The organism is Actinocatenispora thailandica (genome assembly GCF_016865425.1).
GTDB lineage: Bacteria > Actinomycetota > Actinomycetes > Mycobacteriales > Micromonosporaceae > Actinocatenispora > Actinocatenispora thailandica.
This window is the reverse complement of the sequence record NZ_AP023355.1, coordinates 4,418,759-4,648,895: the sequence shown is the minus strand read 5'-3', so window position 1 is coordinate 4,648,895 and position 230,137 is coordinate 4,418,759. Positions and strand designations below refer to the sequence as shown.

Sequence of the window (230,137 nt, the reverse complement as noted above, 5' to 3'; positions counted from 1 at the left end):
TCGTCGGCGGGGTGCTGGCCGGGTTCTACGGTGCGACCGGCGCCTGGCCGCACGTCTGGTGGGCGCCGGCGGCCGCGATCGCCGCGGCCCTGACGGTGCTGCTGCCGATGGTGTGGGCGGTTCTGGTGGAGCCGCTGTCCAACCGGTTCACCCCGATGCCGGACTCGCCGCTGCGCACCGAGCTGCTGGCGCTCGCCGCCGCCGACGGGGTACGGATCCGGTCGGTGCTGGTCGCCGACGCGTCGCGGCGCGGCACCATGGTCAACGCGTACGTGACGGGTCTCGGCCCCACCCGCCGCATCGTCGTGTTCGACACCCTGTTGTCGGCGGCGCCGGACGCGGAGACCCGGCTGGTCCTGGCGCACGAACTCGGACACGCCCGGCACCACGACGTACTGCTGGGGACCGCGCTCGGCGCGCTCGGCGCGGCGGCCGGCTGCTGCCTGCTGTTCGTCTTCGGCGCCTGGGCCGCGCCGTTCGCCGCGGCCGGCGCCACCGGTCTGACCGACCCGCGCGCGGTGGGGCTGCTGTTCGCGCTGCTCACGGTGGTGCAGCTGGCGCTCCGGCCGGTCGGCAATCTGGTGTCGCGCCGGGTCGAGGCGCGCGCCGACCGGCACGCGCTGCGCAGCACCGGCGATCCGGTGACGTTCGCGGCGATGCAGGGCCGCCTGGCGCTGCGCAACCTCGCCGACGTCGATCCCGGCCGGGTGGCGCAGGCGCTGTTCGGCAGCCATCCGAGTACGGTGCAGCGGCTCGCGGCGGCGGACGAGTTCGCCGCCGCGGAGTAACGTTCCGGTCTTATCGGACGAATTACCTGGCGTCACCTGATCGCCGAGACGCACCGGGAGTGACCAGCCCCCGTGACCGGCAGTACAGCCGACCCAGCCGCACGGGTACCCGCGCCGCGGGCGCCGCTGGGCTACCGGCCGGCCCTGGACGGGATCCGGGCGCTGTCGATCATCGCGGTGATCGTGTTCCACACGCCCGGCTGGGGCTCGCTGCCGCAGCTGCTGCCCGGCGGCCACATGGGGGTCACGGTCTTCTTCGTACTCTCCGGGTACCTGATCACCACGCTGCTGCTCGGCGAGCTGCACCGCACCGGTGACCTCGACCTGCGTGCCTTCTACCTGCGTCGGGCCGCCCGGCTGCTGCCCGGACTGCTGGTCGTCGCGGTGGTGCACTCGCTGTTCTGGAGCAGCCAGGACGGCGTGCTCAAGACCGTGCTGCCGGTCGTGGCCGCGCTGCTGTACCTCAGCAGCGTGTTCGCCGGGTTCTGGCGACTGATGGGCAAGATCACCTGGAGCTGGTCGCTGTCGGTCGAGGAACACTTCTACTTCGGCTGGCCGCCGCTGCTGCGCTGGCTGTTCCGCACCGGGCCCCGGCCCGCCGGGCGGTCGCTGCCCCGACGGCACCCGATGTTCGCGGCGACGGTCGCCGCGCTGCTGATCGTGGCGATCGCGGTCGCGCTGCGGGTCACGTTCGTGCACTCGGTGCGCTGGCACGACATGCTCTACTACTCGACGTTCACCCGGATGGACGCGCTCGCGGTGGGTTGCCTTGCCGCGCTCGCCGCCTGGCGGCACCGGCTGCCGTTCGCCCGCTCCGCCGGGTGGCTGGGCGCCGCCGTGCTGGCGGTCAGCTGCCTGAGCCAGCAGTGGTCGATCGGGCACGCATCGCTCAACCTGTGGGGCCTGCCGCTGGGTACCGCCGCCGCCGCGGTCCTGGTGGTCAGTGTGGTGCAGCGGCCGGACGCGTTGCTGTCCCGGCTCCTCGCGATCCGCCCGCTGGTGCACGTCGGCACCATTTCGTACGGGCTGTATTTGTGGAACCTGCTGCCCGGCCGGGCGCTGATGGAACTGCGCGGCCACCATCCCGGCCACCTCGCCACGGTGCTGTCCTGGCTGGTGATGCTCGCCGCGGTGGAGCTGTCGTACCACCTGGTGGAGCGGCCGGTGCAGGTGTGGGCGCGGACGAAGCTGAGCGGCGGGCCGCGGCGGCGCCCGGTCCGTCCGGTCGGCGCACCGGCCACCGAATGCACCCGCCAGGTCTTCGCGCGGGCCGCCTCCTGGCGGATCCCGACCGTCGTCCGCTAGGGCGTGTCTTCATGGCTCCGCCCGGGCGAACGGGCCCGGCGCAGCCGGGTGGCTGGCCATGAAGACACGCCTAGCTCGGCCCGCCGCCCGCTGCCGACCGTGTCCGCGCGAGCCGGGGTCGCTCGGTTGGTGTCCGGCGGATCGGAGCGGGTTGGCCGGGGCCGCTGCGTGGCCGGCGCCTACCATCGCCGGATGGGCCGCACCCTGCTGATCACCAACGACTTCCCGCCGCGTACCGGCGGGATCCAGAACTTCGTGCACGCGCTCGCGGTGCGGCAGCCGGCCGACTCGCTCGTGGTGTACGCGTCGTCCTGGCGCGGCGCCGCCGAGTTCGACGCCGAGCAGCCGTTCCCGGTGGTCCGGGCCGACACGACGGTCCTGCTGCCCACCCCGCGGGCCCGCCGGGCGGCAGTGGCGCTGGCCCGCGAGTACGACTGCGACACCGCCTGGTACGGGGCGATGGCGCCGCTGGGGCTGCTGGCGCCGGCGCTGCGGGGCGCCGGGGTGACCCGCCAGGTGGCGCAGACGCACGGGCACGAGGCGGGTTGGGCCGCGCTGCCCGGCCCGCGCGGCCTGCTGCGCCGGATCGGGCAGCACGTCGACGTGGTCACCTACCTGGCCGAATACTTCCGGGTCCGGCTGGACCGGGCGATCAACGCGCGCCGGCCCGGCGCCCGGTTGGAGCACCTCGCGCCGGGCGTGGACACCGAGAAGTTCCGGCCCGACCTGGTGCACGGCGAGGGGGCGGGGATCCGGCGCGAGCTGGGGCTCGCCGACCGGCCGGTGATCGTCTGCGTGTCCCGGCTGGTACCGCGCAAGGGGCAGGACACGCTGATCCGGGCGCTGCCGGAGGTGCGCCGGCGGGTGCCGGACGCGGCGCTGCTGATCGTGTCCGGCGGTCCGGACAAGCAGCGGCTGCAACGGCTCGCGGCCGACACCGGCGTGGCCGACCACGTGGTGTTCACCGGGTCGGTGCCGTGGACGGCGCTGCCGCACTACTACGCGGCCGGCGACGTGTTCGCGATGCCGTGCCGCACCCGCCGCGGCGGGTTGGAGGCCGAGGGCCTGGGCATCGTCTACCTGGAGGCGTCGGCGACCGGGTTGCCGGTCGTGGCGGGCGACTCGGGTGGCGCGCCGGACGCGGTACGCGAGGGTGAGACCGGTTTCGTGGTCTCCGGCACCGACCTGCCGGCGCTGTCCGACCGGCTCGTCACGCTGCTGTCCGACCGGTCGCTCGCGGCCCGGATGGGCAAGGCGGGCCGCGCCTGGGTCGAGTCGGACTGGCAGTGGGACACCATCGCCGCCCGGATGACCGGCCTGCTGCGCGGCTGAGCGCGGGCCGGGCGGACTCGCTCGGCTGGGTACCGGTGGCCGGGCGTCGCCGCGGTTGCGCGCCCCGACGGCTGCGGCGCGGCGGCTGCTTCCCGGCGGCTGCGGGCCGAACCTAGCCACCCGGCGGCGCGCGGTCCGGCGGCGAGGGCCGGAAGCCGTGGCAGCTCGGTGGGAGCGTCGTCAGGCGCCGGTGTGCAGCCTGGTCGCGGCGTCGTCCAGTTCCGGTTGGTGCCAGGTCAGGGAGCCGTCGGCGAGCTCGCGCAGGACGCCGTCGAGCCACCGGATCTCCGCCTCGACGATCGCGTGCTGGTATCCGGTCTCCAGCACCGACACCCGGGGCAGCTCGAATCCGACGCCGTCGACCAGGGCGTCCCGCGCGGCAAGCCGGCCCACCAGCTGCTCGCGGCGCCGGGTGAGCAGCTCGCGGACGGTCTCGGGGGCGAGCAGCGGCAGGAACGACAGCGCGGCCGGGAACTCGGGGAACTCGTCGCGGGCGGTGCTCAGGGCCTCGGTGAGCCACCGTTGCCGGATGTCGCGGCCGGTGTCGGTCAGCTCGTAGACGGTGCGTTCCGGGTAGCGGTGATCCCGTGCGGTCTCCCGGGCCCGGATCAGCCCCTCCTCGTCGAGCCGTTTGATCAGCTTGTACAGGGTGGCCCGTTGGCCGACGTTGACGACCTGGTCCTTGCCCCATTCCTTGAGTAGTTGCTGCATCCGGTAGGGGTGCAGCGGCTCGTCTTCGAGCAGACCCAGGATCGCCATCGCCAGCGGTGAACGTCGCACCCGGCAAGCGTAGCAACTAGTTGCCTGAACACTAGTGTCTGTGCAACTATCACGGCATGACTATCACGACAGACAGCACGGCCCCCCGCGCCGGGGCCGCCACGCCAGTCCCTGCCCGCCGGCCCGGGGCCGCCTATCTGGCGCTGGGCGCTCTGCTCGGCCCGGCACTGTGCACCGTCGCGTGGATCGTGCTCGGGCTCGTGAGCCCCGGCTACTCCATCGGCGGCGACTGGATCTCGCCGTACTCCGCGATCGCCCAGCCGATCAGCGGGCTCGGCATGGGCGCGACCGCCGCGTACATGAACCCCGCGTTCGTGCTCAGCGGGCTCGTCGGCGTCGCCGGCGTGGCCGGCGTGCTGGCCCGCGTGCGCCGGTCCGGCCGCCGTGCCCTGCGGTGGGTCGCGCTCGTGCTGCTGGCGGCGTCGCCGGCCGGCCTGGTCGTGGCCGGGCTGTTCCCGCTGGACTCGCCGGTGCTGCACCTGGCCGGCGGCACGATGCTGCTCGGGCTGCCGGTGCTCGGCTTCCTGGTCGCCGGCAGCTACCTGCGCGGGGCCGCCGGCTGGGCCCGGTTCGGCCGGCTGCTGATGCTGGTCGCGAGCCCGCTGACGCTCGCCCTGTTCGTGCTGTACTCCGCGACGTTCGACCACTCGGTGGTCGCGGCCGGGCACGGCGTCGCCGGCCTCACCCAGCGGCTGCTGTGCGTCGAGATCTTCGGCTGGTACGCCGCGCTGGGCTGGCGCGCGTTCCGCCGGCGCTGACCGGCGTACGGGGTGGCGCGGTCAGGCGGCGCGCAGCTCGTCCTCGTGGCCGTGCGCCCGGACCAGGGCGGCGGCCAGCCGGGGCAGGTCGCCGGCCGGCACCAGCCCGGCCAGCCCGGCGGCGCTGTACGGCAGTCGCAGGGTGCGGGCGGTCGAGCGCACCCGCTCGTCCGCGTACGGTGCCACCGACGGCCAGGTCGCCTGCACCTCGCGCAGGAAGATGTCCGCGCCGGTCGGTCCGATCCCGGGGAACTCGGTGAGCAGCCGGGAGATGCCCGCCGCCGCGCCGTCCGCCTCGTCCCGCAGCCGGCGCAGGTCGCCGCGCCAGCGGTCCAGCAGCAGCCGGGCGCCGTCGCCCAGCTGGGTGGCGGTGCGCTCGTCGTACCGGCGGTAGTGGCCGCGGCCGAGCGCATCGACCCGCTGCTGCCAGGTCGCGTCGAGCATCCTGCGCGGCGTCCGGTACCCGGCGGCGGAAAGCTCGCGGGCGGCGGCCACCGCGATGTCGGCGGAGATCCGCGCGGACAGCAGGTGCGCGAGCACCAGCAGCCGGTACAGCGGAGACGGGGTGTCGGCGAGCCGGATCCCGGCCTGCTCGGCGAAGCTGCGCCCGTACCGGTCGAGCAGGGTGCGCACGGTGCCGTTCCGGGTCATGACGATCACCTCCGCCCCGGCGACTACCCGGCCCGGCGCCGCGCACACGTCGGGTGCCCGGCCGGTACCGGTCAGAAGCGGGGCGAGTCGGGCGCTTCGAGCAGGCCCAGCCGCAGCGCGGTCATCAGCGCCTGCGCCCGGTTGCCGGCGCCGAGCTTCTCGTACAGCTTGGAGATGTGCGTCTTCGCGGTCGACTCGGAGACGTAGAGCTGCTTCGCGATGCCGGCCACGCTCATCCCGTCGGCGAGCAGCTTGAGCACCTGGCCCTCGCGCGGCGACAGCTGCGGGCCGGACGGCTCCAGCCGGCGCTTCATCGCCTCGGCCAGGTCGGCGGCGGTGAACGCGTTCGGGGTGGCGGCGGCGTGCCGGGCCGCGGCGACCACGTCGTCGGCCGGCGCGCTCTTGGGCACGAACGCGCTCGCGCCGGCCTCCAGCGCGCCGAACAGCTGGTCGTCCCCGGCGTACATGGTCAGCACCACGATGCCCATCGTGGGGTGCGCCTTGCGCAGCTCGCGGGTGGCGGTCAGCCCGCTGCCGTCGGGCAGCCGCAGGTCCATGATCACCACGTCCGGCCGCAGCGCGGCGGCCTGGCGTACCCCGTCGCCGGCGGCGCCGGCCTCGCCGACCACCTCGAAGTTCGGATCGCGCTCGAACGCGTGCCGCAGACCCTTGCGAATCAGATCGTGGTCGTCGACCAGCAGGATCCTGGTACGGCCGATCGGCTCATCGGGCATGGCGCTCACTCCGCAATCCGGGGATCATCCTGTACGCGGAGTGCCGGGCCCGGCGCCGACCAGTCATGCCTCGTCGGCGGCCGTGCCGTCGTCGGCACCCTCCGCTGCCGACACGCTACCGCGCCGGGGCCGTGCCGCGAGTACCGCCGTGATCGTCGTGCCGGATGGCCTACGGGGTTGTATCCCCAACTCGGCCCTGATGCGCCGGGCACGTTCGGCCATGATGGTCAGTCCGTAACTGCCCTCATTGGGCCCTTCCGGCATGCCCTGGCCGTCGTCGGCCACCTCGATCCGGGCGTACGGCGGGTCGATCTCGCAGGTCACCCAGAGGTTCTCGGCGCGGGCATGCTTGCGGGCGTTGGTGATGGCCTCCTGGCCGATGCGCAGCAGCTCGGTCTCCACCGTCGCCGGCAGCCGCGCGGTCGAGGTGTCCAGCGACAGGTGCACCCGCATCCCGCTGGAGGCCGCGACGGTACGGGCGTAGTCGGCGAGCGCGGTGGCCAGCCCGCCGGACGGGTCGACGTCGGTACGCAGTTCGAACAGCGACAGGCGCAGCTCGGTGATCACCCGGGTCACCTCGGCGCGCAGCGTGTTCAGCTCGCTGACCGCCTGGTCCGCGCCGGTCACGTCGGTCAGCTCGGCGACCGCGTTGTCGATTCCGTACCCGACCATGACCAGTTCCTGCGCGACCCCGTCGTGGATCTCCCGGGCCAGCCGCTGCCGCTCCTCGGTCGTGGCGAGCGCGCGGACCTCGTCGAACAGCAGCGCCGCCTCCAGCCGCAGCGCCGCGGTCGACACCAGTCCGCGGACCCGGGCGACCGTCTCCGGCGGGTACGCGCCGGTGCGGTCCGACTCGACCACCAGCAGGCCGATGCTGCGCACCCCCGCGACCAGCGGCACCACCAGCGCGGACACCGGGTGGCCGGTGATCGAGCGGGCCAGCGAGGTCGAGGTGAGGTGCGGCTGCTGGCTCAGCCAGGCCTCGGCGATCGGGGTGTCCGCCGACAGCGACGTCTCCCAGTCGGTACGGTCCGGGCCGCGCTGGGTGAGCACCACCAGCCGGCCGCCGCCGGACCGGCCGAGCACCGCGGCCCGGTCGCTCGGGGCCGCCGAGGTCACCTCGTCGAGCAGGCCGGCGGCGATGCCGCCGAGGTCCAGGGTGCCGCCGGGCAACTGCCGCGCCACCGTACGCAGCTGGGTCAGCAGCCGGGTGGCCGCCGCGTACGGCTGCGGCTCGGTGCGGCCGGCGTCGGCGTACATCCGGCGCCCGGCGAGCGCCGCAGCCAGCGCCAGCAGCAGCCAGAGCACGGTCGTCAGGACGAAGTCGCGGCCGGTCAGCCGGCCGCTCGCGACGCTCGTGCCGAACGTCGTCACCGCGGCCAGCGCGACCAGCGCGAGCGCCTCGCCGACCCCGGCGACCGCGGCGGACCGCACCGGTACCAGCAGGTACGGCAGGGTGGTGCCGAAGCTGGTGTGCAGCGCGGCGGTGGACAGCCCGACGACGATCACCTCGGCGATCCGGCCGAGCCGGCACAGCAACCCGAGCCGGCCACCGGTCCCGGGCGCGATGGCCAGCCCGGGCAGCGCGGCGACCGCGAGCAACGCGCACCAGCCGACCGTGCTCCACCCCGGTGTCGAGGCCAGCACCAGTGCGGCGACCACGACCAGCAGGGCGGCCCGGAGCGGGCGCAGCATCCGGACCACGCCCTGGCCCGGCCGGTCGGGCGACTGCGATGCGCTGCTCACCGGCTCACCTTGCCATCCCTCGTACCCGAGCGACGGGCGTCAGCGGGTGTAGATCGCGTCGATCTCGTCGGCGTACTGCTTGAGCACGACGCCGCGCTTGACCTTCAGCGACGGGGTCATCTCGCCCGTCTCCTCGCTGAAGTCGCGGGGCAGGATCCGGAACACCTTGATCGACTCGGCCCGGGAGACCGCCTTGTTGGCCTCGTCCACGGCGGACTGGATCTCGGCCCGGATCTCCTGGTCGCCGCTCAGCGTGGCCGGGTCGGTGTTCGGCTTGCGGCCGTGGTTGCGCAGCCAGCCCGGCAGTGCCTCGGCGTCCAGGGTGACCAGCGCGGCGATGAACGGCTGCCGGTCGCCGACCACCATGCACTGACTGACCAGCGGATGCGACCGGACCCGGTCCTCCAGGGTGGCCGGTGCGACGTTCTTGCCGCCGGCCGTCACGATGATCTCCTTCTTGCGGCCGGTGATGGTGAGGAACCCGTCCTCGTCCAGCTCGGCCAGATCCCCGGTGTGGAAGTAGCCCTCGTCGTCGAACGCCTCGGCGGTCGCCGCCGCGTTGTTCCAGTAGCCGGTGAACACGTAGTCGCCCTTGACGCAGAGCTCGCCGTCGTCGGCGATGCGCACCGACGAGCCGGGGATCGGCCGGCCGACCGTACCGATCTTGCCGTGGTCCTGGTCGTTCACGGCGATCACCGGCGAGGTCTCGGTCAGCCCGTACCCCTCGAAGACGGTGATGCCGACACCGCGGAAGAAGTGCGCCAGCCGCTCGCCCAGCGGTGCGCCGCCGGAGATCGCGTACCGGCACTGGCCGCCCATCGCCGCCCGCAGCTTGGCGTACACCAGCTTGTCGAAGAGCGCGTGCTGCAGCCGCACCCCGGCGCTGATCTTCCCGGTGTCCAGCCCCTTGCTGTACGCGATCGCGACCCGCTCGGCCCGATCGAAGATCGCGCCCTTGCCCTCGCCGTGCGCCTTCTGCTTCGCACCGTTGTAGACCTTCTCGAACACCCGCGGCACCGACAGCAGGAACGTCGGCCGGAACGAGGCGAGGTCGGGCAGCAGGTTCTTCACGTCGCCGGTGTGCCCCATCCGGGCCCGCGCCTGCACCGCGCCGAGCTGCACGATCCGGGCGAACGCGTGCGCCAGCGGCAGGAACAGCAGCGTCGCGGACCGCTCGTTGAACAGCGGCAGCAGACCGGGCACCGCGTTGGCGATGTCGGCGTAGAGGTTGCGGTGGGTCAGCTGGCAGCCCTTGGGCCGCCCGGTGGTACCGGAGGTGTAGATCAGCGTGGCCATGTCGTCGGCGCCGCGGGAGCTGCGACGCTGCTCCACGGTCTCCGGCGGCACCGAGCCGCCGCCGGCGACCAGGGTGCCGACCGCGTCCTCGTCGATGGTCCAGACGTGTTCGAGCGCCGGCGAGTCGTCCCGTACCCCGGACACCAGGGCGGCGTGCTCGGCCGTCTCGACCACCACGCCGACGGCGCCCGAGTCGGCCAGGATCCACGCCACCTGGTCGGCCGAGGACGTCTCGTAGATCGGCACGGTGACCGCGCCGGCCGCCCAGATCGCGTAGTCGAGCAGCGTCCACTCGTACCGGGTCTTCGACATCAGGCCCACCCGGTCGCCGGCGCCGACCCCGGCCGCGACCAGCCCGCGAGCCACCGCGACCACCTCGTCCCGGAACTGCCGGATCGTCACCGGCTCCCAGTCGGTGTCCCGCCGGCGGGAAAACTGCACCGTGTCCGGGTACTCCTCGGCGTGCCGCCACACCACGTCGGTGAGGTTCTCGTCGTCGGCGACGCTGACGAGGGGGGGAACGGTCAACTCGCGCACGCTCTGCTCCTTGCGCCCGGCTGGCGGCGGGGATGCTCTCGCCGCCGGTGATCTCTGCTGCGAAACCTACCGCCCAGTACCACGGTTCGTTGACCCCCCGGTCGTGGAAATGGCCGGCCGTGTCCGGCGCGCTGCGCAGCGGTCGCCGGTGCGGACCTCCCAGTGTGGCAGGCTGGCCGGCATGCCGCTGGTCGACGTGCTGCAGGAGACGTTCGTGGCCGCCGCGCCCCGGCTGGTCGCCGCCGCGCTCGCCGACCCCGCGGTGCCGGCCGATCTGTGGCCGGACCTGGCCGTCACGGTCACACAGCGGCGTGGCCTGGAAGGTCAACGGTACGCGGTGGGCGGCGCCTGGCGCGGCACCGCGGAGCTGTGGTTGCAGCCCTGCGCCGACGGCGTGCTGGTCCACTCGTACCTGCGGGTCGACTCGGCCGGCCCGGTGTCGGCGCGGGCGGCGCGGCGCGAGCTGGCCCGCCGGCAGCGGACGATGCGGTGGGGTCTGTGGCGGTACAAGGACCGGATCGAGGCGGCCCGCGCGCCGGGTGAGGTGGCGGTGGGGACGATGGTCGACCGGACGGCACGGTAGCCTCACGATCCATGACGGACTCCTCGACGCAGTCGATCGTCGTGCGCGCCACCCCGCAGCGGGTCGTGGAGATCATCAGCGACTTCCCGGCCTATCCCGGCTGGGCCAGCGCGGTGCAGACCGTCGAGGTGCTGGAGGAGTACGAGGACGGCTACGCCAGCCGGGTCCGGTTCGTCCTCGACGCCGGGGTGCTCAAGGACACCTACACCCTGGAGTACGAGTACGCCGAGGACCTGAGCCGGATCCAGTGGCGGCTGGTCGAGCCGACCCGCGTGCAGAAGAACCAGGACGGCTCGTACGACATCGACGACAACGGGGACGGCACCGTCACGGTGACCTACTCGCTGTCGGTGCAGCTGGCCGCCCCGATGCTCGGCATGCTCCGGCGCCGCGCCGAGAAGATGATCATGGATGTGGCGTTGCGGGAGCTGAAGAAGCGCGCCGAGAGCGCCGAGTAGCCCGCGCCGGGAGCGCCGAGTAGCCCGCGCCGGGAGTTCCGGGCCGAGCCCTGGGGCGTCGGGCAGGAGAGCGGGCGGGCAGCCCCGTCGTCGCGATCCGGCGGCGCCGACCGTCCGATCGGCCGGCGGGTCGGAGCCGGACTGCCACCCGCGTCACGGTGGTGAGCCTGCCGCGGTCGCACGCTCGGCCCGCCAAGTAGAGTTCGTCCCGGTCGAGGTGGTGGTTGGGCGGCCGGGCGCGCGGCGCCGGCCGGGACGGGAGTGCACCGGTGGCACACGCTGCGGTACGCGACGAGGCGCGGTTGCTCGTCGCCGGCGTCCTGGCCGCGGCGTCCCGGGTGGCGAGTGGCTGGCCCGGCGAGGACGGCTGCCGGTGCCCGCTGTGCCGGGCCGCCGCGGCGGTCCGGGAGCCGGATCCACAGCTGTCCGAGCGGCTCGCGGACGCGGTCGGCACCGTCGCCGACGGCGTCGCAGGCCTGCTCCGTACCTGGTCCGACGGCGGCGCCGGGCGGTCGAACGGCCACGCCGGGGCCGACGGCAGTGCCGGGGCCGACGGCAGTGCCGGGGCGGACGGCAGTGCCGGGTGGCCGAACCGCGGCACTGCGGACGGCGCCGGGCCGGCCGACGACGGTACGTCGGCCGACGATGCGGCGGCAGGTGAGCCCGCCGACGGCGGGGCGCAGACGAAGGGAGACGTCGGGTGTCAGTGACGATCGGGGTGGATGTCGGCGGCACGAAGGTGGCCGCCGCGGTCGTCGCCGAGGACGGCACGGTCGTCGCGGAGACCCGCCGCGACACGCCGGCCGACGACGTCTCCCGCACCCTGCAGATGATCATGGATGCGGTGGAGGAGCTGGCCAGCGCGCACCAGGCCGAGGCGATCGGGGTCGGTGCCGCCGGCTGGATCGACGCGGATCGCTCCACGGTCCTGTTCGCGCCGAACATCGCCTGGCGCAACGAGCCGCTGCGGGCCGAACTGGCCGACAAGTTCGGCCTGCCGGTGGTGGTGGAGAACGACGCGAACGTCGCCGCCTGGGCCGAGTACCGCTTCGGCGCCGGCCGCGACGTCGAGTCGATGATCATGTACACCGTCGGTACCGGCATCGGTGGCGCGGTGATCATGGAGGGCCGGCTGATCCGGGGCGCCCACGGCATCGCCGCCGAACTCGGCCACCTGACCGCGGTGCCGGACGGGCAGGTCTGCGGCTGCGGCCGGCGCGGCTGCCTGGAGCAGTACGCGAGCGGTCAGGCGCTGGTGCGCCTCGGTCAGGTGGCCGTGGCGCACGTGCCGGCCACCGCGCCGATCCTGACCGAACTCACCGGCGGCGACCCGGAGAAGGTCACCGGGCCGATGATCACCGACGCGGCGCGGAAGGGCGAGCCGGCATCGGTCGCGGCGCTCGCCGACATCGGCAAGTGGCTCGGGCTCGCCTGCGTCGACCTGGTCCAGGCGCTCGACCCGGCGGTGATCGTCGTCGGCGGCGGCGTGGTCGAGGCCGGCGATCTGCTGCTCACGCCGGCTCGGCAGGCGTACGTGGATGGCATGGCGCAGCGCGGGCAGTTGCCGGTCGCCGAACTGCGTCCGGCCGAGATGGGCAACACGGCCGGCGTGGTCGGCGCCGCCGACCTCGCCCGGTCTCGCTAGGTCGCTGCGCCGGCCTGATTCGCCCGCTGGACTGCGCGGATTCGAGGCTTGTGTGCGTTCGCACACGGCGCCTCGCCTCCGCTTGCCAGCGAACGAATCAGGCTCGGCTCGCTTCCGTTGTCTCGGGTGCTGTTCCATCAAGATCAGGAACACCGTCGGTATGGAGGTTGGTTGTGGCCGGGCGGGTGCGGGTGTTGAGCTACAACGTGCACGGGCTCTCCGACGACCGGGAGGCGCTGTACCGGGTGGTCCGCGCGGCGCGGCCGGACATCGTGTTCGTGCAGGAGGCGCCGCGCCGGTTCCGCTGGCGTACCCGCTGCGCCGAACTCGCCCGGCACTGCGGGCTGTTCTTCGGCGCCGGTGGCGGTCCCGCCATCGGCAACCTGATCATGGTGGGGCAGCGGGTCCGGGTGCTGCGTGACTGGTCACTGCGGTTCCCGCTGACCCCGGGCCGGCACCTTCGCGGCGTGGCGTTCGCCGACTGCGCGCTGGCCGACGGCGGGCGCGTCACCGCCGTCGGTACCCATCTGGGTACCGACCCGGCCGAGCGCACCGACCAGGCCGAGCGGCTCGCCGCGGTGGTGAGTGCCCAGCAGCAGCCGGTGCTGTTCGCGGCCGACCTGAACGAGGCGCCGGGCGGCCAGGTCTGGTCGCACCTGACGAGCACGACGCTCGCGGACCCGGCCCCGGGCAAGGGCGACCCGACGTACCCGGCGACCGCGCCACGGTTGCGGCTCGACACCGTGCTGGCGCCGGCGACCGCGGTGGTGCACGACTACCGGGTGATCGACTCGGACGACGCCCGCCGGGCCTCCGACCACCTGCCGGTGCTCGCCAACCTGACCCTGTCCTAGGGCGTCCCGCGGACCGCGCCGACCCGCACCGGGCCGCCACCGTCCGCCGCGGGACGGTGGCGGCGCCGCCGGTCAGGCGGTGATCAGCCGTTCCGGTTCGGTCCGGGCGGCGGCCAGCTGCCAGTAGGTCTCGGCCAGTACGTCCGGGTGCGTGGTCGGGGTGTCCGGGGTCGGCGTCGGCGTGCCCTCCAGCCACACCCCGATCGACACGTGGCAGGCGTAGACGCCCTCGTCGGCGAGCAGCGCGTTGAGGTTGAGCACCCAGTTGCGCAGTCCGGCGGCGGCGATCCCGGGCCCGGCGAACATCGGCGTCGGGTGTACCGACGCGGCGCCGGTGGTGTAGAGCAGGGCGCCGGAGCCGGCCGCGCGCATCGCCGGCAGTACCGCCCGGGTGGCGGCGAGAGCACCGTGGCAGGTGGTGTCGACCTGCGCCTGCACGCCGTCGACCGTGAGGTCGACGGCGCTGGTGTAGGCGCCGCCCGACGCGGCCCCGGCGACGGTGGGGGAGTATTCGAGGACGTCGATGCCGCCGAAGCGGTCGGCGGCGCGGGCCAGCGCGTCGGTGAGCCCCGGCCGGTTCAGCACGTCCGCGGTGAACCCGGCGGCGTCGACGTTCTCGGCGGTGAGCTGCTGGACCAGCCCGTCGAGTCGTTCGGGGTTCCGGGCCAGCAGCGCGACCTGGTACCCGTGCCGGCCGAAGACCCGGCCGAGGGAGAGGCCGAGACGGGCGCCGGCGCCGACGATGGCAATGGTGGGCATGGGTGATCTCCTGGATGTGGTTGGGTGACTCGATCCCAGCACCGGTGGGGCGGGTGGGTCCAAGACCGGCTCGGCCCGGATCGATACCCTGGCGGCATGGATCGGCTGGAGACGCGCGAACTGGCGTACTTCCTGGCGGTGGCCGAGGAGCTGCACTTCGGCCGGGCCGCGGAACGGCTCGGCATCGCGCAACCGGCGCTGTCCCGGGCGGTCGCCCGGCTGGAGCGCCGGCTCGGGGTCGGGCTGTTCGACCGCACCAGCCGGGTCGTCGCCCTCACCTCGGCCGGCCGGATGCTGGTCGAGGATGCCCGGCACGCGCTGGACGCGGTCTCCGCCGCGGCCCGGCGGGCGCAGCGGGCCGGCGCGGTGACGCCCCGGCTGGTCCTGGCCATCAAGGTGGGCGGCGATGCCGGTCGGCTGCCCGAGCTGCTCGCCCGGTACCAGCGCGAGTCCGGCGTCCTGCCGGTGCACGTGATCTTCGAAGCCGACCGGCCGGCGCTGCTGCGCGACGGTCGCGCCGACGCGGCCCTGCTGTACGACCCGATCGACGACCTGCGCGGGTTCGACACCCAGCCGCTGCTCACCGACCCGCCCATCGCGGTGCTGCCGGCCGCGCACCCGCTCGCCGCGCGGACCGGCATCAGCCAGGACGAGCTGCGCGGCGAGACGGTGCACCGGCGCGAGGACGGCGCCGTCGGCAGCATCGACGAGCTGATGCACCGCATCGCGCTCGGCCAGCTCGTCGCGGTCCTGCCACGGTCGCTGACCGTACCGTTGCGGTCCGACCTGGCCGCCGTCCCGGTCACCGACGTCGAGCCGGTCACGCTGGTGCTCGCCTGGCCCGCGTACAGCACCTCGCCGTCGGTCGCCGCCCTCGCCCGCGCCGCCGAGTCGCTGACCTGAGCCGGCGGGCGCACCGGGCACACCGTGGTCGCCACCGTCGGCTGGGGCCGAAGGTGCCAGAATCCGACGGTGTGACAGGTTTCTGGGTGCATGGGGTGGCGTCGTCGGTCGGTGAGCGGGTGGTGGCCCGGCTGCGGGCCGAGCGGCCGGACTGGCGGTTCACCGACGGCGCGCCCCCCGAGAACGCCCGCTACTCGGTGCTCGTCGCGGGCCGGCCGGACGAGGCGCTGCTGTCCGCGAGCCCGGCGCTGCGCACGCTGGTGGTCCCGTTCGCCGGTGTCCCGGCGCAGACCGCCGAACGGCTCGCCGACCGGCCCGGCATCGCGGTACGCACCCTGCACCACACGGCCGGGCCGACCGCCGAGCTCGCGCTGGGCCTGGTACTCGCGGCGGCGCGGGCGCTGGTACCCGCCGACCGGGCGATGCGGGGCGGCGACTGGACACCGCGGTTCGTCCCGCCGCAGCCCACGATGGTGCTGGCCGGACACGCCGCGACCGTCGTCGGGTACGGCGAGGTCGGGCGCCGGGTGGCACGCGGCCTGGCCGCGCTGGACATGCGGGTCAACGCGGTGCGCGCCGGGGCGCGCGCGACCAGCGGCGACGGCGTCGCGCTGGTGCACCCGCCGCGCCGGCTGCCGGAGCTGCTGCGCCGCTCCCGGGTCGTGGTCCTCGCGGTACCGCTGTCCGCGAGGACCGGCGGCATGATCGGCGCGACCGAGCTGGCCCTGCTGCCCGATCCCGCCGTCCTGGTCAACGTGGCGCGGGCCGCGGTGGTGGACGAAGCCGCGCTGTACCAACGGTTGCGCGCCGGTGGGCTGGCCGCGGGCCTCGACGTCTGGTGGTCCGAGGCGTCCGCCGACGGCCCACGGACCGGCATCGCCGCCTCCCGCTTCCCGTTCCACGAACTGCCGAACGTGGTGCTCAGCCCGCACCGCGGCGGCGCGTTCAGCCTCCCGGAGGTGCAGCGGGCCCGGCTGACCGAACTGACCCGGGTCCTCGACGACCTGTCCGGCCACGATGGAGGGTGATGCTCGAACTGCTGCGCGGGGTGCTCGGCCGGTGTGTGGTCGAGGCGGACCGGTCCTGGTCGCACGGCGGCGCGCGGGTCCTGCTGGTTCGTGATGCGCGCGGCGGCCGGTGGGTGGGCAAGCGGCATCGCGACCGGGACCGGTACCTCGCCGAGCGGGACGCCTACCGGCGGTGGGTGCCGGCGCTGGGCGACCGGGCACCACGGCTGCGTGCCGCCGACGATGACACCGGAACCCTGGTGCTGTCGGCGGTGGCGGGCCGGCCCGACTGGCCCCGCGGCCTGACGCCGACGGTACAGCGCCAGGCCGGCGCGGCATTGCGCCGGCTGCACGAGGCGGCCGAGCCGGAGCCGTGGCCGGACTTCGCCGCGGTGTGGCTGGCCGAGTTCGACCGCTGGGCGCCGGTGGCGGCGGGCCTGCTGCCGGCGCCCGAGCTGGCCGCGGTCCGCGCCGCGGTGATCGGCCTGGGCGAGCTCCCGGTACCGCACCGGGTGCCCTGCCACGGCGACTACACGCCGCGAAACTGGCTGCTGGCACCCGTCGACGCCGTCGCGGGGCCGGCCCCGGCCGGTGACGGGTTCGCGGTGATCGACTTCGAGTGGTCCCGGCGCGACGTGTGGGTTTGCGACCTGGTCCGGTTGGCGGCCGGGCCGTGGTGCGACGATCCGGGGCTCGCGGCGGCGTTCCTCGCCGGTTACGGCAGCGCGCTCGACGCGGCCGATCGCGCCAGGCTGCTGCGCTGCGCCGCGGTACGCACCGTGTTCCTGGCGGCGTGGGGACGCCGCCACGGCGAGGTCGCGTTGGAGCGCGGTGCCCGGGAACAGTTCGCGCGGCTGTCCCGCGCGCTGCGCCGCGGCACCGGGCCGGTACCCTGACCTGATCGTCCACTATGGACAATGTGGACGGCGGTGCCCGGCTCGGTGGGCGGGCGAGGTGTCGTACCCGGTTGTTACAAAGGCCGGGTGGCGATGACGACTGTCGATGCGGTGCACGAGGCGGCCCGGACCGGGGACTGGCGGGAGGTGAGCGCGCGAGCGGGCGCCGAGCCGGCGGCGATCGTCGCCGCCGTGCTGTCCAGTGGGATCGAGTGGGGCAGCCTGCCGGGTGAGGTCGCCGCGGTGCTCAGCGTGGCGCAGCAACTGGGCTCCGCCGCCCCGCACGAACGTGGCCTGTTGCTCGACCTGGCGCGGGTCCGGCACGGTGCGCCGCCGCGCGGTGCGGGTCCGGCCGCCGGGCCCAGGCTGCGCTGGGCCGACGTGCCGCGGCGGCCGACCCACGTCACGGTGGCGACCGGCTGCCACGACTGGCTGACCGAGACCGTGCCGCTGCCGGACGGCCGCGCCCTGCTGGCGTACCAGGCGGCGCAACGCGTGCTGCACCTGTGGGATCCGGCGACCGGCACGGTGACCGCGACGATCCGGAGCCGCGGTGCGGTGCAGGCCGCCGCCGGTACGGTCGGTCCGGACGGCGTTCCGCGGCTCGCGGTCGCCGGCGGTCGCTCGGTGCAGGTGGCCGACCCGCGTACCGGCGCGGTGCTGGACAGCTGGATGGCCGGGCACGACCGGCCGGTCACGGCGTTGTGCTGGTTGACGCTGCCGGACGGCCGGCTGGCGCTCGCGACCGGCGGCCAGGGCGAGGCGGTGCGGGTGTGGACGCCGGCCGGCCGGCAGCTCGCCGAGGTGACGAGCGGGCCGTGGAACGGTGGCAAGGTCGACGCGATCGTGCCGTGGCCGCAGCTCGACGGTGACCTGCTGCTCGCGATCACCTGGGCCGGGACCTCGGTGCTGTGGGCGGTCGACCTGTCCGGTGCCGTGTTCGGCGAGGTCGGCGGCGTGCAGGCGAGCACCACCATCCCGGTCGGTGACCGGAGGTTGCTGGCCACCGCCTGGCACCAGGAGATCTCGCTGTGGGCGCCGGGCGAGCGGGAACGGTTCGGTGCGCCGATCCGGCTGCCGGACGGCTACGTGACGGCGCTGGCGGCGCTGCCCCGACCGGACGGGTCGACGGCGCTGGCGGTGGCCGACTCCGGTGGCCTGTGGCTGCTCGACCCGGCCGCGCCCGGGTCCGCCGGCACCAGGGTGCCCACCGTCGACACCCGTGTCTGGGCGATGGCCGCCCTGCCGCTGCCCGGCGGCCGGACGGCGCTGGCGACCCTCGACGAGGGCGACGCGGTGCGGCTGTGGGACGCCGACCGGGTCGTGCCGTCGGTGGCCGCCGGCTCCCCGTCGCTGCCGCAGGTCGCCCTGGTCGAGTCGCCGGACGGGCGGGTGCTCGCCGCTGCCGCCGCCGACGACGGCCTGCGGCTGCGCGATGCGGACACCGGTGCGCCGGTGGGCCCGCCACTGCTGGCACCCGGCGAGCAGGCCGGCACCGTCGCCGCGGTACGGCTGACCCACGGACGGGAGCTGCTGGCGACCGGTGACCGGTACGGCTCGCTGCTGTTGTTCGACCCGGTGACCGGCGAGCGGGTCGCGGCGACCCCGCCGGCACCCAGCGGCCCGGTCGGTACGCTCGCGGCCGGGGTGCTGCCGACCGGGGAGCCGGTGCTGGTCAGTGGTGACAGCCAGCTGCTCAGCTGGCACCCGGACGGTGCGCCGCGGGGGCCGGTGTCGCCGGCCGGTTTCCCGGACCGGCTGTCGGCGTCCGCCTGGCTGTCCTGGGGGGCCGACCGCGCCGCCCTGGCGCTGGGCACCTCGACGTGGCGCGGCGGCGGCGAGCTGCACATCGTCGACCCGGCGTCCGGGAAGCGGCTCATCGAGCCGGTCGAGACCGGCAACGTCGAGGCGCTGGCCGCGGTGCCGCGCGTCGGCGGTGATCCGCTGCTGGCGGTGGCCAGCGACCCCGACCGGGTGTGGTGCTGGGCACCGGACGGTTCCGGGGTGCTCACCTTGCCCGCCGAGCAGGTCCGTGCCCTGACCGGGTTCGTTCTCGACGGTCGGTCGCTGGTCGCGGCCGGCGGGAAGGACCGGACGGTCCAGGTCTTCGACACCGCCACCGGGTCCACTGTGGACTGCGGCCCGATGGCCGCGCGGGGCAAGGTGACCGCGCTCGCCACGCTGCGGCTCGCGGACGGGCGGACGCTGCTCGCCATCGCCGGTGGCCGCACGATCGTGCGGTGGGACCCGGTCGCCGGGGCGGCCGTCGGAAAGCCGCTGGCCGGCCACACCGACGTGGTGCACGCGCTCGCCGTGCTGCCCGGCCCGGACGGCGACACGTACCTGGTGAGCGCCGGTGCCGACCACACCGTACGGCTGTGGGACGCGGCGACGGGAGCACCGGTCGGCGAACCGGCCACCGGGCACACCGGCCCGGTGCGCGCGCTCGCCGCCGTGCCCCGCGCGGACGGCCGTACCGTGCTCGCCAGCGGCGGCGACGATCGCGCGGTGTGGCTCTGGGAGCCGACCGCCGACGGGCTGTCCGGCCGCCGCTGCACCGGTCACCACGGCGGCTCGGACCACGTCGTCGCGGTACCGCTGGCCGACGGCCGGGCCGTGGTGGCCACCGCGGCCGGCCACTACAACCCGTCCGGGCTGTGGCTGTGGGACCCGGCGGACTGGTCCGGTCGCCCGCTGGGCGACGGGCTGCACGGCCCGGTCGCGGTGGTGGAGCTGCCCGACGGTCGCACCCTGGTCGCCGCCCGGCACCGCGAACGCCTCCTGCAGCTGTACGACCCGACCACCGGCCGGGCCGTCGGGCGCCCGCTGCCGGTGCCGTTCGTCGACGCACGCGAGCTGGTGGCGGTGCCGACCCCGGCCGGACCGCGGCTCGCGGCGAGCGGCGCCAGCGGTGAGATCCGGCTGTACGATCCGGCGTCCGGCACCGCGGTCGGCCAACCGCTGACCGGACATGGCGAGGCGCTCACCGGCCTCGCCCCGCTGCGGACCGCCGACGGCAGGTCGCTGCTCGCCACCGGAGACCGGGACGGCGTCCTCCGGATCTGGGACCCGGTCGACTGCCGGTGCCTGTGCAGGCTGTCGCTGGATGTGCGCATCTGGTCGCTCGCCGGGCGGGGCACCCGGCTGCTGGTCGGCTGCGACGGCGGCTACCTGGCGCTGGAGGTCGACCTGGAGCGCGGTTGACCCGGGGAGGTCGACCTGGAGCGCGGTTGACCCGGGGAGGTCGATCTCGACCGCGGTTGACCCGGTCAGCGGGTGGCGGTGGCGCGGCGGATCGTGTCCAGCGTGATGGTGACCAGCGGGTGGGTTTCGGCGCCCCGGCGGTGCGCCGCGAACACCCGGCGGGTCGGCGGCGTACCCGCGACCGGTCGGACCACCGCGCCGTCGACCGGATCCAGCGCCGAGCGCGGTACCAGCGCGACGCCGGCGCCGGCCGCGGCCAGCGCCACGACCGCCCGGAAGTCGTCCGAGCGGTGCCGCACCCGAGCCGTGAAGCCGGCGTACTCGCAGGCCAGCGCGACGACGTCGTGGCACGGGTTGCCCGGCGACGGGCTGATCCAGTCGTCCGCGGCCAGATCGTGCAGCGCCACCTCGGTGTGCTTGGCGAGCCAGTGCCCGCTCGGCAGCACCGCGTCGAACGGCTCGGCGTACAGCGGGATCCGGCACAGCCGCGGGTCGCCGGCCGGCGGCGCGCCCCGGTACTCGACCGCGACGGCGAGGTCGATGCCGCCGTCGAGCAGCAGGCCGAGGCTCGCGTCGCCCTCGGCGTCCCGTACCCGGACGTCGATCTCCGGGTGGGTTTCGGCGAGCTCGGCGATCGCCGGTGCCAGCACGCCGGCGATCGCGGTGGCGAACGCGCCGACGGTGATCGTGCCGGCGGCGCCGGCGGCGTGCGCGGCGAGCGCCGACTCGGCCTGCTCCAGCCGGGCCAGCACCTCGGTGGCGTGGTCGGCGAGGAGCATCCCGGCGGCGGTCAGCCGGACCCGCCGGCCGCGCCGTTCCAGCAGCGGCTGTCCGGCCTCGCCCTCCAGCGCGGCCAGCTGCTGGCTGACCGCGCTGGGGGTCAGGTAGAGCGCCTGCGCCGCCGCGGTCACCGTGCCGTGGTCGGCCAGCGCGCGCAGCACCCGCAGCCGCCGAGGATCGATCACGCGCTCATGGTGCCTCGCCGCCCGCGCCGGTCGACCGGCACCCCCACGTCCCGGCACCGCCGCGGGTCGGTGGGCGCGGCCCGGGCGGTGGCGTGGATCTCGTTGGCGGGCGGACCCGGCGGTACCTATCATCCGAGCATGATCGCGGTCGACGGTTGGGCGACACCGCCGTTGCCGCTGTACGGCGAGGACCACAGCCGGTCCGACTTCGCGCCCTGATCGGGACCTGCCCGGTGAGCGGCCCGCCCGGGCCGTTCCGCCGCGCCCGCGGAGTCCCGATCACGCGCCCGCCGCCCTGGAGCCCCGATGCCCTGTTTCCTGCCTTCGTGTCCCGATCCGGCCGCGCCCGCCGGCCGCCGCTTCGACCAGCGGCTGGTGCGGCGATGAACGGGCCGCTGGCGCCGACGGCCGCGGTGCTGTCCCGTCGCCCCGCCGTCCGGCTGCTCGGTTCGTCGCTGCTCGGCCGGCTGCCCACCGGCATGGCCGCGCTCGCCGTGCTGCTGCTGGTCCGCGGTCGCGGCGGCGACTACGCGCTGGCCGGGTTGCTGTCCGGCCTGTACGCCGCCGGCAGCGCGCTCGGTGGCCCGCTGCTCGGCCGGGTCATCGACCGGTCCCGGCAGCCCCCGGTACTGCTGGGCGCCTCGCTCGCCGCTGCGGTCGGCTTCGCCGCGCTCGCGGTCGTACCGGTGGGCGGCGCGCTCGCGGTCGCCGCGATCGTGCTGGCCGGCGCCGCCACCCCGCCGCTGGAGTCGTGCCTGCGGGTGCTGTGGCCGCGGGTGGTGCCGGCGGACCGGCTGCACGCCGCGTACTCGCTGGACGCGGCGGCGCAGGAGATCCTGTTCGTGCTCGGCCCGCTGCTGGTGCTCGGCGCCGTCCGGCTCGCCGGACCGGCCGGCGGGGTACTCGTCGCGGCCGGACTCGGCGTGCTCGGGGTGGCGGCGTTCGTCTCGACGCCGCAGTCCCGGTCCTGGCGCGGGGTGCGCACCGAGTCCCGGCACCCGGCGGGGCCGCTGCGGTCCCGCCGGCTGGTCCGCCTGCTGGTCTCGCTGCTGCTGACCGGGTTCACCATCGGGACGTTCTCGGTCGGTGCCACCGCCTATGCCGAGCACGTCGGCGGTCGGTCGCTCGCCGGCTGGTTCATCGCGGCGAACGGGCTCGGCGCGCTGCTCGGCGGCATCGGCTACACGCTGGTGCCGGCCGGGCGGGACCTGTCCGGGCGGCTGCGGGTGGTCGCGGCGCTGCTCGCGATCGGTTACCTGCCGCTCGCCCTGCAGCCCGGCCTGGCCGGCATGATCGGTCTCTCGGTGCTGTCCGGGCTCTCCCTGCCGGCCGTGCTGACCTGCGGATTCGCCCTGGTCGAGCGGCTGGCGCCGGCCGGCACCGTGACCGAGGCGTTCACCTGGCTGGTCACCGCGTTCGGGATCGGCAACGCGGTCGGCGCGGCGCTGTCCGGCACCCTGGTCGACCGGTACGGCCCGGTCGCCGCCTTCCTGGCCGGTGCGGCCACCGCACTCCTCGCGGCACTCACCGTGCTCCGCCGCCTCACCCCGGCCGCCGACCGGCAGCGCTGACGCGGCGGCGTACCGGCAGGATCGGCGCCGCGGCGGGCGCGGCGCCGGTGGCGGCGAAGGTGCCGCCCGGTGCCGGGTCTGGCCGGGCGTGGCCGGTGTCAGGCGTCGAGTTCGGCGCGGGCGTCGACGAACGCGGCGACGGCGCGCTTGACCTCCTCCGTCGAGTGCGCGGCCGACAGCTGGACGCGGATGCGCGCCTTGCCCCGCGGTACCACCGGGAACGAGAAACCGATCACGTAGATGCCGCGGGCCAGCAGCAGGTCCGCGAGTTTCGCGGCGCGGGCGGCGTCGCCGATCATCACCGGCACGATGGGGTGCTCGCCGGGCAGCAGGTCGAAACCGGCCGCGGTCATCTCGGCGCGGAACAGCTCGGTGTTCGCGGTGAGCTTCGCGCGCAGGTCGCCGGACGACTCCAGCAGGTCGAGGGTGGCGATCGCGGCGGCCACGATCGACGGCGCGACCGAGTTGGAGAACAGGTACGGCCGGGAGCGCTGCCGCAGCAGCTCGACAATCTCGGCGCGGGCCGACACGTACCCGCCGGACGCGCCGCCGAGCGCCTTGCCCAGGGTGCCGGTGACGATGTCGACCTTGTCCTGCACGCCGGCCCGCTCCGGGGTGCCGCGGCCGTTCGGGCCGACGAACCCGACCGCGTGCGAGTCGTCCACCATCACCAGCGCGTCGTACTGTTCGGCCAGCGCGCAGATCTCGGCGAGTGGCGCGTAGTAGCCGTCCATCGAGAACACGCCGTCGGTGACGATCAGCCGGTACCGGGCGTCCGCCGAGTCCTTGAGCTGCTGCTCCAGGTCGGCCATGTCCCGGTTCTTGTACCGCAGCCGGCGCGCCTTGCACAGCCGGATGCCGTCGATGATGCTCGCGTGGTTCAGCTCGTCGGAGATGACCGCGTCGGCGTCGGACAGCAGCGTCTCGAACACGCCGCCGTTCGCGTCGAAGCAGGAGCTGTAGAGGATGGTGTCCTCGGTGCCGAGGAACTCCGACAGCTGGTGTTCCAGCTGCTTGTGGATGTCCTGGGTGCCGCAGATGAACCGGACCGAGGCCATCCCGAAGCCGCGCTCGGAAAGCGCCGTCTTCGCCGCGGCGATCAGCGTCGGGTGGTCGGCCAGGCCGAGGTAGTTGTTCGCGCAGAAGTTGATCACCGAGCTGCCGTCGGCGACGGTGATCCCGGAGTCCTGCGGGCTGGTGATCACCCGCTCCTCCTTGTACAGCCCGTCGGCGCGGATCTGTTGCAGCGTCGCGGTCAGGTCCTCGCGCATCCGGTCGAACATCCGGCACCTCTCCTCAGCCGTGGTCGGGGCCTCGCCGTTGTGGGGGCAAGGCACCGTCCTTTGCTTTGCGCACCTCCGTGCACCACCTGGTGGCTCGCTGAGGTATGCAGAGCAAAGGACGGCACGATACTCAGGTCTTCTCGCAGGTCCAGTCCAGCACGATCTTGCCGCAGTTGCCGGAGCGCGCCTCGGCGAAGGCCTCCGCGTACTGGGTGTACCCGTACCGGCCGGTGATCACCGGGGACAGGTCCAGGCCACGCTCCAGCAGCACCGACATCCGGTACCAGGTCTCGAACATCTCCCGGCCGTAGATGCCCTTGATGGTCAGCATGTGCGTGACCACCCGGTTCCAGTCGACCGCGATCTCGGTCGACGGCAGGCCGAGCATCGCGATCCGGCCGCCGTGCGTCATGTTCGAGATCATCTCGCGCAGCGCGGACGGCTGGCCGGACATCTCCAGCCCGACGTCGAACCCCTCCCGCATGCCCAGCATCGCCTGGGCGCGCTCGATCGGCGTGGTCGACACGTCCAGCGCCAGGCTGACCCCGACCTTCTCGGCCAGCCGCAGCCGGTAGTCGGACACGTCGGTGATCACCACGTGGCGGGCGCCGGCGTGCCGGACCACCGCGGCGGCCATGATGCCGATCGGCCCGGCGCCGGTGATCAGCACGTCCTCGCCGAACACCTCGAACGCCATGGCGGTGTGCACCGCGTTGCCGAACGGGTCGAAGATGGCCGCCACGTCCAGGTCGACCGGCCGGTCGGCGCTGCGGCCGTGCACCCAGACGTTGCTCTCCGGCAGCGTCAGGAATTCCGCGAACGCGCCGTCGCGCTGCACGCCCAGCCCGACGGTACGGATGCACAGGTGGCGGCGGCCGGCCCGGCAGTTGCGACAGCGGCCACACACCAGGTGCCCCTCGCCGGAGACCAGGTCCCCGACCGAGACGGTGGTCACCGACGGGCCGACCTCGACGACCTCGCCGGCGAACTCGTGCCCCACCACCAGCGGCGGGTCGATGGACGCCTTCGCCCAGTCGTCCCACGCCTCGATGTGCAGGTCGGTACCGCACAGACCGGTACGCAGCACCCGGATCTTGACATCCGTCGGCCCGACCGTCGGCTCGGGCACCTCAAGGAGTTGCAGCCCCGCTTCCGGAGCCGCCTTGACCAGCGCTTTCACACCAACAGCGTGCGTCGTGAACCCGGCCCGCGTCCATCGAACGTTGCTGAACGCCCTTGTTAGCCGATCTTCACAGCTCGCGTCTTCCGTCCGGGCAAGGTTGCGACCGACCGGTTCCACCGCTTCGCCCGGTACGGCGGTTTCGCTGAGAGCCGCCGCCCTCGGCGGTTAGCGTCGGTTCATGGCGAAACGGACGGTGGCCGACCAGTTCGTCGGGGTGCTCGCGGCGGCCGGCGTGCGCCGGCTGTACGGCGTGGTCGGGGACAGCCTGAACCCGATCGTGGACGCGGTACGGCGCACTGACGGCATCGAGTGGATCCAGGTACGGCACGAGGAGGTCGGCGCGTTCGCCGCCGGCGCCGAGGCGCAGCTGTCCGGGCAGCTCGCCGCCTGTGCCGGCTCCTGCGGACCGGGAAACCTGCACCTGATCAACGGGCTGTACGACGCGCACCGCAGCTACGCGCCGGTGCTGGCGCTCGCCTCGCACATCCCGTCCAGCCAGATCGGCACCGGCTACTTCCAGGAGACCCACCCGGACCGGCTGTTCGTCGAGTGCAGCCACTACTGCGAGCTGGTCTCGGATCCGGCGCAGATGCCGCGCACCCTGCAGATCGCGATCCAGCACGCGGTCGGCCGGCGCGGAGTCGCGGTCGTCTCGCTGCCCGGCGACATCGCCGCCGCCGAGGCGCCGTCCGGCTCGTACGAGCACGCCGTCGTCGCCGACCGCCCGCACGTCCGGCCCACCGACGCCGACCTGGCCGCGTTCGCGAAGCTGGTGAACGAGGCACGCCGGGTCACCCTGTTCTGCGGCAGCGGCTGCGCCGACGCACACCGGCAGGTCATGCAGCTGGCCGAGAAGCTGTCCGCGCCGGTCGGCCACGCGCTGCGCGGCAAGGAGTTCATCCAGTACGACAACCCGTACGACGTGGGCATGTCCGGGCTGCTCGGCTACGGCGCCTGCTACGACGCGATGCACGGCTGCGACCTGCTGATCCTGCTCGGTACCGACTTCCCGTACGACGCGTTCATGCCCGGTGGCGTACGCATCGTGCAGGTCGACGTGGCCGCCGAGCACCTGGGGCGCCGTTCCACGATGGACCTCGGTGTCTGGGGCGACGTGGCGCAGACCATCGACTGCCTGCTGCCGCGCCTCGACGCCAAGCGGGACCGCGCGTTCCTGGACCGGATGCTGCGCCGGCACGCCGACCTGCTGTCCGGCGTCGTCGGCTCGTACACCAGGAACGTGCCGACGCACCGACCGATCCACCCGGAGTACGTGGCCGACCAGCTCGACGACGTCGCCGCCGCGGACGCGGTGTTCACCGTCGACACCGGGATGTGCAACGTGTGGGCGGCCCGCTACCTGACCCCGAACGGGCGGCGCCGGATCATCGGTTCGTTCAGCCACGGCTCGATGGCGAACGCGCTGCCGCAGGCGATCGGCGCGCAGCTGCTCGACCGGCGCCGGCAGGTCGTCGCGCTGTGCGGCGACGGCGGCTTCGCCATGCTGATGGGCGACTTCCTCACCCTGCTGCAGTACGACCTGCCGGTGAAGGTGGTGCTGTTCGACAACTCGTCGCTGGGCATGGTCGAGCTGGAGATGCTGGTCGCCGGGCTGCCCGCGCACGGCACCTCGTACCGCAACCCGGACTTCGCCGCGATCGCCCGCGCCGCCGGTGCCACCGGCATCCGCGTCACCGAGCCCTCGGACGTGCGGGATGCGCTGCGTGAGGCACTGAACGCTCCCGGCCCGGCGCTGGTCGACGTCGTCACCGACCCGAACGCGCTGTCGCTGCCGCCGAAGATCACCGGTGAGCAGGTCAGCGGCTTCGCCCTGTCGATGTCGCGCACGGTACTGACCGGTGGCGTCGGCAAGGCGCTGGCGATGGCCCGCAGCAACCTGCGCAACATCCCGCGGCCCTGACCGGCGCGGAACCCGTGGCCGCCCGGCCGGAGGTGTGCCTGCTCGCGGCTGCGTCCCGCCGACGCCGTGCCGCGGTTCAGCGAACCCGTCGGGCGAAGACGATCACGTTGTCGCGATAGCTGCGCTTCCGGCGATCGAACCGGCCGCCGCAGGTGATGACGCGCAGTTCCGAGTCCGACGTCGATCCGTACACCGCTTTGGTCGGGAAGGCGGTCTTGGCTCGCCGTTCGATCCGCTGCTCGGCGAAGACGGCCGTCGACCCGTCCGCCCGGTCGACGAAGATCCTCGCCCCGTCGGCGATGGTCGACAGGCGGAAGAAGACCGCTGGACCGCGGTACGAGTCGACGTGGCCGACGATGACCGCCGGTCCACGTTCACCGGGCTCGGGTCCGGCTTGCCACCAGCCGGCCCGGTCGAACGCCCGGGGCGGTGGGAGGACGCCGTCCGCGCCGACGCGCAGCGGGCCGATCGGGGCGTCGATCCCGACACCGGGCACCCGGATCCGGATCGGGTCGGCTGCTTGGGCGTCGACCAGGGGGAGGGCGGAGGCCGTCGGGTGGGGCGACCGGGGCGGGCCGTCGCTCGGCCCGTTCGCCGGTGCCGTCCGGTTGCCGGCGGTCGACCCGCAGCCGGCTGCGACGACGGTGAGGGCCATCCCGGCCGCGGCCACGGGCCAGCCGAGCCCGTGGCCGTGCCGTCGCCTCCGCGCGCTCATCGTGCCGCGTCCGTCGGCGCCGGCCCGGTCGAGGTGCACCGGGGCGCTCGGTCACGTTCGGTCGTGATCCGGCAGCTGGGTGGCCCGAGCGTCACGACATCCGCCATACGGTCGGCGCCATCCCGCCGGCGCCGGTCTCGACCCCGCCCTGGGGTTGCGTGCCGTTGTCACCCGACGCGCCGCCGTTGGTGCCGCCGGGCCGGTGCGGGAGATGCTCGCAGGCGATTCCGTCGTGGTCGGCGTCCAGATGGTTCGGGTCGCTCGGGTCCTGGTTGTAGACCCGCTGCGCGTCTTCCTGGTACTTGAAGTCCTTGCAGTCGAGGTCGGCGGCGTGCGCGGCTCCGGCCAACGGAACGATGGCCAGCATGGCCGTGGTAGTGACCGCCATCGTGGCTCTGGCCAACGCGGCTCTGCTCAACATGGTTCAGCCCCCCGTTCGTCACGGTGTTTGGACGACATGGAGGTTACTGGAAGTGATTACAGGCTCACTCTAAGAATGAATCGGGCCATTAATTTCGGTGAATTTCTTGAAATAGCAGGCACCGCTCGTCCGCTCGGGCACAGAATTTTCCGCCCGGTACCTGCAGCCGCGGATCCGGCGCCGGCCCGGGCGCATCCGATTCGGCACCCCGACGACGCGCCGGCACCCCGTGATCGCCGATGTCCCGGCGCCGTCGGTGTCCCGGCGCCGTCGGTGTCCCGGGACCGTCGGGGCAGGTCGCTGCCCCTACGCCGCGCTGCTGCCGGCCGACGCGCGGATCAGCCGGACGGCCTCGGCGACGCCGCCGTCCCAGGCCGGCCCGTGCCCGGGAAGCAGCCACCGCGCCCCGGTGTCCGCGATCCGGTCGAGGGAGGCGATCGCCTGCTCCGGGTCGAGGGTGAACGGGGCCGGCTTGGGGCCGGTGACTCCGGTCAGCACGTTGCGGGTGGTCATTGTGTCGCCGATGAAGACCGCGTCGACCTGGGGGACGTGCACCGCGATGCTGCCGGGGGTGTGTCCCGGGGTGTGGATGATGCGCGGCGAGCCGGGCACGTCCAGCACGTCGCCGTCGGCCACGGTGCGCAGTTCCATCGCCGGTGGGATCCGCAGCCCGCCGTGCCGAGCCGAGTACCAGAGGAATCCGGCCAACGCGCCGAGCCGAACCGGCCCCCACCCCGAGTTGGGCTTCTTGACCTTCAGCCGGGCGCGGTCGACGTCCGCCTCGTGCACGTACGCGGCGATGCCGGTCTCGCGGTGCAGCCGGGCGGCGAAACCGATGTGGTCGGTGTCGCCGTGGGTCAGCACGAGCGCCCGCACGTCGCCGAGGCCCTTGCCGATCGAGGCCAACTCGGCCAGCAGCGGCTTCCAGAATCCGGGCAACCCGGCGTCGATGATCGTCACCCCGTCCTGACCGACGACGAGGTAGCTGTTGACGTAGTCCGAGCCGATCCGGTGCAACCCGCTGGCGATCTGCATGAAGCTCTCTTCTCTCGACGGTTCTTCCCGAAAGCGGCCGTGTCACAGCAGAACGCTGCGCCGGTACGGGTCCGCCACCGCGCCGGTCGGTCGTGCGCTGCCCACCGACGTACGAGAACGTAGGGCGCCTGGAGCCGCCCGGACATCCTCCGTATCGGCAGTCCCCGGCGCACCGGGCCGTCCCAGGTCGGCGCCTCGGCACCGACGGGACCTCGGGTCGGTTACCAGTTGCCGCTCTCGACGGCGGCCTTCGCCTCGGCGAGGGACGCGCCGGTCAGCTGCCGGTAGACCTTGATCGCCTGGATCTTTCGGCCGGATCGTGCCAGCTGCCGCACCTCGGCGAGGTCGGCCCGGTCGCCGGGCGCGCCGTCCGCTGCGTCGCCGCGGGCGATGCGCTCCACCGCCCGCTTGGCGTCGGCCAGGGACACGTCGTTGTGCTCCCGGTACACCTTGATGGCCCGGATCAGCTGACCCTGCTGCGCCAGCGCCCGGATCTCGTCGAGGCTGCCGGGGCCCGGCCGTGCCGCGGCCGGCGCGGCCGACCACCCCGGGCTCGGGGTGCCGGCCCGGGAGACGTCCCCGAGCACCGGCGCCCGCCGCCGCCGCACCGTCACGACCAGCAACAGCACCGCGATCACAACCGCCACGGCCACCAGCACGCCCACCACGGCACCCATCATGTCCGCAGCCTAACCAGCGGCGCCCAACCCGAAGGCGGGAGCTGACGCGGTAGGCGACCTTCGCGGTGCGGCGGCTCGCGGTGTACCCGCACGACGGTCCGGGTGCTGGCACGGTCTGCGGGCGACGCCGATCGGTGGTGGTGAGCCGGAGCACCGGGACCGGCGCGCCCGGTCCGTGGCCCTCAGGCGTGCGGGCGGACGATGCGCACCGTGGCGAGCCAGCGCTCCACCGGCAGCGACGAGCCACGGCGGGCCGCGCCGGCCGCGTCCCGCAGCACCTCCGCGGGCACTCGGGACAGCGCGCGCACCTCTCGTCGGCCCAGGAAGGCGGCGACCTCGTCGACCGGCACCTCCCGCACCGACCGACCGGTCAGCTCGCACCACAATCGGAACAGCTCGTAACCCCGGTCCGGGTGCTCCCGGCCGCCGCGCGGATCCGGGTCGGCTCCGCGGGTGCTCGGCGCGTGTCCTGGCGAAGCCGGTACGACCGGCATCGCGACCACCTCCGTCGACGTGGCGTCCGGGCGTGTCGACGGTGCCCCCACCGCCCCACGGATCGCCGTCGGTGAGGTTACCCGCCGCCGAAGCGCAACCGAACGCTTTCCCGGCGCGTCGCGCGAGTGCGCTACGCCACCCGCCAGCGACCAGGCGACCAGGCGACCAGGCGACCAGGCGACCAGGCGACCAGGCGACCCGGCGACCCGGCGCCTCGCGCCGCGCCGGCCGGGTCGCACCGCCAGCCATCCCGGGTCGGGTCGCACCGCCGGCCACCACGGCCGGCCACCCGGCGCCGCTCAGGCGCGCAGTTCCTCGGCGAGCTGCTCGGTGAACAGGCCGATGTCGGTGACGATCCCGGCCGCCTGCGCGCTGCCCCGGTCGGCCAGCTTGGTCACCGTCGCCGGGTTGATGTCCACACACACCAGCGGAATCGACGCCGGCAGGATGTTCCCGGTCGCGATCGAGTGCAGCATCGTCGCGACCATGATGCAGAAGCCGACGCCGGGCAGTTCGGCGCGCATCGCCCGCTGGCCGTCGATCACGTCGGTGTAGACGTCCGGCAGCGGGCCGTCGTCGCGGACCGAACCGACCAGTACGAAGCGCTTGTCGTTGGCCACCAGCGCGTGCATGATGCCGCTCGTCAGCACGCCGGACGAGACGGCCTTCGCGATCGACCCGGCGGCCCGGATCTTGTTGATCGCGCGGATGTGGTGCTCGTGCCCGTGCGGTACACCGCGGCCCTTGTCCAGGTCGACGCCGAGCGAGGTACCGAAGAGCGCGGACTCGATGTCGTGCGCCGCGAGCGCGTTGCCGGCGAACAACACGTCCACGTACCCGGCCCGTACCAGCGAGACCATCGCCGGGGCGGCACCGGTGTGCACCATCGCCGGGCCGCACACCCACAGGATCTTCTCGCCGCGTTCCTTCACCGCCCGCATCTGGTCGGCGATCTGCCGGACCAGCAGCGCCTGCGGCTTCTCGCTGGACACCGCGGAGGACATGAAGCCGAAGCCGTCCCCGTCCCGGTCCTCGGCCGGCGGCCGCAGCACGCGTACCCCGTCGGCGCCGCAGACGACGCGTTCGCCGGCCCGCACGTCGGACACCGGCAGGGTGCGCGCCGCGGAGTCGTCCGCGGCGACCACGATGCCGCAGTCCATCTCCGGGTTGTGCACGGTCAGCCAGCGGCTGCCGGTGTGCACCTGGGTGACCAGGTTGGTGGTGGAGTAGAAGTCGTCCGGGAACACGCCGTCCGCCGGAGCCGGCCGCAACAGCGCCTTGCCCGGCGTCACCGCGTTCGCGCCGTGCGTCTGCAGCCGCATCAGGATCCGGGACAGCTGGTCGGCGTCGTCGGCGCCGATCTCCAGCCGCGCGGTGGACTCGTCCGAGTGTTGTCGGCCCACGTCCAGCCGCTCGATCCGGTAGTCCCCGCCGTACTCCAGGACGTCGTCGAGGATGCGCGCCAGTACGCCCGAATCCAGGATGTGTCCGCGGACCTCGACGGTCTCGGTCTCGTGCATGCCAACCCCCAGCGGCCGCCGACCAGCCCCGTTGCTGGTCCGTTCCCTGCAACCTAGGCCACGGCCGAGCCGGGCCGCCGGGGGAGGGGGCTGGACAAGTCGCCCAATGCTCGCGAGTATTCATCACGCTGCGCTGTCAGCGTGCGGGGGGACAACCGGAACCGGCAAGGAGGATGCAAGCGTGACCGACGGTGGCGGCATCGACGAGGACCGATCCACCGAGCCGGCCGGACCATCCGGGCGCAGCGTGTACGACCGGGGCGACGCGGTGTGCGTGATCGGCGCCGGGTCGTCGGGGCTCGCCGCGGTGAAGAACCTGCGCGAGCACGGCTTCGAGGTCGACTGCTACGAGCGGGAGACCGGCGTCGGTGGCGGCTGGGACGTCGGCGCCGACCGCAGCCCCATGTACCTCGGCCTGCACATGGTCTCCAGCCGCCCGTTCACCCAGTTCCCGGACTTCCCGATGCCGGACGCGTATCCGGACTATCCGGACCACCGGCGGGTGCTGGACTACCTGGAGCGCTACGCCGACCATTTCGGGCTGCGCGAGCACGTCTGGTTCGGTACCGAGGTGGTGGACGTCGCCGCGACCGACGGGCACCGCTGGGAGGTCACCGTCCGCGGCACCGGCGGCGGGCCGAGCCGCACCCTGGCGTACGCCGCGGTGGTGGTGGCCAACGGCCACCTGTGGCACCCGTACCGGCCGGAGTATCCGGGCCAGGAGACGTTCACCGGGGAGATCATCCACTCCGCCGGGTACTCCGATCCCGCGCAGCTGCGCGGAAAGCGGGTGCTGGTGATCGGCGGCGGCAACTCCGGCTGCGACATCGCGGTCGCCGCCGCCCAGCAGGCCGGCACCGCCTGGCACTCCACCCGGCACGGCGAGTGGCTGACCCCCAAGTACCTGCTGGGCCGCCCCGCCGACCAGCTCGACGACCTGACCCGGGCGCTGCGGCTGCCGCTGTGGGCCCGCCGGCTCGGGTACCGGACGCTGCTGCGGCTGACCGCCGGCCGGCCGGCCCGGTTCGGCCTGGCCAAGCCGACGCACCGGCCGTTCACCGCGCATCCGGTGGTCACCAGCCAGCTGCTGTACCACCTGGGCCACGGCGACGTGACGCCGAAGCCGGGCATCGCCGAGTTCACCACCAACCGGGTGCTGTTCACCGACGGCACCGAGGCCGACCCGCAGCTGGTCGTGTTCGCCACCGGCTACCGGCCACGGTTCGACTTCCTCGCGCCGGAGCACCTCGGCGGCGACGAGCAGAAGCCGCGGCTCTACCTGCAACTGCTCAACCCGAAGCGGCCGACGCTGTCGGTGGCCGGGCTGATCGACCCGGATTCCGGCCAGTTCGGCCTGGTGCACTGGCAGACGGTGCTGATCGCGCGGCTGCTGCGGACCCGGATCGAGGCGCCGGCGCGGGCCGATGCGCTGCTGCGCCGCGCCGAACGCGACCTGGACCGGCGCTACCTGCAGACCCGGATGGCGGCGACCGCGCGGCACCGGTTCGACGTCGGGCACCACCGGTACCTCGCCGCGCTCGGCCAGGCCCTGACCAGTCTGGAGCGGACGACATGAGCGGCGCGACCCGGCGTGACCGGGACGACCGGATGACCGAAGTGAGCGATACGGCACGGGAGGGGACGAAGTGAGCGGCGAGGTGACGGCGCGGATCGCGCCGACCCGGGTGTGGCGGCGCTGGGAGTGGGCCCGCCCGGTACGGCCGACGCCCCGGCAGGTGCTGCGGGCCGCGCCGGCGGCCGAAACCGACGCGCCGCCGGTGCTGTTCGTCGCCGACATCCACGACCCGGGCGGCGCCGTGGCGCTGCAACCGTGGCTCGGTGCCGCCGCCGAGGCGGGTCACCTCGCCGCCGCGGTCAGCCCGCGGGGCCTGGGCGCCACCCCCCGGCCGGGGCCCCGGTTCGCGGTGACCCGGCGCGAGTGGGTACACGACGTGGTGCAGGAGGCGGTGGCGCTGCCGCGCCGGGCGGTACTGGTCGGCCGCGGCACCGGCGCCTGGGTGGTGGCGCACGCGCTGCACCGCTACCCGGCCGCGGCCGCGGTGCTGGTCGACCCGGTCGGCCTGCCGGGCCGCCGGATGCCCGGTCTCGGCGCGCTGCTGAACCGGCCCCGGCTGGGGGCGACGCTGCTGCTCGGCCGCGACCCGAAGTTGCCGGCGGTGTCCCCGCCGCTGCTGTTCGCGTCCGCGGACGGCGGTGAACACAAGGCGTTGCGCACGCTCGCGGTGCGCTACTCGGCGCAGTCGGAGTGGCTGTCGGCGGCCGGTGGCGCGTTGCCCGATCCGGCGCCGATCCTGTCCTGGCTACACCAGGCGCTGCCGGCGGTGCCCGCCGGCGTGTGATCCCGGTTCGGTGGTGCCGGCCGGGGTGTGATCCCGGTTCGGTGGTGCCGGTCAGCGCGTGCCGCCGTTCGGTGGTGTCGCCGGCGGGTGCCGCGGCGCGCGGGGACGTCCCGCCCGGCCGGGCATGCCGCCGGTCGGGTCGGGGCCGGCTCACGGGTTGCCGACGCGGACCGTGACGTCACCGGAGTCGGCGTCGGCCCGGATCTTGCGCGACGATTCCCGGTGCACGCCCTCCGCCGGCGCGTGTACGCCGCCGGAGTCGGCGTGCAGCGCCAGGTCGTAGCCGCCGCTGGTGTTCGGCAGCTCGATCGTGACGTTGCCGGAGTCCGCCGCGCCCACCACCCGGCTCGGCGCCGTGACGAACCGTAGCGTCGCGTCGCCGGAGTTGGCGTTGAACCGCACCGTCTTCGAGGACAGCTCGTCGGCCTCGATGTCCCCGGAGTCCGCCCGCACCGTCAGCGGGCCGGACAGCCCGACGACCTTCACGTTGCCGCTGTCGGCCTTCGCGTCGACGGAGCCGGACAGGTCGCTGATGTTCAGGTCGCCCGAGTCGGTGCGCAGCGTGGCGGGCAGCGCGGCCGGAACCGTGAGGGTGATCCGGATCCGGCAGATCTGGATGCCGAACTGGGTACCGCGGCACGGCGAGGTGCCCACCGACAGCGTGCCGGCGTGCATCGCGGCGGTCACCTTCGGCGTGTCGGAACTCCACTCCAGGTGGCTCGCCACGGTCACCGCCGATCCGGTACCGCGCCGTACCCGCACGTCCGCCGAGTCGGTGTCCACCGACAGCCGGGTCACCTCGTGGTACGTGTTGCTGTGGTCGGCCCGGTGCGCCGGGTGCATCGCCTGGCGCAGCCCGAACGTCACGGCAAGGCCGATGGCCAGCAGCAGTACGACGAATGCCACGGCAGGGACGAGCAGGCGGCGTGGACGGTCAGGCTGAGCTGGCATCGGGCAGTCCTCTGAGATGGGGGCTGGTCGGTACGAACGCTATGCGAACGGCCGTGGCCGGCCCATCCGGTGGTCTGCCGTCTCGATGGTGGGGCTGCCCCCAGCGAACCGGCTTCGCGGCTCGGTGGGGGCCGCCACGGCACCGAACGGCAGGCCGTCGCGTCAGGGCTGGCCCGAACGCCGGGACCGGTCGGCCGGCCGCAGGCGGCGGTCAGACCACGGCGCCGTCGTCGTCGTCCTCGTCCTCGTCGTCACCCGAGCGCAGCCGCACCACCAGCGTCACGAACCCGGCCAGCAGCACGCAGAACCCGAGCGCCATCCCGGTACGGTCGTCGATCCCGACACCGGAGAGCAGCTCGGGCCGGATGCACAGCACCAGCCCACCGGCGATCCCCAGCACGGCGATCGCGGTGTACAGCGACGGGCGGGGGAGCGGCGGCGGTGGCGGGGGTTCGTACCCCTCGTCCTCCTCGGCGTCGAGCTCGTCGAGCAGGTCGGGGCGCTGCGCGTCCGATCGCCAGCTCGTCGCCGGCCGCAGCCCGGACGCCGGCTTCCCGGCCGGCCGGTCGGTCGGTTCGTCGGCCGGCTCCGCGTCGTCTCCGGCCGGCGGGTCCGAAACATCCTCCGAGACCGGCCAGGGGGGCACCGGCGCGGCGCTCGGCGCATCGAACTCGGCGACGATCGCAGCCCACGCGTCGCGCACGTCGTCGTCGCTGAGCTCGCCCGGGTTCCGCTCGCCGGGCGACGGCCGCGGCGGTTCCGGCGCGGTCGGGTCGGCCCCCGTCCCCGGCCGGGTCGGGTCGCCGGCCCCGGCCGGGGTCGCGCCGGCGGCCGGGTCCATCGCCGCCGACGGCGCCGCCGAGGGGCCCAGTTTGTCCAGGAACTCGCGTGCCTCGTCGAGATGGTCCCGGTCGACGTAGAGCCGGTCGATCGGGCGGCTCGGCAGGGTGGTGGTGCGGGTGACCGGGTGCAGGTCGGCGGTCGGTTGCAGGTAGGCGGCGATCCCGGCGAGGCCGAGGACGTCCAGCAGGTGCTCGCCGACCCGTGGGTCCACGTCGCCGGCCACCGCGTACTCGGCGGCGTGCAGGCCGTTGTCTCGCCGGCCGTGCCGGCGCCCACCGGCGCTCGACATGCCCCACCACCACCTTCCGGCCAGCCGTCGACCGCGGGCGAGGCCGCGTTCGCTGCGTCTGCTGGGAGCAACGCCACAGGAGCGGTCCGCGTCGCAGCCCCGACAGACCGACGGTACCTGGCCCAATCGCGACATGGACAGGGCGGAGAACTTCTCCGGCCACGTTGCCGGCCCCCCGCTCCGCTCCGTACGCTGCTTGCGTAGGTCGATGACGGGAGAAGCCCACGTGCTGTACTGGGTGCTGAAATGGATCTTGATCGGTCCGTGGTTGCGGGTGCTGTGGCGGCCGAAGGTCGAGGGCCTCGAGCACGTCCCCGCGACCGGTCCGGCGATCCTCGCCAGCAACCACGTGGCCTTCATCGACTCGGTGTTCCTGCCGCTGATGGTGCACCGCCCGATCCGTTTCATGGCCAAGAGCGAATATTTCACCGGCAAGGGGCTCAAGGGCTGGTTGAGCCGGCTGTTCTTCACCACCATCGGCTGCGTGCCGGTCGACCGGGCCGGTGGTCGTGCGGCCCGCGCGGCGCTCGACGCCGGCAAGCAGGTGCTGGAGGACGGCAAGCTGTGGGGCATGTACCCGGAGGGCACCCGCTCGCCGGACGGCCAGCTCTACCGCGGCAAGACCGGCGTGGCCCGGCTCGCCCTGGAGTCCGGGGTGCCGGTCATTCCGTGCGCGATGGTCAACTTCCACGAGATCCAGCCGGCCGGTGCCAAGCTGCCCCGGCTGAACAAGCGGGTGCACATGCGCATCGGCGCCCCGCTCGACTTCTCCCGGTACGCCGGGATGGCCGGCGACCGGTTCGTCGAGCGCTCGGTGACCGACGAGATCATGTACAACCTGATGGACCTGTCCGGTCAGGAATACGTCGACGTCTACGCCGCGAAGGTGAAGAAGTCGGACAAGCCGGCCCAGGCTGAGTCGGCCACCGAGAAGCCGGCCGCCGCCAACACCGCCGCCTGACCGGCCGCATCACCGGCGCCGCCGCCTGACCGGCGACATCACCCGCACCGCCGCCTGACCGGCCGCATCACCCGCGCCGCCACGGCCGCCGCCGGCCGGTCCCCGAGCGCCGCTACGCCGAGCTGCCCGCGAGCCGCAGCAGCCGGCTCGCCTGATTCGCGGCGGCGAACATGCGCACCTCCCGGCGGTACTGCTCGGCCCGGTCGCCGATGCCGGCCGCGGCGTAGTGCCCGAGCGCGACGGCCAGCGACAGGATCTCGTCGCTGCGGGTTCCGATCCGCCGGTACAGCTCCGCGGCCTCGATGTGCCGGGACGCCGCGGCGGCGTGGTCGGCGCCGGCGGTGAGCGCCCCCGACGCCGACGCCGACGCCGCGCGCGTCCACGGCGTGGAGCGGGGCACGGCGGCGAGCATGTCGCGCAGCGTCCGTGCCGCCGGCGCGCCGGCCAGGGCCGCGGCGTGCCCGGCCGCCGCCACCCACTCCCCGCTCGGCACCGTCTGGTACCGCCGCCAGCTGGCGGCGAGGTCGGCGAGCAGTTCGGCCGCCTCGGCCGGCTGGTCGTGCAGCGCCAGGCAGAGCGCACCGTGCCCGAACGCCGTCCAGGCCAGCCGCGGGAAACCGCTGTCCCGGGCGATCCGCAGTGCCTCCGCGACCTCGTCGTGGTCGTCGGCCGCCCGCTCGCCGCGCAGCGCCCGCAGCCAGACACTCTGCAGCCGGGACTGCAGGTCCCAGGCGCCGGACGGGCTGTCGCGCAGCGCCTCGTTGGCGACCAGCGTGCTGTCCCAGTCGCCGGCCAGGAACGCCCGGCTGCCCTCCGCCGCGTAGTTGGTGGTCAGGCTGTGCCCGTCGGTGATCTCCACCAGCGCACCCTCGTCGAGCAGCTGCCGGGACCGGTCGAGTTCGCCCTCCTCCAGCAGCGCGGAACCGAGGTTCTGGGTGGCCCGGCGCAGGCTCGGCAGCTTGAGCCGCCGGCAGGTCTCCAACGCCTGCTCCATGATGGTCATGCCGTCCGGCTCGCCGCCCAGGTAGCGGCTCGCTCCGATCGAGATCATCGCGCTGGCCTGCACCTCGATCAGGCCGAGCCGGGCCGCGATGTCGGCGGCCTGGCCGGCCGACTCGATCGCGGCCGGCAGCTCGGCACTGCTGAGATGAATCCGGGCCAGGTCGGCGTACGCGCTGGCCTTCGGCTCGGAGTCGGGCAGCCCGGCGAACCGGCGGATCGCCTCGGCCAGCCCACCGGCCGCCGCGGCGCGGTCGGCGGTCATCAGCGCGACCCGGCTGCGTACCGTCAGCGCCTGCGCGGCGGCCTGCTCGTTGCCGTTCCGGTCCAGCCGTTCGACCAGCTGCGCCAGCCGCTCCATGCCGCCGCCGGCGACGAACTCGTCGGCGCCGCGCAGGAACGCCAGCTCGGCCGCGAACAGCTCCAGCTCGAGCCGCTCGTCGGAGTCCGGGTCGTCCGCGCCGAACAGCCGCAGCGCCTTCTCCACGTGGGCGGCGGCGATGTCCGGCGCGTGCAACGCGTACGCCCGGCGGGCCGCGTGGTGCAGCGCGCGGCGGGCTCCCGGCGCGTACGGCGCGGTGGGGATGCCGAGGGTGCGGGCGATCTCGTGCGCGGAGAACCGGTGGTTCGCGACCACCTCGGCGAGATCGGAGGACCGGCTGCCGGTCGCGTCCGCCGCCGCCTCCAGCCAGTCCGCGGCCCGGGCGTGCTGCGCCACCCGCTCGGTGCGGGGCAGCCGCTGGTAGCAGACGTCGCGGATGAGCACATGCGAGAAGCGGTACTCGGTCTGCTGCTCCCGGCTGCTCTCGGTCTGCTGCAACACCAGGTCACGCAGCTCCAGCCGGCGCAGCGCGCGCTCCACCGCGCCGAGCGGCTGGCGCAGCGCGCTGGCCACCGCATCCGGCCAGAACGCCATCCCGAGCACGGATGCCGACTGCAGCACCGCACGATCGGCCGGGTCGAGCAGGTCGAGCCGGTTGGCGATGACGGCGTGCACGTTGTCCGGGATCGACGCCGCCGCCTCGCCGTCCCGGCTGTCGATCGCCGGTGCGAGGGTGCCCTGCTCCAGCAGCATTCGGAAGTATTCGTGCGCGTACAGCGGGTTGCCGCCGGCGAGCTCGACCAGCTGGCCGAGCATGTCGGTGGGGAAGGCCGCCTTGCCGAACAGCGCCGCGTACATGTCGGCGATGTGCTTGTCGTTCATCGACGACAGGCTGATCGTCTGCGATCCGGTGATCGCCACCGCCCAGGCCGGCTCGTGCTCCAGCAACTCCGGCCGGGAGGTGCACAGCACCAGCAGCGGCACGTCACGCATCGCCGAGCCGAGCCGTTCCACGAAGCTGACCATGGTCTGGTCGGCCCAGTGCAGGTCCTCGACGACCAGCACGGTCGGCCGGTCGGAGGCCAGCGCGACCACGAACCGCCGCCACGCCGACTCGGTGTCCTCGGCGAGCAGTTGCTCGCCGGGCAGCCCGACGAGCGGACCGAGCGCGTTGGTCAGCCGGTCCGCCTCGACCGGCGGAACCAGCCGGGACACCGCCGCGCGCAGCCGGTCGCGGGCCCGGGCCGCGTCGTCGGAGTCGAGGATGCCGGCCTCGGCCTTGACGATGTCGGCGAACGCCGAGTAGGTGACGTTCTCGCCGAACGGTGGGCAGAACCCGGTGTGCCACCGGATCCGGACGTCCTCGTGGCTGGCCGCGTACCGGCGCAGCTCGGCGACCAGCCGGCTCTTGCCGATGCCGGCCCGGCCGAACAGCGTGACCAGCTGCGGTTGCCGGTCGGTCACCATCCGCTCCAGCGCGCCGGTGAGCAGCCGCAGCTCGTGCACCCGGTTGACCAGCGGGGTGCTCTCCTGGTCCCGCACCGTGGTGCGGCGGCGCAGCGACGTGACCGGTACCCACACCTCGGTCGCCTCGGTGTGCCCGCGCAACACCACCGGATCGCGCCGCTCGTACCGGAAGTCGTCGGCGGTGGCGGTGTGCGTCGCGCCGTCGACCAGCACCCCGCCGATCGGTGCGGCGGACTGCAACCGGGACGCCGTGTTGAGCACGTCGCCGGCCGCGATCGCCTGGCCACCGTCCCGGGCCGCCGCGGTGTCCACCAGCGCCTCGCCGGTGGCGATCCCGATCCGGAAGCTGAACGACGGCTGCTGCCCGGCGTCCGCACCGCCCAGGGTGCGTTGCAGGTCGAGGGCCGCCGACACGCAGCCGAGGACCGCGGTCTCGGTCGCGATCGGCGCGCCGAACAGCGCCATCACCGCATCCCCGATGTACTTCTCCACCAGCCCGCCGTAGCGGCCGACGATCTGTCGGACGGTGTTGAAGAACCCGCTCTGCATCTGGCGGACCTGCTCCGGGTCGGCGCGTTCGACGAACCGGGTGAAGCTCACCACGTCGATGAACAGCACGCTGACCCGTCGGCGGTCCTCCCGGCCGCTGGACCCGACCGTGGCGCTCGGCGCCGGCCCGGCCGACTCGGTGAGCCGGCGCCCGCACCCGGTGCAGAACGTCAGGTCGGGATCGGCGGGTCGTCCGCAGCCCGGGCACTGCCGGCTCAGCGCCGTACCGCACGCGCCGCAGAACCGGTCGTCCGGTCCGGCGACGCGGCCGCAGTGGGCACATGAGACAGGGATGGCGGCCTCCCAGCTTCCGATGCGACGGACCGGCCGGCGCCCGGCGACCCGACAACGACAAGTCATGCTGTCACGCTTCGGCAACCGAATGCGGCGACGAGCGTCCGCGCAGCGTCGAGGTACCGCCACTGGCACGATACGTCAGACCGTCGGTCGGTCGGAATGACGACAGAGCACGGGCGCTGTCGCGGCTGGTCAGTAGGGTCAGCGGCGATCAGAGCAACTGTGAACGCCTGGCACGCATGCCGGTCGATGGAGGTTGACGTGTTGGTACGGCTGGCGGCCGACTGGACCGGGCCGGGGGAGGCCCGGCACCGTGCCGGTGATCTGGTCGAGGTGGACAACGTCACGCTGGCCGAACTCGAAGCAGGAGGATTCGTGGCAACCGAGGAGAAACCGAAGCGTGAGGAATCGCGCCCGGACGAAGAGACGTCGACCGACGGCTCCGGCAGTGCCGAGACGACGCAGCCGGATCCGGAGCCGGAGCCGGACACGTCCGGGGGGATCCGCCCGAACGGTTGGCCCGGCATCAGCTGACCGAGGAGCGTGACGCCCGCGGTCCGGGGCGGCGCGCTGCTGCGCGCGCGGTCAGCCGGTCGCGCAGACCTGCCGGTCACGCCCGTCACGCGGACGGGCCGGCCACGCCCGTCACGCAGACCGGCCGGTCACGCCGGTCAGCCGGTCATGCCGGCCCGGCGCCGCAGCGCGCCGATGTCGGTGATGACGATCCGGCGGCCCTCGGTGCGCAGCCAGCCGCGACCGGCGAACGTGCCGATCGCCTGGTTGACGCTCTGCCGGGAGCCGCCGGCCATCTCGGCGAGCTGGCTCTGGTTCAGCTCCACCGTCACCATCGGCGCGGGGCTGTCGCCGGCCAGCCGCACCAGCGTCTTGGCCACCCGCCCCGCCAGATCGAGGAACACGTGGTCGGTGTTCTGCTCGGTGAGTCGTCGGATCAGGCTGCCGAGCGAGTTCAACACGCTGTCCAGGATGCGCGGGTTGGCGTGCACCAGCTCCAGGAACGCGGTGCGCGACAACGCGAGTGCGCTGCACCGCTCGATCGCCTCCACCGACGCCGAGCGCGGCGCCCCGTCGAGCAGCGCCACCTCGCCGAGCACCCCCGGCGGTCGCACCACGTGCAGCAGCGCCCGCTCGCCCGCGGACGAGGTACGAAAGACCGCCACCGCACCGGTGCGCACCACGATCAGCGACTCACCGGGGTCGTCCTCGACGAACAGCAACTGCCCCTTGCGGTACGTGCGGGGCACGGCCGCGGCCGCGATCCTGCGCCGGACCTCCGGGTCGAGGTCGGTGAACATCTCCACGTTCGCGATCGCGTCGTCGAAGTCCGTGCCCTGCCTGTCCACCCGCGCTGCCTCTCTCGGCCCGGATTCGGACCGTCACTGCTCGTGTGTGCGTTCTACAAGCATCCGGCCCAACTGTCGTGCTGTCTACACCTGGGGTATCGGTCATGCGACAGTTCACCCCGAGAGCGGCTGGCAGGCTGAGCACGACCGCGGGGAACCGCGCCGGTCACGGGGGTTGGCGCGGCAGCGCTGTCGTGCGGCGAGCGACGTCCGCGGGATCTTGGGGGAGCGTCCCGGCGGATGGCGCCTACGGCATCGCCGCGTCGGCCGCGTGGAGACCGGCGCGGTTCGCGGTCACGGCCCCGGCCACCGTCTCGACGGTTGCCGGGGCCGTCCGTGTCCACCCGCCCAGCCCCGTCGATCATGGCGTTGTCCTGTGCGGCAAGCGGTTGCTGACCGGACAACGCCAGCCCCGACACGGCGCGGCCGATCAGGCGGGCCAGTCGCGGGCCCGGTCGACGGCGACCTTCCACAGCCGGTACCCGTCCTCGTCGGTGTCGCCGGACGGGGTGAAGCGGGCGTCGAGCTGCCAGGTCCGCGCGAGCTCGTCGGTCGACGACCAGACGCCGGTGGCCAGCCCGGCGAGGAACGCCGCGCCCAGCCCGGTGGTCTCGGTGACCCGCGGCCGGCGTACCGGCAGCGCGAGCTGGTCGGCCTGCAGTTGGCAGAGCAGCGAGTTCGCCGAGGCGCCGCCGTCCACCGACAGCTCCGGGATCACCTCGGCGGCCGGCCGGTCGTCGCCGGCGAGTTCGGCCGCCATCACGGTCAGCACGTCGCGGACCTCGTACGCGATCGCGGCGAGTGTGGCGCGGGCCAGGTGCGCGCGGGTCGCGCCGCGGGTCAGGCCGAGGATCGTGCCGCGCGCGGACGGGTCCCAGTAGGGCGCGCCGAGGCCGGTCAGGGCCGGTACGAACACCACCCCGTGGGTGTCCGGGACCGTCGCCGCGAGGCCCTCGATCTCGGCCGCGGCGCCGATGATGCCGAGCCCGTCGCGCAGCCACTGCACGGCCGCACCGGTGACGAAGATGGAGCCCTCCAGCGCGTACACCGGGCCGTCGCCGAGATCCCAGGCGATCGTGGTGAGCAGCCCGTGCTCGGACCGTACCGGGGTGTCGCCGGTGTTGGTCAGCACGAACGAACCGGTCCCGTAGGTGCACTTCGTCGCGCCGGTGTCGAAGCACGCCTGACCGAACAGCGCGGCCTGCTGGTCGCCGGCGATGCCGGCCACCGGCAGCGTCAGGCCGAGGAACTCGGCCGGGTCGGTGTGCCCGAGCACTCCCGACGAGCCGACCACCTCCGGCAGCGCGATCTCCGGCACCCCGAACAGCTCGCACAGCTCGCCGGACCAGCCGCCGCCGAACGTGTCGTACAGCAGGGTGCGGCTGGCGTTGGACACCTCGGTGGCGAGCACCTGGCCACCGGTCAGCCGGGCCACCAGGTAGGCGTCGACGGTACCGACCACCAGAGCGCCCTCGGTGACGCCCCGCCAGGTGTCCGGCTCGTGCCGGGCCAGCCAGGCCAGCTTCGTCGCCGAGAAGTACGGGTCGAGCCGCAGCCCGGTCAGCTCGGTGACCCGCTTGCCGTGGCCGGCGGCCTCGAACTCGGCGCAGATGTCGGCGCTGCGGCGGTCCTGCCAGACGATCGCCCGGCGCGGCGCCCGCAGGGTACGCCGGTCCCACAGCAGCACGGTCTCGCGCTGGTTGGTGATGCCGATCGCGGTCGGCGCCGGTACGCCCGCGGTCCGCGCCGCGTCGATGGCCTCCCGGCACGCCGACAGGGTGGCGAGCCAGATCTCCTCGGGCTCGTGCTCCACCCAGCCGGGCCGCGGGAAGTGCTGCGGGAACTCCTGGTACCCGCGCGCGGTGACGCCACCGGCATCGTCCACCAGCAGCGCGGTCACCCCGGTGGTACCCGCGTCGATCGCCAACACACTCACGAGTTCTCCCTCCGCCGACCCCGGTCGATCATGGGGTTGTCCTGCCGGGCAGGCGTTTCCCGGGACGATAACCCCATGGTCAACGGGGCGGGGTGGTTGCGGTGGCGCGCAGCCGGTCCAGTACCAGCGGGTCGATGTGGCCGGGGGCCAGCCGCAGCTCGTAGTTCTCGATGCCGGCCCACTCGGCCAGGGCGTCGTCGAGGGCGGGCGGCGGCTCGGCGGTCGCCGGGTGGCCGAGGCCGGCGAGCAACGCGCGCACCTCGTCGGCGAGCGGGCCGGTCAACGGCAGCAGACTGGCCGGATCGGGCCGATCGAAGTACAGGTGGTGCGCGGCGAGCAGTCGGCGCAGCTCGGCGACCGGTGCGGGGTGGTCGTCCACCCGCAGGTCGACGGCGAGATGGCTGCCGCTGTCGCCCAGGTACGGGCCGGCCGGGTCGGCGCCGTAGCCGGCGTTGGCCTCCGCGACCAGCAACGCGGCGCTCTGCCGGCCGCGCCGGTCGCCGCCGGCCCGGTCCCCGGCGTGCAGCGCGGCGAGCAGCCGGCCCGGCAACGGCCCGGACGAGTCGAGGAACGCCGTCCGCATCGCCTCGACCACGCCCGGCCCGGCCAGGATGTTGCCCTGGATCGCGAACCCGTCCCCGCTCGTACCGCCGGCCCAGTCCAGGCAGTGCGCGCCGGTGTAGGTCGCCCCGTCGCCGGTCGGGCCCACCACGCCGAGCTGCCGCTCGTCGCGCAGCCCGTCGGCGGCGGTGAGTCCGGCGACCACGTCGGCCGCGGCGGTACCGGTGCGCAGCAGGGCGAGGCCCTGCGGCCGGTAGGCGAGGTTCGCCATCGACTGGGTGGCGAGCGCGCCGGCCACCGGATCGACTGCCGGTACCGCGGCACCGACCGCGAGGAACTTGCTGGCCACCGCCACCCCGTAGGCGGGCCGGCCGGAGCCGCCGGTACCGCGGGCCACGATCGAGAACGTCATCGGTCACCTCCGTCGCCCGGTGCCGGGCCGGCACCGTGGTCCCTGGCCGGTGACCTTAGCGAACGGGTACCGGCCGTCCCGGTACCCTCCCCAGACCGGCAGCCGCAGCGACGCGGTGCGGCAAAGACGGGGAAAGGCGGACGGATGGTGCGGCTGCGGCGGGCGCAGGCGACGCCGGAGAGCGTCTCGACGCTGGAGCTGTTCTTCGACCTGGTCTTCGTGTTCACCCTGACCCAGCTGACCGGGCTGATCGAACACGAGTTGAGCTGGCTGGCCGTGCTGCGGGTGCTGCTGCTGTTCGGGGTGCTGTGGTGGATGTACGGCGCGTTCGCCTGGGTCACCAACGCCGCGGCGCCGAGCGACCCGGTCCGGCGGGTGCTGCTGGTCGCCGCGATGGCCGGCTTCCTGGTCATGGCGCTGGCGTTGCCGCAGATCACCGGGTCGGGCGGGATCGCGTTCGGGCTCGGGTACCTGGTCGTGGTGCTGGTGCACCTGGCGCTGTTCGGGCTGACCGAGGCGTGGCGCGGGATGCTGCGGGTCGCGCCGTTCAACCTGCTGTCCGGGGCGCTGGTGCTGACCGCCGGCTTCCTGCCCGGGGCGGTACGGCCCTGGCTGTGGGCGGTGGCGCTGGCGGTGCAGGTCGTCACCCCGCGGCTGGCCCGGGTGGTCGGCGAGGATTCCCAGTTCCGGATCGCGCCCGGACACTTCGTCGAGCGGCACGGGCTGCTGCTGATCGTGGCCTTCGGCGAGTCGGTCGTCTCGATCGGCAAGGGTGTCGCCGGCCGCCCGGTCGACCCGCGACTGGCCGGGACGGCGGTGCTGGTCCTCGCGCTGCTGGCGATGCTGTGGTGGGTCTACTTCGGCGCCGGGGCGGTCGAGGCGGCCGAGGCGCGGATGCGCCGGGCCGAGCTCGCCGAACGTCCCCGGCTCGCGGTCCACGGCTTCTTCTACTCCTACATCCCGATGATGCTGGGCATCGTGCTGCTGTCGGCCGGGGTGGCGATCGGCCTCGGGCACGGCGAGCCGAGCTGGCCGGTCGCGGCGGTCACCGCGGTGGGGGTCGCCGGGTACCTGGCCGGTGACGTCTGCTTCCGCCGGGTGCTGTCGGCCGGCCCGGTCGCGGTGCGCACCGGGCTCGCCGTGGCCGCGCTCGGCACCGCGCCGGTCGGCCGGTACGTGGGGGTCGTCGCGCAGCTCGCCGTCCTCGCCGTACTGGTCGCCGCCGGGCTCGCGGTGGAGGCCGCGGTGACCGGCCCGCGCACCGCGGCGGATGGCGACGAGGCGCCACCGGCGAACGCGTAGGGTGCCGGGCATGGGGACGGAGCGGGTGCACCGGTACTTCGTCGACTGCGAGTTCATCGAGGACGGTCGGACCATCGACCTGGTCTCGATCGGCGTGGTCGACGAGGACGACCGGGAGTTCTATGCGGTGTCGACCGAGTTCGACCCGGGCCGGGCGATCGACTGGGTGCGCCGGCACGTGCTGGACAAGCTGCCGTCACCGGCGGACCGGGCGTGGCGCTCCCGCGCGCGGATCCGCGACGACCTGTACGACTACCTGACCGAGCCGCTGCGCGCGGGGCGCGCCGACCGGATCGAGCTGTGGGCCTGGCTCGCCGCGTACGACCACGTCGCGGTGGCGCAGCTGTGGGGCGCGATGCCGGCGCTGCCCCGGGAGATCCCCCGGTTCACGCACGAGCTGCGGCAGCGCTGGGAGTCGTTGGGCTGCCCGGAACTGCCCGGCCACGGCAGCGACCGGCACGACGCCCTGGCCGACGCGCGTCTCGGCCTGGCCCGGTGGCGCGCGATGAACCTGTCGCCCGCCGGCCGCGGCTGACCGGCGGAGCGCACCCCCTTCCTCTCGTACGGCCTGGCCGGATCGGTCGGCCGGGTCGGTCCACCCGCGCACCCGCACGGCGTCGTCGCAGGTCGGTGGGTCTGTCGTCGGCGGCCTCGATCGGCAAGTATGGAAGCTGCGACCCGACCTCGACGGTGCTCGTCGCCGTTGCTGCCGGGATGTGTGGCCTCACCTCGACCATGTGGGTGTCGGCCGATCGGCACTGGATTGCCCCGGTTGTGCCCACATCGGCCGGGGCAGACCCTAGGCTGGCCGGCATGGGGCGGCAACGACGCCGATGCCCCGCGCCACGGCCACGTTGGTGACGAAGGAGTGAGCGATCATGCGCATCGGCGTACTCACCGGCGGCGGCGACTGTCCCGGCCTGAACGCCGTGATCCGAGCGGTCGTCCGCAAGGGCACGAAGGTGTACGGCAACGAGTTCCTCGGCTTCCGCGACGGCTGGCGCGGGCCGCTGGAGAGCGCCACGATGCCGCTCGGCGTCGATCAGGTACGCGGCATCCTGCCCCGCGGCGGCACCATCCTCGGTTCGTCCCGGACCAACCCGTTCGCGTCCGACGACGGCGGCCAGCGGATCCGGGACAACCTCGCCGAGCTCGGGGTGGACGCGCTGATCGCGATCGGCGGCGAGGACACCCTCGGTGCCGCCGCGAAGCTGCACGGCGAGGGGTTGCCGGTCATCGGGGTACCGAAGACCATCGACAACGACCTCGGCGCCACCGACTACACGTTCGGGTTCGACACCGCGGTCAACATCGCCACCGAGGCGATCGACCGGCTGCACACCACCGCGGAGAGCCACCACCGCACGGTGGTGGTGGAGGTGATGGGCCGGCACGCCGGCTGGATCGCGCTGCACTCCGGCCTGGCCGGTGGCGCGAACGTCATCCTCACCCCGGAGCGCCCGTTCGACCTGGACCAGGTCTGCGAGTACATCGAGGAACGGTTCCGCTCGCAGTACTCGCCGATCGTCGTGGTCGCCGAGGGAGCGGTGCCGGCCAAGGCGCACGAGGTGACCCAGACCGACCAGCTCGACTCCTTCGGGCACGTGCGGCTGGGCGGCATCGGGCAGTGGCTGGCCGACTCGATCGAGCAGCGCACCGGCAAGGAGGCGCGCGCCGTCGTCCTGGGGCACATCCAGCGCGGCGGCACCCCGACCGCGTACGACCGGGTGCTGGCGACCCGGTTCGGTCTGCACGCCGTGGATGCGGTGCACGACAAGGACTGGGGCCAGATGGTGGCGCTGCGCGGTACCGACATCGTGCGGGTGCCGCTGGCGGAGGCGACCGCGAAGATCAAGACGGTGCCGCCGGAGCGGTACGGCGAGGCCGAGGTCTTCTTCGGCTGATCACCCCCCGTCAAGGGGGCCTTGGCCCCTTGACCTCCTCCGCCGGGGAGCAGGGGCGAGATCCTGACGCCGCCTGGCCGTTTCCGGTGTGGGCGCCGGGTGTGCCGTACCGGGGCGTGGGACGAGCGGCCAGGGTCGTGGGGTGCGGACGTAGGGTCGGGGGATGGGTGGGGAGCACACGGTCGCCGTGGTCGGCGCCGGCAAGATGGGTGAGACGCTGCTGTCCGGGCTGCTGCGGGCCGGCTGGCCGGCGAGCCGGCTGCTCGCGACGGCGCGGCGGCCGGAGCGGGCCGAGGAACTCACGGTGCGCTACGGCGTGCGGGTGGTCGACAACGACGAGGCGGCGGCGTCGGCGGACGTGCTGACGATCGCGGTGAAGCCGCAGGACGCGCCGGCGTTGCTGGCCACGCTCGGCCCGAAGGTGGCGCCGGACGTGGTCGTGGTGTCGATCTGTGCCGGCCTGCCGACGTCCTTCTTCGAGAAGCACCTGCCGGCCGGCACCCCGGTCATCCGGGTCATGTCGAACACCCCGGCGATGGTCGACCAGGCGATGACGGCGATCTCCGGCGGTACGCACGCCACCGCCGAGCAGCTCGCGCTGGCCGAGGAGATGTTCCGGCCGCTGGGGCGCACCATCCGGCTGCCCGAGTCGCAGCAGGACGCGGTGACCGCGCTGTCCGGGTCCGGCCCCGCGTACATCTACTACCTGGTCGAGGCGATGACCGACGCCGGCATCCTGCTCGGCCTGCCCCGGCAGGTCGCGTACGAGCTGATCCTGCAGACGGTGATCGGCTCGGCGGCGATGCTGCGCGACTCGGGGGAGCATCCGGTCAAACTGCGTGAGGCGGTCACCTCGCCCGCCGGTACCACCATCAACGCGATCCGGGAGCTGGAGGACCACAAGGTGCGGGCGGCCTTGATCGCGGCGTTGGAGGCGGCCCGGGACCGGGCCCGGGAAATCGCCGCCGACTACACCTGACGGTGGCAATGCGTGACCAGGTGCCCGGCGGGTGGCCGCCGAGGCGCCCCGGTGCTCGGTTGCAATGAGTGAGCGCCTCGCGTCGCCGGTCCGGCCCGGGTCGGCACGCTGGCGTCGGCGTCCGGGTGGGTGCCCGCTGGACCGCCGCAGGTCGCTGACCGTCCGGCAGTATCTGCTCCGGAGATCACATAGATGTAACGGATGGCGGGGGAGTTGCCGGGCGCGGTACCGGGACAATTGCCGACCAATAACCGGCTATCGACCCCTCGGTTTACCGTCACGTGACATCCTCGGGATGCGAGTCGGCGAGCCTTCGATAGGGTTGGCCACGTTGGACACGCGCGCCACGGCCGTGCACGCGGGTCGATGGTTCGTCTGTGGTGCCTGCCGTGCGGCTGTGACAGTGCCGGTTCGGAACCCGTTCGGGCCGGCCCCGCGCCTGACATCGGTTACGCCGTGTAGCCGCCGGCTCCGGCTCGGAGGGTGACGCGGTGCGACCCGACGAGCGAAGAGGAGATCGTGCCAGCAGTACGCGCAGACTCGGTGTACAAGGTGTTCGGTCGCCGACCGGAGCAGGCCGCGAAGGCGCTGTCCTCCGGGGCGAGCCGCGAGGAAGTGCGCGCCCAGGGCGCCACCGCCGCGGTCATCGATGCGTCGTTCGAGGTGGCGCCGGGTGAGATCTTTGTCGTGATGGGGCTGTCCGGCTCGGGGAAGTCGACCCTGATCCGGATGCTCAACGGGCTGTGGCGGCCGACCGCCGGCACCGTCGAGATCGACGGCATCGACATCAGCAAGATGCGGCCCAAGCAGCTCCGCGAGCTGCGCCAGCGCAAGGTCAGCATGGTCTTCCAGCACTTCGCGCTGCTGCCGCACCGCACGGTGCTGGACAACGCGGCCTACCCGCTGGAGGTCAAGGGCGAGGCCACCGCGGTGCGCCGGCAGAAGGCGCGCGAGTCGCTCGCGATGGTCGGGCTGGAGGGCTGGGAGGAGAGCCTGCCCTCGCAGCTGTCCGGCGGCATGCAGCAGCGGGTCGGGTTGGCCCGCGCGTTCGCGGCCGGTACCGACGTGCTGCTGATGGACGAGGCGTTCAGCGCGCTGGACCCGCTGATCCGGCGGGACATGCAGACCCAGCTGCTGGAGCTGCAGAGCCGGCTCGGCAAGACGATCGTGTTCATCACCCACGACCTGAACGAGGCGATGCGGGTCGGTGACCACATCGCGGTGATGCGGGACGGGCGGATCGTGCAGATCGGTACCGCCGAGGAGATCCTCACCGACCCGGCGAACGACTACGTGGCGCAGTTCGTCGCCGACGTGGACCGCACCCGGGTGCTGACCGCCAGCTCGATCATGGAGCAGCCGGCCGCCACCATCGGCGTCGGCGGCGGCCCCCGCGCCGCGGTCAAGACGATGCGGGAGAACCAGCTCGCCGCGCTGTTCGTGCTCAGCCGGGACCGCAAGCTCGCCGGCGTGGTCCGCGAGGGACCCACCTCCGAGGCGGTGCGGCAGGGCGAGTCGAGCCTGAGTTCGCTGCTCGACGACGAGATCGTGAAGGTAGGCCCGGACACGCCGGTCGCCGAACTGTTCACGCCCGCCGCGGAGACTCCGGTCCCGCTGGCGGTGGTGGACGACGACGGCAAGCTGCTCGGCGTGATCCCCCGGGTGACGTTGCTCGCGGCGCTGGGCACGGGCACCGAGGAGCCCGAACCGGTGGACAACCCACCACCCGGGTACGGACCGACCGGCACCCTGCCCGGCGATCGGGAAGGGAACGCCGATGTCTCTGCATGAGCTTGCCGATTCCGGACCGTCGATTCCGCAGATCCCGGTCGGTACCTGGGCCGAGGACGTCGTCGACTGGCTGAAGAACAACATCGGCGTGCTGTTCGACGACGTCAAGTCCATCGTCGAGACCGTCGTCTCCGGCCTGTCCGATGCGCTGATCGCGGTGCCGTGGCCGGTGATGATCATCATCTTCGTGCTGCTCGGCCTGTGGCTGCGGACCTGGAAGTTCGCCATCTTCGCGTTGCTCGGTCCGCTGCTGATCGTGTCGATGCAGCTGTGGGACGACGCGATGAAGACGCTGGCGTTGGTCATCGTGGCGGCAGCGGTGTCGCTGATACTCGCGATACCCATCGGCATCGCGGCGGCACAGAACGCCTGGGTGTCCCGGATCGTCAAGCCGATCCTCGACCTGATGCAGACGATGCCGCAGTTCGTGTACCTGATCCCGGCCGTGATCCTGCTCGGCCTGGGGCCGGCGCCCGGCCTGGTCGCGACCGTCGTGTTCGCGATGCCGCCCGGGGTGCGGTTCACCGAGCTGGGCATCCGGCAGGTCAACCACGAGGTGGTCGAGGCCGGTGAGGCGTTCGGCGCGTCGCCGTGGAAGGTGCTGCTGCGGATCAAGCTGCCGCTGTCGCTGGGCACGATGATGGCCGGCGTCAACCAGGTGATCATGCTGACCCTGTCGATGGTCGTGATCGCCGGCATGCTCTCGGCGCCGGGACTCGGCCAGGACGTGGTTGGCGCGGTGTCGCAGACCGACGTCGCCGCCGGCTTCCAGAGCGGCCTGGCCGTGGTGATCCTCGCGATCGTGCTGGACCGGCTCACCGCCGGGTTGGGCGAGCGCGCGGCGCCGGAGGCCCGGCTCGCCCGCCGGTCGCGCGCGCTGAAGCGCCGGCAGGCACGGGCCCGCAACACCAATTCGGACGCCGAGCAGGCGGCCAAGGTGAATGCCTGACAGATCCCGATGGCGGCTCCCGGCGTTGCCGGCGCTGCCGCCCGATCCGGCCGTCTGGCCGATCCAGAGGAGAAAGGAACCCCAGGTGCGACGGAAACTGGTCGCCCGAGTGGTCGCGGGTGTCGCGGTCGCGTTGACGCTGTCGGCGACGCTGGCGGCGTGCGGGAAGAGCAAGGAGGTCAGCGGCGGCTCTGGCTCCAGCGGGAACAGCAAGTCGGTGACCATCGGCGTGTTGCAGGGCTGGGCCGAGGACCAGGTGGTCAGCGAGCTGTGGAAGCAGGTGCTGGAGAAGAAGGGCTACACCGTCACGCTGAAGAACATCAGCGACGCGGGCCCGACCTTCACCGGCCTGGCCGGCGGTGACCTGGACCTGTTCATGGACACCTGGCTGCCCAAGACCCACAAGACCTACGTGGACAAGTACGGCAGCCAGATGGAAGATCTCGGCATCTGGTACGACCAGGCCACGCTGGACATCACCGTTCCGCAGTACATGACGGACGTGAACAGCATCGCCGACCTGAAGGGCAAGGCGAGCCAGGTCGACGGCAAGATCGTCGGAATCGAGCCGGGTGCCGGTCTGACCAAGGCGGCCAAGGAAGCGATCAGCGGCTACAAGCTGAGCGACTACACCCTGCAGACCTCGTCGACCACCGCGATGCTCAGCGCCCTGAAGAGCGCGTACGCATCGAAGAAGCCGATCGTGGTCACGCTGTGGCGCCCGCACTGGGCGTACTCGGCGTACAAGCTGAAGGACCTGAAGGACCCGAAGGGTCTGATGGGCGCCAAGGAGAAGATCCACACCTACGCGCACAAGGGCTTCAGCTCCAACCACAAGGAACTGGCCGGCTGGCTGAAGAACTTCAAGATGCCCGACGCGCAGCTCGCGGCGCTGGAGAACGAGGCGCTGAACAAGCAGTCCAGCGACGTCGCCGCCGGTGTCACCAAGTGGATGAACGAGAACCAGGACTTCGTCAAGCAGATGACCGCCTGACCTAGTACCGGGTCCTTTTTTCGGCCGGTCGATTGTCGACATTGCACAATCGGCCGGCCGACATCGTGTCCGCAGGCAGATGTTCGGCGCCGCGCTGGCCGGTGCCGACCTCGATCTGCACCTGGGCACCCGACTGTCGAGGACGCCGGGCGGTTCCGGCCGGGTTCGACGTGCCACAGTGGACAGCCTGGTGAAGGGTGTCCATTGTGGAGGGTCAGGAGCCGGTGCGGAGGGCGGCGACGCCCGCTTCGAGCAGCGCTCCCGGATCGAGGTCCTCGGGCGATTCGGCCCAGCGCAGTACCGCCACCGAAGCGATGCCGATGTAGGCGGCGGCCACCGACTCGTCGGCGAAGTCCGGGGTCTCCCGGCCGGCGCGCTCGGCCAGGGCCAGAGCGATCGCCCGGGTCGACTCGGCAACACCCTGGATGATCCTGCCGCGCAGCGCCGGTACCGACAGCACCAGTCGCAGCCGCTTCCGGGTGTCCTCCCCGGCCTCCGCGGCGAACTGCGGCATCAGCGCCATCATCGCGTTGTGCAGCGCGGCGAGCGGCTTCTCGGCCGCCGGCCGGTCCCGGACCGCCTGGTAGAACAGCGGATCGTAGTCGTCGGCGAGGACCACGTCGTCCTTCGTCGGGTAGTACCGGAAGAACGTGCTGGGGGAGACCTCGGCGGCGGCGGCGATCTGCTCCACGGTGGTCTGGTCGTAGCCCTGCTCGGCGAACAGCCGCAGCGCGTGGTGCTGGATGGCGCGCCGGGTCTTGAGCTTCTTGCGCTCCCGCAGACCCGGCGCACCCGCCGGTGAATCAGCCTTCATACCGTTCATTGTGCTGCCTGCCGGTGACGAGCGCCGGCGGTGCGGCGCGGCTCGGCGTCGCCGCCGGCCCGGGTACCGGCCGGTCCCGGTTCGGCAGCAGCAGGGCGGCGACCACCGCGCTGACCGCGGCGGCGCCGGCGCAGGCCAGCAGCATCACCGACATGCCGTGCACGAACGCGCCGTCCGCCGCGGCCCGCAGCGGCGCGCCGGCCGGCCCCATCCGGTGCGCCACCTCCGCCGCGCCGCCGACCGAACCCCGGGCCGCGTGCGCCGCCGCGGGCGGCAGTCCGGTCAGCGTCGGGTCCAGCCGGTCCCGGTAGGCGGCGTTCAGCACGCTGCCCAGGATCGCGATGCTCAGCGCGGCGCCGACCTGCCGGATCGCCTGGACCAGCGACGAGCCGGTCGCCGCCTCGTCGGTACCGAAGGTGGCGAGCGCCGAGTCCATCGCCGGCGACAGTGCCAGGGAGATGCCGAACCCCTCGATCAGCATCGCCACCGCGGTCAGCCGGTACCCGCTGGACACGTCGACGCGGGACTGCACCACCAGCCCGACCGTGACCACCAGCAGCCCGCCGGCCACCGGCAGCCGGCGGCCGAGCCACCGGCACAGCCGGTCGCCTGCCGGCGCCGCCACCAGCATCCCGGCGATCAGCGGCAGCAGCCGTAGCCCGGCGCCGAACGCGTCGGTGCCGAGCACCACCTGCAGGTACTGCGGGAGCACGAACACGACGCCGAACAGCGCGAAGCCGGCGAGCGTCATCGCCAGCACGCCGACCGAGAAGCGGCGGTCGGCGAACAGCCCGAGCCGTACCAGTGGCTGCCCGGCCCGCGCCTGCCAGGCCACGAAGCCCACCAGCAGCGGGACCGCCGCGCCCAGTCCGACCAGTACCGGAGGGCTGGTCCAGCCGCGCTCCGGGCCCTCGATGACGCCGTAGACCAGCGCGACCAGGCCGAGCGTCGACAGCGCGACCCCGAGCAGGTCGGGCCGGTGCGTGCTCGCCCGGGACTGCGGGATGGTCAGCGCCACCACGATCATCGCGACCAGCACGATCGGCACGTTGATCAGGAACACCGAGCCCCACCAGAAGTGGCCGAGCAGCCAGCCGCCGAGCAGCGGCCCGAGCGGCAGCCCGAGCATCATCCCGGACACCAGGATCGCCAGCGCCGTCGACGTGGGCAGGGCCCTGCCGCCCCCGGTCTTCGCAGGGATGCCGTCCGGCCCACCTGCCTCCCGGTCGGTGCGGTCGCCGGGTGCGGTCGCCGAGCCGGCCCCGGCGGCCGGCTGTGCACCCCCGGCGCTGCCGCCGGACGCACTCCCGGCGGTGCCGCCGGACGCACTCCCGGCGGTGCCGCCGGACGCACTCCCGGCGGTGCCCGCGGACGCACCTCCGGCGCTGCGCCGGGCCGCGGCGCCGAAGACGGCCGGCACGATCGACAGCGGTACCGACAGCAGCACCGCGGCGCCGACCCCGAGCGCCGCGCGGGCCGCGATCAGCTGGGCCGGCGAGTCGACCTCGGCGCAGGCCGCGGACGCCAGGCCGAACACGGCGAGGCCGGCGAGCAGCACGGTGCGCCTGCCGTACCGGTCGGAGAGCAGGCCGACCGGCAGCAGCAGCGCCGCGAGCGCCAGCGTGTACGCGTCGGTGACCCACTGCAACTGGGCGTTGCTCGCGCCGAGGTCCTTGCTCAGGGTGGCCAGCGCCACGCTGAGCACCATCGTGTCCAACCCGACCACCAGTACCGCGAGCCAGAGCGCGACGAGGATCGCGCCCTGCCGCGCCGGGCCGTACCGGATCATGACCGCCTCCAAAAAATGACATCAACTCTCAAAAACAAGTAGATGCCAAAAGAATCGAGCTGTCAATATCCCCGGGATGGCTTCGGAGAGCACCTGGTGAGACGGCCGCGACCTGCGGGACCGGTACGGCGGGGTACGCCGTAGGCTGTCGTGCGTGCGGCGAGAATGGCATGATCTGCGCTTCCCCGGCCTGGACACGACCAGCGTGCTGACCACCCGCGATGCCGACGAGCACGAGGTGGCCAAGCTCGGACTGGACGCGTGGCGCGAGCTACCCCGCGACCAGGGCGTCAGCTGGCCGGACCAGGCGGAGGTCGACCAGGTCGGCCAGGTGCTGTCCGCGGTGCCGCCGGTCGTCGCACCGTACGAGGTGGACCAGCTGCGGGCGCGCCTCGCCGAGGTGTGCGAGGGTCGGGCGTTCCTGCTGCAGGGCGGCGACTGCGCGGAGACGTTCGTGTCCAACACCGAGCAGCACCTGCTCGCCAACGCCCGCACCCTGCTGCAGATGGCGATCGTGCTGACCTACGGCGCGAGCATGCCGGTGGTGAAGGTCGGCCGGGTGGCCGGGCAGTACGCGAAGCCGCGGTCCAAGCAGACCGACGCGCTGGGCCTGTCCGCCTACCGCGGCGACATGATCAACTCGCTGGACGCCACGCCCGAGGCGCGGGTGGCCGACCCGCAGCGGATGATCCGGGCGTACGCGAACGCGGCGGCGGCGATGAACATGCTCCGGGCCTACCTGTCCGGTGGCCTCGCCGACCTGCACCAGGTGCACACCTGGAACAAGGACTTCGTGCGTTCCTCGGCCGCCGGCGAGCGGTACGAGGCGATCGGCCGGGAGATCGACCGGGCGCTGCGGTTCATGAACGCGTGCGGCATGTCCGACGCCGACGAGCTGCGCGAGGTCACCCTGTACGGCAGCCACGAGGCGCTGGTGCTGGAGTACGAGCGGGCACTGACCCGGGTCGCCGGCGACGCCGCGTACGACCTGTCCGGGCACTTCGTCTGGGTCGGCGAGCGGACCCGGCGGATGGACGGCGCGCACATCGACTTCGTCTCCCGAATCGCGAACCCGATCGGCGTCAAGATCGGCCCGAGCACCACCCCGGAGACCGCGATCGAGCTGTGCGAGCGTCTCAACCCGGACAACATCCCGGGCCGGCTCACCATGATCAGCCGGATGGGCAACGGCAAGGTGCGCGACGCGCTGCCACCCATCGTCGAGAAGGTCACCGCCGCCGGCGCCAAGGTCGTCTGGCAGTGCGATCCCATGCACGGCAACACCTTCGAGTCGTCCAACGGGTACAAGACCCGGCAGTTCGACCGGATCGTGGACGAGGTGCTCGGCTACTTCGAGGTGCACCGTGGCCAGGGCACCCACCCGGGCGGCATCCACGTCGAGTTGACCGGCGAGGACGTCACCGAGTGCCTCGGCGGCGCGCAGGCGCTGGAGGAGCTGCACCTGCCCACCCGGTACGAGACGGCCTGCGACCCGCGCCTGAACACCCAGCAGTCGCTGGAACTCGCGTTCCTCGTCGCCGAGATGCTCCGCGGCTGACCTGCCGTCGTCCGCGACCTTGGCACGGCTCGTGCGCATCGAGCTGTGTCGTCGACGTCGAGGACGCCGGTCTGCTCCTGACCGCGCATCGAGCGGCCCGACCGGAGGGGTGAGAGGCGGCGCGGTGGCGTCTGCAAGCTTCGCAGGTCAGAACGCCGCCGGCTCCGTCCGGTCGTCCGATTCGGGAGCGGCGCGGCGTCCCGGTAGGTGGTGCGGCCCCGGCAAGGTGAGCGGGTGGTGTGGCCGGGTTAAAGATCGTCACCCGCAGGCAAAGAAACCGGCCGGAGCCTGGTTGGCCGGATCCGCCGGCTGCCACCGTCGAGGTGATGGACCCTGCGCCGCGGCTGGGCGGCCAGGTACCCGGCACGGAGGCGGGATGGGCAGAACCGAGCGGGCCGGGCGGCCCCGGCGTCCGCGACGGCGGCGGGTCGCCGCGCTGACCGCCGGAATCGCGGTGCTGGTGCTGGCGCTGGCGGGGTGCACCCGGCCACTGCCCGGTCACCCGCTGGCGGCGAAGGGGTGGCATGCGCTCACCGGGTCGCATCCCTCGCATCCGGCCCCGAAGGTCACCCGGGGGCCGGCCGAGGGGAGCGGCGGTACCCCGGTCGTCGCCGGCGGGCGGACACCGCGGCCGGCGCACGTGGTGGTCGTCGTGTTCGAGAACAAGAAGGCGAGCTCGGTCGTCGGCAGCAGCCACGCGCCGTACCTGACCGGGCTCGCGCACCGCGGCGCCTACCTGACCCAGTCGTACGGGGTGGCGCACCCCAGCCAGCCGAACTACCTGGCGCTGTTCTCCGGCAGTACCCAGGGGGTGACCGGGGACAGGTGCCCGCAGCGGTTCCACACCGGCAACCTGGGCGCCCAGTTGCGGACGTCGGGGGACAGCTACGCCTCGTACGCGGAGGGGCTGCCGTCGACCGGCTACCCCGGCTGCCGGACCGGCCACTACGACCGGGCGATCGCGCCGTGGACCGACTTCGCGTCGGTACCGGCCGGCACCCAGCGACCGCTGACCGCGTTCCCGCACGACTACGCGAAACTGCCGACCGTCAGCTTCGTGCTGCCGAACATGTGCCACAACATGCACTACTGCTCGGTGGCCACCGGCGACCGGTGGGCCCGGCGCACGCTCGACCCGTACGCCCGGTGGGCGCAGACACACCACAGCGTGCTGCTGGTGACGTTCGACGAGGACGACGACACCACGGTGAACCGGGTGCCGACGATCCTCGTCGGGCAGCCGGTGCGGCCCGGTACCTACCCCGAGCACGTCGACCACTACACGATCCTGCGCACCCTGGAGGCCATGTACGGGCTGCCCCCGCTCGGCACCGCCGCCGACCGGCAACCGCTGACGAACGTGTTCCAGCAGCCGCCGATCACCCGCCGGGCCGCGGGTGGTTGAACACGGCCGCGAGGAACGCGACTATCCCGTACAGCAGGACGGTGACGACGGCGAGCGCGAGCAGCGCGCCGATCGCGGCGTGGAACACGATGCGCAGCAGCCCCCGGCCCCGGGCGATCCGGGCGCCGAGGACGGCACCGGCGATCGGCGGCAACAGCGGCAGCCCCTCGGCGATCAGGGCGCCGACCGGGCCGCCGTGCCGGGTCTGCGCCGCGACCAGCGCGACGTAACCGGCGACGAACCCGGCGTACCAGGCGAGGCTCAGCAGCACCGCCGGCGGCGTGACGAACCACTGCCAGCGCCGCGTCCCGGCGCTCGGCTCGCCACCCGTCTGCTCGTACACGCTCCGGTTGTACCAGCGCCGGGCGACAGCAGCGAGCGACGACGCCCGCGTACGGTGCAGGCTGGAGGGGTGATGGTGAACCGGACGGTACGGGTGCTGCCGCTGCTCGCGGTGGCGCTGAGCCTGGTGCTGCTCGCCGGCTGCGGGTCGTCCGGCGGCTCCCCGCGGGGAGCCGGCGCCACCTCGCCGAGCGTCTCCGGTACGAGATCTCCGGCCGCCTCCGGTACCAGCGGCCGCCCGGCGCCGCCCGCCGCGGGCGCGGTGCCGCAGCCGGCGCACGTGCTGGTGGTGGTGTTCGAGAACAAGGGCTACGACAACGTCGTCGGCAGCTCGCAGGCGCCCTACCTGAACCTGCTGGCGAAGCGGGGCGCGCTGCTGACCGACTCGCACGGCGTCGCGCACCCCAGCCAGCCGAACTACCTCGCGCTGTTCTCCGGCAGTACGCACGGGATCACCGACGACTCCTGCCCGCACACGCTCCATGCGGGCAGCCTCGGCGCGCAGCTGCTCGGGTCCGGGCACAGCTACGCCTCGTACGCGGAGGGCTTGCCGTCGGCGGGCTTCGCCGGGTGCGACAACGGCAACTACGCCCGCAAGCACGCGCCGTGGACCAATTTCGCGAACGTGCCGGCGCGGACCCAGCTGCCGCTGCGGGCGCTGCCGACCGACTACGCGAAGCTGCCGCAGGTCGGGTTCGTCATCCCCGATCTGTGCAGTGACATGCACAACTGCTCGGTGTCCACCGGCGACCGCTGGCTGTCGGCGAACCTCGGCGGCTACGTCAGCTGGGCGCAGACCCACCACAGCCTGCTGATCGTCACCTTCGACGAGGACGAGGGCAGCGGCGCGAACCGGATCCCGACGATCCTGGCCGGGCAACCGGTGCGACCCGGACACTACGGCGGGCGCGTCGACCACTACACGATGCTGCGCACCCTGGAAGCCATGTACGGCCTGCGGCCGCTCGGCACCGCCGCTCACCGCACCCCGCTCACCGACGTCTGGCGTTGACGGGTTCGGGGTCGATCGAGACCGGTTCCAGCCGCGTCCGCCGCGGTTGGTGGTCGCACGTGGCGAAGCGCACGCTGGAGGCATGGTTTCGGTGACCGTCTCGGCGATCGGGGTGCGTGGCGGGTTCCGGATCGGGCACGGCATCGCGGTTCTGATCCGGTTTCTGATCCGGCTGGCGATCTGGCACTTCGCCTTCCGCGCGCTCGGCGGCTTCCTCCGGCCGTACACGCACGTGCCCTGGCTCGGCACGATCATCGTGGCGATCCTGCTGTTCGTGCTGTTCCACTACGCCCGGCGCTGGTACCGCCGCCGCCGCTGACCGCGCCGGCCCGCTGCGGTCCGTGCCGTCCGGGCCGGCCCGGTGGGCCGATCAGTGCGCTCCGGGCCGGCCCGGTCGGTCGATCAGCTCGGGTGTGGCTGGCCGAGACGTTCGGGAACCACTCCGATCTGGCGCAGCGCGCCGAGCAGGTCGTAGTCGACCCATTCCTCGACGATCCGGTCGTTCTCGAACTTGGCGATCCCCATCCCGGTCATCACGTACGCCTTGCCGGTCCCCGGGATGCCCTGGAAGTCGTGTCGCGCGGTGGCACCCATGGTCCAGCGCGTCGCGCACAGGTCACCGTCGCACAGCACCTCGTCGGTGTTCATGTGCACGTCCGGGTGGGCGGCGCGCAGCTCCCGCACGCGCTGCTTGAGCCCGGCAACCCCGTCGAGTTCGAGGTCCGGGTCGTGCATCGTGCAGTGCTCGGCGTACATCTCGTCGCAGGCGTCGACGTTGCCCTTGTTCCACAGCTCGTCGTTGAGACGGCGAATCGCGGCCTTGCGTTCCTCCGGTGTCATGTTCCCTCCTCGCCGAGGCGGCTGGCCCGCCCGGCGCAGTCGGCGCGCGGGTACCTCGTCCAGCTCGCCTACCTCGACCCTCCCCGGCCGGGGTGTCGCCGGCGAGCGAACCCGCCCGGACCGGCGGAACGGCCCGTCGCGGCACGGCGTTCGGAGGACCACGGACGGGCGAACGCGCGGGGCCGGAGGGATGCCCGCGGTCGCGCGACCCGGCCTGGCGGCGCAGGCCGGTGGCGCGGGTCATCGGTGCCGAGGGTGGTACGTGGTTTCCGGCCGGGGAAGCGGCTGGCAGGATCGAGGGATGATCGATCTGCGCAGCGACACGGTGACCCGGCCGACCCCCGGTATGCGGGAAGCGATGGCGAACGCCGAGGTCGGCGACGACGTGTACGGCGAGGATCCGACCGTGAACGCGCTGGAGCGCGAGGTCGCGGCGGCGTTCGGGCACGAGGCGGCGCTGTGGACGCCGACCGGCTCGATGGCCAACCAGATCGGCCTGCAACTGCTCGTGCAGCCCGGCCAGGAGCTGCTGTGCGACGTGCAGGCGCACGTCGCCCGGTACGAGATGGGCGCGGCGGCGGCGTACGGCGGGATCACCACCCGCACCTGGCCGGACCTGTCGGTGCCGGACATCGAGCCGCTCGTCTCGCCGCCCGGCGGGTACAGCGTGCCGACCGCGGCGCTGGCGGTGGAGAACACACACAACATGCGGGGCGGTACGGTGCTGCCGCTCGCGCAGCTGCGGGCGATGCGCGACCTGGCCGACTCGTACGAGCTGGGGCTGCACTGCGACGGGGCGCGGATCTGGCACGCGCACGTCGCGGACGGGGTCGCGTTCGCCGAGTACGGCCGGCTGTTCGACACGCTGTCGGTGTGCCTGTCCAAGGGGCTCGGGGCGCCGGCCGGTTCGCTGTTGCTGTCCTCGGCGGACAACATCGGGCGGGCGCGGGTGATCCGCAAGCGGCTGGGCGGCGGCATGCGGCAGGTCGGCATTCTCGCCGCGGCCGGCCGGTACGCGCTGGCGCATCACGTCGAGCGGCTCGCCGACGACCATGCGAAGGCCGCCCGGCTGGCCGACGCGCTCCGGCCGTACGTGCGCGGCGAGGTGCGGACCAACATCGTGGTGCTGGCGGTGCCGAACGCGGCTGAGCTGTCCGCGGCGGCGGCGAAGCAGGGTGTCCGGTTCGGTGCGATCAGCGCGACCGCGGCCCGGCTGGTCACCCACTACGACGTGACCGACGACGACATCACCCGCACCATCGAGGTCCTCACCGCGCTGCTCCCCGGCTGACCGGCCGGACGGACCCGGCACGGCCGGGGCCGCGTGCGCCAGCGCCCGGAACCGCACGGTGCCCGGCACCCGAGCCGACCGGCTCGCCGGCAGACCCAGGAAGGTGGCCGATGGCCCTTCGACCCCACACCCGCGCCGCGGACCTGACCGGCTACCTCGCCCGGCTCGGTTTCGACGGCGCCGCGCTGCCGCCGACCTACGACACCCTCGCCGCGCTGCACCGGGCACACGTCGAGCGGATCGCCTACGAGTGCATCGACCACCACGTGCCCCGAGCGACGCCGCTCGCCGCCCCCGACTCGGTGGCCCGGCTCGCCGCCGGGCGCGGCGGGTACTGCTTCCACCTCAACGGCGCGTTCTCGGAGCTGCTCGGCCACCTCGGCTTCGCGGTCACCCGGCACCGGGCCGCGGTCCGGCACGCCGCCGACGGACCGCTGGAGCCGGACCACCACCTCGCCCTCACCGTGGTCGCCGACGGCCTGCTCTACCTCGCCGACGTCGGCCTCGGCGACGGCATCCACGAGCCGCTGCCGCTGCGCCCCGGCAGCTACCCCCAGGGGCCGTACACCTACACGATCGGTCGCACCGGCACCGGCTGGCGGTTCACCCACGACCCGCGCGGCTCGTTCCGGATGTTCGAGTTCGACACCGCGCCGGCCTGGCTGCCGGAGGACTTCGCCGACGTCCACGCGTGGTTCGCCACCTCACCCGAGTCCGGGTTCGTCCGTACCCTCACCGCGCAGCGGCGTGACGCCGGCGGCACCGACGTGCTGCGCGGCTGCGTGCTGCGCCGCACCGACGCCGCCGGCGAGACCGCCCGCGAGATCGACACCGCGGAGGAGTGGTACGCCACGCTCACCGGCCTGTTCGGGCTGAACCTCGGTGACCTGGACGCGCCGACCCGTGACCGGCTGTGGGCGAAGACCCGCCGCGCCCATCGCGACTGGCAGGCGTCCCGTGACGGCCGGGAGCCGGGCCTGCCTGCCACGGATCCGGTCCGCGGCCGGCCGTAGGCTCGGTGACCATGAGTGACGCGCGTTGGGCGATGGGCGGCGACCTGCCGGTGGGCCGCATCGGGTACGGGGCGATGAAGCTGACCGGTTGGCCGCGCGGGGACCGGCCGGACCGGGACACCGCGCTGGCGGTGCTGCGGCGGGCGGTCGAGCTCGGGGTCAACCACATCGACACCTCGAACTACTACGCCCGGGACGGCGTGGCCGCCAACGAACTGATCCGGGCCGCGTTGCACCCGTACCCGGACGACCTGGTGCTCGTGACGAAGGTCGGTGCGCTGGTGGAGGGCCGGACATCGGGCTGGCACCGTCCGAGCAGCGCGGGTTGACGCCCGACGGGCTGCGCCGCGGCGTCGAGGCCAACCTCCGCTCGCTCGGCGTGGACCGCATCGACGTGGTGAACCTGCGGATGGGCGACCGGGGGCACACCGACGCCTCCGTCGCCGAACCGCTGGAGACGCTGCTCGCGTTGCGCGACGAGGGGCTGATCCGGCACCTCGGCGTCTCCAACGTGTCCGCCGAGCAGGTCGCCGAGGCCCGCACGATCGCGCCGATCGCCTGCGTCCAGAACATGTACAACGTGGCGGCGCGGGACGACGACCCGCTCGTCGACGCCTGCGCCGAGGCCGGCATCGCGTACGTCCCGTTCTTTCCCGTCGGCGGCTTCCGTCCCGTCACCGCCGAGCGGATGGACGCGATCGCGGCCCGGCACGACGCCACGGTGCCGCAGGTGGCGCTGGCCTGGCTGCTGGCCCGGTCGCCCAACATCCTGCCGATCCCGGGTACCGGTTCGCTGGCGCACCTGGCCGAGAACGTCGCGGCCGGCGGGCTGCGGCTGACCGACGCGGAGCTGGCCAGCCTGGCGTGACGGGCCGCGCGGCGGCCGGTGGCGCGGCCACCGCACGGTTGCGGCGATACGGACCGGGCGAGGTGCGGGCGGCGGCACCGCGGACCCGGTCCGGCGACGACCTCAGTGACCGAGATTGACCTGCGTCCGGTGCCGGTCGCCGTGCTCGATCAGGTCGACGAATCCCAGGGCGTAGTCCGCGGCGGAGATCGCGCCGCCGTCCCCGGGCGCGACGGCGACGTCGTCGCCGAGCCGGTACCGGCCGAGCCGCTCGCCGGGGACGTGTGCGCCGAACCGGAGCGCCGGGCTGACGAAGACCCAGTCGAGGGTGGTTGGTGTTGCCGGGAGGTCCTCGATCACCAGCGCCGCCCCGGCGAGGATCTCCTGGTGCAGTTCCGCGGGGACCTGGCTGAGGTCGGTGACGAAGCGGTCCGCTCCGGGCGCGGGGCGCAGCGACGAGTAGCCGCCGACCACGAACAGGGCCGCGCCCGCGGCCTCGGTGAGCCGCGCGATGGTGCGGTTCACCTCGCGGAACGTGTCGGCCAGCGGGCCGCGCGGGGCGAGCGCGGCGACGACGGCGTCGGCGCCGTCGATGGCGGCCGACAGCGTTGCGGCGTCGGTGGCGTCGCCCTGGACGTACGTCACGTTCCGGACTGGTGCATCGGGCAGCGAGCGGCTCAGCGCGGTGACCTGGTGACCGCGCGAGGCGGCCTCCGCGACGATGGCCGAACCGGCGTAGCCGGTACCTCCGATGACGGTGATGCGGGACACGGGATGCCTTTCCTCGGAGCGAGTGGCGCCGGACGACGCCCTCTGGTTACCGTAAGAGTGCAGCTCTCCATTGGGAAGAAGGCACTTTGTGGTAACCGGTCAGGACGGCTCGGTGCTCCGCGGCAGCCCCTACCGCGCGGACTGCCCGACCCGCCGCATCCTCGATCGCATCGGCGACCGTTGGACGGTGCTCATCGTGGGGGCCCTCGGGGACGGCAGCGTCCGGTTCTCCGACCTTCGCCGCCGCGTCGAGGGCGTTTCCCAGAAGATGCTCACCCAGACGCTGCGCGCGCTCGAACGGGACGGGCTGGTGCAGCGCACCGTGCACCCCGAGGTCCCGGTGCGCGTCGAGTACTCGCTCACCGAGGCGGGCCGCACCCTCCGCGAGCCGCTGCGGGCACTGGAGGAATGGTCGATCGTGCACCTGGCCCACGTGTCGGCGTCGCAGCAGGCGCACGACCGGACGGATCGGAGCCAGCCGGTGCCGTGAACGGCGCTCCGCCGCCGCGGCCGGGGCAGGCCGGCCGGCGCAGCTCGCGCCAGGTTGGCGGCGTCAGGCGGGGTCGGGCCGGCGCAGCTCGCGCAGCCGCGCCAGGTTGGCGGCGTCGGGGCCCTTGCCGGCCAGGCCCGGCACCTCCAGCACGCCGGGCAGCCCCGCGAACGCCGGATGGTGCACGAACTCGGCGAACCCCGCGGTACCGATGCAGCCGTCGCCGATGTTCTGGTGCCGGTCGACCCGCGAGCCGAGGTCGGTCTTGGAGTCGTTGAGGTGCAGCACCCGCAGCCGGGACAGCCCGACCGCGGCGTCGAACTCGGCGGCGAGCGCGTCCAACCCGGCCCGGGTACGGATCTCGTGTCCGGCGGCGAGCAGGTGCGCGGTGTCCAGGCAGACGCCGACCCGCTCGTCGTCGAGCCGGCCCACGATCGCGCCCAGCTCGGCGATCGAGCCGACCGTGTCGCCCTGCCCGGCCGAGTTCTCCGGCAGCAGCAGGGTGTGCCGGCTCGCCGCGAGGCCGGCGGAAAGCCCGTCGCAGAGCCGATCCAGCACGCTGGCGAAGCCGGTGCCCTTGTGCGAGCCGAGATGCGTCACCACCCCGGTGACGCCCAGCTCGTCGGCCACCCGCATCGTCTCGGCCAGCGCGGCGATCGACCGGTCCCGTAGCGCGTCGTCGGCGGTGCCGTAGTTCACCAGGTACATGCAGTGCACGAACGGCTCGACGCCGGTCTCCGCGCAGCCCTTCCGGAAACCCTCGATCGCCTGGTCGCTCGGCGGTACGAACCGCCACCCGCGCGGGTTGCCCACGAAGATCTGCACGCACTCGGCGCCGATCTCCGCCGCCCGGTACGGCACCGTCGCGAGTGCGCCGCCGGTCGTGACGTGCGCACCGAACCGCATCAGCGACCCCACCGGGCCGTGCCGAACCGGGCCGTGCCGAACCGGGCCGCTGGGCCTGTCGCGGGCCGCGGGCCGCGCCGCGCCGGCATCAGATCACCCACAGCGTGATGGTGCTGCCCTTCGGCTGCTGCGAACCGCCGTCCGGAGTCTGCTTGCGCACCGTCGCACCGTCCCGGACGATGCCCAGCCCGCGCACCTCGAACCCGGCGTCGGACAGCTTCTTCTTCGCCTCGCCGTACTTCATCCCGGTCACGTCCGGCACCTCGACCTTCGGCGGGCCGGAGCTGACCACGATCGTGACGGTGGCGCCGAGTTCGACGCCGGTACCCGGCTTCGGACGCTGGCTGATCACGTCGCCCTCGGCGACGCTCTCGCTCTGCTTCTGCACCACCTTGACGTCCAGGTGCATGTCGGACAGTTCGCTGCTGGCGTCGTCGGAGTTCATCCCGGTCAGGTCCGGGACCGTCGCGGGCGCGGCGCCCTTGCTCACGGTCAGCGTCACCGAGGCGCCCGGCCGTACCACCGTGCCGGGCTTGGGCTGCACCGAGATCACGTCACCGACGTCGACCGAGGACGAGTACGCCTCCTTGCGGTGCACGGTCAGGTGCCAGCCGCCGAGCTGACGGGCCGCGTCACCGGCGTCGGTGCCGGCGAGCTGCGGGATGGTGTGCCGCTCCGGCCCCTTGGACAGCACCACGGTGATCGTGCCGCCGGAGAGCACCCGGCCGCCCGGTTGCGGGTCCTGGCTGAGCACCGTCCCGCGGCGGGTCGTCTCGGAGAACCGCGCCGGCGCCCAGCGCAGCTGGAAACCCTTCTGCCGGGCGCGGTGTTCGGCCGTCTGCTTGCCGACCGCGAGCAGCGACGGTGCCTGGGTGTACCGGCCGGCGCCGAGCCACCAGCCGCCCACCCCGGCGACCAGGCCGAGCACCACCACGACGATCGCGGCGACCAGTGCGCCGCGGCGGATCCGGGGGCGGCGCGGCTGCCACGCCTGGACCGGTTCGGACTCGCGGTCCGGCCGGCGCGCGGTCGGCAGCAGCACGGTGTGGTGCGCCACGGTCCGTACCCCGGCCTCGATGTCGCCGCGGGCCGCCCGCAGCCGGGACAGCAACGCGCCGGCGTCGGCCGGGCGCTGCTGCGGGTCGCGCCGGGTGGCCCGGCCGATGACCTCGTCCAGCGCCGGCGGCAGCCCGGGTAGCAGGCTCGACGGCGCCGGGACGTCTCGCTCGACGTGCTGGTAGGCGACCGCGGTCGGATCGTCGCCGCGGAACGGGACCGAGCCGGTGACCAGCTCGAACAGCACGATGCCGGCGGAGTACACGTCGGAGCGGGTGTCGGCGTGGCCGGTGCGCACCAGCTCGGGCGGCACGTAGGCGACGGTGGCCATCAGCTGGCCGCCGGTGTCCTCGCTGGTCTGCTCCACGGCGCGGGCCAGCCCGAAGTCGGCGACCTTGACCACCGGCTCGTGCAGCGGGCCGTCGACCGGGCCGTCCGGCTCGCCGATCAGGATGTTCTCCGGTTTGACGTCCCGGTGCACCAGCCCGGCGCGGTGCGCGGCGGCCAACGCCGCAAGCATCGGCTCCGCCACCTCCACCGCCTCGACCGGCGACAGCCGGCCGCGGGCGGTGAGCACGTCGCGCAGCGTGCGGCCCGGCACGTACTCCATCACCAGGTAGGGCAGGCCGTCGTGCCGGCCGGAGTCGAACACCGCCACCACGTTGGGGTGGGTCAGCGCGGCGATCGTCTTCGCTTCCCGGTCGAACCGGGACCGGAACGCCTCGTTGCCGGCGAACTCCGGGTGGATGATCTTGATGGCGACGATGCGTTCCAGGCGGGTGTCGATCGCCTGGTAGACGGTGGCCATGCCGCCGCGGGCGATCCGGCGTCGGATCCGGTATCGCCCGTCCAGCAGCACGCCCACCAGCGGGTCGGCCGTCGTCGCGTCCATCGCCCGCGAGTCTACGAGTGAGTGGCGGCGCAACCACCGCCGGACACGACGGCGGTGACCGTTTCGTGCCCTTCGCAGGCGGTGCGGCCGGTCGCGGCGGGTGCCGGGCGTCCGGTCTGCCCCCGACCTGGCGACCCCGATGTGGCGACCCGCACAGCCCGCGACCAGGCACTCACGGTGAGCCGGCTGCTACCGCGGGCCGCTAGCGGCAGACCAGGATGCCGACGTGGGTACCGAACCGGTAGGTGCCGGTCGCCGCGATCGTGTCGGTCACCAGCTCGCCCGCCGCCGCGAGGACCTCGTCCACCGGCAGGCCGCGGCCGGTGATGGACCGCTGCGAGTGCAGGAACGCCAGTACCGGCGCCGGTTCCGGTACCACCACCTCGCCGGCCAGGTCGATCCGGCGCACCTCGGTGAACACCGCCTCGGCCAGCCGCTGCGCCCGGTCCAGGTCGCAGTGCTGGGTGACGTCCGGGATCTCGTGGTCGGTACCGGTGGCCCGAGCCGCCGCGGCCCGCCACAGCGCGGTGATCTCGGCCTTGTCGTCGGCCGCGTTGGTGGTGATCAGCACCGTGCCGTCGGCCGCCCGTACCCGGGCCAGCTCGGCCACCGCGGCGGCCGGATCCGGCACGTGGTAGAGCATGTGCGCGCAGATCACGCCGGCGGCGACACCGTCCGGCAGTGGCAGCCGGGTCGCGTCGGCGACCGCCGCGGGTGCGCCGACCGTACCGGCCATGCCGGCGGACAGGTCGAGCCCCAGCACGTCCAGTTCGGGCCGTTCGGCCCGCAGCCGGGTGGTGTACATGCCGTTGCCGCAGCCGACGTCGACCGCCAGCCCGCGCCGCGCCGGCAGCTCCGCCAGCACCGCGGCCGCCAGGTCCAGTGGCGGCCGCCGGTACCGGTAGATCGAGGCGCGGGTGGCCAGGTTGCGGCCGTCCGCGTACGCCTCGGTCCGCAGGATGTTCCGATCGCTGGTCGACGGCGTCATGGCCACCGACCCTACGACCAGTCCCGATCTTGCGGGTACCACCGGGCGTGCCGGCGCCGCGATCGCCGGGCCGGCGTGCGACGGCCGCGGCTCCCCGGATTCGAGGAACCGCGGCCGGTGTGCCGTGCTACTGCTGGGTGCTGCCCGACGTGCTCGGCGAGACGCTGTCGGTCATCGACACGCTCGGCGAGACGCTCCCGGTCTTCGACTCGCTCGGCGACACGCTCTCGCTCGGCGGCGGGTCGCTCTTCGACGGCGACGGCGAAGGCGACGGCGACTTGCTCGTCGGAGCCGGGGACGGCTTCTTCGACGTCGGCCCGGGGCCGGGTGTCGGCCGGTGGCTCGGTTTGTGCGTCGGCTCCTTCGAGGGCGTGGCGCCCGTGCCGGTCGGTGTCGACTGGCCGGTGCTCCGGCTCGCCGAGGCCGACGGTGACGGCGACTTGGACCGGGCGCTGGGGGATTCGCCGCTCGGCGCGGGGCTCAGCGTGTCGGCGACGGTGCCCGGCGTGGCGCTGGACTCCGCGGCCGGCGGCCGGCCGGGCGGCGCGTGATGGTTGTCGGCGACCGCGAACGCGGTACCGACGCCGCCGGCCGCGACCAGCGCGGTGAGGCCGGTGACCGCCATGACGCGACGGGACCCGGACTCGCCGAACAGTACCTGGACGAAGTCGTATCGGACCGAACGCAGCGCGCCGGACGCCTCGCGGCGTGCTGCCTGCCAGAAACTCACCTGTGTCCCTTCGTCGGCGCGGAACCCGCAGGGGTGGCGGTGGGGGTGACCGCGCAACGGCTGCCGCGGCCGAGCTCGGCCGCGTCGATGGTCAGGGTCCGGGGGGTGCTCCGGAAGGGCCAACCGGCCGTGCCGGAGTTGTACCGGTACGACGGATGCCTGATTCGCCCGGCAAGACGATAGCCGTCGGTGGGGTGCGCGGGAAATCCCGTACGACCGTGGCAGTCTGTGCGGGTGACCGATACACCGAACGAACCGGCCTCCTGGCTGCCCCTGCCCGACGTCGCGGAGCGACTCGACATGCCCGTCACCCGGGTGCGGCAGATGATCCGGGAGCGCAGGCTGCTGGCGCTGCGACGCGAGGGCGTGCTGAAGACGCCGGCTGACCTGATCGACTCGCCCATGGTGCTCAAACACCTCCCGGGGGTGCTCACCCTGCTGCACGACGCGGGGTACAACGACGAGGAGGCCTTCCGGTGGCTGTACACCCCGGACGATTCCCTCCCAGGTGCACCCGCGGAAGCGCTGCGTGACAACCGGGCCACCGAGGTCAAGCGGCGCGCCCAGGCCCTCGGCTTCTGACCGCTGACCTGCCGCGTCGCCTTCGAGCGCCGGCCCGCCCGCGGGCCGGCGCTGTGCATCCGGCTGACTACTCTTCGCGCATGGCGGCGGTGAAGATTTTCATACCGCCGTCACCCGCCGGAGCCGGCGCACCGCGAGCCAGCCCAGCCCCAGCACGATCGCCAGGTCCAGCGGCGCGCCGACCCAGCCGGTGACCCGGGCCAGGTTGTACCCGTCCGGCAACACCAGCACCGTCATCAGGACGGTGACCGCCACCATGCCGGTCACCACCCGCCGGTCGGTCGCCGCGGCGGCGAGGATCACGACCGGCCACAGCACGTACCACGGGTGCACCGCCGGCGAGGCCGCGAGCAGCGCCGCGAACGCCCAGCCGGTACGCACCAGCACGGCCCGGGGCTCGGCGCCGCGCCGGACCGGCCACCACAGCGCCACCAGCACCGCCGGCAGCACGACGAACAGCGCGAGGTCCCGAGCGACCGCGAGCACCCCGCCCGCGCCCGGCAGCCCGAGCAGCCGCAGCGGGAACCCCAGCGCCGTGCCGACGCCGGTGGACAGCGACGTCCACTGCACGCTCGCCTCGGCGCCGAACGCCGCCGACGCCCAGCCGAACCCGAGCCCGGCCGCCGCGCTGGCCGCCCCGAACGCCACCGCCACCCCGGCGACCACCGCCACCGCCGCCCGCACCAGCCGGCACCGACCGGACAGCACCGGCAGGATCAGCAGCACCGCGAACGGCACCGCGAGCAGCGCGGTCACCTTCACCGCCGCGGCCAGTCCCAGCGCCGCCCCGGCGAGCAGGGCCGTGGCCGCCGTCAGGGCCGGGGCCGGGATCCGGGAGCCCGCTACACGCCCGGCGAACCGCCGTTGCGCCGCGAGGGTCAGCCCGGCCACCAGCAGCCCGAGCATCAGCGCGTCGCTGTGCGCGCCGGAGACCAGATGGATCGCGACCAGCGGGCTCGCCAGCCCCAGCCAACAGGCCGCGCCCGCGTCGACGCCGGCCAGCCGGGCGAGCCGCGGCAGGTACCCCGCGAGCAGCAGCACGCCGGCCAGCGCCGCGATCCGCAGTACCGCGAGCGCGACGGTGAGGTGGCCCGCCGCGACGACCGCGGCGAGCCGGGCGATCAGCAGCGCGAGTGGCCCGTACGGTGCGGGGCTGTCCCGCCACGACGGTGACATGTCGGCGAGCCAGTGCGACGGCAGCGCCGCCGGACCGGAGTGGTACGGGTCGAGTCCGTGCGCGTACAGCTCACCCTGCGCGGCGTAGGCGTACACGTCCCGGCTGGCCAGCGGCGGCGCGATCAGCAGCGGGACCGCCCACAGCAGCGTCGTGACGACGACCCAGCGTGCGCGCAGCAGCCCGTCGCGGGCCGGGCGGCGCAGCACCAACCAACCGGCGAGCAGGCCGGCGAGGCCGAGCACCCAGCACGCCATGCCGATCGAGTACCGCGGCTGGGCCAGCAGCTGCGCCGACGGCAGCCGCCCGTACGGGACGCCGCCCGGCACCGCGCCGACCGTGTACGCCGCCACCGCGAGCAGCACCGCGCCGGCCAGCCCGATCGACCGGCCCGCGGCCGGGGTGCCGAGCCGCCACCGTCCGCGCTCATCGCCGCGCGTCAGCGGCTCGCCCTGCCCCACCCGCACATGCTTGCACGCCCGCCAGCCGCCCACCGGGCCGCCGCCCGCCAGCCGCCCACCGGGCCGCCGCCCGCCACCCGCTCCTCGCCGTTCTCACCGCCTTGTGCCCGTCGAGGGCGCGGGTTGGCGGTCGTGGCGAACTCGGCGTCGAGGCACATGCCGCACCGACTCGCCGCTGCTTCGTGGTGGGCCAGGCGGCGTCCGGACCTCGTCACTGGTTCCCGGCGGGGGATTGTCAAGGGGGCGACGGCCCCCTTCACGGGGTGTGGGGAGGGGCGATGTCCCCTCCCCACGTTCCCCAACGCGGGGTGAAAACAGCGAACAGAGGTGGCCTTTCTCCCGCGCGCCCGAGCGGACCCGGGCGGGCAGCGGTCGCGCAACCCGGTCAGGAGACGCTGTGCCGGAGCGTCACCGTGACGTGCCGGGTACCGGCGGGCAGCGTGACCGTACCGGCCGAGTCGGCGTGCCCGGCGGTGGTCGCGGCGACGTTGCCCGCGAACGCCGGCAGCTGGAACAGCACCCGGGAGGTCCCGGCGCCGGTCACCGTCAGCGTCACGTGCCGGCCGCGCCCGGTGATGGTCACCGCGACCCGGCCACCGTCCAGCGTCGGTACGTTCGACACCCGGATCGGCTTGCCCAGCCACGAGTCGGGCACCCCGCGGCCGACCAGCAGGTCACCGTTCACCCGCTGCGCGACGAGCGACTCCAGCAGCGCCTTGTTGGCGGTGGAGATGCCCCACGCGTGCGGCGCGGATCCGTTGCCGTGCGCCGGATGCGAGCCCACCCAGGGCTGGTCCGGGTTCGGTGCGGACGCCGACTCCCACCACGAGTACGGTCCGGACTGGGTGTACTCGATCATCATCTGGTAGGCCCGGATCGGCTCGTCGCGGTACGCGCTGCCGCGCAGCCCGGCCGCACCGTAGCCGGCGTTGTACGCCGAGGCGTAGAGGTTGCCCGGGTACCCGCCGAAGTCGTGCGCCGGCAGGCTGTCGCCGATCCGGTCGAACCCGTACGCGTAGGTCGGGTCGATCGCGGTGAGAGCCGGCCCGTCCTGGCGCGCACCGAACAGGTAGCCGTCCCAGGCCCAGCGGCCGAACAGGAACGGCGCCGCCCAGTTCGCGTCGGCGGCGACCTTGCACCGGTTGGCGGTGTTGGGCTCCAGCATCGAGCAGGGCAGGTAGTCCAGGTCGTTGTCGGCCATCGTCTTCGCCAGGGTGGCGTTGGTCGCGGCGAGCAGCGCGTCGTACTGCCGGTCGGCCCAGTCGACCTCGGCCCGCTCGCCGAGCCGCTGCGCGAGGTACCGGTAGGACGCCAGCCCCATCAGCGCCGAGTAGTCGTCGATGGTCCAGTACCCGTTGGAGTCGATGTCGTTGGTCATCTTCATGATCCCGCCGGGACCGGTGCGGTCGGCGGCGATCTGGTGCGCGGTGTCGGCGATCGACGGCTGGCTGGCGCCGGCCGGCCCCTCGGTGTCGAAGTGCGCCCGGACGGTGTCCAGGTCGCCGGTCTTGGCCAGGTAGACCGCCCACGGCCAGGAGTACTTCCAGACCCCGTCGACGTACTGCGGCTGGCCGCCGATCAGGTCGCGCAGCCGGAGCAGCAGCGCGGTGGCGTCGGTGGTGTCGCCGAGGCTGAACTGGGTGGCCAGGATGCCGATGGTGTCGTGGCTGTACTCCTCGTCGTACCCGTTCTCGCCGGTGTTGAGGCGCACCCCGTCCTTGGCGATCAGCGTGTACACGTAGCCCGACTTGTACGCGTCGACCAGGCTGCGGTCCGGCAGCGCGTCCAGCTGGGCGAGCGAGTCGAGCCGGGAGTCCCAGTAGCGCTTCATGTGGCCGAAGTGTCGCGCGTACCCGCCGGCGCCGGTGAGTTGCGCGGCCGACGGCCACGCCACGTCGGCGCCGAACCGGTCCGCCGCCACCACGTAGTCGTGCGTGACCGTGTGGCCCGGCGGCACCGTGTTGGTGTGGTGGTCGAGGGCCAGCAGGTCGTCGGTCGGCGCCGGGTCGACGGTCAGCGTGGCGCGGGTCGGGTTGTGCACCGCGACCCTGCTGTACACCGCGACGTAGTCGTGGCCGCCGATGGTCAGCTTGTCGGCGAAGTCGGTGACGGTCACCCGGGCGCCGCCCGCGGTGTCGAACGCGGTCGCCAGCGCCGGCAGGTACCCGTCCACGTTGGACCAGGTGAGCCGGCTCGGTGCGGCGGCGACGCCGAAGCCCTCCGCGACGTTCCTGCCGTCGCGGAGGTAGAACGAGCCGTTCTGGCAGACGACGACGCCGTCCTTGTCGCCCTCCCAGCCGATCAGGCCGGCGTCGGTGTAGCTGCCGCCACGCGCGGTGCACTGCTCGGGCGGCGTCGGTACCGGCGCGCCGGGGGCGGACAGCGCCAGGTAGTCGAGGTTGACCATGCAGGAGTCGGTCGCGCCGCAGCGCAGCGCGACGGTACCGGTGTTCGCCGGCAACGACACGGTGGCCTGCGCGGTGGCCCAGCTGTCCCAGCTGCCGGTCGGGGGCAGGGTGAGGGTACCGAGCCGGGTGTCGTCGGCGTAGATGCCGATCGTGCGGGCGGCGGAGCTGCCGTCACCGGGATCGGCGTTGGCGTACCGGACCGTCGCGACGTGGTCGCCGGCCGCCGTACCGGTCACCGACCAGCGGGTGTCGGCGCCGACGACCGGGTGCGCCTGGGTGCCGTACCCGTCGACGAAGCCGCTGCCGGTGTAGCCGCTGTGGTTGGTGTTGGCGTGCGCGCCGCCGGACAGCTGCGCCGTCTCGGCCTGGCAGACGGTACCGACGGAGCAGGCCGGCGCCGCGGTGGCGGGTGCGGTGCCGGCGGCGACCAGTGCGGCGGCGAGCAGGACACCGGCGGTACCGGCGCCGAACAGTCGGAGCCGCCGACGCCGGCGGTCTCTTTCGGGGAAGGGCATTCGTCCTCCAGAGCTTGACGACTTCGCCATACTTAAGGGCTTAAGTAGCCGCTCTGTCAAGCCCCTCCCGCCACGTCGATCATGGGGTCATCGGGTTGGGAAAACGTTTGGCAGCCGAGATGACACCATGATCAACGCGGCGCGGTCGGTGGTGGGGCGGTGGAGCCGCGGACGACGAGGTCGGCGGGGACCGGCGGCGGTTCCGGTGGATCCTCGCCGGCCAGGACGGCGAGCAGCAACTCGGCGCAGGAGCGGCCGAGCCGCACGTAGTCGACCCGCACCGTGGTCAGCGGCGGGGTCAGGTAGGCGGCGAGCCGCACGTCGTCGAACCCCACCACCGACACGTCGTCCGGCACCGCGAGGCCGGCCGACCGGATCGCGCCGAGCCCGGCGATCGCCATCAGATCGGACGTGTACACGATCGCGGTGGGCCGCGGCCGGGCGGCGAGCACCGCCCGGGTCGCCCGGATGCCGCCGCGCTCCGTCGCCTCCTCGTACGCCACCGGGCCCGGCTCCGCGCCGGCCCCGGCCAGCGCCGCGCGCCACGCCCCGTACCGGTCGGCCACGTGCCGCAGCCGCGGCGGGCCACCCACGAACGCCACCCGCCGGTGCCCCAGCCCGACCAGGTGCCGTACCGCGTGCCGGACACCGGCCGGATGATCCGAGTCGAGGGTGCGGAACCCGGCCGGGCCCGCGGTCAACCGGTCCACCACCACTGCCGGCATGCCCACCTCGGCCAGGAACGCCAGCCGGGCGTCGTCGGTCCGCACGTCGCCGACGATCACGCCGTCGACCTGGTGCTGCTGCCACATCCGCCGGTACGCGAGCAGCTCCGCCTGCGGCTCGGCGCCCACCGCGCGCAGCAGCAGGGCGAAGTCGCGGCGAGACAGCGCCTGCTCCAGCCCGGTGACGAAGGCGGCGAAGAAGTCGTTGCCGGTCATCAGGTGGGTGGCCGCCACGACCAGCCCGACCGCCTGCGAACTCTGCCGCATCAGCGCCCGGGCCGCGCCGCTCGGCTCCCAGCCGAGCTGCGCGGCGGCCTGCCGGATGCGCTCCCGGGTGCGCGCACTGACCCCCGGGCGGTCGTTCATCGCGTAGGACACCGCGCCGGTGGAGACCCCGGCCAGCCGGGCCACGTCGGCGATGGTCGGCGCCCGCCGCTCGCCTGCCGCCCCTGCCACCCCGTCACCGTAGCCCGCGCCGGGCAGCCCGCGGTGCCCGGCGCCGCTCCCGGTGCGGTCAGGTGCCTGGTGCGGTGCCGGCCGGTTCGGGAAAACGGTTCGGGGAACCTCCCGGCGCCGGTCAGTTCGGCGCGAGCAGGCGGGTGCGCAGCAGCGCCCGGTCGGCCGGGCCGAAGCCGGCCGCGTCCAGGTAACCGGTGACCGAGCCGTACCGGGAGCGCAGGTCGGCGAGGAAGGCGAGCATCGTCTCGGCCGGCGCCGGATCGCTCGTCGACGGCAGGTACTTCGGGGCGTCCGGCGCGACCGTCGCCCGCCAGGCCAGGTAGCGCTGCTCGGAGAACCGGCTCGCCGCGTAGTCGTCGGCGACCGTGTCGTCGCCCACCCCCAGCAGCGAGAGCACCACCGCCGCCACCACGCCGGTGCGGTCCTTGCCGGCCATGCAGTGGAACACGGTGCCGCCGGCGGTGTCCTCGGCAATCAGCCGCAGCACCCGTGCCATCGCGCCGCCGACCGCCTCGTCGGCGATCTCCGCGTACCGCGCGGTGAGGTAGCCGGCCAGCTCGCCCGGCGCCACCTCGGCCGCGGTCCAGGCCTGCGTCTGCAGGCAGACGTTGTGGTAGTCCAGGCCCGGCGAGTCGGGGACCCGGCCGTAGTTGGCGACCTCGTCGGTGCGGCGCAGGTCGACGACCCGGCGAACGCCGAGCGCGGCGAACCGGCCGAAGTCGGTCTCGGCCAGCCGGTGCAGCCCGTCGGAACGGTAGAGCACGCCGCTGCGCACCCGGCGACCCTCGTCGGTCGGGTAGCCGCCGAGATCGCGGAAGTTGAAGACGGTCGTGAACGGCACGTATCGATCCCGATCCATGCCGTACAACCTACCGTCCGGGTCGGACAGTCCCGTTCGCCCGCAGTGCCGAGTTGATCATGGGTTATCTGGCCAGGAAGCGCTTGCCAGGGAAGACAACGCCATGATCAACAGCGTTCCGGCGCCGTGGTCGACAACCGCGCGGCGGCGTCAGCCGGTGTGCTCGGCCAGCTGCAGGAACCGGCGCTTGCTCTCCAGCGACTCCTCGGCCTGCTTGATCCGCCGGGTATCGCCCGCCGCCCGCGCCCGCTCCAACCGCTCCTCGGCCTCGGCGACCTGCTCGCGCATCTGCACCAGCAGCGGGTTCTGCTCGATCGGGGTGCGCCGCCAGGCGGTGTCCATCGCGGCACGCACCTTCTCGTCCACCGCGCGCAGCCGGCGCTCCAGCCCGGACACGGCGTCCCGCGGTACCCGGCCGATCTCGTGCCAGCGGCCCTGGATGTCCCGCAGCTTCTGCTGCGCGACCTTCGGGTCGGCGTCCACGTCGATCGCCTCGGCCTCGGCGAGCAGTTCCCGCTTGGCGGTCAGGTGCTGCTGCTGCTCGGCGTCGCGGGCGCTGAACACCTCGCTGCGCCGGGAGAAGAACGCGTCCTGGGCGCCGCGGAACCGCTCCCAGAGCCGCTGCTCGGCCTCCTTGGAGGCGCGGCCGGCGGCCTTCCAGTCGGCCATCAGCTGCTTGAGCCGCGCCGCGGTCGGGCCCCAGTCGTCCGAGCCGGCCAGCGACTCGGCCTCGACGACGAGCTTCTCCTTGACCGTCTGCACCTCCTTGCGGCCGGCGTCGAGGCTCGCGAAGTGGGTACCGCGGCGGCGGGCGAACGCGTCCCGGGCCGCCGCGTACCGCTTCCACAGCTCGCCGTCGGTCTTGCGGTCGACGCCGTGGATCGTCTTCCACTCCTCGACGATCTCCTTGAGCCGGTCGCCGGCCACCTTCCACTGGGTGGACTCGGTGGCGAGCTGCTCGGCCTCGGCGACCAGCTGCTGCTTGCGCTCGACGGCGGCGGCCTTGGCCTCCTCGCGGGCGACCTTGGCCTCCTCGCTCTTCTTCTGCGCGACCACCGACAGCTCGTCCAGCCGGCCGGCCAGCATGTCCAGGTCGCCCACCACGTGCGCGGTGGACAGCTCGTTGCGCAGCCGCCGGATCGTCGCCACCGAGTGCGCCGCGTCGGCCTTGCCGGAGGACAGCCGGTTCGCCAGCAGCTCGACCTCGGTCACCAGATCGGCGAACCGGCGGGCGAACAGGGCGAGCCCCTCCTCGGGTGTACCGGCCTGCCAGGAACCGACCGGCCGTTCGCCGGCGGCCGTCTTGACATAGACCGTGCCGTTCGCGTCGACCCGACCGAATGTCGTCCAGTCGCGCCCGTCACCGCTCATCGAATCCACCCTCAGATCCTTCCGGTCCCGGCACCGTGTCGTCCCGGGCCGCCCGCCGCATGTACCGGCTCAACAGTCTCGTGTGTCTCGGAGCATTGTCACAGGTGTGTCCAGCCCTGCGGGAACGGGTCGACGCCGAACCGTGACCCTGGCGAGCGTTACAGCCCGGTCCGCCGTCCGGATGCTCCCGCACCGCGGGACCCGGCGCCGCCCCGGCAGGGAGGGTACGGCCGGTGCGACCGGCCCCGCCGCTACCGTTGGTGCGTGATCGTCTCCGTCGCGGCCTGCCCGCAGCCGCCGCTGCTGCTGCCCGAGCTGGCGACCGGCGCCGCGGCCGACCTCGCCCCGGTACGGGCCGCCTGCGCCAGCGCGGTGCGCGAGCTGGTGCGCCAGCCGGTCGAGCAGGTGCTGGTGGTCGGCGCCGGCGCCCGGGCGGACAGCTGGGGCCCGAACGATCATGGCAGCTTCGCCCGCTACGGGCGGGAACTGCCGGTCGACTTCGGCGGCGATCGCAGCGGGCGCACGTTCGGTGACCTGTCCCTGCTGGTCGCGGCGCGGCTGCTGGCGGACGTGCCGGTGCCGCGGCTGGCGGTCACGGTGCCGGCGACGGCGTCCACCGACGAGTGCCTGGCGACCGGGCGCCGGATCGCGGCCGACAGCGGGAACCGTCCGATCGGCCTGCTGGTGATGGGTGACGCGGCGGCCCGCCGGGCGCTGGCCGAGCCCGGCGCGGTCGACGCCGAGGCGGACGAGTTCGACGCGGCGGTGCGGGAGGCGTTCGCGGCCGGCGACCCGGCCGCGCTGCGTGCGCTGGACCCGGACCGCGCGCGGGCGCTGTCGGCGGTCGGCCGGGCGCCGTGGCAGGTCCTGGCCGGTGCGCTGGCGGAGCAGCGCTGGGCGGCCCGGCTGCACTACGCGGGCGCGCCGGCCGAGGTGACCTACCTGGTCGCGACCTGGCGGCCACGGTGACCGACCCGGGGCGCCCCGCCGGGCTGGTGGTGGCGGTGGTCGGGCCGACCGCGGTGGGCAAGTCGGCGCTGGGTGTCGCGCTGGCGCGGGCACTCGGCGGCGAGGTGGTCAACGCCGACTCGATGCAGCTGTACGCGGGAATGGACGTCGGTACCGCCAAGGTGACCGCGGCGGAGGCGGCCGGGGTGCCTCACCACCTGCTCGACATCTGGCCGGTGACCGAGCCGGCGAGCGTCGCGGAGTACCAGGGGCTGGCCCGCGCCGCGGTCGACGGGCTGCTGGCGGCCGGCCGTATCCCGGTGCTGGTCGGCGGCTCCGGGCTGTACGTGCAGGCGGTGCTGGACGCGATGGAGTTCCCCGGCACCGATCCGGCGTTGCGGGCCGAGCTGGAGCAGGAGCTGGCGCAGCACGGGCCGGACCCGCTGTACCGGCGGCTGCGCGAGCGCGACCCGGTCGCGGCGGAGCGGATCCTGCCGAGCAACGGCCGGCGGATCGTTCGGGCGCTGGAGGTGATCGCGCTCACCGGCGGGCCGTTCGTCGCGGCGTTGCCGGCCGAGGCGACCCCGGTGTACGACGCGGTGCGGATCGGGCTGGAGCTGCCCACCGAGGTGCTCGACGAGCGGATCGAGCGCCGGGTGGACCGGATGTGGGCGGCGGGGCTGGTCGACGAGGTACGCGCGCTCGCGGCGCGGGGACTGGCCGACGGCCGTACCGCCAGCCGGGCGCTCGGCTACCAGCAGGTGCTGCGGTTCCTGGCCGGCGAGTGCACCGAGGCGGCGGCCCGCGCCGAGACGGTGCGCGCGACCCGGCGGTTCGTCCGGCGGCAGCGGTCCTGGTTCCGCCGGGACCGGCGGATTCACTGGCTGTCCGCCGACCGGCCGGACCTGACCGCCGCGGCGATCGAACTGGTGCGGGGGGCCTCTTCTCGGTGACCAGGGCCGCAACGGGGTCGTGACCGGCGTTCCAGTCACGACCCCCAAGTCGGACAGATCTTGATACCGGGTACGTCAGGGGCCTAGCATCCGGTTTCAGTCGGGTGGCGCTTTCCCGCCTGACAACGATGTCATCGGTACCACCCGGGCCGCACCCCAGCTCGCGCGCCCGGGCCTGCTCCTCGGACCCCTCGGGCCGCGGGCCGTCCCGCGGCCACCGGAAAGGACGGGCAATGAAACACCCACCCCACCGTCGCGCGGCACGCGCCGCGACGGCGATCGTCGCGGTACTCGCCGCGGCGGTACCGTTCGCCGGCCGGGCGTTCGCCGCGCCGCAGCCGGTGTCCGACCCGGCGTCGCTGGTCAACCCGCTGATCGGTACCTCCGGCGCGGTCGACACGTTCCCCGGCGCGGACGCACCGTTCGGCATGCTGCAGTGGAGCCCGGACACCAGCCCGCACCGCACGCCGGGTGGCGGCTACGAGTACAACGATTCGACGCTGACCGGGTTCAGCCTCACGCACATCTCCGGGCCGGGCTGCGGCGCGCTCGGCGACGTGCCGATCCTGCCGACCGTCGGCGACATCGGTACCAAGCCGGGCTCGGCCACCGACACCTACTCGCACATCAACGAGAAGGCCGACGCCGGCTACTACACGGTGACGCAGGGGTCCGGGGTGACCACGGCGCTGACCGCGCGCACCCGGTCGGGGATCGGCACCTTCGACTTCCCGCGTACCAGCAAGGCGAACCTGCTGTTGAAGGTGGCCGGCTCGGCCAGCACGGTGGACGGGACGTCGGCCACCGTGGTCAGCGACCACGAGGTCACCGGGTCGGTGACCTCCGGCCACTTCTGCGGCCAGTCCAGCGACGCGGAGAACGACTACACGCTGCACTTCGACATCCAGTTCAGCCGCTCGTTCAGCGGCTACGGCACCTGGGACGCCAGCGGCACCACCGCGGGGTCGAGCACGCTGCGCCAGCACGCCAGCAAGAAGGCCAGCAGCACGCCGACGCCGCCGGCCGCGGCCACCGCGAAGGGCAAGGCGGCGAAGCCCTTCCACGGCAGCGCGAAGCCGTCGGCCAGCTCGGTGCACCAGGCGCCGACCGTGCACGGCGGCACCCAGCCGGCCGCGACGACCGGCCCCGGCGGCGTGTACCTGACGTTCGACGCGTCGAACGACCAGCGGGTCACCGCGAAGGTCGGCATCTCGTTCACCAGCAACGCCAACGCGAAGAAGAACCTGGCCAGCGAGATCCACGGCTGGAACTTCGACAAGGTGCGCAACCGGACGCACGCGGACTGGAACGCGCTGCTGGAGCGGATCCGGATCAGCGGCGGCTCGGCCGCCCAGCAGCAGCAGTTCTACACCGCGCTCTACCACGTGCTGCTGCACCCGAACGTGTTCTCCGATGTCAACGGCCAGTACGCCGGGATGGACGGCAAGGTGCACACGGCGGCGCGCGGGCACGCGCAGTACGCCAACTACTCCGGTTGGGACATCTACCGGTCGCAGGTGCAGCTGGCGTCGATCGTGGCGCCGAAGCAGACCAGCGACTCGATCCGGTCGATGCTCAACGACTACGACCAGTCCGGGATGCTGCCGAAGTGGTCGCTGGCCAACGGGGAGAGCTACGTGATGGTCGGTGACCCGGCCGACGCGATCATCGCCGACGCGTACGCGTTCGGCGCCCGCGACTTCGACCACCAGCACGCGCTCTCCGCGATGGTCGACGAGGCCAGCAACCCCAGCAACATCCGGCCCGGCCAGGCGACCCTGGACAAGTACGGCTACCTGCCGTACGACCTGAAGTACGGCTGCTGCAACTTCTACGGCCCGGTGTCCACCCAGCTGGAGTACGACAGCGCCGACTACGCGATCGCCGCGTTCGCGAAGTCGTTGGGGACAAGAACACCTACACGAGGTTCGCCACCCGGTCGCAGAACTGGCAGCACACCTTCAACGCCGGCTCCGGGTACGTGCAGGCGCGGCAGTCCAACGGCGAGTGGGTGCCGGGCTTCTCGCCGGGCACCGGTACCGGCATGGTCGAGGGCACCGCTGCGCAGTACACCCCGATGGTGCCGCACAACCTGAACGCGCTGATCCTGGCCAAGGGCGGCGCCGCCGGGTACGAGAAGTACCTGGACAGCCTGTTCACCTCGATCGACCACCCCGGCCCGACCAACGCCGACCTGTCCAACGAACCCAGCATCGAGATCCCCTGGGAGTACGACTACGTCGGCGCACCGTGGAAGACCCAGCGGGTGGTCCGCGAGGCGCAGCAGCAGCTGTACTTCGACGCCCCGGTCGGCCAGTTCGGCAACGACGACCTCGGCGCGATGAGCTCCTGGTACGTGTTCAGCGAGCTGGGCATGTACCCGGAGACGCCCGGTACCGACGTGCTCGCGCTGGGCAGCCCGGTCTTCCAGAAGGCGGTCGTCGCGCTGCCCGGCGGCGACAAGCTGACGATCACCGCGCCGAACGCCTCGGTCGAGAACGCGTACGTGAACGGGCTGAAGCTGGGCGGCAGGTCGGTCGACAAGCCGTGGCTGCGCTACCGCGACCTGGCGGACGGCGGCACCCTGAACTACGACCTGACCAGCATCCCGAACAAGAGCTGGGGGTCCGACCCGGCCGACGCGCCGCCGTCGGACGGCACCGGCCAGCAGGCCACGTTCACCTCGGTGAGCCCGTCGGACGGCACCGTCATCGAGCCCGGCGGCACCGGCCAGTTCCAGGTCAAGGTCACCAACGTGTCCGACCAGCCGATCTCGGTGAGCTGGACCGGCAAGGGCGACGACGGGGTCGGCGTGTCGCCGGCCTCGGGCAGCCTGGACGTCGCGGCCAGGTCCACGGCGAGCGCGCCGGTCACCGTGACCGCCGGGCAGACCGAGGGCCGGTACACGGTGTCGTTCGACCTGAAGACCGCCGACGGCACCCAGCTGGACCCGGCGTCGGCGCACCTGTCGGTGGCCAAGCCGGGCGAGCTGTGGCCCTACTACACCAACGCCGGCATCTCCGACGACGGCAAGCCCAGCTCGGCGAGCCTGGACACCAGCGGCTACGCGTACTCCGCGCAGGCGCTCGCCGCCGACGGTCTCAAGGCCGGCGAGCCGGTGACGGTGAACGGGATCGGCTACACCTGGCCGGACGCCGCGTCCGGCGAGCTGGACAACATCGAGGCGGCCGGCCAGACCATCCCGCTGGTGGTACCGGACGGGGCGAAGCAGCTCGGCATCCTGGGTTCGGCGACCAACGCCGACGAATCCGGTGCGGTCGGCGACCTGGTCGTGCACTACACCGACGGCAGCACGCAGAAGCTGACGCTCGGGTTCAGCGACTGGACCCTCGGCGCCGGCGGTTACGACCCGCTGCCCGGTGACACCACCGTCGCGTCGATGCCGTACCGCAACTCCACCTCCGGTTCGAAGGAGAACGTGGACACGTACGTGTTCGCCACCTCCGGTGCGCTGACCGCCGGCAAGACCGTCGCCAGCGTCACCCTGCCCAACCCGTCCGCGACGATGCACATCTTCGCGATCGGCCTCGCCTGACCGCCGTTGCATAGTCGATCATGGGGTTGGCTGGCGGAGACGTCGGTCTCCGTCCAGCCACCCCCGTGATCGGCTTTCCCGCCGATACCCGGGGCGGGCGGTTCCGCGGCGTTGGGTAGCGTCGCGTCCGGCGACGTCGTTCGGGGGGCACGGTGCGGATCGTTCTGTACACGTTGGGTGGCACCATCGCGATGGCCGGCGCCGGCGGACGCGGCGTCGTCGCCCGGCTCGGCGGCGCCGAGCTGACCGCCGCGGTACCGGGGCTGGCCGAGATCGGTGTCCAGCTCGCGGTGCAGGACACCGAGCCGGTGCCCAGCGCCGACCTGACCTTCCGCCGGATCGCCGAACTCGTCGCCGCCGCCGACACCGCGGTACGCGAGGGTGCCGCCGGCGTGGTCGTCACCCAGGGCACCGACACCCTGGAGGAGACCTGCTACCTCGCGGACCTGCTCTGGGACCGCGACGAGCCGCTGGTGTTCACCGGCGCGATGCGCAACCCGACGCTCGCCGGCCCGGACGGCCCGGCCAACCTGCTGGCCGCGGTACGGGTCGCGACCTCCGACGCCGCCCGCGGGCTCGGCGCGCTCGCCGTCCTCGACGACGAGATCCACGCCGCCCGCTTCGTGCGCAAGGCGCACGCCACCGCGACCGGCGCCTTCACCTCCCCGGACGCCGGCCCGATCGGCCACGTGATCGAGGGCGCGGTACGGGTGCTGACCCGGCCGGCGCGGCTGCCGGCGCTGACCGTCGACCCTGCCGGATTCGACCGCGCCCGGGTCGGGCTGTACACCGCGACGCTGGACGACGACGGCGGGCTGCTGGCCGGCCTCGCGGACCGCTACCAGGGCCTGGTCGTCGCCGGGTACGGGGTCGGGCACGTCCCGGGCGCGCTGGCGCCGGTGCTCGGCACGGTCGCCCGGAGCATCCCGGTCGTGCTGACCTCCCGTACCGGCGGCGGATCGGTGCTGGCGCACACCTACGGTGCGGTCGGCTCGGAAGCCGACCTGGCGCGGCGCGGGCTGCTCAACGGCGGGCTGCTCTCCCCGTACCGGGCCCGGGTGCTGCTGCGCACCCTGCTCGCCGCGGGCGCCGACGGTGCCGCCATCGAGGCGCAGCTCGCCGCCCGCCGCTAGGGCGTGTCTTCGTGGCTCCGCCCGGGCGAGCCGGAGTCCGTTTGTTCGCTCGCAAGGCGCAGGTGCGGGTGCATGCCGGTGTCGTGGGCGCCCGTGCCGACCACGCCGCGAGCGGGCGAACGGGCCCGGCGCAGCCGGGTGGCTGGCCACGAAGACATGGCCCAGGTCCCGTCTCGACGTCCGCGCCGGCCGTCCTCGTGGCTTCGCGTGCGGGCTGGCCGGGCGCGGGCCGTCGCGGTCGTCGCCCCGGCCCGCCGGCCGGTGCCCACGGTGGCGGCGCACCCCGCCCCTGCCCCGGCAGCGGTCGCGTCGGCGGCCCTCAGCCGGCCGGCGGGCCCTGCACCGCGGCGGCGCTGAGCTGGTCGCGGATCCGGGCCGGCAACTGCGGTGCGAACCGGGCCAGGTAGGCGGCCAGGTGCTGCTCGGAACGCAGCATGAACGGCATGTCGCCGGCCATCATCCGGCGGATCGCGATCAGCGGCACCGGTGAGCGCAGCGGCCGGAAGCTTCGCCGCCACAGCCCCGGCTCGGGGCAGCGCGGATGGAACTGACCTACCATCAGCCCGTCCGACACGAAGCGGTGCTTGACCGAGCGTTGCAGGTCGTCGAGTGGGCCGGAGTCGTCGTGATCGAAGTCCGGCAGCACCACCAGTATCGCGACCAGCTCCGCGTCCCGCTCCGGTACAGCGGCAGCGAGGTGCCCGAAGCGCTCCCGGCACCGGTCGAGGAGCCCGGCCACCTGCCCGGCGTCGACCACGCCGGGCACCACGGACAGCCGGAACAGGTCACGACGCAGCGACGGACCCGCGTACGGGCAGACCGGGCCGGGGCGGCCCAGCTCGGCGTGCCCCGCGGTGAGGAACCGGCGGCTCCAGGCCAGCACGGTACGCAGCCGCTCGTCGTCGACGAGACCGGCGTCGATGTCCGCCGCCGACCAGAGCGGAGGATCGTCGTGACCCGGATCAGTCGAGGGCACGGGCGTCTCGCCACATCGGCTGCAGCGCCGGCCCGTCGGGCATCCGGATCTCGTCGCCGAACTCGGTGAACCCGTACCGGTGCGCGAGCGCGAGCCCGGCCGGCGAGCTGGCTTCCAGGTAGCCACCGACGCCGGTGGCGTCGCACTGCCGCAGTACCGAGGCGAACAGCGCGCCGGCCACCCCCTGGCCGCGCACCGACGGCTCCAGCCCGCCGAAGGTGAAGTACTGGTGTGCCCGGTCCGGTCGCCGCTCGGCCTGCGCCTGGGCCACCGCGCCGAACCGGGCGGCGTCCTCGCCGACCGCCTCCAGCAGCTGCCCGATCAGCTCCGGCGGTTCGGTCGCGCCGGCCGGCAGCGACAGCAGCACCCCGGTACGGGCGGCGTTGGTGTAGGCGCCGCCGTTGCCGACCGCCGCGGAGTAGAGGATCCCGAAGAACCGCGGGAGCACAGCGCGCCGCCGGTCGGCGTCCGGGAACACCCACTCCGCTATCGGGTCGGTCTCGAACACCCGGGTGAGCAGGTCGACCAGCACCTGCTCGTCTGCGGCCAGGGCAGGAACGGCGGTGTCGGTCACGCTGGTGTCGGGCATCGGGTGCTCCTCTCGCCGGCCAGCCGCTCGATCCGCTCGTGCAGCCCGGCCAGGTGGGTTTCGGCTTCGGGTTTGATCAGGACGCTGCGCAGCACCCGGGCGTCCGGCCGGTCCCGGACCAGGTCCGGATGGCGTCGTCGGAACGCGTCCGCGTCGGCGCGCAGCACACTCAGGTACACCGGGTCGTCCGGGTCGGTCATCCCCTCGCGCAACATCCGCTCGGTCACGGTGTCCACTTCGGACAGTGTCGACCGGGTCGGCAGGTAGGTCACGATGTCGAGGTCGGGTCGCTGGTACAGGCGCAGCCGGGACGAGCCGTCGATCAGCTCGGCCCAGCCGGTCGCGGCCCGTCGAGACGCCGCGAGGATCCGGCCCAGCCCGTCGCGCGTCGGCGGGAGTACCCGGAAGGTCAGCCACAGGGCGGCAGCCGCGGCGCCGGCGCGCGAGCACTCCAGGCTGATCTCGCCCAGGTGCAGGTCGGCCGGGGTGAAGTAGGTGTAGCTCGAATCGTGCCGGAAGTGCCGCGCCACCTCCGGATCGGTGAACAGCACCGCGCCGCACCCGTACGGTTGCAGGCCGTGCTTGTGTGGGTCCACCACCACCGAGTCGCACCGCGGGATCGCCTGCCAGGGTTCCGGAGCGATGCCCTCGGTGCCGGCAAGCAGGGCGAAGAACCCGCCGTACGCGGCATCGACGTGCACCCGGACCCGGTGCCGGCGGGCCAGCTCGACGATCTCGTGGATCGGGTCGACCGCGCCGGTACCCGTGGTACCCGCGGTCACCACGACCGTACCGATCCGCTCGTCGCGCAGCACCGCACTCAGCGCGGCCAGGTCCATCCGGCCCGCCGCGTCGACCGCGACCGGATGCCCGGCCATCCGCAGTACCTGGCACATCCGCGCGTGGCTGAAGTGGCTGTCCGCGCTGTACGCGACGCCCCGGTCCGGGTGGCTCTGCCGGGCCACGTACAGCGCTTCGAGGTTGGCCATCGTGCCGCCGCCGGTCAGGTGGCCCAGGTGCGCGTTCAGGCCGAACATGCCGGCGAGCTGCGCGACGACCTCGATCTCCATGTCGCAGGTGGCCGGGCCGCCCTCCCGCGCGTGGTTGTTCGGGTTGCGCAGCATGGCGGCCAGGTAGCCGACCACCGCCGCCGGATGCGGCGGCTTGACCATCTGCCCGGCGTAGCGGGGATGGAAGAACGGGTAGTTGTCCGCCAGCCGGGAACTGAACTCCGTGAACGCCGCGTCGAAGTCCTCGTCACCCACCTCGTTGGCGGGGTGCGGCGCGTGCGGCCCGAAGCGGGCGGACCATTCCTCGGTCGCGGACACGGCCCGGGACAGCCAGTGCGCAAGCTCCACCCGTCCTCCTGACGATCCGCCGATCCGCGGCCGACGCAAGTCTGGCAGCGACCTGACCGGCTGGCACCGAAAGAAAACCCGAAGTCTTGTCCGCGACCGTCCATCCGGAATGCGCAGTCCGGCGGACCTGGGTGGCCCGGCGCGCCCCGCCCCCGGCGTGACCGGCGCGGTCGTGCCAGGATGTCGTGTCAGAGTGGGGGAGAGGGGGTGCGATGGGTACGACGCTGGCCGGCGCCGCGTTCGCCAAGGGGCACGGTACCGAGAACGACTTCGTGATCCTGCCCGACCCGGACGGCGCGCTGCCATTGACCGCGGAGCGGGTCGCCGCGCTGTGCGACCGGCGCGCCGGGCTCGGCGCCGACGGGGTGCTGCGGGTGGTGCGCAGCGCCAAGCACCCGGACGCGGCCGGCTACGCCGAGGCGGCCGAGTGGTTCATGGACTACTGGAACGCGGACGGCTCCATCGCCGAGATGTGCGGCAACGGCATCCGCGTCTTCCTGCGCTACCTGGCCGAGACCGGCCTGGTGGACGCCACCGCCGGCGCCGAGATCACCATCGCCACCCGGTCCGGCCTGCGGACCGGGCGGCTGGGGGAGACGATCGCGGTGCAGATGGGCACCCCGACGCTGGTCGGCACCACCGGCGCGCAGCTCGGCGGGGTCGGCTACCCGGGCGTCGCCGCCGACGCCGGCAACCCGCACCTGGTCTGCCCGGTGCCGGCCGCCGAACTGGCCGGGCTGGACCTGACCGCCCCGCCCGCGATCGACCCCGCGGTGTTCCCGCGTGGCGCCAACGTCGAGTTCGTGGCCGACCTGGACGACCCGGTGCCCGGCGCCGACCGGCACGTCGCGATGCGGGTGTACGAGCGGGGCGCCGGCGAGACGCGCTCCTGCGGTTCCGGGGTGTGCGCGGTCGCCGCCGTGGTCCTCGCCGAGGCCGGCGAGACCGCCGGGACGGTCGCGGTCGACGTACCCGGTGGCCGGCTGACCGCCACGGTCGAGGGCGACTCGCTGGTCCTCGCCGGTCCCGCCGTCATCGTCGCCACCGGCACCCTCGCCTGATCCGTACCCGCGTCCGGTGTGCCGGCCGTGGGGCCGGGGTCAGCCGCTGGCGGCGTCGAGGGCGGGGGCGAGCGGTGCGAGCGCGGCGCGCAGTTCGTCGGGCAGCGAGCCGCGCACCAGGACCAGCCCGCCGGCCGCCGCCCCGTCGGCGGGCCGGGCCCAGCGGTCGAGGGCGACGCGGACCGCGGCGGCGACGCTCGCGGCGAGCACCCGGGCGGTGGCCCCGTCGCCGAGCCGGTCGCGCAGCACGCCGGTGAGGGGTGACTCGATCGCCGCCGCGGTGTCCAGGTACGCCTGCCGCAGCGCCGGCCGGGTGGTGATCATCAGCAGCGCCTCGCGGCGGTCGTCGGCGGTCTCGGTGTACTCGGTGACCACCGCGTCGGTGATCGCCTCGGACAGCGGCACTCCCGCCGGCCGACCGGCGACCGTCGCGGCGACGCGGGCCTCCCGGCCGGCGCTGATCGCGGCGACGATCGCCTGCTCCCGGCTGGCGAAGTAGTTGTTGTACGTGCGCGGTGCCACGCCGGCGGCCTCGGCGATGTCGTCCACCCGCACCTGGTCGGGCCCGTGGGCGAGGGCCAGCCGCAGCGCCGCGGCACTCAACGCGTCGCGGGTGGCCTGCTTCTTCTGCTCCCGCAGCCCGGTACGCCTCGTCGTCACCCGCCCATCCTCACACAGAACATGCGTACCCGCAAACTTGCGTGCGCGCACTTTTCGTGGTTGGGTTCGGCTCGACCGACCCAGCGAAAGGAGCACGTCATGCGAGCCAAGGGGATCTGCTACGACACCGGTTTCCTGGACGTCGACCGGGGCACCTCGTCCCGGCTGCACCTCGACGCCGACCTGGTCCGGCGGGAGCTGACGATCATCCGCGACGACCTGCACTGCACCGCGGTCCAGGTCGTCGGCGGCGACCCGGACCGGCTCGAACTCACCGCCCGGTGTGCCGCGGAGCTGGGCCTGGAGGTGTGGTTCTCGCCGTACCCGCTGGAACTTGCCCCCGGCCCGATCCGGGAACTGCTGCTCGACTGCGCGCACCGGGCCGAACGGCTGCGCGCCGCGGGCGCCCAGGTGGTGTTCGTCGCCGGGGTCGAGCTGACCATGCTGAACCGCGGGTTCCTCGACGGCGACACCGTCGCCGACCGCCTCCGGTACCTGTTCGCGGATCCGGACCGCCGCCCGGCCCGCATCGCCGAGGTGCGCGACCGGTTCGAGCGGTTCCTGCGCGACCTCGTACCGGCGGTCCGGGCCGCCTTCCACGGCCGCGTCACGTACGCCGCCATCCAGTACGAGGGCGTCGACTGGGATCGGTTCGACATCGTCACCGTCGAACTGATCCGCTCCGCGGAGGTGGCCGACCGGTTCCGGGACGGCGTGCGTACCCTCGTCGCGCAGCCCAAGCCGCTGGCGATCACCGGGTTCGGCACCGCGACGTGGCGCGGGTCGGGCGACGTCGCGGCCCGCAGCATGCAGGTCCTGGCCAGCGATCCGGCGACCGGTGCGCTCCGGCTCACCGAGGCCCTCGAACGCGACGAAGCAGGCCAGGCGGAATACCTGCGCGAGCTGCTGGAGGTGTTCGACGCCGAGGGGGTCGACAGCACGTTCGTGCACCTGTTCGCCCTCGACAACCTGCCCCACCGGCCGGACGGGGACCCGCGCGACGATCTCGACCTGGCCAGCCTGGGCGTGGTCAAGGTGCTCGCGGACGGGTCCGGCCACGCCTACCCCGGGCTGCCCTGGGAGCCGAAGCTCGCCTTCACCGCCGTCGCCGACAGCTACGCCGGCTGAGCCGTTTCCGACGCTTCGGGATCGAGACGGCGCCGGACCGGTGCCGGTACCGGGAGCCCCGGTGCCGGCACCGGGGCTCCCGGTACCGGGCTCCCGGCGCCGGGCCGGGCGGTCAGCGCAGCGCCAGCGGGGCCTGCTCGCTGTCCGGGTCCGAATCCTCGGCGCCCTTGGCGACGGCCCGCACGGCGGCCGCCACCGCCGGCGAGACCTTCGGGTCGAACACGCTGGGCACGATGACGCTGGCGTTCAGGCGCTCCTCGCCGACCGAGTCGGCGATCGCCTTCGCGGCGGCCAGCGCCATGTCGTCGGTCCACTTCGGCGCCTGCGCGTCGAGCAGACCCCGGAACACGCCGGGGAACGCGAGCAGGTTGTTGATCTGGTTCGGCTGGTCGGAGCGGCCGGTGGCGACGACCGTGGCGTACTGCCGGGCTTCCCGCGGGTCGACCTCGGGGTCCGGGTTGGCCAGCGCGAACACGATCGCGTCCGGGTTCATCGTGGCGATGTCCTTGCCCTCCAACAGGTTCGGCGCGGACACCCCGATGAACACGTCGGCGCCGGCCAGCGCGCCGGCGAGCGGACCGGCGTAGTTCGCCGAGTTGGTGTGCTCGACCAGCCACTCCCAGCTGCCGGTCAGGCCGGGCATGCCACGGTGCAGCGCGCCCGGCCGGTCGCACGCGATGATGTCGCCGACGCCCTGCTTGAGCAGGAGTTTCATGATCGCGGTGCCGGCCGCGCCGGCTCCAGACACGACCACCCGCACGTCGCTCATCCGCTTGCCGACCACCCGCAGCGCGTTGGTCAGGGCGGCCAGCACGCAGATCGCCGTACCGTGCTGGTCGTCGTGGAAGACCGGGATGTCGAGCGCCTCGCGCAGCTTGGCCTCGATCTCGAAGCAGCGCGGCGCGGCGATGTCCTCCAGGTTGATCCCCCCGTACGCCGGGGCGAGCGCCTTGACGATCGACACGATCTCGTCGCTGTCCTGGGTGTCCAGCACCACCGGCCAGGCGTCGACCCGGCCGAACCGCTTGAACAGCGCCGCCTTGCCCTCCATCACCGGCATCGCCGCCGCCGGGCCGATGTTGCCCAGGCCCAGCACCGCGGAGCCGTCCGAGACGACCGCGATCGTGTTGCGCTTGATGGTCAGCCGGCGGGCGTCCTCGGGGTTCTCCGCGATCGCCATGCACACCCGGGCCACACCCGGCGTGTACGCCCGGGACAGTTCGTCCCGGTTGCGCAGGTTCACCTTGGAGGACACCTCGATCTTGCCGCCCAGGTGCAGCAGGAAAGTCCGGTCGGAGACCTTTCGTACCTGCACGCCGTCGAGCGATTCGAGATGGTGCACGACGCTCTCCGCGTGCGCGGCGTCCGCGGTGTCGCAGGTGAGGTCGACCGTGACGGTCTGGTGGTCGGAGTCGACGACGTCGAGCGCCGTGACGATGGCGTCGGCGTCGCCGACCGCGGTGGTCAGCCGGCCGATCGAGGTGGAGTCGGCGGGTACCGAAACCCGCACGGTGATCGAGAAGCCGGCGCTCGGCAGGCTACGGGTGGTCACGGATGGGTCCTCTCCCGAGTCGCGGTCGCCCCGATGCGCCTCGGCGCGACCGCACCATGTCGTCGTTGACACGTACTGCGTGCTGGTGTCCGGTGCCCGGCGCGCACCCGCCGGTTCGTGCCGAACTCCCTGATCCGGACAGTATCTCTGCGCGATCGCCCCGGGGGCCCTGCGGGGCGGGCCATGCGGATCGGTCTTGCGGCCTCATCGGGGTACCGGCGAGTAGGCCCGCCGACGCGCCGCTAATGGGGGTGCGATCGACCCGTTCCGCGTGCCACGATCGAACCAATGGCTGAAACACATTCCCACGCCGCACTCGACGGGCAGCTCCGGGGCGGGGCGCCCGACGACGAGCGGTACGAGACCGATTCCGCCCCGGCCGGCGTCCGGCCCGGTGATCCGGAGCTCACCGCCGACGCCACCCTCGCCGACCCCGAGCTCGCCGGCCCGGCGCTGCTCGGTGATCCGGCGTTCGCCGAGGACGCCACGGTGGGCGAGCTGGAACTCGCCGACCGGCAGGCGTTGCGGCGGGTCGCCGGCCTGTCCACCGAACTCACCGACGTCACCGAGGTCGAGTACCGGCGGCTGCGGCTGGAACGGGTCGTGCTGGTCGGTGTCTGGACCGAGGGCACGCTGGCCTCGGCCGAGCAGTCGCTGACCGAGCTGGCGGCGCTCGCCGAGACCGCCGGCTCGCAGGTGCTGGAGGGGCTGATCCAGCGTCGCGGCCGTCCCGACCCGGCCACCTACGTCGGCCGCGGCAAGGTCGACGAGCTGCGCGACGTGGTGGTGGACAGCGGCGCCGACACCGTGGTGTGCGACGGCGAGCTGTCCCCGAGCCAGTTGCGCAACCTGGAGACCCGGGTCAAGGTCAAGGTCATCGACCGCACCGCGCTGATCCTGGACATCTTCGCCCAGCACGCGAAGAGCCGGGAGGGCAAGGCGCAGGTCGAGCTGGCCCAGCTGGAGTACCTGATCCCGCGGCTGCGCGGCTGGGGCGAGAGCCTGTCCCGGCAGGCCGGTGGCCGGGCCGGCGGCGCCAGTGGCGGGGTCGGTACCCGTGGTCCCGGTGAGACGAAGCTGGAGACCGACCGCCGGCGCATCCGGCAGCGGGTGGCGAAGCTGCGCCGCGAGATCAAGGCGATGCGGGCGGCCCGGGACACCAAGCGGGCCGACCGGCGCCGGCACGACGTGCCGGGCGTGGCGATCGCCGGCTACACCAACGCCGGCAAGTCCAGCCTGCTGAACCGGATCACCGGTGCCGGGGTGCTGGTGGAGGACGCGCTGTTCGCCACCCTCGACCCGACCACCCGGCGGGCCCGCACCGGCGACGGCCGCATCTACACGCTGTCCGACACCGTCGGGTTCGTCCGGCATCTGCCGCACCAGCTGGTGGAGGCGTTCCGCTCCACGCTGGAGGAGGTGGCCGACGCCGACCTGGTGCTGCACGTGGTGGACGGCTCGGACCCGGACCCGGAGGCGCAGGTCGCCGCGGTCCGGGAGGTGCTCGCCGAGATCGACGCGGCGAGCCGGCCGGAGCTGCTGGCGGTCAACAAGGTCGACGCCGCCGATCCGGAGACGCTGCTGCGGCTGCGCCGCATCTGGCCGGACGCGGTGTTCTGCTCGGCGCACAGCGGCGCCGGTATCGACGAGTTGCGGGCGGCGGTGGAGGCGCGGCTGCCCCGGCCGCCGGTGCCGATGCTGGTTCGCGTTCCGTACGACCGGGGCGAGCTGATCAACCGGGCCCGCGAGCACGGCGAGATACTCGCCATCGAGCACACCGCCGACGGCACCGTGCTGCGGGTACGGGTCGACCCGATGCTCGCCGCGGAGCTGGCCCCGTTCGCCCTGGCGGAGCCGGCGCCGGCCGGCTGACCCGGCGCGGAGCCGCAGGCCCGACTCGAACCCGAACGCCCGGAAACGGACGTTCCGGGGTCGAAGTCGCGCCCACCCGGTCCGAACCCTCCGGCGCGGCCACGTCGCGTTTGCCGGCGTCTTGCCGTCGTCAGCGCGGACGGGAATTCGTCGGTGTCGATGCGCATCCGCGCGGACACGGTTCGTGTACTGTGACCATCCTCGTAGCTACCTGTTGGTAACGACACTCGGTCAATTCCCGATAAACCGACGGTTGGTCACGGCGGGCCACCTGCCCGAACGGCGGCCGGCTCTGCCACACTTGCGCCGTGAATCTGCGAGGGGCTGTGTCGATGTTCCGCTCGCCGGGCGCGCCGCGATCGCCGCGCACCCGCGGTCGCAGGGTGCTCGGGTCGGCGCTGGCGGGCCTGGTGCTCGCCGCCGTGGGTACCGCGCCCGCGCTGGCCGCGCCGTCACCGAAGCCGTCCGCGAGCCCGGGGCACAAGGTGTGCACCATTTCCGACCAGCGCATCGACGCGATCACCGGGTTGACCGCCACCGCCAAGGGCTACGCGGTGGTCAACAACGTCGGCCCTGGCGAACCGCTGGCCATCTACCAGCTCGACTCGCACTGCAACGTCACCGGTACGCTGACCGACTCGCAGGGCCGTGGTGCGTCCTCGCCGCAGGACATCGGCGCCACCAAGGACGGCACGCTGTGGGTCGCCGACACCGGCGACGCCGACAAGTCCCGCGACACCATCGCCGTCTGGAAGATCCCCGCCGGCAACAGCCCCACCCAGCTGTACCGGATGAGCTACCCGTCCGGCGCCGGCCCGGTCGACGCCCGGTCGCTGCTGATGCAGCCGGACGGCACCCCGATCGTGGTCACCTACCAGGCCGGCGTGGGCAAGGTGTACGAGCCGACCGCCAAGCTGTCCGCCAACGCCACCACCCCGCTGAAGTCGATGGGTTCGATCAAGCTCGCCGCGACCGGTACCCCCGGCGGCTCGGTCGGCCCGGCCGCGCAGCGGGTGTTCACCGGTGGTGCGGTGTCCCCGGACGGCACCCGGGCGGTGCTGCGTACCTTCACCGACGCCTACGAGTGGAAGATCTCCGGCGGCGACGTCGCGAAGAGCATCGTGTCCGGCAAGCCGGTGCGCACCCCGCTGCCGAACGAGCCGTCCGGCGAGGCCATCACCTACAGCGCCGACGGCGGATCGTTCCTGACCGTCTCCGACACCTCCGGTACCAGCGCCGCGCCGAAGATCCTCAAGTACGCGCCGGCCGTGGCGCCGGCGCCGACGAAACGGTCGGCGGCGGCCAAGAGCACCGCCGGCAGCGGCGGCGGCGGGCTGCTCTCCGGCAACATCAACCTGAGCGACATCAAGGAACTGGTCATCGTGGTCGGCGTGCTCGGCCTGGCGCTGGTCGTCGTCGGCATCGTCGGGATCCGGCGGGCCCGCCGGCGCGGCGGGCCTCCCGGCCCCGAGGACGGCGACCGGCGAGACGACCGGCCGCGCCCGTCCGGACCCGGGCCGGACCGCCGGCGGGGCCCGGCCGACGACGACGCGGAGACCGCGTACATCCCCCGGGTCGAGGAGGCCCGGGAGAGCCGGCTGCGTGGCGAACCGCCGGACCGCCGCACCCCGCCGCGCGCGCAGCAGCCGCCGTACGCCGACGAGCCGCCCGAACCGTCCCGGGCCCGGCCGTACGTGCCTCCGGTGGAGGCGTCGATGCGCGGCCGCCGGCGCAACGGCCCGGAGGACGAGCCGACGCTGCCGCCGACCTCCCGGCGCCGGTACGACGCGGCGGACGAGCCGACGCTGCCACCCCGGTCGGGGCCGCACGGCCGGCCGGAGGAGCCCGCCCGAGGCGCCCGGCGCCGGTACGACGCGGACGACGAGCCGACGCTGCCGCCCCGGTCCCGGCAGTACGGTGGCCGGCCGGACGACGAGCCGGCCCGGTCCCGGCAGTACGGTGGCCGGCCGGACGACGAGCCGGCCCGGTCCCGGCAGTACGGTCGGCGGCCGGACGACGAGCCGGCGCGCCGGCGGTACGACGCGGATGACGAGCCGACCCTTCCACCGCGGTCGCGCCAGCACGGCCGGTCGGACGACGACCCGACGCTGCCGCCGCGGTCCCGCCGCCGCGCCGACCCCGGCGAGGTGTCCGACGTGGACACCGCGGTCATCGACAAGGTGCGCGACGACCCGCCGCGCGGTCGTGGCCCGGCCGGACCGCCGCCGGTCGATCCTCGCTCCCGGCAGGATCATGGGCGGACCCGGCCGCAGCCCCCGGCGGACCGGGGGCGGGAGAAGCCGCCGCCGGCGGGCCGGTCGCGGCGTCCGCGAGACGACGACCACGAGATCGACTGGCTCGACGACCTCCGCTGAGCAGCGCCCGGCCGGGCCGACCCCACCAGCCGCACGGCACTGCCACCGGCAGAACGGTCCAGCGGGCCGGCCGGTAGCAGCCGCGGGTCACATCCGGCGCAGCACCGTCACCACCCGGCCGAGGATGGTGGCCTCGTCGCCGGGAATCGGTTCGTACGCAGGGTTGTGCGGGACCAGCGTGACGTGGCCGTCGCGGCGCCGGTAGGTCTTCACCGTCGCCTCACCGTCGATCATCGCGGCCACCACGTCGCCGGTCTCGGCGACCGGCTGCTGGCGCACCACGACCCAGTCGCCGTCACAGATCGCCGCGTCGATCATCGAATCACCGGTGACCCGCAGCAGGAACAGGGTGCCCTCGCCGACGAGTTCCTTGGGCAGCGGGAAGACGTCCTCGATCGCCTGCTCGGCGAGGATCGGCCCGCCGGCCGCGATGCGGCCGACCATCGGCACGTACGTCGCTTCCGGCATCGAGCTGAGCGGGCTGCCGTCCGCCGCTTCGCCGGACCGCGGCTCCTCGCGCGGCGGTCGCACGTCCAGCGCCCGCGGTCGGTTCGGGTCGCGGCGCAGGTAACCCCGCCGCTGCAGGATGCCCATCTGGTACGCCACCGAGGACGGCGAGGTGAGCCCGACGGCCTCGCCGATCTCGCGCACGCTCGGCGGGTATCCACGTCGCTCCACCGAGTCGCGGATCACGTCGAGAATGCGCCGCTGCCGCACCGTCAGGTCGGCCTCCGGCTGGTCCGGGAACGTCGCCACCACGGTGGTGGCCGCAGTTGCGGGCTCGCCGCTCTTTCGGGTGCGGCCGCTCGTCCGCCCGGCGGCACCGCCCCGCCGCCGGGCCGCGCCGCCCTCGCCGGCGGCACCGGCTCTGCCGCTCGCCCCGGCCTTCGCCGTCGTGTCGGCCTTTCCGGTGGTCCCGGCCGTGCTGGTCGGCTCGGCCAGCCCGGACGGGGTCCCGGTGTCGTCGGGACCCGGCTCGGTGGTGCGCTTCCCGGCGCCCCGTTGCGGCCTGGTGGCCGCTCGGGCGCTGCCGCGATCGCCCGCCTTCGGTAGCGGAGTCACGCCGCCGCGCCCGCCGGTGCTCGGCCGGCGGCTCCGGCCGGTGCTGGTCTGGTGGCTCTGGTCGGCGTCCACAACGGCATCCCTTCGGTCGGCCCCGCGGTGGCCGCGGGGCTGCGCCGACACGCCCGGGGCGCAGCCCGGCGTGCGACCCGCGCGGTCGGGCCGATCACGACCGGAACGGCAACGCCCGCGCATCCTTGTCACCGTTGACCGTATCGGCCAACCGGGCGAGACACCAAACATGTGTTCGATAGACACGCCGGCAAGCTCTCGAAATCGGCCCGATCCGCTGGTATGAATCGTACGTGCGTTCGATCGAACTTGTGTTCGATCCGACGGCAGTCGTTCCTTCGGGTCGGCCCGTCACCGCGCGTTCGCCGCGGTGGGCCGCCCGCGATGGCGTGCGACACATGGGGGCAACAGTGACGGCACGGCGCAGTTCGACCAGATTCGAGGCGACCGGAGGCGGCCGGAGAGAACCCGACCCCGGCGAGACCAAGCCCGGCGAGACCAAGCCCGGCGCGGCCGAGCCCGGCGCGTCCAAGCCCGGCGCGGCCGAGCCCGGCGCGGCCGGGCTCGGTGGGGACGATCCCGGCGGGGCCGAGTCCGCCGGGACCGATTCGGGCGGGCCGGGTTCCGCCGGGATCGACCGCGGTGCAGCGGTGCCCGCGGGCGGCGGCGCGGCCCCGCGTGGTCGTGTGGTGCCGAGGGCGGGCGTGGTCGTGTCGGCGGCGAGCGGGAAGGCGGTGCCGGCGAGGGCGGTCACCGGATGGTTCACCGGCCGCGCGCTGGGCGTCCGGCAGGCGATGCCGGCCCGCGGCGCCACTTCGCTGGACGACCGCCCGCGGTTGCGGCTGATCCGGGGCGGCGCCGATCCGGCGGCCACGTCGGACGGGTCACGGCCGCGCTCGCCGGACACCCGCTCGACCGGGGCCGGCTCGACCCGGGCTGCAGGAGACGCCCGGGGTGTCCGTGGGGATCGGGCCGCCGGGAGTGAGCGGGCGTCCCGGGGTGCCCGGGCTGCCCGGGGGGCGGCGGACGGTCGGAGTGGCCAGGACACCTCGAATGTCCGGCCCGCTGCGCCTCGTTCCCGGTCCGTCTCGCGCGCCGGCCGCTCCCGCGCCAACCCCTCGGTCCGGCGGACGGCGGTGCCGGGTTCGGGCCTCCACCGGCCGGTCCGGCTCACGCGACGCGGCCGGCTGGTGCGTACCGCGGTGGTGCTGCTGCTGGCAGCGGGGTTGGGGGCCGCGGTGGCCAGTTCGGGCGGTGCCGAGCCGCCGGTGCGGCGGGTCGAGGTGCACCGGGGCGACACGCTCTGGTCGATCGCCGACCGGTACTCTGCCTCCCGCGATCCGGTGGCCACGATCGAGCGAATCCGGCACCTCAACCACCTGTCCGGATACACGATCTATCCGGGGCAGGAGTTGAACGTCCCGGCCGGCGGTTGATGGCGCCTTCGGTCGCCGTTGGGTCGCGATGTGGACCCTCCTGTCGGGTTCCCCTGGCCGGGCGACAGTGACACGCCGAACTGTCGATCAGCTTGCGATAACCGGGCCGACGGAATAGCGTCAGACCCAACATCTAGTAGTTACAGCGCTGTAAGATGGGCACTGGTTGGGGTTAGTGGCCTCACCGGTTCGTTCCGTACACAGGTCGTCGAGCCCTCGCCGGGTCGCTTCGCGCTGCCCGCGAATCGCCGGTGACCGGTTGGTCGCGCAGATCGTCAGGAGGTGTTCGACATGCGCTGTCCGTACTGTCGGCACACCGAGTCCCGGGTGGTCGACTCCCGCGAGGCGGAGGACGGCCAGCTCATCCGGCGGCGGCGCGCCTGCCAGGAGTGCGGCAAGCGGTTCACCACGGTCGAGGAGGCGGTCCTCGCCGTCGTCAAACGCAGCGGGGTCACCGAGCCGTTCAGCCGGGCGAAGGTGATGTCCGGGGTGCGCAAGGCCTGCCAGGGACGGCCGGTCGACGACGACGACCTGGCGCTGCTCGCCCAGCGGGTGGAGGACGGCGTCCGCGGTCGCGGCGCGGCGGAGGTGCCCAGCCACGACGTGGGGCTGGCGATCCTCGGCCCGCTGCGCGACCTGGACGAGGTGGCCTACCTGCGGTTCGCGAGCGTCTACCGCGCGTTCGACACGCTGGACGACTTCGAGAAGGAGATCTCCAGCCTGCGCGAGTCGCGGGACGGCGGTGGTGGCGGCTCGGGCGAGCGGGAAGGCCCGGCGGAGCCCGACGCGACCCGGCGCAGAGCGTCGGTCGGCCGCTCGGCGGACGCCCCGGGCGGCGCCCGGGTGCGGGTGGGCGGCGACTGAGCCGGCGCGGACGCACCGACGCAACCGACCCGGCCGAGTCGCGCACGGCGCCGACTCGCGCACGGGAAGCACAGGCGACGGGGCTCGACCCCGACAGCACAGCCAGAGCACAGACGACCGAGGCGAACGGACCGCGGCATCGACCGCGGTGACCGGGCGTGGTCGCTACCGGTGCCCGTCGGCGACGACGCGCGGCGCCGGGGAACGCACGAGCACAGCGGCCAGCGGCCCGCCCGGCCGGTACGACGGGGTGGGCGACACGACGCGGTGGCGCCCGGTGTGGGTGTCACGCAGAGGGGGAAGAGATGACCGAGGCGGTGGGCACGTCGTCCGATTCAGCGGCCGGCAGGGGCCAGCGGGGGACGAAGAAGAAGGAGCAGCGGCCCGGCAGGGGTCTGCACATCGAGCGGGTGTGGACGACGGAGGGTGTGCACCCGTACGAGGAGATCACCTGGGAGCGCCGGGACGTCGTGATGACGAACTGGCGGGACGGTTCGGTCAACTTCGAGCAGCGCGGCGTGGAGTTCCCCGACTTCTGGAGCATCAACGCCACCAACATCGTCACCTCGAAGTACTTCCGCGGCGCCGTCGGCACGCCGCAGCGCGAGTGGAGTCTCAAGCAGCTCATCGACCGGGTGGTGAAGACCTACCGGACCGCCGGTGAGCAACACGGCTACTTCGCCTCGCCGGCCGATGCGGAGGTGTTCGAGCACGAGCTGACCTGGATGCTCGTCCACCAGTACTTCAGCTTCAACTCGCCGGTCTGGTTCAACGTCGGTACCACCTCGCCGCAGCAGGTCAGCGCCTGTTTCATCCTGTCGGTCGACGACTCGATGGACTCGATCCTGAACTGGTACCGGGAGGAGGGGCTGATCTTCAAGGGCGGCTCCGGCGCCGGGCTGAACCTGTCCCGGATCCGGTCCTCCAAGGAGCTGCTGACCTCCGGCGGCACCGCGTCCGGGCCGGTCAGCTTCATGCGCGGGGCGGACGCCAGCGCCGGAACCATCAAGTCCGGCGGCGCGACCCGGCGCGCGGCGAAGATGGTGGTGCTCGACGTCGACCACCCGGACGTGGAGGAGTTCGTCGAGACCAAGGCGCGCGAGGAGGACAAGATCCGCGCGCTGCGCGACGCCGGCTTCGACATGGACCTGGGCGGCAAGGACATCACCAGCGTCCAGTACCAGAACGCGAACAACTCGGTGCGGGTGTCCGACGAGTTCATGCGGGCGGTCGAGGGCGACGAGGAGTTCGCGCTGCGGGCCCGCACCACCGGCGAGGTGGTCGAGACGATCAAGGCGAAGCAGCTGTTCGGCAAGATCGCCAAGGCCGCGTGGGAGTGCGCCGACCCGGGCCTGCAGTACGACGACACCATCAACGACTGGCACACCAACCCGGAGACCGGCCGGATCACCGCGTCGAACCCGTGCTCCGAGTACCTCTCGCTGGACAACTCGTCGTGCAACCTCGCGTCGATGAACCTGATGAAGTTCCTGCGCGAGGACAACACGTTCGACGTGGCGAAGTTCGTCAAGTCGGTCGAGCTGGTGTTCACCGCGATGGACATCTCGATCTGCTTCGCCGACTTTCCGACCGAGGCGATCGGTGAGACCACCCGCGCCTACCGGCAGCTCGGCATCGGGTACGCCAACCTGGGCGCGTTGCTGATGGCGACCGCGCACGCGTACGACTCGGACGGTGGCCGCGCCGTCGCCGCGGCGATCACCTCGCTGATGACCGGCGTGTCGTACCGGCGCTCGGCGGAGCTGGCCGGCGTGGTCGGCGCGTACGACGGGTACGCCCGCAACGCGTCCGCGCACGCCCGGGTGATGCGCAAGCACGCCGCCGCGAACGACGCCGCGCACACCGTGGGCGCCGAGGACCGGCGGATCTTCGAGGCGGCCGGCGCCGAGTGGCGCAAGGGCCTGGAGGTCGGCGAGAAGAACGGCTGGCGCAACGCGCAGGCGTCGCTGCTGGCGCCGACCGGCACGATCGGCCTGGCGATGGACTGCGACACCACCGGGGTCGAACCGGACCTGGCGCTGGTGAAGTTCAAGAAGCTGGTCGGTGGCGGTTCGATGCAGATCGTCAACCAGACCGTGCCGCGCGCGCTGCGCCGCCTGGGCTACCAGGAGGAGCAGATCGAGGCGATCGTGGAGTTCATCGCCGAGCACGGGCACGTGGTGGACGCGCCGGGGCTGCGGCCGGAGCACTACGAGGTGTTCGACTGCGCGATGGGCGAGCGGTCCATCCGCCCGATGGGGCACGTGCGGATGATGGCGGCGCTGCAGCCGTTCCTGTCCGGCGCGATCTCCAAGACGGTCAACCTGCCCGAGTCGGCGACGGTCGCCGACATCGAGGACGTGTACCTGCAGGGCTGGAAGCTGGGGCTGAAGGCGCTGGCGATCTACCGGGACAACTGCAAGGTCGGCCAGCCGCTGTCGGCGAAGAAGAAGGAGCCGGAGCAGGCCGCGCCGGCGAAGGAGATCGTCGAGTACCGGCCGGTGCGCAAGCGGATGCCGAAGTCGCGGCCGAGCCGGACCACGTCGTTCTCGGTGGCCGGGGCGAAGGGATACCTGACCGCGTCCAGCTACCCCGACGACGGCATCGGCGAGGTGTTCCTGAAGCTGGGCAAGCAGGGGTCGACGCTGGCCGGCGTGATGGACGCGTTCTCGGTGGCGATCTCGGTGGCTCTGCAGTACGGCGTGCCGCTGGAGACCTACGTCGAGAAGTTCGTCAACATGCGGTTCGAGCCGGCGGGGATGACCGACGATCCGGACGTGCGGATGGCCGCCTCGGTGCTCGACTACGTGTTCCGCCGGCTGGCGCTGGACTTCCTGCCGTTCGAGCGGCGGGCCGAGATGGGCATCCTCACGAACCCGGAGCGCGCGGCCGAGGTGCGCGGCGAGGATCCGGCGTCGGTGCACGCCGACGAGCCGATGGACTTCGCGGCGATGGCCTCGTCGGCACCGGTCGCGCAGCGGCGGGCCGATCCGGCTCCGGAGCCCACCCCGGCGCCGTCCGGGCAGGCCGGTTCGTCGACCGAGCTGCTGGAGGCCGTGCAGGGCAAGGCGGCCGACGCGCCGCTCTGCTTCACCTGCGGTACGAAGATGCGCCCGGCCGGTAGCTGCTACGTCTGCGAGGGCTGCGGCTCCACCTCCGGTTGCAGCTGATCCAGGTGGCCCCCTGAACGACGGGGTGCCGGCGAACACGCCGGCACCCCGTCGTCGTTCGTGCCGGGACCGGTCGTCGGCGGCCGGTCACGCCGGACCGGCCGGTCAGCGGCTGAGGTGTTCGTGCTGGACCTGCCAGCCGCGGTCGGTATGGACCAGCACCGCGGTGCCGCGGCCGGCGCCGCTGGCGGGCCGACCGTCGACGGTGCCGGACCACCGGAACCGGTAGCGACAGGCCGCGTGGTCGGTGCCGCGGTACAGCCAGGTCACGTCGGTCAGCGAGTACGTCTCGTCGGTGATCGTGCGGAAGGTGCGCTCGATGGCGGCGAGCACGTCGTCTCGCCCGTGGTGCGAGCCGTCGGTGAACCAGTAGCTCGCGTCCGCCGCGATCAGCGGCGCCAGCCGGGCGACGTCGTGGCTGTTGGTGGCCCGCTCGTACCGACGAAGGAACTCTGCCGGGTCGTTCATGCCAGCAGATCTACCAGCCGGGTACGACACCGGCCGTGCGCGGCCGGCCCGCGGCGCGTTCCGCCACGGTGCTCGAGTCCGGCGGCCGTGGGCTGCCGCGGGCGGCACCGACCACCGCGCGGGCAGCGACCGCGGCGGGTCACGCAGCAACGCGTTTGCCGCCGGCCGGGCTGGTCGCGTACCGTCTGCGCGGGTTCGCCGGCGACCGGTCGGCGACCGTGACGAGGAGGGAGGCACCGGTGATGACCAGCGGATTCTCGGCGCTTCCGGGGCGGGACGGCAGGTCCTGACCGCGCGGCGGCGCCTTCGGTACAGGAGGCATCGACGTGTTGTTTCGCAGTGTGGTCGAGGCGGAGCTCGACCAGGTGGCGGAGCTGTTCGAGGCGGACCCGGCGAGCTGGGTCGACGCCGCGCAGTTTCGCACCGAGCTGGCCGCCGGCCAGTACCGGCCGGAGTGGGTGTGGCTCGCCGAGGACGCCGGTGTCCCGGTGGCACTGGCGGTGTGGTGGTCGCGTGCGGGTGAACCCGTCCCGTTGGCGCTGGACCATCTGTGGGTGGCGGCGTCGGTCGGCGACCGGGTCGGGGCGGCGGCCGAGTTGCTGGCGGCGGCGCACCGGATGTTGGGCGCGCGACCGGACTTCGAGCTGCGGTTGCCGGTCGGCTGGCGGCACCGCCCGGCCGCGGTGGCCGCGCTGGAGTGGCGCCGGCAGGCGGCGGCCCGGGCCGGCCTGACCGAGGAACTGGAACGCCTGCAGTACGCCTGGACGCCGGCGTCCGGGCTGCCGACGGCAGGGGAGCGGCTGCTGTTCCGGCCGGAGCCGGACGACGCGGCGTTCCTCGACGTGTTCCGCCGGGTGGCGGTCGGCTCGTTGGACACCACCAGCCGCCGGAACGTGGCGGCGCTGGGCGCCGAGCGGGCGGCCGGGAAGGAACTCGCGATCTACGCCAGCGTGCCGGACACGCGCGGCTGGTGGCGGCTGGCGTACACGCGGGACGGCACGCTGGTCGGGTTCGGCATCCCGTGGCGCAACCCGTACGGGCGCAATGTCGGGTACCTGGGGGTGCTGCCGGAGCAGCGCGGCAACGGGTACATCGGGGAGGTGCTGGCGGACATCACCCGGTTCCACGCCGCGGCCGGCGCGGAGCGGATCACCGCCACCACCGACATGGTCAACGTGCCGATGCAGCGCGCGTTCGAGCGGGCCGGGTACCGCAACACCGAGGTGCGGTTCGTGCTCTCGGCCCCGGTGGCGACGGCCTGACCCCGTTGCGTTCGGGCCGCGTCGTCGATGAGGCATGATCGGAATGTTGCGGTACCGAACGCGTTGCGGCCCGGGGGTGGCGACCAGTCGTTTCCGTCCTTTGCTCTGCGCACCTGAGCGTGCCACCGGTGGTGCGCCTGGGTGCGCAGAGCAAAGGATCGTGGTGCGAGGTGCCGGGGGAGCGGTCGATGAGATCTTGGAGCGATCGATGAGCACGGACATCACCACGACCGACGAGTGGCGCGCCCTCGCGGCGCACGCCGAGCAGGCGCGGGCGCTGCAGCTGCGAGCCGAGTTCGAACAGGACCCGAAGCGACCGGAGCGGCTTTCCGCACAGGCTGGCGACCTGTTCGTCGACTACAGCAAGAACCTGGTCACCGACGAGACGATCGAGCTGCTGACGGCGCTGGCGCGGCGGGCCGGGTTGACCGACCGGATCGCGGCGATGTTCGCCGGTGAGCACATCAACACCTCCGAGGATCGGGCCGTGCTGCACACGGCGCTGCGGCTGCCGCGCTCCGCGGAACTGGTCGTGGACGGGCAGGACGTGGTGGCCGACGTGCATGCGGTGCTGGACCGGATGGGTGACTTCGCCGAGCGGGTCCGGTCCGGTGACTGGCGCGGGCATCACGGCGACCCGATCCGTACCGTGGTCAACATCGGCATCGGTGGCTCGGATCTGGGCCCGGTGATGGCGTACGAGGCGCTCGCGCCGTGGCGGGACGCCGGCATCGCCTGCCGTTTCATCTCCAACATCGACCCGACCGACCTGAGCCTGACGCTGGCCGACCTGGATCCGGCGTCGACGCTGTTCGTGGTCGCCTCGAAGACGTTCTCCACGCTGGAGACGCTGACCAACGCGCGGCAGGCGCGGGCCTGGTTGTTGTCCGGGCTGGGCGACGACCCGGCGGCGGTGGCGAAGCACTTCGTCGCGGTGAGCACCAACGCGAAGCTGGTCGGCGAGTTCGGCATCGACACCGACAACATGTTCGGCTTCTGGGACTGGGTCGGCGGGCGGTACTCGTTCGACTCGGCGGTGGGGCTGTCGCTGATGCTCGCGATCGGGCGCGACGCCTTCGGTGAGATGCTGGCCGGCTTCCACGTGGTGGACGAGCACTTCCGGACCGCGCCGATCGGGCAGAACGTGCCGGTCCTGCTCGGCCTGCTGAACGTCTGGTACGACAACTTCCTCGGCGCGCAGACGCACGCGGTGCTGCCGTACTCCCAGTTGCTGCACCGGTTCCCGGCGTACCTGCAGCAGCTGACGATGGAGTCGAACGGCAAGTCGGTCACCCGGGACGGCGCCCCGGTCACGTACCAGACCGGCGAGGTGTTCTGGGGTGAGCCGGGCACGAACGGGCAGCACGCGTTCTACCAGCTGATCCACCAGGGCACGAAGATCATCCCGGCCGACTTCATCGGGTTCGCCGAGCCCAACTACGAGGTCGACGAGATGCACGACGCGTTCATGGCGAACTTCTTCGCGCAGACCGCGGCGCTGGCCTTCGGCCGTACCGCCGCGGAGGTCGAGGCCACCGGTGTCGCGGCGGACGTGGTGGCGCACAAGGTGATGCCGGGCAACCACCCGACCACCTCGATCCTGGCGCCGAAGCTGACCCCGGCGACGCTGGGTCAGCTCGTCGCGCTGTACGAGCACATCACGTTCACCGAGGGCACCATCTGGGGCATCGACTCGTTCGACCAGTGGGGTGTGGAGCTCGGCAAGGAGATGGCCAAGCAGCTCGCGCCGTTGCTGGCCGGGGAGCCGGGCGACACCGACCCGTCGACGGCGGCGCTGATCGCGCGCTACCGCACCCAGCGCGGCCGCTAGTGCCGGTCCGGTCACCGGGCCGCGGTCCGGTGACCGGTGGTCCGGTGAGCGGGCCGTGGGTGCGAAAAGGCGCCCGGCTGGCTGCCGGGCGCCCAGCCACTCCGACCGATGGCCCTCGACCGGGGTGTGGGTAGACGTGCGGAGCGCGACTCCGTCCGTCTGACTCGACGTTACGTCGGGACCGCCCACGTTGCCGTGGATTTCCGCAAGATCTGCCGGTCTCGGGACCGGCAGGCGGGTACGGCACGGTATGGATCGGGACGAATGCGTCGGGCGCCCGGCTGGTGGCCGGGCGCCCGGTGCGCTGCGGTGCAGGAGCGGCCTACCACCACCAGCAGTGGCTGATGATGACGGCCAGACCATCGGTGAAGATCGCCAGCATGATCGTCTCCTTGAGAGAGGTGTACCGCGGTAAGTCACCGTCGGTACTTGCGAACCTACTCTAAGTGAAGATCGATGTCGGTCATTTCATGATTTAGCCGCACGCGGTTTTCTGACAGCGGGGGCGCCCGCCGCGTGGTACCCGGGCGGGGCGGTACGAGCCGCACCGCCCGGCGCGGGTTCAGCCGGTGATCTGGACCGGCTGGCCGTTCGCGACGAGCTTCCAGTCGTCTGTCGAGTACTGCGACGGGTCGATGGTGCCGGCCCGCTGCACCCAGTCGATCAGCGACTCGCGGATCGCGACCTGCTGGTCGTACACCACCGGTGCGCTGGTGACCCCGGGGAAGTTCCCGCCGCCGGACTGCCGGTAGTTGTTGATCGCCAGCACGAACCGCTGGTCGTCGGTGACCGGCTTCCCGTCGTACGCCAGGTTCTCGATCCGGCTGCCGGGCGCCTTCGCGATGTCGATGTCGTACCTGACGCCGGACAGCACGTCGTACAGGTAGTCCGGGGTGCCGTTCGGGGAGTCGGTCGTCGGCGCGTTCGTGACGTCGTCGGCCGGGTAGGGGCCGGTACCCGACACCTGCTTGAAGTACTCCGCCGACTTCTCCAGGTACGCCTTGACCTGGGCGCCGGTCAGCTCGATGCCGAGCAACGTGTTGTCGAACTCGTAGATGCCGGCGATGTCGCGTACCGTCACGTCGCCCGCGGTGATCCCGCCGTCCCGGTTGAACGGTGCCGCCGCCGACAGCACCGGCAGCTCGGCCTCGTCACCGGTCAGCGCGTTCCGGACGGTCGCGGTCTGCACCTGGTTGATGAAATCCAGTGCGGCACAGTCGGACCAGCGGCACGGCCCGGCCGGCATGTCCGCAGTGGACTGCCCGATCACCGAGTTGACGTAGGACACCGTGGTGGCGTGCTGCGCCTTCGTCGCCGCGACCACCTTCGGGTCGGGCCGGGCGGCTGCCGGGTCCAGCAGCGACGAGCTGGCGCCCGCCACCTGGTAGTGGCCGCGCACCAGCCGGAGCTTCAGGTCGAACCGGGAGACCCGTTCGCCCCACAGTCCGGGCTGCGAGATGACCACCGTGCGGCCGGTCTGCTCGTTGGTGACGTCCACCTCGGGGTTGTTCCGGTGCGTGTGCCCGGACAGGATCGCGTCGATCCCCGGTACCTGCTGGGCGACCTGGCGCATGTCGTTCTCCGGCCAGGGCAGCGCGTCGCCGTACGAGGAGCTGGTCTCGATGCCGGAGTGCGCGAGCACCACGACCACGTCGGCGCCGGCCGCCCGGACCCGGGGCACCCAGCGCTTCGCCGACTCCAGTACGCCGGTGAAGTCGAGGCGGCCGGAAACCCGGGGCTTGTCCCAGATCGCCGAGCCGGGCGTGGTCAGGCCGAGGAACCCGACGTGCACCGGCTTGCCGCCGTGCGCGGGCTTCACGGTACGGATGACGTACGGCTGGAAGGCCGGCGCGCCGGTGCGGTGGTCGGTGACGTTCGCGGCGAGCAGCGGGAAGTCGAGCTGCTTGCGGTACGCGTCGAGATAGTCGACGCCGTAGTTGAACTCGTGGTTGCCGACCGCGCCGGCCACGTAGCCCATCTGGTTCATCGCGGCGGCCATCGGATGCGTGGCGCCGGTCTTCGTGATCGGCTCGACCGTCGCGTAGTACGAGTCGAGCGGGGTGCCCTGGATGACGTCACCGTCGTCGACCAGCAGCGTGTTCGGGTTCTGCCGGCGCACCTGGTCGACGACCGTGGACACCCGCGCCAGCCCGACCGAGTTGCCGGCCGCGTCGGAATAGGGCTTGTCCTTGTAGTAGTCCCAGTCGAGTGCGTGGCCGTGCACGTCGCTGGTGCCGAGCACGGTCAGCGTGACGTCCTTGGGCGCCGCGGCCGCCGGCGCGGCCGCGGCGCTCAGCACGGCTCCGGTCAGGCAACATGCCGTGGCGAGCGCCGCGACCGTACGTCGATGTCGCATCCTGAAGTCCTCCCGCGATGTGGGCAACAGGGCAGACTATCGTCCTCGCGGGACCGGCGCGCGGCGGTCAGTGGATGGGCATCGGCCGGCGCGGCCCGGCGGCCGCGCCGGCCCGGGCGGGCCTGGTCATCCCGGTGGGGCGGCTGCCGGGCACCGGGCGGCGCGCCGCGGGCAGCCGGGGCACCAACCGGTCCAGCAGGCGGTACACGCCGTCGGTGGCCGAGACGCTCAGTACGCCGAGGGTGCCGGTGGCGCGTGCCTGCGTGGGCACTCCGAGCACCTGCGCGGAGCGCACCGCGAGCGCGAGCAGCTCGGTGTCGCGGATCCGCAGCCGCAGGTCGGCGGTGTTGCGCACCGGCGCGGTGGTCAGCAGCAGGGCGCGCCAGATCGCCGCCGCGGTGGCCGGTCCGGTCGCGGTACTGCCGGCCGGTCCGGCGACCGCGGCGCGCGCGGCGTGCCAGCCGGCGGCGAGCGCGCCGAGCACGGCGTCCTGCTCGGCCGGGGGAACCAGGACGAAGTGCATCTCGTGCCGGTGCCGGATACCCAGAGTGCGGGTGTCGATCTCGGCGGCGATACCGGTCGCGGCATGCAGCGTGCCGGCGAAGCGGGCGGCGGCGGCCATGGTGTCGAACGACGTGAGAGTGTCCGCCTCGGTCAGTACGCCGACGCCGCCGCCGTTGTTGCGGTGCCGCGCCGTCGGTGTCGGTACGGTCACCGCACGGTGCAGCACGGCCATCTCGGCGCCGGCGGTACGGTGATCGATCGGTCCGAGCTGCAGTCGTCGCCGCAACGCCGTCAGATCCGGAAGCATGGTGTCCTCCCTCTCTCAGGCTGCGTGGTGGGTCGCCGGGGGTCCGCCGCATCGCGCAGGGCAGGTGTGCGTGACGATAGGTCGGTCTGGACTGCTCGGCGCCGCTCGGCGAGGATCGTTGAGCAAACATTGAGGAGCCGGCGAGCATGGTGATTGCACGCAGACGGAGGGTGACGTGGAGATCCTTGTGGTGGAGGACGACCCGCGCCTTGCCGACGCGCTGTGCGTGGCGCTGCACCGCCGCGGCTACGGCGTGACCCACGCCGGTACCGGCGAAGCGGCGCTCGCCGCGCCGAACTGCGACCTGGTCCTGCTCGACCTCGGGCTGCCCGACATGGACGGCCTGGTGGTGTGCAAGCAGTTGCAGGAACGCTCGGACGTGGCGGTCATCGTGCTGACCGTGCGCGGCGAGGAGCGCGATCGGGTGCTCGGACTGCGCACCGGCGCGGACGACTACCTGGTGAAGCCGTTCAGCATGGCGGAGCTGACCGCCCGGATCGAGGCGGTGCTGCGCCGGCACCGGCCGCGGCCCGCCGGCCCGGTCACCGTCGGTGACCTGCGGATCGACACCGAGGCGCGGCAGGTGCAGATCGGCACCGAACCGGTTGCCTTGCGCCCCAAGGAGTACGAGCTGCTCGTGGTGCTGGCCCGGCAGGCCGGCGCGGTGGTTCCGCGGCAGCGGCTGATCATGGAGGTGTGGCGGTCCACCTGGCCCGGCGCCGCCCGCACCCTGGAGGTGCACGTCGGTTCGCTGCGCGGCAAGATCGCCGCGGCCGGCCGGATCGAGGCCGTGCACGGCGTCGGCTACCGCTTCGATCCGCGGGAGTCGTAGTGCGCCGGCGGCTGCTGATCACCTACCTGTCGCTGCTGGGCGTCGCGGTCGTGGCGTTCCTGCTGCCGCTGTCGGTGACGATCGCGTCCCGGGAGAACCAGGGCATGTTCATCGACCGGGTCGACGACACCACCCGGTTCGCCACCGTCGCCGGTACCTGGCTGCGCGGCGGCCGGCTGTCCACCCTGCAGAGCGAGATCGCCGAGTACGACCGGCTGTACGGGATCGGTGTCGCGGTGGTGCTGCCCGACGGCGTGGTGCGCATCGCCTCCCGCGCCGGCATCGACCCGGACGAGCCGCTGCTGCGCGCCGAGGTCCGCGCCGCGCTGTCCGGATCCCGCGCGCAGCCGGCCGGGGTGATCTGGCCGTGGCAGCACCGGCCGATGGTGGTGGCCGAACCGATCGGGAACTCGGGTGCGATCGACGGTGCGGTGGTGACGGTGTCACCGACCGACGGGTTGCGTACCTCGATCGGCCAGCAGTGGGCGGTGCTGGCCGCGATCGGGTTGATGCTGCTCGCCGTCGGTGCGGCGCTCGCGATCCCGATCGGCCGCTGGTTCGCCCGCCCGCTCAACGAACTGGACGAGGTGACGCACGCGATCAGCCGCGGCGAGCTGACCGAACGGGTGCACGACGACGTCGGGCCGCCGGAACTGCGCCGACTGGCCAGCTCGTTCAACATCATGGCGGCGCGGCTGAGCGCGTTGATCGACCGGCAGCGCGGCTTCATCTCGTACGCGAGCCACCAGTTGCGCACCCCGCTCGCCTCGGTGCGGCTGCGGGTGGAGAACCTCGCCGACGCGGCACCGCCGGCCGACGCCGCCGAGTACCGGCTGGTCGTCGACGAGGTGGACCGGCTGTCGGCGATCTTCGAGGCGGTGTTGACGTTCGCCCGGGCGGACACCGAATCGGCCGAGCTGACCGACATCGACGCCGGCGGGATCGCCGACGACCGCGTCGTCGCGTGGCAGGCGATGGCGGACGCGGCTGGCGTGCGGCTGACCCGGGCCGGCGTCGACAGCGCCCCCGCGCGGGCCGCCGCACAGACCCTCGACCAGGTGCTGGACGTGTTGATACACAACGCGATCAAGAACGGTGGCGCCGGCGCGACGGTGCAGGTGCTGGTGGACGGGGATGCCGACGGGGTGCGGGTCGCGGTCTGCGACGACGGACCGGGGATGACCGACGAGCAGATGGCGCAGGCGATGCGGCCGTTCTGGCGGCAGCCGGACCGCGGGCAGGCCGGCGCCGGCCTGGGCCTCGCCATCGCGAACGCTCTGGTCACCGCGTCCGGCGGAACGCTCCGGCTGCACCGCTCCGCCGCCGGCGGTCTGGAGGCCGGGGTACGGCTGGCCGCCGCCCCCGCGCGCGCCACGGAGCCGGTCGAATGAGGCGCCGCGGCGTGCTCACCGCGCTGGCCGGCGCCTCGCTCGCCGGCGTCGCGCCGGTGCTCGCCGGCTGCACCGAGGACCCCGGCCCCCGGCCGCGGCTGGCGATCGCGACCGGCGAGAACGGCGGCGTCTACCAGCCGCTGGGGCGGGCGCTCGGTACCACCCTGGGCTCCCGCTGGCGGGCCGAGGCGGCTGCCACGGCCGGCTCGGTGGAGAACCTGGAACGGCTCCGCACCGGCCGCGCGCAGCTCGCGTTCACCAGCGTCGACGTCGCCGCGCAGGACCTGGAGGGGCTCGGTTCGTTCGGCTCCAAGGACCAGCTGCGCGCGCTCGGTGAGCTGTACGCCGACCACGTGCACCTGGTGATCGCCACCAACCGTGGCGCGTACGGCGTGGACGGGCTCGCCGGCCGGCCCGTCTCCACCGGCGCGGCCGGCTCCGGTACCGAGGTGGTGGCGACCCGGCTGCTCGCCGCGGCCGGGATCACGCTGCGCGGGTTCGAGCAGCACAAGCTGGGGTTGCGCGATTCGATCGCGGCGCTTCGCGCGGGCATCATCGACGCGTTCTTCTTCTCCAGCGGGCTACCCTGCACCGCGATCGCCGGCCTGGTCGCCTCCGGCGATCTGGACGTCGGCCTCACCGACCTGAGCGGCTACGTGCCGACCCTGCAGAGCCAGTACGGCGAGGTGTACAGCACCGGCTGGATCCCGAACTCGATCTACACCCTCACCTCGGTCAGCACCGTGGCGATCGCGAACGTCCTCGCGGTGCCCGCGACGATGAGCGAGACCGCGGCGTACCAGCTGACCCGGCTGCTGTTCGTGGCCAAGCCCCGGTTGTCCGCGGCGCACCCGGAGGGTCGCCAGCTGGATCCCCGCTCGGCACTCGGCACCTATCCGGTCCCGCTGCATCCCGGCGCCGAGCGCTTCTACCGCGAACAGAAGTCCCCGTAGGTCGGCGACTCGGCCCGCGGGCGCGCCTTCGTGCCCGGATCAGCCGCGCGCGAACAGGATCGCGCCCGGCCGGTCGGTGTCGATGTTGAACTCCCACCGCGCCTGCACCGCGAACCCGGCGTCGCGCAGCCAGCCCGCGACCCGCTCCGGACGGCGCCGGTGCACCGGCGCATCCCCGCCGTCGTCCGGGGCCGACCGGGTGGAGTCGCCGACGTGGAAGCCGACCTGCAACGGCCCACCGGGGCGCAGCACCCGGCGGAACTGGCCCAGCACCGCGGGCACCGTGTCGTCCGGCACGTGGATGAGCGACCACCAGGCGAGCAGGCCGGCCACCGAGTCGGCGGCCAGCGGCAGGTCCGTCATCGAACCGACCTCGAACCGCAGGCCGGGATGGTCGGACCGGGCGAGCCCGACCATGCCCGGCGAGAGGTCGATGCCGAACGCGTCGATGCCGAGGTCGTGCAGGTGTGCGGTGACGTGACCGGGGCCGCAACCGACGTCGGCCACCGGCCCGTCACCGGCCGCCCGCACCTGACCGACGAACACGTCGAGCGCCGCGTTCAGGTGCGGCAGCCGCCCACCCAGGATGTCGCGCACCACCTCGGCGTAGCGCGGTGCGTCCGCGTCGTACGAGGCGCGGGTCCGTGCCAACCAGTCACCCATCCCGACACGCTAACCGGTACCCCCGACATCGCCGGGCGCGCCGGCGCGGCGGGGCGGACGGGGTGCCGCGCTGCTCAGCCGGCGTACGCGTCGTAGGCGGCGTGGGCGAAGTTGATCCGGTTGGTGCTGTTGCACGCGCCGCAGATCTCGTACTTGTCCTGGAAGGCTAGGACGGCGTCGTCGATGGTGCCCGCCGCCTGCAGATCGCCGAGCCCGTAGCCGGGGAAGCTGGTCAGCTCGAACCAGATGAAGTTCAGCTGCAGTGTCAGGTCGTAGACGTTGCCGCCGGCGGCGAACTCGGCCACGTTGTCGCCCGGGTCGGTGTCCCACCGGCCGCCGGCGCTCCACTGCGCGATGCCCCGGCCGGGACCGCCGCCGTACTGCCAGATGGTCGGGTCCATCCCGGATTCCTGGTCGAGGTTGCCGATGATGCCGGCGGACTGCTCCGCGGTCAGGCCCTTGCCGACGAAGTAGTTGAACGCGGCCTGCTCGTTCTGGGTGATCACCGACGGGGCGACCGGCGAGTTGTTCGGGCTCATCCCGCCGTGGCTGCCGGAACCGGCCGTGACCGTGGTGCCCTGACCGGTGCCGGCGTAGGCGGGCGCCGCGGTACCGGCCAGCGCCAGGGCGCCGGCCGCCGTCGCGGCGAGGATGGCGATGCGTGCTTTACCGGATCTGAACACGACACACTCCGTTCTTCGCCGGTGTGGAAGCTGGGACCGGCGCTGGTAGAGGGGACCCCGCGAACCAGGGATCGGGGTAGCCTACGTCCGACAATAAAGACAAAGAAGACCCTATTCGAATAAAATCCCCTAAATGGGTCCGGCCACGTCGGCGCCCTCGCGGGCGAACAACCGAAGACTTCGTCGGGCACCACGTCGCGGTTGCCCACGGGCGGTGCCGGCGCCGCGGCCCGGCGAAAACCGGGAGGCGGATCGGCCGACGGCATGCCTATCCTGGTGCGCGAGATGGATACCCCGCCCGCCACCCACCGCACCGTGCCCGCGGGCGGCGACTCCCCGCATTCCGACCCGATGTCCGGTTCCGCCGCGCCGATGAGCCCGGCGACCCCGGACCCGGCGACCCCTGACCCGGCAACCCCGGACCCGGCGACCCCTGACCCGGCAACCCCTGACCCGGCGACCCCGGAGCCGGCCGCGTCCCGGAACGCCCGCGCGGCCCTACCGGGGCGCCCGGGCCGCAACCGTGGCCCGCGGCGACGCCGAGCGGACGGCGACGGCCGGGACGGCGGGAGCAGGTCGGGCACGGAGGGGGATACCCCCCGAGGGTCGGGCCGCAGCCCGTCCGCACCGGCCGGCGGTCGGTCGCGGCGGCACGGTCCGGACGAGCGGGCGGTGCGAGAGTTGCGGGCGCGGGTCGGTGCCCTGAGCGTGCTCGACCGGTACCGGCTCGGCCGGCGGCTGGACCAGGCGCGCGGCACGGTGGACCCGGCGGAGCTGGCCCGGCTGGCGGAGCAGGTCGCGGCGGCCGAGCAGCGGATCGCGAACCGGCGGGCCGCGGTGCCGGCGGTGAAGTACCCGCCGGAGCTGCCGGTCAGCGAGCACCGGGAGGAGATCGCCGCCGCTATCCGAGATCACCAGGTGGTGATCGTCGCCGGGGAGACCGGGTCCGGCAAGACGACGCAGATCCCGAAGATCTGCCTGGAGCTGGGGCGCGGCATCCACGGCACGATCGGGCACACCCAGCCGCGCCGGATCGCCGCCCGTACGGTGGCCGAGCGCATCGCCGAGGAACTGGACTCGCCGCTCGGTGGCGCGGTCGGCTACCAGGTCCGGTTCACCGACCAGGTGGGGCCGAACACCCTGGTCAAGCTGATGACCGACGGCATCCTGCTGGCCGAGATCCAGCGCGACCGGATGCTCCGGCGATACGACACGATCATCATCGACGAGGCGCACGAGCGCAGCCTCAACATCGACTTCCTGCTCGGGTACCTGAAGCGGCTGCTGCCGCGCCGCCCCGACCTGAAGGTGATCATCACGTCGGCGACGATCGAGACCGAGCGCTTCGCCCGCCACTTCGGTACCGACGAGGCGCCGGCACCGGTGATCGAGGTGTCCGGCCGGACCTACCCGGTGGAGGTGCGCTACCGGCCGATCACCGCCGAGGATCCGGATCGCGACCAGGTGAGCGCGATCGGCGCGGCGGTCGACGAGCTGCGGGCCGAGGGCGGCGGCGACATCCTGGTGTTCCTGTCCGGGGAGCGGGAGATCCGGGATGCGGCGGACGCGCTGGCCAAGCGCGAGCAGCAACGCGGCAGCAGACCCGGTACCGAGACGTTGGAGGTGCTGCCGCTGTACGCGCGGTTGTCGTCGGCCGAGCAGCACCGGGTGTTCCAGCCGCACCGCGGCCGCCGGGTGGTGCTCGCGACCAACGTCGCCGAGACGTCGCTGACGGTGCCGGGCATCCGCTACGTGATCGACACCGGGACGGCGCGCATCTCGCGCTACAGTCACCGGCTGAAGGTGCAGCGGCTGCCGATCGAACCGGTCTCGCAGGCGTCGGCGAACCAGCGGATGGGCCGCTGCGGGCGCACCTCGGACGGCATCTGCATCCGGCTCTACGACGAGGACGACTTCGCCTCCCGGCCCGAGTACACCGATCCGGAGATCCTGCGCACCAACCTGGCGTCGGTGCTGCTGCAGATGGCCGCCGCGCGGCTGGGTGACATCGGGGACTTCCCGTTCATCGATCCGCCGGACTCCCGGCAGGTGCGGGCCGGCGTGCAGTTGCTGGAGGAGCTGAGCGCGCTCGGCTCCGGCGGCGAGCTGACCAAGCTCGGCCGGCGGATCGCCGAGCTGCCGATCGACCCGCGGCTGGCCCGGATGATCATCGAGGCCGACACGAACGACTGCGTGCGCGAGGTGCTGGTCATCACGGCGGCACTGTCCATCCAGGACCCGCGGGAGCGGCCGGCGGACGCGCAGCAGCAGGCCTCGCAGGCGCACGCCCGGTTCGCCGACAAGGAGTCGGACTTCCTCGCCTACCTGAACCTGTGGCGGTACCTCCGGGACAAGCAGAAGGAGCTGTCCGGCAACCAGTTCCGCAAGCTGTGCCGGGCCGAGTACCTCAACTACCTCCGGGTACGGGAGTGGCAGGACCTGCACGCCCAGCTGCGCCAGGTGATCCGCGGGATGGGCATCGAGCGCAACAGCACCGACGCACCGGCCGACCGGGTGCACACCGCGTTGCTGTCCGGCCTGCTGTCGCACATCGGGCTCAAGGACACCGAACGCAAGAAGCAGCAGAAGGCCCGCGGCCCGGTGGAGTACCTGGGCGCCCGGGGCGCGAAGTTCGCCATCTTCCCGGGGTCGGCGCTGGCGCGCAAGCAGCCGCAGTTCGTGATGGCCGCCGAGCTGGTGGAGACCTCCCGGCTGTGGGCCCGGGTGGTCGCCGGCATCGATCCGTCCACAGTGGAGGCGCTGGCCGGGCACCTGGTCAAGCGCACGTACTCCGAGCCGCACTGGGAGAAACGCCAGGCCGCGGTCGTCGGGTACGAGAAGGTCACCCTCTACGGGGTGCCGATCGTGCCGCGCCGCAAGGTGAACTACGGCCGGATCGACCCCGAGGTGGCCCGCGACCTGTTCATCCGGCACGCCCTGGTGGACGGCGACTGGGAGACGCACCACCAGTTCTTCGCCGCCAACCAGCGGCTCCGGGAGGACGTCGCCGACCTGGAGAACCGGTCCCGGCGCCGGGACATCGTGGTCGACGACGACACCCTGTACGAGTTCTACGACGCCCGGATCCCCGCCGAGGTGGTCAGCGGCCGGCACTTCGACGCGTGGTGGAAGAAGACCCGGCGCGAGCAGCCGGAGCTGCTGACCTTCACCCCGGACATGCTCGTCACCGACGCGGCGGGCGCGGTCAGCGCCGAGGCGTACCCGGACGAGTGGCACTCCGATGGCCTGCGGCTGCCGCTGTCGTACGCGTTCGAGCCCGGCACCGCGGACGACGGGGTCACCGTGCACGTGCCGCTCGCCGTGCTCGGCCAGGTGCGCGGCGAGCAGCTCGACTGGCAGGTACCCGGGCTGCGCGAGGAGCTGGTCACCGCGCTGCTCAAGGGGTTGCCGAAGCAGCTGCGCCGCTCGCTGGTGCCGGTACCGGACACCGCCCGGGCGTTGCTGGCGCGCATCTCGCCGGCCGACGGCCCGCTGCTGACCGCGATCGAGCGCGGCCTGCGCGACATGCTCGGGGTGCACGTGCCGCGCGAGGCCTGGCAGCTGGACGCGCTGCCGGCGCACCTGCGCCCGCACTACGTCGTCGAGGACGGCGGCGGTGACCCGGTCGCCACCGGCCGCGACCTCGGCGCTCTCAAGGACCAGCTCGCCGAGCAGGCGCGCAGCGCGCTCACCGCCTCGGTGCAGGGAATCGAGCGCACCGGCCTGACCGACTGGACGATCGGCGAACTGCCCCAGCTGTACGAGCAGAGCGTCGGCGGCCAGCACGTCCGGGCCTACCCGACGTTGCACGACGACGGCGACACGGTGTCGGTACGGCTGGCCGACACCCCGGCCGCGCAGCGCGAGCAGATGTGGCGCGGCACCCGCCGGCTGATTCTGCTGTCCATCCCGTCGCCGGCGAAGTACGTGCTGGCCAACCTGTCCAACACCAGCAAGCTGGCGTTGTCCACCAACCCGGACGGCAGCGTCGCCGCGCTGCTCGCCGACTGTACCGACTGCGCCGCGGACAAGCTGATCGCCGACGCCGGCGGCCCCGGCTACGACGAGGCGGGGTTCGGCCGGCTGCGCGACGCGGTCCGCGCCAACCTGAACCCGATGGTGCTCGGCGCGTTGACCGCGGTGGAGAAGATCCTCGCCGCGCACCGGCGGGTGCTCGCCCGGGTCGCCAACACCAACAACGTGTTGCTGGTCGGCGCGCTCGCCGACATCAAGCAGCAGCTGGCCGGGCTGGTACACGCCGGGTTCGTCGCCGAGACCGGCTGGCAGCGCCTCGCCGACCTGCCGCGCTATCTGTCCGCTGTGGACAAACGGCTGGATCGGTTGCCCGCCAACCCGCAGCGCGACCGGGAGCAGATGACCCGGGTCCGCGAGCTGACCGCCGAGTACGACGACGTCCGCGCGCAGCGCCCGCCGAGCGCCGAGCTGACCGCGATCCGGTGGATGCTGGAGGAGTTGCGCGTCTCCTACTTCGCGCAGAGCCTCGGCACCCCGTACCCGATCTCCGACCGCCGCATCGAACGCGCCCTCGACGCCCTGTGACCCCCGGCCGCCGCGGTGTCGGCCCTCCCCGGCACCGCTCGCCGGGCCGCCGGGCGCCTCACTCGTCGAGGCGGCGGTCGTCGCGGTGCGCGCCGTAGAACTCGACCTGCCGGGCCATCAGCGACCGCATCGACGTGTCGCGGTCGGCGCCGTACACGGTGCCGGGGAAGTCGAGACCGCGCTGGATCTTCCACAGTTCGCCGTGCCGGTCCGGCGGGAACAGCTGCGCCGGGTCACCGACCGCGATCCAGCCGATCGGCAGCACCGCGTCGGCGGCCAGCCGGGAGTTGACGTGCAGCACGCTGTTGATGCGCAGTTCCGACCGGGTCCCGGCGACCGCGCCCGGGAACATCGACACGCCGGTGGCGGCGAACACCTCGTCCTCGACGCGCGCTCCGTTCAGGTGCGCGTGCGGGCCGATCAGCACCGCGTCGCCGACCACTGCCGGGTGCCCGGCCCGCCCGCGGACCAGCGCGTTCTCCATCACCACCACGTCCGAACCGACCTGCACCTCGCCGTCCTCGGCGGTCAGCACCGCGCCGTGCAGGACGCGGACGCGCTCGCCGAGCACCACGGCCCCGCACAGCACGGCGGTCGGTGCCACGTACGCGGACTCCGGTACGACCGGCCGGGCCCCTCGATGCTCCAACAACACCCACCGAGCGTACGACGGACGTCACGAACCGCCCGAGTTTGATATGTTCTTTTGGCTAGCCGAAGATGTATCAAACTTGTTCTCGGGGAAGACGCGGCCGGAGACGGTGGCGTGTGCGGCGCGGCGCAGGGGTCCCGAACGTCCTGGTCATCGAGCTGCACCTGCGTCGGCGCCGCAACCCGGCGCGGCGCTGAGTACCGGCCACGATCGTCCGGCACGGTCGTGTCGACCGGGTGCGGTCCGGCCCGGGTGCGGATCGTGACTCCGGCGTCGATCACGTTGGCGGTGCGCACCCGCGTGGTCGAGACGAGACCGAGCTCGCCCGCCGCCCGATTCGAGTGGTTTCCCGGGTAGCGCCACGGCGTAGCTGGCAATATTCTTCGGTCGGATCCGACATTTCTGCAAACTCTTACCTACGTGTGGAGGCGGCATGTCGCACGACCGAGCCGAGCTGGACCGCCGGACGCTGCTGAAGGCCACCCTGGGTACCGCGACCGTCGCCGTGGTCGGCGGTGGGCTGGGGCTCGCCGGTGCGGCCGCCGCGGGCGCCGATCCGGCGACGCCCCGCGCGAGGGCCGCGCGGCTGCGCCCGAACAGCGAGCTGGACACGATCATCGGGTGCGACGAGTGGGGTGCCCGGCCACCGTCCAGTACGATCCAGCTCAGCGGCAACGTCACCAACAAGATCATCGTGCACCACATGGCGTTCCCGAACGTCACCGACTACTCCCAGGCGCACGCCGAGCAGCTCGCCCGGGACTGCCAGGACCTGCACATGGACACCAACGGCTGGGCGGACACCGGGCAGCACTTCACCGTCAGCCGCGGCGGGTACGTGCTGGAGGGCCGGCATCGCAGCCTGGAGACGCTGACCGCCGGCAAGCAGCAGGTGGTCGCGGCGCACTGCCCGGGCGAGAACGGCAACGCGATCGGCATCGAGAACGAGGGCACCTACGTCACCGTGACGCCGCCGGCCGCCCTGGTCAGCTCGCTGACCGCGCTGTGCGTCACCGTCTGCCAGCAGTACGGGCTGCACGCGTACGACATCTTCGGGCACTGGGACTTCCGGGACACCGACTGCCCCGGCATCGCGTTCTACCGGATGTTCCCCGGCATCCGCCGCTCGGTGCTGGACGGGTTGGGAGAGACCGCGTCGGCGGCGCCGGAGCGGCGCTGGCCGGACATCTGGAAGTTCGTCGGTGGGCCGGTCGTCAAGCTGGCCCAGCACCTGCTCAACGCGCGCGGCTACCAGCTCACCGCGAACGGTGTCTTCGGCGCCGACACGGTGGCGGCGGTGCAGGACTGGCAGGCGAGGAACTCGCTGCCGGTCGACCAGGACGCCACCCTGACCACGAAGACCTGGGAGACGCTGGTGGCGCCGCTCGGGCCGGGCGACACCGGGGAGCGGGTGGTCGGCGTGCAGCAGCTGCTCCAGCACAAGGGGTACGACCAGGTGTCGGCGACCGGGACCTTCGACACCGCCACCGCGGCGGCGATCGCCAACCTGCAGGGGCTGCACCACGTGACGGTGAACGGCCTCGTCGGCACCAACACCTGGTGCGCGCTGTCCGGTGGCATCCTGCGCACCGCGCTGATGGCCTGATGACCGGTGCCGCGGCCGGCCTCCCCCTCCCGGCCGGCCGCGGCGCCATGCTCAGCGGTCCGCGGCGCTGCGGGATCCGAAAGAGCGGCCCAGCGCGCGTACCTCGGCCTCCAGCTCCGGCACTCTGGTGCGGGCGCCGCGGGCGAGCACCGCGCCGGCGACCGGCCCGGTGTAGATGGTGCGCAGCGCCTGGACGGCGGCGAGCGAACGCGGCGCGTACACCCGGCGGGCACGGCGCTCGATACCGTCCACGATGGACAGTGCGCACTTCTCGACGGTGATGGTGGTGTTGAGCGGGTAGGGCAGCCTGCGCACCACCGCGCGGAAGGTGCGCAGGTCGTGCTGCTGGTCGCGGACCAGGTCGGTGTCCACCCAGATCGGGTGCGCGGTGCCGACCGCCACGCCGTGGTGCGCCACCTCCAGCCGTAGCGCGTTGCCGAACTGCTCGACGCCGGCCTTGGACGCGCAGTACGCCGCCATGCCGGGCAGCACGGTGAACGCCGCGGCGGAGGAGACCAGCAACGCGTAACCGCGGCTCTCCCGCAGCGCCGGCAGGGTCGCCGAGACGGTACGCATCACGCCGATCAGGTTCACCTCCACGGTGCGGGCGAGCGCGTCCGCCGGGTTGACCGCGACCGTGCCGTTGTTGGCGATGCCGGCGTTGGCGACGACGACGTCGATCCGCCCGTACCGGTCGATCGTGCCGGCCACCGCGGCGTCCAGCTCGGCCTGGTCGGTCACGTCACAGCGGTACCAGCTGTGCCGGTCACCGAGTTCGGCCGCGAGGGCGGCGAGCCGGGCGGCCTCCAGCCCGACCAGCGCCAGCCGGGCGCCGCGGGCGGCGGCGAGCCGGGCGACGCGCTCGCCGATGCCGCGGGCCGGTCCGGTGACGAGCACGACGGCGTCACGCAGGGATCGACGCATCCCGGTCTCCTTCCCGCCGCTGCACCAGTGCGGCGATGGTTCGGGCGAGCAGCTGCGGGCACTCCAGGGTGAGCATGTGCCCGCAGTGCGGCAGCACGGTGAGCTGCGCGCCGTCGATGTGCTCGGCGAGGTACCGGGCGTGCCGCGGCGGCGTGAGCCGGTCGTACCGGCCGACGAACACGTGCACCGGGACCGCCGCGAGGGGCCCGAGGGCGTTGCGCTTGTCGTGGCCGCGCAGCGCCGGGACGAACTCGACCACGGTACGGATCCGGCAGCCGAAGATCAGCTCGGTGCCGACCCGGACCACCTCCGGCGCGGCGATCGGGCCGAACAGCAACGGCCCCAGCGCCCGCCGGTACGCCGGCAGCACCGGCGCGGCGAACCTCCGGGCACCGTCCACGAGGGACGAACAGGTGGCCAGCGCGGCGCCGACCGGGCCGCCGAACAGCGCCAGTAGCCCGCCCCGGTCGCCGGCCAGGTCGCCGGCGGAGGTGCCGACCAGCAGCACCCCGTCGACCCGGTCGTCGATCAGTTCGGGGTGGGCGGCGGCGAGCGCCAGCACCGTCATGCCGCCCATCGAGTGACCGCCGAGCAGCAGCCGGCCGTCCGGCGCCAGCTGGTCGACGACCGCACCGAGATCGGCACCGAGCAGGTCGATCGACAGCGTCGAGTCGCCACGGCCGGAGTCGCCGTGGTGTCGCTGGTCGTACGCGACGACGCGCAGGTGTGGCGCGATCCGGTGCAGCTGGGCGATCACCGGGCGCCAGGCGACGGAGGTGAGGGTCCAGCCGTGCGCGAGTACCAGCGTGGTGCCGGCGTCCGCCGGGCCGCTGACGTACGCGGCGAGCCGGGTGCCATCCGGTGCGATCACCGTACGGGTGTCTGCGGCGTGCATCGGGCCGCCACCTCCTGCTCGGTGCGCAGGTGGTAGCCGCGCGGGTCGAAGTTGCGGGTCAGCCGGCGGAACCGCCAGGTGAACGACGGCCACAGGGTGGTGTTGCGCCCGTTCGCGTCCAGGTACCAGCTGGCGCAACCGCCGGTGTTCCAGACGGTGCTGCCGAGCCGCCGTTGCAGCGCCTCGTTGTACGCGTGCTGCGCGCCCGCGTCGACCTCCATCGCGGCGACGCCGTGCTGGTCCATCTTGGACAGTGCGGTCACCAGGTAGTTGAGCTGGGACTCGATGATGTAGATCATCGACGTGTGACCGAGCCCGGTGTTCGGGCCGATGAGCAGGAACAGGTTCGGGAAGCCGGCCACCGTGGAGCCGCGGTAGGCGCTCATCCCGTCCGCCCAGGCGTCGGCCAGCCGCACCCCGTCGCGTCCGGTGACGGCCGCGGCGATCGGTGGCCGGGTCGCCTCGAAGCCGGTACCGAACACGATGGTGTCGACCGGGTGCCGGCGGCCGTCGGCGGTGCGCACCGCGTCCGGCTCGATCCGGTCGATCGAGTCGGTGACGAGCTCGACGTTGTCCCGGGCCAGGGCCGGGTAGAAGTCGTCGGACAGCAGGATGCGCTTGCAGCCGATCCGGTAGTCGGGTCGCAGCCGGTCGCGCAGCGCGGGGTCGGGGACCTGCCGGCGGAGGTGGCCGCGGGCGAGGGCGGCCACGGCGTCGAGTAGCGGGGGCTGCAGCGTCATGCCGACCGCCAGCGTCTCCCGGGCGGTGTAGATGCCGGCGCGCACCGCCAACCGGGCCGGTGGTAGGTGCTGGTACAGCCACTGCTCCAGGCCGCTGATCGGCCGGTCGTTGCGCGGGATGATCCACGGCGGGGTGCGCTGGAAGACGGTCAGCCGCTGGACCGTCCCGGCGATGCGCGGCACGAACTGGATCGCCGAGGCGCCGGTGCCGATCACCGCGACGCGCCGGCCGGTCAGGTCGTGGTCGTGCCGCCAGCGCGCGGAGTGGAACGTGGTACCGGCGAAGTCGTCGAGCCCGTCGATCGCCGGCAGCTTCGGTGCGGACAGCGGCCCGGTACCGAGCACCAGCACCCGGCCGGTGAAGCTGCCCTGGCCGGTTCGCACCCGCCAGCGAGCGGTCGCCTCGTCCCACCGCGCCTCGAGCAGGTCGTGGCCGAGCCGCAGGTGCGGCGTCAGGTCGTAGCGTGCCACCAGATCCCGAAGGTACTGGCGGATCTCCGGTTGCGGGGAGAACGACCGGCTCCAGCGCGGGTTGGGCGCGAACGACAGCGAGTAGAGGTGTGACGGCACGTCGCAGGCGGCGCCGGGGTAGTCGTTGTCGCGCCAGGTGCCGCCGACGTCGTCGGCACGCTCCAGGACGACGAAGTCGTGCCGGCCGGCCTGACGCAGCCGGACGGCGGCGCCGAGGCCGGAGAACCCGGCGCCGACGATGAGCACGTCGTGGTGTTCGTCGTCGTGGTGTTCGTCGTCGTGGTGTTCGTCGTCGTGGTGTTCGTTCATGGGTGGCCTACGCTTCCCACTATTGACCGTTAGTCAATAAGCTAGGCTGACGGTGTCGCGACGTCAAGGGCGAGCAGGTCCGATTTGCCCGCAACACCCCGCGACGCGAGAGGGGAGGGCGACCGTGTCGGTGCCCCGGCGTACCCGGCTCGACCCGGACGCCCGCCGCGCCCAGCTGGTCGAGCTGGGCGTGCAGGCGCTGTCGAAGGCCAGCCTGTACGACATCAACCTGGACGAGATCGCCGCCGCGGCGGGCATCTCCCGGTCACTGCTGTTCCACTACTTCGGCTCCAAACGGCGCTTCCAGCTCGCCGTGGTGCAGGCCGCGGCCGCCGGGCTGTTGCAGGGCACCGACCCCGACCCGGCGCTCCCGTCGGCGCGGCAGCTGCGTGCCTCGATCGAGGATTCGGTCGACTACGTCTCGTCCCGGCGCGAGGTGTACCTGTCCCTGGTGCGCGGCGCGGCCAGCGGGGACGCCGCCATGCAGGAGATCTTCGACCGGACCCGCGGCGCGCTGGTCGACCGGATCATGGCCGGCATCGCCGAACTCGGCGGCGACCCCGACGATGCGCTGCTACCGATCGCGGTCCGTTCCTGGTTGGCCTTCACCGAGGAGGCCATCATCTCCTGGATCCCCGGCGGCCCGGTGTCGCGGGAGCGGCTGACCGCGTTCCTGGAGTCGTCGTTCTACCGGGCCGTGCTGGGCTGACCGAGCGGAGGCTGACCGGGCGGAGGCTGACCGGGCGGAGGCTGACCGGGCGGAGGCTGACCGGGCGGAGGCTGACCGGGCGGAGGCTGACCGAGCAGAGGTGGTGTTGTGCGGTCCTTTGCTCTGCGCACACCAGTGCACCACGGCTGGTGCGTATATGTGCGCAGAGCCGGCTCTGCGCACATATACGCATCGTGGGTCAGCGGGCGTCGACGCGGGCGCCGCGCAGCAGCGGCCCCCACAGCAGGTCGGTGATGTCGCCGAGGTCGGTGACGTTGCGGCCGGTGGCGGCGGCGACGAGCGGATCGACCACGGCACGTTCCTCGGCGGTACCCGCGTAGCCCATCTCGACGCTGCCGGTGCCGCCGCCCTGGCCGAACGAGTCCGGCGGCACGTCCTTGCCGCGCACGATCGGCACCTGCGGCAGCCCGCTCACCACACCGCCGTGGTCGGCGCTCCGGTCGTACCCGTCGTCGATGGGCGCCTCCGGCGCCGGCACCGGTGGATGGTCCGGCAGACCCCAGCACTTCGGGCCGAGGTCGGCCAGGTTGACCGGCTCGTCGCCCGGCAGGTACTTGCCCGAGTCGCGGGTGATCTCCAGGGTGATGTGCAGCCGGCCGGTGTCGAAGGCACCTTCGATGTTGGGCTGCAGCTTCACCGCGGCGGCGGTCAGGCACGGGTACTCGGGTGCGTACTCGGCGAGCACCCACAGCAGCGGCCGGCTGAGGTGGCCGAGCTGGATCAGCCGGCCCTCGTGCCGCTGCAGGAACGGCGTCGCGGTGTCGGCCAGTCCGGTCGTCTCGGACCAGAACTCGGACAGCGCGGCACGCTGCTCGGAGACCGTCGACGCGGTCACCGTCAGGTTGGCCAGTACCGCCATCAGATCCGGCAGCGCCCCGGTGTACGTGTCGAGCACGTCGGCGAGCTTGCGCACGTCCGCGCGGATCGTGGGCAGGTTGGCGTTCAGCACCGTCAGGTACCGGTCGAGCGTGACCAGGGTGTCGCCGAGTTGCGCGCCGCGGCCCCGCAGCGCCGTGGCCAGCGCGGTCAGCGTCGCCGACACCTTCTCCGGCGGTACCGCCTGGAGCAGCGGCAGCGCGGCGTTCAACACGCGTTCCAGCTCCACCGCCGAGGCCGACCGGTCCTGGTGCACCACCGCGCCGGCCGCGATCGGGGTACCGGAGGGATGTGCCGGCGCGGCGAGCGACACGTACTTCTCCCCGAACAGCGTCTTGGGCAGCATCGAGGCGGACACGTTGGACGGGATCCGCGGTACCGAGCCGGGGTCGAGCGCGACGGTCAGCCGGGCGGTGCGGCCGTCCGCGCCGATCTCGCGGACCTGTCCGACGACCACGCCGCGCAGCTTCACGTCGGCGTTGCGGTCCAGCTGCAGGCCGGTGTGATCGGTCAGTACGGTGACCATGACGGCGGGCGTGAACACCTTCCGGTACGCGCCGACGGAGACCGCCAGCAGCGCCACCACCAGCAGGACGAAGCACAGCCCGAGGAACGCCCGGCCGCCCGAGCCCCACGGTTTCGCCGCCGGCCACACGGTCACCCGCGTCTCGCCGACCAGATCGCCTTCCGGTTGCCTCGGGTCCACCCTGGACCACCACCCCTAGGTGTGCATTCGGTCGTCCCTCGATGCGTCCGATCCGACCGCCCCGGGCTGCGCGGGAACCGGGGCGGTCCGTGCTGCGTACAGGTCGTCGAGCTGCCGCGCGTACGCCGCGACGATGCGGTCTCGGCGCATCTTCAGCGACGGGGTGAGCAGCCCGTTCTGCTCGGTGAAGTCCTCGTCGAGCAGCCGGAACCGGCGGATCGACTCGGCCCGCGACACCGTGTCGTTGGCCCGGTCGATCGCGCGCTGCACCGCCGCCTCGACATCGCCGCCACGCTCGGCGAACCGTTGCGCCGCCTCGGGGTCCAGGGTGACCAGCGCCGCCACGTACGGCCGGTTGTCGCCGACCACCAGGCACTGGCTGACCAGCGGGTCGGCCCGTACCGCGTCCTCCAGCGGGCCGGGAGCCACGTTCTTGCCGCCGGTGGTCACCAGGATCTCCTTGGCCCGCCCGGTGATCGTCAGGTACCCGTCGTCGTCCAGCTCGCCGAGGTCGCCGGTGGCGAGGAAGCCGTCCGCGGTCACCGGTTCGTCGCCGCCCCAGTACCGGGCGAACACCTGCGGCCCGCGCACCAGCACCTCGCCGTGCTCGTCGACCCGCACGGTGGTACCGGGCAGCGGCCGGCCGACGCTGCCGAACCGGGGCGCCAGCGGCGGGTTGACGGTCGCGGCGGCGGTCGTCTCGGTCAGCCCGTACCCCTCGTACACCACGATGCCGGCACCGGCGAAGAACAGCGCGAGGCGGCGGCCGAGCATCGCGCCGCCGCTGATGGCATACCGGACCCGGCCGCCCAGCGCCGCCCGGACCCGGCGGTACACCAGCAGGTCGTAGAGCGCGTGCGCGGCCCGCAACCGCAGCCCCGGCCCGCGCCCGGTGCCGTTGACCCGCCGCTCCAGCGCCGCGCCGTACGCGGTGGCGATCCGCGCCGCGCGGTCGAACGACGCGGCCCGGCCGAGGTCCTCCGCGGTGGCCCGAGCGGTGTGGAACACCTTCTCGAACACGTACGGCACGGCCAGCAGGAAGGTGGGCCGGAACGAGGCGAGGTCGGGCAGCAGCTCGGCCGGTTTGACGCTGGGGGAGTGGCCGACGCACACCTCGGCCCGCACGCAACCGACCTGGATCACCCGGCCGAACACGTGTGCCAGCGGCAGGAACAGCACGGTGCTCGCCGGGCGGCGGGACACCGCGCGAAACACCGGGTACAGCAGTTCGGTGGCGTTGTCCGCTTCCGCCATCAGGTTCGCGTGGGTGAGCACGCAGCCCTTCGGCCGTCCGGTGGTACCGGAGGTGTAGATGATCGTCGCCGCGTCGCCCGGCCCCACCGACGCCCGCCGGGCGTCCACCGTGGACCCGTCGACCGCGGTGCCGCGCCGGCGCAACTCGTCGAGCCCGCCCGAGTCCAGCTCGAACCGGTGGGCCAGCGCCGGCAATCCACCGCCGACGGCCGCATCGCTCCGGCCACCGGTGACAGCAGTCGACTCGCCCGCATCGGCGCTGGTCGTACGCCCGGCGGCGGTCACCGTCGCGGTGTGTCCGGCGGTCTCGGTGACGCAGCAGACCGCGCCCGAGTCGCGCAGGATCCAGGCCACCTGTGCAGCCGACGAGGTCGGATAGATCGGCACGCTGACCGCCGCCACCGAGGCGATCGCGTAGTCGAGCACCGCCCACTCGTACCGGTTGCGCGACATCAGCGCCACCCGGTCGCCGGGCCGGACGCCGATCGCGACCAGGCCGGCCGCGACAGCCCGTACCTCGGTGCCGAACCGCGCCGCGGTCACGTCGGCCCAGCCCGAGCCGGTGCGGCGGCGAAACAGCACCAGCTGCGGTGCGCGGGCGGCGGTGGCGTACACGCTGTCGGCGAGACCGCCCGCGCTCGGCGGATCGACCAGCGCCGGGATACCGTACTCCGCCACCATCACGCCACCTCTTAACGCGCCGCCGTCCGCCGGGCCGGGCGCTTGCGGGCCGGCGCCGGCCGTTCCAGCAGGGCGACCACGCCCTGCCCGCCGGCCGCGCAGATCGAGATCAGGCCGCGTCTCGCGCCCCGCTCGTGCAGCAGTCGGGCCGTGGTGGCGACGATCCGGGCCCCGGTCGCGGCGAACGGGTGCCCGGTCGCGAGCGACGATCCGGCCACGTTGAGCCGATCGCGGTCCAGCTCGCCGAACGCGCCGGGCAACCCCAGGCGTTGCCGGCCGAACTCCGGGTCGCGCCACGCCGCCAGGGTGGCGAGTACCTGCGAGGCGAACGCCTCGTGCAGCTCGAACAGGTCGATGTCGTCGAGGGTGAGCCCGTTGCGCGCCAACAGCTTCGGCACCAGGTACACCGGGGTGGTGAGCAGCCCGTCGTCGCCGTGCACGAAGTCGACCGCGCCGCTGGCCGCGTCGACCAGATGGGCGAGCACCGGGATCCGGTGCCGCTTCGCCCACTCGTCGGAGCCGAGCAGCACCGCGGCGGCGCCGTCGGACAGCGGGGTGGAGTTGCCGGCGGTCATCGTGTCCGACCCGAACACGGTCCGCAGGCCGGCCAGCGTCTCGACGCTCGCGTCCGGACGCAGGATCTCGTCCTGCCGCAGCCCCAGGTAGGGCGTCACTTCATGGTCGAACAGCCCCGCCCGGTACGCCGCGGCCAGGTTGCGGTGGCTCGCTGCGGCGAGCTCGTCCTGCTCGGTGCGGCCGATCTGCCAGTGCCGGGCGGTGCGCGCGGCGTGCTCGCCCATCGACAGGCCGGTACGCGGCTCGGCGTTGCGCGGGATCGCCGGCACGATCTGCCCCGGCCGCAGCCCGGTCAGCGCGCGTGCCTTGCCGAGCACCCCGCGGGCCCGGTTGGCGGCGAGCAGCACCTCGCGCAGGTCGTCGTTGAGCTCGATCGGCACGTTCGAGGTGGTGTCGGTGCCGCAGGCGACGCCGGCCTCCGCCTGGCCCAGCTCGATCTTGTTGGCCACCGCGACGGCCGCCTCCAGGCTGGTCGTGCAGGCCCGTTGCAGGTCGTACGCCGGGGTCGTCGGGTCGAGGCGGGAGCCGAGCACCGCCTCCCGGGTGAGGTTGAAGTCGCGGCTGTGCTTGAGCACCGCGCCGCCGACCACCTCGTCGAGCCGCTCACCGGCCAGCCCGAACCGGGCCACCAGCCCGTCCAGCGCGGCGGTGAGCATGTCCTGGTTGGTTGCGGTGGCATAGTGCCCGTTCGCCTTGGCGAACGGGATGCGGTTGCCGCCGAGCACGCCGACCCTCACGGCGCAGACCATACTTGCGGGTAGACTTACTCGCAAGTAAGGATGTCGGCATGGTCGACCGATATCAGCGCTTCACCTCCGCCGGTCCCGGCCGGGCGATCGCCCGGCGCCTCGGCCTGCCGCGCCCCGCGGTGCTGCCCCGCCGCGACCCGCAGCGGCCGGCCGAGGTGCCGGGGCCGATCGTGCTCGGCGGCGGCGAGAGCCCCGTCGCCACCGCCGGTGGCGGTCCCGATTCCGGTGCGGCCGGTAGCGCCGCAACCGAACCCGGTTCCGCGGCCGGTAGCGCCGCAACCGAAGCCGGTGCCGGTTCCGCGGCCGGCGACGGCACCGATCGTCCCGCGGCCAGCGGTGCCGGGGAGCTGGCGGACGCCGTGCGTGTCGCGCTCGCCGGCACCGGCGTCGAGTTCGTGGCCTCCGCCGAACACCCCGCGGCGCTGGTGTACGACGCGTCCGCGATCACCGACGCCACCGCGCTGGGTGGCCTTCGGGAGTTCCTCGGGCCGCGGGTGCGGTCGCTGCGCACCGGCGGTCGGATACTGATACTCGGCCGCCCGCCCGCCGAGGCCCCCGACGTCGCGTCGCACCTGGCCCGCCGCGCGTTGACCGGATTCGTGCGGTCGCTGGGCAAGGAGGTCGGCCGCGGCGCCACCGTCTCGCTGCTGCGCGTCGCCGCCGGTGCGGAGTCCTCGATGGGCAGCACGCTGCGGTTCCTGCTGTCACCGCGCTCGGCGTACGTGTCCGGTCAGGTCGTCGACGTCGGCCCGGCACCCGCCGGCGGCACCGTCGATGCCGAACGGCCGCTGGCCGGCCGGACGGCGCTGGTCACCGGTGCGGCGCAGGGGATCGGCGCGGCGATCGCGGAGACGCTCGCCGCCGACGGCGCCACCGTGGTCTGCCTGGACGTACCGGCGCAGGGCGAGGCACTGGCGGCGGTCGCGAACCGGGTCGGCGGCAGCTCGCTGCACCTGGACATCACCGCGCCGACCGCGCCGCGCGAACTCGTCGCGTACCTGACCCAGCGGTACGACGGGGTCGACATCGTGGTGCACAACGCCGGCGTGCTGCGGGACCGGACGCTGGCGAAGATGACCGCTTCGGAGTGGGACACCGTGCTGTCGGTCAACCTGCTCGCGCCGCAGCGGCTCACCGCCGCGCTGCTGGAGGACCCGGCGGCGCTGCGCCCCGGCGCCCGGATCGTCTGCCTGTCCTCGCTCAACGGCATCGCCGGCGCGGCCGGCCAGACCAACTACGCCACCAGCAAGGCGGGCGTGATCGGCCTGGTCGAGGCGTACGCGGCGGTGCTCGCGCGGCGCGGCGGCACCATCAACGCGGTCGCGCCGGGTTTCATCGAGACCCGGATGACCGCGGGCATGCCGCTGGCGGTACGGGAGGTCGGGCGGCGCGCCAACAGCCTCGCCCAGGGTGGCCTGCCGGTCGACGTCGCGGAGGCGGTGAGCTGGCTCGCCGCGCCGGACTCGGGCGGCATCACCGGCCAGACCATCCGGGTCTGCGGGCAGAGCCTGCTCGGTGCCTGACCGCCAGCCGCAGCAGGTCACCAGCCGCCGAAGGCGCCAGCGACGGGACCCGTCGCCTGCTGGAGAAGGGAACGCGCGATGGGACTCGCCGCCTCGTACCTGCGCGGGCTGCTGCCCCGGCCGGCCGCCACGACCGCGCCGGCCACGGTGGTGCGCCGGGACGACGTCCGGATCGACCCGGCGCACCTGTTGCGCTACGCCCGGGTCTGCGGCTGCACCCTGACCGGGCCGGTGCCGCCGGCCTACCCGCACCTGCTCGGTTTCGCGCCCGCGCTGGCGCTGATGGCCGGCCGCGACTTCCCGTTCCGGCTGCCCGGGCTGGTGCACACCCGACAGGTGTTCACCTGGTACCGCCCGGTCGAGGTCGACGAGGTCCTCGACGTCGAGGTGTCCGCGGCGAACCTCGCGGCGCACCACCGCGGCGCCACCATCGACGTACTCACCCGGGTACGCGCCGGCGGCGACGAGGTCTGGCTCGGCCGCTCCACCTACCTGAGCCGATCCGTCCGGCTCCGGTCCACGGTGGACGCTCCGGCCGCACCCGACGGCGAGCCGCTGCCGGCGGAGGCCTGGTGGCGGCTGCCGGCCGGACTGGGCCGGCGGTACGCGGCGGTGTCCGGTGACCGCAACCCGATTCACCTGTCCGCGGTGACCGCCCGGCCGTTCGGCTTTCGTACCGCGATCGCGCACGGCATGTGGTCCGCGGCGCGCTGCCTGGCGGCGCTGGGGGGACGGCTGCCCGAGCGCGGCGAGGCCACCGTGTGGTTCCGCCGTCCGGTACGGCTGCCCGGCCGGGTCGGCTTCGGCGCCCGGATCGGCGCCGACGCGATCACGTTCACCCTGACCGATCCGGCCGACCGGTTGCTGCTGTCGGGGCAGGTCACCGCGCCGCGCTGAGGCACGGGGCGGTGACCGTCACCGCGCCGCACCGCGGCCGGCGTACCGTCGCGGCGAGTGCCACCATGCCGGCCCGTGACCGGCGCGCCGCGGGCGGCGTACCGTCGTGCGGGTCAGCGGGGGCGGGGCCAGTGGGTGCCGCGGAGCAGGTTGTCCAGGCCGAGCCAGGCGAAGTTCATCAGCCGGGCGCTGGTGACGTCGGGGTTCTCGTCGGGCCGGGTCACCGACCAGTCGGCGAGCGCCTCGCAGGCGCCGATCAGGCTGTGTGCCAACGCACCGAGATCGTCGGCGGTGGGCCGCCGCCGGCCGCGCGGATGGCGCTCGGCGACGGCCCGCTCGATCAGTACCGTGACGAACTCGACGATGGCCGACCGCAGCGCGGCGACCTCGCCGGCGAACGGTTCGCCGTGCGCCGGTGCCTGCTGGTGCAGCACCCGCCAGGCGTCCCGGTGCTGCGCGACGACGGCGAAGAAGGCACTCAGCCTGTACCAGAGGGCGCGGTCGGGTGGCAGGTCGGCGCCGTGCTCGTCGTCGAGCGCGGAGACGATCGCGGTGCGCACCCGGTCGGCCTCGCGCCGGATGCAGGCGAGGAACAGCTCTTCCTTGCTGCCCAGGTAGAGGTAGAGCATCGGTTTGGAGATGCCGGCGCGCTCGGCGACCTCGTCCATCGACGCGGCGTGGAATCCCTGCCGGGCGAACACGACCACCGCCGCGTCCATCATCTGCTGCTCGCGCACCGCGCGCGGCAGCCGCTTGCGCCTGGTGGTCGCCTCCCCGCTCACCCTTGCCACCTTAGCGGTCCGACCACTAACCTTACTCCGAAGTAGGGTTACTTGTGAGTAAGTGGGGAGAGATCGATGGTGCTGGATCTGTCCACGGTGGACTTCGCGGGCATGACACCGGACGAGTTCGCCCGGATGGTCAAGCAGGCGTCCAAGGGCGAGCTGGAGGCCGCGATGAGCGGGCCGCACCGGCGCGCGGTGCTGGACGAGGTGTTCGGCCGGATGTCCAGCCGGCTGCGCGCCGAGCGGGCCGGCACCCTGTCCGCGGTGATCCGGTGGACCATCACCGGCGACCCGGACGACGAGTACGAGCAGGTCATCGACAACGGCACCTGCACCGTCGGGGCGCCCACCGACGCCAAGCCACGGCTGTCCATCAGCACCGACCCGGTCTCGTTCCTGAAACTGGTGTCCGGCAACGCGTCCGGCCCGGCGCTGTTCATGACCCGCAAGCTGAAGCTGGCCGGCGACCTCGCCCTCGGCGCCGGCCTCACGAGCTACTTCGACATCCCGAAGGCCTGATGCCCCGATGTTCTCGATGGAGCTGACCGAGGAGCAGCGCGACCTGCGCGACTGGGTGCACGGGTTCGCCGCCGACGTGGTGCGGCCCGCCGCCGCCGAGTGGGACGAGCGCGAAGAGACCCCGTGGGAGATCATCCGCGAGGCCGCGAAGATCGGGCTGTACGGGTTCGAGACGATCGCCGAGCTGTGGGCCGACCCGACCGGGCTGTCCATGCCGATCGCCAACGAGGAACTGTTCTGGGGCGACGGCGGCATCGGCATGTCCATCTTCGGTACCACCCTCGCGGTCGCCGGCATCTTCACCGCCGGCACCCCCGACCAGCTCGCCGAGTGGGTACCGGACTGCTTCGGCGACGCCGACGACCCGAGACTCGCCGCGTACTGCGTGTCCGAGCCGGAGGCGGGCAGCGACGTCGGCGCGATGCGTACCCGGGCGCGCTACGACCAGGCCAGCGACGAGTGGGTGATCAGCGGTCAGAAGGCGTGGATCACCAACGGCGGCATCGCCAACGTGCACGTCGTGATGGCCTCGGTCGATCCGGAGCTGGGCAGCCGCGGCCAGGCCGCCTTCGTGGTACCGCCGGGCACCGCCGGCGTGGTGTCCACCCGCAAGATCCGCAAGCACGGCCTGCACGCCTCGCACACCGCCGACGTGTTCTTCGACGACGTGCGGGTGCCCGGCCGCTGCGTCCTGGGCGGCAAGGAGAAGCTCGACGCCCGCCTGGCCCGGGCCCGGGAGGCGCGGGGCGAGCGCGGCCACGCGGCGTTCGGGACGTTCGAGATGAGCCGGCCGACCGTCGGCGCCCAGGCGATCGGCATCGCCCGCGCCGCCTACGAGTACGCGCTGGACTACGCCGGCACCCGGGAGCAGTTCGGCCGACCCATCGTCGACAACCAGGCGATCGCGTTCACCCTGGCGGACCTGCGTACCGAGATCGACGCGGCCCGGCTGCTGGTATGGCGGGCGGCCTGGATGGGGCGCAACGACAAGACGTTCGACGCCGCGCAGGGCTCGATGTCCAAGCTGAAGGCCGGCGACGTCGCGGTCTGGGCCACCGAGCGGGCGATCCAGATCCTCGGCGGCGCCGGCTACAGCCGGGAACACCCGGTCGAACGGATGCACCGGGACGCCAAGATCTACCAGATCTTCGAAGGCACCGCGGAGATCCAGCGGCTGGTCATCGCCCGCGCACTGACCGGCCGGCACATCCGCTGAGGCGCACCCGCCCGGCCGTCCCCGCGGCGTGTGCACCGCGGTGGCCCGGCGCACCAGCTGCGCACCGGGCCACCGGCCCCCGCGTCCTGCCCGGGTCAGCCCTGGGTGCGCCGGCGACGCGTCAGGACCAGCAGCGCGGTACCACCGCCGAGCAGCGCGACCGCGCCACCGGCGATCAGCCCCAGCGAGGTACCGGTCACCGGCAGGCTGCCGGAGCCGCCGCCGTTGCCGGCCGGGGTGAGGGACGGCTGCGCCGAGGCGGACGACGACGGCGCGGTGCTGCCGGACTGCGACGGCGACGCGGACGGCGACGTCGGCTGATCGCTCGGCGCCTGCGACGGCGACTCGGACGGCGAGCTGCTGGGCGAGGTCGACGGCGGGCACGGCTTGCAGCCGGTGATGTCGCCCGCGTCCGCGTCGGTACCGTCACCGTTGGTCGAGGCGTCGGTCCAGGTCTGCCCGCCGCAGCTGTCGGTGTGGTACGTCCACTGGTAGGCGCCGCCGGTGACCTGGGCGTCGGGCCCGAAGTAGAGCTTCGGCCAGTCCGACGTCGACGCCGGCATGCCCGGGCAGTCGGTACCGCGGTCGCCGGTGCCGTGCACGTCGCACGCGTAGTCGTACCGGTTGCCGACGCCCTTGGTCGACGGCGGCGTCGCGCTGTGAACGGTCAGCGTGTAGTCGCCGGTCACGGTACCCTTCACGCCGCGCACCCGGTCGCCCTCGTGGGGTGAGTTCGCCGCCCCGCCGATGGTGGCGAAGGTGCCCTGGTCGTGCAGCTGCACGGTCCAGGTGCCGTCGGTGTCGCCCGAGGTGATGGTGACCGACCGGTGCAGGTTCAGCCGGGCCCAGTAGCCGTGGTGGCCGCTGTCGACGTCGTTGACGATGTGGATGGTGTCCTTGAACGTACTGCCGGTGTCGGCCAGCGCGGGCGCGGCGCCGGTGAGCGCGAGCGCGCCCCCCGCGAGCGCGCCGACGGTCAGGGTTCGAATCTTCAACGGACTCCCTTTCTGGTGAGAGTGCTTCACGGTCTGCATCGGGCTGGCCCGGTGCGCCGTATCAGCTACCAGGGAGTAGTGGCCGGTCGTCGGTGCCGGCCGCCGATCGGACCACCGGTGCCGTCCGATCGGACGAGAAGACCCCGCACCGCAGGTCGATCCGCCGCACCGCGCCGGCGTGCCCGGCATCAGCACGCGCCGTCGGCAGCGGGCTTCTGGGGCGTGTCTTCGTGGCCAGCCGCCCTGCTGCGTCGGGCCCGTTCGCCCGCTCGCGGCGTTGTCGGCACGGGCGCATACGACACCGGCATGCACCCGCACCTGCGCCTTGCGAGCGAACGAACGGACTCCGGCTCGCCCGGGCGGAGCCACGAAGACACGCCCTAGGCCAGGTCGGTCCAGTCGGGGGTGAAGGTGATGGCGGCGCGCAGCGCGTCGATGGTGGGCGGGTCGAGCTGCTGCGGGGTGTCGGCGAGGACGAACAGCTCGCCGTGCTCGCGTGCGAGTGCCCGGACGCCGGCGGGCAGCTCGCCGGCTCGGGAGTACACCGCGTGGTCGAGGTAGACCAGCCAGGACGACAGCGCGGCCAGGCTGTGCGGGTCGGTGGCCGCGGCGCCGGGGTGCTGCGGCCGGACGCGGCACCAGTCCGGCTGCCAGGCGTCGATGGCGACATCGAGCAGCCCGATCATCCGATCCCGCCGGTACAGGTCGGGCGCGTCGTCGGGCCGCGGGAGGGTCACCGCGAGGGTGTCGGGGACGTACGCGGAACCGGCGCCGCAGACGATCTCCACGATGGCGGCGCCGCGTTCGTCGTCCTGCCCGTTGTGCAGCAGCACGATCGAACCGAAGGTGCCCTCCGGATCGTCGTCCTGGCGACTCCGCTCGACCAGGGCGTGCATCGCCGCCGGGTCGAGGGCGACCGGCTGGTCGTCCTCGTCGTACCACCGGGCGAGGGTGCGGTCGGTCGCCGCGAGACCGCGCAGGAACCGGCCGAGCCGGTCGGCGCAGGACGCGAGGTCGTCGGTTCGGCCGCGGCACACGCCGTCGAGGGTCCAGGCGGCGGAACTCGGCTCGGCCCCCTCGGGCCAGCCGGACCGGTTCGCACTCATGTCACTCCTCGTCCGCGGTCGTGGTGCACGGCACGGGACGCGAACGCCCCGTGCCGTGCACGGTAGACGGTGCCGGCGCGCCCGGTCGGCTGCACCGGCCAGCCCGGGTGGATCAGGCCGCGTGCCGGCCCTGCCGGCGCCGCCGGAACAGGTACACCAGGGCGAAGCCGCTGGCCAGCAGCACCAGCCCGACCAGGATCGAGGACCACAGCGGGGTCCCGGTCACCGGCAGCACCGGGCCGCCACCGCCCTGCCCCTCCGGTGGCGGCGAGGCGCCACCGGAGTCCCGGGCGACGGTCACCGTGCCGCCGGCCCAGGTCGTGTCGTCGTCCGGATCCGTGGTCGGCTTGTCGATGGACTTGTCGACCGTCTTCGGCAGCTGCGGATGCTTCGCGGCGAACTGCTGCTGGGACACCGGCGCCGACGGCGCCCGGGAGAAGTCCACGCCACCGTAGTGGAACGAGTACGTCGTGCTCCCGACGACGATGCTGCCGGTGGTGGCGTCGTACTCCTTCAGGTACTGGTCGTAGATGTCCCGCGGGCTCCACGGCGTGCGGGACACCCACGGCCCGAGGATGCCCTGGTTGATCAGTCGCCGGTACATCGTGTCGTGCTTGGCGCTGACCTGCCGGTACCACTCGGCGGCGACCCGGCTGAGGTACACCCGCCGCAGCGTGGCGAACCGGCTGTCGCTGTTGATCGCCTGCTCGACCTTCGGCACCAGCAGCTGGCGCAGCACCCGCTGGTTGTAGTCGGCGCGGGCCTTGCTCTGGCCGGGGCAGGTCCGCTTACCGGTCTTGGGGTCGGTGGTGTAGAGCGTGGCGGTCCGCACCCGCAACGGCGCGTCCAGGATGTACAGCGAGCCGTTGGTCTGCCGCACGCTCGCCGGCTTCGGCGTGATCCACGCCCGGTACGACAGGCAGTGGTCCGAGTCCGGTCCGGCCAGGTAGATCTTGCGGAAGAACTCCGCCCCGGTCGGCGTGTCCGGGTTCTGCAGCCGGGTGAACTCCCGCTTGAGCTCCAGGTCGGAGGAGAGCAGGACCTTGCCGACGTCGGTCCGGGCCAGCTGCGGGTCGATGATCTTGTCCGGCTGGGCCGGGTTCAGGTTGACCCAGAACGTCGACGGCTGCAGTTCCAGCCAGACGAAGAACGCGTCCGACTGTTCCCGCGCCTGCTCCAGCGCCTTGCCACTGAGCGCACCGGTGCCGGAGTTGAACGAGTACTTGATGCCGCGGGCACCGTGCGAGTCGTCGGCGGACAGGTAGTTCAGTCGCACCGACGAGAGGTCGATCCCGCCCGGCTTGGCGGTCGGGATCGCGCCGCGCTGCACCCCGATGCCCTCCGGATCGGCCGGGCTGCCGGGCGCGTCGAACACCGAGGGGTTCTTCGGATCGGTGAAGTTCGATCGGATCCCCATCCGGCCGAGCTGACCGTTCATCTTCTGGTGCGCCGACTCCTCGGCGAAGTGCCAGTCGATCGGGGTCTTGGTCGGTCCGGCCGCGTCGACCTGCCGGGTCGCCTCCTTGAGCAGCTCGCGTCGCGCCTTGAGGTACTCGCCGTTCTTCTTCTGGTAGTCCAGCAGGTAGGCGTAGCGGGCGCCCTTGGCATCGACCAGCGCGCCGCGCGGCTTGCCGGGGCCGTTGTCGGCGTTCGGGTCGTACCCGTCGAACTCGACGCCGTCCCAGGTGCCGTCGGCGTTGCGCTTCGGGATCCAGGTGTCGATGTCGAACCCGGGGCTGTTCCGGGTCGCCGGCTTCGGCACCCAGTAGCCCATGTTCCCGTGGCCCTGGCTCTTGAACTGCTGCTCGTACTTCCATGCCTGGCTGCCCGGCTTCGGGCCGCCGGTCTTGTTCGGCGCGGCGTACCACTTGCCGGGGCCGCCGTCGGTGTCGGCCGCCGCGGCCGCGGCGGCCGGTGCCAGCAGCACCACGCACAACACCGCGACCAGGCCGGCCAGCAATCGGGCCAGCCGAGGCACCGGTGACCGGGCGCCGCGGCGTCTGCGCAGGTTGGCGCCGTGGGTCTGCACGTCCATGAATCCCCCATGCACGTCGTGAAACGGACGTGGATGTTGTATCAGGGCGATGCCAACCTGATCTTGTCAATAACGGCGCAAACGATGAAAGTGGTGGTGGGAAGGGTCGAACGGGGAGCGCGGCACGGATGATCGCTCACGCTGAGGCGCCGTCCGCCGTCCGCCGTACCCGTGGCCGCTCGGCGGCCGTGGCGGTCGGTGCTCGCTCGACCCGGGCCGCGTCAGCTGGCTGTCGGCCAGGCGCGCAGGGCCAGTGCGGCGACACGTTCGAGTTGCGGCCGGCCCACGCCGTCGCGCGCCGCCTGGGCGATGCCGCTCAGGGTGGTCATCAGGTACCGGCCGAGGGCGGTGGCGTCGGTGTCGGCGGGCAGCCGGCCGGCGGCGACGTCGGCCCGAATCTTCGCCGCGCACCCGGCGACCTTGGCGTTGCGCAGCTGCCGGAGCAGGTCGCGCACCTCGGCGTTGTCGGTGTTCGCGTCGCCGCTCGCGATCAGACAGCCGGTCGGCAGGCCGCGCCGGGTGTAGCGCTGGGGCCCCTCGTGCAGCACCCGTGCCGCTGCGTCGCGCGCGGTCGGCTCCTCGGCCAGGGCCCGGTCGATGAACTGCCCGTACCGGGTGTCGTAGCGCCGCAGCGCCTCGGCGAACAGCTGCTGCTTGTCGCCGAAGGCGTGGTAGAGGCTGGGCGCGCCGATGCCGAGTTCGCTGGTCAGGTCGCGGATCGAGGTGGCCTCGTAACCGCGCCGCCAGAACAGCCGGACCGCCTGGTCCAGCGCTGCGTCCCGGTCGAACGAGCGGGGCCGCCCGCGTCCTGCCGTCGCCATGGCCACCATTCTATAACGTTCGCTAGATAATGTGCTAGCGTCTCGCTCTGTAACGATCGCTAGAGAAAGGGGCGGGCCGATGGGCAGGTTGACGGGGCGCACCGCGCTGGTGACCGGAGCCGGCCGGGGGATCGGCCGGGCGATCGCGCGGCGGCTGGCCGCCGACGGCGCCCGGGTCGGCGTGCACTACGGGACGAGCGCCGACGCGGCGGCACAGACCGTCGCGGTGATCGAGGCGGCCGGCGGGCAGGCGTTCCGCCTCGGCGCCGAACTCGGCGTGCCCGGCGACGCCGCGGCCCTGTGGGCGGCGTACGACCGCCACGCCGACGGGGTGGACATCCTGGTCAACAACGCCGGCGTGCTGGGCGGCCGGACGCCGTACGAGCAGGTCGACGACGCGGCGTACGACCACGTGTTCGCGGTCAACACCAAGGCGCCGTTCTTCCTGATCCAACAGGGCCTGTCCCGGCTGCGGGACGGCGGGCGGATCGTCAACGTGTCGACCCGGTTCACCCACGGCGCCCGCAACCCGGACCTGCTCGCCTACTCGATGTCCAAGGCGGCGCTGGACGCCCTGACCGCCACCCTGGCCAAGCAGCTCGGCCCCCGCGGCATCACCGTCAACGCGGTCGGCCCCGGCGCCACCGACACCGACATGAACGCCGCCCGGCTCGGGACCGAGCAGGGCCGGGCCCAGATCGCCGCACTGTCACCGTTGGGTCGGGTCGCGGCGCCGGCCGAGGTCGCCGACATCGTCGCGTTCCTCGCCTCGCCGGACGCGCGCTGGGTCACCGGCCAGTGGATCGACGCGAGCGGCGGATCGCTGCTCTGACCGGTACCGCGCCGATCACGCCGTGACGGTACCGACCCGTACCGTGGTGTGGTCCGGTGGCGCGGGCCCACTCCGTGGGCCGGGGCGGCGGTGTGATCGGTGGTACGGAAGCATGTCCGGCGTGTCCACCCAGCAGCGGCCCCTCCGCCGCACCGCCCTCGTCGTCGCCGTCGTGCTGGTGCTCGCCGCGGCCGGGTGCGGGCCGACCGCCTCCGGTGCCGGGCTGGGGCCGAGCGGCTCGCCGAACGCGGTCGCCTTGGCGCAGTTGGCGAAGCTCACCGTCCGCGCCCCGGGCAGCATGGCCGGGTACCGCCGGGACCGGTACGGCCCGGCCTGGGCCGACGTGGACCACAACGGCTGCGACACCCGCGACGACGTGCTGGCCCGGGACCTGACCGCGGTGCGCCGGGACTCCGACGGCTGCACCGTGCTGTCCGGCAGCCTGCACGACCCGTACACCGGCCGTACCATCGCGTTCCGGCGTGGGGCGCGGACCTCGACGGCGGTGCAGATCGACCACCTGGTGCCGCTGGCGAACGCGTGGCGCACCGGGGCCCGCGGCTGGAGCGCCGACAAGCGGAAGCGGCTGGCCAACGATCCGGCCAACCTGGTCGCGGTCGACGGCCCGGCGAACGAGTCCAAGGGCGACCAGGACGCGTCCACCTGGCTGCCGCCCAACGTCGGCTACCGCTGCCGGTACGTGGCTGGTCAGGTGCGGGTGAAAGCGAACTACGGGCTGTGGGTGACCCCGGCGGAGCACGACGCGATCGCCCGGATCCTGCACGGCTGCGGCGCCGGCTCGGATCCGGGTGGCCCGGATCCGAGCGGCCCGGATCCGAGCGCCCCGGATCCGAGCGCCCCGGGTACGGGCGTGCCGAGCTCCGGCGCGACGTCGGCGGCACCGACCGTACATCCCGGATCCTGGTGTGGCACACCGGACGCGCGCGGCCGGACGGCCGGCGGCACCGCGATGGTGTGCACCGGCCCGGCCGGGGAGCGACCACGCTGGCGCACCGCGAACTGAGTGGTCCGGGTCGGTTCCGGCCGAGCGCGGGACGCCCTCCGGTCGGCGTCGGCGCAGGTCTGCGCGGGTAGCGCGGTCTTGTCGTACCGGCCGGCTATCGTGACGCCGCACGGGAAGCACGGCATCAGATCGGTGTCGGGTCGACAGGAAGGGCACACCGCCTCGATGGACGAATCAGAGCCGATCGCGGTCGGCGGGCAGGGCGACTGGGCGCGGCGCAGCGGCGCCGTGCTGGTCCGGCCGGTGGCGGTGCGCAAGCTCGCCAAGGTCCCGTTCGTGGAGCTGGCCGACGGGCGGGTGCAGGGCGTGGTGTCCAGTGGCTCGGACATCGCCCGGGTCTACGTGTCCGCGGTGACGGCGGTCGGGCACGGGCTGAGCTGCAGCACCAACAACAACCGTCCGTGCGGCGCGCTGCACGGACCGCAGCCGTGCAAGCACATCCGGCTGCTGCTCGCCGAGGCCGCCCTGCAGTACGGCACCGAGCGCGTCGCGCGCTACCTGCGGGTCGAGGTCGAGCCGGACGGTGACCTGCCCTCGGCGCTGGACGCGCACCACGAGCCGACCCCGGCGGCCACCGTGTTCAGCCGCTTCCTGCGTCACCTGTCCTATCTGGAGCTTCCAGAGGTGCGTGAGCCGGTGCCGGAGCTGCACTGGTTCGGCGCGACGAGGGTGGTCGGCTGATGCTCGCCACCCAGCTGGGCATGTTGCTCGACGGCGACGTCGCCGGCCTCGCTCCGGCACTCGACGTCGCGGACGGGCTGGACGAGGTGCTGGCCCACGGGTTGAGTCGGCTGGGCGAGCCGGAGCGCGCGGCGCTGACCGCGCTGGCCGCCGCGGTCGGCACGTCGCCGCTGGCGGTACCGGTCGGCGAGGCGGTCGCGAAACTCGCCGCGGGCACCGTGGCGGACGCATACCTGGCGGCGCTCGCCGGGGCCCGGGCGGCGCTGTTCGGTGCCGCGCACGACGCCCTGCTGGCCCGGTTCGACGCCGCGCTCGGCCGGCGACGCGACGAGTGGGTCGGTGCCGGTGCCGACGCGGCGGGCCTGCCGCTGGCCGCCGCCCGATCCTGGCTGACCGAGCTGGCCGTCACCGGCTGGCGCGGTGTCGACGAGGATCTGGTCGCGGCGTCCGCGTCGGTGGTCGCCGCGTTGCTGGCCGAGCCGCGCACCCGGCGCCTCGCCGTGCTGTTGGACGGGTTCGGCGCCGAGCTGCGTGCCTGCGCGCCGATCGCGACGATGGAGCTGCTGCCGCTGCGCCGCTGGGGCGACCTGTGGTCGCGCGCGGTCCTGCTGGCGCAGGACGCCTGGCCCGGCCCGGTCGAGCCGACACCGGTGTCCGGCCGGTTGCTGCCGCTCGGCGTCGACGTGCACGAACACGCCACCGCGGTGCAACTGCAGGTGCACGGTGTGCTGGAGAGCGCGGACGGCGTCCGGTTGGTGCGCACGTCGTTGGTCGTGGCGAAGGTCGACACGATCGTGGGTCCCGCGGTGTGGACGCTGTTCGACGCTCCGGTGCTGTTGGGGGCGCTCGCCGAGCACCGCGCGCTGGAGCTGACCGACATGCCGTCGCTGCCCGGCGGAGACCTGCACTGGTGCGAGGAGGCGGCCCGGCCGGGGGAGCCGGCCGACCCGTTCACCACCGCCCGCCTCACGCTGCCGACCGCGACCGCGGCGGCACCGTCGCCGCTGGACCGCCACCCGGCCCGGATCGCCGAGCCGGTGCTGGTGGAGGACTACCAGGTGGTCGACGGTGCGGCCGTGTTGGGCGAGCACCGGTTGCGGTTCGACCTCGACCGGCTGCCCGGCTGCGGCCCGCTGACACCGGCGCTGGTGGCCGGTTCGACCGGGTGCATCGGGTTGCTGCGTTGGGATGCCGGCGAGTGGCTGCTGCAACCGCTCGCAGTGCGGGCCACGGTGAAGCGCAGGCCCGCGCAGACCGGTACCGGCGACTGGGCGCTCGGCCCCACCGACGCCAAGGTGGCCAAGGCGGAGGCGAAGAACGACGCGGTTTCCGTGCTGCGGGAACGCGCCGGACGGCTGCTGCGCTCATGACCGATCACGAACCGGCGCCCGCCGGAACAGATGCGGGGCCCGGAAACGACGATGCGCTGGCGGATGCGCCGTCCCGGCACGACGGTCGGCCGGCGGATGCGGATCGCGACGCCGCGCGCCGCCAGGTGCTCTACTGGCGTCTGCTGTCGCGGGTGTTCGGCACGGACGAGCAGCCCGCGCTGGAGGCGACCACCGTGCAGATCGTGGACGAGCTCGGCCTGCCGTCCGCGCTGACCGATCCGTCGGTCAGCGTCGACACGGTGGTGCAACGCTTCCCCGAGCTGGCCGCCGAGTTCGACGACCTGTTCCGGCCGGCGCCGACCGAGTCCCGGGACACCGCCGCGGAGGTGCGCCGGGCCGCCCTGGCCGGCAAGTTGCTGCTCAACGTGTTCGCCGCCGGCTGCGGCGGCGTCAGCGCCACCCAACTCGCCGGCTGGCAGTCCGACGCGGGGTGGCTCGAACGCGCGCTCGGCGGCGAGCCGGGTCAACTGCGCGGCCAGCCCAACGGCAACGAACTGGGCGGCGTGCTCGCCGACATCGAGGGCGACCTGGTCAGCCGGATGCGGCTGCGTGAGGTGCTCGCCGATCCGGTGCTGGCCAAGCAGTTGACGCCGAGCATGTCGCTGATCGAGCAGCTGCTGCGGGACAAGTCGAACCTGTCCGGCGTCGCGCTGGCCAACGCGAAGGCGCTGATCCGGCGGTACGTGGACGAGGTCGCCCAGGTGCTGCGCACCCAGGTGGAGAAGACCAGCGCCGGCACCGTCGACCGGTCGGTGCCGCCCAAGCGGGTGTTCCGCAACCTGGACGTCGACCGCACCATCTGGCAGAACCTGACCAACTGGAACCCCGACGACGAGCGGCTCTACGTCGACCGGCTGTTCTACAAGCACACCGCCCGGCGCACCACGCCGGCGCGCATGATCGTGGTGGTCGACCAGTCCGGTTCGATGGTCGACTCCATGGTCAACTGCACCATCCTGGCCTCGATCTTCGCCGGGTTGCCGAAGGTGGACGTGCACCTGATCGCGTACGACACCAGGTCGCTCGACCTGACGCCGTGGGTGCACGACCCGTTCGAGGTGTTGCTGCGCACCAATCTCGGCGGCGGCAACGACGGTCCGGTCGCGCTGGCCATGGCGCAACCCAAGATCGTCGACCCGCGCAACACGGTGCTGGTGTGGATCTCCGACTTCTACGAGTTCGGCCGGTCCCAGCCGCTGTTCGACGGGTTGCAGGCGGCGCATCGCTCCGGGGTGCGACTGATCCCGGTGGGCTCCGTCACCAGTTCCGGCCGGCAGGAGGTCAACCCGTGGTTCCGGCAGAAGTTCAAGGACCTCGGCACCCCGGTGATCTCCGGCCACATCCGCAAGCTCGTGTCCGAACTCAAGAACTTCCTCGGCTAGGAGAAACATCGTGACCGACGACCTGCTGCGCGCGCCCGCCGAGGTCAAGTACGCCGACGAGCTGGACTGGCTGGAGTCGGTGGACGACGGGCCGAAACCGTTCTCGTGGCGACTGTCGCCGAAGATGGTGCGGCTGTTCGTCCTCGGTTCGGAGCGCGCCGACGGGCTGGAGCGTGAGATACCGCAGAAGTGGTTCGGCGACCGCAGTTTCGTCGAGCGTGCCATCGTCACGCTCGCCTCCGACCGGGGTCTGCTGCTGATCGGCGACCCCGGGACGGGCAAGAGCTGGCTCGCCGAGCTGCTGTCGGCGGCGATCTGCCGCAACTCGACGCTGGTCGTGCAGGGCACCGCGGGCACCACCGAGGACCACATCAAGTACTCCTGGAACGTGTCGATGGTGATCGCGAAGGGGCAGTCCCGGGACTCGATGATCCCGTCGCCGATCATGACCGCGATGGAGCGCGGGGTGATCGGCCGGTTCGAGGAGCTGACCCGCTCCACCAGCGACGTGCAGGACGCGCTGATCTCGATCCTGTCCGAGAAGTACGTGGCGATCCCGGAGCTGGGCGACGACAACATCGTGTTCGCCCAGCCCGGCTTCTCCATCATCGCCACCGCCAACAGCCGCGACCGGGGCGTCAACGACCTGTCCTCGGCACTGAAGCGCCGGTTCAACTTCGTGCGCATCCCGGTGGTGACGAACAAGAAGAGCGAGACCGAGATCGTCCGGTTCCGCACCGAGGAGCTGCTGAAACGGCACGCGATCGAGCTGGACGTGCCGCCGTCGCTGCTGTCGATCCTGCTGCAGAGCTTCGCCGACCTGCGGGCCGCGGCGCAGTCGGCGGCCAGCGACGACGAGAAGCTGGAGTCGGCGCTGTCCACCGCCGAGCAGATCGGCGTGCTGGAGGACGCGATCCTGTCCAGCCACTTCTTCGGGGACCGCACGCTGACCGCCGAACGCCTCGCCGCCTCGCTGGTCGGGTCGCTGGCCCGGCGCAGCCCGGAGGATCTGGCGATCCTGAACAAGTACTGGCACGGGGTCGTCGAACCGCGCAGCAAGGCGGAGGGTGGGGAGTGGCCGGCGTTCCTCGACGGTGGCCGCGACACCATCGCGACGCTGTCATGACCGCGGCCGGGAGTGGCGGCAACTCGGCGGGCCGGGTGCTGGCCGGCGGGCCGTTCGCGGCGCTGCGCGGCCAGCTCGGTGACGCGGCCGAGGAGTTCGGCGGTGGGGAGGTCGCCGCGGACATCCTCACCGGGCTGGTCGACGACGTCGACCGCGCGCTGCGCGAGAGGCTGGAGATCTTCCCGGTCTGTCACCACTCGCCGGCCTCGGCGGTGGCGATGGCCCGGCGGTTGCGGGCCAAGCAGCCGAAGGTGATCTACCTGGAGCTGTGCGAGGATCTGCAGCCACTGCTCGGCGAGCTGGGAAACTGCACCCTGCCGGTCGCGCTCCAGGCGTACGCGTCGGAGCTGGCCGGGTTCCCGGCCGAGTGGGGGCCGCTGTCGGTGATCGCTCCGATCACCGAGGCGTCCGCCGAATACCAGGCCATCGCCTACGCGGCGACCACCCCCGGGGTCGAGCTGGTCTGCGTGGACCACTCGACCGACCACGTGTTCCAGCAGACGCCGCGCGAGCCGGCGGCGACCGAGGCCGGGCCGGACGACACCGCCCTGCACGGCGACGCAGTCGGGGTGCAGCTCGGCGACCTGCGGCCACGGTTCGCCGAGCTGGAGGCGTTCCTGCTGCACCACGGCAAGGTGCGGCACTGGTCGGAGTGGTGGGACCAGTACGTCGAGCAGCCGCTGGTCGGCGCCGACCACGACACGTACCGGCAGGTCATGGTGCTGATCGGCAGCCTGTTCCGGCGGCTGACACCCGATCCCGAGCGGTTGCGCGGCGACGAGACCCGCGAGCGGTACATGTGGACCCGGATCCGCGAGCACCGTGGCCGGTCCACCGTGCACACCGACGACTGCCTGTACGTGTGCGGCGCGTTCCACGCGGCGAGCCGGGTCGAGCAGTTCGGCATCGACTCCACCGCGGCGTACCAGATCGGTCCGCGCACCGCGACCAGCTGGCTCTACGGGTTGATCCCGTCCAGCCACTCGGCGATCGAGGCGCAGTTCGGTCTCGCGTCGGGTTCGGTGTCGATCGCCGCCGCCACCTGGTCCCGCGCCACCGGCGGTCGCGGCGGCGTCCGGCCGTACCGGGTGCGGCCGGCGAAGTCCGGCGGCGCGACGGGTTCGGCGAAGTCCGGTCGCGCGGCCGGTTCGGCGAAGTCCGGCGGGGCGGCCGGGGCGGTGCAGCCACCGGCCGGCGGTGCGCCGGCCGCCCCGGACGAGCCGGTGCACGACAGGTTGTCCGAGTTCCTGTCCGCGCCGTCCCGGCCCGGCGGGCTGAACCCCGACGAGCTGCGTGCCTGGTGCGTGGACCTGGTCCGGTTGGCGCGCCGCAACGGCTACCTGGCCAGCACCGCGGACGCGATCGCGGTGTTCGAGACCGCGGTGTTGCTGGCCGGGATCCGCGGCCGGCACCGGCCCACCCCGTACGACTTCACCGATGCGGCGGTCACCTGCATCGAGAAGGACACCGTGCCGGGCCGACGGGACGTTGCGACGCTGTGCGGGATGCTGCTCGGCGGCGACCGGATCGGCCGGGTCGGCTACGACGCGCTGCCGCCGCTGGCCCGCGACGTGTACGACCGGCTCGCCCCGCTCGGGCTCGACCTGACCGCACGCACCCAGAAGCGGGCCCTGCTCGATCTGGCCGCGCGGCCCGAGCTGCGGGCCTGCTCGGACCTGCTGTGGCTGCTGCGCCGGCTGCTGCCGGACGGCACCGTCCGGCCGATCATGGGTGAGCGCACCCTCGGGGAGAGTTCGGTTCAGGAGAGCTGGGATCTTGCGCTGGGCCGCAACCAGCGGTCGCTGATCGAGCTCGGCTACGACGGGGTCACCGTCGAGCAGGTGCTCGAGCAGCGGCTGCGCCGCGCCGCCTGGGACGCCACCGCGACCGCCGGCACCGCGCTCGCCGCGGTCGAGGACTCGATCCTGTTCCTGACCAATCGTCGTTTCACCGAGGAGCTCGGCGCCCGCGCGGTCGTCCTGCTCGCCGCCGAGCGCACCGTCGCCGGCGCCCCCGACGTGCTGCGCCGCATCCGCCGACTCCTCACGTACTACCACGGGGTGGCGCCGACGCTGCCCGGGTGGGTGCAGGAGTTCGTCACCGCCGGCTACGCGCACTACTGCACGCTGCTCCCGGTCGCCACGGTCGACGAGGAGACGTCGGTCCGGCAGGTCGCCGCGATGCTGGGTTTCCTGTTCAGCATGGAGAGCCTGGCGCTGTCGCTCGGCTGCGACCGGGCCCAGCTGGAGCTGGCGGTGGCCCAGTCGCATCCGGAGACGCCGGCCACGGTCGCGCTGCTCTGGGCCGCGCGGTACCAGCTCGGTCTGCTCACCCTGGCCGACCTGCGAGCCCGGTGCGACGAGCTGCTGGGCAACCCGCTGACCGTGCCGTCCTTCCCCGCGTACCTGAGCGGCTTCGTGCAGGCGCTCGACCCGGCGCCGGGGTTGACCGGGTTCGTGGTGGAGGTGCTGTCCGGTGCGTTCGCCCGACTGCCCGATCAGGTGCTGCTGCCCTGGTTGCCGACGCTGCTGACCACGCTGCGGGCGGAGGCCGCCGAGCTGATGCCGCTGCTGGTGCGCGAGGCGGGCCGCACCTTCCCCGGTTCGCTGCGTGCCCTCGATGCCTGGACCCCACCGTGGGCCGCGCCGCCCCCGGCGCCGGCCGCACCGGAACCGGTGGCATCCGGCCCGGTGGTCGAGCTGCTCGCGGCCCGGCCGGACAGCTGCAATGCCGTCGCTGCCCTGCTGGGGAGCGACGGCGCCTGGCGTGTCGCGTCGGCCGTGCCGCCGAGTGGCCTGCTCGGTGAGCATCCGGCCGCCGCGGTCGCGGTCGCCGCGCTGCTGGGCTGAGCCGCACCGGACCGGGTGGCGATCCGCGGACCCGGCCGAGCCCGGCGCCTTTTCGGCGTCGGCTCAGCGCCGGGTGTAGTGCGCGATGATCACGCCGGTACCGGTGGTGACGCTGCCGGTCAGCTCGAACTCGGTCCGCGGCGCCTCGCCCTCGAACAGCCGCATCCCGCTGCCCAGCGTCACCGGATGGATCAACAGGGTGTAGCGGTCGATCAGGCCGGCCGCGTGCAGGCTGCGGACCAGCGACGCGCTGCCGTTGATGCTCAGGTCGCCGCCGGGCCGGGCCTTCAGCTCGGCCACCGTCTCGACCGCCTCGCCGCGCAGCAGGATCGAGTTCTGCCAGGCGTCCGCGTCGGACAGTGTCCGGGACACGACGTACTTGGTGGCCGCGTTCAGGTGCGCGCTGATCGGGTTGCCGTCGGTGGCCTGGCCCCACGCCGAGGTGAAGTCCTCCCAGGTCCGCCGGCCGAGCAGCAGGTCGCCGGGCCGGGCCATACCCTTGCCGAGTTCCCGGCGCATCACCTCGTCGGTGTACCCCGGGCCCCAGCCGCCGTGGGTGAACCCGCCGCGGGTGTCCTCGTCCGGCCGGCCGAGGCCCTGAACGACCCCGTCCAGGCTGATGAACATCGTGGCGCTGATCGAACGCATCGCTCCTCCAGAGGCATGGCCTGTCGGCTGCCGCCCGGCCGTCCGGCCTCTGAGCCGCCCGGCAACGCGGCAACGCGGCAACGCTGGATGGACGACGACCGGACCCGGAACTCATCGCCGGCCGGCGCCGGTCGCCGGCGCCGATCGAGACGGATCGGGAGATCGGGCCGGGTCGTACTCGGCGGCGACGAGACCGAGGAGGATCTCGTCGACGAACTCACCGGCCACCCAGAGCGATCGGTGTAGCCGCCCCTCCTGGACGAATCCGGCGCGCTCGGCGGCCCGCAGCATCCCGGTGTTGTCCGCGAGCGTCTCGATCTGCAGCCGTTGCAGGCCGAGCGTGTCGAAGCCGAACCCGCACAGGACGCGGACCACGTCGGTGCCGAGACCCCGGCCACGACAGTCGGGGCGCAGCGAGATGCCCAGGTGGGCCTTCCGGTTGTGCTGGTCGATCGCCCACAACAGGGCATCGCCGGCCAGGCCCCCACCCGCCAGTTCCACGACCGAGAAGATCGCCGCGTCCTCGGACGGTTCCCGCACCGCGAACGGTGAGGCCGAACCCGGCGCGGCCGGTCGCCAGGGACGCGGATCGGAACGGGACCGGGTCGCCACGTCGTCGTACAGCTCGGTGTGCAGGATCGCGACATCCGCCTCCTGCCGGGCGCGCAACCCGATCTTCGCCCCACGCAACATGTTCGCTTCCTACCGGACCGCGGCCCCGGCCGGAACCGAATTCGGCCGCCGACCAACCCGGCGGCAGCGTTCCGGGTTCGGGTTGCGCCCCGATGCCTCGGCAGACCCACCCTGAGTAACCAACTGGGCAGTGCTTCGTTGCGTTCGGTGAGATCAAGGGACTGATCAAGGAGAAGTATGCGTACGTCCCGCGCGCTGGCGGTGGCCGCACTGGCCGCCGGAGGCAGCCTCGCTCTGGGGTCACCGGCCGTCGCCGATCACGCGATGGCGGCACCGACCTGCTCCAGCAACGGCTACGGCCAGTCGTCCTGCTCGTCGTCGCCGAGCCCGTCGACCCCCGGCGGGTACGGTGCGCCGAGCCCGTCGGCGCCGTGGTCGCCGAGCCCGTCGACCCCCGGCGGGTACGGCTCGCCGAGCCCGTCGCCGTCGAGCAGCAGTGCCAGCCCGTCGGCGAGCGCCAGCGCGTCGCCGTCGGCGTCGGCCAGCACGCCGGTGACCTCGACGAGCCCGTCGACGCCGACGCTGCCGGTCACCGGTGGAAACGTCGGGCTGTTCGTCGGGCTGGCCGGGATGCTGCTCGCGGCCGGCGCGGGCGTCTGGTGGCTGGCCCGCCGCCGCGGCGCCTGACAGTACGCTGGCGGTGGGGCGGTCGGGGCCTGCCCGGTCGCACCGGAGCCGGTCGAGGAGGCGCGAGGGTGGCGCGACGGCGCGATGCCGGCGGCGTGGCGGGCGCCGACCAGCCGATGCGGGAGTACCGGCGGCGTCGCGACCCGGCGCGCACACCGGAACCGATGCCCGCCGCGACGCCGGCTCCCGGTCGCGGCGACACGTTCGTCGTCCAGCAGCACGACGCCCGGAGCCTGCACTGGGACCTGCGGCTGGAGCGCGACGGGGTGCTGGTGTCCTGGGCGGTGCCGCGCGGGCTGCCGGCGGAGCCGGGCGTCGACCGGCTCGCCGTGCACACCGAGGACCACCCGCTGGAGTACGCCACGTTCGAGGGCACGATCCCGGCCGGCGAGTACGGCGGTGGCGCGATGACGATCTGGGACTCCGGTAGGTACCGGACCGAGGAGTGGCGCGCCGACAAGGTCACCGTGCGGCTGGCCGGCGGGCGGGTGCGCGGCCGGTACACGCTGTTCGTCACCGAGGGCCGGAACTGGTTGCTCCGCCGGCTCGACCCGCCGCAGGACCCCGACCGGGCGCCGATGCCGCGCACCGTCGAGCCGATGCAGCCGGTCCGGCAGGCCAACCCGCCCCGGGACCGGGACCGCTACCGGTACGAGTTCGACTGGGGTGGCGAGCGGGCGATCGCGTTCGTGTCCGGCGGCCGGATCCGGCTGCGCGCCGCGGACGGCGCGTCGATCCGGGCACCGGCCGGGCTGCCCCGGGCGGCTCGACGCCTCGGCAGCCGGGCGGTGGTGCTCGACGGTGAGCTCGTCACCCTGGCGGCCGACCCGGTGTTCGTCGGCTTCGACCTGCTGTACGACGACGGCGTCGACCTCACCGACTGGCCGCAGCAGCAGCGCTGGGAACGGCTCGACGCGCTGCCCTGGTGGGGTGGCAGCTGCCAGCTGGCGCCGCGGTTCGACGACCCGGCGGCGGTGCGCGCGACGGCCCGGGACCGCGGCCTGCCCGGCATCCTCGCCAAACGCCGCGACGCCCGGTATCGAACGGGCACCACCTCGGCGGCCTGGAAGCGGATCCCGGCCTGACCGGCACCGCTCCGGTGAGTTCGCGGGTGACCGCCGTGGTCGCCCCGCCGGTCGACTGCGCCGGTCCCGGCTGCCGGGAGCTGGCCGGCGACGCCGGCACTTGGCCGCGCTCGCAACCCACGGCCGTGCAACAGCATGGCAAGGTGCCGCGTCCAGGTCACTGTAGGGAGGTGGCGGAATGAGCGACGATCGCTCCCCGGCCGGCGGCCACGGGTCACCGGGCCCCCGGCCGGAGCAGGTGGTCACGGGCGGGCCTGGCACGGACGATCCCGACGGCGCGTACGAGGACTTCTACCGGCGCCGTTCGCAGGCGTTGCTGCGCTACGGCTACGTGCTGGCGGGCAACCCCCACGACGCGGCCGATCTGGTGCAGGAGGCGTTCGCCCGGCTTCGGGTGGCGTGGCGTCGGGTGCGCCGCCGCACGGATCCGGAGGGGTACGTGCGGACCACGATGGTGCGGCTGCATGTGAGCCGCTGGCGTCGGCTGCGCCGAGAGCGCGTGGTGGCCGACCCGCCGGAGGCCGCCGACGAGGACGCGGCGATGCGCCGGGTCGGTGACGATCGCGGCCTGTGGTCACAGCTGGCGGTACTGCCGCCGCGACAGCGTGCGGTGCTCGTGCTGCGCTACTACGACGATCGTTCGGACGAGGAGATCGCAGACATGCTCGGCGTCACCAAGGTCACCGTGCGCACCCAGGCGCATCGTGCGCTGGCGAGACTGCGCGACCGGTGGACGCCGGCGGCCGAGCCGCAGAAGGTGGTGGAGGGACGATGACCGACCTGCTGGAACACGACCTGATCCGCACCCTCCGACAGCACGGCGACGCCGTCGTCGAGGTGCCGGTCGGGATGCGGGACGCGATCGAGGGGCGGGCGCGTCGCCGGCGGCGCGCCCGGCGCGCGGTGCTGTCCGGCGGCCTGGCGCTGGCCGTGCTGGCGGTCGCGGTCGGCGGTTGGCAGGTCGCCCGGCCGGCGCGCACCGATCACGGGTTGGCGCCGGCGACCGTCGTCTCGGTGAAACCCTCGCCGGCGCGGATCGCGAGGCCGGTCGCGCCGTCCGGGAAGCCGACCGTACGGCCACTGGACCAGACCTGGCCGGCAGCGGTCGAACGGATGCCCGCAACCGCGCCGGGCGGCGCGAAGGTTCTGCCGGTCGGGGTGCTCGACGCCAGCCAACTGCTCGTCGCCGAGAAGGGGCAGGGCGAGCAGACCAGCGCGCTGCTGCGCTACGACCTGCGGAAGCAGACGTTCGCGTCGGTGGCCGACCTGCGGCCGATCGGCAGCCTGCGTAAGTACTTCGCGCAGAGCTTCGCGACCGACGACCGCACCGTGGCCTGGAACGCGGAGGGCCAGGACGCACACGGCAAGCAGGTCACCGAGTTCGTCGCCGCCGACCTGGCCGGCGGGCACGAGCGGCTGCTCGCCACGGTGCCCGGCGCGTTGGGGGTCACCCCACTGGAGCTGGTCGACCACCGCTGGCTGGTCTACTCCGGTGCCACCGGGGTGCGGCGGATCTCGTTGTCCGGAAACGGAAAGCCGGAGCTGGTACCCGGCGGTCGGGGACTGCGCCTTACCTCCTGGCCGTGGGCGAGCACGCTCACCGACCCGAGCGGTTCGCGGCACCCGGTGGTGTTGACGAACCTGGAGACCGGTGCACGGCGGACCTTCTCCGCGGCCGGCATGTGGACCAGGGACTGCGTCCCCGACTGGTGTGTCGGTAGCCAGCGCAACCGCACCACGTTGCTGGGGCCAACGCCGGGCAGCCGCACGGTCGTGGCGCCCCGGTCTCTGGCGGCCACCGGTCGGTTCGGTCGCAACCGGTTCGTCGACGCGACGTACGGCGACCGGAACGTGTTGTGGGACATCAAGACCGGAACGCTCGCCAGTTACGGCGGCCGGCCCACCCTGGTGATCGACCATCAGACCTGCCTGATCTGCTGGCCGGACCCGTCCGACCCGGATCGGCTGCTGGTCTTCGACGGCGCGGCGGTTCGCTGACCAGTTCCGGTTCCGGCTGCCGTGGCCGGCGCGGGTCGTCCGGCGCCGGCCACGGCAGCCGGACGACCCGGCGCGCCGTGACCCCTGCACCCGGTGCGGCGGCGCTCGGGCTACCGTCGTACCGTGACCGCGCGGTGACCGCGGTCCCGCACCACGGAGGGCGGACGATGAGCGAACGGGACTCCGACTGGACGCCGGACGGGGTGGACGACTCCCGTCCGAACGCGGCCCGGATGTACGACTACTTCCTCGGCGGGGCGCACAACTTCGACCCGGATCGGCAGCTGGCGGACACCCTGCTGAGCATCGCGCCGGAGATCCGCGACATCGCCCGGGCCAACCGGGCTTTCCTGCAGCGGGCGGTGCGGTGGCTGGCCGCGGCCGGCGTCGACCAGTTCCTCGACCTCGGCTCCGGGATCCCCACCGCCGGCAACGTGCACGAGATCGTGCAGCGGCTGGACCCGGACAGCCGGGTGGTCTACGTGGACACCGAGCCGGTCGCGGTGGCGCACAGCAAGCTGCTGCTGGCCGATCAGCCCAACGTCGAGGTGCTGCAGGCGGACCTGCTCGACCCGGATGCGGTGCTCGGCGCGCCGGAGGTGACCGCGCTGCTGGACTTCGACCGGCCGGTCGCGATCCTGCTCGTGTCGGTGCTGCACTTCTTCGCCGACGAGCAGCGGCCCGGTGCGCTCGTCGCCGACTACCTGTCCCGGACCGCCCCCGGCTCCTACCTGGCCGTCACGCACGTGACGCCGAACGAGCACAGCGAACAGGTCCGGTCGCTCTACCAGCACACCACCGATCGGTTGTACCCGCGGTCGAAGGCGGAGATCGCCGCCCTGCTGGACGGCTTCCCGCTGGTACCGCCGGGCCTGGTGCGGCTGGGCGACTGGCACCCGGACACGATCGCCGACACGGCGGCCTCGGAGCGGGCCGCCTCGTACGCGGCGATCGCCGAACGCCGCTGACCCGCCTCGGCGCCGAATCCCGCGCCTGCCTCGGCACCGAACCACGTGCGCCTGCCTCGGCGCCGAATCCCGGGCGTCCGTCGCGGCGCCGCCGTTTACCCGCCCGGTGCCGCGCGCCGTCGACGAGCCTCGGCGCCGCGTACCGCCGGTGCGGGCGGTCGGCGGCGCCGAGGGCCCGGTCAGCCGAAGGCGGTGAGCGTCAGGTGCAGCGCGGTCGGAGCGCCGTCCTCGATGTACGAGGCGAAGCCGGCCACGTCGTCGAACGGGAACCCGTACGCCTTGCCGTCGGTCATGTGCGCGTGCATGATCCGGGCGTAGTGGTTGGTCGGATCGGTGGCGTAGAAGCCGGCCGGGTCGTCGGTCGGCTGGCTCGCCGACGCGAGCAGGGTGGAGCGGTTGAAGCCGGCGCCGAGCGCCGCCGCCACCGGGCCGGTCAGCCCGTCGTTCGGCGCGACCAGCGCACCTGCACAGAAGAACACGTCCAGGGTGGACGGCTTGGCGATCGGTGCGACCCCGCCGTCGAAGGTGAACACGCCGCCGGAGACGCGGCCGGTCCGGTCGCCGCCGTTGGTGTGCACGGTGAGCGTCTCCCCGCCGTACTTCGACCAGACGTCGTTGATGTAGCCGTCGAAGTAGTCGCCGGCGAACTTGCCGACCTCGATCCCGTGCCCGGGTGCGATCACCCGCAGGTCGTCGAGCACCAGCCCGTCGAACCCGGGCTGGCCGGCCATGTCGGCGAAGATCCGGCCCCGGCCGCCGGCTTCGAGCGTGCCGGTGGTCTGGTCGGACGCGCCGACCAGGTGCACCGAGGACGGCACGCTGAACATGTCGACCTGGGTGTTGTTGCAGTGCATCCCGGCGCCGTCGTAGGTGAACTCGAAGAAGTCGTGCAGCACCGGGTAGTTCGGGTCCGACTCGACCCAGCCGGCCGGGTACGCCAGCGCCGGGTTGCCGTTGCCGTCCGGCACCGCCTTGAACTTCAGCGGGTCGCCGAGCGCGAAGTAGATCCGGCCGGACATGTGCGGCAGCGCGATCGTGGTGTCGCCGCTGCCGTTGAGTGGAATCGAGTAGTCGGTGTAGCCGTCGGAACCGTTGTCGGACAACGACACCGGAATCAGGTTGCCGTTGGCGTCGGCGTGCGCCTGGGCGCCGGTGGCGAGGTCGGTACCGACCACGTACAGCTTGACGGCGTCGTTGCCGGCCTGGCCGGAGTTGTTGGTCACGGTGACCGCCAGGCTGCCGTCCGCGAACGCAGTGCGGGTGCGCGCGGTGGCCGCGGCCGGCGCGCCGAACGCGGCGACCAGCGGCGCGCCGACCGCGCCGAGCGCGAGACCGCGCAGCAGCGACCGGCGGTGTACGGGGGTGCTGGACATGTTCCCTCCTTCGACTCGTTGCTCCACAAGGGATTCAGGTGCTGTCGTCGGTGCCCGAGGACTCCCGGACCACCAGCCGGGTCGGCAGCAGTACCGAGCGGGGCGGTTCGGTGCTGGGTGCGGCGGCGAGTTCGGCCAGCACGCGGGCAGCGGTGGTGCCGAAGCGCCGGTAGTCCTGCGCGATCGTGGTCAACCCGGGGTGGACCATCGCCGCCGCGTCGATGTCGTCGAAACCGACGACCGCGACGTCGTCCGGCACCGTTCGGCCGGTGTCGGCGGCGGCCCGCATCGCCGCGATCGCCATCGCGTCGCCGGCCACGAACACCGCGGTCGGCGGGGTCGGCAGGTCGAGCAGGCGACGCATCCCGGCCGTACCGGAAGCGGCGAAGAAGTCGCCGGCCACCTCGTACTCGGGGCGCCGGCGCAGCCGCCGCCGGGCCAGTTCCGCGCGGTACCCGGCGAGCCGTTCGGCCGCCGGCCACAGGTCCAGGGGACCGGTGATGGTGGCGATGCGCCGGTGGCCCCGCGCGTGCAGGTGGGCCACCGCGGTGGCCGCGGCCGAGCGGTTGTCGGAGCCGACGCTCGCGGTGCGCGGGCCGTCGAGCGCCAGGTCCAGGCCGACGCAGGGGACCGGCGTCGCCAGCAGCGCCCGTACCTGCGGGGTGTGCTGGTCGACGCCCATCATCACGATGCCGTCCAGGGTGTACTGCCGGGCCAGCCGGACGTAGCCGGCCTCGTCGTCGGGCGGCACGATCGGCAGCAGGATCAGGCCCTGCCCGCGGTCGCTCAGCGCCGCCTTGAGCCCGATCAGCACCTCCTGCAGGAACGGGTGCTGCCGCCCGCCGCTGCGGTAGTCGGTGTCCCACAGCAGCCCGATCAGGCCGGACCGGCGGCTGGCCAGGGTGCGCGCGGACGCGTTCGGGCTGTACCCGAGTTCGGCGGCGAGTGCGACGATGCGGGCCCGGGTCGCGGCGCTGACCTCGGGGCGGCCGTTGAGTGCGCGCGACACGGTCGCGGCGGAGACGCCGCTGCGGCGGGCGAGCTCGTCGATGTCCACGGTGCGCACTCCCGACATAACCGACGTAAGCGCTTCCGGACCAGTAAAGAACCCTTACCGAACCGTGTCAACCCCACGTCGGTCGCCGGTCGCGCGCCCCGCGGCGCCGGGCGTACCGCCCGCCTACTCCGGCCGCAGGTACCGGCGGAGCACGTCGGCCTCCGCGCGCAGCCGCTCGGCCGCGTCCGCCCGGCCGTGCTGCGCGTACCCGTCGGCCGCGTCCACCCGCTCGGCCACCTCGGCGGCGACGATCGCGCGCAACTCGTCCGGCGTCAGCTCGCGCCGGGCCACCTCGCCGGCCCCGACCCCGATCATCGAACCCGCCACGTGCTCTGCGCCGGCGGCCGCCTGGGCCGCCGGCACCGCTACCGCCTCGGCGTTCTCGATCGCGGCCAGCGCCGACCGCAGTGCCGAGACGGCAATCCGGTCCCGGGCCTTGAGCGCGGCGGTCAGGTCGCGCCGCATGATGGTACGCATGGGCCGGGACGCTAACCGTGGTTCCCCGGTGCGGCAAGGCTTTTCCGGCCGTACTGCACCCGCAGCCGCTGGCCGGGGCTGCGGCTCCGCCGGCCGTACGCCACGTGCAACCGCCGACCGGCCCAGCGGCGCCGCCCGCGACCTTCGGCTGGCGCTGCCGCTTCGCCGGCTGCGCTCCATCCGCAACCTTCGCCCGGCGCTGCGGCCTCGCCGGCCGCGGTCAACCGTCGGCGTCGGCGCCGACAACGCACGGTTCGGGGTCCGGAGCCACTCCGGTGCCCTCGCCGAGCGGCTGGCGGGCACGGCGCGACAGGAGGAATCCGGCGAGGGCGGCGGCTACGCCGGCCAGCCCGGCCGTGGCGAAGCCGGTGGCCGGGGTGCCGGCGTCGATCGCCCAGCCGACGATCGGGGCGCCGAGCGCGACGCCCGCGCTCATCGCCGAGGAGTGCAGGCCGGTCGCTTCGCCGCGCACCCCGGCCGGGGCCAACCGGCTCACCGTGTCGGCCACCGTGGCCAGCGTGGGCGCGGTGAGCAGGCCGGTACCGACGACGGCCACGCAGAGCCAGCGCCACCCGGGAGCGAGCCCGGCGACCACCGTCGCGGCACCGAGCAGGCCGAGCAGCAACCAGGTCGGCAGCGGGCGGGCCAGCGCGCCGTAGCAGAGTCCGCCGGTGACCGAGGCGAGGCCGCACACGGCGACCACGACGGACGCCCAGGAGACCTGGCCCGCCTGCTGGAGGGTGGCGACGATGGCGAGGTCGATACCGCCCAGCAGCATCGTGGTCCCGAACGCCATCACCAGTGCGGCGATCATTGCGGGGCCGAGCCAGGCCCGGCGGGCCGGCCGGTCCGCGGCCACGTCGCCGACCGCCTCCCCGGGGGCCCGCAGCGGCGGGTCCAGCGCGGCGATGATCGCGCCGCCGAGCACGATCGCGGCGCCGACACCCCAGGCCATCGCGGCCGGCGACAGCGTGGCCGCGGCCAGGATCACCGCGGCCGGGCCCACCAGATACGACACCTCGCCCTGGACAGACTCCAGCGCGAACGCCGGACGCCGCTGCGCGCCGGTCGTCATCGCCGCGACGGCCTGCCTGGTGACGGCCTGGGCCGGGACCATCAGCAGGCCCGCGAGGAACGCGGCGCCCAGCAGTACCGGGTATCGCAGGGCCGGCACCGCCAGCCAGAATCCCGCCTGCAGGACGACGGTGACGAGCAGCGCCGTGCGCAGCCCACGGCGGTCGATCAGCCGGCCGAGCAGCGGGCCACCGAGCGCCAGCCCGGCGGTCAGCGCGGCCGGGACGGCGCCGGCGGCGGCATAACCGAGGTGCAGCCCGAGCACCGCGTACAGCGTCAGCGCCATCCCGGCGGCGGTGATCGCGAGGCGGGCGAGCAGGGAGACGCCGAGCAGCGGGGCCATCCCGGGCAGCGCGAGCACCTGTCGGTATCCGGTCACGACGAAAAGTTAGGCCGGACCGGCGGCCATAGGAAGTCCTGAATTCGTTGGGCATGGTATAACTAGTTCTTATGGCTCGGGATCTGGAGACGGCACTGTTGCGCTCGTTCGTCACCTCGGTGCGGGCCGGCAGCATCAGCCGCGCCGCGACCCTGCTCGGGCAGACCCAGCCCGCGCTGAGCCAGCAGCTGCGCAAGCTCGAACGCGCCGTCGGCCACCCGCTGCTGCACCGCTCGCCGGCCGGCGTGGCGCCGACCCGGGCCGGCGAGGAACTCCTGCCGTACGCGGAGCGCATCCTCGCGCTCGCCGCGCAGGCGCTGGCCGAAACCGGGCACGCGCTGTCCGGCCACTGCGGCGTCGGCCTGCTGGAGGACCTGGCCGCGTCGCACCTGCCGCAGGCGCTCGCCGACCTCGCCCGGCTGCACCCGGACGCGACGCTGGAGGTGCTCAGCCTGTCCAGCGCGACGATGCGCGAGGCGTACGACGCGGGCCGGGTCCAGCTGGTGCTCGACGAGCTGCCCTACCTGCCCGGCCCAGCACGCTGGACGGTGCGCCGACCGCTCGCCTGGGCGGTCGGGCACGGCGTCGACCTGACCGCCGATCCGCTGCCGGTGGTGCTGTTCTCCGGCACCTGCACCTGGCGCACGTCGGTGTTGGATGCGCTGTCCCGGGCCGACCGGCGCTGGCGGGTCGCGTTCGAGAGCGACAGCCTGGCCGGCCTGCTCGCCGCGCTGCGGGCCGGGCTCGGCGTGTCGGCGCTGATGCCGGCCAACCTGGAACCGCCCATGGTCTGCCACGACCCCACCGCGCTGCCGGCCCTGCCCGACGTGGAACTCGGTCTGGCCCGGCATCCCCGCACCGACGGCGATCCGTTGGTCGACGCCGTGGCGACCGCGCTGCGCCGGATGGTCTAACTGGTCCGCGGCGAACGGCAGCACCACCGACGGCACCCCGAGGCCCGGGCCCGGTGGTGCCGGCACCGGGGTCCGGGTGCCGGCACCACGCCTAACGCGGGGATCAGGAGTGGTTGCGGCGGCGCCGCGCGGACAGGGTCAGCACCGCACCCGCGGCGAGCAGTACCGCCGCGGCGCCGCCGATCAGGCCGAGCGAGGCGCCGGTCACCGGCAGCCCGCCGCTGCCGCCGGCGGCCAGCGTGACGCTGGGTTGGGTGGACGGGGACTCGGACGCCGACCCGGACGGCGACGGCGACGCCGACGGCGACGCGGACGTCGGCTCGTCGCTCGGCGAGGCCGACGGCGACTCGGAGGCGGACTGCGACGCCGACGGCGACGGGGACACGTCGACGCAGGTGTTCAGCGCCGCGGTGGTGCGCGCCGAGTGCTCGCCGGAACTCGCCTTCACCTGCATCTTCGTCACCACGTTGTGGGCCAGCGGGCCGTCCACGGTGAACCGGAAGGTGTCGGTGACGAGCCGCTGGTCGGTGGTCTCCGGGCAGTACACGTACGAGCCGTGGGCCGACTCGCTGGCCTTGCAGGTGCCGGCGTTGCCGTGTCCGAGGTAGCTGATCGGGCCGGTCCAGTACAGCGCGAAACTCCCGGCCGCGTTCGCGGTGCTGGACTGGCGGGAGGTGACGGTCAGGGTCACTGTGTCGCCCGCGTAGGCGACCTTCGTGTCGAACGTCGCGGACACCGCGATCGTGCCGTTCGGTGCGGGGCTCGCGCTGGGGCTGGCGCTGGGGTCGCCGCCGGTGGCATCGGCCAGTGCGGGCGCCGCCGCGGTCAGTGCCAGCGCGCCGCCGGCCAGCGCGGTCATGGCGAGAGTACGAAGCTTCATCGAGTCCCTTTCGAGGTGGTCGAGGGGATCGCGTCGTCGACCGACGCATCCGTGACACGCACGACGTCGATCGTCGGTGGCGTGCCGGGCCGCCTCGACCGGCGAAATCGGCCGTTCAGTGGACCTGCCGCCCGGGCGGGCCCGCCGCCCGGCGTACCGGGTGCGGCTCGACCCACCACCCCGGCGGGACGCCAGGCGGTGCCGGGCGTTGCCATACTGGCGCGATGGTGGGCGACACCGGGTACGACTTCGAGCACCGGACCGAGACGTACCGGCGGGAGCTGCTCGCGCACTGTTACCAGCTGCTCGGTTCGATGCACGACGCCGAGGATCTGGTCCAGGAGACGATGCTGCGGGCGTGGCGGGCCCGCGCCAGCTACGACGAGGCTCGCGCGTCGTTGCGCACCTGGCTGTACCGGATCGCCACGAACGCCTGCCTGTCCGCGCTGTCGAGCCGGTCCCGGCGTCCGCTGCCGACCGGGCTCGTCGGGCCGAGCGACGATCCGGCCGCACCGCTCTCGCCCGGCCACGAGGTGCCCTGGCTGCAACCGTTTCCCACCGGAGCGGCGGCCGGCGGCCCGGACGACCCGGTCGCCCGGCTGGTGGCCCGCGGCCGGCTGCGGCTCGCCCTGATCGCGGCCATGCAACTGCTCCCGGCCCGACAGCGAGCGATCCTGATCCTGCGCGACACGCTGGACTGGCCGGCCGCCCAGGTGGCGGACGCGCTCGGTACCTCGGTCGCGGCGGTCAACAGCGGCCTGCAGCGGGCCCGGGCGCGGTTGGGTACCGCGGGGGTGGTGGAGGACGAACTGTCCGAGCCGGCGGACCCGTCCCGCCGCGCGGTGCTGGACCGGTACGTGGCCGCGTTCGAGCGCGCCGACCTCGACACGCTGGCCGCGCTGCTCGCCGACGACGTCGTGATGGAGATGCCGCCGATGCTCAACTGGTACCTGGGCGCCGCGCACTACCGGGACTTCCTGGCGCGGGTGTTCCGGTTGCGCGGCACCGACTGGCAGGTGCTGCCGACGGCGGCGAACGGACAGCCGGCGTTCGCCGCCTACCTGCGCGACGGCGCCGGGTACCGGCCACACAGCCTCCAGGTCCTGACCGTGGCCGGCGGCCGGGTGCGGCACAACGTGGTGTTCGCCGACACCGACCTGTTCGGCCCGTTCGGGCTGCCCGACCGGCTCGACCCCCGCTGACCGCCACCCCACCTGCCCGGAAGGAACGCCCGATGCCCAAACCACCTGCCGTCGGTACCGCCGCCCCCGACTTCGAACTCGACGGCATCACGCTGTCCGCCCCGGGAGCGGAGCCGGCGATCCGCCGGGACGGTTACCGGCTGTCGCAGCGCGCGGCCCGGCCGCTGCTGCTGGCCTTCTACCCGGGTGACGACACGCCGGTGTGCACCCGGCAACTGTGCTCGTACTCCGACGGGCTGGACGGCTTCGCCTCCGTCGGTGCCGACGTGTGGGCGATCAGCCGGCAGGGCCTGGACAGCCACGAGAGTTTCGCGCGGAAGCGGGGGATCGGGCTACCGCTGCTGTCCGACACCGACGGTGCCGTCGCCGCCGCGTACGGGATCTCCGTGCCCGGTCTGGGATTGCGCCGGTCGGTGTTCCTGGTGGACGGGGAGAACATCGTCCGGTGGCGGCACGTCGCACTGGTCGGGTTGAGCTTCCCGTCCCGGGACGAGCTGCTCGCGGCCGTCGCCGCGCTCGCCCGCTGACCTCCGGCACCTGGCGTGGCGCTCGCCGGCTGTCCGGTGCCTGGCGTGGCGCTCGCCGGCTGTCCGACATCCGGCGTGTACCTCGCGGCCGGCTGGGACCCGGCGCTCGCCGGCTGTCGGCATCCGGGGTGGTGCTGGCCGTGGTCCGGAACTTTCTCGCCGGTGACCGATGAGTCGGCGACCCGTCGCAGGTATGTACCGGTGACCGCAGTCGAACCCGACGAGGGGGAACCGAGATGACCACGACCACAGCGCAGTCCGGCCGGGACGAGTCGGCGGTACGGGAGGTGCTGGCCGGCCTCTACGCGGCCTGGGCCGACAACGACGCCGACGCGTTCGCCGCGCGGTACACCGAGGACGCGACGGTGGTGCTGCCCGGCACGTACCACCAGGGCAGGACGGCGATCCGGGACTACATGGCCGCCGGCTTCGCCGGGCCGCTGCGCGACTCGCGCGGGGTGGACGAGCCGGACAGCGTCCGCATCGACGGCGACACCGCCGTGGTGGTCAGCCGGGCGGGATCCTGCTGGCCGGCGAGACGTCGGTGCCGGCCGAGCGGGAACGCCGCGCCACCTGGGTGCTGGTCCGCCGCGGCGACCGCTTCCTGGTCTCCGCTTACCACAACAGCCCGCTGCACTGACCGGTACGGCCCCGGCCGGCTCGCCGTGACGGGCGGCCGGGCTGGTCGCGCCGCGGCGCCCGCGCCGGCCTGGCCGCACCCCGCGCCGGGCTGGTTGGGTCGGGCCGGGGCCCGAGCCGGGGCGATGTGCCCCGGCTCGGTCGGCCGGTCAGTCGGTGCCGGCCTCCATGGCGGCCTGGTCGAGGAGCGCGTCGTCGGCGGAGACGGTGCCGCGGGAGGCGATCGCCTGCGCGCCGCCGGCCGGCATCGCGCCGATCAGCCCGGTGGACGCGGCCTGCTCGGCACCGATCAGCGCCGGCTGCGTGGACGCGCCCACCATGCCGATCCCCGCGTACTGCTCCAGCTTGGCGCGGGAGTCGGCGATGTCCAGGTTGCGCATGGTCAGCTGGCCGATCCGGTCCAGCGGACCGAACGCGGAGTCCTCGGTGCGCTCCATCGACAGCTTGTCCGGGTGGTAGCTGAACGCCGGGCCGGTGGTGTCGATGATCGAGTAGTCCTCGCCGCGGCGCAGCCGCAGCGTCACCTCACCGGTCACCGCGGTGGCGACCCACCGTTGCAGCGACTCGCGCAGCATCAGCGACTGCGGGTCGAGCCAGCGGCCCTCGTACATCAGGCGGCCGAGCCGGCGGCCCTCGTTGTGGTAGCTCGCGACGGTGTCCTCGTTGTGGATCGCGTTGACCAGCCGCTCGTACGCGGCGTGCAGCAGCGCCATCCCCGGCGCCTCGTAGATGCCGCGGCTCTTCGCCTCGATGATCCGGTTCTCGATCTGGTCGGACATGCCCATGCCGTGCCGGCCGCCGATCGCGTTCGCCTCCAGTACCAGATCGACGGCGGTGCCGAACTTGGTGCCGTTGATCGTGATCGGCCGGCCCTGCTCGAAGCCGATCGTGACGTCCTCGGTGGCGACCTCGACCGCCGGGTCCCAGAACCGGACACCCATGATCGGGTCGACGATCTCGATGCCGGCGTCCAGGTGCTCCAGCGCCTTCGCCTCGTGGGTGGCGCCCCAGATGTTCGCGTCCGTCGAGTACGCCTTCTCGGTGCTCGCCCGGTACGGCAGGTCTCGGGCGGCGAGCCACTCCGACATCTCGGTCCGGCCGCCGAGTTCACCGACGAAGTCGGGGTCCAGCCACGGCTTGTAGATGCGCAGGCCCGGGTTGGTGAGCAGCCCGTACCGGTAGAACCGCTCGATGTCGTTGCCCTTGAAGGTGGAGCCGTCGCCCCAGATCTGCACGTTGTCGGCGAGCATCGCGCGCACCAACAGGGTCCCGGTGACCGCGCGCCCCAGCGGCGTGGTGTTGAAGTACGTCCGGCCGCCGGAGCGGATGTGGAACGCGCCGCAGGCCAGGGCCGCGAGCCCCTCCTCGACCAGTGCCGCGCGGCAGTCGACCAGCCGGGCGACCTCCGCGCCGTACGCATGGGCACGGCCGGGCACCGACGCGATGTCGGGCTCGTCGTACTGGCCGAGGTCGGCGGTGTAGGTGCACGGCACGGCACCCTTCTCGCGCATCCACGCGACCGCGACCGATGTGTCGAGACCGCCGGAGAAGGCGATCCCGACCCGTTCACCGACTGGGAGAGACGTCAGCACCTTGGACACGAGTAGAAGTATATGCACACGACTGCATGTCCATGCAACGCCTCGGCGGGTGTCCCGCCCCACTGGCCGCCACGCCCCGACGCCGCCGCCCCGCGATCCGGAATCCGGGGCGAGCAACGTCGGGAAACGGGCAGCCGGCCATGGCCGGATGCGTCAGCGCCTGGTCAGCCGCAGCACCGGGATGACTCGCGCGGTCTTCTTCTCGTAGCCCGCGAACCCGTCCGACATCTGCTTGAACCGCGCCCACGCGGCGTCCCGCTCCGGCCGCGCCAGGTCCGCCGCCTCGACCTGCACGACACCGTCGTCCGGCGTCTCGATCGACACCTCGGGATGGGCCAGCAGGTTGTGGTACCAGTCCGGGTTGCGGTCGGCGCCCGCCGCCGACGCGGCGATCAGCCACGTGTCCGGCGACTCGCGGATCGCCGCGACCGGGTTGATCCGCTCGGTTCCGGTCTTGGCGCCCCGATGATGAACGAGCACGAGGCCACGGCCGAACCCCATGGTCTCGACGGTGCCGTCGTTGCGGCGAAACTCCTCGATGATCTGTTGGTTCCAATCTGTCATGAATCCAGTATCGCCCCGCTTCGTCCTGCCGCCCGGCACCGCGCGACCCGGCCGCGCCCTGCCGTACGGGCCGCTCCCGGTCACACCGGTCCGACCGGCTCCTGGGGCCGGCCCGAGCCCGGCCGGGTCCGCGGCCGTCCCGGCGTGGCTCGGGCCGGGCCGGGCCGGGACAACCGGCGTCAGCTCCGGTCCGGGAGCAGCAGCAGCGCGTCGCCGATCGGGCGTTCGCCGGCGCGATCCGACGGGGAGTTGATCACCGAGCCGTTCACCACCATCGTGGTGGAACCGCCGCCGTCCAGGTTCATCGCCTGCCGCAGCCCCAGCGACTTCGCCACCGCCGCCGCCTCCGGGATGCTCAGCCCGAGGCTGTCGGTGCTGCGGCCGTCGGCGGTGATCAGCACCAGCCGCCCGCGTGCGTCGACGCCGGCCACGGTGCGCGGATTGCGCTTGTGCACCCAGCCGTAGTAGAAGCTCGGCCCGTCCGGGTGCACCATCCCGTCCCGCGCGGCGGTCACCTGCAGCCGGCCGTCGCGCACCAGCAGCGGCCCGCCGTTGACGATCGAGGTGTGCCGGGACGGCCGTACCCGGTGGCCGTGCGCGTCGACCAGCCGCGAGTCGATCGCCAGGTGCGCGCCGACCGGTGCCAGCGCGCGCAGCGCGGCCGCGTCCGTACCGGTCGCCTGCAGGACCCGACCGCCGGCCGGTACCGAGCCGCCGCGGGTGTCGGCCACCGACACGACCCGGTCGCTCGCGTCCAGCACTACCTGGGCGCCGGCGCCGGTGGGCAGCTGCTGGCCGTACGCGGCGTCGAACGCGACGACCTCGTCCGGATCGGTGCAGGTGACATCCTGCTGCGGTGCGTCGGTGTAGGCGTCGTCGGGCGTCCCGCCGCAGTTGCGGATCAGGCCGGGCACCCGGTTCAGCCCGTCCATCGTGAGGGTGGCGTCGCCGTGCCGGACGCTGCCGCGCCACCACAGCCGCTCGATCCCGGTGCCAGCGGCATCGTCGTGCACCACCAGCGCGGGCCGACCGTTGGTCGCCTCGCTCTCCACCCTGCCGTCGTAGACCCCGATGCCGGCCGGATCGCCCGGCGCACCCGCCTTCGGGTCCAGCACGAAGAAGCCGGCGTTGACCCCGGCGAACGCGCCGCTGGCGGCGGCCAGCGCGCTGGTCGTCTCGCGCCCGACGAAATCCGGCCCGTACGAGTCGAGCAGCCGGCCGTGGAACCGGCGCGGGTCGATCGTCAGTACCTGCAGGTGCCAGGTGCCGCGGGACGGCGCCGCACCGGCGTCGGCGTCCCAGCCGGTGTAGACGGCGCTGCCGCCCAGCCCGAGCGCCCGCACCGACCGCAGCTGGGCGGCCAGCGCGGCGGAGCTGGGCGCCGACCCGACCCGCACCCGGTAGCCGAGCAGCCCGCCCGTGTCGGCGGTGCGCGGGGTGCGCACCGTCTCCAGCCGCGCGTCGATGCCGGCGTCGCGCAGCCGCTGCCAGGTCGCCTGGGCATCGGCGTGCGAGGTGGTGATGGCGACCTTCGGGGCGTCCGGATCCGGGTTGCCGGCGGCCGGGGCGGACACCTCGATCGTCCAGAAGTCGGTGGTGTCCGGTACGCCCCGGGTGATGGTGGTCAGCGTGACGCCCGGCTGCAGCTGCTGGGACTGCCGGGACTCGGGCAGGTCCGCGGCGCCGAGCGGCAGGCCGGGCCGGTGGGCGTCGGGATGCGCCGCGGCCGGTGCGGCGACGGAGGACAGGCTCGCGGCGAGCGCGACGGCGCCGAGCAGCACGCGTCGGCGTCGACGGAAGAAGGGTGACATGGGAGGGGTCCTACCACCTGCCCACCGTCCAGGCAACGCCGTCCGGATTTCGCCGGCCGCCCGCCGCCGTCCGTTCCGGTACCGGCCGCCGTCCGTTCCGCCGGCAGTTTCGTCCGGCCGCCACCGGGTAGCCGCAGGCCGACAGCCCACCAGCACCTGCGGAGGCCCCACCATGCCCCATGACAGCCGGTTTCGCGGCGAGCTCGGTCAACAGCTGCGGGTCGATTCGGTACGGGCGTCGGCGGCGGCCGGCTCCGGCCATCCGACCTCGTCGATGTCGGCCGCGGACCTGCTCGCCGTGCTCGTCGACGGCCACCTGCGGCTCGACTACTCCGACCCGGCCAACCCGGACAACGACCACCTGATCTTCTCCAAGGGCCACGCCTCGCCGCTCTACTACGCGGTGCTCAAGGCGGTCGGCGCGATCGACGACGCCGAACTGCTCACCTTCCGCAAGTTCGGGTCCCGGCTGGAGGGTCACCCGACGCCGCGGATCCCGCCGACCGACGTGGCGACCGGGTCGCTCGGCCAGGGGCTGCCGATCGGCGTCGGCCTGGCGCTGGCCGGCGCCCGGCTGGACCGCACCGGGTACCGGACCTGGGTGCTGTGCGGTGACTCCGAGCTCGCCGAGGGGTCGATCTGGGAGGCGTTCAACTACGCCGGGTGGGCGAAGCTGGCGAACCTGACCGCGATCGTCGACGTCAACCGGCTCGGCCAGACCCGCGAGACGATGTTCGGCTGGGACCTGGACGTCTACCGGGATCGGGCGCTCGCGTTCGGCTGGCACCCGATCGAAGTGGACGGGCACGACCTGGACGCCATCGACCGCGCGTACACCGAGGCGGTGAGCACCACCGACCGGCCGAGCGTGATCCTCGCCCGTACGGTGAAGGGCAAGGGTGTCGCGGCGGTCGCCGACCAGCTCGGCAAGCACGGCAAGCCGCTGGACGATCCGGACGCCGCGATCGTCGAACTCGGCGGCGAGCGCGACCTGCGGGTGTCGGTCCCGCACCCGGCGCCCGCGACACCGCACAGCTTCGCGGCGCCCGGCGCCACCCCACCCCGCTACGAGCTGGGGGAGCAGGTCGCCACCCGCGCCGCGTACGGGAAGGCGCTCGCCGCGCTCGGCTCGGCCCGGGGCGACATCGTCGCGCTCGACGGTGAGGTGTCCAACTCGACCCATGCCGAGGACTTCCACGCCGCCCACCCCGACCGGTACTTCGAGATGTTCATCGCCGAGCAGCAGCTGGTCGCCGCCGCGGTGGGCATCCAGGCGCGCGGCTGGGTGCCGTACGCGTCGACGTTCGCGGCGTTCCTGTCCCGCGCGTACGACTTCATCCGGATGGCCGCGATCTCCCGGGCCAACCTGCGGCTGGTCGGCTCGCACGCCGGGGTGTCCATCGGCCAGGACGGCCCGTCCCAGATGGCGCTGGAGGACTTCGCCGCGCTCCGGGCGGTGCACGGCTCCTGCGTACTGCATCCCAGCGACGCCAACCAGACCGTGCAGCTGGTGGCGGAGATGGCCGACCGGCGCGGCATCTGCTACCTGCGCACGCTGCGCGGCGCGACCGAGGTACGCACCCCGCCGGACGAGCCGGTGCACATCGGCGGCAGCCGCGTCGCGCTCGGCGCCGACGCCACGGACGCCGCGGTACTGGCCTGCGGCGCCACCCTGCCCGAGGCGATCGGCGCCGCCCAGCGGCTGGCCGCCGACGGCATCCGGGTCCGGGTGCTCGACTGCTACTCGATCAAGCCGCTGGACGCCGACGCGGTCGTGGCCGCGGCCGACGAGTGCGGGCTGCTGGTCACCGTCGAGGATCACTGGCCGGAGGGCGGCCTCGGCGCGGCGGTGCTGTCGACGCTCGCCGACGCGAAGCGCCGGCCGGTGGTGCGCCGGCTGGCGGTACGCGGGATGCCGGGGTCCGGGACGCCGGCGGAGCTGATGCACGAGGCCGGAATCGACGCCGACGCGATCGTCGACGCGGTCCGCACCACCTGACCCGGCGCCGGCGCACCCGCCGGTACCCGGCGGTGACCCGCCCGGCGCCTGGTGCTCGCTGCCCGGCGGTGACCCGCCCGGTGCCTGGTGCCCGCTGCCCGGTGGCCGCCGGCCCTGGTGCCCGCTGGCGCCCGGTGCCTGGTGGTGGCCGGTGGCCGGTGTGCACCGTCGGTCACCGCCCGGCCGGTGCCGAGTCAGCGCCGGCCGAGCGCCGGTGGCGTGGCGCGGAACCGGTGCGGCGGGGTGCGTGGCGAGCGCCGGCGCAGCCGCCAGCGCCAGCCGGCACCGACCGTCAGCGCGACCGCGGCGGCCGTCGCGGCGCCGGCCAGGCAGACCGGCCGGGCCACCTCGAAGCTCATCCCGACCAGGGCGACGGCGCAGGCCAGCAGGGTGCCCAGCGCGGTGCGGCAGAGCCGCCGGCCGTGCCGGCTGACCGGGGCCAGCCGGGCGAGCCGGTCGGCGAGGGCGGGGTCGTCGTGTTCGACGGCCCGGCCGATGATCGCCAGTTGCCGCCGCTCGTACTCGGTCAACGACATGGTCCTGCCTCGTGGACGTAGCGTGCTGGTGGGCGCTCGTCGGGCCCGGCGCCGGCTGCCGGGCCCGCGGCTCGGGTGCCTCGCACCGGCCCCCACGGCCGGTGCCGCCCGGCCCAGTGTGCCAGCGTGGCGGCCGGCGGGTGCCGCACTGTGACCGGGCCGACGTGTGACCCGCACCCGACCGGGAACCGGCGGCTGGCTGTCCATAGTGGAGAGTCGTGGCACGTCGAGACGGGCCCGCGGCGCATCCAGGCGGGTCACCGGACTCGGCACCTTATGATGTGCCGCATGACCACGCGCGGCTACACGGCGACCAAACCGCAGCTGCTGACCCGGCTGCGCCGCATCGAGGGCCAGATCCGCGGGATCGAGCGGATGGTCGACGACGACCGGTACTGCATCGACATCCTCACCCAGATCGCGGCGATCCAGGCCGCGCTGGACAAGGTCGGCCTCGGCCTGCTCGACGGCCACGCCCGGCACTGCATGCGGGAGGGCGCCGACGAGGGCCGCGCGGACGAGATGGCCGAGGAGATGATGTCCGCCGTCGGCCGGCTGCTGCGGCGCGGCTGACCGATTCGGGCCGTACCGGTGCCCGGATCGGCCCGCTGGCTGCCCGATCGCCGGCCACACTCGGCGCACCGGCTCTGCTGCCGTACCGTTCTGCTGAGCCGTGAGATCGGAGGTATGGCGTGGTTGCCCTGAACGCGAAGACGGTCCGGGAGCTGCCCGACGAGGTGGCCGTGCCGGGGTACGACCGCAGCCGGGTGACGGTGGGCATCGTGCACCTGGGCGTCGGCGGGTTCCACCGCGCCCACCAGGCGATGTACCTGGACCGGCTGATGGCCGGCGGGGAGGCGCTGGACTGGGGCATCTGCGGCGTCGGGGTGCTGCCGGCGGATCGCGCGATGGCCGACGCGCTGGCCGCTCAGGACCACCTGTACACGCTGGTCGTCAAGCATCCGGACGGGCGGTACGAGCCGCGGGTGATCGGGTCGATCGTGGACTACCTGTTCGCGCCGGACGACCCGGAGGCGGTCGTCGAGCGGATGGCCGCGCCCAGCACCCGGATCGTGTCGCTGACCGTCACCGAGGGCGGCTACAACCTGCACCACGTCACCGGGGAGTTCGCCGCCGACAACCCCGACGTGCAGCACGACCTGATGCCGGGGCGGCACCGCGGACCAGCTTCGGGCTGATCGTCGAGGCGCTCGCCCGGCGGCGGGCCCGCGGCGTCGTCCCGTTCACCCTGATGTCCTGCGACAACCTGCAGGGCAACGGCGACCTGTCCCGGCGGGTGTTCACCGCCTTCGCCCGGCTGCGCGACCCGGAACTGGCCGACTGGATTGAGGCGAACGTCCGGTTCCCGAACTCGATGGTGGACCGGATCACGCCGGTCACCACCGACGCCGACCGGGCCGAGATCGCCCGCCGGTTCGGGGTGCGGGACCGCTGGCCGGTGGTCTGCGAGCCGTTCACCCAGTGGGTGCTGGCCGACGACTTCGGCGCCGGCCGCCCCTCGTACGAGAAGGTCGGCGTGCAGGTCGTCGACGACGTCGAGCCGTACGAGCTGATGAAGTTGCGGCTGCTCAACGCCAGCCACCAGGCGGTGGCCTACTTCGGCCACCTCGCCGGCTACCGGCTGGTGCACGAGGCGGCCGGCGACCCGCTGTTCGCGCGGTTCCTGCGGCAGTACATGGACCGGGAGGGCACCCCGACCCTCGCCCCGGTCCCCGGCGTCGACCTCGACGCGTACAAGGCGAGCCTGCTGGAACGGTTCGCCAACCCGGAGGTGCGCGACACGATCGCCCGGTTGTGCGCGGAGAGCTCCGACCGGATCCCGAAGTGGCTGCTGCCGGTGGTCCGCGCGCAACTGGCCACCGGCGGCCCGATCGGGCACGCCGCCGCCGTGGTGGCGAGCTGGGCGCGCTACGCCGAGGGCGTCGACGAGCAGGGCGAGCCGATCACCGTGGTCGACCCGCTCGCCGACCGGCTCACCGCCGCCGCCCGGCGGCAGCGCACCGAGCCACTCGCGTTCCTCGCCGATCGCAGCATCTTCGGCGACCTGATCGACGACGAGCGGTTCACCGCGGCCTACCTCGGCACGCTCGACTCGCTGCACCGCGTCGGCGCCCGCGCCACCCTGGAGAAACTCGTCGCCGGCTGACACCGACCCGCCCGTTGCCGGCGCGGGCAGCGGCCGACGGGCACGCCGCCGTCCGAGCGCCCGCCGCCGTCCGAGCCCGCCGGGCACGCCGCCGGCCGAGCGCCCGCCGGGCCCGCCGCCGTCCGAGCCCGCTGGGCACCGCGCCGGGCCGACCGGCGGTGCCCGCGGTCAGCCGACCAGCGGGACGAAGGTACCGGTGCCGATGCTGACCGCGAGCGCCACCGCGGCCAGCAGCACCCCGCCGGCCAGTACCAGCCGGTCGGGGCCGGTGAACGGGTGCCGGCGGGCGAAGGTGCGCGGGGTAGCGGCGTCGAAGCCGCGCGCGTCCATCGCGGTGGCCAGCCGGCCACCCCGCCGTACCGCGCCCACCAGCAGCGCGAACATCGTCGCGGCGAACAGTCGGCCGCGGGCGAGCGGGTTCGCGCCGGCGTCGATCCCGCGGGCCCGGCGGGCCAGGCCCAGCAGCTCCCACTCGTCGGCCAGCAGCGGGAGCAGCCGGTAGGCGGCGAGCGCGCCGATCGCGAAGCGGGCCGGTACCCGCAGCTGCTGCACCAGGCAGTCGGCGAGGTCCGTCGGGTCGACGGTGGCGAACGCGACCACCCCGGGCAGCGCGATCGCGAGGACCCGCAACCCCAGCGCACCGCCGCCGGCGAGGCTGACCGAGGACAGGTGCAGCGGCCCGAGGTCCAGATAGGTGGCCCCGCCCTGGTCGGCGGCGAACAGCATGTTCGCGCTGCCGACCAGGGCCGCGCCGATCAGGATCGGCCAGCCGCGGCGCAGCAGCCGCCGGTAGCTCAACCCGGCGAACGGCAGCACCGCGAGCACCCCGGCCAGCGCCACCGCCGGGGTCACCGGGTCGATCGAGGCCAGTACCGCCAGCGAGACGGCGAGCGCGGCACCGAGCTTGGCGAGCGGGTTGAGCCGCGCGATCGGGGCGTCCGGCGGTGCGACGGCGGGCATGAGGCGCATCAGGCCACCCCCGCCGGGGTGCTCAGCCGGCCGCCGGCCAGCCGGACGGTACGGTCCGCGAGCGCCTCGACCAGGTCGGTGTCGTGGGTGACGACCGCGAGGCCGCGGCCGTCGTCGGCCAGCTCGCCCAGCAGCGCCACCGTCTCCCGCCAGGTCCGCAGGTCCTGACCGAACGTCGGTTCGTCGAGTACCAGCAGCCGCGGTGCGGCCGACAGCGCGGTCGCCACCGACAGCCGGCGCTGCTCGCCGCCGGACAGCGAGTACGGGTTCGCGTCGGCGAGCCGGCTCAACCGCAGCCGGTCGAGCAGCGCGTCGACGGTGGCGGCGATCTCGGCGGCCGGCCGGTGCAGCCGGCGTGGCCCGAGCGCGAGCTCGTCGCGTACCCGGGCGGCGACGAACTGGTGCTCCGGGTTCTGGAACACCGAGCCGATCCGGCCGGCGAGCGCCGCGGCCCGCCACCGGTACGGTGGCTTCGGCTCCGGCCGGCCGGCGGTCAGCGCCGGTTCGGCGACCACCCGCCCGGTGCCGGGCGCCAGCAGCCCGCCGAGCAGCATCGCCAGCGTCGACTTGCCCGAGCCGTTGTGCCCCAGCACCGCGAGCACCTGCCCGGCCGGTACCGAAAGGTCCACATCGGACAGTGCCGGCGCGGTGCGGTCGCGGTGGGTGTAGCCGAGCCGCTCGGCGCGCAGCAAGGCCGGCCCCGCGGTACGGGCCGGGCGTGGCCGCGGGTGCACCGAGCCGGGCACCCAGACCCCTTGCTCGGCCAGCGTTGCGCCGTGCTCGGCGAAGACCCTGGCCGGGGGCCCGTCGACGGCGATGCCGCCGCCGGCGGCGAGCACCACGACCCGGTCGACCAGCGGCAGCGCCTCGGACACCCGGTGCTCGACCAGGATCATGCTGCGGCGCCGGTCGGCCAGTGCGCCGGCGATCGCGGCACGGACCAGGTCGGCACCGGCCGGATCGAGGTTAGCGGTCGGCTCGTCGAGCAGCAGCAGCTCCGGGTCCGGGGCGAGCACTCCGGCCAGCGCCAGCCGCTGCTTCTCCCCGCCGGACAGCGCGTCGGTGGCCCGCTCGCGCGGGTACCCGAATCCGACGGTACGCAGGGTGTCGTCGACCCGCGGCCAGATCGCGGCGGGTGGTACGCCCCGGCACTCCAACCCGAACGCGACGTCGTCGCCGCTGCGGGCCATCACCAGCTGGGTTTCCGGGTCCTGGAACAGGATCCCGGGCCGGTGGGTGCCGCCCGGCGGCCGGCCGTCCAGCAGGATCTCGCCGGCCGACTCGCCGGTGTCGGCGGGCAGCAGCCCGGCGATACCGGCGAGCAGCGTCGACTTGCCGGCGCCCGACGGCCCCAGCAGCAGCACCCGCTCGCCCGGCTCGACCCGCAGGTCGACGTCGCGCACCGCCCAGGCCGAACGGCCCGCGTGCCGCCAGGAGAACCCGCGTACCGCAAGGGTGGTCATGACGTCACACGGTGCGGGCGCGCTCGCGGCCGGCGCCGAACCGGTCGAGCACCCCGGTACCGGCCATCGCCCGGACCAGGGCCCAGCCGAGCAGCCCGGCGAGCAGCAGACCGCTGATCGCGCCGAAGCCGGTGTAGGCGAGCTTCCAGCCCCAGCCCCACGCCGGGTAGTAGGTGAACCATTCCCAGACGGTCGCGAACACCGCCGCCGCGGCGCCGGCCAGCAGCGCCACCGGCAGCTTGAACACCCGGTAGGCGAACAGCGCGAACACCAGTTCGGCGCCGAGGGCCTCGACGAAGCCCTCCAGGACGGAGGTCAGGCCCCACTGGTTGCCGATCAGCGCCTCCACCAGCGCCGCGATCACCTCGACGTACACCGCGGCGCCGGGCTTGCGGATGATCAGCCCACCGAGCACGGCGCCGAGCATCCAGATGCCGATGCCGAGACCGCCGGCCGGCAAGAAGTCGAACGCGGTGCCGAACACGCCCCACAGCAGCGACCACGCCCAGAACACCACACCGATCGCCACGCCGAGCACCGACGCCACGACGATGTCGATCGTGCGCCATCTCAGGCTGCGTGTCGTGTCACCCATCGCTGTACCTCCCAGTCCGTGAACCAGGAGGAGCCACCCGTACCCGGTCATGCCGGACACGGCGACGTGTCGCGGCGAGATGCCGACGGCACGCCGAACTGCGTGAGATCAAACCGAACTCCCTGCGCTGGCATTACCCAGATCAGGTTCGAGGGTCTGCGACCCGGCGGCACCGGTGTCGCACTCTCAGCGTCGTGCGCTCCCCTGTCGATATGCGAGGACCGTCCGGCCCTCATGTTGTCGACTACGACCCTAGTGCCCCGGCGGTAGGAGCTCAATCACCCGAGTCCGCGGTGTGCGCGCACTAACAGACGCGGCCGGTGCGGGCGGGCCGGTCGGCGGCGGCGAGTCGGGGGAGATGGTTCACAGGTTGTTCGAAGGCCGTTGGTCGGTGGGCGTCGGGTTCGCGTGGCAGCCTCGAACGCGTTGGCATCCGCCACCCCCCCCCGGGATTGGGAGGACGAATGATCAGGCGTTGGGGAGCGGTCCTGATGGCGGCGGCCGGTCTCACCGTGGCGGTGAGCGCACCGGCCGCGGCGAGCAACAACACCCCGCGGATTCGCCACCACACCCAGTCCGGGCGGCCCAACCAGACGATCACCTTCGCCCGCACGCCGGATCTGGCCGGTTCGGTGATCCGGGCCACCGCGCGTGGCCCGATCAACGGCTTCGGGACCGCCCAGGTCGTCGACTTCGCCGCCGACGAGGCCACCGGTGGGTTCCGCGGCATCTGGGAGCTGAGCTTCGGCGCCGACACCATCCACTACCAGTTCCGCGGCGTCGCCCGGGACCGCCGACCCGAGCTCGCCGTGCCGGCCGAGCTGGCCGGCCCCGGCACCGCCCTGGTGCCGGTCGGCGGCCAGCCGGAGCGCACCGCCGGCAACCTGCCGGAGTCGATGGACTCCCTGGTCGCGGGCGACTTCCGGTTGCTGGCCGGGACCGGCCGGCTGGCCGGAATCGGCGGTTCCGGCACGTTCCACGGCTTCACCATGCCGGCCGAGGTCGCGGTCGCACTCCCGGTCAGCGACTGATCGTCCGTCCGGCTCGCTCCGGCACGACCTGTGTGATTTGGCTACCTGTGGGTAACACCCACGAGTAGCCTCGACAACAGAGCCGCAGCGAGGGGGTCGAGATGACCGCGACCGTGCGCGACGAGCACCCGGGCCGACACGTCGACGAGGCGGCCGCACGCCGGGCCGCCGAGCAGGCCCGCGAGACCGAGTGGCGCAAGCCCAGCTTCGGCAAGGAGCTGTTCCTCGGCCGGCTGCGGCTGGACCTGGTCCACCCGCACCCGGAGCCGGACCCGGCCGACGTCGAGCGCGGCGAGGCGTACCTCGCGAAGGTGCGCGAGTTCGCCGCCACCCGCATCGACGGCCGCCGGATCGAGCGCGACGACCGCATCGACGACGACACCCTGCGCGGCCTGCGCGAGCTCGGCGCGTTCGGGATGAAGATCGACCCGTCGTACGGCGGGGTCGGCCTGTCGCAGTACTACTACGGCCGCGCCCTGATGGTCATCTCCTCGGCGTCACCGGCGGTCGCCGCGCTGCTGTCCGCGCACCAGTCGATCGGGGTGCCGCAGCCGCTCAAGCTGTTCGGCACCGAGGAGCAGAAACGCAAGTACCTGCCGCGGCTCGCCGCCGGTGAGATCAGCGCGTTCCTGCTCACCGAGCCGGACGTCGGCTCCGATCCGGCGCGGCTGGCCACCAGCGCCACCCGCACCGACGACGGCGGGTACCGGATCGACGGGGTGAAGCTGTGGGCCACCAACGGCGTGCTCGCCGACCTGCTGGTGGTGCTGGCCCGGGTCCCCGACGCCGGGATCACCGCCTTCGTCGTACCGGCCGACGCCGAGGGCATCACGGTCGAGCGGCGCAACGCGTTCATGGGGCTGCGCGGCCTGGAGAACAGCGTCACCCGCTTCCACCACGTGCACGTGCCGGCCGAGGACCGGATCGGCGCCGAGGGGCAGGGCCTGAAGATCGCCCTCACCACGCTGAACACCGGCCGGCTGGCACTGCCGGCGCCGTGCGTCGGCGCCGCCAAGTACAGCCTGGCGGTGGCGCGCGAGTTCGCCGCGGCCCGGGTGCAGTGGGGCAAGCCGGTCGGCAAGCACGAGGCCGTCGGCGGCCAACTCGCCGAGATGGCCGCCGGGACCTACGGCATGGAGGCGGTGCTCGACCTGTGCGACCTGCTCGCCGACGACGACCGCAACGACATCCGGATCGAGGCCGCGATCGCCAAGCTGTACGCCTCGGAGCTGGGCTGGCGCATCGTCGACGCGGGGATGCAGATCCGCGGTGGCCGCGGGTACGAGACGGCCGACTCGCTGGCCGCCCGGGGCGAGCGCCCGATCCGCACCGAGCAACTGCTGCGGGACATGCGGATCAACCGGATCTTCGAGGGCTCCAGCGAGATCATGCGGCTGTTCATCGCGCGCGAGGCGGTCGACCAGCACCTGTCGGTCGCCGGTGAACTGATCGACCCGGAGGTGGCGCTGCCCGGCAAGGCGCGCGCGGGCGCCAGGGCCGGCGCGTTCTACGCGCACTGGCTGCCCGGCCTGGCGGTGGGCCGGGGCCAGAACCCGGCCTCGTACGCCGAGTTCGGGCCGCTGGCCCGGCACCTGCGGTACGTGGAGCGGGCGAGCCGGCGCCTGGCCCGGTCCACGTTCTACGCGATGGCGCGCTGGCAGGGCGGCCTGGAGCGCAAGGAACGGTTCCTCGGTCGCATCGTCGACATCGGCGCCGAGCTGTTCGCGATGACCGCGGCCTGCGTGCGCGCCAGCCGGGACGAGCGCGCCGGCGCGCCGCAGGCGGCCGCTTCCGCCGAACTCGCCGACCTGTTCTGCGTGCAGGCCACCGCGCGGGCCGACGCGCTGTTCGATGCCTTGTGGCGCAACGACGACGAGCTGGCCCGCCGGGCTGCGGCTCGGGTGCTCGACGGCCGGTACGCGTTCCTGGAGGACGGCATCCTGCCGCCGAGCGACGACGGGCCGTGGGTCGCCCACCACGAACCCGGGCCCGCCACGGTGCCCAGCGTGCGCCGGCACGTCCCGCGCTGACCGACCCCACCCCCACCCCCGGCCCCGTCGCCCGGCGAAGTTGATCATGGCGTTGTCTTTCGGGCAAGCGCTTACCTAGCCGACAACCCCATGATCGACGCGGCCAGCGGCCAGCGGGCGGCGGGCGGCGGGCGGCGGGCGGCGGGCGGCGGCCGGCGGGCGGGGCGGTGATTCAGCGGTTTCGCAGGCAGAACTCGTTGCCGTCGGGGTCGGCGAGGACGGTCCAGTCGACGTCGCCCTGGCCGATGTCCAGCCGGCTCGCGCCGAGCGCGAGCAGCCGGTCCAGTTCGGCCTGTGGGTCGCCGTCCGGCGCGAGATCGAAGTGCAGCCGGTTCTTGCCGAGCTTGGGCGCCACGGGCGGGCCGCCCCAGGTGACCTTCGGGCCGCCGTGTGGTGACCGGATCGCGGTCTCCTCGTCCTGGTCCCACACCAGCGGCCAGCCGAGCGCCGCGCTCCAGAAGTACCCGACGGCCTGGGTGCCGTCGCAGGCCAGCGCGCCGAGGAAGCCGCAGTCGGCGAGGAACCTGTTGCCGGCCGGCAGCACGCAGAACTCGTTGCCCTCGGGATCGGCCAGTACCGCGTGCTCGGCGTCCGGTCCCTGCCCGATGTCGATGTGCCGACCGCCGAGTTCCAGCGCCCGCGCCACCGTGCGTTCCTGCTGCTCCGCCGAGGTGCTGGTCAGGTCGAAGTGGATCTGGTTCTGGTCCCGCTTGGGCTGCTCGGAGGGCAGACATCGGATCCGGAAACCGGTGTCGTCGGTGGGTGTCAGCGCCGCGCCGGCCGGATCGTCCGCCGGCTCCCAGCCGAGCACGCCGGCCCAGAAGGCGGCCAGCCCGGCGGGATCGTGCGAGTCGAAACAGAGTGCGTCGAGTCGGGCCATTCCCGGTCTCCGATCCGTCCTGGCCGGGGCCGCTCCCCGGCTGTGAGGAAAGCCACGCTAAGCAGCTCGGACACGGCGCCGCAACCGGATTGGCCGATCTCAGCCGCCCACCGCATCGAGCAGGTGCCGGCCGAGTTGCGCGTGCGCGCGTACCGCGGGATGGGTTCCGCCGTAGTCGTCCGGTTCGGGCAGCCGGTCGGCGAGGAAGACGAACGTGGCGGCCGGCGCACCGTCGGGGCCGAACACGACGCCGACCTCGTGCCGGCAGTCCTCGTCCGCGCCGTGCTTGACCGCGACCCGCTGCCGCTGCGTCGACGACATGTGCCGGCGCACGCCGTCGCAGTACCCGGGCTGCGCCCACCGCATCGCCCGCAGCAGCGCGCGGCTACCAGCGGCCGACAGCAGTGTCCCGGCCGCGAGCCGGTCCAGCAGCGCGTACGTCTCCCGGGCGGTGGTGGTACCGAGGTAGAAGCGCCGCTCGTCGGTCGCGAGCGGCCGCACCCGGGTGTGCCGGAAGCCCTGCGCGGCAAGGAAGTCGTTGATCCGCGGCCCCGGCAGCAGCCGGCCGAGCAGCCGTACCGCGGTGTTGTCGGAGCCGTTGACCAGCGCGACCAGCAGGTGCGCCACGGTCAGCCGGTCGCCGTAGCCGGCCTGCAGGTGCAGCGTGCCGGTGCCCTCGGCGACCAGGTCGGCGGTCAGCTCCACGGTGTCGGTCAGCGCCAACCGGCCCCGGTCGACCTCGGTGAGCACCGCGGCCGCGATCGCCACCTTCTGCACGCTCGCCGCCACGACCACCGCGTCCGCGTCCTCGGCGAGCACCGTGTCGCCGTGCAGCGTCAGGTACGAGTGCCAGCTCCCGCCGGCCGCCCCGGCGCAGCGCGAGTAGGCCGCGGCGAGCGCGTCACCCGGCGCAGGACGGGCAGTCACCGAAGATCTCCACGGTGTGCGAGACCTGCCGGTACCCGTGCTCGGCGGCGACCTTCGCGGCCCACTGCTCGACCGCCGGCCCGGCCACCTCGACGGTGGCACCGCACCGCCGGCACACCAGGTGATGGTGATGGTCCTCCTGCCGGCACCGGCGGTAGAGATGCTCGCCGTTGGGTGGCCGCATGGTGTCCACCTCGCCGGCGTCGGCGAGCGCCTGGAGGGTGCGGTACACCGTGGTCAGGCCGACGGCGTCACCCTGGCCGCGCAGCATCGCGTGCAGGTCCTGCGCGCTGCGGAACTCGTCCACCTCCGACAGCAGTTGCATCACCGCCGCGCGCTGCCGGGTCGCCCGCCCCATCGGCCGCCCCTGGGTCACGAGCCCTCCCCGGCGACGACCGTGTCGACCACGGCCGCGGCGGCCCGGCCGACCGGCTCGGGCTCGCGCGCGTGGCTGACCGCGTCCGCGACGATGTGCGCCACGTGCTCGTCGGCCAGCGAGTACGCGATCTCCCGGCCGCGGCGCTGCCCGCGCACCACGCCGGCGCCCTTGAGCACCCGCAGGTGTTGCGAGACCAGCGGCTGGGGGCGCCGGTCGCGTCGACCAGTTCGTGCACGCAGCGCGGGCCGGCGGCGAGTTCGGTGACCACCGCGATGCGCAGCGGCGCGGCCAGCGCCCGCAGCAGCTCACCCGCCGCCTGGAAGCTCTCGTACCCGTTGGGCAGGCTCATCGGCCGCACCACGGGCACCACGCGACAACAGCGGTCATGCCCCCACCGTATCGCCCCCGCGACGGCGGTCGAGCGGGCCGACGGCCGCTCAGACGAGCTTGACCACCGCGATCACCACGAGGACGGCGATGAGCAGCAACTGCATCGCCCGGCGGGCGGCGAGCAGCCGCGGCCAGGTCACCCGCAGCACCGCGACCAGACCCGCCGCGATCACGAGCAGCACGATCGCGCCGGCCAGCCCCGGCGCGAACAAGCCGACCAACACCACGGCCAGGGCGAAAAGGAACACTCCGGTACGCGGCAGCCCGGACAGCCAGGCGAGCAGCACCTGCGCCCGCCGTACCACCGGTGAACCCTCCGACATAGGCACAGACACTAGAACGTGGCTGCCCGATTCGCACGGGTGGAGCCACCCGGATTCGCCGGGCGGTGTCGGTGCGACCACCCGCGGCCGACCGGGGCCCCCGGCTCGCCGGGCCCGGTCGGTGCGCCCCGGCAGCCGGACCGGGCCCGCCGGCCGTAACCGGACCCGCAGGTCGGCACGCACCGTGCCGGTGCCGCGCGCCGGCGCCGCGCGGTACCGGTAGCGTTGCCGGCAACGAGGTACGGATCGATGGGTGGGTGACGTCGTGCTGGTGGTCAACCGGTTCGTGCTGGGTGCTGGGCCGGTGGACGAACGGGACGTGACCGGGCCGGACCCGGACGCCGAGCGCGACTTCCTGGACCGGGCCGAGCGGGCGCTCGCGGCGCTGGCCGGCTGTGCCGGCTTCGTGCACGGCGAGCTGGGTCGCGCCGCCGACGACCCGACCCGCTGGTGCCTGGCGACCCGGTGGGCCTCGATCGGCGCGTACCGGCGGGCGCTCGGCTCGTACCAGGTGAAGGTCGCCGCGACCCCGCTGCTGGCCGAGGCGGTCGACGAGCCCACCGGGTACGAGGTGCTGCGCAGCGCCGGTGCCGACGGCATCACCGCCGAGGACAGCGATCGTGCGCCGGGCGAGGCCAACCGCCCGCCGCGGCGGTAACGCGATGGGCCGCCGGCGCGAAGCTCCACTCGCCAGCTCCGGGCGACCGCGAGGCGGCGCCGAGGATCGACCGTGCGTGGTGCGGTGAGCACACATCGGTCAAGCCCGGCGGGTGGTGCCCCGGCTGGTTACGATCACCGCAAACCAGCAGACCGGGGGAGCCGACCGAACATGACGATCAGCGGGGTGTGGGGGGAGTGCGCATGACCGGGCCAGCCGGTGACTCGCCCGACCCGGACCGCCCCGCCGCCCCGCCGCCCGGCCCGACACCGCCGGACCCGTCCGCGGGCGGGTCGGGCTGGACGCCGCCGTCGTCGCCCGGAAACCAGCCGCCCGGGGCGCGCCCGACCGGGCCGCCGCCCGCCGGGGCGCGGTGGCCCGGGATGCCTTCGGCCGCACCGCCGGGACGCACGCCCGCCGGCGCGCCGCACGCCGCCGGGATGCCGCCGGGTGGCGCCCAGCAGCCGGCGGCCGGGATGCCGCCGGTCGGTTCGGCGCCGCCGGGGACACCGCCGGCCGGGTCACCGCCGCCGGAGGAGCCGGCCGGGCCGCCCCCGCCACACGGCCCCGGCGCCGTCGTGCCGTTCACCGCTGCGCCGCGGGAACGCAACCCGCGGATCTGGATCGGCCTCGGCGCGGTCGCCCTGCTGGTGGTGCTGTGCTGCGGCGGTGGGGTCGCCGGCATCTTCGGGTTCGGCGCCTACCAGGAGCACCAGATCTCCGCCGCGGCGGACAAGTTCCTGGTCGCCCTGGAGTCCCAGCAGTACCCGCAGGCGTACCGGATGCAGTGCCAGCAGGCCCGCGCGCAGGAGAGCGAGCACGAGTTCGTCAGCCGGCTGGACAGCCAGCCGCGGCTGCAGTCGCACCACCTTTCCGCACCCCGGCAGTACCAGGGCAACACGGTCTTCGAAGTGCCGGCCACCCTGCGTTACGTCGACGGCCGGTCCCGCTCGTCGGACATCATCGTGGTGGGCAGCGGCACCGGTGGCAGCGTCGGCTGGCGGGTCTGCGGTACCGCCGGTTGACCGGGTCCCGACCGGACCGCGAACGGCGCCGTCGGCGACCGAATCCGGCTCGATCCGATTTCTGCCGACGAGTACTCTGAACAGCTCCGACGGACGGTAACCAGCAGCACCGACGAGCGTTGTGCTCGGTGACGTCAATGTCCCCGCCGACCGCCAGCCGGATGGAGGAGCTGTGCCCGTGGACCGCATCGATGCGATCGTGAGCCTGGCCAAGCGCCGTGGCTTCGTGTTCCCCTCCAGCGAGATCTACGGCGGTTCGAAATCCGCCTGGGACTACGGGCCGCTCGGCGTCGAGTTGAAGGAGAACGTGCGGCGCGCCTGGTGGCGCTCGATGGTGACGTTCCGGGACGACGTGGTGGGGCTCGACTCGGCGGTGATCCTGGCGCCGGAGGTGTGGGCGGCCTCCGGCCACCTCACCGAGTTCGTCGATCCGCTCACCGAGTGCCAGTCCTGCCACAAGCGCTACCGCGCCGACCACCTGACCGACGAACACTCTGCCCGGCACGGCGCCGCGCCGGCCAGCCTGACCGAGCTGACCTGCGCCAACTGCGGCAACCGCGGCACCTTCAGCCCGCCGCGCAACTTCAACGGGCTGGTGCGCACCTCGCTGGGCCCGGTGGAGGACACCTCGTCGATGCACTACCTGCGGCCGGAGACGGCCCAGGGCATCTTCGTCAACTTCCTCAACGTGATGCAGTCCTCCCGGCGCAAGCCGCCGTTCGGTATCGCGCAGGTCGGCAAGTCGTTCCGGAACGAGATCACGCCCGGCAACTTCATCTTCCGCACCCGCGAGTTCGAGCAGATGGAGCTGGAGTTCTTCGTCAAGCCAGGCGAGGACGAGCAGTGGCACGACCAGTGGCTCGCCGAGCGGTGGCGGTGGTGGACCGACCTCGGGCTGTCCGAGCGCAACCTGCGGCGGTACGAGCATCCGGCGGCGAAGCTGGCGCACTACGCGAAGCGCACCGTGGACATCGAGTACCGCTTCGGCTTCGGCGGCAAGGACTTCGACGAGTTGGAGGGCGTGTCGAACCGGTCCGACTTCGACCTGCGCACGCACTCGACCGCGTCCGGCACCGACCTGTCCTACTTCGACCAGGAGAACGGCGAGCGCTGGTTCCCGTACGTGATCGAGCCGGCGGCCGGGCTGACCCGCGCGGTGCTCGCCTTCCTGCTGGAGGCGTACGACGTGGACAAGGCGCCGAACACCAAGGGCGGCATGGACTCCCGGACGGTGATGCGGTTCGATCCGCGGCTGGCGCCGGTGAAGGCGGCGATCCTGCCGCTGTCGCGCAATCCGCAGCTGTCGCCGAAGGCCCGGGGCCTGGCCACCGACCTGCGCCGCCGGTGGAGCGTGGAGTTCGACGACGCCGGCGCGATCGGCCGGCGGTACCGGCGGCAGGACGAGATCGGTACCCCGTACTGCGTGACGGTCGACTTCGACACCTTGTCCGACAACGCGGTCACGGTTCGCGACCGCGACTCGATGAAGCAGGAACGGGTCAGCCTCGACCATGTGGAGGCATACCTGCTGGAGCGGTTGCCCGGCTGCTGACCGGCGACGCAGGAAGGCCCGACACCGCACGGTGTCGGGCCTTCGCTGTGGGGGGACGTGCCGCGGTCGGGGGAACCGCGTTGCTGCTACGGGCAGGGCAGCGCGTTGACGATCGCGGTCGCCCGCACCTCGTCGTCCGCGTACGCCGACGGGAACGCCGACACCTGGACCCGCTGGGCGGCCACGGTCACCGGAAGGTTCTGCCAACCGGGGATGCGCAGCAGCGCCTGGTAGAACTTGGTCGCCGAGGTCTCGGGGTTCATCAGTTCGTTCAGCGAACCCCAGTTCGGCTGCTGCTGGAACAGCCCGACCGACAGGTGGTCGGAGCCGACCGCCTGGTGCGCCATCCGCAGCGACGCCGGCAGGTTCACGTTGGCGTAGTTGCGCAGCTGGCTCTCCTGCAGCGCGGTGGACAACGCGACGATCTGGCCGCGCCGGCTGATGTGCATCTTCTTCCCGGCGCGCATGATGGCGCGGGCGTTCTGGGTCTGCAGCGTGGACAGGTCGACGACCCGGGCCGGCGCGGTGCACCGCTTGGCGCTCCGCGAGGCCGCGGCGGCCTTCTTCTTGCGCGCCGCGTCGTCGGCCTTCTTCTTGGCGTCGGCGGCCTTCTTCTTGGCCGCGGCGTCCTCGGCCGCCTTCTTCTTGGCGGCTTCGGCCTGCGCGGCGGCCTGCCGGGCCCGGACGATGTTCGCCGAGACCCGCTGGCCGGACGCCTGGATCTGCTGCCCGGACAGATCGATCGCGGGCCGGGTGGCGGCCTGCTGGGTGTCTGCCGCGGCGTGTGCCGCAACGGGCTTCTCGTGGCTGGACGTGTCAGATGTGGGGGAGGCACTAGCCAGCGATGCACCAAACAGCGCGGGGGAGCACGCAATCACCGCAGCCAGCACCACGCGCAGACGCGCGCGATTCATGGCAGTCCTTCGGTATAGGGGGTTGGGGGGTCTGGCACGCCGGGGGGACGTGCCGCGCCTCGACGCCTCTAACGCCGGGGCTGATCGAGTGGGAGCTCGATCCGCCTGGACCCGGTGGCGGCTGCCACCGGGCGGCCTGCGCGTCGCTCGCCAGCGGGCGGATACCCACGGTGATTCGCGGCGCTGGAACCTGGGTAACACTCCGCAGTCGCTGCTGGCCAGCATCTGCGCGCCTTTCATGGCGTAACCCACAGTGATCATGAAACTGCTGGGTCGACAAGTCCGGCGTGCGTTACGGAACCGCCCAGTCACCGCGAGTCGTGTTGTCTCGACGGCACCGCGACCACACCGGTACGCGAGTTCGGCTCACGACTCTCGTGCCCGTTCGAACACTGTCAGTAATGATGCCTCGGCTCCGGCGGTCGGGTACCGACCGGCGGGTGGCGCCGGCACCGGCGGCACCCGGGAAACCCATCCCGCCCCGGCCAACACACGCTGTCCCGGCCGCGGCGGTCGCGCCGGGTGAGCCGGCTCACCTCATTCGCCGGCGCCGACGGTGTCCACCGTCACCGTGATCGCCGGCGGCTCGCTCAGCCGCCGTTCCGCGACCGCCACCAGCGGCGAGGTGGGCGCCCGGCGACGTCCCCGGCGTAGCGCGCGCCGCGCCTCCCGGCCGTCCCCGGCGATCGCCGCGGCGACCGCGGCCACCAGTTCCGCCTCGCCGGCGTCCCGGGCGTTCGTCGCCCAGCGAACCGACTGCTGGGCGAACTGGCGCGCCAGCTCGGCGTCCCGGTCGTACAGCGCGAACAGCGCCAGGACGAACGCCGCGCCGTCGCGTTGGATCGCGTACCCGAGCGCGGGGCACAGCTCGCGCGCCCGGGCGGCGGTGTCCGGATCCACCGGCTGACCGGCGAGCATGGCGAGCCCGGTGTACAGGCAGAAGCCGAACCGGGTGGCCAGGTCCTCGGGGCCGGCGACGTCGAGCAGGGCGGCCGCCCCGGCGCTGGCGGCGGCGTACTCGCCCCGGAGGTACTGGAGCCGGCCGCGCATCAGCGCGAGGTCCTGCTCGGACATGGTGCCCGCCAGTGCGTCCAGTTCGGCCTGCACCGTCGCCGTGTCCCCGCGGTGGTCGGCGAGGCTGATCCGCTGGGCACGGGCCAGGCCTGCCCGGGTCGCGACCGACTCCGGCGGCGCGTAGCGGCGCGGGCGCCAGAGGGCGACCCGGATCGGCAGCTGGGACGCCACGTTCAACTGGCCCCCGATCAGCACGAGCCAGGCGAAGGCGAACACGGCGACGGCGGTCGCCGGCCGCAGCCAGGACGGCGGGATCGGCCCGACCGGCCGGTCGAAGTTCAGCTCCTGCCAGACGATCCAGACCGCCGCGGCGGTGCTGGCGAGCGCCGGTACGACGGCGAGCAGCCAGCGGCGCGCCGTGGCCACCCCGCCCTTCGGCTGGAACAGGCCGAACCGGACGGGCAACGGGATCGTCCGCAGCAGCAGGACCCGGCGCCCGATCAGCCACCGGCCGCGGACCCGCCCGGTACCGACGTCCAGGACCGCCAGGTGCAGGCCGCCGAGGACGCCGCCGAGCAGCGTGCAGCACAAGAATCCCAGCTGCGCCACCGCCGCGCACACCACGCCGCGCCGCAGCATGGCCGGGTCGAGCCAGCTTTCGCCGAGCACCTCGTGCCAGTGGGCACCGGCGACGAAGATCATGAGGGCGAGATTGGCAGCAGGGGGATGCGGCGGGGCAACCGCAGGGGCGGGGGCACGGCGGTGATGATAGGGATGCGGCGATCGTCCGGGCTTCGGCTGAACGGCCGATTCCCCCCGGTGTGACCTGACCTGCGCCGCGCCGCTCCGAGCGGGCGCCGGCCGGCGGCGCGTGCCATGCTCGTCGGGTGAGTGCACCGACCCTGCCGAACCCGTCCCCGCAGCCCGCCGCCCCGACGGGGCTGCCCGGGCCGCTGCGGCTCGGGCGCTACGAGCTGCCCGCGCCGGTGGTGCTCGCGCCGATGGCCGGCATCACCAACGTCGCGTTCCGGGCGCTGTGCGCCGAGCACGGCGGCGGGCTGTACGTGTGCGAGATGGTCACCACCCGGGCGCTGGTCGAGCGGAACCCGAAGACGCTGCGCATGATCGAGTTCGGTGCGACCGAACGCCCGCGCAGCCTCCAGCTGTACGGGGTGGATCCGCGGGTGACCGCCGACGCGGTGCGGATGGTGGTGGGCGAGGGCCTCGCCGACCACATCGACCTCAACTTCGGCTGCCCGGTGCCCAAGGTGACCCGCAAGGGCGGCGGTTCGGCGCTGCCCTGGCGGCGCCGGCTGTTCGAGGCGATCGTGCGCGGCGCGGTCGAGGCTGCCGCGCCGGCCGGGGTGCCGGTGACGGTGAAGCTGCGTCGCGGCATCGACGACGAGCACCTCACCTTCCTCGACGCCGGACGGATCGCCCAGGACGCCGGTGTCGCCTGGGTGGCGCTGCACGGCCGGACCGCGGCACAGCGCTATTCCGGTACCGCCGACTGGCAGTCGATCGCCGAGCTGAAGGCGGCGCTGTCGGTGCCGGTGCTGGGCAACGGCGACATCTGGGAAGCCGACGACGCGCTGCGGATGGTCCGCGAGACCGGCTGCGACGGGGTGGTCGTCGGCCGGGGCTGCCTGGGCCGCCCGTGGCTGTTCGCCGACCTGGCCGCCGCGTTCGCCGGCGGCACCGGCCGGATCCTCCCGACCCTCGGCGAGGTGGCCGCGACGATGCGCCGGCACGCCGTGCTGCTGGGCGAGTGGCTGGGCTCGGAGCGGGACGGCTGCGTCGACTTCCGCAAGCACGTCGCCTGGTACCTCAAGGGTTTCCCGGTCGGCAGCGCCCTGCGGCGCAGCCTCGCGATGTCCTCGTCACTGTCCGAACTGGACGGTCTGCTGGCGCAGCTGGATCCCTCGGTGCCGTTTCCGGTGGCCGAGCTGGGCAAGCCGCGAGGCCGCACCTCGGCGCCGGCCCGGGTGGCGCTGCCGGCGGGCTGGCTGGCCGACCGGGACGCGCTGACCGTGCCGTCCGCAGCCGAACTCGACGTCTCCGGCGGTTGAGCCGCCCGGCCGCCGCGCGGTCGGTTCGGCGTGGTCCGAGCACTGTCGTCGGTTCTTTTCGGAGGTCGTGATGCCCGTCCCGCGACGACGGCCGCGTACCGCGGGCAGCGGCGCCCCGGAGACCGGTGGGCTCGCCGCCCCGGCGACGGCGGGCGCGGCCGATCCGCCGGTGCTGGACGTCTCGTTCGGCGGCTCGTTCTCGGCCGGCGACGCCTACACCGCCGCCACCGGAGAGACGATGGGGGCCACCCTGACCCGGCGTACCGGGGCCGAGTCGCTCGACGCGGCTCGCGGTGCCGTGCTGCACGGCGGCGCCGACGGGCTCACCCTCGTGCCGGACCGGCCGGTCAGCGGCGGCGACACGCAGCGCCCGTTCGTGATCGAGGCGGCCTTCACCCCGACCGGCGACCAGCAGCCGCTCGCGACCGTGCTGGCGGTCGGCGGCGCGGTGTTCGCCCGGTACGCCGGAAACCGCTTGGAGTACGGGATCTCGGTGCTCGCCGGCGGCGCCCGGACCGACGTCACCCGTACCGTCGCCGAGCCGGCGGTGGGCAGCCAACACGTGCTGTCGCTCGGCTACCAGCCGGGCGCCGACGGTGCGACGCTGCACGCGTTCCTGGACGGCGACCAGCTACCGGACGCGGTGAGCGACGCCGGCCCGGCGGCCTGGCTGCCCGGCCCGGCCGGTGGCCGCGTCGGCATCGGCAACGACGTGCATCCCGCCCGGCCGTCCGGTGGCCTGACCGGTTCGGTACGCCGCGCCCGAGTGGCCGGCGCCGCCGGCCCGTTCACCACCGAATACCTTGCGCTGCAACGGATCCGGTCGAGCACTACCCCTGCCCGCGTCGGCTTCGAGGGCGCCCTGAAGGCCGACGGCCGCTGCCGGAGCGCGCCGGGTGAGTCGGGACTGGAGGTGCTCGGCGCGCTGCCGCGCGTCGCCGCCGAGCACCCACCGGCGCAGCGGCTGGCGATCGGCCCCGGCGAGTGCCTGACCTCGTTGCTGGCCAAGGCGTCGTCGCTGCGCCCGTCGCTGCGCCAGCTGGCCTGGCAGCGCCTCGGGCAGACCGCGTTCCTGCATTTCGGCATGAACACCTTCACCGGCCAGGAGTGGGGCACCGGTACCGAGGACCCGGGCCTGTTCGCGCCCACCGACCTGGACACCGACCAGTGGGCGAGGACGCTCCGGGACGCCGGGTTCGCGCTGGCGATCCTGGTGGTCAAGCACCACGACGGCTTCGTGCTCTACCCGTCGCGCTACACCCGGCACAGCGTTGCGGCCAGCGGCTGGCGCGACGGCGCCGGCGACGTGCTGCGCGACTTCACCGACTCGATGCACCGGTACGGCATCAGGGTCGGTGTCTACCTGTCCCCGGCGGACGAGAACCAGTTCCACCACGGGGTGTACGCCAACGGCAGCGCGCGCACCACCCGCACCATCCCGACCCTGGTCCCGGGCGACGACCGTGCCGCGCGGGTCGCCGACGGCAGCCTGCTCACCTTCCACCTCGCCGCCGACGACTACGGCGGCTACCTGCTCAACCAGCTGTACGAGGTGCTCACCGAGTACGGTCCGGTCGACCAGGTGTGGTTCGACGGCGCGCAGGGCCGGATCCCGCCGGACCGGGTCGAGCAGTACGACTTCGCGAGCTGGTACTCGCTGATCCGGTCACTGGCGCCGCAGGCGGTGATCTCGGTGACCGGGCCGGACGTGCGCTGGGTGGGCAACGAGCACGGGCTGGCCCGCGAGGACGAGTGGAGCGCGCTGCCGACCGTCACCCGTGCCGATGGCGCACCCGACTACGCGCTCGGCTTCGCGGCGCCGGACCAGGGTGGCGACGGCGCGCTGCTCGCCGGCCGGGACGCCGGCGGCACCGACCTGTCCTGGTGGCCGGCGGAGTGCGACGTGTCGCTGCACGCCGGCTGGTTCTGGCACCCGGACCAGGCGCCGAAGTCGGTGGCCGAGCTGGTCGACATCCACGCCCGGTCGGTCGGCCGCAACGCGGTGCTGCTGCTCAACGTGCCGCCGGACACGGCCGGCCGGATCGCCGACGCGGACGTCGACCGGCTCGCCGAGTGGCGTGCCGAACTACACCGGTTGATGCCCACCGACCTGGCCCGCGGCGCCCGGGTCGACGGCGACGGCAGCCGCCCCGGCGCGGTCGTGGACGGCAGGCAGGGCAGCGCCTGGATCGCCCCCGGCCCGGACGCCGGCAGCCTCACCGTCACCCTCCCGGCCGCGACCCGGATCGAGCGGATCGCGCTGAGCGAGGACATCCGGTACGGCCAGCAGCTGGCCAGGGCGGTACTGGAGGTGCCCGACGGCGCCGGCGGCTGGTCGACGCTCGCCACCGTCGGTACGGTCGGGTCGCAGCGCATCGTGGTGCTGGACCGGCCGGTGGTCACCGGCACGCTGCGGCTGCGCGTGGTCGCCTCGCGGGCCGCAGTGCGCCTGGACCGGCTCAGCCTGTACTGCGCGGCGACCTGAGGTCCGTCCACAGCGGACCTTCGCGATCACGACGGCTGGTCGACCTGCTCGCGGGCGGCGGCCCGGCGGACCCGGTAGTGCTCGACCGCGTTGAGGGCGGCGATCGCCACCGCGAGCAGGACCAGCGCGGCCAGCGCCGGCAGGAAGGGCGCGACCGGCAGCAGTACCAGTACCACCCCGGCGCCGGCCAGCCGGGTCGTCGACACCAGCCGGAACATCTTCCACCGGGTGTAGCCGAACGTCGCGAGATACAGCGCGGCGCCACCGTACAGCAGGCCGGTCACCGCCCAGTTCAGGTGCTCGCTCGGATGCGCGACCGCTTCTCGCATGCCGACCGCCGCCGCGATGATCGCGCCGACGAACGACAGGTGCGCGTACGACAGGACGTGCCGGGCGACGTCGGTCTGCACCTGTGCAGTGGCCATCGAGAACCGCATCGCGTCCTGCGCGTACTGGAAGTAGACCCACCACAGGCCACAACTGAGCGCGAACGCCGCGGCGACCGCGCCCAGCACCCCGGCCGACAGCCCGAGCCCGGCCGCGGCCGGTGCGCCGATCGCGACCACCGACTCGCCCAGCGCGATCAACACGAGCAGGCCGAACCGCTCGGTCAGGTGCGGTGCGTCGAACCGCAGCGCGCGCAGCCGGAACCGGAAGATCGTCGGTGACGCCAGGTCGATCACCGCGGCGGCGGCCCACAGCGCAAGCCGCGCCGGCCCGTCGAGCAGGCCGCCGGCCACCAGCAACGGGCCGGAGACCACCACCGCGACCACGAACGGCGGGTTGGGCCGACGATCGGCGCCGCCGAAGGCTATCCCGGCCAGCAGGAACCGGCCGACCCAGTACGACGCGGCGAACAGCAGGCCGCGCTCGCCGTACGCCTCCGGTACCGCCAGCGCCATGAACAGGCCGGTCAATCCCACCGCGAACAGCCCCAGCCGGAACCGGATGGGGCTCAGATCACGCAGGTTCGCCTGCATCGACGCGCCCACCCAGGTCCAGTAGACCGGCACGAACACGGTCAGCGCGCGCAGTACCCCGAGCCAGGAATGGTGTTCGGCCACCAGCTCCGAGACCTCGGTGATCGCGAACACGAACACCAGATCGAAGAACAGTTCCGCCCAACTGACCCGCTTCTCGGTTTCCTCATCGGCCACGCCCGACAACCTACCGAGCCGGCCCCGATCGCCACGACGTCGTCACTCTCAGCGCCGGCGATCCGGGATCCCCCGCGGCCTCACACTCCGTCCGCGGCGGGCCGGCCGCCGACGGAACCGTCCGGTGCCTGGCAGCTGCCGGCATCGTCCCCGGCGTCGGGTGCCTTGCTGCCGCCGGCATCGTCCCCGGCGTCGGGTGCCTTGCTGCCGCCGGCATCGTCCCCGGCGTCGGGTGCCAGGCCGGCGCCGGTGTCGGACGCGGCGGCCAGCAGCCGGGCGGCCAGGCCCCGGACCAAACCGCGCAGTTCGGCCGGGCCTTCGATGGTGAACGGCGCGTCGAGCCCGGCGAGTACGGCGGGGACCCAGTCCAGCCGTTCGGCACGCAGCTCGACTCGTACCCAGCCGTCGTCGTCGGGTTCGTGCAGCACCGCGACCGAGGCCGGCAGCCCGGTACGGATCTGCTCGGTCGGCGCTTGCACCCGCAGCGCGACCCGGTACCGCCACGGCGTGCGGGCCAGCGCGGACAGCACGTGGTCGGTCGGGTCGAACCCGGCCGGCACCTCGAACCGGCCCGGCCGCACCCGTGGCGCGTCGATCCGGTCCAGCCGGAAGGTGCGCAGCTCGCCGCTCGCCGAGTCCGGACCGGCCAGGTACCAGCGACCGCCGTGCGCGACGATCCCGTACGGCTGGACGGTGCGCCGGCCGGATCGGCCGTCCCGCGCGGTGTAGCCGATCTCGACCGGCCGCCGGTCCCGGGACGCCTGCGCCAGCAGCAGCAACACGTCCGCCTCCGGCGCCGTTGCGGTGGCGGCGGGCAGCTCGGCGGTGTCGCGCAGCGCCGCCAGGCGGTCGGCGAGCTGTGCCGGAAGGACCCGGTGCAGCTTGGCCGCGGCGCTCTCGGCCGCCGCCGGGCCGGCCGCCGGCCGGGCGGTGAGCAGACCGAGCAGGACGGCGAGCGCCTCGTCGTCGGTGAACATCAGCGGCGGCAGCCGGTAGCCGGGCGACAGCCGGTAGCCGCCGTACCGGCCCCGGACCGACCGGACCGGAACGTCCAGGTCGACCAGGTGCGCCGCGTAGCGCCGGACGGTGCGTTCGTCCACGCCGAGCCGCGTCGCCAGCTCCCCGACGGTGTGGGTGCCGCCGGCCTGCAGGATCTCCAGCAGCGCGAGGACGCGGGCCGTCGGTCGGGTCACACCTGCTCCAATACCGGGCGGAAGCTGTCCGGTATCAATCCTAGCCTTCCGGTCGGCGGGTTCTCCCGCCCGAAGGGACGGCCGTGGCCCCGAGCAGCCGGTCGCCGCCGGACGAGCCGGGCCCGGCAGCGCCGCGCGGTCCGGCGCCGAGCACCCGGCGTCGACCGGAGGAGCCGGACAGCCGGCGCCGACCGAAGGACGACCGGAGGAGCCGGACAGCCGGCGCCGACCGAAGGACGAAAGGAAGCATCATGAACCTGGTATCGATCCGGATCATCACCGCCGACCTGGCCCGACTGGTCGCGTTCTACGAGCTGGTCACCGGGGTGCCGGCCGACTGGGCCACCCCGGAGTTCGCCGAGGTACGCACTCCGGCGGGCACGGTGGCACTGGGCAGCACGCGTACCGTGCCGCTGTTCGCGCCGGGGTCGGCCGAGCCCGCCGCCAACCGGACGGCGATCGTCGAGTTCCTGGTCGACGACGTGGACGCCGAGTACCGCCGGCTTGCGCCCGCGCTGGCCGACGTCGTGACCGAACCGACCACGCTGCCTTGGGGCAACCGGTCGCTGCTGTTCCGCGACCCGGACGGCAACCTGGTCAACCTGTTCACCCCGGTCACCGAGCAGGCGGTCGCCCGGTTCTCCCGCTGACCGCCGGTGCCGCGGAGTTCGGCATACGTTTTCCGGAAGACCGGACGGTGGAAATAACGTTTGCCCAATTCTCCGCTCCGTTGTCGGCATACGTTTTCCCATTTATCGATCGCTTTCCCGGAGCGCCGGGACGTGCGCGTTCGTGCGCGGACAAACGACGTCCCGGACCGGGTGGATCAGTATCTGGCCAGCCGACGTGCAAAGTGTCACGATGGCATTCAGAAGTCGGGTGAGCATTCGTTAACCTGCGGCCATACACATCCACCGAGGCGCGGCGGCGGCTGCGACCTTGTGAAAGGGGTCGGCGTGACGAAGTACGTGTACGACTTCGCCGAGGGCAACAAGGACCTCAAGGACCTGCTGGGCGGCAAGGGTGCGAACCTGGCCGAGATGACCAACATCGGGCTGCCGGTGCCGCCCGGGTTCACCATCACGACCGAGGCCTGCCGGGCCTACCTGACCGACGGCCAGCAGCCGGACGGCCTGCGCGCCGAGATCGCCGACCACCTGACCCGGTTGGAGGCGGGCATCGGCCGCCGGCTCGGCGACCCGACCGACCCGCTGCTGGTCTCGGTCCGGTCCGGGGCCAAGTTCTCCATGCCGGGAATGATGGAGACGGTGCTCAATGTCGGGCTGAACGACGAGTCGGTGCACGGGCTCGCCACCCAGTCCGGCAGCGAGCGGTTCGCCTGGGATTCCTACCGGCGGCTGATCCAGATGTTCGGCAAGATCGTGCTGGGCATCGACCCGGAGCGTTTCGACGGCGCCCTGGAGGACAAGAAACGGGCCCGGGGTTCCGATTCCGACCTGGATCTGACCACCGACGATTTCCGTACCCTGGTGGCTGCGTACAAAAAGATCGTGCGGGACTCGACCGGCCGCGACTTTCCGCAGGAGCCGGCCGAACAAATGAGCCAGGCGATCCGTGCGGTGTTCGAGTCCTGGAACGCCGAACGCGCCATTCTGTACCGTCGCCAGGAGCGCATCCCGGCCGACCTCGGTACCGCGGTCAACATCGTCGCGATGGTGTTCGGCAACCTCGGCATGGACTCCGGTACCGGCGTCGCGTTCACCCGTGATCCGGCGTCCGGCGCGCAGGGCATCTACGGCGACTACCTGCAGAACGCGCAGGGCGAGGACGTGGTGGCCGGCATCCGCAACACCGTCCCGCTGGAGCGGCTCGCCGACATCGACCGCGGATCCTACGACCAGCTGCTCGACATCATGGCCACCCTGGAACGGCACTACCGCGACCTGTGCGACATCGAGTTCACCATCGAACGCGGCAAGCTGTGGATGCTGCAGACCCGGGTCGGCAAGCGCACCGCCGCCGCCGCGTACGTGATCGCGAACCAGCTGGTCGACGAGGGCATGATCGACCTGGACGAGGCGGTACGCCGGGTCAACGGCGCGCAGCTCGCCCAGCTGATGTTCCCCCGGTTCGACACCGAGGCGAAGCGGGAGCGTCTGGCCCGCGGCATGAACGCCTCGCCCGGCGCCGCGGTCGGCAAGGTCGTGTTCGACTCGTACACGGCGGTGAAGTGGTCCCGGTCGGGGGAGAAGGTCATCCTGGTCCGGCGCGAGACCAACCCGGACGACCTGAACGGCATGATCGCCGCCGAGGGCATCCTGACCAGTCGCGGCGGCAAGACCTCGCACGCCGCCGTGGTCGCCCGCGGGATGGGCAAGACCTGCGTGTGCGGCGCCGAGGAACTCGACGTCGACACCAAGGGCCGCCGGCTGACCACCCGGGACGGCCTGGTCGTCGAGGAGGGCGACGTGCTGTCCATCGACGGCTCCAACGGCATGGTCTACCGCGGCGAGGTGCCGGTGGTGTCCTCGCCGGTGGTGGAGTACTTCGAGGGGCGCCACGAGCCGACCGGGGTCGAGGCCGACGTGCTGGTCAAGGCGGTGCACCGGATCATGACCCGGGCCGACGAGGTGCGCTGCCTGGGTGTCCGGGCCAACGCCGACACGCCCGAGGACGCCGCCCGCGCCCGCCGGTTCGGTGCGCAGGGCGTCGGCCTGTGCCGCACCGAGCACATGTTCCTCGGTGACCGCCGGCAGCACGTCGAGCGGCTGATCCTGGCCGACACCGACACCGAGCGCGAATCCGCGCTGTCGGCGCTGCTGCCGCTGCAGCGCGACGACTTCGTCGGCATCTTCACCGCGATGAACGGGCTGCCGGTCACGGTGCGGCTGCTCGACCCGCCGCTGCACGAGTTCCTGCCCGACATCACCGAGCTGTCGGTCCGGGTCGCGCTGGCCGAGGCGCGCGGCGACGCCAACGAGAACGACCTGCGGCTGCTCCAGGCGGTACACAAGCTGCACGAGCAGAACCCGATGCTGGGGTTGCGCGGGGTGCGGCTCGGCCTGGTGATCCCGGGCCTGTTCACCATGCAGGTACGCGCCATCGCCGAGGCCGCCGCGAAGTGCCGGGCGGACGGCGGCAACCCGCACGCCGAGATCATGATCCCGCTGGTCGGTACGGTGCAGGAGCTGGAGATCATCCGGGCGGAGGCCGAGGCCGTGCTGGCCGAGGTGTCCCGGGAGTCCGGTGCGGACCTGCACTGCCTGATCGGCACGATGATCGAACTGCCGCGGGCCGCGTTGACCGCCGGGCAGATCGCCGGCGCCGCCGAGTTCTTCTCCTTCGGCACCAACGATCTGACCCAGACCGTGTGGGGTTTCTCCCGGGACGACGTGGAGGCCGCGTTCTTCTCCGCCTACCTGGAGAAGGGCATCTTCGGGGTGTCGCCGTTCGAGACGCTGGACGTGGACGGCGTCGGCCGGCTGGTCCGGCTGGCCACCGAGGAGGGCCGCGCCGCCCGGCCGGAGTTGAAGGTCGGTGTCTGCGGTGAGCACGGCGGCGACCCCGACTCGGTGCACTTCTTCCACCAGGTCGGTCTCGACTACGTGTCCTGCTCGCCGTTCCGGGTGCCGGTGGCGCGGCTGGAGGCCGGCCGCGCCGCGCTGCAGCGTTCGGACTCCGACACCCGCTGACCCGCTCCGGAGTCCGCCGACAGGGACACCGACACCTCGCGACGAACCGGGCGCCGATCGCGGCGCCCGGCCCGTCGCCTGTTCGACGCACCCGCAAAACGAGCGGGACTGCCGGTCAGGCGGCAGAATGAGGCGTTATGTCGAGCAGGTGGGAGCAGATCGTGGTCGACTCTGCCGACCCGGCGCGGCTCGCGCGGTGGTGGGCGGAGACCCTCGACTACACGATCGTGTACGAGGACCGCGACGAGATCGACATCGGTCCCGGCCCGGACGTGTACCCGTGCCTGACCTTCGTCCCGGTGCCCGACCCCAAGCTGGTGAAGAACCGGTTGCACCTCGACCTGCGCCCGGACGACCAGGCCGCAGAGGTGGAACGGCTGGTCGACCGCGGCGCGCGCCGGGTGGACGTCGGCCAACCGGCGCGCGCACCGTGGGTGACGCTCGCCGACCCGGAGGGCAACGAGTTCTGCGTGCTGTCGGCGGGATGAGGCGACGATGAGCATCGACATGGCCGACACGTACATCGCCGAGGGGCTCGCCGCCGACACCGCCGGCTGGGACTTCGACCGGTTCGCCAGCCGGATGAGCACCACCCCGCCGCCCTGGGAGTACGGCCGGCTGGTCGACGCGGCGGTCGGCAGCGGCACGAACACGCTGCTCGACCTCGGTACCGGCGGCGGCGAGTGGCTGTCCGGCTGGCTGTCCGGCCGGACGGCCGAGCACCGGCCGCGCCGGCTGCTCGCGATCGAGTGCTGGCCACCGAACGTGCCGGTCGCCGCCCGCCGGTTGGCCCGGCACGGTGTGCTGGTGGTGGCCGCGGACGGCGCGCAGGACAACGTCGAGCAGGGCCCGGCGGACCGGTCCGGCCGGCTGCCGCTCGCCGACCGCAGCGTCGACGTGATCATCAACCGGCACGAGGCGTACCGGGCGTCGGAGGTGGCGCGGGTGCTACGCCCCGGCGGCACGTTCCTCACCCAGCAGGTCGCGTACGGCGAGAGCGACCTGCACCGGCTGCTCGACCTGCCGGAGCCGGAGACCGGTGACTGGACCCTGCGGTACGCGGTGAACCAGGCCGCCGAGGACGGGCTCACCGTGCTCGACGGTGGGGTCGGTACCGATGTCACCGTCTACCAGGACGTCGCGCCGCTCGCCTGGTACCTGCGGCAGGTGCCGTGGGCGGTGCCGGGCTTCGACCCGGCCCGCAACGCCGACCGGCTGCGCGCGGTGCAGCACCGCATCGACAGCGAAGGCCCGGCGGAGGTCCGCCGCCAGCACTTCTGGCTCCGTGCCACCCGCCGCGCCACCTGATGCCGGCCGGTCGCGCCGGGCGTCGTCGGCGGTCCGACCGGCGGCGCCGCGCCGGAAAACGGTGAACGGTAATCGATCGTCGTTACCGTCGGGTTTCGCAGGTGATTTCCGGGTAACCCGAGGTAATGCTCAACTGGGGCTCAAAAGTGGCTCGTCCCGCTTTCGGTCCCGGCGGTACTGGGGTTAGATTCTGGGCACTGCGGCGGTCGGGGGAGTGCCGGGTGACTCTGATTCATCGAGTACGACGTTCTGTGGGGTCCGTCTGCTCGTAGTTGCCTACGGAGTGTTCATGTTCGTGAGCGGGTTCATCGTCCTGATCGGCACGGCGGCGGGCCGGACCGGCATCGACATCGGCCGCGTGGGGCGGCTGGCGTGCCGGCAGCGTCTCGCTTGGTGACCGCGCCGCACGGCACGACGCGCCACGGCCGGGACGTACCGGCTCCGGGCGGTCCCGCCGCGCGGTGAGCGGAAAAAGGGTCCGGGAATTGGCGCCGGACCGAAAATACGCCGGTGATCGGACCGAACAGGTGCCTGATCGTGCCGGCCATCGACCATTCTTCTCATTGTCTTCGGTCTCCTCTGCCGCGGCCATTGGCGCGGTGCCGGGTGGCGTACGCGCGCCGGGCCAGGGACCGGTCGAGCGTTGAAAGGAGTCCGCGTGCAGGGACTCACCGCCATTCTGTTCCCAGACCAGGGCGCGTACCGGCCCGGAGCCCTGGCCGCGCTGCGGCGGCGGTCCGCGGCGGCGGCGTGGGCGCTGGAGCGGATCTCCGTCGCCGCCGAGGGGCGGCTCGATCCGCTGCTCGCCGACGACCCCGGCCACTCCGCGGACGAGCTGGCCGCTGCCGACCCCGGCCTGCTCCAGCTCGCCATCTTCGCCGCGTCCGTCGCCACCTGGGCGGCCAACGAGGGAGAGGTACCGGCCGGATCGGTGCTGATGGGCCACGGCCTCGGCGAGATCGCCGCGCTGACCTGTGCCGGCGGGTTCTCGGTCAAGGACGGCACCCGCATCGTGGTGGCCCGCAGCGAGGCGCTGGCGCAGCTCGGAACCTGGCGCGGCGGGATGGTCGCGCTCGGTCTCGACGCCGCCCGTACGGCGGCGGCGATCCGGTTGGTCGACGATCCGACGCTGGCCGTCGCATCGATGAACACGCCGACCCAGACCGTCGTGTCCGGCTCGGATTTCGCCCTGTCCAAGCTGTCCGAGCTGGCCCGCGGCGTCGAGGTGGACTGCGCCCGGCTTCCCGCGCCGTACGCCTTCCACAGCCCGCTGATGGCCCGCGCGGTCGACCCGTTCCGGGCCGAGCTGGGCGGCATCCGGCCCGGGCCGCTGCAGCACCGGGTGTACTCGCCGCTGCTCGGCCGGTACGTGCTGGACAACGACGACCTCGGCGGCCTGCTGGTCGACCAGTTCCTGTGCCCGGTGAACCTGCTCGCCGCGGCCCAGGACCTGTCGATCCGCGGTGTCCGCAACTACGTCGAGTGCGGCGTCGGCCGCACCACGATCGGCCTGGTACGCCAGTGCGTCCCGGTGACGCGGGCGACCACCTGGGACGACGAGGCGCCGGCCGCGGCCGAGGAACGCCCGGCGGGTGGCGCCGGTGGCGGCAGCGTTCCGGTCGCCCCGCACAGCACGCTGTTCGACGGATCCACCGCGGCCGATGCGGAACGGATCGACGCCTCGGCGGCGGACATCGTCGCCTCGGTGGTGCACCGGGCCACCGCCGGCCCGCCGGTCTCCCCGGCCGTGCGCCCCGGACCGGGCCGGATGCCGGTGCCGGCCGCTGGCAGGTTCACCGCCGCACCGGTACCGACGACGGGCTTCCTGCCCGCCCGCTGACCACCCGTCCGGCCGGTTCAGTCCCCCCGTACGGCCGGCCGGACGGGTACCCACCGGGGTGACCGGAGCGCCCGGTCAGCCGATCCCGGCCACCCGCAGCAGTCCGGTCGCGGCCACCGCGACACCGACCACGACCAGGAACGGGGCCCGCAGGACCAGCGCGACGCCGGCCGCGGCGAGCCCGGCCAGCCGGGCGTCCACGGTGAGCTGGCCGCTGCCGGTGGTGAGGGTCTGCACCGCGGTCAGCGCGGCGAGCAGCGCCACCGGCAGCAGCGCCGCGACCCGTCGTACCCAGGGCCGTTCCAGCACCCCGGCCGGCACCGACAGGCCGAGGATCTTCCAGCCGAAGCAGCCGGCCGCCATGGCCAGGATCGCCACCCACACCAGCAGGTCGTGACTCATCGCCGCGCCTCCCCGGGCTCGTTCGCGCCGGCACCGGTGCCGCGGACCGGCCGGCGACCGGCGAGCAGCACCAGCGGTACCGCGAGGGTGGCGAGCAGGATCGGTACCCCGGAGGGCAGCACCGGGCTGGTCGCCAGCGCGACCGCCACCGCGATGCCGGCCACCCAGTACCGCTCGCGCGCACCGCGCAGCTGCGGTGCGAGCAACGCGAGGAAGCAGGCCGGACCTGCCACGTCCAGCCCGTACCGGGACGGGTCGCCGAGCGCGGTGGCGCCCACGGCACCGGCCAGCGTGGTGGCGTTCCACAGCACGAACAGGGTCGTCGCGGTGGCGCCGAAACCGAGCCGGGCCGACCGGCGGTCCGGCTGGGCCAGGGTCACCGCGGTCGTCTCGTCGATCACGAACTGGGCCGCGGCGAGTCGCTGCCGGACCGTGGTGAGGCCGAGCAGCGGGCCGACCCGCAGCCCGTACAGCGCGTTGCGGGAGCCGAGCAGCAGCGCACCGATCGCGCCCGGCAGCGGGTTGCCGCCCGCGGCCACCGCGGCCACCAGCGCGAACTGGGACGCGCCGGTGAACGCGAGCAGGCTCAGCACGCCGGCCTGCGCCACGCTCAGCCCGCCGGCGACCGCGGTACCGCCGAACGCCACCCCGGACACACCCACCGCGATGCCGACACCGAACGAGTCGCGCAGCACCGCGCGACGCGGCCGGGTGGCACTTTCACACACCGTCACGTGGCCACGCTACGAACCCGTCCCGCCCCGGGTCTTGTACGTTCCTGCACGGCGGGATCAGCGGGCGGCATGCTGGCGCGCGTACGCGCCGGGCGGCACCCCGACGATGCGCCGGAAGTGCCGGCTCAGATGCGCCTGGTCGACGAACCCGACGGCCGCGGCGACGTCGGCGGGCCGGCCGCCGGAGTCCAGCAGCCGGCGCGCGACCCCGACCCGGTGCTGGGTGAGGAACGCGTGCGGCGGCAGCCCGAAATGCGACCGGAAGCTGCGCGCCAGGGCGTACGGCCCGGTACCGACCTCGGCGGCCAGTTCGGCCAGGCTCGGCGGCGTCACCAGCCGGTCCAGCAGCAGGTCGCGGGCGCGCACCGCGAGCCGGACGTCCGGCCGGGGCGACTCGGGCGGCACCGGCCGGCGCCCGGCGTACCGGGTGAGCAGCCCGCCGAACAGGCGGTGGGTGAGGCTGGAGGCGGCGAGCGCGTCGCCCGTCTCGGCGGCCCGGTGCGCGGCCAGCAGCAGCGCCGCGAGCTGCGGGTCCGCCACCACCGGCTCGGGGAACCACGGCGTGCCGGGCGGCAGCCCCAGCTCGTCGGCGATGCCGCGCAGCACCGGTACCGACGGGTAGAGCACCCGGTACGCCCAACCTTCCGGTACGCCCGGTTCGCCGGTGTGCACGGTGTCCGGATTGACCAGCCCGATGCCGCCCGCTCCGGCGCGTACCACGTCGCCGCGGTACCACCACTGCTCGACGCCCTCGCGAACCAGCGCGATCGCGTAGGCGTCGTGGCTGTGCCGGGCGTACCGGTGGTGGACGAAGCGGGCCCGGAGCAGGTCGACGTCCGGCAGCGCCGGATGCCGCCAGAACCGCGCCGTCTCGCCCGACCGCATACCGGAACGGTACGGGCCGCGGCACCGCACCGGCCAGCCGGTGTGCCGCCCGGGACCTGCACCGCCTCGGCCGGCCCGCGCAACCAACCGGACTCGCCTCGCTCGGCCGGAGTCTCCACCACACGGCCTAGGCTGGCGGCATGACCGACGTCGATGGGTACGACGCGGCGGCGACGGCCCGGTATGCGGACGAGCCGCCGAAGGACACCGGCGCGGCCCGCAGCCCGTTCGCCCGCGACCGGGCCCGGATCCTGCACAGCGCGGCGTTTCGCCGGCTGGCCGCGAAGACCCAGGTGCACCAGGCCGGGCTGGCGCCGGCCGGGGTGGACGACTTCCCGCGCACCCGGCTGACCCACTCGCTGGAGGTCGCGCAGATCGCCCGGGAGATGGGGCAGCGGCTCGGCTGCGACGCCGACGTGGTCGACTCCGCCGGCCTCGCGCACGACCTGGGGCACCCCCCGTTCGGGCACAACGGCGAGGCGGCGCTGGACGAGCTGGCCCGCGGCTGCGGCGGGTTCGAGGGCAACGCGCAGACGTTGCGGGTGGTGACCCGGCTGGAGGCGAAGGTGGTCGACGGCGCCGGCGGCTCGGTGGGGCTGAACCTGACCCGGGCCACCCTGGACGCGGCCGGCAAGTACCCGTGGCCGCGCGGCGCGGCCCCGGACGGCGGCCCCAAGTTCGGGGTGTACGCCGACGACCGGCCGGTGTTCGACTGGCTGCGCGCCGGTGCGCCGGACGGTCGGCCGTGCCTGGAGGCGCAGGTGATGGACTGGGCCGACGACGTCGCGTACTCGGTGCACGACATCGAGGACGGCGTGCACGGCGGGTACCTGCGGCCGGAGCTGCTGGCCGACCCGCAGGAGCGGGCGGCGCTGTGCGAGCTGGTCGCGGCGGAGTACTCGACCGAGTCGGCCGTCGACCTGGCCGGGGTGCTGGCCGAGCTGCTCACCGATCCGGTGGTGGCACCGCTGTCGGGCTACGACGGCGGGCCGGCCGCGACGGTCGCGCTGAAGCGGGCCGCCTCGGCGTTGATCGGCCGGTTCGTCGACGCCGCCGTCGACCGGACGCAGTCCCGGTACGGCACCGCGCCGCTGTGCCGGTACGCGGCGGAGCTGGCCGTGCCGCGCCGCACCCGTGCGGAGTGCGCCCTGCTCAAGGGCATGGCCTGGCGGTACGTGCTGGCCCGGCCGGACGCGGCCCGCCGGTACCAGCGGCAGCGGGAGTTGCTGCACGACCTGGTCACCGAGTTGGTGGCGCGCGCCCCCGACGCGCTGGACGCGCTGTTCGCGCCGCGGTGGCGGGCCGCGCCGGACGACGCGTCCCGGCTGCGGGTGGTGATCGACCAGGTGGCGAGCCTCACCGACACCTCGGCGGTCGCCTGGTACCGCCGGCTCACCGGCAGCCCCATCGTCGCCCTCTGACGGGGGTACCGCGGCGTCGTCGCTCGGATTGTTCAGCCAAGCTGATCAAGTTTTCCGCATCACATCATGTGCCCGCCGAGAGTCGGCCTGAAAGTATTCAGCTAAGCTGAAGAAATGAGCGGAACGCAGGTGACGTCCGGCGTGGCCCGCGACGCGAACGAGCTGCGGCTGTCGGTGATGCGCCTGGTGCGCCGGCTGCGGGCCGAGCGGCCGGCGAGCGGGCTGAGCCTGACCCGGGTCAACGTGCTCGGCCGGCTCGACCGGGAGGGCCCGGCGACCATGTCCGACCTCGCCGCCGCCGAGGGGATCACCCCGCAGTCGATGGCCCGTACCGTCGGCGAACTGGTCGACGCGGGACTGCTGACCCGCCGGGCCGACCCGGACGACGGCCGGCGACAGCTGCTCGACGTGACCCCGGCGGCCCGCCGGCTGCTCGCCGAGGACCGGTCCCGCCGGGACAGCTGGCTCGCCGTCGCGCTGACCGAACGGCTGTCCGCCGAGGAACGGGCCATGCTGCGGATCGCCGGCCGGCTGCTCGACCGGCTGGCCGAGGGCTGACGAAGGGTGACATGAGCACCGGCACCACCACCGCACCGCCGGGCGCGCCGGCCCGATTACCGAGCCGGCTGGTCGGCTCGATCGCGTTCGGCACCCTGCTGCAGGCGCTGAACTCGTCGATGATCGCGGTCGCGCTGGTCGGCATCCGCACCGACTTCCACGCCGGCGCCGACGCCTCCTGGCTGGTCTCCGCGCTGTACCTGGCGACGGCGGTCGGCGCACCCACGATGGGGCGGCTGGCCGACCTGATCGGTCCGCGGCGGGTGTTCCTGGCCGGGCTGCTGCTGGTGGCGGTGGCGTCGGTGGCCGCACCGTTCGCGCCGACCCTGGGCGTCCTGATCGGCTGCCGGGTGCTGCTGGGCCTCGGCACCGCGGCGCAGTATCCGGCGGGCATCGCGATGGTACGGATGGCCGCCGCGCGCGGCGCGCCGCCCGGCGCCGGGGCCACCGGCCGGGCACCCCGGGGCGTTCGGGCGGCGAGCGCGCTGGGCATCCTGTCGGTCTGCTCGCAGACGGCGGTGGCGTTCGGTCCGACGCTGGGCGGTGCCCTGGTCGGCGGGTTCGGCTGGCAGTCCATCTTCCTGGTGAACCTGCCGTTCGTGGCGATCGGCGCGGTGTGCGTCGGACGCTGGGGCCCCGCTGGTACGCCCCGGGCCACGCACCGCCCGGCCGGGGCGGCGGCACTGCGCCGGCTCGATCCGGCCGGGCTCGCACTGTTCGCGGCGACGATGACGGCGCTGATGCTGTTCCTGCTGTCGCTCGCGTCCGCGCCGCGCTGGTGGCTGCTGCCGGTGGTGCTCGCGCTGGGCGCCGCCCTGGTCGGGCACGAGCTGCGCGCCGCCGAACCGTTCCTGGACGTCCGGCTGCTGGGCCGCAACCGGGCGCTGACCGGCACCTACCTGCGCACCGCGCTCACCTACGTCGCGTTCTACGCGATCTTCTACGGGGTGCCCTCCTGGCTGGAGCAGGGTCGCGGGTTGTCCGCCGCCGGGGCCGGCCTGGTGGTGCTGCCGATCGCCGGCCTCGGCGTGTTCATGACGCTGGTGGCCACCCGGCTGGTCCGCACTCGCGGTCCGCGGCTGCCGCTGCTGTTCGGCTCGCTCGGGCTGCTCGTCGGGGGCGTGGTCCTCGCGACCGTGGTGCACGCCGCGACGCCGGTGCTGGCGTTGCTCGCGGTCAGCGCGGTGCTCGGCCTGCCGAACGGCTTCAACAACATGGGCAACCAGACCTCCATGTACGCCGCCGCGCCCGCCGACGCCACCGGTGCCGCGTCCGGGCTGTACCGGACCTCGCAGTACGTGGGGGCCAACCTGGCCGCGGCGCTGATCGAGCTGCTGTCCGCCGGGGTGGCTCCGGACACCGGCCTGCACCGGCTGGGTGTGGCGGTCGCCGGCATCGCCGCGGTACTGCTGCTCGGCAGCCTGCGCCGCCGGCGCTGACCGGCCCCGTGCCGATCCGAAGCTGGTGCGTCGGAAGGTGGCCGATTCGCTGAGGGAGACCATGGCCTTGGCCCCGTCCCGTCGAGGCCTGCCCGGGCGGACCCGCCCGAGCCGCGCCGGCCGACCGGCTGGTACCCGGCGAGATCGGCGCGTTCGGGTTGTCCGGGTCGGCCGCTGGGGGCAGGCTGGGGCCATGACCGAACCGATCACCCCGGACGGCGAGACCGAACGCGACGAGGCCCGCGAGGTGGGTCGCCCGCCGGGCAGCAGCAGGCCGGAGACGTTCGTCGTGGTCGGCGGCGGGCTCACCGCCGGCCGGGCGGTCGAGACGCTGCGCACCGACGGGTACCAGGGCCGCATCGTGCTGCTCACCGACGAGGAGGAGATGCCGTACGAGCGGCCCCCGCTGTCGAAGGGTTACCTGCTCGGCAACGACCCGCGCACCGTCGTGTTCTGCCACGACGAGTCCTGGTACGCGCAGAACCGGGTGGAGGTGCGCCGTGGCGTGCGGGCCACCATGCTCGACACCACCGAGCACGTGCTCACCCTGGACGGCTACCACGAGCTGCGCTACGACCAGCTGCTGCTCGCCACCGGGTCCCGGGTGCGCACCCTCGACGTGCCCGGCGCGGACCTGCCCGGGGTGCGCTACCTGCGCACCCTCGATGACGCCGACGACCTGCTCGCGCTGCTGCGCGCCACCGGTGGTGGCCGCCGGATGGTGGTGGTCGGCGCCGGCTGGATCGGCCTGGAGGTGGCCGCGGCCGGCATCTCGCACGGAGTGTCGGTGACCGTGGTCGAACCCGAGCCGTGCCCGCTGCGCCGGGTGCTCGGCGACGAAGTCGGCGCCTTCTTCGCCAAGCTGCACGCCGACCACGGCGTCGACTTCCGCTTCGGAACCACCGTCGAGGAGATCCGCGGGGAGCGCGGTGCGGTCGCCGGGGTACGGCTGTCCGACGGCACCGAGCTGCCGGCCGGCGTGGTCGTCGCCGGGGTCGGGATCCGGCCGGCGGTGGAGCTCGCGGTGGCCGCCGGCATCGCGGTGGACGACGGGATCGTCACCGACGAGCGGCTGCGCACCTCGGCGCAGGACGTGTTCGCGGCCGGTGACGTGGCCAACTCGTACCGGCCCTGGCTGGGCCGGCGGATCCGGGTCGAGCACTGGTCGAACGCGCAGGACGGCGGGGTCGCCGCGGCACACTCGATGCTCGGCCACGACCACGTGTACGACCAGGTGCCGTTCTTCTTCTCCGACCAGTACGACCTGGGGTTGGAGTACTCCGGCTACGTCGACGACGTGGCCGATCCGGACGTGCGGGTGGCGTACCGCGGCGACCCCGGCAGCCGCGAGTTCATCGCGTTCTGGCTGCGCGGCGACCGGTTGCTGGCCGGGATGAACGTCAACGTGTGGGACGTCAGCGGTCACATCGAGGCGATCGTGAAGGCCGGCCGGCCGGTCGACGAGTCCCGGTTGACCGACCCGTCGGTACCGCTGGAGTCGCTCGCCGACTGACCGGAAGCGGCGGCCGGCCGATCGCCGTGCCGGCGGCTCAGGGTGCCGGCGCGGCGAGGAAGACCTCGATGCCGTCGAGCAGCCGCTGCAGGCCGAACTCGAACATCGACGCCAGGTCCGCGTCGACCTCGTCGTGCATCGCCGACGACAGCTGCGGGAAGCGCTCCGGGTCGACGACGGCGAGCATCGACGGCTTCTGCTGCTCCATCCACTCCTCGTCGGTGAGCCCGGTGTCCTCCTGGGCCCGCAGCTCCGGCTCGATGTTGACCGCGAGCCCGCGCACGTACATCAGCACGATCAGGCCGGCCCGGAACCTGGTGTCGAGGTCCAGGCCGTACCCGTCGAAGGCGGCGAGCAGCCACTCGGTGTAGTCCATCCCGTTCGGGATCGACTGTGGCCGGGTCATCGACAGGGCCGGCGCGGCCCACGGATGCCGCTGGCAGAACGCCCACATCGTCCGGGCGGCGACGGTGCACCGGGCCCGCCAGCCGGCCGGCGGCTCGGCGGGCAGCGGCTGCTCGCCGATCGCCGCGTCGAGCATCCGGGTCACCAGCTCGTCCCGGCTGGCCACGTGGCGGTACAGCGACATGGTGGCGATGCCCAGCTCGGCGGCGACCCGGCGCATCGAGACCCCGGCCAGGCCGTCCGCGTCGGCGATCGCGATCGCGGTGCGCACCACCTCGTCCCGGCCGACCGGGCCCGCCGGCCGCGCGGCGTGCCCCGCGGTCCGCCGGGTCGTGGTCGGCGGGGCCTCGGTCGGCCGGGCCTCGGGCGGCCGGGCCTCGGGCGTGGTCGGGACCGGCGCGCTCGCCGGCTCGGCGACGACGGTGCCGACCCCGTGCACCGCCCGGACCAGGCCGGCCTGGCGCAGCGCGGTCAGCGCCTTGGTGGCGGTCGCCATCGCCACTCCGTAGTCGGCCACCAGCCGCCGGGTCGACGGTACGGCCGCGCCGGGGGCCAGCTCGCCGGACTCGATGCGGCCCCGGATGTCCGTCACGATCTGCCGGTACGTCGCCGCCATGGTGCACCTCCGCACTAGTGCACTGGATCCTACGCGACCTGGTGCACTAGTGCGTCACAGGTCATCTTCCCTGCTCATTCGCCCAGTCTGGGCAGTCGGTGGAAGTGTATGTACAGTGTACCGAGGAACGGCGGCGCGACGATCGTGCCGGCCGTACGGACGAGGGAGCGAACCATGACCCAGGTGCTGATCAGCGGGGCGAGCATCGCCGGCCCGGCACTCGCGTACTGGCTGCGCCGGTACGGGATGGACGTCACGGTGGTGGAGCGGGCACCGGCGCTGCGGCCCGGCGGCCAGGGCATCGACGTGCGCGGCGCGGCCCGCACGGTGATCGAACGGATGGGGCTGATCGACCAGGTGCGCGCCGCGCACACCGGCACCCGCGGCATCGCCAACGTGGACGAGCACAACCGGCGCACTGCGGAGATGTCCGCCGAGGCGTTCGGCGACTCCGGCGGCATCGTGGCGGATCTGGAGATCCTGCGCGCCGACCTCTCCCGGATCCTGGTCGAGGCCGCCGACGGGGTGGAGTACCTGTTCGACGACACGATCACCGCGCTCGACCAGCATGCCGGCGGGGTCGACGTGACGTTCGAGCGGGCCGGCGCGCGACGGTTCGACCTGGTGGTCGGCGCGGACGGGATCTTCTCGGCGACCCGCCGGATCGCCTTCGGAGCCGACGACTGGCGGATGGCCGACTCCGGCTACCACCGGGCGGTGTTCACCGCCCGCACCTCGCTGCGGCTGGACGGCTGGGAGCTGATGTACTCGATGCCGGCCGGCAACGGCACCACCGGCGGCCGCAACGTGCTGCTCTACCCGGCGCACGACGAGGCGCGGGCGATGTTCCACTTCGCCTGCGACCCGATCGACTACGACCGGCGCGACATCGCTGCGCAGAAGGCGATCGTGGCGCGGGTCTTCGCCGGGGAGCGCTGGCAGGTGCCGGAACTGCTCGCCTCGATGGCGGACGCGCCCGACTTCTACTTCGACCGGGTCGGGAAGATCGAGATGACCCGCTGGTACCGGGACCGGGTGATCCTGCTCGGTGACTCCTGCTTCGCCGGATCGGTCGGGATGGGTACCTCGATGGCGATCGTCGGCGCCTACGTGCTGGCTGGCGAGCTCGCCGCGGCCGGCGGCGACCACCGCACCGGGTACCCGGCGTACCAGGCGCGGATGGCCGGCTACGTGGCGGCGAACCGCAAGCCGCTGCCGGGCGGGGTGAAGGGCTTCCTGCCGGCGACCCGCCGCGGCATCCGGCTGCGCGACTGGTCGATGCGGATGATGACGAAGCTGCCCGGCGGCGGCATGATGATGGGCGGCATCGACAAGGCGGTGAACGCCATCGACCTGCCCGACTATCCGGTGCCGGCCGCCCGCTGACCGGCCAACGCCGGCGCTCGCGCCGGCGGCCGGCCCGACCGGCCGCCGGCGCCGTCAGCCCTTGATGCAGATGACCTGGCGCAGCTGCTGGACCACCTCGACCAGATCCGACTGCTGCGCCATCACCTGATCCAGATCCTTGTACGCGGCCGGGATCTCGTCGACCACACCCGCATCCTTGCGGCACTCGATACCCGCGGTCTGGGCGGCGAGGTCCGCCTCCCGGTAGATCTGCTTCGCCTTGGTGCGGCTCATTCGCCGCCCGGCGCCGTGCGACGCGGACACGAACGCGTCGGTGTTGCCCAGGCCGCGAACCAGGTACGAGCCGGTGCCCATCGAGCCGGGGATGATGCCGAGCTCACCGCGGCCGGCGCGGATCGCGCCCTTGCGGGTCACCAGCAGCTCCACCCCGTCGTACGTCTCCTCGGCCACGTAGTTGTGGTGACAGGAGATCGGCTCGTCGAACCGGATGCCGGGCAGCTCGGCCCGCAGCACGCCGGACACCAGCGCGAGCATCAGCTCCCGGTTGCGCCGGGCGTACTCCTGCGCCCAGTACAGGTCGCGGCGGTAGGCGGCCATCTCCGGCGTGCCGGCGACGAAGACCGCGAGGTCCCGGTCGGGCAGGTCGGCATTGTGCGGCAGCTTGCGGGCCACCGCCATGTGCCGCTCGGCCAGTTCCTTGCCGATGTTGCGGGATCCGGAGTGCAACAGCACCCACACCGAATCCGATGTATCGACGCAAACCTCGCAAAAGTGGTTGCCGCCGCCGAGCGTGCCGAGCTGCTTCATCGCCCGTACCTGGCGGTGCCGGACGCCCTGGTGCAGACCCCCGAACCGGTGCCAGAACTCGGCCCAGCCCGCGGTCTTGACGCCCCACAGGCGACGCGGGTCGACCGGGTCGTCGTGCGCGGCGAAGCCGACCGGCACGACCGCCTCGATCGCCGACCGCAGCGAACCGAGATCGTCCGGCAGCTGCGCGGCGGTCAGCGAGGTGCGGACCGCGGACATGCCGCAGCCGATGTCGACGCCGACCGCGGCCGGCGCGACCGCCTGCCGCATCGCGATCACCGAACCGACCGTCGCGCCCTTGCCCAGGTGCACGTCCGGCATCACCGCGATCCCGTGCACCCAGGGCAGCGAACCGATGTTGCGCAGCTGCCGCAGCGCATCGCCGTCCACAGTGGAGGGATCGGTCCACATCCGCACCGGCGCGGCGGTGCCGGGCAGCAACGAGTACGACATGACGGTCTCCAGGGATCGGTACGGCACCGCGCCGGTGCTGCGTGGCCGGGCGCGCGGCGGGTCGGTACGAGGATGCCGAGTCGGCGCCGGTGGGGGCAAAGTGTTTTGTCCGGCCGCGCGACGTGGTGACGTGTTCGGCCGCCGCAGCGTGGGACGGCGGTCACCGGCCGGCCGGCGGTACGAGCAGTGCGAGAGGATGGCGGGATGGTCGAGACGCAGGATCTGGTGGTGGCGCTGCGGCGGGCCGGGGTGCCCGAGGTGGACGCCTCCGCCCGCCGCCGTGCCGAGTACTCCACCGACGCCTCGCTGTACCGGGTGCCACCGACCGCGGTGGCCTTCCCGCGGCACGCGGACGAGGTCGCCGCGGCGCTGGCGGTCTGCCGCGAGCTGGGAGTGCCGCTGACCGCGCGCGGCGCCGGTACCTCGATCGCCGGCAACGCGGTCGGCACCGGCCTGGTGCTCGACTTCTCCCGGCACCTGAACCGGATCGAGGCGGTGGACCCGGACGCCCGGACCGCGGTGGTGCAGCCGGGGGTGGTGCTCGACCAGCTGCAGCGGGAGATCGCGCCGCACCGGCTGCGGTTCGGTCCGGAACCGTCCACGCACAGCCGCTGCACGTTCGGCGGCATGATCGGCAACAACTCGTGCGGCTCCCGGGCCCTCGCCTACGGGCGCACCGCGGACAGCGTGCTCGACCTGGACGTGCTGGCCGGCACCGGGGAGCGGCTCACCGCGGGCCGCGGCGCCGACCCGGCGTCCTCGCCGGTGCTGTCCGCGCTGCACCGGGCCACCCGCGAGCACCTGGCGACCATCCGTACCGAGCTGGGCCGGTTCGGCCGGCAGGTGTCCGGCTATTCGCTGGAGCACCTGCTGCCGGAGCACGACTTCGACGTGGCGCGGGCGCTGGTCGGTACCGAGGGCGGCTGTGCGGTGCTGCTGCGCGGCACCGTCTCGCTGGTGCCGGTGCCGCCGGCGACCACGCTGGTCGCGCTCGGCTACCCGAGCATGGCGGCGGCCGCCGACGCGGTACCGGCGTTGCTGCCGCACCGGCCGATCGCGCTGGAGGGGTTGGACATCCGGATCGTCGAGGTGGTGCGCAGCCGCCGCGGGGCAGCCGCGGTGCCACCGCTGCCGGCCGGCGAGGGCTGGCTGTTCGCCGAGCTGGCCGGCGAGTCACCGGCGGAGCTGGAAGCCGCCGCGGCGGCGCTGATCGCCGACTCGGGTGCGCTGGACGCCGCGGTGGTGCCGGATGCGGCGGCGGTGTGGCGGATCCGGGAGGCCGGCGCCGCGCTGTCCCAGCGGTCGGCGCACAACCAGCCCGCCTACGCGGGGTGGGAGGACTCGGCGGTGCCGCCGGAGAAGCTCGGTGCCTACCTGCGTGAGTTCGACGAGCTGCTGGCGGCGCAGGGCCTGTCCGGCATGCCGTACGGGCACTTCGGCGACGGTTGCCTGCACGTGCGGATCGACTTCCCGCTGTCCGGCGGCGAACCCGGAGTGCGGCGGTTCCGCGAGTTCCTGACCGAGGCGGCGAAGCTGGTCGCCTCGTACGGCGGGTCGATGTCCGGCGAGCACGGCGACGGGCGGGCCCGCGGCGAGCTGCTGCCACTGATGTACTCGTCGGCCGCGCTGTCCGCGTTCGCCGCGGTCAAGGACGCGTTCGACCCGGACGGGGTGCTCAACCCCGGGGTGATCGTGCGGCCCCGTCCGGTCGACGCCGATCTGCGGGTACCGGCGGCCCGCCCGGTCACCGACCGGCTGGCGCTGGCGTTCCGGCACGACCACGGCGATTTCGGCACGGCCGTGCACCGCTGTACCGGGGTGGGCGTGTGCCGCGCCGACAACACCGGCGGTGGCGGCGTGATGTGCCCGTCGTTCGTCGCCACCCGGGACGAGAAGGACTCCACCCGGGGCCGTTCCCGGGTGCTGCAGGAGATGCTGAACGGCACGCTGGTCCGCGACGGTTGGCGCTCCCCGGAGGTGCACGAGGCGCTGGACCTGTGCCTGTCCTGCAAGGGCTGCGCGAGCGACTGCCCGGCCGGCGTGGACATGGCGAGCTACAAGGCGGAGGTGCTGCACCAGGCGTACCGGCGGCGGCTGCGGCCGGTGTCGCACTACACGCTGGGGATGCTGCCGCGATGGTCCCGGCTGGCGTCGCGGGTGCCGGCGCTGGCCAACGCCGCGCTGGCCGCGCCCGGGGTGGCGGCGGTGGCGAAGCGGCTGGCCGGGGTGGACACCCGGCGCTCGGTGCCGCGGTTCGCGCCGCGCACGTTCCGGCACTGGTTCCACAACCGTCCATATCGGACGGACGGGGATCCGGTGCTGCTCTGGGTGGACACCTTCACCAACCACTTCACCCCGGAGACCGGTGCCGCGGCGGTGCGGGTACTGGAACGGGCCGGGTTCGCCGTGCAGCTGCCCGATCCGGGGCTGTGCTGCGGGCTGACCTGGATCTCCACCGGCCAGCTGGACGCGGCGAAGCGCATCCTGCGCCGGTCGGTGGCCACCCTCGCGCCGCACGCCCGCCGCGGCGTGCCGATCGTGGGCCTGGAGCCGTCCTGCACCGCGGTGCTGCGCGGCGACGCCGTGGAACTGCTCGACCACGAGGTCGCCAACCGGGTCGCGGGCGCCACCCGTACCCTCGCCGAGCTGCTCGGCGAGCGCCCCGGCTGGCAGCCGCCGGACCTGTCCGGGGTCGAGGTGCTCGCCCAGCCGCACTGCCACCAGCATGCGGTGATGGGGTGGGACGCGGACCGGGCACTGCTGGAGCGGGCCGGCGCGGCGGTCCGGTCGGTCGGCGGCTGTTGCGGCCTCGCCGGCAACTTCGGGATGGAACGCGGCCACTACGAGGTGTCCGTCGCGGTGGCCGAGTCGGCGCTGCTGCCCGCGGTCCGCGACGCGGACGCCGACACGGTGCTGCTCGCCGACGGCTTCTCCTGCCGTACCCAGCTGGCCGACCTCGGCGAGCGCCCCGGCCGGCACCTGGCCGAGCTGCTCGACGCCGCCGTCTCGGACCGCTGATCGCTCCACCGGGCCGCCCGCGCCGGCCGGACGGCGCGCGTCGCGGCGCCCGGCCAGTGCCGGGAACCACGGAACCGGCCGCCCCGCACGGTGCCGGGGCGGCCGGTAGCCGGTCGGTCAGCCGATCTTGCGCCGGTAGACGACCATCGCCACCGCGTACGCGGCGACCAGGATGCCGACGCACCAGGCGAGCGCGATCCAGATGTCGTGGCCGACCGGCTGCCGGGCCAGCAACGCCCGGATCGCGTTCACGATCGAGGTGACCGGCTGGTTCTCGGCGAAGGCGCGGACCGGCCCGGGCATCGTGTCGGTGGGTACGAACGCCGAGCTGACGAACGGCAGGAAGATGATCGGGTAGGAGAACGCGGTCGCCCCGTCCGGGGAGGACGCGGACAGCCCGGCGATCACCGCGATCCAGGTCAGTGCGAGCGTGAACAGCACCAGGATGCCGACCACGGCGAGCCAGGCCGCAACCCCGGCCGGGGAGCGGAAGCCGATCGCGAAGCCGACCCCGACGATGATCGCCACCGAGACCAGGTTGGACACCAGCGAGGTCAGTACGTGTCCCCACAGCACCGAGGACCGGGCGATCGGCATCGAGTGGAACCGTTCGAAGATGCCGCCCTTGAGGTCGTTGAACAGCCGGAACGCGGTGTAGGAGATGCCGCTCGCGATCGCGATGAGCAGGATGCCGGGCATCAGGTAGTCGACGTAGTGGTCGGTGCCGGCCTGGATCGCGCCGCCGAACACGAAGACGAACAGCAGCATGAACCCGATCGGCATGATCGTGACGGTGATGATGGTGTCCAGGCTGCGGGTGATGTGCCGCATGGAGCGCCCGAGCATCACGCCGGTGTCGCTGAGGGTGTGGGTGGTCACGAGCGTTCCTCCTTCGTCGAAACATCCATCCGGCCGGTTCCCGCGCCGCGGGTGCCGCGCCGGTTCACGACTGCTTCTGCTTCTGGCGGGTGTCGTCGCCGTCGACGATCGCCAGGAAGATGTCCTCCAGCGTCGGCTGCCGCTCCACGTACTCCACCTGCGCCGGCGGTAGCAGCTGCCGCAGCTCGGCGAGCGTGCCGGAGACGATGATCGTGCCCTCGTGCAGGATCGCGATGCGGTCGGCGAGCTTCTCCGCCTCGTCCAGGTACTGGGTGGTCAGCAGCACCGTGGTCCCGCTGTCGGCGAGGTCCTGGATCACCTGCCAGACCTCCAGCCGGGCCTGCGGGTCCAGCCCGGTACTCGGCTCGTCGAGGAAGATCACCGCCGGGTCGCCGATGAGACTCATCGCGATGTCCAGCCGGCGGCGCATGCCGCCGGAGTAGGTCGCGACCCGCCGCCCGCCCGCCTCGGTGAGCCGGAACCGGTCGAGCAGCTCGTCGGCCACCCGGCGGGGGTCGGCGACTCGCCGCAGCCGCGCGATCATGACCAGGTTCTCCCGGCCGGTGAGGATCTCGTCCACCGCCGCGAACTGCCCGGTCAGGCTGATCGAGTCACGCACCTTGCCCGGCTGGTCGGTCACGTCGAGCCCGTTGACGCGCAGGACACCGTCGTCCGGCTCGAGCAGGGTGGCGAGGATGCGCACCACGGTGGTCTTGCCGGCACCGTTGGAGCCGAGCAGCGCGAAGATGCTCCCGCGCGGTACGTCGAAGTCGACGCCCTTGAGCACCTGGAGTTTCTGGTAGGACTTGCGCAGTCCCTTGACCTGGATAGCCGGCGCAGCAGTCATCGCCCCGACTCCTTTCTGGGTGGTCAGGTTCGTGGGGTGGTGGTGGGTCAGGCCCGGCCGAGCGCGATCTCGCCGTACGAGGTGCGGCACCGGACGGTGACCACCTCGTCGGACGGCGCCGGGCCGTCGGAGCTGTCGAGCGTGTTGTCGATCCGCCCGAACTTGGTCTCCAGGTCGAGCTTGGCGGCGCTGCCGTGGGCGAGACCGATCCGCAGGTTGCCGAACCCGGTCTCGGCGTCGACCCTGCCGCGGATCGCCCGTTCGATCTGGACCGATCCGGCCGCGGTGCGCGCCTGCACGCTGCCGCCGGCGTCGCCGATGGTGATGTTGCCGTTGGACGAGCGGACCTGGGCGTCCCCGGTGATCGCGTCGATCTCGGTCATCCCGTTGGAGTTCTTGACCACGGCGTTGCCGCCGAGGGCGCCGATCCGGATGGTGCCGGAGCCGGTGGACACCTCGGCGGTGCCGTCGATGCGGCCGATGTCGATGTCGCCGACGGTGCGGGCCCGCAGCGCACCGGTGCGCTCCAGCCGCAGCCGCCCGGTGCCGGACTTGACCTGGCAGTCGCCGAGCGTGCCGGTGGTGACGACGTCGCCCATCGTGGCGGAGCTGCGCACCGCGGATCCGGTGGGCAACTGGATGGTCACGTCGATCGACCAGGTCTTGTTGCTCCAGGAGATCCAGTTGCGCAGTCGGGTGCTGCGGATCCGCAGCACGCCGTCGGCGTACTCGACCCTGGCCTGTTCGGCGGCGCGCACGTTCGACTCGTCGTTCGGGTCGGTCGGTACCACCTCGACCACGGTGCTGGTGCGGTCGGTGGCGTGCACGGTGAGGTTGCCGACGAACAGGTCCGCGGTCACCGAGATGGGTTCGGGTGTGTCGTAGCTGGGCATGGCGGTCTCCGTTGCGGTACGTGGTGGGCGGTGCGGATGTCAGCGCACCCAGCCGGTTTGCCGTCGGTGCGAGCCGCGGCCGGGGGCGGCGTGGGTGGTGGGCGGTTCGGTGTCCTCCGCGGCCAGGGCGGCCGTGGCGGCCCGGGCCAGCCAGGCGTTGGCGGACCGGCCCTGCCGTGCTGCGGCCCGCTCGATGCGGTTCTTGAGTGACTCGGAGAGTCGAAGGTTGAGCCGAACCATCGGGCCGTCGGTGTCGTCGTCGACGATCGGTGCCGCCGGTGGTTCGGTCCCGGCGCCGGGCTGCTCGGTGGCCGGCGTGCTGACCGCGAACTCCGGCTCGCCGGCCCGCAACCGGACCTCGACCGAACCGGGGGCCAGGTCCTGGGTGATCTCGGCCGCCGCGGCGGACAGCGCGTCCAGCAGCGCCAGTCGCGCGGCCGGCTCCAGCGCCACGATCAGCCGATCGAGGAACGCGCGTGCCGCCGGATCCCCGGTCTCGGCCACGGCCACGAGCTGGTCGTGAAGCTGTCGGACGTAGGTGTTCAGCTCCATGACGTCAGCATGGCACATCGTTGACGTCATCACAAGTGCCAAATTGGCACGCCGGTGGATCGGTGTTGCCGTGGCGAGGTGGATCGGCGCGTCCGGGCCGCCCTCCCGGTTGCCGGGGCCTGGACTGTTTCCGCAGTTCAGTGTGGGTATCCCGGGTGGCAGTGCGACCGGGTCGGGGTGCGGGAAGGAGGCGCTGCGCCATTGGCACTCGATGGCACCCTCGGTGCCACCGGGGGTGGTGTCACCGCGGTCGCGGTGGCGTCGCCCGGCTCCTTCCTGGAACCGGGTCGCCGTCGGGTCCGTTCGGGCGCCCGCCCGGGAAGGCCGTACCGTTGCGCCGTGCAGACGATCATTCGCCCGCGCCGCGACGACGACCTGCCCGGCTGCGTCGCCGCGCTGCGCATCGTGCAGCGGCAGGACGCGTACCCGCTGGTGTGGCCCGCGGACCCGGTCGGCTGGCTGTGCCCGAACGGGGTGCTCGACGCCTGGGTGTGCACCATCGGCGACGAGGTGGTCGGCCAGCTGCTGCTGCGTGACGGCAGCGACCTGGAACTGCGGGACGCGGTCGCGGGCGCGGCCCGGCTTCCCGCGGCGCGGCTGGCGAGCGTCAGCCGGCTGTTCGTGGCGCCGCGGGCTCGCGGTACCGGCGCCGGGGCCCGGCTGATCGACACCGCGGTCGCCGCGGCGGCCGACCGTGGTCGCCGCTGCGCACTGGACGTGCTCGACGCCCGCTGGGGCGGTCCGACCGCGCTGTACGAGCGGCTCGGCTGGCGCCGGGTCGCCACCACGTCGGCGTCCTGGTGGACCGGCCCGGACGCGGACCGCCCGGTCGTGCACAGCTACCTCGCCCCGGACCGCACCCGGGTCGCCCCCTAAAGAGCGTGTCTTCATGGCTCCGCCCCGGCGCAGCCGGGTGGCTGGCCATGAAGACACGTCCTAGCTCCTCACGCGGACATCGCGACGGCCGGCGGGTCCCGTGGTGCCCGGCGGATGGCCGGCCCGACCGGCTCGGCGCCGACGCGGCGTGCGGGGTGGCTCTGCCCGGCGCGCCGGGCCCACCGCGGTGATCAGCGCTTGCGCAGCTCCTTGAAGCGGCGCTCGACGTCGGCGACGAACCAGTCCGGTACCTCGCCGGTGGCCCGCAGCCGGGCGCGCTCGTCCTTGTTCAGCGTGCGGGCCGCGTCGTCCACCGCGAACGCGTAGTCACCCAGCTTGCCGGTCATGGCGTGGCGCTGGTCATCGGCGACCATCGCGCCCCGGCTGCGCCCGCCGCCACCCAGGAAAGCCAAGATCAGCGCCGCGGTGCCAAGCACCCCGAGCCGACGGGCCACCGCGGCGAAGTGGTCGCGGACGGCCAGCCAGGCCAGTCGCTCGTCGGTGAGTCGGTGCGTCGTCGGTTGCGACATCGGAGTCCTTTCTGGGTGAGAGCGACGCGACGGTACCGGTCGGACTCCGTGTCGGGTACCGGCCGATCGGTCGATGACGTCGAAGACCGGTCGGGTCCACCCGCGGCGTCCGCTACCCCTTCCCGGGTGTGCAGGCCGAAGCCGACGGCCCATTGATAAACACCTGCTGAAGGAATGGTCGGGAGCTTTCGCCCGATCGCGCTTCGTGAATCGATTTGACCCCGTCCCGTGCGCAGTAGATAGTCAACATATGCGTAGCAAATCTCGCGAGAGCGAACCGGGAGTGCCGGTACGGCGGATCGCCGCGCTGTTCGTCGGTTACCGGCGGCGGCTCACCGGCCTGGTCGCGCTCCTGGTGCTGCAGGCCGGGGTGAGCGTCAGCGCGCCGTTCCTGCTCCGGGAGATCCTGGACCGGGCGATACCGGAACGGGACGTACCGTTGCTGAGCCTGCTCGCGCTCGGCATGCTCGCCTCGGCCGCCGGTACCGCGATGCTGTCGGCCGTCACCAACCGGCTGTCGAACGTGATCGGCCAGGGCATCATGCACGACGTCCGGGTCGCGGTGTACGAGCACCTGCAACGGATGTCGCTCGGCTACTTCACCAGGACCCGCGCCGGCGCCACGCTGTCCCGCATCACCAGCGACATCGCCGGCGTCGACGCGGTGCTGACCAACACCGTCACCGCGATGGTCCAAAGTGGAGTGTCGGCGCTCGCGGTGGCGGTCGCGCTGGTGGTACTCGACTGGCAGCTGGCACTGGTCGCGCTCGTGGTGGTGCCCGGGATGCTGCTGCTCACGCCCCGGCTGGGACGCCGCCGGCGGGCCGTGGCCGGCCACCGGCAACGACGCATCAGCGGGCTGACCGCACTGACCAGCGAGTCCCTGTCGGTGTCCGGCATCCTGCTGGCGAAGACGATGGGCAACCGGGACGAGCTGCGCGACCGGTTCGTGGCCGAGTCGCGCGAGGTTTCTCGGCTGGAGATCGCCGCGTCGATGATGGGGCGCTGGTCGACGGCGTCCCGCCGGGCCAGCCTGGTCGCGGTCCCCGCCGTCGTGTACTGGCTGGCCGGCGTCCAGTTCGCGCACGGCATCCACCCGAGCACGCTGGGCACCGTGGTCGCCTTCACCAGCATGCTGAACCGGCTGGTCTCGCCGATCGGCACCATGCAGGGCATCGGCCAGGGTGTGTCCGCCTCGATGGCGCTGTTCACCCGCATCTTCGAGGTGCTCGACCTGCCCGTCGACATCGCCGAGGCACCCGGTGCGACTCCGCTCGCGGTCGCCGGCGCGGCCGAGGTGGCGCTGCGCGACGTCTGGTTCCGCTACGGCGACGACGACCGCGACGACTGGACGTTGCGGGGCATCGACCTGACCGTACCGGCGGGCCGCCGGCTGGCGATCGTCGGCGCCACCGGTTCCGGCAAGACCACCCTGGCGTACCTGATCGCCCGGCTCTACGACCCGCAGCGCGGTGCGGTGACCATCGGCGGTACCGACGTGCGGGCGGCCACGCTCGACTCGCTCGCCGCCGTGGTCGGGCTGGTGTCCCAGGAGACGTACCTGTTCCACGACACGGTCGCGGCCAACCTGCGGTTCGCCCGGCCGGATGCCAGCGACGCCGACCTGGTGGCCGCGTGCCGGGCGGCGCGGGTGCACGACGCGATCGCCGCGCTGCCCGACGGGTACGACACGGTCGTCGGTGAGCGCGGCTTCCGCTTCTCCGGCGGTGAGCGGCAGCGGCTCGCCATCGCCCGGGTGCTGCTGCGCGACCCGCCGGTACTGATCCTGGACGAGGCGACGAGCGCGCTGGACACCGGTACCGAACGCGAGGTGCAGCTGGCGCTCGACGCGGCGGCCGCCGGCCGTACCACCATCGCCATCGCACACCGGCTGTCCACCGTCCGGGACGCGGACGAGATCGTCGTCCTGCACGCCGGTTCGATCGTCGAACGCGGCCGGCATGCCGAGCTGGTCGCCGCCGGTGGCCGGTACGCGTCGCTGGTCGCGTCCGGGCACGCCGCGGCGCCCTGATCCGGCCCGCCGGCGTGTGCGGTGGGTGGCCGGCGCGGCGGCTAGGCTCGCGGACATGGCAAGGGTCGGGCCGGATCGGGCCAGCGTGGCGGCGGCGGACCGGGTGCTGGCCGGGGTGAGCCGGCTCGGCAGCCGGATGCGAGCCGAGCGGCCACGGACCGGGCTGTCACTGGCCGTGCTCGGGGTGTTGCTGCGGCTGTCGGTGCGCGGCACCATGACCACCGGCGGGCTGGCGGCCTCGCTGAGGGTGGCGCCGCAGTCGATGACCCGGATCGTGGCGGGGATGGCCGAGAACGGTCTCATCGAGCGCGGCCCCGACCCGAACGACCGGCGGCAGATCCTGGTCTCCCTGACCGAGACCGGCCGCCGCGTGTTCGACGAGGACACCCGGGCCCGGCGAGCCTGGCTCGCGGCGGCGATGGATGCCGAGCTGACCACCGCCGAGCGTGACCTGCTGCGCGTCGCCGGTGACCTGATGGTCCGGCTCGCCGACTGGGAGCCACCGACCCACTGACCGCTGCGGCCGGATGCACCGGCCGGTGTGCTCGGTGGCCGAATCGGTCGTTCGGTCCGGTCTCATCCCTGTCGACCAGGCGTTTCACCGCCGGTCGGTCGCCCCCGGGGCAGCTGGTCCGGGAGCCGGGGGTGGGCGCCGACGCGGGTGTCGCCGCGGCGCGGCAGGATGGAGGCGGCGCGTGTGGGAGGTGGCCAGGCTCAGATGGCGGGTCGGATCGTGGCGGCGGACATCGCCGCAGTACGGGAACGGGTGTCGATCGTCGAGGTCATCGGCGGTCAGGTGACGCTGCGTCCGGCCGGTGGCGGCAACCTCAAGGGCCTGTGCCCGTTCCACGAGGAGAAGTCGCCGAGCTTCAACGTCACCCCGCAGCGCGGGGTCTTCTACTGCTTCGGCTGCGGCAAGGGCGGCGACGCGATCAGTTTCCTGATGGAGACCGATCACCTCACCTTCTCCGAGTCGGTCGAGCGGCTCGCCGGCATGGTCGGCATCACCCTGCGGTACGAGGAGTCGGGTGACGGTGGGCCCCGGCGCCGGGAGGACACCGGCAGCCGTCGCACGCTGGTCGCCGCGCACGCCGACGCCGCCGCGTTCTACGCCGAGCAGCTCGGCTCGCCCGGCGCCCGGACCGCGCGGGAGTTTCTCGCGCAGCGCGGGTTCGACCGGGACGCGGCGCTGCGGTTCGGCTGCGGCTTCGCCCCGACTCGTGGGACGCGCTGGGCAAGCACCTGCGCGCCAAGGGGTACCAGGCGAAGGACCTGATCACCGCCGGGCTGATCCGGGAGGCCCGGTCCGGCAACCTGATCGACCGGTTTCGCGGCCGGCTGATCTGGCCGATCAAGGACCTGTCCGGCGACGTGGTCGGGTTCGGCGCGCGCAAGCTGTTCGACCACGACGACGGCCCGAAGTACCTGAACACGCCGGAGACGCCGATCTACAAGAAGTCGCACGTGCTGTACGGCATCGACCAGGCCAAGCGGGAGATCGCCAAGCAGAACAAGGCGGTGATCGTGGAGGGCTACACCGACGTGATGGCCTGCCACCTCGCCGGCGTACCGACCGCGGTCGCCACCTGCGGTACCGCGTTCGGCGACGGGCACATCTCGGTGCTGCGGCGGCTGCTGCTGGACTCCGACGCCGGCACCATCGTGTTCACCTTCGACGGCGACGCGGCGGGTCAGAAGGCGGCGCTGCGGGCGTTCTCGGACGACCACAAGTTCGCCGCCCGCAGCATGGTCGCGATCGGCGGGGACAACATGGACCCGTGCGAGCTGCGGCTGGCGAAGGGCGACGCGGCGGTCCGCGACCTGATCGCGGACAGCGAACGCCTGATCAACTTCGCGCTGCGCACCACCGTGCAGGGCTACGACCTGGACAGCGCCGAGGGTCAGGCCGGTGCGCTGCGGGCCGGGGCCCGGATGGTCGCCGACATCAAGCAGCGCGACCTGCGGGACCGGTACGTGGGGTTCCTCGCCCGGCACGTCGGGGTCGACACCGAGGAGGCCCGGGCCGCGGTCGCGGACGCGTTGCGGCACGGTGGCCGGCGGCCCGACGCCGGCGGCCGGCCGGGCCGCCCGGCGGCACCGAGCGCGGTGCCGAACTCGCGGCGGGCCCTGGTCGAGCGGGAGGCGCTGAAGCTCGCCGTGCAGCACCCGCAGCTCGCCGGGCCGCTGTTCGACGCCGTCGACGCCACCCCGTACGGGCACCCGGTGCACGCCGCGGTCCGGGAGGCCATCGCGGCGGCCGGGGGAGCGGCGAGCGCCGGCGGTGGACCGACCTGGATCGAGCAGGTCCGTTCGGGCTGCGTCGACCTGGCCGGCCAGGCGCTGGTCACCGAGCTGGCGGTCGAGCCGCTGCGCTACGACGGCGACCCCGACCCGCGGTACGTGTCGATCACGCTCGCCTCGCTGCAGCTGCCGGTCATCGAGGAGCGGATCAAGGCGGTCAAGTCGAAGCTGCAGCGCACCAATCCGGTGCAGCACAAGGACGAGTACCTGTCGCTGTTCGGTGAGGTGGCGTCGCTGGAGCAGCACGCGCAGGCGTTGCGCGAGCAGGCCACCGGGGGTTGTGATGGGACTTTTCGCGCGGATCCGGCGAAGCCGCCTGCCGGCCGAGGCGAAGCGGCCGTTCGAGGCCGCCGAACGCCTGGTCGCCTGGGCGCCGGTCGCCGGCGGGCATTCGGCCGGCGGAACTGCCGGCGACGGCTACCTGGTGGCCACCGACCGCGGGCTGTGGCTGCCGGGACACCACGACCGGCTCGGCTGGCACGAGATCCACAAGGCCACCTGGTCCGGCCGGCAGCTGACGGTGATCCCGGCGCGGCTGGTCCGGTCCGCGGGCGAGGCGCCGGACGCGCCGGCCGACGTGTTCGCCGACGACGAGCCGCTGGTCTACCGGATCGACGACCCGGGCGAGCTGCCGTACCAGATCCGGGTCCGGGTGACGAAGAGCGTCGCGTTCTCCACCCACCACGAGCTGCCGAACGGCGGCGTCCGGGTGGTGGCCCGGCGCATCCCCGGCCGCGACGGGCTGCACTGGGCGCTGCGGTACGACGAGGGCACCGCGGTGATCGGACCGGATCACGACGTGGTCGCCGGTTACCTGGCCCAGGCCCGCAACGCCGCCGAGACCGGCTGACCGGCGCGCCGACGACCCGCCCGGACTCCGCCCGCTCAGTCCCGGGGGCCGGGACTGAGCGGCTCAGTCCCGGGGGACCGGGACGACGGTCTCGGTGACCGGGCGCCGGGCGGTCCGGGCCCGCGGCGGCTGCTCCGGGCTGGCGACCCCAGCCGCAACACCAGATAGGGCGCGCCCAGCCCGGACAGCACCTCGCGGGCGATCAGCTGGCGGGTGGCCAGTACCTCGATCGGGTCGGAGTAGGGCGACACGGCGAGGTCGAGGCGTACGACGCTCAGCAGTACCGCGCCGAGCGCCTCGCCGCCGCGCAGCCAGTGCGCCGGATCGTCCCGGTCGCCGAACAGCACCGCATACCTCGCGTACCGGTCGGCGAGCTCCGGTTCGTCGGGCAGGCCGGTGTCCCGGTCCGGGTCGAACTCGCGGATCGGTACGCGCCGCGCGGCCGGTTCCGGCAGCACGCCGGCGGGCAGCCCCTCGCCGCTGTCGACCCCGCGGTGCGTCCAGTCGTGCAGTTCGCGCCGGTATGCCGGCTCCGACTGCTCGACCTCGGCGGCCTGGCTGACCGCCATCGTGACCGTGGTCACCTGATCGGGCCGCACCAGGTGCAGATGCGCGCCGCCGGCGTCGGCCGCCGCGGCCAGCTCCTGCAACGCCTCGTCGCTCGGCGCGCGGTCGGCGAACGGCCGCCGGTCCATGTGCCGGATCAGCATCGACTGGTAGTCCCGGGTGTCCTCGGCGCTCGCCCCCGTCGCACCGCCCAGCGTGATGCGGGCCAGCAGGTCCTCGTCGTCCGGGTCGGGCAGCCGCAGCACGTCCGGTAGGTACCCGGCGGCGCGCAGCGCGACCTGGGCGTGCTGCAACGCGACGCCGCAGGACAGCGTCAGCGACCGCCCGTCCGGGTCGGTGGCGGTCAGCTGCCGGGTGCGGTCGGCGTACAGCTCGGTGTCGCGCTCGTGCACCAGCCACTGCCACGGCTGCGTGTTGTGGATGGACGGGGCGAGCGAGGCGATCGCCGCCGCCTCACGCAGGATCGACTGCGGGTCGCGTGCCTGACCGGCCATGCGGCCAAGCTACCCAACCGCCCCGCCCCGCGTGGCGGTTCGCGCCAGCCGGTCGGCGCGGCTCGCGGTCCCCGCGGTCGCTGCGGCCGGCCGGGCGCCGGCCCCACGGCGCCCGGCTCGGGCACCCGCCTCCGGCACCCGCCTCGGGCACCCGCCTCCGGCGCCCGGCTCCGGCGCCCGGCTCCGGCGCCCGGCTCCGGCGCCCGCCTCCGGCACGGGGCCGACCGGTACCGGTCGGCGGCCGGCGGCGGCGAAAGGTGTCGGATTGTGTCGGGGGTGGGCGATAGGGTCCGGGCATGTCCACCCCTGACCTGATGATCTCGGCAACCGGTCTGGTGAAGCGGTTCGGCTCGTTCACCGCGGTGGCCGGCATCGACGTGGGCGTGCGGCGCGGCGAGGCGTTCGGTTTCCTCGGCCCGAACGGAGCGGGCAAGAGCTCCACCATGCGCATGATCGGGTGCGTGTCGCCGCCGTCCGCCGGCAGCCTGCGCATCCTCGGGCTGGACGCGGCCACGCACGGCCCCGCGATCCGGTCCCGGCTCGGCGTCGTCCCGCAGCAGGACTCGCTCGACGTCGAGCTGTCGCTGGCCGAGAACCTCACGGTGTACGCGCGCTACTTCGGCATCTCGCGCCAGGTGGCCCGCGACCGGGCGGCCGAGCTGCTGGAGTTCGTGCAGCTGGCCGACCGGGCCGACAGCAAGGTCGAGCCGCTGTCCGGTGGCATGAAGCGCCGGCTCACGATCGCCCGCGCCCTGGTCAACGAGCCCGACCTGGTGCTGCTGGACGAGCCGACCACCGGCCTCGACCCGCAGGCCCGCCACCTGGTCTGGGAGCGGCTCTACCGGTTGAAGCAGCGCGGCGTCACCCTGGTGCTGACCACGCACTACATGGACGAGGCCGAGCAGCTGTGCGATCGGCTGGTGGTGATGGACGCCGGCCGCATCGTCGCCGAGGGCTCCCCGTCCCAGCTGATCGCGCGCTACTCCAGCCGCGAGGTGGTGGAGCTGCGGTTCGGCCTGGACGACCTGGCCGGGCCGGCCGGCGCCGAGCTGGTCAAGGCGCTCGACGGGCTCGCCGACCGGATCGAGGCGCTGCCCGACCGGCTGCTGCTCTACACCGACGACGGCGACGCGACGACCGCCGCGGTGGCCGCCCGCAGCATCGAGCCGACCTCCGTGCTGGTCCGCCGCAGCACCCTGGAGGACGTCTTCCTGCACCTGACCGGCCGGACCCTGGTGGACTGATGACGACCGCCATCGTCGCGCCGGGCCGCGGTGCCCTGCACGTGTTCGCCTACCACCTGATCGGCTACCGCCGGACCTGGTGGGGCACCGCGTTCTCCAGCTTCCTGCTGCCGCTGATCTACCTGGCCGGCATCGGCCTCGGGGTGGGCGGCTACGTCGACCGGGGCCACCACCTCGGCGTCGACTACCTGAGTTTCCTCGCGCCCGGTGTGCTCGCCGCGACCGGTCTCAGCATCGCCATCGACGAGTCGATGTACCGGGTCTACTCCCAGTTCGCCTGGGACCGCACCTACGAGGGGATGCTGAACACGCCGCTGCGCATCGTCGACATCGTGCTCGGCCAGCTGGCCTTCGTGGTGTTCCGCGCGCTGGTCGCGGTGACGGTGTTCCTGCTGGTGATGACCGCCTTCGGGACGGTGCACTCGGGTTGGGCGGTGGGCGTGCTGCCGACCGCGATGCTGCTCGCGCTGGCCTGCGCGGCGCCGACGTTCGCGTTCACCGCGACGCAGCACACCGACTCCAGCTTCGCGGTGCTCACCCGGTTCGTCGTGATTCCGGTGCAGCTGTTCTCCGGCGTGTTCTTCCCGGTCGCCCAGCTGCCCGCCGGGGTCCGGATCCTCGCCTGGCTCTCGCCGCTGTGGCACGGTGTCGAGGTGTGCCGGTCGCTGACCCTCGGCACCGCACGGCCGTGGCCGGTGCTCGGGCATCTCGGCTACCTCGCGGTCTGGTCGGCGGTCGGCCTGGTGCTCGCGCACCGCGCGTTCCGCCGCAGGCTGGTGGTCTGATGCTGACCACGCTGCTGCTGCGGGTCTCGCCGCGTCGGGCCGGCGCCGTCGTCGAGCGCAACGTCTTGGTGCACCGGCGCGGCTGGGTGGTGCTCGCGTCCGGCTTCTTCGAACCGCTGCTCTACCTGCTGTCGCTGGGGATCGGGCTCGGTGCGCTGGTCGGCCGGGTGCCGTTCGCCGGCGGTACGGTCGCCTATCCCGTCTTCCTCGCCCCGGCGATGCTCGCCGTGCAGGCGATGAACGCGGCGCTGACCGAGACCACGTTCAACGTGTTCGGCAAGCTCAAGTACATGCGGCTGTACGACGCGGTGCTCGCCACCCCGGTCACGCCGCTGGAGCTGGCGCTCGGCGAGATCGGCTGGTGCCTGGCCCGCTCCGGGCTCTACTCCGGGGTGTTCCTCGGGCTGATGGCGTTGCTCGGGCTCACCCCGTCCGGGTGGGCGATCCTCGCCTGGCCGGCGGCGATCCTGATCGGGTTCGCCTTCGCCGCGTTGGGGATGGCGCTGACCACGTTCCTGCGCAGCTGGCAGGACTTCGACTACGTGATGATCATCATGATGGTGATGTTCATGTTCGCCGGCACCTTCACGCCGCTCGATGCGTACCCGGCGTGGGCCCGGCCGCTGGTCGAGCTGACCCCGCTGTACCACGGGGTCGCGATCACCCGCGGCCTGTCGCTCGGCCGGCTCGACCTGGCCATGCTCGGCCACGCCGGATACCTGGTCGGCTGCTGCGTCGTCGGGCTCTGGGTCGCCGCTCGTCGGCTGGGCCGCCTCCTGCAGCCCTGACGCGGGAGGTCACGTCCGGGCGGTGGGTGGCGTGCTGCGGCTCGTCATCTCCCGGAGTTCGTCGAACGCGGCGCCGGCCAGTTCGGCGAAGCTGCGCCGAGCAGCACCGTCGAGCCAGCGCACGAACGTCACCCGGAACACCGCCATGCCGATCTGGGCGGCGAGGCTCGCCGCCGGCACCGGGATGCCGTGCTCGTGCAGCGCATCGGTGAGGGCGGCACCGAGCCGGGCGAGCTTGACCAGCTCGCGTTCCTGCAGCTCCGGGTTCCGGTCGATGACCGCCTGCCGCTGCCGGGCCAGCTCGCGTCGCTCACCCGCGTCGAACAGCGCACCGAGTGCGGCGATGGCGGTACCCACCAGTTCGATCGGGGGCTGGCCGGGCGGTGCCCCGGCGACCGCATCGAGCAGCGTCTGCTGCAGGCGGTTCGATCCATCGAACAGCACCTCGCGCTTGTCGGCGTAGTGCCGGAAGAAGGTCCGCTCGGTCAGCCCGGCACGCGCGGCGATCTCGGCCACGGTGACCTTTTCGTACCCGCGCTCGCCGTAGAGCGCGAGCGCCGCCTGCTCCAGCCGGCCACGGGCGTTCGGCTCCCAACGACTCATGGTTCCGATCATAGTGATGGCAGCGGCTGTCATCAGCTGCTAACCTGATGACAGTGACTGACATGGCTGGCGGGCTCGTCGCTCACCGGCCTCCGACATGGAGGTACTTCTCATGCGCGTATTCGTCACCGGGGCTTCCGGTTGGATCGGTTCCGCTGTCGTCCCCGAACTCCTGGACGCCGGGCATCAGGTCGTCGGGCTGGCCCGTTCGGACGCCTCCGCCGCGGCCCTCGTCGCCGCCGGCGCAGAGGTACGGCGGGGCACCCTCGACGACCTCGACGTGCTGCGCGCCGCGGCGGCCGAATCGGACGGTGTGGTGCACCTGGCGTACAAGCACGACATCGCGTTCGCCGGCGACTTCGCCGGCGCGACCGCGGCCGACCGGCGCGCCGTCGAGATCTTCGGGGACGCCCTCGCCGGTACCGACCGGCCGTTCGTCCTCGCCTCCGGACTGGCCGGCCTGGCGCCCGGCCGGGTCGCCACCGAACGGGACGGCGTCGCCGCCGACCCGGCGGCCGACGCCGACGGGCCGGGCTCCCGGCTGGCCACCGCCCAGCTGGCGCTCTCGTTCGCCGACCGCGGCGTCCGGTCCTCGGTCCTGCGGCTGCCCCCGACCGTGCACGGCGACGGGGACCGGGGGTTCGTGGCGAACCTGGTCGGCACCGCCCGCGACAAGGGCGTCTCGGGCTACCTCGGCACCGGGGCGAACCGCTGGCCCGCCGTGCACCGGCTGGACGCCGCGCACCTGTTCCGGCTCGCCGTCGACCACGCGCCGGCCGGCTCGGTACTGCACGCGGTCGGCGACGAGGGCGTACCGATCCGCGAGATCGCCGAGGTCATCGGCCGGCACCTGAACCTCGCCGTGGCCGAGATCCCCGCCGCGGACGCCGCCGACCACTTCGGTTGGCTCGCCGGCATGGTCGGCCTGGACGCCCCGGCCACCGCCGAGCTGACCCGCGACCTGCTGGACTGGAAGCCCACCCGGCCCGACCTGCTCGCCGACCTCGACGAGGGGCACTACTTCCAGGCCCGCCCGGACCGCACCGCCGGCCGCTGAACCGGCGACACCTCCGGGCCGCACGTGTGGCGTACGGCCCGGAGGCGTCCGACGCAGTTGCGGTGCCGTCGCCACATCCCCGGCGTCAGCCGTGCCGTGCCGTGCCGTGCCGGCTCGGCCGTGGCTGGCGCCGTGCCGGCCGTGGCTGGCGGCGTGCCGGCTCAGCCGTGGCTGACGCCGTTGCGGCGCTGCCGGTGGTGCTCGGCCGGCCCGTGCTCCGGCGTGTACGGCACCGTGCCGAACAGCCGCTCCGCCACCCGGGTGTGCCCGATCCGGCTGTCCGCCAGCCGTTCGGAGATGACGTCCTTGCCGGTCGAGGCGAGCCGCCCGGCCTGCGCCTGCACCAGCCCGGCCGCCTCCTGCACCGTCGGGTTCTCCTTCACCCGCCGGGCCGCCGCGGTGATCTGCTCGTACCGCGCTCGGCCGGCTCGGCTGCCGAGCACGTACCCGACGCCCAGCCCGGCCAGGAAAGCCCACTTGGCACGCATCGTCGACTCCTCTCTGAGAGGCCTGGCAGCAAGGGCTCGTCGGCGCCCGCCGGGCCCGAGGCGAGGCTGCCGCGTCGTCGGTGCGAGCGCGCACCATCGCCCGGCGCTCGCACCTCCGCCTCGGCAGCCCCGCCCGGAGTCTCGACAGCCATCCGACGCCCTTCTGCCAACCCCTCTATGACCTCGTATCCGGCGCTTCGCGCTCCTGCGTACCATCCTGCCTCCCGTGCGTG

The 230,137-nt window shown here is 73.5% G+C and carries 196 protein-coding genes, 4 pseudogenes and 1 riboswitch (1 of these 201 only partly in view); of the genes and pseudogenes, 105 read left to right on the top strand and 95 right to left on the bottom strand.

Annotated elements, in window-relative coordinates; genetic code table 11:
- The 3 genes from Athai_RS20655 to Athai_RS20645 form a co-directional block, all read left to right on the top strand.
- Window positions 1-788: the 3' portion of a M48 family metalloprotease gene (locus Athai_RS20655; RefSeq protein ID WP_203963028.1), read on the top strand. It extends 451 nt beyond the left edge of the window; 788 of the gene's 1,239 nt are visible here — the last part of the coding sequence; the start codon falls outside the window, past its left edge; it ends in the stop codon at window positions 786-788.
- A 72-nt stretch (window positions 789-860) separates the two neighbouring features.
- Window positions 861-2,093: an acyltransferase family protein gene (locus Athai_RS20650; RefSeq protein WP_203963027.1), complete on the top strand. Its 1,233-nt coding sequence runs from the start codon at window positions 861-863 to the stop codon at window positions 2,091-2,093.
- A 192-nt stretch (window positions 2,094-2,285) separates the two neighbouring features.
- Entirely contained in the window at window positions 2,286-3,425 is a 1,140-nt protein-coding gene (locus Athai_RS20645; RefSeq protein WP_203963026.1) for a glycosyltransferase family 4 protein, read from the top strand.
- Window positions 3,426-3,605: 180 nt separating this feature from the next.
- Here the strand turns inward: Athai_RS20645 and Athai_RS20640 are convergent, their stop codons facing one another.
- Window positions 3,606-4,205, bottom strand: a complete 600-nt coding sequence (locus Athai_RS20640) for a PadR family transcriptional regulator (RefSeq protein ID WP_203963025.1) — start codon at window positions 4,203-4,205, stop codon at window positions 3,606-3,608.
- A 56-nt stretch (window positions 4,206-4,261) separates the two neighbouring features.
- Here Athai_RS20640 and Athai_RS20635 point away from each other — a divergent pair, with 56 nt between their 5' ends.
- Window positions 4,262-4,963 (top strand): DUF998 domain-containing protein, encoded by a 702-nt coding sequence (locus Athai_RS20635; protein ID WP_203963024.1) that lies wholly within the window; start codon window positions 4,262-4,264, stop codon window positions 4,961-4,963.
- A gap of 21 nt (window positions 4,964-4,984) precedes the next feature.
- Here Athai_RS20635 and Athai_RS20630 read toward each other — a convergent pair whose 3' ends face one another.
- The 4 genes from Athai_RS20630 to Athai_RS20615 form a co-directional block, all read right to left on the bottom strand.
- A complete protein-coding gene (locus Athai_RS20630; protein WP_203963023.1) occupies window positions 4,985-5,614 on the bottom strand; it encodes a hypothetical protein in 630 nt (209 codons plus the stop codon).
- Window positions 5,615-5,685: 71 nt separating this feature from the next.
- Entirely contained in the window at window positions 5,686-6,348 is a 663-nt protein-coding gene (locus tag Athai_RS20625; protein WP_203963022.1) for a response regulator transcription factor, read from the bottom strand.
- A gap of 63 nt (window positions 6,349-6,411) precedes the next feature.
- A complete protein-coding gene (locus tag Athai_RS20620; RefSeq protein ID WP_203965977.1) occupies window positions 6,412-8,043 on the bottom strand; it encodes a sensor histidine kinase in 1,632 nt (543 codons plus the stop codon).
- A 90-nt stretch (window positions 8,044-8,133) separates the two neighbouring features.
- Window positions 8,134-9,927, bottom strand: a complete 1,794-nt coding sequence (locus Athai_RS20615) for an AMP-dependent synthetase/ligase (RefSeq protein ID WP_203963021.1) — start codon at window positions 9,925-9,927, stop codon at window positions 8,134-8,136.
- Between the two features lie 181 nt (window positions 9,928-10,108).
- Between Athai_RS20615 and Athai_RS20610 the strand changes: the two genes are divergently transcribed.
- From Athai_RS20610 to Athai_RS20590, 5 genes are all read left to right on the top strand, one after another.
- Window positions 10,109-10,510, top strand: a complete 402-nt coding sequence (locus Athai_RS20610; protein WP_203963020.1) for a polyketide cyclase / dehydrase and lipid transport — start codon at window positions 10,109-10,111, stop codon at window positions 10,508-10,510.
- An 11-nt stretch (window positions 10,511-10,521) separates the two neighbouring features.
- Window positions 10,522-10,968, top strand: coding sequence for an SRPBCC family protein (locus Athai_RS20605; protein ID WP_203963019.1), 447 nt, complete (start codon window positions 10,522-10,524; stop codon window positions 10,966-10,968).
- A gap of 269 nt (window positions 10,969-11,237) precedes the next feature.
- Window positions 11,238-11,678, top strand: coding sequence for a hypothetical protein (locus tag Athai_RS20600; RefSeq protein ID WP_203963018.1), 441 nt, complete (start codon window positions 11,238-11,240; stop codon window positions 11,676-11,678).
- The gene (locus Athai_RS20595) at window positions 11,669-12,613 is read left to right on the top strand and encodes an ROK family glucokinase (RefSeq protein WP_203963017.1); all 945 of its coding nucleotides are present in this window, start codon (window positions 11,669-11,671) and stop codon (window positions 12,611-12,613) included. Before Athai_RS20600 ends, Athai_RS20595 begins: the two co-directional genes overlap by 10 nt.
- 173 nt (window positions 12,614-12,786) lie before the next feature.
- On the top strand, window positions 12,787-13,467 hold the full coding sequence (locus Athai_RS20590) for an endonuclease/exonuclease/phosphatase family protein (RefSeq protein ID WP_239157055.1): 681 nt from the start codon (window positions 12,787-12,789) through the stop codon (window positions 13,465-13,467).
- A 72-nt stretch (window positions 13,468-13,539) separates the two neighbouring features.
- Here the strand turns inward: Athai_RS20590 and Athai_RS20585 are convergent, their stop codons facing one another.
- Window positions 13,540-14,226 carry an SDR family NAD(P)-dependent oxidoreductase gene (locus Athai_RS20585; protein ID WP_203963016.1) on the bottom strand — a complete coding sequence of 229 codons (687 nt, stop codon included), beginning with the start codon at window positions 14,224-14,226 and terminating at the stop codon, window positions 13,540-13,542.
- Between the two features lie 96 nt (window positions 14,227-14,322).
- On the opposite strand from Athai_RS20585, the gene Athai_RS20580 reads away from it, so the two are divergent.
- The 4 genes from Athai_RS20580 (at window position 14,323) to Athai_RS20565 (ending at window position 20,236) form a co-directional block, all read left to right on the top strand.
- Complete coding sequence (locus Athai_RS20580; RefSeq protein WP_203963015.1) at window positions 14,323-15,129, top strand: LysR family transcriptional regulator; 807 nt, start codon at window positions 14,323-14,325, stop codon at window positions 15,127-15,129.
- Between the two features lie 71 nt (window positions 15,130-15,200).
- A complete protein-coding gene (locus Athai_RS20575; protein WP_203963014.1) occupies window positions 15,201-16,157 on the top strand; it encodes an NAD(P)-dependent oxidoreductase in 957 nt (318 codons plus the stop codon).
- Window positions 16,157-17,032: a phosphotransferase enzyme family protein gene (locus tag Athai_RS20570; RefSeq protein WP_203963013.1), complete on the top strand. Its 876-nt coding sequence runs from the start codon at window positions 16,157-16,159 to the stop codon at window positions 17,030-17,032. The genes Athai_RS20575 and Athai_RS20570 overlap by 1 nt, the downstream gene beginning before the upstream one ends.
- Window positions 17,033-17,125: 93 nt before the next feature.
- A complete protein-coding gene (locus Athai_RS20565) occupies window positions 17,126-20,236 on the top strand; it encodes a WD40 repeat domain-containing protein (RefSeq protein WP_239157447.1) in 3,111 nt (1,036 codons plus the stop codon).
- Between the two features lie 65 nt (window positions 20,237-20,301).
- On the opposite strand, the gene Athai_RS20560 is transcribed toward Athai_RS20565, so the two are convergent.
- Window positions 20,302-21,201: a LysR family transcriptional regulator gene (locus Athai_RS20560; RefSeq protein WP_203963011.1), complete on the bottom strand. Its 900-nt coding sequence runs from the start codon at window positions 21,199-21,201 to the stop codon at window positions 20,302-20,304.
- A 383-nt stretch (window positions 21,202-21,584) separates the two neighbouring features.
- Between Athai_RS20560 and Athai_RS20555 the strand changes: the two genes are divergently transcribed.
- Entirely contained in the window at window positions 21,585-22,772 is a 1,188-nt protein-coding gene (locus Athai_RS20555; protein ID WP_203963010.1) for an MFS transporter, read from the top strand.
- A gap of 98 nt (window positions 22,773-22,870) precedes the next feature.
- Here Athai_RS20555 and Athai_RS20550 read toward each other — a convergent pair whose 3' ends face one another.
- Together Athai_RS20550 and tdh are read right to left on the bottom strand one after the other, a co-directional pair.
- Window positions 22,871-24,055 (bottom strand): glycine C-acetyltransferase, encoded by a 1,185-nt coding sequence (locus Athai_RS20550; RefSeq protein WP_203963009.1) that lies wholly within the window; start codon window positions 24,053-24,055, stop codon window positions 22,871-22,873.
- Window positions 24,056-24,185: 130 nt separating this feature from the next.
- Window positions 24,186-25,235 (bottom strand): L-threonine 3-dehydrogenase, encoded by a 1,050-nt coding sequence (gene tdh / locus Athai_RS20545; protein WP_203963008.1) that lies wholly within the window; start codon window positions 25,233-25,235, stop codon window positions 24,186-24,188.
- Between the two features lie 181 nt (window positions 25,236-25,416).
- Between tdh and Athai_RS20540 the strand changes: the two genes are divergently transcribed.
- Window positions 25,417-27,159, top strand: a complete 1,743-nt coding sequence (locus Athai_RS20540; RefSeq protein ID WP_203963007.1) for a pyruvate dehydrogenase — start codon at window positions 25,417-25,419, stop codon at window positions 27,157-27,159.
- A gap of 76 nt (window positions 27,160-27,235) precedes the next feature.
- Here the strand turns inward: Athai_RS20540 and Athai_RS20535 are convergent, their stop codons facing one another.
- From Athai_RS20535 to Athai_RS20510, 6 genes are all read right to left on the bottom strand, one after another.
- Complete coding sequence (locus Athai_RS20535) at window positions 27,236-27,874, bottom strand: class F sortase (RefSeq protein ID WP_203963006.1); 639 nt, start codon at window positions 27,872-27,874, stop codon at window positions 27,236-27,238.
- A gap of 91 nt (window positions 27,875-27,965) precedes the next feature.
- Complete coding sequence (locus tag Athai_RS20530; RefSeq protein ID WP_203963005.1) at window positions 27,966-28,262, bottom strand: excalibur calcium-binding domain-containing protein; 297 nt, start codon at window positions 28,260-28,262, stop codon at window positions 27,966-27,968.
- A gap of 339 nt (window positions 28,263-28,601) precedes the next feature.
- Window positions 28,602-29,330: an MBL fold metallo-hydrolase gene (locus Athai_RS20525; protein WP_203963004.1), complete on the bottom strand. Its 729-nt coding sequence runs from the start codon at window positions 29,328-29,330 to the stop codon at window positions 28,602-28,604.
- A 221-nt stretch (window positions 29,331-29,551) separates the two neighbouring features.
- Window positions 29,552-30,010: a ribosomal L7/L12 family protein gene (locus tag Athai_RS20520; RefSeq protein ID WP_203963003.1), complete on the bottom strand. Its 459-nt coding sequence runs from the start codon at window positions 30,008-30,010 to the stop codon at window positions 29,552-29,554.
- Window positions 30,011-30,192: 182 nt separating this feature from the next.
- The gene (locus Athai_RS20515; protein ID WP_203963002.1) at window positions 30,193-30,504 is read right to left on the bottom strand and encodes a hypothetical protein; all 312 of its coding nucleotides are present in this window, start codon (window positions 30,502-30,504) and stop codon (window positions 30,193-30,195) included.
- Window positions 30,505-30,804: 300 nt separating this feature from the next.
- Entirely contained in the window at window positions 30,805-32,025 is a 1,221-nt protein-coding gene (locus Athai_RS20510; RefSeq protein WP_203963001.1) for an ornithine cyclodeaminase, nickel-pincer nucleotide-dependent, read from the bottom strand.
- A 181-nt stretch (window positions 32,026-32,206) separates the two neighbouring features.
- Here Athai_RS20510 and Athai_RS20505 point away from each other — a divergent pair, with 181 nt between their 5' ends.
- Both Athai_RS20505 and Athai_RS20500 read left to right on the top strand, forming a co-directional pair.
- Entirely contained in the window at window positions 32,207-33,601 is a 1,395-nt protein-coding gene (locus Athai_RS20505) for a flavin-containing monooxygenase (protein WP_239157054.1), read from the top strand.
- A gap of 70 nt (window positions 33,602-33,671) precedes the next feature.
- Window positions 33,672-34,385: an alpha/beta fold hydrolase gene (locus Athai_RS20500; RefSeq protein WP_203962999.1), complete on the top strand. Its 714-nt coding sequence runs from the start codon at window positions 33,672-33,674 to the stop codon at window positions 34,383-34,385.
- A 150-nt stretch (window positions 34,386-34,535) separates the two neighbouring features.
- On the opposite strand, the gene Athai_RS20495 is transcribed toward Athai_RS20500, so the two are convergent.
- On the bottom strand, window positions 34,536-35,291 hold the full coding sequence (locus tag Athai_RS20495) for a DUF4097 family beta strand repeat-containing protein (protein WP_203962998.1): 756 nt from the start codon (window positions 35,289-35,291) through the stop codon (window positions 34,536-34,538).
- A 256-nt stretch (window positions 35,292-35,547) separates the two neighbouring features.
- On the bottom strand, window positions 35,548-36,468 hold the full coding sequence (locus tag Athai_RS20490; protein ID WP_203962997.1) for a DUF308 domain-containing protein: 921 nt from the start codon (window positions 36,466-36,468) through the stop codon (window positions 35,548-35,550).
- A 226-nt stretch (window positions 36,469-36,694) separates the two neighbouring features.
- On the opposite strand from Athai_RS20490, the gene Athai_RS20485 reads away from it, so the two are divergent.
- Window positions 36,695-37,429, top strand: coding sequence for a lysophospholipid acyltransferase family protein (locus Athai_RS20485; RefSeq protein WP_203965973.1), 735 nt, complete (start codon window positions 36,695-36,697; stop codon window positions 37,427-37,429).
- 112 nt (window positions 37,430-37,541) lie between these two features.
- Here Athai_RS20485 and Athai_RS20480 read toward each other — a convergent pair whose 3' ends face one another.
- Window positions 37,542-41,126 carry an ATP-binding protein gene (locus tag Athai_RS20480; protein WP_203962996.1) on the bottom strand — a complete coding sequence of 1,195 codons (3,585 nt, stop codon included), beginning with the start codon at window positions 41,124-41,126 and terminating at the stop codon, window positions 37,542-37,544.
- Between the two features lie 198 nt (window positions 41,127-41,324).
- On the opposite strand from Athai_RS20480, the gene Athai_RS20475 reads away from it, so the two are divergent.
- Complete coding sequence (locus tag Athai_RS20475) at window positions 41,325-41,597, top strand: hypothetical protein (RefSeq protein ID WP_203962995.1); 273 nt, start codon at window positions 41,325-41,327, stop codon at window positions 41,595-41,597.
- Between the two features lie 137 nt (window positions 41,598-41,734).
- On the opposite strand, the gene Athai_RS20470 is transcribed toward Athai_RS20475, so the two are convergent.
- The 3 genes from Athai_RS20470 to Athai_RS20460 form a co-directional block, all read right to left on the bottom strand.
- Window positions 41,735-42,376, bottom strand: a complete 642-nt coding sequence (locus tag Athai_RS20470; RefSeq protein ID WP_203965971.1) for a Crp/Fnr family transcriptional regulator — start codon at window positions 42,374-42,376, stop codon at window positions 41,735-41,737.
- A 478-nt stretch (window positions 42,377-42,854) separates the two neighbouring features.
- A complete protein-coding gene (gene glpK, locus Athai_RS20465; protein WP_203962994.1) occupies window positions 42,855-44,360 on the bottom strand; it encodes a glycerol kinase GlpK in 1,506 nt (501 codons plus the stop codon).
- Between the two features lie 79 nt (window positions 44,361-44,439).
- Entirely contained in the window at window positions 44,440-45,333 is an 894-nt protein-coding gene (locus tag Athai_RS20460) for a DUF1028 domain-containing protein (RefSeq protein ID WP_203962993.1), read from the bottom strand.
- Between the two features lie 144 nt (window positions 45,334-45,477).
- On the opposite strand from Athai_RS20460, the gene Athai_RS20455 reads away from it, so the two are divergent.
- From Athai_RS20455 to Athai_RS20425, 7 genes are all read left to right on the top strand, one after another.
- Window positions 45,478-46,635, top strand: coding sequence for a low temperature requirement protein A (locus Athai_RS20455; RefSeq protein WP_203962992.1), 1,158 nt, complete (start codon window positions 45,478-45,480; stop codon window positions 46,633-46,635).
- 10 nt (window positions 46,636-46,645) lie between these two features.
- Window positions 46,646-47,170, top strand: coding sequence for a polyadenylate-specific 3'-exoribonuclease AS (locus Athai_RS20450; protein WP_203962991.1), 525 nt, complete (start codon window positions 46,646-46,648; stop codon window positions 47,168-47,170).
- Window positions 47,171-47,513: 343 nt separating this feature from the next.
- Entirely contained in the window at window positions 47,514-48,539 is a 1,026-nt protein-coding gene (locus Athai_RS20445) for a 6-phosphofructokinase (RefSeq protein WP_203962990.1), read from the top strand.
- A 163-nt stretch (window positions 48,540-48,702) separates the two neighbouring features.
- A complete protein-coding gene (proC, locus tag Athai_RS20440) occupies window positions 48,703-49,518 on the top strand; it encodes a pyrroline-5-carboxylate reductase (RefSeq protein ID WP_203962989.1) in 816 nt (271 codons plus the stop codon).
- Window positions 49,519-50,037: 519 nt separating this feature from the next.
- A complete protein-coding gene (locus Athai_RS20435; protein WP_203962988.1) occupies window positions 50,038-51,309 on the top strand; it encodes a quaternary amine ABC transporter ATP-binding protein in 1,272 nt (423 codons plus the stop codon).
- Complete coding sequence (locus tag Athai_RS20430; protein WP_203962987.1) at window positions 51,296-52,258, top strand: ABC transporter permease; 963 nt, start codon at window positions 51,296-51,298, stop codon at window positions 52,256-52,258. Before Athai_RS20435 ends, Athai_RS20430 begins: the two co-directional genes overlap by 14 nt.
- Window positions 52,259-52,343: 85 nt before the next feature.
- Window positions 52,344-53,252, top strand: coding sequence for a glycine betaine ABC transporter substrate-binding protein (locus Athai_RS20425; RefSeq protein ID WP_203962986.1), 909 nt, complete (start codon window positions 52,344-52,346; stop codon window positions 53,250-53,252).
- Between the two features lie 214 nt (window positions 53,253-53,466).
- Here Athai_RS20425 and Athai_RS20420 read toward each other — a convergent pair whose 3' ends face one another.
- Together Athai_RS20420 and Athai_RS34855 are read right to left on the bottom strand one after the other, a co-directional pair.
- A complete protein-coding gene (locus Athai_RS20420) occupies window positions 53,467-54,066 on the bottom strand; it encodes an acyl-CoA-like ligand-binding transcription factor (protein WP_203962985.1) in 600 nt (199 codons plus the stop codon).
- A complete protein-coding gene (locus tag Athai_RS34855) occupies window positions 54,056-55,864 on the bottom strand; it encodes an MFS transporter (RefSeq protein ID WP_203962984.1) in 1,809 nt (602 codons plus the stop codon). Before Athai_RS34855 ends, Athai_RS20420 begins: the two co-directional genes overlap by 11 nt.
- 154 nt (window positions 55,865-56,018) lie before the next feature.
- Here Athai_RS34855 and Athai_RS20410 point away from each other — a divergent pair, with 154 nt between their 5' ends.
- Both Athai_RS20410 and Athai_RS20405 read left to right on the top strand, forming a co-directional pair.
- Window positions 56,019-57,422 (top strand): class II 3-deoxy-7-phosphoheptulonate synthase, encoded by a 1,404-nt coding sequence (locus Athai_RS20410; RefSeq protein WP_203962983.1) that lies wholly within the window; start codon window positions 56,019-56,021, stop codon window positions 57,420-57,422.
- A 376-nt stretch (window positions 57,423-57,798) separates the two neighbouring features.
- Entirely contained in the window at window positions 57,799-58,827 is a 1,029-nt protein-coding gene (locus Athai_RS20405) for an alkaline phosphatase family protein (RefSeq protein WP_203962982.1), read from the top strand.
- Here the strand turns inward: Athai_RS20405 and Athai_RS20400 are convergent.
- Window positions 58,802-59,170, bottom strand: coding sequence for a hypothetical protein (locus Athai_RS20400; protein WP_203962981.1), 369 nt, complete (start codon window positions 59,168-59,170; stop codon window positions 58,802-58,804). The genes Athai_RS20405 and Athai_RS20400 overlap by 26 nt on opposite strands.
- Before the next feature lie 72 nt (window positions 59,171-59,242).
- Between Athai_RS20400 and Athai_RS20395 the strand changes: the two genes are divergently transcribed.
- Together Athai_RS20395 and Athai_RS20390 are read left to right on the top strand one after the other, a co-directional pair.
- Window positions 59,243-60,181: an alkaline phosphatase family protein gene (locus Athai_RS20395; RefSeq protein WP_203962980.1), complete on the top strand. Its 939-nt coding sequence runs from the start codon at window positions 59,243-59,245 to the stop codon at window positions 60,179-60,181.
- 82 nt (window positions 60,182-60,263) lie between these two features.
- Window positions 60,264-60,500, top strand: coding sequence for a hypothetical protein (locus tag Athai_RS20390; protein ID WP_203962979.1), 237 nt, complete (start codon window positions 60,264-60,266; stop codon window positions 60,498-60,500).
- 83 nt (window positions 60,501-60,583) lie between these two features.
- On the opposite strand, the gene Athai_RS20385 is transcribed toward Athai_RS20390, so the two are convergent.
- Complete coding sequence (locus Athai_RS20385; RefSeq protein ID WP_203962978.1) at window positions 60,584-61,021, bottom strand: ester cyclase; 438 nt, start codon at window positions 61,019-61,021, stop codon at window positions 60,584-60,586.
- 301 nt (window positions 61,022-61,322) lie between these two features.
- On the opposite strand from Athai_RS20385, the gene Athai_RS20380 reads away from it, so the two are divergent.
- From Athai_RS20380 to Athai_RS34845, 4 genes are all read left to right on the top strand, one after another.
- Window positions 61,323-62,312 (top strand): threonine aldolase family protein, encoded by a 990-nt coding sequence (locus Athai_RS20380; RefSeq protein WP_203962977.1) that lies wholly within the window; start codon window positions 61,323-61,325, stop codon window positions 62,310-62,312.
- Between the two features lie 110 nt (window positions 62,313-62,422).
- Complete coding sequence (locus Athai_RS20375) at window positions 62,423-63,325, top strand: arylamine N-acetyltransferase family protein (RefSeq protein WP_203962976.1); 903 nt, start codon at window positions 62,423-62,425, stop codon at window positions 63,323-63,325.
- 11 nt (window positions 63,326-63,336) lie between these two features.
- Window positions 63,337-63,654: an aldo/keto reductase gene (locus Athai_RS34850; protein WP_275422517.1), complete on the top strand. Its 318-nt coding sequence runs from the start codon at window positions 63,337-63,339 to the stop codon at window positions 63,652-63,654.
- Complete coding sequence (locus tag Athai_RS34845) at window positions 63,651-64,193, top strand: aldo/keto reductase (RefSeq protein ID WP_275422516.1); 543 nt, start codon at window positions 63,651-63,653, stop codon at window positions 64,191-64,193. Before Athai_RS34850 ends, Athai_RS34845 begins: the two co-directional genes overlap by 4 nt.
- A gap of 102 nt (window positions 64,194-64,295) precedes the next feature.
- On the opposite strand, the gene Athai_RS20365 is transcribed toward Athai_RS34845, so the two are convergent.
- Window positions 64,296-64,943, bottom strand: coding sequence for an NAD(P)-dependent oxidoreductase (locus tag Athai_RS20365; protein WP_203962975.1), 648 nt, complete (start codon window positions 64,941-64,943; stop codon window positions 64,296-64,298).
- A gap of 88 nt (window positions 64,944-65,031) precedes the next feature.
- On the opposite strand from Athai_RS20365, the gene Athai_RS20360 reads away from it, so the two are divergent.
- Window positions 65,032-65,433 carry a winged helix-turn-helix transcriptional regulator gene (locus tag Athai_RS20360; protein WP_239157053.1) on the top strand — a complete coding sequence of 134 codons (402 nt, stop codon included), beginning with the start codon at window positions 65,032-65,034 and terminating at the stop codon, window positions 65,431-65,433.
- Between the two features lie 63 nt (window positions 65,434-65,496).
- On the opposite strand, the gene Athai_RS20355 is transcribed toward Athai_RS20360, so the two are convergent.
- The 3 genes from Athai_RS20355 to Athai_RS20345 form a co-directional block, all read right to left on the bottom strand.
- Window positions 65,497-66,339 (bottom strand): deoxyribonuclease IV, encoded by an 843-nt coding sequence (locus tag Athai_RS20355; RefSeq protein WP_203962974.1) that lies wholly within the window; start codon window positions 66,337-66,339, stop codon window positions 65,497-65,499.
- An 88-nt stretch (window positions 66,340-66,427) separates the two neighbouring features.
- On the bottom strand, window positions 66,428-68,287 hold the full coding sequence (gene pknB, locus Athai_RS20350; protein ID WP_203962973.1) for a Stk1 family PASTA domain-containing Ser/Thr kinase: 1,860 nt from the start codon (window positions 68,285-68,287) through the stop codon (window positions 66,428-66,430).
- Window positions 68,288-68,489: 202 nt separating this feature from the next.
- On the bottom strand, window positions 68,490-69,275 hold the full coding sequence (locus tag Athai_RS20345; protein ID WP_203962972.1) for a class I SAM-dependent methyltransferase: 786 nt from the start codon (window positions 69,273-69,275) through the stop codon (window positions 68,490-68,492).
- A 119-nt stretch (window positions 69,276-69,394) separates the two neighbouring features.
- On the opposite strand from Athai_RS20345, the gene Athai_RS20340 reads away from it, so the two are divergent.
- Window positions 69,395-69,826, top strand: a complete 432-nt coding sequence (locus tag Athai_RS20340; protein ID WP_203962971.1) for a hypothetical protein — start codon at window positions 69,395-69,397, stop codon at window positions 69,824-69,826.
- 407 nt (window positions 69,827-70,233) lie between these two features.
- Window positions 70,234-70,587, top strand: a complete 354-nt coding sequence (locus Athai_RS20335) for an Rv2175c family DNA-binding protein (RefSeq protein WP_420829795.1) — start codon at window positions 70,234-70,236, stop codon at window positions 70,585-70,587.
- Between the two features lie 99 nt (window positions 70,588-70,686).
- On the opposite strand, the gene mptB is transcribed toward Athai_RS20335, so the two are convergent.
- The 5 genes from mptB to Athai_RS20310 all read right to left on the bottom strand — a co-directional run bounded on the left by mptB (window position 70,687) and on the right by Athai_RS20310 (window position 78,559).
- A complete protein-coding gene (mptB, locus tag Athai_RS20330) occupies window positions 70,687-72,222 on the bottom strand; it encodes a polyprenol phosphomannose-dependent alpha 1,6 mannosyltransferase MptB (protein WP_203962970.1) in 1,536 nt (511 codons plus the stop codon).
- A 385-nt stretch (window positions 72,223-72,607) separates the two neighbouring features.
- A complete protein-coding gene (locus Athai_RS20325; protein WP_203962969.1) occupies window positions 72,608-75,145 on the bottom strand; it encodes a carbohydrate-binding protein in 2,538 nt (845 codons plus the stop codon).
- Window positions 75,146-75,276: 131 nt separating this feature from the next.
- On the bottom strand, window positions 75,277-76,326 hold the full coding sequence (locus tag Athai_RS20320) for a LacI family DNA-binding transcriptional regulator (RefSeq protein WP_203962968.1): 1,050 nt from the start codon (window positions 76,324-76,326) through the stop codon (window positions 75,277-75,279).
- Window positions 76,327-76,447: 121 nt separating this feature from the next.
- Window positions 76,448-77,188 carry a tyrosine-protein phosphatase gene (locus Athai_RS20315; RefSeq protein ID WP_203962967.1) on the bottom strand — a complete coding sequence of 247 codons (741 nt, stop codon included), beginning with the start codon at window positions 77,186-77,188 and terminating at the stop codon, window positions 76,448-76,450.
- A gap of 150 nt (window positions 77,189-77,338) precedes the next feature.
- Window positions 77,339-78,559, bottom strand: coding sequence for a DUF349 domain-containing protein (locus Athai_RS20310; RefSeq protein ID WP_203962966.1), 1,221 nt, complete (start codon window positions 78,557-78,559; stop codon window positions 77,339-77,341).
- A 264-nt stretch (window positions 78,560-78,823) separates the two neighbouring features.
- Between Athai_RS20310 and Athai_RS20305 the strand changes: the two genes are divergently transcribed.
- The 4 genes and pseudogenes from Athai_RS20305 (at window position 78,824) to Athai_RS20285 (ending at window position 85,149) form a co-directional block, all read left to right on the top strand.
- Window positions 78,824-79,528: a class III extradiol ring-cleavage dioxygenase family protein gene (locus tag Athai_RS20305; RefSeq protein ID WP_203962965.1), complete on the top strand. Its 705-nt coding sequence runs from the start codon at window positions 78,824-78,826 to the stop codon at window positions 79,526-79,528.
- Window positions 79,417-80,460 (top strand): tRNA (adenosine(37)-N6)-dimethylallyltransferase MiaA, encoded by a 1,044-nt coding sequence (miaA, locus tag Athai_RS20300; protein ID WP_420829794.1) that lies wholly within the window; start codon window positions 79,417-79,419, stop codon window positions 80,458-80,460. Before Athai_RS20305 ends, miaA begins: the two co-directional genes overlap by 112 nt.
- Window positions 80,461-80,588: 128 nt before the next feature.
- Window positions 80,589-84,016, top strand: a pseudogene (locus Athai_RS35330) (lectin).
- Between the two features lie 152 nt (window positions 84,017-84,168).
- Window positions 84,169-85,149, top strand: coding sequence for an asparaginase (locus tag Athai_RS20285; protein WP_203962962.1), 981 nt, complete (start codon window positions 84,169-84,171; stop codon window positions 85,147-85,149).
- 319 nt (window positions 85,150-85,468) lie between these two features.
- Here the strand turns inward: Athai_RS20285 and Athai_RS20280 are convergent, their stop codons facing one another.
- Genes Athai_RS20280 through Athai_RS20270 form a run of 3 tightly spaced genes read right to left on the bottom strand, consistent with a single transcriptional unit; the run spans window position 85,469 to window position 88,072 of the window.
- A complete protein-coding gene (locus tag Athai_RS20280) occupies window positions 85,469-86,125 on the bottom strand; it encodes a DUF6875 domain-containing protein (RefSeq protein ID WP_203962961.1) in 657 nt (218 codons plus the stop codon).
- Window positions 86,112-86,714 carry a GNAT family protein gene (locus Athai_RS20275; RefSeq protein ID WP_203962960.1) on the bottom strand — a complete coding sequence of 201 codons (603 nt, stop codon included), beginning with the start codon at window positions 86,712-86,714 and terminating at the stop codon, window positions 86,112-86,114. The genes Athai_RS20280 and Athai_RS20275 overlap by 14 nt, the downstream gene beginning before the upstream one ends.
- Window positions 86,696-88,072, bottom strand: a complete 1,377-nt coding sequence (locus Athai_RS20270) for a pyridoxal phosphate-dependent decarboxylase family protein (protein WP_203962959.1) — start codon at window positions 88,070-88,072, stop codon at window positions 86,696-86,698. Before Athai_RS20270 ends, Athai_RS20275 begins: the two co-directional genes overlap by 19 nt.
- 212 nt (window positions 88,073-88,284) lie before the next feature.
- Between Athai_RS20270 and dapF the strand changes: the two genes are divergently transcribed.
- Complete coding sequence (gene dapF / locus Athai_RS20265) at window positions 88,285-89,133, top strand: diaminopimelate epimerase (protein ID WP_203962958.1); 849 nt, start codon at window positions 88,285-88,287, stop codon at window positions 89,131-89,133.
- Between the two features lie 39 nt (window positions 89,134-89,172).
- Here the strand turns inward: dapF and Athai_RS20260 are convergent, their stop codons facing one another.
- The gene (locus tag Athai_RS20260; RefSeq protein ID WP_239157050.1) at window positions 89,173-89,793 is read right to left on the bottom strand and encodes a TetR/AcrR family transcriptional regulator; all 621 of its coding nucleotides are present in this window, start codon (window positions 89,791-89,793) and stop codon (window positions 89,173-89,175) included.
- Window positions 89,794-89,892: 99 nt separating this feature from the next.
- On the opposite strand from Athai_RS20260, the gene Athai_RS20255 reads away from it, so the two are divergent.
- Window positions 89,893-90,921 carry a hypothetical protein gene (locus Athai_RS20255; protein WP_203962957.1) on the top strand — a complete coding sequence of 343 codons (1,029 nt, stop codon included), beginning with the start codon at window positions 89,893-89,895 and terminating at the stop codon, window positions 90,919-90,921.
- A gap of 112 nt (window positions 90,922-91,033) precedes the next feature.
- Here the strand turns inward: Athai_RS20255 and Athai_RS20250 are convergent, their stop codons facing one another.
- The gene (locus tag Athai_RS20250) at window positions 91,034-92,473 is read right to left on the bottom strand and encodes an NAD-dependent malic enzyme (protein WP_203962956.1); all 1,440 of its coding nucleotides are present in this window, start codon (window positions 92,471-92,473) and stop codon (window positions 91,034-91,036) included.
- 288 nt (window positions 92,474-92,761) lie between these two features.
- Between Athai_RS20250 and hflX the strand changes: the two genes are divergently transcribed.
- The gene (hflX, locus tag Athai_RS20245; RefSeq protein ID WP_203962955.1) at window positions 92,762-94,345 is read left to right on the top strand and encodes a GTPase HflX; all 1,584 of its coding nucleotides are present in this window, start codon (window positions 92,762-92,764) and stop codon (window positions 94,343-94,345) included.
- Between the two features lie 332 nt (window positions 94,346-94,677).
- Window positions 94,678-96,720: a hypothetical protein gene (locus Athai_RS20240; RefSeq protein ID WP_203962954.1), complete on the top strand. Its 2,043-nt coding sequence runs from the start codon at window positions 94,678-94,680 to the stop codon at window positions 96,718-96,720.
- 87 nt (window positions 96,721-96,807) lie between these two features.
- On the opposite strand, the gene lexA is transcribed toward Athai_RS20240, so the two are convergent.
- A complete protein-coding gene (gene lexA / locus Athai_RS20235; protein WP_239157443.1) occupies window positions 96,808-97,479 on the bottom strand; it encodes a transcriptional repressor LexA in 672 nt (223 codons plus the stop codon).
- Between the two features lie 1,505 nt (window positions 97,480-98,984).
- Here lexA and Athai_RS20230 point away from each other — a divergent pair.
- The 3 genes from Athai_RS20230 (at window position 98,985) to Athai_RS20220 (ending at window position 103,264) form a co-directional block, all read left to right on the top strand.
- Window positions 98,985-99,230, top strand: a complete 246-nt coding sequence (locus tag Athai_RS20230; RefSeq protein WP_203962953.1) for a LysM peptidoglycan-binding domain-containing protein — start codon at window positions 98,985-98,987, stop codon at window positions 99,228-99,230.
- A gap of 291 nt (window positions 99,231-99,521) precedes the next feature.
- Window positions 99,522-100,094 carry a transcriptional regulator NrdR gene (nrdR, locus tag Athai_RS20225; RefSeq protein WP_203962952.1) on the top strand — a complete coding sequence of 191 codons (573 nt, stop codon included), beginning with the start codon at window positions 99,522-99,524 and terminating at the stop codon, window positions 100,092-100,094.
- Window positions 100,095-100,504: 410 nt separating this feature from the next.
- Entirely contained in the window at window positions 100,505-103,264 is a 2,760-nt protein-coding gene (locus Athai_RS20220; protein ID WP_420829835.1) for a vitamin B12-dependent ribonucleotide reductase, read from the top strand.
- 105 nt (window positions 103,265-103,369) lie between these two features.
- Here Athai_RS20220 and Athai_RS20215 read toward each other — a convergent pair whose 3' ends face one another.
- Entirely contained in the window at window positions 103,370-103,732 is a 363-nt protein-coding gene (locus Athai_RS20215; RefSeq protein WP_203962950.1) for a YybH family protein, read from the bottom strand.
- Window positions 103,733-104,058: 326 nt separating this feature from the next.
- Here Athai_RS20215 and Athai_RS20210 point away from each other — a divergent pair, with 326 nt between their 5' ends.
- Window positions 104,059-104,994, top strand: a complete 936-nt coding sequence (locus Athai_RS20210; RefSeq protein ID WP_203962949.1) for a GNAT family N-acetyltransferase — start codon at window positions 104,059-104,061, stop codon at window positions 104,992-104,994.
- Window positions 104,995-105,202: 208 nt separating this feature from the next.
- Window positions 105,203-106,825, top strand: a complete 1,623-nt coding sequence (pgi, locus tag Athai_RS20205) for a glucose-6-phosphate isomerase (protein WP_203962948.1) — start codon at window positions 105,203-105,205, stop codon at window positions 106,823-106,825.
- A 562-nt stretch (window positions 106,826-107,387) separates the two neighbouring features.
- Here the strand turns inward: pgi and Athai_RS20200 are convergent.
- Both Athai_RS20200 and Athai_RS20195 read right to left on the bottom strand, forming a co-directional pair.
- Window positions 107,388-109,181, bottom strand: a complete 1,794-nt coding sequence (locus Athai_RS20200) for a bifunctional metallophosphatase/5'-nucleotidase (protein WP_203962947.1) — start codon at window positions 109,179-109,181, stop codon at window positions 107,388-107,390.
- Window positions 109,182-109,248: 67 nt separating this feature from the next.
- Entirely contained in the window at window positions 109,249-109,992 is a 744-nt protein-coding gene (locus tag Athai_RS20195; protein ID WP_203962946.1) for a hypothetical protein, read from the bottom strand.
- Window positions 109,993-110,167: 175 nt separating this feature from the next.
- On the opposite strand from Athai_RS20195, the gene Athai_RS20190 reads away from it, so the two are divergent.
- From Athai_RS20190 to Athai_RS20180, 3 genes are read left to right on the top strand one after another with little or no spacing between them, the layout of a single operon-like run.
- Window positions 110,168-110,824, top strand: coding sequence for a response regulator transcription factor (locus Athai_RS20190; RefSeq protein ID WP_203962945.1), 657 nt, complete (start codon window positions 110,168-110,170; stop codon window positions 110,822-110,824).
- Window positions 110,824-112,215 (top strand): sensor histidine kinase, encoded by a 1,392-nt coding sequence (locus Athai_RS20185; RefSeq protein WP_203962944.1) that lies wholly within the window; start codon window positions 110,824-110,826, stop codon window positions 112,213-112,215. Before Athai_RS20190 ends, Athai_RS20185 begins: the two co-directional genes overlap by 1 nt.
- The gene (locus Athai_RS20180; RefSeq protein WP_203962943.1) at window positions 112,212-113,168 is read left to right on the top strand and encodes a TAXI family TRAP transporter solute-binding subunit; all 957 of its coding nucleotides are present in this window, start codon (window positions 112,212-112,214) and stop codon (window positions 113,166-113,168) included. The genes Athai_RS20185 and Athai_RS20180 overlap by 4 nt, the downstream gene beginning before the upstream one ends.
- A 39-nt stretch (window positions 113,169-113,207) precedes the next feature.
- Here Athai_RS20180 and Athai_RS20175 read toward each other — a convergent pair whose 3' ends face one another.
- Both Athai_RS20175 and Athai_RS20170 read right to left on the bottom strand, forming a co-directional pair.
- A complete protein-coding gene (locus Athai_RS20175) occupies window positions 113,208-113,831 on the bottom strand; it encodes a class I SAM-dependent DNA methyltransferase (RefSeq protein WP_203962942.1) in 624 nt (207 codons plus the stop codon).
- A gap of 74 nt (window positions 113,832-113,905) precedes the next feature.
- A complete protein-coding gene (locus Athai_RS20170) occupies window positions 113,906-114,514 on the bottom strand; it encodes a phage tail tip lysozyme (protein WP_203962941.1) in 609 nt (202 codons plus the stop codon).
- A gap of 672 nt (window positions 114,515-115,186) precedes the next feature.
- On the opposite strand from Athai_RS20170, the gene hrpA reads away from it, so the two are divergent.
- The gene (gene hrpA, locus Athai_RS20165; protein ID WP_239157049.1) at window positions 115,187-119,074 is read left to right on the top strand and encodes an ATP-dependent RNA helicase HrpA; all 3,888 of its coding nucleotides are present in this window, start codon (window positions 115,187-115,189) and stop codon (window positions 119,072-119,074) included.
- Between the two features lie 58 nt (window positions 119,075-119,132).
- Here hrpA and Athai_RS20160 read toward each other — a convergent pair whose 3' ends face one another.
- Window positions 119,133-119,729 (bottom strand): gamma carbonic anhydrase family protein, encoded by a 597-nt coding sequence (locus tag Athai_RS20160; RefSeq protein WP_203962940.1) that lies wholly within the window; start codon window positions 119,727-119,729, stop codon window positions 119,133-119,135.
- Between the two features lie 430 nt (window positions 119,730-120,159).
- Here Athai_RS20160 and Athai_RS20155 point away from each other — a divergent pair, with 430 nt between their 5' ends.
- Entirely contained in the window at window positions 120,160-121,332 is a 1,173-nt protein-coding gene (locus Athai_RS20155) for a peptidoglycan recognition protein family protein (protein WP_203962939.1), read from the top strand.
- Between the two features lie 51 nt (window positions 121,333-121,383).
- On the opposite strand, the gene Athai_RS20150 is transcribed toward Athai_RS20155, so the two are convergent.
- Genes Athai_RS20150 through Athai_RS20140 form a run of 3 tightly spaced genes read right to left on the bottom strand, consistent with a single transcriptional unit; the run spans window position 121,384 to window position 124,671 of the window.
- On the bottom strand, window positions 121,384-122,256 hold the full coding sequence (locus Athai_RS20150; protein WP_203962938.1) for an SDR family oxidoreductase: 873 nt from the start codon (window positions 122,254-122,256) through the stop codon (window positions 121,384-121,386).
- Window positions 122,237-123,151, bottom strand: a complete 915-nt coding sequence (locus Athai_RS20145) for an alpha/beta fold hydrolase (protein ID WP_203962937.1) — start codon at window positions 123,149-123,151, stop codon at window positions 122,237-122,239. The genes Athai_RS20150 and Athai_RS20145 overlap by 20 nt, the downstream gene beginning before the upstream one ends.
- On the bottom strand, window positions 123,124-124,671 hold the full coding sequence (locus Athai_RS20140; RefSeq protein ID WP_203962936.1) for a flavin-containing monooxygenase: 1,548 nt from the start codon (window positions 124,669-124,671) through the stop codon (window positions 123,124-123,126). The genes Athai_RS20145 and Athai_RS20140 overlap by 28 nt, the downstream gene beginning before the upstream one ends.
- A 124-nt stretch (window positions 124,672-124,795) precedes the next feature.
- On the opposite strand from Athai_RS20140, the gene Athai_RS20135 reads away from it, so the two are divergent.
- Complete coding sequence (locus Athai_RS20135; RefSeq protein WP_203962935.1) at window positions 124,796-125,380, top strand: TetR/AcrR family transcriptional regulator; 585 nt, start codon at window positions 124,796-124,798, stop codon at window positions 125,378-125,380.
- Between the two features lie 199 nt (window positions 125,381-125,579).
- Here Athai_RS20135 and Athai_RS20130 read toward each other — a convergent pair whose 3' ends face one another.
- The 3 genes from Athai_RS20130 to Athai_RS20120 are packed head-to-tail and all read right to left on the bottom strand — an operon-like array spanning window position 125,580 to window position 130,231.
- On the bottom strand, window positions 125,580-126,983 hold the full coding sequence (locus Athai_RS20130; RefSeq protein WP_203962934.1) for an MCE family protein: 1,404 nt from the start codon (window positions 126,981-126,983) through the stop codon (window positions 125,580-125,582).
- Window positions 126,984-126,998: 15 nt separating this feature from the next.
- Window positions 126,999-128,918, bottom strand: a complete 1,920-nt coding sequence (locus Athai_RS20125; protein ID WP_203962933.1) for an AMP-dependent synthetase/ligase — start codon at window positions 128,916-128,918, stop codon at window positions 126,999-127,001.
- An 11-nt stretch (window positions 128,919-128,929) separates the two neighbouring features.
- A complete protein-coding gene (locus tag Athai_RS20120) occupies window positions 128,930-130,231 on the bottom strand; it encodes an acetyl-CoA C-acetyltransferase (protein WP_420829793.1) in 1,302 nt (433 codons plus the stop codon).
- 50 nt (window positions 130,232-130,281) lie between these two features.
- On the opposite strand from Athai_RS20120, the gene Athai_RS20115 reads away from it, so the two are divergent.
- Both Athai_RS20115 and Athai_RS20110 read left to right on the top strand, forming a co-directional pair.
- Window positions 130,282-131,766, top strand: coding sequence for a 3-oxoacyl-ACP reductase (locus Athai_RS20115; RefSeq protein WP_203962931.1), 1,485 nt, complete (start codon window positions 130,282-130,284; stop codon window positions 131,764-131,766).
- 78 nt (window positions 131,767-131,844) lie between these two features.
- Complete coding sequence (locus Athai_RS20110) at window positions 131,845-132,663, top strand: MaoC/PaaZ C-terminal domain-containing protein (RefSeq protein WP_203962930.1); 819 nt, start codon at window positions 131,845-131,847, stop codon at window positions 132,661-132,663.
- A 113-nt stretch (window positions 132,664-132,776) separates the two neighbouring features.
- Here Athai_RS20110 and Athai_RS20105 read toward each other — a convergent pair whose 3' ends face one another.
- Entirely contained in the window at window positions 132,777-133,385 is a 609-nt protein-coding gene (locus Athai_RS20105; RefSeq protein WP_203965954.1) for a TetR/AcrR family transcriptional regulator, read from the bottom strand.
- A gap of 135 nt (window positions 133,386-133,520) precedes the next feature.
- Here Athai_RS20105 and Athai_RS20100 point away from each other — a divergent pair, with 135 nt between their 5' ends.
- A complete protein-coding gene (locus tag Athai_RS20100) occupies window positions 133,521-133,967 on the top strand; it encodes an SCP2 sterol-binding domain-containing protein (RefSeq protein ID WP_203962929.1) in 447 nt (148 codons plus the stop codon).
- Window positions 133,968-133,974: 7 nt separating this feature from the next.
- On the top strand, window positions 133,975-135,183 hold the full coding sequence (locus Athai_RS20095; protein WP_203962928.1) for an acyl-CoA dehydrogenase family protein: 1,209 nt from the start codon (window positions 133,975-133,977) through the stop codon (window positions 135,181-135,183).
- A gap of 95 nt (window positions 135,184-135,278) precedes the next feature.
- On the opposite strand, the gene Athai_RS20090 is transcribed toward Athai_RS20095, so the two are convergent.
- The 4 genes from Athai_RS20090 to Athai_RS20075 all read right to left on the bottom strand — a co-directional run bounded on the left by Athai_RS20090 (window position 135,279) and on the right by Athai_RS20075 (window position 140,140).
- Window positions 135,279-136,178, bottom strand: coding sequence for a hypothetical protein (locus Athai_RS20090; protein ID WP_203962927.1), 900 nt, complete (start codon window positions 136,176-136,178; stop codon window positions 135,279-135,281).
- 380 nt (window positions 136,179-136,558) lie between these two features.
- Window positions 136,559-137,284: an Imm52 family immunity protein gene (locus Athai_RS20085; protein WP_203962926.1), complete on the bottom strand. Its 726-nt coding sequence runs from the start codon at window positions 137,282-137,284 to the stop codon at window positions 136,559-136,561.
- Between the two features lie 112 nt (window positions 137,285-137,396).
- Window positions 137,397-139,319, bottom strand: coding sequence for a Tox-REase-5 domain-containing protein (locus Athai_RS20080; RefSeq protein WP_203965951.1), 1,923 nt, complete (start codon window positions 139,317-139,319; stop codon window positions 137,397-137,399).
- A gap of 221 nt (window positions 139,320-139,540) precedes the next feature.
- A complete protein-coding gene (locus Athai_RS20075) occupies window positions 139,541-140,140 on the bottom strand; it encodes a TetR/AcrR family transcriptional regulator (protein WP_203962925.1) in 600 nt (199 codons plus the stop codon).
- A 79-nt stretch (window positions 140,141-140,219) separates the two neighbouring features.
- Between Athai_RS20075 and Athai_RS20070 the strand changes: the two genes are divergently transcribed.
- From Athai_RS20070 to Athai_RS20040, 7 genes are all read left to right on the top strand, one after another.
- Window positions 140,220-140,972: an SDR family oxidoreductase gene (locus Athai_RS20070; protein WP_203962924.1), complete on the top strand. Its 753-nt coding sequence runs from the start codon at window positions 140,220-140,222 to the stop codon at window positions 140,970-140,972.
- Between the two features lie 121 nt (window positions 140,973-141,093).
- Window positions 141,094-141,996: an HNH endonuclease family protein gene (locus tag Athai_RS20065; RefSeq protein WP_203962923.1), complete on the top strand. Its 903-nt coding sequence runs from the start codon at window positions 141,094-141,096 to the stop codon at window positions 141,994-141,996.
- Window positions 141,997-142,161: 165 nt separating this feature from the next.
- Complete coding sequence (locus tag Athai_RS20060) at window positions 142,162-142,677, top strand: hypothetical protein (RefSeq protein WP_239157048.1); 516 nt, start codon at window positions 142,162-142,164, stop codon at window positions 142,675-142,677.
- A complete protein-coding gene (locus Athai_RS20055; protein ID WP_203962922.1) occupies window positions 142,677-144,047 on the top strand; it encodes a hypothetical protein in 1,371 nt (456 codons plus the stop codon). Before Athai_RS20060 ends, Athai_RS20055 begins: the two co-directional genes overlap by 1 nt.
- On the top strand, window positions 144,044-145,450 hold the full coding sequence (locus tag Athai_RS20050; RefSeq protein WP_203962921.1) for a vWA domain-containing protein: 1,407 nt from the start codon (window positions 144,044-144,046) through the stop codon (window positions 145,448-145,450). Before Athai_RS20055 ends, Athai_RS20050 begins: the two co-directional genes overlap by 4 nt.
- A gap of 10 nt (window positions 145,451-145,460) precedes the next feature.
- Window positions 145,461-146,576, top strand: coding sequence for an ATP-binding protein (locus tag Athai_RS20045; protein ID WP_203962920.1), 1,116 nt, complete (start codon window positions 145,461-145,463; stop codon window positions 146,574-146,576).
- Window positions 146,573-149,425, top strand: a complete 2,853-nt coding sequence (locus Athai_RS20040) for a DUF5682 family protein (protein ID WP_203962919.1) — start codon at window positions 146,573-146,575, stop codon at window positions 149,423-149,425. Before Athai_RS20045 ends, Athai_RS20040 begins: the two co-directional genes overlap by 4 nt.
- Window positions 149,426-149,488: 63 nt before the next feature.
- Here the strand turns inward: Athai_RS20040 and Athai_RS20035 are convergent, their stop codons facing one another.
- The 3 genes from Athai_RS20035 to Athai_RS20025 form a co-directional block, all read right to left on the bottom strand.
- The gene (locus Athai_RS20035; protein WP_203962918.1) at window positions 149,489-150,073 is read right to left on the bottom strand and encodes a dihydrofolate reductase family protein; all 585 of its coding nucleotides are present in this window, start codon (window positions 150,071-150,073) and stop codon (window positions 149,489-149,491) included.
- A 111-nt stretch (window positions 150,074-150,184) separates the two neighbouring features.
- Window positions 150,185-150,766 carry a GNAT family N-acetyltransferase gene (locus tag Athai_RS20030; protein WP_203962917.1) on the bottom strand — a complete coding sequence of 194 codons (582 nt, stop codon included), beginning with the start codon at window positions 150,764-150,766 and terminating at the stop codon, window positions 150,185-150,187.
- A gap of 293 nt (window positions 150,767-151,059) precedes the next feature.
- Entirely contained in the window at window positions 151,060-151,299 is a 240-nt protein-coding gene (locus Athai_RS20025) for a hypothetical protein (RefSeq protein ID WP_203962916.1), read from the bottom strand.
- Window positions 151,300-151,509: 210 nt separating this feature from the next.
- Here Athai_RS20025 and Athai_RS20020 point away from each other — a divergent pair, with 210 nt between their 5' ends.
- From Athai_RS20020 to Athai_RS20005, 4 genes are all read left to right on the top strand, one after another.
- The gene (locus Athai_RS20020; protein ID WP_203965947.1) at window positions 151,510-152,478 is read left to right on the top strand and encodes a DNA polymerase ligase N-terminal domain-containing protein; all 969 of its coding nucleotides are present in this window, start codon (window positions 151,510-151,512) and stop codon (window positions 152,476-152,478) included.
- 178 nt (window positions 152,479-152,656) lie between these two features.
- On the top strand, window positions 152,657-153,253 hold the full coding sequence (locus Athai_RS20015; RefSeq protein ID WP_203962915.1) for a SigE family RNA polymerase sigma factor: 597 nt from the start codon (window positions 152,657-152,659) through the stop codon (window positions 153,251-153,253).
- Window positions 153,250-154,476: a hypothetical protein gene (locus Athai_RS20010; protein WP_203962914.1), complete on the top strand. Its 1,227-nt coding sequence runs from the start codon at window positions 153,250-153,252 to the stop codon at window positions 154,474-154,476. Before Athai_RS20015 ends, Athai_RS20010 begins: the two co-directional genes overlap by 4 nt.
- A gap of 167 nt (window positions 154,477-154,643) precedes the next feature.
- Window positions 154,644-155,444, top strand: a complete 801-nt coding sequence (locus Athai_RS20005) for an SAM-dependent methyltransferase (RefSeq protein ID WP_203962913.1) — start codon at window positions 154,644-154,646, stop codon at window positions 155,442-155,444.
- 179 nt (window positions 155,445-155,623) lie between these two features.
- Here the strand turns inward: Athai_RS20005 and Athai_RS20000 are convergent, their stop codons facing one another.
- The 4 genes from Athai_RS20000 to Athai_RS19985 form a co-directional block, all read right to left on the bottom strand.
- Window positions 155,624-156,817 (bottom strand): beta-1,3-glucanase family protein, encoded by a 1,194-nt coding sequence (locus tag Athai_RS20000; RefSeq protein WP_203962912.1) that lies wholly within the window; start codon window positions 156,815-156,817, stop codon window positions 155,624-155,626.
- Window positions 156,818-156,851: 34 nt separating this feature from the next.
- Window positions 156,852-157,874, bottom strand: a complete 1,023-nt coding sequence (locus Athai_RS19995) for a LacI family DNA-binding transcriptional regulator (RefSeq protein WP_239157047.1) — start codon at window positions 157,872-157,874, stop codon at window positions 156,852-156,854.
- Between the two features lie 123 nt (window positions 157,875-157,997).
- Entirely contained in the window at window positions 157,998-158,351 is a 354-nt protein-coding gene (locus Athai_RS19990; protein ID WP_203962910.1) for a GatB/YqeY domain-containing protein, read from the bottom strand.
- 220 nt (window positions 158,352-158,571) lie between these two features.
- Complete coding sequence (locus Athai_RS19985) at window positions 158,572-159,804, bottom strand: MFS transporter (protein ID WP_203962909.1); 1,233 nt, start codon at window positions 159,802-159,804, stop codon at window positions 158,572-158,574.
- 71 nt (window positions 159,805-159,875) lie between these two features.
- On the opposite strand from Athai_RS19985, the gene Athai_RS19980 reads away from it, so the two are divergent.
- Entirely contained in the window at window positions 159,876-160,718 is an 843-nt protein-coding gene (locus Athai_RS19980; protein WP_203962908.1) for a LysR family transcriptional regulator, read from the top strand.
- Between the two features lie 103 nt (window positions 160,719-160,821).
- Here Athai_RS19980 and Athai_RS19975 read toward each other — a convergent pair whose 3' ends face one another.
- Window positions 160,822-161,598: a hypothetical protein gene (locus Athai_RS19975; protein WP_203962907.1), complete on the bottom strand. Its 777-nt coding sequence runs from the start codon at window positions 161,596-161,598 to the stop codon at window positions 160,822-160,824.
- Window positions 161,599-161,822: 224 nt separating this feature from the next.
- Between Athai_RS19975 and Athai_RS19970 the strand changes: the two genes are divergently transcribed.
- The 3 genes and pseudogenes from Athai_RS19970 to Athai_RS35325 all read left to right on the top strand — a co-directional run.
- Window positions 161,823-162,800, top strand: coding sequence for a sigma-70 family RNA polymerase sigma factor (locus Athai_RS19970; protein WP_203962906.1), 978 nt, complete (start codon window positions 161,823-161,825; stop codon window positions 162,798-162,800).
- 32 nt (window positions 162,801-162,832) lie between these two features.
- Window positions 162,833-163,327 (top strand): peroxiredoxin, encoded by a 495-nt coding sequence (locus Athai_RS19965; protein WP_203962905.1) that lies wholly within the window; start codon window positions 162,833-162,835, stop codon window positions 163,325-163,327.
- A gap of 236 nt (window positions 163,328-163,563) precedes the next feature.
- Window positions 163,564-163,812: pseudogene (locus Athai_RS35325) on the top strand (SgcJ/EcaC family oxidoreductase); the annotation flags it as partial.
- On the opposite strand, the gene Athai_RS34295 reads toward Athai_RS35325, so the two are convergent.
- The 4 genes from Athai_RS34295 to Athai_RS19945 all read right to left on the bottom strand — a co-directional run bounded on the left by Athai_RS34295 (window position 163,740) and on the right by Athai_RS19945 (window position 167,942).
- On the bottom strand, window positions 163,740-163,949 hold the full coding sequence (locus Athai_RS34295; RefSeq protein ID WP_239157046.1) for a hypothetical protein: 210 nt from the start codon (window positions 163,947-163,949) through the stop codon (window positions 163,740-163,742). The pseudogene Athai_RS35325 and the gene Athai_RS34295 overlap by 73 nt on opposite strands.
- Window positions 163,950-164,115: 166 nt before the next feature.
- The gene (gene argG, locus Athai_RS19955) at window positions 164,116-165,567 is read right to left on the bottom strand and encodes an argininosuccinate synthase (protein ID WP_203962904.1); all 1,452 of its coding nucleotides are present in this window, start codon (window positions 165,565-165,567) and stop codon (window positions 164,116-164,118) included.
- Between the two features lie 153 nt (window positions 165,568-165,720).
- Entirely contained in the window at window positions 165,721-166,131 is a 411-nt protein-coding gene (locus Athai_RS19950; protein WP_203962903.1) for a nitroreductase/quinone reductase family protein, read from the bottom strand.
- A gap of 179 nt (window positions 166,132-166,310) precedes the next feature.
- Window positions 166,311-167,942, bottom strand: a complete 1,632-nt coding sequence (locus tag Athai_RS19945) for a phosphodiester glycosidase family protein (RefSeq protein WP_203962902.1) — start codon at window positions 167,940-167,942, stop codon at window positions 166,311-166,313.
- Window positions 167,943-168,114: 172 nt separating this feature from the next.
- Between Athai_RS19945 and Athai_RS19940 the strand changes: the two genes are divergently transcribed.
- On the top strand, window positions 168,115-169,941 hold the full coding sequence (locus tag Athai_RS19940) for a transketolase (protein ID WP_203962901.1): 1,827 nt from the start codon (window positions 168,115-168,117) through the stop codon (window positions 169,939-169,941).
- Window positions 169,942-170,135: 194 nt separating this feature from the next.
- On the opposite strand, the gene Athai_RS19935 is transcribed toward Athai_RS19940, so the two are convergent.
- Window positions 170,136-170,477 carry a DUF3040 domain-containing protein gene (locus Athai_RS19935; RefSeq protein WP_203962900.1) on the bottom strand — a complete coding sequence of 114 codons (342 nt, stop codon included), beginning with the start codon at window positions 170,475-170,477 and terminating at the stop codon, window positions 170,136-170,138.
- Between the two features lie 279 nt (window positions 170,478-170,756).
- On the opposite strand from Athai_RS19935, the gene Athai_RS19930 reads away from it, so the two are divergent.
- From Athai_RS19930 to Athai_RS34285, 3 genes are all read left to right on the top strand, one after another.
- Entirely contained in the window at window positions 170,757-171,050 is a 294-nt protein-coding gene (locus Athai_RS19930; protein WP_420829792.1) for a metal-sensitive transcriptional regulator, read from the top strand.
- A 119-nt stretch (window positions 171,051-171,169) separates the two neighbouring features.
- A complete protein-coding gene (locus Athai_RS34290) occupies window positions 171,170-171,676 on the top strand; it encodes a mannitol dehydrogenase family protein (RefSeq protein WP_239157045.1) in 507 nt (168 codons plus the stop codon).
- Window positions 171,673-172,644: a mannitol dehydrogenase family protein gene (locus Athai_RS34285; protein WP_420829834.1), complete on the top strand. Its 972-nt coding sequence runs from the start codon at window positions 171,673-171,675 to the stop codon at window positions 172,642-172,644. The genes Athai_RS34290 and Athai_RS34285 overlap by 4 nt, the downstream gene beginning before the upstream one ends.
- A 168-nt stretch (window positions 172,645-172,812) precedes the next feature.
- Here Athai_RS34285 and Athai_RS19920 read toward each other — a convergent pair whose 3' ends face one another.
- The 3 genes from Athai_RS19920 to Athai_RS19910 are packed head-to-tail and all read right to left on the bottom strand — an operon-like array spanning window position 172,813 to window position 175,671.
- Window positions 172,813-173,613 (bottom strand): energy-coupling factor transporter transmembrane component T family protein, encoded by an 801-nt coding sequence (locus Athai_RS19920; RefSeq protein WP_203962898.1) that lies wholly within the window; start codon window positions 173,611-173,613, stop codon window positions 172,813-172,815.
- Entirely contained in the window at window positions 173,613-175,076 is a 1,464-nt protein-coding gene (locus tag Athai_RS19915) for an ABC transporter ATP-binding protein (RefSeq protein WP_203962897.1), read from the bottom strand. The genes Athai_RS19920 and Athai_RS19915 overlap by 1 nt, the downstream gene beginning before the upstream one ends.
- Before the next feature lie 4 nt (window positions 175,077-175,080).
- Window positions 175,081-175,671 (bottom strand): ECF transporter S component, encoded by a 591-nt coding sequence (locus Athai_RS19910; protein ID WP_203962896.1) that lies wholly within the window; start codon window positions 175,669-175,671, stop codon window positions 175,081-175,083.
- 101 nt (window positions 175,672-175,772) lie between these two features.
- Window positions 175,773-175,887: riboswitch (TPP riboswitch) on the bottom strand.
- Between the two features lie 275 nt (window positions 175,888-176,162).
- Between Athai_RS19910 and Athai_RS19905 the strand changes: the two genes are divergently transcribed.
- Together Athai_RS19905 and Athai_RS19900 are read left to right on the top strand one after the other, a co-directional pair.
- Window positions 176,163-176,702: a hypothetical protein gene (locus Athai_RS19905; RefSeq protein WP_203962895.1), complete on the top strand. Its 540-nt coding sequence runs from the start codon at window positions 176,163-176,165 to the stop codon at window positions 176,700-176,702.
- Between the two features lie 101 nt (window positions 176,703-176,803).
- Window positions 176,804-178,732: an acyl-CoA dehydrogenase family protein gene (locus tag Athai_RS19900; RefSeq protein ID WP_203962894.1), complete on the top strand. Its 1,929-nt coding sequence runs from the start codon at window positions 176,804-176,806 to the stop codon at window positions 178,730-178,732.
- A gap of 172 nt (window positions 178,733-178,904) precedes the next feature.
- Here Athai_RS19900 and Athai_RS19895 read toward each other — a convergent pair whose 3' ends face one another.
- The 5 genes and pseudogenes from Athai_RS19895 to Athai_RS19875 all read right to left on the bottom strand — a co-directional run bounded on the left by Athai_RS19895 (window position 178,905) and on the right by Athai_RS19875 (window position 181,631).
- A complete protein-coding gene (locus tag Athai_RS19895) occupies window positions 178,905-179,612 on the bottom strand; it encodes a VOC family protein (protein WP_203962893.1) in 708 nt (235 codons plus the stop codon).
- Between the two features lie 99 nt (window positions 179,613-179,711).
- A complete protein-coding gene (locus Athai_RS19890) occupies window positions 179,712-180,539 on the bottom strand; it encodes a serine hydrolase (RefSeq protein ID WP_203962892.1) in 828 nt (275 codons plus the stop codon).
- A complete protein-coding gene (locus tag Athai_RS19885; protein ID WP_203965945.1) occupies window positions 180,514-180,897 on the bottom strand; it encodes a Fur family transcriptional regulator in 384 nt (127 codons plus the stop codon). Before Athai_RS19885 ends, Athai_RS19890 begins: the two co-directional genes overlap by 26 nt.
- Before the next feature lie 14 nt (window positions 180,898-180,911).
- Window positions 180,912-181,267 (bottom strand): annotated as a pseudogene (locus Athai_RS19880) (ArsR/SmtB family transcription factor).
- Window positions 181,268-181,355: 88 nt separating this feature from the next.
- Window positions 181,356-181,631, bottom strand: a complete 276-nt coding sequence (locus tag Athai_RS19875; protein WP_203962891.1) for a DUF6703 family protein — start codon at window positions 181,629-181,631, stop codon at window positions 181,356-181,358.
- Between the two features lie 265 nt (window positions 181,632-181,896).
- Between Athai_RS19875 and Athai_RS19870 the strand changes: the two genes are divergently transcribed.
- The 3 genes from Athai_RS19870 to Athai_RS19860 all read left to right on the top strand — a co-directional run bounded on the left by Athai_RS19870 (window position 181,897) and on the right by Athai_RS19860 (window position 184,866).
- Window positions 181,897-182,289, top strand: coding sequence for an antibiotic biosynthesis monooxygenase (locus tag Athai_RS19870; protein ID WP_203965943.1), 393 nt, complete (start codon window positions 181,897-181,899; stop codon window positions 182,287-182,289).
- 383 nt (window positions 182,290-182,672) lie between these two features.
- Entirely contained in the window at window positions 182,673-183,314 is a 642-nt protein-coding gene (locus Athai_RS19865; RefSeq protein WP_203962890.1) for a hypothetical protein, read from the top strand.
- A 172-nt stretch (window positions 183,315-183,486) separates the two neighbouring features.
- Entirely contained in the window at window positions 183,487-184,866 is a 1,380-nt protein-coding gene (locus Athai_RS19860; RefSeq protein ID WP_203962889.1) for a glycine--tRNA ligase, read from the top strand.
- A gap of 86 nt (window positions 184,867-184,952) precedes the next feature.
- Here the strand turns inward: Athai_RS19860 and Athai_RS19855 are convergent, their stop codons facing one another.
- The gene (locus Athai_RS19855; RefSeq protein WP_203962888.1) at window positions 184,953-185,780 is read right to left on the bottom strand and encodes a hypothetical protein; all 828 of its coding nucleotides are present in this window, start codon (window positions 185,778-185,780) and stop codon (window positions 184,953-184,955) included.
- Between the two features lie 537 nt (window positions 185,781-186,317).
- Window positions 186,318-187,496 (bottom strand): hypothetical protein, encoded by a 1,179-nt coding sequence (locus Athai_RS19850; protein WP_203962887.1) that lies wholly within the window; start codon window positions 187,494-187,496, stop codon window positions 186,318-186,320.
- A 239-nt stretch (window positions 187,497-187,735) separates the two neighbouring features.
- On the opposite strand from Athai_RS19850, the gene dusB reads away from it, so the two are divergent.
- Window positions 187,736-188,863: a tRNA dihydrouridine synthase DusB gene (dusB, locus tag Athai_RS19845; protein WP_203965941.1), complete on the top strand. Its 1,128-nt coding sequence runs from the start codon at window positions 187,736-187,738 to the stop codon at window positions 188,861-188,863.
- Window positions 188,864-188,933: 70 nt separating this feature from the next.
- Complete coding sequence (locus tag Athai_RS19840; RefSeq protein ID WP_203962886.1) at window positions 188,934-191,348, top strand: alpha-L-fucosidase; 2,415 nt, start codon at window positions 188,934-188,936, stop codon at window positions 191,346-191,348.
- Window positions 191,349-191,374: 26 nt separating this feature from the next.
- On the opposite strand, the gene Athai_RS19835 is transcribed toward Athai_RS19840, so the two are convergent.
- Together Athai_RS19835 and Athai_RS19830 are read right to left on the bottom strand one after the other, a co-directional pair.
- The gene (locus Athai_RS19835; RefSeq protein WP_203962885.1) at window positions 191,375-192,505 is read right to left on the bottom strand and encodes a low temperature requirement protein A; all 1,131 of its coding nucleotides are present in this window, start codon (window positions 192,503-192,505) and stop codon (window positions 191,375-191,377) included.
- A gap of 80 nt (window positions 192,506-192,585) precedes the next feature.
- Window positions 192,586-193,698: a helix-turn-helix transcriptional regulator gene (locus Athai_RS19830; RefSeq protein WP_203962884.1), complete on the bottom strand. Its 1,113-nt coding sequence runs from the start codon at window positions 193,696-193,698 to the stop codon at window positions 192,586-192,588.
- A gap of 251 nt (window positions 193,699-193,949) precedes the next feature.
- Between Athai_RS19830 and Athai_RS19825 the strand changes: the two genes are divergently transcribed.
- The 5 genes from Athai_RS19825 (at window position 193,950) to Athai_RS19805 (ending at window position 200,499) form a co-directional block, all read left to right on the top strand.
- The gene (locus tag Athai_RS19825; protein ID WP_203962883.1) at window positions 193,950-194,348 is read left to right on the top strand and encodes a VOC family protein; all 399 of its coding nucleotides are present in this window, start codon (window positions 193,950-193,952) and stop codon (window positions 194,346-194,348) included.
- 306 nt (window positions 194,349-194,654) lie between these two features.
- Window positions 194,655-197,351 (top strand): pyruvate, phosphate dikinase, encoded by a 2,697-nt coding sequence (ppdK, locus tag Athai_RS19820; protein WP_203962882.1) that lies wholly within the window; start codon window positions 194,655-194,657, stop codon window positions 197,349-197,351.
- A 137-nt stretch (window positions 197,352-197,488) separates the two neighbouring features.
- Entirely contained in the window at window positions 197,489-197,839 is a 351-nt protein-coding gene (locus Athai_RS19815) for a VOC family protein (protein ID WP_203962881.1), read from the top strand.
- A 7-nt stretch (window positions 197,840-197,846) separates the two neighbouring features.
- A complete protein-coding gene (locus tag Athai_RS19810; RefSeq protein WP_203962880.1) occupies window positions 197,847-198,659 on the top strand; it encodes a methyltransferase domain-containing protein in 813 nt (270 codons plus the stop codon).
- Window positions 198,660-199,317: 658 nt separating this feature from the next.
- On the top strand, window positions 199,318-200,499 hold the full coding sequence (locus Athai_RS19805; protein WP_203962879.1) for an ACP S-malonyltransferase: 1,182 nt from the start codon (window positions 199,318-199,320) through the stop codon (window positions 200,497-200,499).
- Between the two features lie 75 nt (window positions 200,500-200,574).
- Here Athai_RS19805 and Athai_RS19800 read toward each other — a convergent pair whose 3' ends face one another.
- The 3 genes from Athai_RS19800 to Athai_RS19790 are packed head-to-tail and all read right to left on the bottom strand — an operon-like array spanning window position 200,575 to window position 202,520.
- The gene (locus Athai_RS19800) at window positions 200,575-200,901 is read right to left on the bottom strand and encodes an AzlD domain-containing protein (protein WP_239157043.1); all 327 of its coding nucleotides are present in this window, start codon (window positions 200,899-200,901) and stop codon (window positions 200,575-200,577) included.
- Entirely contained in the window at window positions 200,898-201,635 is a 738-nt protein-coding gene (locus tag Athai_RS19795; RefSeq protein WP_239157042.1) for an AzlC family ABC transporter permease, read from the bottom strand. Before Athai_RS19795 ends, Athai_RS19800 begins: the two co-directional genes overlap by 4 nt.
- Before the next feature lie 57 nt (window positions 201,636-201,692).
- Window positions 201,693-202,520 (bottom strand): AraC family transcriptional regulator, encoded by an 828-nt coding sequence (locus Athai_RS19790; protein ID WP_203962878.1) that lies wholly within the window; start codon window positions 202,518-202,520, stop codon window positions 201,693-201,695.
- Between the two features lie 140 nt (window positions 202,521-202,660).
- Between Athai_RS19790 and Athai_RS19785 the strand changes: the two genes are divergently transcribed.
- The 4 genes from Athai_RS19785 (at window position 202,661) to Athai_RS19770 (ending at window position 207,451) form a co-directional block, all read left to right on the top strand.
- Window positions 202,661-203,941, top strand: coding sequence for a deoxyguanosinetriphosphate triphosphohydrolase (locus Athai_RS19785; RefSeq protein WP_203962877.1), 1,281 nt, complete (start codon window positions 202,661-202,663; stop codon window positions 203,939-203,941).
- 114 nt (window positions 203,942-204,055) lie between these two features.
- Window positions 204,056-204,499 carry a MarR family winged helix-turn-helix transcriptional regulator gene (locus tag Athai_RS19780; RefSeq protein ID WP_203962876.1) on the top strand — a complete coding sequence of 148 codons (444 nt, stop codon included), beginning with the start codon at window positions 204,056-204,058 and terminating at the stop codon, window positions 204,497-204,499.
- 11 nt (window positions 204,500-204,510) lie between these two features.
- Entirely contained in the window at window positions 204,511-205,938 is a 1,428-nt protein-coding gene (locus Athai_RS19775; protein ID WP_203962875.1) for an MFS transporter, read from the top strand.
- 193 nt (window positions 205,939-206,131) lie between these two features.
- Entirely contained in the window at window positions 206,132-207,451 is a 1,320-nt protein-coding gene (locus Athai_RS19770; RefSeq protein WP_203962874.1) for an NAD(P)/FAD-dependent oxidoreductase, read from the top strand.
- 37 nt (window positions 207,452-207,488) lie between these two features.
- Here Athai_RS19770 and Athai_RS19765 read toward each other — a convergent pair whose 3' ends face one another.
- Entirely contained in the window at window positions 207,489-208,472 is a 984-nt protein-coding gene (locus Athai_RS19765) for a TetR/AcrR family transcriptional regulator C-terminal domain-containing protein (protein ID WP_203962873.1), read from the bottom strand.
- 174 nt (window positions 208,473-208,646) lie between these two features.
- Between Athai_RS19765 and Athai_RS19760 the strand changes: the two genes are divergently transcribed.
- Window positions 208,647-209,858: an FAD-dependent monooxygenase gene (locus Athai_RS19760; RefSeq protein WP_203962872.1), complete on the top strand. Its 1,212-nt coding sequence runs from the start codon at window positions 208,647-208,649 to the stop codon at window positions 209,856-209,858.
- Window positions 209,859-209,912: 54 nt separating this feature from the next.
- Here Athai_RS19760 and Athai_RS19755 read toward each other — a convergent pair whose 3' ends face one another.
- Window positions 209,913-211,100: an RtcB family protein gene (locus Athai_RS19755; protein ID WP_203962871.1), complete on the bottom strand. Its 1,188-nt coding sequence runs from the start codon at window positions 211,098-211,100 to the stop codon at window positions 209,913-209,915.
- A 204-nt stretch (window positions 211,101-211,304) separates the two neighbouring features.
- On the opposite strand from Athai_RS19755, the gene Athai_RS34840 reads away from it, so the two are divergent.
- Window positions 211,305-214,118 carry an FAD-binding and (Fe-S)-binding domain-containing protein gene (locus Athai_RS34840; RefSeq protein ID WP_203962870.1) on the top strand — a complete coding sequence of 938 codons (2,814 nt, stop codon included), beginning with the start codon at window positions 211,305-211,307 and terminating at the stop codon, window positions 214,116-214,118.
- Between the two features lie 117 nt (window positions 214,119-214,235).
- On the opposite strand, the gene Athai_RS19745 is transcribed toward Athai_RS34840, so the two are convergent.
- The 4 genes from Athai_RS19745 to Athai_RS19730 form a co-directional block, all read right to left on the bottom strand.
- Window positions 214,236-214,964: an ABC transporter permease gene (locus Athai_RS19745; protein ID WP_203965934.1), complete on the bottom strand. Its 729-nt coding sequence runs from the start codon at window positions 214,962-214,964 to the stop codon at window positions 214,236-214,238.
- A 97-nt stretch (window positions 214,965-215,061) separates the two neighbouring features.
- A complete protein-coding gene (locus Athai_RS19740) occupies window positions 215,062-215,844 on the bottom strand; it encodes an ABC transporter ATP-binding protein (protein ID WP_203962869.1) in 783 nt (260 codons plus the stop codon).
- Window positions 215,845-215,891: 47 nt separating this feature from the next.
- Window positions 215,892-216,737 (bottom strand): DUF4097 family beta strand repeat-containing protein, encoded by an 846-nt coding sequence (locus Athai_RS19735; RefSeq protein ID WP_203962868.1) that lies wholly within the window; start codon window positions 216,735-216,737, stop codon window positions 215,892-215,894.
- A 39-nt stretch (window positions 216,738-216,776) separates the two neighbouring features.
- Complete coding sequence (locus Athai_RS19730) at window positions 216,777-217,289, bottom strand: toxin-antitoxin system HicB family antitoxin (protein ID WP_203962867.1); 513 nt, start codon at window positions 217,287-217,289, stop codon at window positions 216,777-216,779.
- Window positions 217,290-217,628: 339 nt separating this feature from the next.
- Between Athai_RS19730 and Athai_RS19725 the strand changes: the two genes are divergently transcribed.
- A complete protein-coding gene (locus Athai_RS19725) occupies window positions 217,629-218,165 on the top strand; it encodes a GNAT family N-acetyltransferase (RefSeq protein ID WP_203962866.1) in 537 nt (178 codons plus the stop codon).
- A gap of 191 nt (window positions 218,166-218,356) precedes the next feature.
- Here the strand turns inward: Athai_RS19725 and Athai_RS19720 are convergent, their stop codons facing one another.
- Window positions 218,357-218,695, bottom strand: a complete 339-nt coding sequence (locus tag Athai_RS19720) for a hypothetical protein (protein WP_203962865.1) — start codon at window positions 218,693-218,695, stop codon at window positions 218,357-218,359.
- Between the two features lie 250 nt (window positions 218,696-218,945).
- On the opposite strand from Athai_RS19720, the gene Athai_RS19715 reads away from it, so the two are divergent.
- The 3 genes and pseudogenes from Athai_RS19715 to dnaG form a co-directional block, all read left to right on the top strand.
- Window positions 218,946-220,727 carry an ABC transporter ATP-binding protein gene (locus Athai_RS19715; RefSeq protein WP_203962864.1) on the top strand — a complete coding sequence of 594 codons (1,782 nt, stop codon included), beginning with the start codon at window positions 218,946-218,948 and terminating at the stop codon, window positions 220,725-220,727.
- A 55-nt stretch (window positions 220,728-220,782) separates the two neighbouring features.
- On the top strand, window positions 220,783-221,241 hold the full coding sequence (locus tag Athai_RS19710) for a MarR family winged helix-turn-helix transcriptional regulator (protein WP_203962863.1): 459 nt from the start codon (window positions 220,783-220,785) through the stop codon (window positions 221,239-221,241).
- Window positions 221,242-221,409: 168 nt separating this feature from the next.
- Window positions 221,410-223,307, top strand: a pseudogene (gene dnaG / locus Athai_RS19705) (DNA primase); the annotation flags it as partial.
- Between the two features lie 606 nt (window positions 223,308-223,913).
- Here dnaG and Athai_RS19700 read toward each other — a convergent pair.
- Entirely contained in the window at window positions 223,914-224,939 is a 1,026-nt protein-coding gene (locus Athai_RS19700; RefSeq protein ID WP_203962862.1) for an Acg family FMN-binding oxidoreductase, read from the bottom strand.
- A gap of 296 nt (window positions 224,940-225,235) precedes the next feature.
- Between Athai_RS19700 and Athai_RS19695 the strand changes: the two genes are divergently transcribed.
- From Athai_RS19695 to Athai_RS19685, 3 genes are read left to right on the top strand one after another with little or no spacing between them, the layout of a single operon-like run.
- Window positions 225,236-226,183, top strand: a complete 948-nt coding sequence (locus tag Athai_RS19695; protein WP_203962861.1) for an ABC transporter ATP-binding protein — start codon at window positions 225,236-225,238, stop codon at window positions 226,181-226,183.
- Window positions 226,183-226,968 carry an ABC transporter permease gene (locus Athai_RS19690; protein ID WP_203962860.1) on the top strand — a complete coding sequence of 262 codons (786 nt, stop codon included), beginning with the start codon at window positions 226,183-226,185 and terminating at the stop codon, window positions 226,966-226,968. The genes Athai_RS19695 and Athai_RS19690 overlap by 1 nt, the downstream gene beginning before the upstream one ends.
- A complete protein-coding gene (locus Athai_RS19685; protein WP_203962859.1) occupies window positions 226,968-227,756 on the top strand; it encodes an ABC transporter permease in 789 nt (262 codons plus the stop codon). Before Athai_RS19690 ends, Athai_RS19685 begins: the two co-directional genes overlap by 1 nt.
- A gap of 9 nt (window positions 227,757-227,765) precedes the next feature.
- On the opposite strand, the gene Athai_RS19680 is transcribed toward Athai_RS19685, so the two are convergent.
- Window positions 227,766-228,359 carry a TetR/AcrR family transcriptional regulator gene (locus Athai_RS19680; RefSeq protein WP_203962858.1) on the bottom strand — a complete coding sequence of 198 codons (594 nt, stop codon included), beginning with the start codon at window positions 228,357-228,359 and terminating at the stop codon, window positions 227,766-227,768.
- A 112-nt stretch (window positions 228,360-228,471) separates the two neighbouring features.
- Between Athai_RS19680 and Athai_RS19675 the strand changes: the two genes are divergently transcribed.
- On the top strand, window positions 228,472-229,416 hold the full coding sequence (locus Athai_RS19675) for an SDR family oxidoreductase (protein WP_203962857.1): 945 nt from the start codon (window positions 228,472-228,474) through the stop codon (window positions 229,414-229,416).
- Between the two features lie 161 nt (window positions 229,417-229,577).
- Here Athai_RS19675 and Athai_RS19670 read toward each other — a convergent pair whose 3' ends face one another.
- On the bottom strand, window positions 229,578-229,904 hold the full coding sequence (locus tag Athai_RS19670; RefSeq protein WP_203962856.1) for a hypothetical protein: 327 nt from the start codon (window positions 229,902-229,904) through the stop codon (window positions 229,578-229,580).
- Between the last annotated feature and the right edge of the window lie 233 nt (window positions 229,905-230,137).

Excerpts from the sequence above, each read along its gene's own strand:
- Athai_RS20200 (WP_203962947.1), bottom strand. The coding sequence starts at position 109,181 with ATGCGACATCGACGTACGGTCGCGGCGCTCGCCACGGCATGTTGCCTG.
- Athai_RS20535 (WP_203963006.1), bottom strand. The coding sequence starts at position 27,874 with ATGAGCGCGCGGAGGCGACGGCACGGCCACGGGCTCGGCTGGCCCGTG.
- Athai_RS19790 (WP_203962878.1), bottom strand. The coding sequence starts at position 202,520 with ATGCGGTCGGGCGAGACGGCGCGGTTCTGGCGGCATCCGGCGCTGCCG.
- Athai_RS19945 (WP_203962902.1), bottom strand. The coding sequence starts at position 167,942 with ATGTCACCCTTCTTCCGTCGACGCCGACGCGTGCTGCTCGGCGCCGTC.
- Athai_RS20525 (WP_203963004.1), bottom strand. The coding sequence starts at position 29,330 with ATGCAGATCGCCAGCGGGTTGCACCGGATCGGCTCGGACTACGTCAAC.
- Athai_RS20530 (WP_203963005.1), bottom strand. The coding sequence starts at position 28,262 with ATGGCGGTCACTACCACGGCCATGCTGGCCATCGTTCCGTTGGCCGGA.
- Athai_RS20605 (WP_203963019.1), top strand. The coding sequence starts at position 10,522 with ATGACGGACTCCTCGACGCAGTCGATCGTCGTGCGCGCCACCCCGCAG.
- Athai_RS20055 (WP_203962922.1), top strand. The coding sequence starts at position 142,677 with ATGCTCGCCACCCAGCTGGGCATGTTGCTCGACGGCGACGTCGCCGGC.
- Athai_RS20380 (WP_203962977.1), top strand. The coding sequence starts at position 61,323 with ATGATCGATCTGCGCAGCGACACGGTGACCCGGCCGACCCCCGGTATG.
- Athai_RS20565 (WP_239157447.1), top strand. The coding sequence starts at position 17,126 with ATGACGACTGTCGATGCGGTGCACGAGGCGGCCCGGACCGGGGACTGG.
- Athai_RS20570 (WP_203963013.1), top strand. The coding sequence starts at position 16,157 with ATGCTCGAACTGCTGCGCGGGGTGCTCGGCCGGTGTGTGGTCGAGGCG.
- Athai_RS19695 (WP_203962861.1), top strand. The coding sequence starts at position 225,236 with ATGTCCACCCCTGACCTGATGATCTCGGCAACCGGTCTGGTGAAGCGG.
- Athai_RS20095 (WP_203962928.1), top strand. The coding sequence starts at position 133,975 with ATGTTCTCGATGGAGCTGACCGAGGAGCAGCGCGACCTGCGCGACTGG.
- Athai_RS19980 (WP_203962908.1), top strand. The coding sequence starts at position 159,876 with ATGGCTCGGGATCTGGAGACGGCACTGTTGCGCTCGTTCGTCACCTCG.
- Athai_RS20540 (WP_203963007.1), top strand. The coding sequence starts at position 25,417 with ATGGCGAAACGGACGGTGGCCGACCAGTTCGTCGGGGTGCTCGCGGCG.
- Athai_RS20145 (WP_203962937.1), bottom strand. The coding sequence starts at position 123,151 with ATGCACGCCGCAGACACCCGTACGGTGATCGCACCGGATGGCACCCGG.
- Athai_RS19915 (WP_203962897.1), bottom strand. The coding sequence starts at position 175,076 with ATGACCACCCTTGCGGTACGCGGGTTCTCCTGGCGGCACGCGGGCCGT.
- Athai_RS20035 (WP_203962918.1), bottom strand. The coding sequence starts at position 150,073 with ATGCGTTCGATCAGCGCCACGATGTTCATCAGCCTGGACGGGGTCGTT.
- pknB (WP_203962973.1), bottom strand. The coding sequence starts at position 68,287 with ATGGACGCGACGACGGCCGACCCGCTGGTGGGCGTGCTGCTGGACGGG.
- Athai_RS20520 (WP_203963003.1), bottom strand. The coding sequence starts at position 30,010 with ATGATGGGTGCCGTGGTGGGCGTGCTGGTGGCCGTGGCGGTTGTGATC.
- Athai_RS19760 (WP_203962872.1), top strand. The coding sequence starts at position 208,647 with ATGACCCAGGTGCTGATCAGCGGGGCGAGCATCGCCGGCCCGGCACTC.
- Athai_RS19875 (WP_203962891.1), bottom strand. The coding sequence starts at position 181,631 with ATGTCGGAGGGTTCACCGGTGGTACGGCGGGCGCAGGTGCTGCTCGCC.
- nrdR (WP_203962952.1), top strand. The coding sequence starts at position 99,522 with ATGCGCTGTCCGTACTGTCGGCACACCGAGTCCCGGGTGGTCGACTCC.
- Athai_RS19755 (WP_203962871.1), bottom strand. The coding sequence starts at position 211,100 with ATGTCGTACTCGTTGCTGCCCGGCACCGCCGCGCCGGTGCGGATGTGG.
- Athai_RS19675 (WP_203962857.1), top strand. The coding sequence starts at position 228,472 with ATGCGCGTATTCGTCACCGGGGCTTCCGGTTGGATCGGTTCCGCTGTC.
- Athai_RS20460 (WP_203962993.1), bottom strand. The coding sequence starts at position 45,333 with ATGACGTTCTCGATCGTGGCCCGCGGTACCGGCGGCTCCGGCCGGCCC.
- Athai_RS20080 (WP_203965951.1), bottom strand. The coding sequence starts at position 139,319 with ATGGACGTGCAGACCCACGGCGCCAACCTGCGCAGACGCCGCGGCGCC.
- Athai_RS19865 (WP_203962890.1), top strand. The coding sequence starts at position 182,673 with ATGCCTTCGGCCGCACCGCCGGGACGCACGCCCGCCGGCGCGCCGCAC.
- Athai_RS19975 (WP_203962907.1), bottom strand. The coding sequence starts at position 161,598 with ATGAAGCTTCGTACTCTCGCCATGACCGCGCTGGCCGGCGGCGCGCTG.
- Athai_RS20390 (WP_203962979.1), top strand. The coding sequence starts at position 60,264 with ATGGTTTCGGTGACCGTCTCGGCGATCGGGGTGCGTGGCGGGTTCCGG.
- Athai_RS20375 (WP_203962976.1), top strand. The coding sequence starts at position 62,423 with ATGGCCCTTCGACCCCACACCCGCGCCGCGGACCTGACCGGCTACCTC.
- Athai_RS19700 (WP_203962862.1), bottom strand. The coding sequence starts at position 224,939 with ATGGCCGGTCAGGCACGCGACCCGCAGTCGATCCTGCGTGAGGCGGCG.
- Athai_RS20155 (WP_203962939.1), top strand. The coding sequence starts at position 120,160 with ATGTCGCACGACCGAGCCGAGCTGGACCGCCGGACGCTGCTGAAGGCC.
- Athai_RS20310 (WP_203962966.1), bottom strand. The coding sequence starts at position 78,559 with ATGAGCGGTGACGGGCGCGACTGGACGACATTCGGTCGGGTCGACGCG.
- Athai_RS20070 (WP_203962924.1), top strand. The coding sequence starts at position 140,220 with ATGGGCAGGTTGACGGGGCGCACCGCGCTGGTGACCGGAGCCGGCCGG.
- Athai_RS20040 (WP_203962919.1), top strand. The coding sequence starts at position 146,573 with ATGACCGCGGCCGGGAGTGGCGGCAACTCGGCGGGCCGGGTGCTGGCC.
- Athai_RS19850 (WP_203962887.1), bottom strand. The coding sequence starts at position 187,496 with ATGATCTTCGTCGCCGGTGCCCACTGGCACGAGGTGCTCGGCGAAAGC.
- Athai_RS19720 (WP_203962865.1), bottom strand. The coding sequence starts at position 218,695 with ATGTCGCAACCGACGACGCACCGACTCACCGACGAGCGACTGGCCTGG.
- Athai_RS20450 (WP_203962991.1), top strand. The coding sequence starts at position 46,646 with ATGGGGACGGAGCGGGTGCACCGGTACTTCGTCGACTGCGAGTTCATC.
- Athai_RS34855 (WP_203962984.1), bottom strand. The coding sequence starts at position 55,864 with ATGATCCGGTACGGCCCGGCGCGGCAGGGCGCGATCCTCGTCGCGCTC.
- Athai_RS20420 (WP_203962985.1), bottom strand. The coding sequence starts at position 54,066 with ATGAAGGCTGATTCACCGGCGGGTGCGCCGGGTCTGCGGGAGCGCAAG.
- Athai_RS20115 (WP_203962931.1), top strand. The coding sequence starts at position 130,282 with ATGGTCGACCGATATCAGCGCTTCACCTCCGCCGGTCCCGGCCGGGCG.
- Athai_RS19910 (WP_203962896.1), bottom strand. The coding sequence starts at position 175,671 with ATGGGTGACACGACACGCAGCCTGAGATGGCGCACGATCGACATCGTC.
- Athai_RS20175 (WP_203962942.1), bottom strand. The coding sequence starts at position 113,831 with ATGGGTGACTGGTTGGCACGGACCCGCGCCTCGTACGACGCGGACGCA.
- Athai_RS20610 (WP_203963020.1), top strand. The coding sequence starts at position 10,109 with ATGCCGCTGGTCGACGTGCTGCAGGAGACGTTCGTGGCCGCCGCGCCC.
- Athai_RS20105 (WP_203965954.1), bottom strand. The coding sequence starts at position 133,385 with ATGATGGACGCGGCGGTGGTCGTGTTCGCCCGGCAGGGATTCCACGCC.
- Athai_RS20585 (WP_203963016.1), bottom strand. The coding sequence starts at position 14,226 with ATGCCCACCATTGCCATCGTCGGCGCCGGCGCCCGTCTCGGCCTCTCC.
- Athai_RS19690 (WP_203962860.1), top strand. The coding sequence starts at position 226,183 with ATGACGACCGCCATCGTCGCGCCGGGCCGCGGTGCCCTGCACGTGTTC.
- Athai_RS19810 (WP_203962880.1), top strand. The coding sequence starts at position 197,847 with ATGAGCATCGACATGGCCGACACGTACATCGCCGAGGGGCTCGCCGCC.
- Athai_RS20075 (WP_203962925.1), bottom strand. The coding sequence starts at position 140,140 with ATGGCGACGGCAGGACGCGGGCGGCCCCGCTCGTTCGACCGGGACGCA.
- Athai_RS20255 (WP_203962957.1), top strand. The coding sequence starts at position 89,893 with ATGCGAGCCAAGGGGATCTGCTACGACACCGGTTTCCTGGACGTCGAC.
- Athai_RS20355 (WP_203962974.1), bottom strand. The coding sequence starts at position 66,339 with ATGCGGTTCGGTGCGCACGTCACGACCGGCGGCGCACTCGCGACGGTG.
- Athai_RS34850 (WP_275422517.1), top strand. The coding sequence starts at position 63,337 with ATGAGTGACGCGCGTTGGGCGATGGGCGGCGACCTGCCGGTGGGCCGC.
- Athai_RS19840 (WP_203962886.1), top strand. The coding sequence starts at position 188,934 with ATGCCCGTCCCGCGACGACGGCCGCGTACCGCGGGCAGCGGCGCCCCG.
- Athai_RS20150 (WP_203962938.1), bottom strand. The coding sequence starts at position 122,256 with ATGCGTCGATCCCTGCGTGACGCCGTCGTGCTCGTCACCGGACCGGCC.
- Athai_RS19970 (WP_203962906.1), top strand. The coding sequence starts at position 161,823 with ATGGTGGGCGACACCGGGTACGACTTCGAGCACCGGACCGAGACGTAC.
- Athai_RS19935 (WP_203962900.1), bottom strand. The coding sequence starts at position 170,477 with ATGTCGTTGACCGAGTACGAGCGGCGGCAACTGGCGATCATCGGCCGG.
- Athai_RS20490 (WP_203962997.1), bottom strand. The coding sequence starts at position 36,468 with ATGTCGAGCGCCGGTGGGCGCCGGCACGGCCGGCGAGACAACGGCCTG.
- Athai_RS19710 (WP_203962863.1), top strand. The coding sequence starts at position 220,783 with ATGGCAAGGGTCGGGCCGGATCGGGCCAGCGTGGCGGCGGCGGACCGG.
- Athai_RS19670 (WP_203962856.1), bottom strand. The coding sequence starts at position 229,904 with ATGCGTGCCAAGTGGGCTTTCCTGGCCGGGCTGGGCGTCGGGTACGTG.
- Athai_RS20100 (WP_203962929.1), top strand. The coding sequence starts at position 133,521 with ATGGTGCTGGATCTGTCCACGGTGGACTTCGCGGGCATGACACCGGAC.
- Athai_RS19680 (WP_203962858.1), bottom strand. The coding sequence starts at position 228,359 with ATGAGTCGTTGGGAGCCGAACGCCCGTGGCCGGCTGGAGCAGGCGGCG.
- hflX (WP_203962955.1), top strand. The coding sequence starts at position 92,762 with ATGGCTGAAACACATTCCCACGCCGCACTCGACGGGCAGCTCCGGGGC.
- Athai_RS20555 (WP_203963010.1), top strand. The coding sequence starts at position 21,585 with ATGAACGGGCCGCTGGCGCCGACGGCCGCGGTGCTGTCCCGTCGCCCC.
- Athai_RS19815 (WP_203962881.1), top strand. The coding sequence starts at position 197,489 with ATGTCGAGCAGGTGGGAGCAGATCGTGGTCGACTCTGCCGACCCGGCG.
- Athai_RS20140 (WP_203962936.1), bottom strand. The coding sequence starts at position 124,671 with ATGAACGAACACCACGACGACGAACACCACGACGACGAACACCACGAC.
- Athai_RS19775 (WP_203962875.1), top strand. The coding sequence starts at position 204,511 with ATGAGCACCGGCACCACCACCGCACCGCCGGGCGCGCCGGCCCGATTA.
- Athai_RS20470 (WP_203965971.1), bottom strand. The coding sequence starts at position 42,376 with ATGTTCACCGACCTCGACCCGGAGGTCCGGCGCAGGATCGCGGCCGCG.
- Athai_RS19685 (WP_203962859.1), top strand. The coding sequence starts at position 226,968 with ATGCTGACCACGCTGCTGCTGCGGGTCTCGCCGCGTCGGGCCGGCGCC.
- Athai_RS19940 (WP_203962901.1), top strand. The coding sequence starts at position 168,115 with ATGCCCCATGACAGCCGGTTTCGCGGCGAGCTCGGTCAACAGCTGCGG.
- Athai_RS19800 (WP_239157043.1), bottom strand. The coding sequence starts at position 200,901 with ATGAGTCACGACCTGCTGGTGTGGGTGGCGATCCTGGCCATGGCGGCC.
- Athai_RS20015 (WP_203962915.1), top strand. The coding sequence starts at position 152,657 with ATGAGCGACGATCGCTCCCCGGCCGGCGGCCACGGGTCACCGGGCCCC.
- Athai_RS20625 (WP_203963022.1), bottom strand. The coding sequence starts at position 6,348 with ATGCCCGATGAGCCGATCGGCCGTACCAGGATCCTGCTGGTCGACGAC.
- Athai_RS20345 (WP_203962972.1), bottom strand. The coding sequence starts at position 69,275 with ATGACGCCGTCGACCAGCGATCGGAACATCCTGCGGACCGAGGCGTAC.
- Athai_RS20275 (WP_203962960.1), bottom strand. The coding sequence starts at position 86,714 with ATGCCCGACACCAGCGTGACCGACACCGCCGTTCCTGCCCTGGCCGCA.
- Athai_RS19765 (WP_203962873.1), bottom strand. The coding sequence starts at position 208,472 with ATGGCGGCGACGTACCGGCAGATCGTGACGGACATCCGGGGCCGCATC.
- proC (WP_203962989.1), top strand. The coding sequence starts at position 48,703 with ATGGGTGGGGAGCACACGGTCGCCGTGGTCGGCGCCGGCAAGATGGGT.
- Athai_RS19770 (WP_203962874.1), top strand. The coding sequence starts at position 206,132 with ATGACCGAACCGATCACCCCGGACGGCGAGACCGAACGCGACGAGGCC.
- Athai_RS19730 (WP_203962867.1), bottom strand. The coding sequence starts at position 217,289 with ATGGAGCTGAACACCTACGTCCGACAGCTTCACGACCAGCTCGTGGCC.
- Athai_RS19950 (WP_203962903.1), bottom strand. The coding sequence starts at position 166,131 with ATGACAGATTGGAACCAACAGATCATCGAGGAGTTTCGCCGCAACGAC.
- Athai_RS19735 (WP_203962868.1), bottom strand. The coding sequence starts at position 216,737 with ATGCCCAGCTACGACACACCCGAACCCATCTCGGTGACCGCGGACCTG.
- Athai_RS20635 (WP_203963024.1), top strand. The coding sequence starts at position 4,262 with ATGACTATCACGACAGACAGCACGGCCCCCCGCGCCGGGGCCGCCACG.
- Athai_RS20005 (WP_203962913.1), top strand. The coding sequence starts at position 154,644 with ATGAGCGAACGGGACTCCGACTGGACGCCGGACGGGGTGGACGACTCC.
- Athai_RS19965 (WP_203962905.1), top strand. The coding sequence starts at position 162,833 with ATGCCCAAACCACCTGCCGTCGGTACCGCCGCCCCCGACTTCGAACTC.
- Athai_RS20385 (WP_203962978.1), bottom strand. The coding sequence starts at position 61,021 with ATGACACCGGAGGAACGCAAGGCCGCGATTCGCCGTCTCAACGACGAG.
- pgi (WP_203962948.1), top strand. The coding sequence starts at position 105,203 with ATGAGCACGGACATCACCACGACCGACGAGTGGCGCGCCCTCGCGGCG.
- Athai_RS20395 (WP_203962980.1), top strand. The coding sequence starts at position 59,243 with ATGGTGAACCGGACGGTACGGGTGCTGCCGCTGCTCGCGGTGGCGCTG.
- Athai_RS20010 (WP_203962914.1), top strand. The coding sequence starts at position 153,250 with ATGACCGACCTGCTGGAACACGACCTGATCCGCACCCTCCGACAGCAC.
- Athai_RS19855 (WP_203962888.1), bottom strand. The coding sequence starts at position 185,780 with ATGAATCGCGCGCGTCTGCGCGTGGTGCTGGCTGCGGTGATTGCGTGC.
- Athai_RS19825 (WP_203962883.1), top strand. The coding sequence starts at position 193,950 with ATGAACCTGGTATCGATCCGGATCATCACCGCCGACCTGGCCCGACTG.
- Athai_RS20620 (WP_203965977.1), bottom strand. The coding sequence starts at position 8,043 with ATGCTGCGCCCGCTCCGGGCCGCCCTGCTGGTCGTGGTCGCCGCACTG.
- Athai_RS19715 (WP_203962864.1), top strand. The coding sequence starts at position 218,946 with ATGCGTAGCAAATCTCGCGAGAGCGAACCGGGAGTGCCGGTACGGCGG.
- Athai_RS20480 (WP_203962996.1), bottom strand. The coding sequence starts at position 41,126 with ATGACTTGTCGTTGTCGGGTCGCCGGGCGCCGGCCGGTCCGTCGCATC.
- Athai_RS19740 (WP_203962869.1), bottom strand. The coding sequence starts at position 215,844 with ATGACTGCTGCGCCGGCTATCCAGGTCAAGGGACTGCGCAAGTCCTAC.
- Athai_RS20020 (WP_203965947.1), top strand. The coding sequence starts at position 151,510 with ATGCGGGAGTACCGGCGGCGTCGCGACCCGGCGCGCACACCGGAACCG.
- Athai_RS19780 (WP_203962876.1), top strand. The coding sequence starts at position 204,056 with ATGAGCGGAACGCAGGTGACGTCCGGCGTGGCCCGCGACGCGAACGAG.
- Athai_RS19990 (WP_203962910.1), bottom strand. The coding sequence starts at position 158,351 with ATGCGTACCATCATGCGGCGCGACCTGACCGCCGCGCTCAAGGCCCGG.
- Athai_RS20110 (WP_203962930.1), top strand. The coding sequence starts at position 131,845 with ATGGGACTCGCCGCCTCGTACCTGCGCGGGCTGCTGCCCCGGCCGGCC.
- Athai_RS20445 (WP_203962990.1), top strand. The coding sequence starts at position 47,514 with ATGCGCATCGGCGTACTCACCGGCGGCGGCGACTGTCCCGGCCTGAAC.
- Athai_RS20510 (WP_203963001.1), bottom strand. The coding sequence starts at position 32,025 with ATGCACGAGACCGAGACCGTCGAGGTCCGCGGACACATCCTGGATTCG.
- Athai_RS20180 (WP_203962943.1), top strand. The coding sequence starts at position 112,212 with ATGAGGCGCCGCGGCGTGCTCACCGCGCTGGCCGGCGCCTCGCTCGCC.
- Athai_RS19785 (WP_203962877.1), top strand. The coding sequence starts at position 202,661 with ATGACCGACGTCGATGGGTACGACGCGGCGGCGACGGCCCGGTATGCG.
- Athai_RS20455 (WP_203962992.1), top strand. The coding sequence starts at position 45,478 with ATGGTGCGGCTGCGGCGGGCGCAGGCGACGCCGGAGAGCGTCTCGACG.
- Athai_RS19885 (WP_203965945.1), bottom strand. The coding sequence starts at position 180,897 with ATGGGGCGGGCGACCCGGCAGCGCGCGGCGGTGATGCAACTGCTGTCG.
- Athai_RS19930 (WP_420829792.1), top strand. The coding sequence starts at position 170,757 with ATGTGCCGCATGACCACGCGCGGCTACACGGCGACCAAACCGCAGCTG.
- Athai_RS20325 (WP_203962969.1), bottom strand. The coding sequence starts at position 75,145 with ATGCCCTTCCCCGAAAGAGACCGCCGGCGTCGGCGGCTCCGACTGTTC.
- Athai_RS20630 (WP_203963023.1), bottom strand. The coding sequence starts at position 5,614 with ATGACCCGGAACGGCACCGTGCGCACCCTGCTCGACCGGTACGGGCGC.
- Athai_RS20085 (WP_203962926.1), bottom strand. The coding sequence starts at position 137,284 with ATGAGTGCGAACCGGTCCGGCTGGCCCGAGGGGGCCGAGCCGAGTTCC.
- Athai_RS20050 (WP_203962921.1), top strand. The coding sequence starts at position 144,044 with ATGACCGATCACGAACCGGCGCCCGCCGGAACAGATGCGGGGCCCGGA.
- Athai_RS19920 (WP_203962898.1), bottom strand. The coding sequence starts at position 173,613 with ATGCGCCTCATGCCCGCCGTCGCACCGCCGGACGCCCCGATCGCGCGG.
- Athai_RS20430 (WP_203962987.1), top strand. The coding sequence starts at position 51,296 with ATGTCTCTGCATGAGCTTGCCGATTCCGGACCGTCGATTCCGCAGATC.
- Athai_RS19895 (WP_203962893.1), bottom strand. The coding sequence starts at position 179,612 with ATGGCCCGACTCGACGCACTCTGTTTCGACTCGCACGATCCCGCCGGG.
- Athai_RS20125 (WP_203962933.1), bottom strand. The coding sequence starts at position 128,918 with ATGGTGGCGGAGTACGGTATCCCGGCGCTGGTCGATCCGCCGAGCGCG.
- Athai_RS20515 (WP_203963002.1), bottom strand. The coding sequence starts at position 30,504 with ATGCCGGTCGTACCGGCTTCGCCAGGACACGCGCCGAGCACCCGCGGA.
- Athai_RS20195 (WP_203962946.1), bottom strand. The coding sequence starts at position 109,992 with ATGCTTCCGGATCTGACGGCGTTGCGGCGACGACTGCAGCTCGGACCG.
- Athai_RS20215 (WP_203962950.1), bottom strand. The coding sequence starts at position 103,732 with ATGAACGACCCGGCAGAGTTCCTTCGTCGGTACGAGCGGGCCACCAAC.
- dapF (WP_203962958.1), top strand. The coding sequence starts at position 88,285 with ATGGGTACGACGCTGGCCGGCGCCGCGTTCGCCAAGGGGCACGGTACC.
- Athai_RS19900 (WP_203962894.1), top strand. The coding sequence starts at position 176,804 with ATGACCGCGACCGTGCGCGACGAGCACCCGGGCCGACACGTCGACGAG.
- Athai_RS20240 (WP_203962954.1), top strand. The coding sequence starts at position 94,678 with ATGTTCCGCTCGCCGGGCGCGCCGCGATCGCCGCGCACCCGCGGTCGC.
- Athai_RS20060 (WP_239157048.1), top strand. The coding sequence starts at position 142,162 with ATGGACGAATCAGAGCCGATCGCGGTCGGCGGGCAGGGCGACTGGGCG.
- Athai_RS20550 (WP_203963009.1), bottom strand. The coding sequence starts at position 24,055 with ATGTTCGACCGGATGCGCGAGGACCTGACCGCGACGCTGCAACAGATC.
- Athai_RS19745 (WP_203965934.1), bottom strand. The coding sequence starts at position 214,964 with ATGCTCGGGCGCTCCATGCGGCACATCACCCGCAGCCTGGACACCATC.
- Athai_RS34840 (WP_203962870.1), top strand. The coding sequence starts at position 211,305 with ATGGTCGAGACGCAGGATCTGGTGGTGGCGCTGCGGCGGGCCGGGGTG.
- Athai_RS20645 (WP_203963026.1), top strand. The coding sequence starts at position 2,286 with ATGGGCCGCACCCTGCTGATCACCAACGACTTCCCGCCGCGTACCGGC.
- Athai_RS20030 (WP_203962917.1), bottom strand. The coding sequence starts at position 150,766 with ATGTTGCGTGGGGCGAAGATCGGGTTGCGCGCCCGGCAGGAGGCGGAT.
- Athai_RS20315 (WP_203962967.1), bottom strand. The coding sequence starts at position 77,188 with ATGGATCGGGATCGATACGTGCCGTTCACGACCGTCTTCAACTTCCGC.
- Athai_RS20000 (WP_203962912.1), bottom strand. The coding sequence starts at position 156,817 with ATGTCCAGCACCCCCGTACACCGCCGGTCGCTGCTGCGCGGTCTCGCG.
- Athai_RS19905 (WP_203962895.1), top strand. The coding sequence starts at position 176,163 with ATGGCGGCGGCCGGTCTCACCGTGGCGGTGAGCGCACCGGCCGCGGCG.
- Athai_RS20405 (WP_203962982.1), top strand. The coding sequence starts at position 57,799 with ATGGGCAGAACCGAGCGGGCCGGGCGGCCCCGGCGTCCGCGACGGCGG.
- Athai_RS20580 (WP_203963015.1), top strand. The coding sequence starts at position 14,323 with ATGGATCGGCTGGAGACGCGCGAACTGGCGTACTTCCTGGCGGTGGCC.